The organism is Bradyrhizobium vignae (assembly GCF_900324035.1).
Lineage (GTDB): Bacteria > Pseudomonadota > Alphaproteobacteria > Rhizobiales > Xanthobacteraceae > Bradyrhizobium > Bradyrhizobium vignae.
In genome coordinates this window covers 678,501-892,500 of sequence record NZ_LS398110.1, presented here as the reverse complement: position 1 = coordinate 892,500, position 214,000 = coordinate 678,501, and the positions used below count along the sequence as shown (strand labels likewise).

Below are 214,000 nucleotides of genomic sequence, written 5' to 3'. Positions count from 1 at the left end.
GTCGAACCCCAACACACAAGGTCTTGGAGTTCCGGCTATCGAAGGTGGGTTTCCCCATTCGGAAATCCGCGGATCAAAGCTTCTTCGCAGCTCCCCACGGCTTATCGCAGCGTAGCACGTCCTTCATCGCCTCTCAGCGCCAAGGCATCCACCGAACACCCTTAAGGCACTTGATTGCTCTCATTATCAATGTCCACACACTCGGCAGAATGTTGTCTGCAGAATTGCCTTGCGGCACGCGCCCTCGATGAACGCTATCCGCAGCCGGACATTGACTAGAAAGACCAGCTTGCTTCGTAAGATCGTTCCGATAGCGAGGCGGTCAAGCTTCGCTAAAAGGATCATTTACAACCCGCATCCAACCTCACGGCTGGAAGCGAGCGCCGAAATGATCCGGAGATAATGAAGGCTCGCGCAACGATATGCTGCACGACCCAACTCGGATCGATCTCCTCTTTACGATGTCAGAAAACACGCAAACTGCTGTCTATCCAGACTAGCAGGATGCGAAGTGATGTTTCGCGGACGACGGTCAAGATCTCGGTGATCAAACCATCTGGTGGAGCCAGACGGGATCGAACCGACGACCTCATGCTTGCAAAGCACGCGCTCTCCCAGCTGAGCTATGGCCCCGTAACCAGAAGACGAATGCTCACTCGATGAAAGTGGTGGGCCTGGGAAGACTTGAACTTCCGACCTCACGCTTATCAAGCGCGCGCTCTAACCAACTGAGCTACAAGCCCCTAACGCACATCCCGTTAAGGACCCTGGATCCTGCCGTTGCAGGCCCAGCGCGTGTTCGTCCGCGAAGAAAGAGAAACGAAGACGGCGAAATCCCGCCAATGCAGCTCAACGATCTGGCGATCTGTTGGCCACTGATGTTTCTAAAACGATCCGATAGTGAGCGTGAGCTCGCTGAAGGATCATCCTTAGAAAGGAGGTGATCCAGCCGCAGGTTCCCCTACGGCTACCTTGTTACGACTTCACCCCAGTCGCTGACCCTACCGTGGCCGGCTGCCTCCCTTGCGGGTTAGCGCACCGTCTTCAGGTAAAACCAACTCCCATGGTGTGACGGGCGGTGTGTACAAGGCCCGGGAACGTATTCACCGTGGCGTGCTGATCCACGATTACTAGCGATTCCAACTTCATGGGCTCGAGTTGCAGAGCCCAATCCGAACTGAGACGGCTTTTTGAGATTTGCGAAGGGTCGCCCCTTAGCATCCCATTGTCACCGCCATTGTAGCACGTGTGTAGCCCAGCCCGTAAGGGCCATGAGGACTTGACGTCATCCCCACCTTCCTCGCGGCTTATCACCGGCAGTCTCCTTAGAGTGCTCAACTAAATGGTAGCAACTAAGGACGGGGGTTGCGCTCGTTGCGGGACTTAACCCAACATCTCACGACACGAGCTGACGACAGCCATGCAGCACCTGTGCTCCAGGCTCCGAAGAGAGGGTCACATCTCTGCGACCGGTCCTGGACATGTCAAGGGCTGGTAAGGTTCTGCGCGTTGCGTCGAATTAAACCACATGCTCCACCGCTTGTGCGGGCCCCCGTCAATTCCTTTGAGTTTTAATCTTGCGACCGTACTCCCCAGGCGGAATGCTTAAAGCGTTAGCTGCGCCACTAGTGAGTAAACCCACTAACGGCTGGCATTCATCGTTTACGGCGTGGACTACCAGGGTATCTAATCCTGTTTGCTCCCCACGCTTTCGTGCCTCAGCGTCAGTACCGGGCCAGTGAGCCGCCTTCGCCACTGGTGTTCTTGCGAATATCTACGAATTTCACCTCTACACTCGCAGTTCCACTCACCTCTCCCGGACTCAAGATCTTCAGTATCAAAGGCAGTTCTGGAGTTGAGCTCCAGGATTTCACCCCTGACTTAAAGACCCGCCTACGCACCCTTTACGCCCAGTGATTCCGAGCAACGCTAGCCCCCTTCGTATTACCGCGGCTGCTGGCACGAAGTTAGCCGGGGCTTATTCTTGCGGTACCGTCATTATCTTCCCGCACAAAAGAGCTTTACAACCCTAGGGCCTTCATCACTCACGCGGCATGGCTGGATCAGGCTTGCGCCCATTGTCCAATATTCCCCACTGCTGCCTCCCGTAGGAGTTTGGGCCGTGTCTCAGTCCCAATGTGGCTGATCATCCTCTCAGACCAGCTACTGATCGTCGCCTTGGTAGGCCATTACCCTACCAACTAGCTAATCAGACGCGGGCCGATCTTTCGGCGATAAATCTTTCCCCGTAAGGGCTTATCCGGTATTAGCCCAAGTTTCCCTGGGTTGTTCCGAACCAAAAGGTACGTTCCCACGCGTTACTCACCCGTCTGCCGCTGACGTATTGCTACGCCCGCTCGACTTGCATGTGTTAAGCCTGCCGCCAGCGTTCGCTCTGAGCCAGGATCAAACTCTCAAGTTGGACTTGAACTTTGAACCGGCTGATCACAACGTTTGACGAGGTCCCACCATTTTTCATCGGCCGAAGCCGAAGAGCTGCCTGCGATTCACATCGCTGGCAACGATGGTGTTTCCTTTAAACGTGTACCGCCGAAGTCTTTCGTCCGGTCTCGATCAGAAAAGCCGAGGCTTTTCAGAAGCGAGACCCGCAAGGACTCCGCCGTCCACGTTTCTCTTTCTTCATCTTCACTTGTCAAACAGCCCGGAACCGGAGAGGTCCCAACCTTCCGAGGAGGAAGGGTTCCGACACCCTTACCGACGATGAATGACTCCAACCGACTTGACGTCGGTTGTTGTGTCACTCAACAAGGTGAGGAGCATCAGTGGCGCGTTCGCTCGCCTCGGTCAGTGACCCGGCGGCGCCGCGCTCAGTGGTTGGGGTTATAGGCCCCACCTTCCGGGCTGTCAACGCCAATCGTCAACAAATCGTCGCACAGTGGATCATCGAAAAAATTCCAGCGATTCCAGTCGATTAGAGCGTCAACGGGCGCACGGACGGTGACCGCGCCGCAAAAAATCTCAAAAAAAATTTGCGCCCTAGGGAGCTCCGGAGGGGCTCCAGGGGGTCTCCGGAAGCGGCTCTGGGCGCCCCCCGGGCAGCCTCCGGCGCCCCCCGTTTCAGGAAACTTTTTCCATATTTGGCGCCGTACTTGAGCCACAATCCCGCGGCGTTCTGGTAAGAGACAAGCTTGAATCGCTGGGATGCCTGTGGGGGCTGCCGGCGATTTTCATGGGGTCAGAGGAAGGCGATCTTGCAGATGACGCGACCTTCTTCGGACATTCGAGAGACATCGAGAGACCTTTTTCCGTTTAGCTGTTCGTAATTTCGGCCGGCCCGTCATCGGGGCCTTCTGACCGCGAACGCCTATGCGGCTTGCCGTTTTCCCGCGATACGCCTCGAAGAGGGCGACCGGGAAGAGGCTCGAGACAGGGGGCTTTTGGGTCGTTGAATCGGGGGACTTGGGTTGAACCACAGGACGTCACGCGGCGCTTACGGGCGTGAGACCGGGATCATCGATCTCGGCCACGAGCCGCCGCTGTCCGTCGATGGTTCTGAAGCCGCCGTGATCGACCGCCGCCGCGTCTCGGTGCAATGGTTCAGCGGGACAATCTTGACCGGACTCTGCGGCGCGGCCCTGATCGGCGGCGCCGTTTTCGCGTCGCTCGACGGCGAAATGACCTTCGCCAAGGTGCCGGAGCGGGTCGAAGGCGCGCTGCGGGGTGCATTCGGCGCCGCCGATCGCGCCGCCACGCTGCACAAGAGCGACCGCCTGCCGCCGCCGAGCGAATCCACGGCTTCGCGCAACGTCATGCGGGTTTCGACGGTCGCCCGCGTCGGCAACCGTGACGTGATGCGCGTGCGTCCCTTCGTCCGGATCGCAGGCAACCTGTCGATGACGACGAGCGACCTGTCGGCGAAGATCCCGCCGTTCAACGCCCAGCGCCTGCTCACCGATGTCGGTTCCGATCCGAAGACGGCCTCCGACGATCCCAACAATCCGGAAGCCGTCGAGCCCGACGCGGAAGTGTCCTTCGTGACCAAGGACCTGTCGCCGGTGCTGCCGAAGGCCAAGATTTCCGCGGTGGTGGCGCTCGACGACATCCTGATGCGGGTGCGCGATGCCGCCAACTGGCGCGGCAATGGCGGGGTGCGCTACGCCTCGCTCGCCAATGCCACAGCCGACGTCTCCGGTGCGACCGGTCCCTCCGACATCAAGATGGCCTACGCCACCGAGGTGTCGCCGTCCGACCCCTATGCGGGCTTCGAGACGCGCGTGGTGCCGGAAAACGTCACGCTGCTGCCGAAGACCAAGGAGCAGATCACCGGCGGCAATCCCAACGGCGAACGCGTCCACATCGTCAAGAAGGGCGACAGCGTCGCCTCCGTGCTGCGCGATCTCGGCGCCAATGCCGACGAGATCAAGGCGATCACCGCAACGCTCGGACCGCGCGGCCGCGACGGCGGCCTCAAGGAAGGCGAGAAGCTCCGCATTCTGATGGCGCCCGCAAGCCCGGGCGCCCGCTTGCAGCCCTATCGCGTCGTGGTTGCAAACGACACCATGGTGGAAGCGATCGCGGCACTGTCCGATCTCGGCAAATACGTCGCGGTCGACGTCTCCAGCATGAACACCGTCGCCGATACTGCGGCGAGCGCCAGCAGCGACGACGAGGACGATGACGACGGCTCCGGCGTGCGGCTCTACCAGAGCATCTACGAGACCGCGATGCGCAACAAGGTCCCGATGCCCGTCATCGAGGACATGATCAAGATCTATTCCTACGACGTCGATTTCCAGCGCAAGGTGCAGCCGGGCGATTCCTTCGACGTTTTCTACGCCGGTGAAGACGAGGGCGTGACCGCGACCGAAAAGAACGACGTGCTGTTCGCTTCCCTCACGGTCGGCGGTGAGACCAAGAAATACTACCGCTATCAGAGCCCCGACGACGGCGTCGTCGACTACTATGACGAGACCGGCAAGAGCGCGAAGAAGTTCCTGGTCAGGAAGCCCGTCAACAACGCCATCATGCGCTCCGGCTTTGGCGGCCGCCGCCATCCGATTCTGGGTTATGTGAAGATGCACACCGGCGTCGACTGGGCCACCGCCTACGGCACGCCGATCTTCGCCTCCGGCAACGGCGTGATCGAGAAGGCCGGCACCGAGGGCGGCTACGGCAAATATATCCGCATCAAGCACAACAACGGCTACGAGACCGCCTACGGCCATATGTCGGCCTTCGCCAAGGGCATGGAAGCCGGCAAGAAGGTCCGGCAGGGCCAGGTGATCGGCTTCGTCGGCTCGTCCGGCCTGTCGACCGGTCCACACGTCCATTACGAGATCCTGGTCAACGGCCGCTTCGTCGACCCGATGCGCGTGAAGCTGCCGCGCGGCCGTTCGCTGGAAGGCCCGATGCTGGCAAGCTTCGAGAAGGAGCGCGACCGGCTCGACGGCATGATGAGCGGCCGGAGCGGCGCCATCGCCCGGATGTCGGACGCGACCGGCGGGCCGTTGCAGGTCACCAACCGGTAAATCGGTCGAGGCCGGCCTCGTGGCCGGGCTGGCCGCGCTTCCCATCATTCAATTTGGCTGGAACCGCAGGGAACACGCTGGGGAATGGCCCAGTTGTTGTGTTGCATGAGGGGGCCGAGCTCACGGAGGAATGTCATGGAGAACTGGACGAACGCAAAATGGTGCGACGTCGCGAACCTGATCCTCGGCGCATTCCTGTTCGTCTCGCCCTGGATTTTCGGTTTCGATGCCGGACCGGCCTCTCAGAACGCGTATGTCGCGGGCATCGTGATTGCGATCCTGGCCGTCGCAGCGCTCGCAGCCTTCGCGGTGTGGGAGGAGTGGCTCAACCTGATCGTCGGCCTTTGGACGCTCATTGCGCCCTGGGTGCTCGGGTTCCAGGGTGCCAAGACGGCAATGACCGTTCACGTCGTGGTCGGCATTCTGGTCGCCGTTCTTGCTGCGGTCGAGATCTGGATGATGTCCCAGAACCCGCCGCGGCTGACGACGAGCCGATAACAGTCAACGCCCATCCGCCCCACTCCGTGGGCGGGTGGGGCATCAGCTCGACCGCGATCTGCGCGCTGGCGTCAGGAAAGCACCGACGCCCGCACGATCACGAAGACGATTCCAATCGCTGTCGGCCCGAATGAGACGGCGGCCAGCGGCAACAGGACGTCGATCGCGGCGTGCGAACCGTGAAGCTTCGCGCCCCAGACCCTGAATTCGCCGGCTTCCCAATCATGCAGCGACGTCGGCCCCAAATGCCGTTCGTACGGCATTTGATATCGCCTCCAGACACGCGAAATGATCCATGGCAGCAGGATCGCGACCACGAACAGCAGCGTGACCAAGGCGAGGGAAAGGCTGACATCACTGCGACGGTCAAACAGTGCCCACGCCATGAGCGCGAACCATGCGACGAGGCCGACTGCCGCCCCGTAGATCTTGGGATGAAGTTCGTCGAAGATGGGATGATTGGTGGCGACGAGATCTCGTTTCATGACGATATCCTGCGCTGGCTGCGAAGCAGGCTTCGGCGGCGAGCGGCACCGACGGCTCTCGTTAAAGCCCGGACGGAGCTGCTGTGAGCATCAGGTAAAGCCGGCAATCAGCGAACATTTTCAGAGGTGCGATGGCATGAGACGCCGTAGGGCCGCACCGCCTTGCCGCACTACAACGTGAAGTTTCGTTTGCCAAAGCCGCGTGACGGGCGAATACTTTCCCGAAAATGGGAGGTCACGCCATGAAAACCAGGCTCGCCTGCGCAGCCGTCGCCGCTGCGCTTTTCGCCGCCACGAGTGCATCGGCCGACAGCTGGGAGGTCACCCGGCTCGTTGCCGGCTCGGCGTTCCACGGCGTGCACGGGCTCGGAATCGACAAAGCCGGCCATCTGTTCGCCGGCAGCGTCGCGGGCGCAGCGCTCTACGAGGTCGACATTGCGGGCGGCACCGCCAAGGTTGCAATCCCAGCTCCAGTCGGAATGGCCGACGACATCGCGTTCGCGCCTGATGGCACCATGGCCTGGACCGGCTTCCTCGCGGGAGATCTCTATGCGCGCAAGGGCGACGGACCGATCAAGAAGCTTGCGAGCGGCCTTCCCGGCATCAACTCGCTCGCCTTCCGCAAGGACGGCAGGCTCTACGCCACCACCGTCTTCCTCGGCGATGCGCTCTACGAGATCGACGTCGAGGGCGTCAAACCGCCCCGCCAGATCATGGAGAAGATGGGCGGCCTCAACGGCTTCGAGTTCGGTCCCGACGACAAGCTCTACGGTCCGCTCTGGTTCAAGGGACAGGTCGCCAAGGTCGACGTCGACAAGGCCGAGCTGACCGTCGTCGCCGACGGCTTCAAGGTCCCGGCGGCGGTGAACTTCGATTCCAAGGGCAACCTCTTCGTGGTCGACACCGCGCTCGGCCAGCTGGTCCGGGTCGACCCCAAATCGGGTGCCAAGACCATGGTCGCGCAGCTGAAGCCGTCCCTGGACAATCTGGCCATCGACGACAAGGACCGCATCTACGTCTCCAACATGGCCGACAACGGAATCCAGGAGGTCGACCCGGCGACCGGCCAGGCCAAGCAGATCATCATCGGCAAGCTCGCCCTGCCCGGCGGCATCGGCGTCACATCAGATAACGGCAAGGATACCATCCATGTCGCCGACGTGTTCGCCTATCGCACCGTGGACGGGGCGACCGGCGAGGTCACCGAGAAGGCGCGCATGCACGCTGCCGGCGTCGCGCTCGAGTATCCGATGAGCGCGACGGCGAACGGCAACGACGTCGTCCTGTCGAGCTGGTTCACCGGCACGGTGCAGGTGATCGACGGCAAGACCGGCGCCACGCGCGAGATGCTGCACGACTTCAAGGCGCCGCATGACGCGGTCGTGCTCGCGGACGGCAGCATTCTGGTGGCCGAGCTCGGCACCAAGTCACTGGTCAAGGTGAGCGGCGAGCACGGCAAGGATCGCAGCACGCTGATCGGCGCGCTCGAAGGTCCGGTCGGCCTCGTTCGCGGGGCGACTGACGAGGTCTACGTTACCGAAGCCTTTGCCGGCCTCGTCTCCAGGATCGACAGCAATGGCGAAAAGACCGTGGTCGCCAAGGAGCTGAAAATGCCTGAAGGCATCGCGCGCACCGGCGACGGCAAGCTGATCGTGGCGGAGGTCGGCGCCAAGCGGCTGATCGAGATCGCACCGGACAGCGGCAAGATCACCGAGATCGCCGCCAATCTTCCGATCGGCCTGACCGGTGCCCCCGGCGGCTTGCCGACGCATATCCCCACCGGTGTCGCTGTCGGCGCGACGGGCGCGATCTACTTCAGCTCGGATATCGAGAACGCGATCTACAAGGTGGTGAAAAAATAGCATCCGCCGGACCAGACCCTGACCGCGGAACCCGCGCTCGGGTTCCCCGTTAGATGCTGACGGAAGCCGACCAGCAGGAGGATCGCCCCATGACGCGCCTCTCACGCGACGATGTCGTCAAGGCCGTGGATCGGGCCGACGACGTCACCATTGCCCAGATCATCGGGACCGGCGCGACCGTCGAGGAACTCGCCGAAGCCCAGGCTTGGCTCGCCAACGACGAGCCGATGATCAACGATTTGCGCCCACTGGCGCAGGGCCGGGTCCGCGAGCTGGTGGATATTTTGTCGGAGCTTGAGGAGGAGGAGGAGGACGGCATCGAGCCGGGGCCGGCCGCTACAGGCGGGTGATAGCAGGCAAGCTGGAGAAGTTCTCCAGGATCAGGTGCCTCTCGGGGCCGAGCAACGAAGTCATTATCGACGAAGCCTTTCCCGGCGCCGCGTCCAGGATCGACCTAATTCTGCGCACCACTTACAGCGCCATGATGCACTGCCAGATCGAGGGGATCACCGCTGCACAATCGCCGCCTAAACTAGACGATCAATTTCACGAACTCGCCTTCCAGCTGTTGGCAACTGAGCAATCGCGGATAAAGTTGCGCGGGCCGTGCCGCTGAGGAAAAGTCCGAAAGACTTAAACCAAAGCACCGTCCCGGATCACCAGCGACACATGCGGCAACCTTGTGTTGTTGCTGTTAGGAAATCTATCTCCGAGATGTTCTTTAATACTGTCAATCAACGCAGTTACGCGCGCCCAGCTGTCGGAAAATAGCAGATTGGTACCCGCACTGATCACATTCGAAGTCAAGTTTATACAACCAGTGCTCATTAGATAACCGGCTGCGCAGTGAATGAGAATTCCAGACCGGGAACCGGTCTCCTCAACTCCAATGCAAGGCCACGGTCTCATGCTAATATTCGCAGGCCTTGCGTAACCAATCGTCTTGTACTTGTTCGTAGCCCCGCTTGCGTGCGTGAAGAGCGGATAAATTCCGGCTGCTATGCGGCGATGTCTAGCGACTCCCGTCGATCCATTATCATCTGGTCCTTGCCGTTCCACCGCCATCCCAAAAACGTCCGCGATCGGGGCACGATTGAAATAAGCCTGATAGCGCGAAACCGTTCGGTCGAAGCCCATGCCCGGTCTTCGCTCGGTCCTGATGCGATCGAGACAAAGCACGTAGCCATCGAGATCGGGAGCGTTTGGAACGACGGTCGGCGGAGGCTCAACGAGCGCCGGAGCTTTGGGTGGCGAAATCCTGATTGTGAAAAGATTGCCGGCTTCCGGGATTACCGTAAAGGTCGAGCCGCTTCCCTTGAAAACGGCCACCTCCTCATCAACTGCGGCTTGGCTCAATCCAGTAAGCTCGAATGGAGCGCTGTTATCGGCAACGGCCGACGTCGCGCCCGGAATGATCATTCCTTCTGGATATGTAGCTCGTACAGTGAACAAACCACCCGACTCTCTAATGATTTCAATCGTTGGGCTGTCGATGCCAAGATCAATTGCGCGTTGGTCAGCTTCGGCCTTGGTGAGCCCAGGAATTTCGACCACCGGCAACATCGTCAATCTCCTTCGTTCAATGATGATGCTTCGATCAAACGCCAAATCAGTCGGGAATGCCGTCGTAATTCTTGTCCGGTATGCTCTGGAATAACAATGCCTCGCATGCACGGCGACGCGTCAGTCCGGGCAGCTCCTTGCCCTTCGCTTTATTCCAACGCTTGAATTCTTGCGCTGCGCCCGCGTAATCCTTGGCATTCAACTTCTTCAATAGGGTTGAGCCTTTCAGGCTCGGTGCTCCCACATTGAATGCGAATGAAACCAGGGCATCAAACTGATCCTGATTGATCGGTACCGTAACCATACTGTTTACGGCTCGAACGAATACCTGCATGTCGTTCTGGAATTCTGCGTCGCACTCCTGCTGGGTCCAAATGTCACCTACTTTAAAAGTGCGGCCGTTATCGTTCGTGTGCCCCCAGCCGATGGTCAAGACCTGAACCGGATCGAAGTAAGCCTGGAAGCCTGTAGGTACGGCACGCATGCAACTCTCGAACGCCTTGATGAGTGCTATCCCCTTTTCTCCGAGTTGTTTTGTCTTCCTATTCTTGGGAGCTGGCGGCGGCGGAGCGACATGCTCCCCCGGTGGCCTAGGTTCTTCGTCGGGCATTGCGCTCGGAATGTGTACATCATCTGGATAGGTGGCGCGGACGGTAAATGTCCCGTCACCCGGCTCGATGATTTCAACCGGAACGCTGTCGATCATAAAATCTTCTGCGCGTTGCTCGGCTTCAACCCGCGTTGTCAATCCCGGAACTTCAACGACCTGCGACATTGCCACCCCCGCTATTGAATGAACTTCGCCAGCGACCCGTCGGCACAGGGACTCCCTGAGGAACGAGAGACGATGCACGCAGAAATTCTTCGACGTAGTCCCGAGAATTCGGGCCGAGTCACAATCACGCCGATTGCGATTTTGTCGCTGCCAAGCAGTCTTCCGATATACGCCTTCAGCTCTGGATCAATCGTCTTCGCCCCGTTGGGGAATAGCAACGAGCGCAAATCAATGTAGCTCGCATCGCTTGCCGGTTTGGTGATCCGCACGGTCGCCGCCGTACTGACTGTACGGGCATCAACCATTGGATGAGCAGCAGCCTGCTCGAGCGCAACCGTCCCACCTCTTTCAAACAGCTTGACGGTCGTATTAATTTGCGTCTCGATCGTCATAGGCATGCAGAGGCGCAGATATTGCCGCAGCGCGTAAATCGCGGCAGGTCTATTGTCGATCACTACTGGAAGCGTTTCGCGATACTTTTGTTGCCGCGTGAGAACGACCGATTGCACAGTTGATTTTTCGACTTCGAAGATGAAGCGGCTGTTGAAATTTGTGAACGCATGGGAAGCCAGGCCGAAGGCTGCGCCCACGACGGCAATGGCCTTGGTCGGATCAGCGGCCGTAGCTCCGAGGATTAGGAGAGTTGCCGCTTCCGTGTCCAAGATCTGCTGATGAATTGGTCCAACCCAACGGCGTTTATTGTCTAGCCAGGTGAGATACGCGTCGCAGCGGCGATCGATGTCATTCATGCCAGCCTGAACGAAGATCTGCCAATTCCTGCTGACGGGCGGCTCACGACAGAAAAGAATTTCCCCCCTCTCCTCGTATGAAAGTCCTGCCTGTTGGCAGATATATCCGACATATATTTCCTGAAGACGCGCCTGATTCACAGTTTCCGGTGCATAGAGCTCAGTTCCGACCCCCTCGTTCGTATAGCGCCAATCAAGGGTATCGCAGCCGCCCAAAAACAGCGCCAGCGCAACGCAACTCGCAACGATACCCGTACGCATCGCACGCCCCCAAAAAATTCCTTTCGGGTTATGGCGAGCCGCCCTGTGTCCAAGAAGCACGCTCTCACGCGAACAATGTCCCGCGCAGGCCGTGCTTCGCCACAACCCCTCAAATATTGGATAGGGAGTGTGCCGAGCCTCGATCAAATTGTTCAAGCAGATTCATGCACGCTCAGAGAGAAAGCGCAATGCGTGTTCTATTTATAACACACTGCTCCAGCATGCGCTGTAGTGACGCACCCGGTGGTTGTGCTATTTGTCGTGCATAGAGTGCAGCACCGGACCGCCTCGTCGCCTGAAGCACAACGCTCGCCTCATGATATGAAAAAACCTCCCCGCATAGCGGGGAGGTTTGGACAGGTTCGCTGCCACGTTAGGCGTGCTCAGTTCAACTTCCGCTTCGGCACCGGCGCCTCGAACTGCGTGATCTCCGCGGTCTGCGGTGCCTTGCCGTTGAAGGTCAGCACGTTGCCTTCGGAGGAGATCGCGACCGTGTCGCCATCCCTGACGTCGCCGGCGAGGATCATCTCGGCGAGCGGGTCCTGGAGGTAGCGCTGGATCACCCGCTTCAAGGGCCGTGCGCCGTAAGCGGGGTCCCAGCCCTTGGCGGCGAGCCAGTCGCGGCCAGGGGCATCGAGCGTCAGCACGATCTTGCGATCGGTCAAGAGCTTCTGCAGCCGCGCGAACTGGATCTCGACGATCCGGCCCATCTCGCTCTTCTGCAAGCGGTGGAACAGGATGATCTCGTCGACGCGGTTGAGGAATTCGGGGCGGAAATGCGCCCGCACCATTCCCATCACCTGCTCGCGCACCGCCGAGGTATCCTCGCCCTCCGGCTGGTTCACCAGGAATTCCGAACCGAGATTCGAGGTCATGATGATCAGCGTGTTGCGGAAGTCGACGGTGCGGCCCTGGCCGTCGGTCAGACGGCCATCGTCGAGCACCTGCAGCAGGACGTTGAAGACGTCAGGGTGCGCCTTCTCGATCTCATCGAACAGCACCACCTGGTAAGGCCGGCGCCGCACCGCCTCGGTGAGCGCACCGCCCTCGTCATAGCCGACATAACCCGGAGGCGCGCCGATCAGCCGCGAGACCGAGTGCTTCTCCATGTATTCGGACATGTCGAGCCGGACCATCGCGGTCTCGTCGTTGAACAGATACTCCGCGAGAGCCTTGGTCAGCTCGGTCTTGCCGACGCCGGTCGGCCCCAAGAACATGAACGAGCCGGTGGGGCGGTTCGGGTCCTGCAGGCCTGCGCGCGAGCGGCGCACGGCGGTTGCGACCGCACGCACGGCCTCGGCCTGGCCGACGACCCGCTTGCCGAGCTGCTCCTCCATCTTCAGGAGCTTCTCCTTCTCGCCTTCCAGCATCTTGTCGACGGGCACGCCGGTCCAGCGCGAGACCACCTGCGCGATGTGGTTGGCGGTGACCGCCTCCTCCATCATCTCGCCGGCGTTCTCCTTGGCCTCGATTTCCGACAGCTTCTTCTCGAGCTCCGGGATCCGCCCATAAGCCAGCTCGCCGGCCTTCTGGAATTCGCCGCGCCGCTGAGCGTTGGCAAGCTCGACACGCAGGCCGTCGAGCTCGGCCTTCAGCTTCTGGGCGTTGGAGAGCTTGTCCTTTTCCGCGCTCCAGCGCGCCGTCAGCGCCGCCGACTTTTCTTCCAGCTCGGCCAGCTCCTTCTCGAGCGCTTCGAGCCGGGTCTTGGAACCGGGATCGCTTTCCTTCTTCAGCGCCTCTTGCTCGATCTTGAGCCGGATGATCTCACGATCCAGCGAATCCAGCTCTTCCGGCTTGGAATCGACCTGCATCTTCAGCCGCGCCGCGGCCTCGTCCATCAGGTCGATCGCCTTGTCGGGGAGGAAGCGGTCGGTGATGTAGCGGTTGGACAGCGTCGCGGACGCCACCAGCGCGGAATCTGCGATCCGCACGCCATGGTGCTGCTCATACTTGTCCTTGAGGCCGCGCAGGATCGAGATGGTGTCCTCGACCGAGGGCTCGCTGACGAAGATCGGCTGGAAACGCCGCGCCAGCGCCGCGTCCTTCTCGACGTGCTTCTGGTATTCGTCGAGCGTGGTCGCGCCGATGCAGTGCAGCTCGCCGCGGGCAAGCGCCGGCTTGAGCAGGTTGGAGGCGTCCATCGCGCCATCGCCCTTGCCGGCACCGATCAGCGTGTGCATCTCGTCAATGAAGAGAATGAAGGTGCCCTCGCTCCCGGTCACCTCCTGGAGCACCGCCTTCAGCCGCTCCTCGAACTCGCCGCGGTATTTTGCACCGGCGATCAGCGCACCGAGGTCGAGCGCCAGCAGCTTCTTGTCCTTCAGGCTCTCCGGCACGTCGCCATTGACGATGCGCAGCGCGAGGCCTTCTGCGATGGCAGTCTTGCCGACGCCGGGCTCGCCGATCAGGACGGGATTGTTCTTGGTCCTTCGCGACAGCACCTGGATGGTGCGGCGGATCTCCTCGTCGCGGCCGATGACCGGATCGAGCTTGCCGTCGCGCGCGGCCTGGGTCAGGTCGCGGGCATATTTCTTCAGGGCATCATAGGCGTTCTCGGCGGTCGCGGAATCCGCAGTCCGGCCCTTGCGCAGCGCCTCGATCGCGGCATTGAGGTTTTGCGGGGTGACGCCGCCCTTGGCGAGGATGGTGCCGGCCTCGCTGGTCTTCTCCAGCGTCAGCCCGAGCAGCAGCCGCTCGACGGTGACGAAGCTGTCGCCGGCCTTCTCGCCGGCCTTTTCGGCGGCATCGAAGGTGCGGGCGAGCTCGGGCGCCAGATAGATCTGCCCGGCGCCGGCGCCGGAAACCTTCGGCACCTTCTTAAGGGCGTCCTCGGTCGCCTTCAGAATGGCACGGGAATTACCCCCAGCGCGGTCGATCAGACCGGCCGCGAGGCCCTCATTGTCGTCCAGGAGGACTTTCAGGACGTGCAGGGTGGAAAACTGCTGATGCCCCTCGCGCATCGCCAGCGACTGCGCCGACTGGATGAAGCCCCTGGAGCGTTCGGTATACTTCTCGATATTCATCTTTTCTGTCCCTCGGCCTGCCCTTGGGGCCCTCTCAGGCACCCCAATACGGCATCTTCATTGGGTTTCCGCTTACCGCATTGAGGTTTCTCAAGCAGCAAACGGCCGTCTCTTGCCGGCGTTGCCGCCGGCCTGACGCAGATGTGGGAAGCGGCTTGCGGATGCGAAAGAGGCGGCTTCACAATTTCGTGCGCACGTGGGCGGGCTTGGCGGTGGCGGGCCGAATCCCTTAAGTAGCAGCATGACAGCCAGCCATACTGCCGAGATCACCGGCCTCTATCGCTACCCGATCAAGGGCCTGACCCCGGAACGCCTGTCGCGCGCCCCGCTGCGGGTCGGCCAGACCCTGCCGGCCGACCGCCGCTACGCCATCGAAAACGGCCCGAGCGGGTTCGACCCTGACGCTCCCGAATGGAAGCCGAAAATCCAGTTCCTGATGCTGGCGCGCAATGAGCGGCTGGCCGAGCTCGACAGCCGGTTCGACGACGCCACCAATGTGTTGACCATCCGCAAGGACGGCCAAATCGTCGCCAGCGGCGATCTCGAGACCACCACCGGACGCGCCGCCATCGAGGCTTATTTTACTGAGAACTTCCAGCCCGAGTTGAAGGGCCCGCCCAAGGTTCTGTCCGGCCGCGACCACAGCTTCTCTGACGTCGCCCGCAAGGTCGTCTCCATCATCAATCTCGGCAGCGTTCGCGCGATCGAGACCATGCTCGGCGGCGCCGCCGTGCATCCCCTGCGCTTCCGCGCCAATCTCTACGTCAAGGGCTGGCCGGCCTGGTCAGAGCTCGATCTCGTCGGCCAGACGCTTGCGATCGGGCAGGCCCGGCTGAAGGTGATCAAGCGCATCGTCCGCTGCCCGGCCACCAATGTCGATCCTGAGACCGCCAAGCGCGATCTCGAAATTCCGCCCACGCTCTCGCGCCATCTCGGCCACATGGACTGCGGCATCTACGCCGAGGTGATCGCAGACGGTGACGTCGGCGTCGGTGACGCCGTCCAGGTGGAAGAGCCGAAGCTGCTGTGAGCCAACGCTGTCTTCACGCACTCCGTCATTGCGAGGAGCGAAGCACGAAGCAAATCCAGAGTATTTCCGCGGAGGGATTCTGGATTGCTTCGCTTCGCTCGCAATGAGGGTGACGAGCCTCAATTCGGCATCACATACGCGTAAATCCGGCCGCGCGAGACCGGCGCTTCGCGGACGCGGTTGCCGTTGTTGCCGGAGATCATGATCGGATTGCCCTGCGCGTCGATGCCGGTGATGATGCCGACATGGCCGCCGCGGCGGCCGCGCGACATCACCGCGATGGCGCCGACCTGCGGGCCTGAGACGCGCGTGCCGTAACGAGCGAACGAGCTCGCCATATCGGAGCCGGTGCCCTTATGTCCGGTATGCTCCAGCACCATGTTCATGAAGCGCGCGCACCAGAGACTGCCGCGCCCGGTCGGATTGCCGCCGAGATAGCGGCGCGCCTCGGACACGAGGCCCGATCCGCCGGCCAAGCCGCCGCTCGCAGCCATGCTGTCATTGCCCGTGCCGCCGCCGTTGGCATTCGGATTGTAGCTGGCCTGCGTGTCGGCGAAGCCGCCCGCCTGCAACTGCGCGGCGCTGCGCTCGAAGCGCGAGCCGCGTGCATGATGGCGGTGGTGATGATGCCTGGCGTGGTGCACGTAAGCGTGCCGCTCTGCGCTATGACGATGATGTGGCCGGGCCGAGGCCGGAGAAACGAACGCGGCAACCGCCGCGAAGAAAAACGCCAGCGCGACAACACACCGCGACAGGCGGAACGCAAACAACTCGACCATACGTCATCCTTCGTTACACCCCACTTCCCGTCGGCCCGTGCGGTGGCCGACATCCGGCGGGCCGTAAAGCTTCCGGATGTGGCGAGAAAAAGACGCCACGCCCGGGCGAATGGCTGCGATGATTGTGTATCGGGACTGGCCTGATGCTGCCGCATTGCGGACAACTGCGTTAACTGCGATCCTGCAAACGCGGCTTGAAGAGAGGGAAACAGTTAATGCCCCACGCCACGACCAGGGACGACGTTCGCATCTATTTCGAAGAGGCGGGTCAGGGAACGCCGATACTTTTTCTGCACGAGTTCGCGGCCGACTACACCAATTGGGAGCCGCAGATGCGCTACTTCTCGCGCGGCCACCGCTGCATCACCTATTCGGCGCGCGGCTACACGCCGTCGGACGTGCCCGACGGCGAGGTCTACACCTACACGCATTTCTACACCGATGCGCTTGCGGTGCTCGATCACCTCGGCATCGAACGCGCACATCTGGTCGGGCTGTCGATGGGTGCCTACTCATCGCTGCAGATCGGATTGAACACGCCGCAACGCGCGCTGTCGATGACGCTGGCCGGGGTCGGCTCCGGCTCGGAGCTCGAGAACCTGGAAGCCTGGCGCAAGCAGTGCCGCGCCAATGCCGAGCAGTTCGAGACGCTGGGCTCCGCCGAGGTCGCGAAAGTCACGCGCGAGGCGCCGAGCCGGATTCCGTTCCTGGTGAAGGACCCGCGCGGCCACGCGGATTTCTATGCCGCCCTGGCGCGGCACGATGCCAAGGGATCGGCGCGCACCATGCGGGGCTTCCAGGGCGGCCGCCCCTCGATCTACACGATGACGGATGCGATCGCGAAGGTGTCGACGCCCGCGCTGATCATCTGCGGCGACGAGGACGATCCCTGCATCGGGCCGAGCCTGTTCCTGAAGAAGCACCTGCCCGCAGCGGGCCTCGCGATGTTTCCGAAATCCGGCCACGTGCTCAATCTCGAGGAGCCGGCGTTGTTCAACAAGAGCGTCGAGCGGTTCGTCACGCTGGTTGAGGCGGGCCGCTGGCCGGTGCGGGACCCGAGGTCGCTGGCCGCGCATTGAGGCAGTGGCTCACCACACGCGTCGCAATGACGGAGGATAGATCTCGACTCCTCAACTCATGGAGCGCGGATGGACAGCTACTTCCCTCCACCCCGGCTCAGCAGAAACACGCCTTGCTCGCCGAACATGTTCCACACCCACCAGGGCAGGTTCAGCGGCACGGGGCGGCCGTGGAGATCGAGCGCGATCGAGCGCTCCATCTTGACGTTGATCTCGTCGCAGAGCTGCACGAAATCCTTGATTGTGCAGAAATGGATGTTGGCGGTGTCGTACCAGGTCGCCGGCAGATTCTCCGTGCGCGGCATGTGGCCGCCGATCAGGAGCTGGAGCCGCATCTTCCAGAAGCCGAAATTCGGGAACGACACGATGGCGCGGCGGCCGATGCGCAACAGGTTCTCCAGCACGACCTTCGGCTGCCGCGTCGCTTGCAGCGTCTGCGACAGAATCACATAGTCGAAAGCGTCGTCGGGATAGTTGACGAGGTCGGTGTCGGCATCGCCCTGCACCACCGCAAGCCCCTTGGCGACGCAGCGATTGACGCCCTCACGCGACAGCTCGATGCCGCGGCCGTCGATGCCGCGGGTTTCCAGCAGCTGGAGCAGATCACCGTCGCCGCAGCCGACGTCGAGCACTTTGGAGCCCGGCTTGACCATCTCGGCGACCAGCAGGTGGTCGGCACGAAACTGGCCGGACGGCGCGGTCGCAACGCGGTTCAGAGGCAGCACTTGCTGGACGGACATTGCTAGCGGTCCTTGAGGCTGACCCCGCGGGCCTTGCCTGCCGATTGCAGGAAGGCGCGGGAGATGTCGAAAAATTCGGGCACGTCGAGCAGGAAGGCATCATGGCCGCGATCGGTCTCGATCTCGGCGAACGACACCCGCGCGCTCGAAGCGTTCAACGCATGCACCAGCGCGCGCGATTCCGAGGTCGGGAACAGCCAGTCGCTGGTGAAGGAGACCACGCAGAAGCGGGTCTTGATGTCGGCGAAGGCCTTGGCCAGCACGCCGCCGTGATCGGCGGCGATGTCGAAATAGTCCATCGCGCGCGTCAAATAGAGATAGGAGTTGGCATCGAAGCGCTCGACGAAGGACGAGCCCTGGTAGCGCAGATAGCTTTCGACCTGGAAGTCGGCGTCGAACGAGAAGGTCGGCAGCTCGCGGTCCTGCATGCGCCGGCCGAACTTGCGGTGCAGCGCCGCATCCGAAAGATAGGTGATGTGCGCCGCCATCCGCGCCACCGCGAGCCCGCGATGCGGATGGATGCCGCGGTCGGCATAGCCGCCACCGTGCCAGTCGGGGTCGGCCATCACGGCCTGGCGGCCGAGTTCGTGGAAGGCGATGTTCTGCGCAGAGTGCCGCGTCGCGCAGGCAATCGCCAACGCGGAGAACACGCGAGCAGGATATGCCGCGGTCCATTGCAGCACCTGCATGCCGCCCATCGAGCCGCCGACGACGGCAAACAGCGTGTCGATGCCGAGCCGGTCGATCAGCATCGCCTGCGCCCGCACCATGTCGGGGATGGTGATGACAGGGAAATCCAGGCCCCAGACCTTGCCGGTCGCGGGATTGATCGACGCCGGCCCGGTCGAGCCCATGCAGCCGCCGATCACGTTGGAGCAGATGATGAAGTAGTGCTTGGGATCGATGGGTCGGCCGGGGCCGACCAGCGTCTCCCACCAGCCGGGCTTGCCGGTGACGGGATGCACATTGGCGACATGCTGGTCGCCGGTCAGCGCATGGCAGATCAGCACGGCGTTGGAGCGATCGGCGTTGAGCTCGCCATAGGTCTGGTAGGCGATCTGGAACGGGGAGAGGTCGACGCCGCAATCGAGCCGCAGCGGCTGCTCGGTGCCGAAATGCGCGACTTGCGAGCTTGGATGATCCACCTCGTGCGACCGTTCGTCGGCGCTGATCGCAGGACTCGGTATCGACTTGACGCTACCCATCTCGGACATCGACCTCGTTTGCGACTGGCTACTAGACCGCGCCGCTGACATCAGGCCATGAAAAACCCGGCCTGAACGATAGGTTCGGCCGGGATCGGAAGCGTCCCCGGCCTGTTTAGCGAATTTTTTAACGTGGCTGCAAGCCGGCCGGCTCAAATGACCACGGAACAGGCAAAAGCTACCGTCTCGGGCCGTTTTCGTCAAGTCGCGGCCCGGATCGAGCCAATTCGCCTCTTGCGCCGTGAACGGAAAGGGCCGTCATTTCTCTTTGCTTTCGTCGGCCCGACTGCCTAATCAGGACATTGATCGCAGCGGTGACGGCCTTACCAATTGTCTTGCCGATCCGCACCGGAACGTCCTTCAACAGCCCAAGCTCTTCAACAATCAAGTCAGACATGACCCAACGTCCGCCCGCGCCACCATCGCTCCAGGAACTGCGCAAGGAGATCGACGCGATCGACGAGGGCATGCATCGCCTGCTGATGCAGCGCGGCGACATCATCGACCGCCTGATCCAGGTGAAGCAGACCCAGGAGGTCGGCTCGGCGTTTCGGCCTGCGCGCGAGGCCGACATGATGCGCCACCTCGTGCAGCGCCATCGCGGCATCCTGCCGCTCGACACCGTCGAGAGCATCTGGCGCGTCATCATCTCGACGTTCACCTATGTGCAGGCGCCATTCTCCGTGCATGCCGACGTCTCGGTGAGCGAGCCGGCGATGCGCGATTCCGCGCGCTTCCATTTTGGCTTCACGGTGCCTTACGTCGCGCATTTCAGCGCGCAAGCCGCGGTCGAGGCGGTCGCGAGATCCAAGGGCGACCTGGCGCTGGTCTCGGCCACCTCCAGCCGCACACCATGGTGGCTGGAGCTCGAAGCGGAAGGCGCACCGAAGATCATCGCGCGGCTGCCTTTCGTCGAGCGTGCCGATCATCCGGCGGCAATGCCGGTGTTCGCAGTCTCGCGCGTCGCCGACAGCGCCCTGGTGACGGAGGTCGAGACCTTCAGCGTACGTGTCTCCGGGTGGAACGCCGAGGTCGCGCGCGCCCTGTCGCCGCTCGCCGAGATCGTGGCGGTGCCCGATACCGCCTTTGACGGCGCGGCGCTGCTGGTCTCGGTCACCAGCGCGACCAGCATCGACAAAATCAGGGCTGCCCTGATCGAGGCGGGGGCCTCGGTGCGCTCCACGGCCCTCGTCGGCAGCCACGCAACGCGCTATACGGTGCCCCCGACCGGGGCGAAATCGTAAATCGCGAGCAGCCCAGCCTATCCGGAGTCCAAGATGTCCCGCCCCGTGCCGAATCCCGGCATTCTCGATATTGCGCCCTACACGCCCGGCAAGAGCCCGGTGCCTGAGCCGGGCCGCAAGGTGTTCAAGCTCTCGGCCAACGAGACGCCGTTCGGGCCCTCGCCGAAGGCAATCGCGGCCTTCAAGCACGTGGCGGATCATCTCGAAGACTATCCGGAAGGCACCTCGCGCGTGCTGCGCGAGGCGATCGGCCGCTCGTTTGGGCTCGATCCCAACCGCATCATCTGCGGGGCCGGCTCCGACGAGATCCTCAATCTGCTCGCGCACACCTATCTCAGCCAGGGCGACGAGGCGATCTCCACCACGCACGGCTTCCTGGTCTACCCGATCGCGACCATGGCGAACGGGGCCAAGAATATCGTTGCGCCCGAAACGAACTTCACTGCCGACGTCGATGCCATTCTCAAGGCGGTCACGCCGCGCACAAAGCTGGTCTGGCTCGCCAACCCCAACAACCCGACCGGCACCTATCTGCCGTTCGACGAGGTCAAGCGGCTGCGCGCCGGCCTGCCCTCGCACGTGCTCTTGGTGCTCGACGCCGCCTATTGCGACTATGTCTCGCGCAACGATTACGAGATGGGCATCGAGCTGGTCGCCACCACCGAGAACACCGTGGTGACGCACACCTTCTCCAAGATCCACGGCTTGGCCGCGCTGCGCATCGGCTGGATGTTCGGGCCCGAGCACATCATCGATGCGGTCAACCGCATCCGGGGTCCCTTCAACGTGTCGACGCCGGCGATGTACGCCGCGGTCGCCGCGATCGAGGACACCGCGCACCAGGCGATGTCGAAGCAGTTCACCGAGACCTGGCGCAACTGGCTGACCGAGGAGATCGGCAAGCTCGGGCTGAAGGTGACGCCGAGCGTCGCCAATTTCGTGCTGATCCATTTCCCGACCGACAAGGGCAAGACCGCTGATGACGCCGACGCCTTCCTGACCAAGCGGGGCCTCGTGCTGCGCGGGCTAAAGAACTACGGCCTGCCGCATGCGCTGCGCATGACCATCGGCACCGAGGAGGCCAACCGCCTCGTGGTCGAGGGCTTGCGCGACTTCATGGGCGGCAAATGAGCACGACGGCGCACTTCCAGCGCGTCGCGCTGATCGGCTTCGGCCTGATCGGCGGCTCGATCGCGCGCGCCGCGAAGCTTCAGGGCCTGGCCGGCGAGATCGTCACCACCGCGCGCTCGGAAAAGACGCGCGCGCGGGTTGCCGAGCTCGGCATCGTCGATCAGGTCGTTGCGACCAATGCGGAGGCGGTGAAGGATGCCGATCTCGTCATCCTCTGCATTCCCGTCGGCGCCTGCGGACCTGTCGCTCAGGAGATCGCCGCGCATCTGAAGTCGGGAGCGATCATCTCCGACGTCGGCTCGGTCAAGGGAGCGGTGGTCAGGGACATGGCACCGCACCTGCCGCAGGGCGTTCATTTCGTGCCGGCGCATCCGGTGGCGGGCACCGAGCATTCGGGCCCGGATTCCGGCTTCGCCGAGCTCTTCATCAACCGCTGGTGCATCCTGACGCCACCTGATGGCACCGACGCGGCGGCGACCGATCGCCTGCGCGCCTTCTGGGCCGCGATGGGCGCCAAGGTCGAGGTGATGACGCCGGATCATCATGATCTCGTGCTCGCGATCACCAGCCATCTGCCGCATCTGATCGCCTACACCATCGTCGGCACCGCCGACGAGCTGGCGCAGGTGACGGAATCCGAGGTGATCAAATTCTCTGCCGGCGGTTTTCGCGATTTCACCCGCATCGCGGCGTCCGACCCGACGATGTGGCGCGACGTGTTCCTCGCCAACAAGGAAGCAGTGCTGGAGATGCTCGGCACCTTCACCGAGGATCTCGCAAAGCTGACCCGCGCGATCCGGCGCGGCGACGGCGAGGCGCTGTTCGATCACTTCACCCGTACCCGCGCCATCCGCCGCGGCATCGTCGAGATCGGCCAGGATTCGGCGGCGCCGGACTTCGGCCGGCCGCATGCGGCGCTGAAGAAGCCGTGAGCGCTTAGCCCGGATGGATGGAGCGCAGCGCAATCCGGGGGTTCTTCGATACGGCCGGCGCTGTCCCGGATTACGCTACCGCGCAGTCAATACAGCGGCGGGATCTGGCCGACCTTGACCGGGCCGAGCAGCACGGCGCCGTCGACGAATTTCAGCGGGAAGCTCCGCGCCTTCTTGCCTTCAAGCGTGCTCTCGGTGCCGATCGAATTGATGCCGGCAGCAACGCCGGCATTGGCGTTCTGCTTGATGACCTTGCCGAGGCCGGGAACGGCGCGGTCGAGCGCGCCGAACAGATTGTTGAGGTCCTGCGACTTCACGCCGGGCGCGACACGGTCGAGCGTCGCCTGCGGCACGCCTTCCTCCAGCATCTTCTCGATGCCGAGCGCCGGGATCACGCGCTCGAGGCCGGCCACCGTCATCCGCAATTCGCCGTCGAGTCGACCATTGGCCGAGAGGCCGAGCGTGCCGGCCGCAACCGCGATCATCTCGCCCTGCTGGATCCGCGACTGGACGATCTCGATGTGACCGCCGGCAGCCTGGATCTCGCGGAAGCGCTGCGGCCAGGGCTTTGGCGTGAGGTCGGAGAGGCCGGTGATCTTGGCGCGGGTGTCCGCCTCGAACGGCTCGGCAAGCAGCGGATGCACGCCCTGGATGCTGCCTTGCGCGACATGGAGCACGGTCTCGATCACAGGATGATCCGACGGCGATCCGTCGGCGAGGCGGCCGTGCAGCTCGACCTGCTTGGCGCGCGCAAGCGGCACCTGCACGCTGCCATCGAGACGGTTGAGGCTGGGATCGTCGAACACGATGGAAGCACGGTCCGGCACGGCCGGCAGGCCGGCCACGCTGGCGCGGCCCTTGCTCCAATTCACCACGAAGGTGTTTTGCGTCACCCCGTCGATGAGCGTCGCAGGCGCGGAGAATTCGGCTATGACGCGCTTGGGGTCGTAGACCTGGGCGACGACCAGGATGTTGTCGAGCTTCGCCGTGAACGGCGTCTTGCTCGCATTTTGCGAGACCAGGGCGACGCTCGCGCCGGAGCACTGGACCTCGAAGCGGAATGGGAAACCCGCGATCGAGCGCTTGGCGCAATCATAGATGCGGCCGGATTTGGCTTCCTGCGCCCGCCAGGCGTCTGCGGCGATTTCGGCTTGCGACGCGGCGTAGAACCAGAAGCAACTCCAGGCGACGGCGAGGATCAGCAGGAGAACGGGTGCGATGAAAAGGCCCCAACGGGAGCGGCGGCCTGTGGCAACGGTCATATCGGACATGCGGCGACCCTTTGGCCCCAGATTCAGGCAAATGTAAGCGGGGCCGGCCCCCGACGAAAGACGGAGAATTCGCTTCGCTTCGGAACATGGTTCTGGTAGCCGTTCCCGAAATGTCCGAAATCTCCCTCCCCTCCGTCACCACCGCCAAGGGCGACCTCTGGGTGTTCGGCTACGGCTCGCTGATGTGGCGGCCGGGCTTCGACTTCGAGGAACGCGTCCCGGCGCGGCTGGTCGGCGAGCATCGGGCGCTCTGCGTCTATTCCTTCGTGCACCGCGGCACGCCGGAGAAGCCGGGCCTGGTGCTCGGGCTCGACCGCGGCGGCGCCTGCCGCGGCATCGCCTTTCGCGTCGCCGAGAAGAACCGCGCCGATGTCGTCGCTTATTTGCGCGCGCGCGAGCAGGTCACGTCGGTCTATCGCGAGGTGATGCGCTCGGTATGGTTGGAGAACGATGCGCGGCAGCGCGTCTCCGCGCTCGCCTACGTCGTCGACCGCGGTCATGTGCAATATGCCGGCCGTCTGTCGCTCGCCGAGCAGCACCGCCATGTCATCCAGGGCCACGGCCAGTCCGGCGCCAACCGCGACTACGTCACCGCGACGGTGAAGGCGATCGAGGCCGAAGGCTTTCGCGACGCGCAGCTGCATCAGCTTGCATTGATGCTGCATGGTGATGCGCATTCGCCGCACGCGCCGGCTCCGAACGAAGACAGCGAAAGTCGCTAGCCGCTGGTCGGCGCGTAGCTTGGCGCGCTACCGATCAACTGCTCCTGCTCTTTCCGCCCCGCTTCGACGAGACGCCCGGTCGCGTCCTCGATGACCGTTTGCACGCGGGAGAGAAATTCGTCCTTCGGCAGACCCGGCGGCAACGGTTCGAGAAACTCCACCACGAGCGTGCCCGGATAGCGCATGAAGGTGCGACGCGGCCAGAACAGGCCGGAATTGAGCGCGATCGGCAGGCACGGCACGCCGCAGGACGAATAGATCTGTGCAAAGCCGGTCTTGTAGTCGGGCGGCGCGCCGGGAGCACGGCGCGTGCCCTCCGGAAAGATCACGAGCTGGCGGCCGCTGCGTACCGCCTCGCGCGCCCGCCGCGTCATGTCCAGAAGCGCCTTCACGCCGGCATTGCGGTCGATTGCGATCATCCCGGTCTTGACCAGGAATTGACCGAACACCGGGATCTGCATGAGCTGGCGCTTGAGGATGAAGATCGGCCGGTTGAAGAAACCCGGCAGCACGAACGTCTCCCAGAAGGACTGATGCTTCGCCACGATCAAGAGCGGACCTTCCGGGATGTTCTCGACACCGCGGAATTCCACCTTGATGTTGCAAACCACCCGCATCAAGACCAGCGTTGCCTTGGCCCACCATTCCGCCACCGTCAGCATCGCGCGCGGCGGCAATGCGAAGGTCGGCAGTGCCACGATCGCAAGGCAAACAAGCACGGCGTAGAACAGCACGTTGAACACGAGCGAGCGCAGGAAAATCAGAAACATCGACGGTCCGATCAATTTGCCAGTCAATTGGCCTGGGCGGTGGCGGGCCGCCTCGGTTGCTGACCCGCAGGCTGCTCCGACATCTCGGGCGAAAGGTCAATCCCGAAATCCTCCAGCCGGACCCTGAGCTCGGCCGCGATGTACTTGACATATTCGGACAGGAGCAGGCGCAGCGTCGAACCCGAGGTCCACCACGGCTCCTCGCGCCATTTGTCGCCGACCACCGCAAAGGGGATCAGCGTCGTCTGTGGCATCGCGTGCGAGAATTCCACCAGCGCGCGCGGCATGTGATAGTTGGAGGTGACCACGATCAAAGATGTAAATCGGCGCTCATGCGCCCATCGCCGCGCCTCGGCCGCGTTGCCGCGGGTCGAGAGCGCGGTGCGGTCGAGATCGACGCAGCAGGTCATGAAGGATTGGTTCTCCGGCAAGGTCCGGGAGATGTCGCTCGCCGTCGAGGTCGGATGCACGCCGGAGATCAGGAGCCGCCTGCCGTAGCCGGCAGCCAGCAGCTCCATGGCGTCCGATACCCGTGAGGAGCCGCCGGTCAGCACCACGATGCCGTCTGCCTTGCGGTCCGGCACCATCTCGGCGCCGCGCAATTGCGACAGGAACGCAATGAAGCCCGCCGCCGCGCCGACGAAGGCGAGCGCGATCGTCGACACGATTGTCGCGCGCAGCCAGCCGCGCGGCAGTTTCGGCGATCGATCGTCGGTCGGCGAGGTCATGCGATGTCGGTGATCCCTTCCCTGAGTAATTTTATGACGTTTTGAGGCGAAGTGGAGTCCGGTTTGAAAGGCTTATCAATGCTACGAAACTGTCAGGCCGAAAAGTCGATTCACCCTCTCCCCTTGTAGGGCCTTGTGGGAGAGGGTGGCTCGTCGCGACAGCGGCGAGACGGGTGAGGGTTCTCTCCGCGCATTCACCTCAGCATTTGTACGCTTGGACAGAACCCCTCATCCAGCGCCATAGCCGAAGCTTCGCTGCGGCGTTCTCGAGAACGGAGGCCGAAGGCCTCCTATGCCACCTTCTCCCGCGAGGGGAGAAGGAAAGAAAAGAACTCAATCAACATCATTCAAGGTCGCGAACAGGGTCTGGCGCGAGGCCACCGCGGTGATGCCGCCGATCAGCACGGCCTGGACCGCAAGCACGATGTAGCCGGATGGCCGCAGCGAGAAGGTGCCGAGCAGCGCGGCGAACTGGTCGCCGACGGGGGTACCGGAAAACCAGCCTGCGATGGACTCTGAGAAGCCGAACACCAGCATGGCGGCGCCGCCGCCGATCACGCCACCTTCCAGACCCAGCCTGAGGAAATGACGCAGGAAGTGATTGGCGATGTAGCGGTCGCCGGCGCCAACGAAATGCAGGACCTCGACGATCGGACGGTTCGCCGCCATGGCGCCGCGGGTCGCGAACGAAACCGAGATGATCGTGGCGATGATGACGAGCGCGAGGATGCCGAGGCCGGCCAGCACGGTGGCGTTTGTCATCACGCGCATGCGCTCGATCCAGGCGCGATGATCGTCGACGCTGGCCCCCGGCGCGACCTGCGTCACGCGCGCGCGCAAGGCGCCGAGATCGAGCGGCGTGCCCGGTTGCACGCGCGCGATGATCATGCGCGGCACCGGCAGATCGTCCATCGACAGGCCGGTGCCGAGCCAGGGCTCGAGCAGCTTACCGCTCTCCTCCTTGGTGAACGACTTGACCTCGACGATGCCGGCTTGCGCGCGCATCGCCTCCGCCACGGCGGCGGTGTCGCGCTCGATATCACGGCCGGCCTGCGGACGAACCTGGATGGTGATTTCGCTTGCCACGTCCGACTGCCATTCCGCGGCGGAGGCACTCACCAGTAGCACCGTCCCCGTGGTCATCGAGGCGAGGAAGGTCATGATGGCGACGACGGCGACCAGCGCTCTGCCATGGATCGAGGCGCGCGGCACGATCGGCGACATGTTGCGCGCCTTGGCCGGAAGCTGCGGACGCTCCTGTCCGAGATCGACCAGCACGCCGCGCTCGTCTAGCCTACTCATAGACGTGCAGCCGTCCCTGGTGCAGCACCAGCCGCCGTGCCTCGTACTGATCCATCAGGCCGATGTCGTGAGTGGCGATGATGACGGCGGTGCCTGATTTGTTGAGCTCGATGAAGAGCCGCAGCAGGCGCCGGCCGAGCGTCGGATCGACGCTGCCGGTCGGCTCGTCCGCGAGCAGCAGCTGCGGCCGCGAGATCACGGCGCGCGCGATCGCCGCGCGCTGCTTCTCGCCGCCCGACAGGATCGGCGGCAGCGCGTCCATGCGATCGCCGAGGCCGACCCAGCGCAACAGGTCGATCACCTCCTTGCGGTAGCTCGACTCGCTGCGGCCCATGACGCGGAACGGCAGCGCGACGTTCTCATAGGTCGTCATGTGGTCGAGCAGCCGGAAATCCTGGAGGACAATGCCGATGCGCTTGCGCAGGTCCGCGATCTCGTCCTTGCCGAGCTGCGAGATGTCGTGGCCGAACAGATTGACGAGGCCCCGCGTCGGTCGATGCGAGAGGAACAACAGACGCAGCAGGGAGGTCTTGCCGGCACCGGAAGGTCCGGTGAGAAACTGGAAGGAATGCGCCGGGATCTGGAAATTGAGATCGCGCAGGATCTCCGGCCCCAGACCGTAACGCAATCCGACATTTTCGAACCGAACCAAGTTCAGCTCCGTTCGAGAGGGGGCGCGGGTCGCGCTGCGGCACTCCGCCATGCGCGATCATCGGGTTTTGCCGCCGTTATGGTTTCCGGTTCGTTAACGGTCGCCCTGTAGCATAAGGGCGCCCGGTTCTCCGCGGCCGCGGCATCGTCAAGACCAGTCCAAGACCTTCGTTCATACATCAAGGCTCGTCCATGCATATCGTCTGCCCCCATTGTATGACATCCTACGCCATCAAGCTCGCGAGCCTTGGGGCGAACGGACGAGCGGTCCGCTGCTCCCGCTGCAAGGAGACCTGGATCGCGCATGCCGAGGATGCCATCGAGGAGGCGTCCGTTCCCGCGATCGCCGCGGCCAGCCGGGCCGACGACCAGTCCGACCTCGCCGAGCAATGGAACTCCTATGCCAAGGACGACGGCACCATTGATGCGCCTGTCGTCGACAGTCCCTCAATCGCCAGCGACTGGCCGGACCAGGAGGCCCGCGAAACCGAGGACGAATGGTCAGCGGCGGCCCGGCAGGCCGAGGAGGAGGCCGCCGGTGCACAGCACCAGTCCTGGTTCCGCGGCCTGTTCCGCCGCCGCGGGGCGCGGGTGAGCCGCGCGGTCGCCACCACGGCTCCGCGCAAATCCTATTTTGGCCTCCCGACCGCCTGCGCCGCGATGGGCGCGCTGGTCCTGGCACTGGTGATCTGGCGCGGCGACGTGGTGCGGCTGCTGCCCCAGACGGCGGCGTTCTACAAGATGGTCGGGCTCGAGGTGAACCTGCGGGGCCTCGCCTTCAAGGACGTCAAGCTCTCCAGCGAGACCGTGGACGGTAAGCAGGTGCTGGTGATCGAGGGCGTGATCGTGGGCGAGGGCAAGAAGCCGCTCGACATCCCGCGGCTGCGCTTTGCCGTGCGCGACGCGCAAGGCGCGGAGATCTACGCCTGGAACACGGTGCTGGAACAGACCGTGCTGCGGCCCGGCGAGCGCGCCTTCTTCCGCTCGCGCCTTGCCTCGCCGCCGCCTGAGGGCCGCAATATCGACGTTCGTTTCTTCAACCGGCGCGACATCGCCGGCGGCAGCGTATAATCGACCCCACAGGGGAGATTGATCCCAAGGTTGGTCTCATGCCGAAAATCTTGATCGCCGACGACGAGGATTCGATGCGCACGCTCGTGGCGCGCGCCATCGCCATGGACGGCCATGAGACCGTCACCGCCCAGGACGGCGCCGAGGCGCTGGAGATCCTGACCCGCGAGGACGGCGCCTTCGACCTGTTGCTCACCGACATCCAGATGCCGGTCATGGATGGCATCGCGCTGGCTCTCTCGGCCGCGCGCGATTTCCCTGATCTGACCATTCTGCTGATGACCGGCTTTGCCGACCAGCGCGAGCGCGCCTCGAACCTGAATGCGCTGGTGCATGACGTCGTGACCAAGCCTTTCTCGGTCGCCGACATCCGCACGGCCGTGGCGGATGCGCTGGCAGCGAGGAAGGGTTAGCGCAGCGGCTACACACTCCCCTGTCATGCCCCGGCTTGCCGCCTTCGCTAAAGCTTCGGCGGCCGAGCACCCTTGTGGCCCCGGCGTAGCCTTGGCGAAGCCGGGACCGGGGCATCCAGTACGCCGCGGCGGATGTGCCAAGAGCGAGCTCTTCAACGCCGGTCTCTGGAATACTGGATCGCCCGGTCAGGGCCCGGCGATGACAGCGAGTGTGACGTTAAAACTCTTTCAGCAGCCGCTCGATGTAGTCGAGCTCGATCTGCGGGCGCGAGGGGTCGCCGAGACGACGGCGGAGCTCTTCGAGAATGCGGCGGACACGCTGGGTGTCGATCTCGCCGGGAATCTTGACCGTGTAATCGTCACCATATTCGCGCCCGTGCAGCGGACGGCCCAGCGGGTCGGTCTGGTTGCCACCGCTCTGCTGACGGCCGGCGCGTTGGCCGGGTCCGTCGCCCTGGCCGTCACCGTCACCCTGCTGCATCGCCTCGGCCATTTTCTGCGCACCCTTGCGCATCGCATCGAGCGCCTTGCCCTGCGAGTCCACGGCGCCGTCGGCATTGCCCTCGCCGAGCTTTGATCCCGCATCGCCCATGGCACCGTCGGCAGCATCCAGACTGCCGTCGTCATCGCCCTGGTCGCCGTCCTGATCGCCGTTCTGGCCGGGCTGGCCCTGATCCCCTTGCTGGCCCTTCTGTCCCTGTTGGCCCTTCTGCCCCTTTTCTCCCTTCTGCATGAGGCCGCGCTTGGCAAGCTCGTCCTGCAGCTTCTTCAGGCGGTCGCGCAGCCCCTGCTGGTCCTGCTGCAGCTCCGACATGGACTGATCGCCCTGCTTGCCGCGCGAGCGGTCGCGCCGGGAATCCTGGCCCTGCTTGAAGGTCCTGTCGCGCAATTGCTGCTGCTTGCGGATCATGTCGCCGAGCTCGTTCAGCGCCTGCTCCATGTCGCTCTCGCCGGACTGCCCCGGCTGCGCCATCTGGAGACCTTCCAACATCTGCTGGAGCTGGTCGAGCAACTGCTTGGCCGCATCCTTGTCGCCGGAGCGCGACAGGCGCTCCATGCGGTCGATCATGTTCTGCAGATCCTGCTGGCGCAGGACCTTGGTGTTCGGGTCGAGCGGCCGCGCCAGCTGCTGCGGGTCATTGTTGTTGCGGAACTGCTCGGCGAGCTGGCGCATGAAATCGTTCAGCGCCTGACGCAGATCCTGCGTGAGCTTCTTGATTTCTTCGTCGCTCGCGCCACGCTCCAGCGCCTGCTTCAGCGCGTCCTGAGCCGCGCGCAACGCCTTCTCGACGTCGGAGATCTTGCCGTCCTCGATCGTCACCGCAAGCGCCCACAGGCTTGCCACGACCTCGCGCAGGGCATCATCGGTGCGCGCGGCCTCGAGCTGTCGGGCCACGTTGTGCAGGCCGAGATATTGTCCGGGCTCCGGCGTGAACATTTCGGGCGCGATCATCAGCGCGTCGAGCGCGGCATACACGTCGGAATTCTTGTTCGCATCGAGCGCGAGAATGCGGCGCTGCTCGATCAGTGCACGTGCCAGCGGCTTGGTGAAGAGCCGTTCGGGCAGGCGCATGTTGAACGGTTCGCTTGCGGCCTCGTTGCCGGCCTCGTCCTTGGCCGTGAGGGTCAGCGTGACCTCGGCGCCGGCATAGGGATCCTCGCTGAGATCCTTCACCGACTGTCCGATGCCGTTGCGGGTCCGCGCATTCGGCAGCGCGAGCGGGAATTGCGGTGGCTGGAACAGAGGCCGCGGAGCCGCCCTGGTGTCACCATCGCCGGCAGCAGCCTTCGTCCCGTCCTTCGTGCCGTCCTTTGTACCGTCCTTTGTACCGTCCTTTGTACCGTCCTTGGCATCGGTCGACCGCGGGGCAAATTTCGCCTCGGCGCCGGTGACGCCGTAATCGTCCTCAAGCTTGTAGGAGAGCTGGAGCGCGCCGCGCGCCTGGCGCTCCGGGTCCTTGGCGAGCGCGATCGTCGGCGGACGGTCCGGCGTGGCCGCAAACGCCCATTGCGGCTGGCCGGAAGGCGCGCGGACACGCGCGGTGCCGTCGCCGGAAATGGCAAAGTGCTTTTCGTTGGTCCCCTTGGGGCTGGCTTCAGTTGGGGCGACTTCCTTGAGTCCGCCGGAGACGACGACATCCAGACTGCCACCGGAAGAGCGCACGATCAGGGTCGAGCCGGCGGGAACGGAAAGCGGGCCGCCGGCGGGCAAGGCCGCAGCCTCCTTGTTGGCGGCCGACAGGATGACCGGCGGCTTACCGGTGTAGAGCGGCGGCGTGACCCAGGCGTCGACGCGAACATTGGTCGGCGCCAGCACCCCGTTCCAGTCGAAGGCAGCGCCGAGCCGCATCGCACGCTCGTCACCTGCGGCGAAGAAGGTCGCAACCAGCATCACCATGACAAGGGCACGCAGCGCCCAGGGGTCGTGAAGCGCGAGCCGCGGGTGCGGCAGACCGGCGCGGATGCGCTTGATGGAGGCGAGCGTACGCTCGCGCTGCGCCTGCCACAGCGCCTGCGCGACCGGGTCCTGCGAGGTCAACGTGTCCGTGAGCGTGGTGGCCGGGCGGTGACGGATGCCGGAGCCACGGTCGAGCCGGGCGAGCGCTTCCTCGCGGCTCGGCCAGCGGAAGCGAATCAGCGGGAACAGGGCGACGACTGCAATCGCAGCGAAGAGGGCAAGGCCGATGGCCCGGGCAACGAACGGCACGGCGAGCCAGAGACCAGCCCAGGACACCACCAGGAACAAGCCGGCGACGGTCAGAAGGCGCGCCACATTGGGCCAGGCACGCTCCCACGCGATGGCATAAGTAGCCCGATCAAGGGCCTGCGCCAGCTTCAGCCGCGACAGCGCGTCACTGTTGCGGATCGGGCCTGACGGGCCGGGGGTGACGCCGTTCAATCAACTCTCCAGGTTGCCCGGTAGAGAAGAGCCTATCACAACGGCAGCACTGAGGCATCCGTTCCGGTACGGAGGAGCCTCCTTTTCCCGCATAACACGAGGACGTGACTGGCCCGGTGCAACCCCGTAATTTCCGCGCGCCATCCCTGTTGGAACAAAGGAAACGCCATGGACAAGAAGATGCACGACAAGGGCCTGGAAGTCCGCAAAGCGGTGCTGGGCGAGGCCTATGTCAACAACGCCCTGAAGAACGTCGACGATTTCAACCGTCCGTTCCAGGAGATGCTCAACGAATATTGCTGGGGCGCGGTGTGGGGCCGCGAGGAGCTGCCGCGCAAGACCCGAAGCATGCTCAACATTGCCATGATCGCGATCCTCAACCGCCAGCACGAGTTTCGCGCGCATCTCAAGGGTGCACTCACCAACGGCGTCAGCCGCGAAGAGATCCGCGAGATCCTGATGCAGGTCGCGATCTATGGCGGCATGCCCGCCGCGGTCGACAGTTTCCGCATCGCGCGCGAGGTGTTCGCCGAGATCGATGGGAAGGCGTGAGGCGGCGTGTGAGTGAGGGGCGCAACGTTCCTCCTCATCGTCGTCCCGGATCAGCGCGCGCTTGAGGCGCGCTTGTCCGGGACGACACGGGGGATGGAGCGCGGATTTTCACGACAGCAACGAATAACAACCACAAGGAAACACCATGGACATCGGATTCATCGGCCTCGGAAACATGGGTTTTCCGATGGCGCGGCGGCTGATCGAGGCGGGACACGGGCTCGTGGTATTCGACACGCGCAAGGAGGTCATGGACAAGCTGGTGGCGCGCGGCGCAATTGCGGCGGCGTCACCGAAGGACGTCGCCGATCAAGTCGAGACCGTCATGGCGAGCCTGCCTTCGCTGCAGGCTTCGCTCGAGGTCGCAACGGGAGCGAACGGCGTGATCGAGGGCAAGCGCGCCAAACGTTTCATCGATCTCTCCACGGTCGGCTCGGCGATGGCCGTGAAGATTCACGGCCTCCTCGCCAAACGCGACATCGTGCAGATCGACTGTCCCGTCTCCGGCGGAGTCGGCGGCGCCGAGAAGGGCACGCTGGCAGTGATGGTGTCGGGCCCGAAAGCCGAGTTCGAGCTGCTCAAGCCGGCGCTCGACGTGATCGGAAAGGTGTTCTTCATCGGCGAGAAGCCCGGCGCGGCCCAGACCATGAAGCTCGCCAACAATTTCCTGTCGGCCACCGCGATCGTGGCAACGTCGGAAGCCGTGGTGATGGGCGTCAAGGCCGGGCTCGATCCCGCCGTGATGATCGACGTCATCAATGCCGGCTCGGGCATGAACACGGCGAGCCGCGACAAGTTCCCGCGCTCGGTGCTGCCGCGCACCTTCGATTTCGGCTTCGCCACCGGACTGATGGTGAAGGACGTGCGGCTGGCGCTGGCGGAGATGAAGCAGCTTGGCCTGTCGATGGAGGTGGCGGATGCGGTCGGACGGTTATGGGAGACCGTGATCAGCGCGGAAGGCGCCGAGTCCGATTTCACCGCGGCAATCAAGCCGATCGAGGAGAAGGCGGGCGTGGTGGTCGGGCGGAAGACATAGCGCCGCGCCTAAACACTCACAGCCACGGCGCCGGCTTATCCATCGCGATGAGTTGCTCGACCTCGACGCGCGGGCGCACCACGGCGTATTGGTCGCCCTTCACCAGCACCTCCGGCACCAGCGGCCGGGTGTTGTAGGTGCCGGCCTGCACCGCGCCATAGGCGCCTGCGGTCATGATGGCGAGCAGATCGCCGGGCTTTGGCGTCGGCAGCGTGCGGTCGAGGGCGAGATAGTCGCCGGTCTCGCAGACCGGGCCGACGACGTCGGCCATGATGGTGGCGGCGCCCGAGGCGGGCTGCGTCACCGGCAGGATGTCGTGATGGGCCTCGTACAGCGTCGGGCGGATCAGATCGTTCATGGCGGCGTCGATGATGACGAAGTTCTTGCCGTCGCCGTGCTTCACATAGATCACCTTGGCGACCAGGATGCCGGCATTGCCGACGATCATGCGGCCCGGCTCGAACATCAGCGTGCAGCCGAGATTGTGGCTGACGCGCTTGACCATGGCGGCATAGGCGGCCGGCGCCGGCGGCGCCTCGCGGTCCATGTAATAGGGAATGCCGAGGCCGCCGCCGAAATCGACGTGGGAGATGTCATGGCCGTCGCTGCGCAGCGTCTGCACGAATTCGGAGAGGATGCGAAACGCGGTCTCCATGCCGGAGAGGTCGGTGATCTGGCTGCCGATATGTACGTCGGTGCCGGTCACTTCGATACCGGGCAGCTTCGCAGCGCGCGCATAGACCTCGCGGGCATGCACGATCGGGATGCCGAACTTGTTCTCGGACTTGCCGGTGGAGATTTTTGCATGCGTGCCGGCATCGACGTCGGGATTGACGCGCAAGGAGATCCGCGCGGTCTTGCCCATCTCGGTCGCAAGGCGCGACAGCAGCTCGAGCTCCGGCTCGGATTCGACGTTGAGACAGAGGATGTCGGCGGCGAGCGCAGCACGCAGCTCGGCCTCGGTCTTGCCGACGCCGGAGAACACGATCTTGCTTGCGGGAATGCCTGCGGCCAGCGCGCGCTTCAACTCGCCGCCCGAGACCACGTCGGCGCCGGCCCCTAGCTTGGCCAGCGTGCGCAGCACCGACTGGTTGGAGTTCGCCTTCATGGCGTAGCAGACCAGCACCTTCTCGCCGGCGAAGGCGTCGGTGAAGACGCGGTAGTGCCGCTCGAGCGTCGCGGTCGAATAGCAATAGAACGGCGTGCCGACGGTCGCGGCCAGCTCGGACAGGTTCACCGCCTCGGCGTGCAGCACGCCGTTGCGATATTCGAAATGGTTCATGGCGCAGGCTCGGTTGTCCCGGCTTATTTCTTGGCGGGAGGTTCGTCCAGGAGCGGGTCGAGAATAAACGGTTTCTTCTTGCCCTTCGCCGCCGCGGGCGCGGCATCCGCACCGTAGGTCGGGTTGAACACGCTCGGCGTCCGCTGAGTTTCGGCCTCGGTATCTACAGGTGCGGCACCGCTGGTCGTGGACGCGTTGGAGGCGGTCGGCGGCAGATCCAGCGGACCCTTGCGGCCGCAGCCGGCCAGCGCAAGCGCCGTCAGGCTCAAGACAATGATGGTCCACCCCGAACTGGCCGGGCGAAACTTTGACGTCACGACGAAATCCCCACTACGCGCGGCGCACCATACAGAGATTGGCGCGTTCTGGCGAGAGCCGGATGATCATGAAACATAAGCGAAATTTTGCCCTCAGCCCAATTTTCGCTCTTTTTCCAGCCGCTTCGCCCAGGCTTTGGCCTGGGACGCCACGTTCTTCGGCGCGGTGCCGCCAAAACTGGTGCGGCTCTTCACGGACGATTCGACCGAGAGCACGCCGAGCACCTCCTTGGTGATTTTTGGCTCGATGGCCTGCATCTCCTTGAGCGGCAGCTCGTGCAGCGCCACGCCGCCCTCCGCGGCTTTCGCCACGATCCGGCCAGTCACGTGATGGGCCTCGCGGAACGGCATCTTCAGGGTCCGCACCAGCCAATCGGCAAGATCAGTCGCCGTTGCGTAACCCTCGCCAGCGGCCGCCTTCATTTTGGCTTGGTCAGGGACGAGGTCGCGGACCATGCCGGTCATGGCCCGGATCGCGAGCGACAGCGCGGCAAAACCCTCCATGGCGCCCTGCTTGTCCTCCTGCATGTCCTTTTGATAGGCGAGCGGCAGGCCCTTCATGACGATCAGCAGCCCGTTGAGCGCGCCGATGACGCGGCCGGTCTTGGCGCGCACCAGCTCGGCGGCATCCGGATTGCGCTTCTGCGGCATGATCGAGGATCCCGTGGTGAACTTGTCGCTGAGCCTGACAAGGCCGACCAGCGGCGAAGTCCAGATCACGATCTCCTCGGCAAAGCGCGACATGTGCACGGCGCAGATCGAGGCCGCCGACAGCGTCTCCAGCACGAAGTCGCGATCGGAGACCGCATCGAGCGAGTTCGCCATCGGCCGGTCGAAGCCGAGCGCCTTCGCGGTGGCGTGGCGGTCGATCGGGAACGAGGTGCCGGCGAGCGCGGCCGCGCCGAGCGGGGATTCATTCAGCCGCTGGCGCGCGTCCCTGAAGCGGCCGCGGTCGCGCGCGGCCATCTCGACATAGGCGAGCAGATGGTGGCCAAAGGTGACAGGCTGCGCCGTCTGCAGATGCGTGAAGCCGGGCATCACCGTGCCGGCGTGCTCCAGCGCGCGCTGCACCAGCGCCTGCTGGAACGCGGCAAGCGCGGCATCGGTCTCGTCGATCACATCGCGGACGAACAGACGGAAGTCGGTCGCGACCTGGTCGTTGCGCGAGCGCGCGGTGTGCAAGCGACCGGCGGCGGGGCCGATCAGCTCCGACAGGCGGCTCTCGACATTCATATGGATGTCCTCGAGCGCGCGCTTGAATTCGAAGCCGCCCTTGCCGATCTCTGACAAAATCGTGTCTAGACCCTTGCCGATATTTTTCGCATCAGAAGCCGTGATGATGCCTTGGTTGGCCAGCATCGCGGCGTGGGCCTTGGACGCGGCAATGTCCTGGGCGAAGAGGTGACGATCGACGTCGATGGAGACGTTGATCTCTTCCATGATCTCGTCGGGACGTTCCGAGAACCGGCCGCCCCACATCTTGTTGCTCATGATCCCCTGCTCACGCCTTGATTTGCCGCACGTTTGCTGGCCGCAGCCAGCCGTATTAAGAGGCCCCTGATAGCCATATCTGCGACCGGATGACAAACGATATGCTCGACCAGAAGCCCTCCGCCACGCGCCGCATCCCCCTCGTCATCGCCACCGTGGCGATTGGCGGACTGGCTGGCTTCGCCGCGCTGTACGGGCTCCGCCTCAACCGCGCACCATCTGGCGATCCCGCTTGCCGAACGGCGGTGGCCACAGCGCAGAAGATTGCCCCGCTCGCCCATGGCGAGGTGGCGGCGCTGACCATGGCGAGCGCCCCGTTGAAGCTGCCCGACCTTGTCTTCGAGGACGCGGACGGCAAGCCGAAAAAACTGTCCGACTTCCGCGGCAAGACGCTGCTGGTGAACCTCTGGGCGACCTGGTGCGTGCCGTGCCGGAAGGAAATGCCGGCGCTGGACGAGCTCCAGGGCAAGCTGTCGGGCCCGAATTTCGAGGTCGTGGCGATCAACATCGACACCCGCGACCCCGAGAAGCCCAGGGCGTTCCTGAAAGAAGCCAATCTGACCCGGCTCGGCTATTTCAACGACCAGAAAGCAAAGGTTTTTCAGGATCTTAAGGCCATAGGCCGGGCGCTGGGCATGCCGACCTCGGTGCTGGTCGACCCCCAGGGGTGCGAGATCGCGACGATCGCGGGACCGGCGGAATGGGCAAGCGAGGACGCGCTCAAGCTAATCCGGGCGGCGACCGGCAAGGCCGCCGCGTCGCTTTAAGCCGTCACGTTGAGATTGCCGCCGACGCCAGGGCCGACATTGGCGAGCGATGGCTGACCGGCACCGAGCAGCGTCAGAACGGTGGATTTCTCCATATCCATGTTCTGCTTGGTCAGCGTCGCCGCAATATTCGACTGCAGCGCGCCTTGCTGAGCGGCCAGCATGGTGCTGACCATTGCCATCATATCCATGACGCGAGCCCTCGTACCGGCCGTAACCTAGGCGCGAGGCGTTAACGAGAGGTGAGTGGGAAAGGTTTGGTGTCCCGGACGAGGTGCGGCACGAAGTGACGCGCCTCAGAGCCGGGGCCCCGTGCACGTGGCTTCTGTGCGCCGTCTCGGCAGCGCTCTGCGCTGCGTCCGGGGCACAGGACTGTCTTACCGCGTCGGAATCGGCTTGGCGCCGCGATAGTCGTAGAAGCCGCGCTGGGTCTTGCGGCCGAGCCAACCGGCCTCGACGTATTTCACCAGTAGCGGGCACGGGCGGTACTTGGAATCGGCCAGCCCCTCGTGCAGCACCTGCATGATGGAGAGGCAGGTATCGAGGCCGATGAAATCGGCAAGCTCGAGCGGGCCCATCGGATGATGCGCGCCGAGCTTCATTGCCGCATCGATCGCCTCGACATTGCCGACGCCTTCATACAGCGTGTAGATCGCCTCGTTGATCATCGGCAGCAGGATGCGGTTGACGATGAAGGCCGGGAAATCCTCCGACACGGCGACCTGCTTGCCGAGCCGGGCCACGAATTCCTTGGCCGTGTCGAAGGTCGCATCATCAGTGGCGATGCCGCGGATCAGCTCGACCAGCTCCATCAGCGGCACCGGATTCATGAAGTGAATGCCGATGAAGCGCTCCGGGCGATCGGTGGCGGCGGCGAGCCGTGTGATCGAGATCGAGGACGTATCGGAGGCGACGATCGCCTCCGGCTTCAAGACGGCGCAGAGTTCGTGGAAGATCTTGCGCTTGACCTCTTCCTTCTCGACAGCGGTCTCGATCACGAGGTCGCAATCGGCGAGATCGTCCAGCTTCTCGGCCGGCGTGATGCGCGCCATCGCCTTCGCCTTGTCGTCCTCGGTGACGGCTTTCTTGGAGACCTGGCGCGCCAGATTGCCGTTGATGGTGGCCATGCCCGACTTGAGGCGGTCGGCCGAAACGTCGTTGAGCACCACGTCGAAGCCGGCGAGCGCCGCGACATGCGCGATGCCATTGCCCATCTGACCCGCGCCGATCACGCCGACCTTCTTGATCACTGCCGCCATAATGTCATCCACCGGAACGGCGCGCATGTCGCGCCCTGCCTATCCCCTGAGCCGGGAGGTCTGATTTGACCAGAAGCCTGATTTAATCAGAACCTTGGCTCGAAACCTAGATTGGATCGCTTCGAAGGCGTGCCCCACGCCAAAGAAAACGCGTCAAAAATGAAACACCGGCCGGAGTTTATACCTCCCGGCCGGTGTTTTGTACGGCTTTACTTGCCGAGCTTGGCGAGTTCGGCCGTGAGCTCCGGAACCGCCTGGTAGAGGTCGGCGACCAGGCCGTAATCGGCGACCTGGAAGATCGGCGCATCCTCGTCCTTGTTGATCGCAACGATCACCTTGGAGTCCTTCATGCCGGCCAGATGCTGGATAGCGCCGGAAATGCCGACCGCGACGTAGAGCTCGGGCGCCACGACCTTGCCGGTCTGGCCGACCTGCCAATCGTTCGGCGCATAGCCCGCATCGACCGCGGCGCGCGAGGCACCGACGCCGGCGCCCAGCTTGTCGGCGAGCGGCTCGATGTATTTGGCGAAGTTCTCGCGGCTCTGCATGGCGCGGCCGCCGGAGACGATGATCTTCGCGGAGGTCAGCTCGGGACGGTCGCTCTTGGCGACCTCCTCGCCGACGAAAGTCGACAGACCCGGATCAGCGGCCGCCGCCACGTTCTCGACCGGCGCGCTGCCACCTTCGCCAGCTGCGGCGAAGGTCGAGGTCCGCACCGTGATGACTTTCTTGGCGTCCTTCGACTTCACCGTCTGGATGGCGTTGCCGGCGTAGATCGGGCGCTCGAATGTATCGGGCGCGACCACCTTGATGATCTCCGAGACCTGCATGACGTCGAGCAGGGCGGCGACGCGGGGCATCACGTTCTTGAAGCGCGAGGTCGCCGGCGCGACGATCGCGTCATAGCCGGACGCCAGCGACACGACCAGTGCGGCCAGCGGCTCGGCGAGGTCGTGCGCGTAGAGGTCGCCATCGGCGAGCAGAACCTTCTTCACGCCGGCGAGCTTGGCAGCGGCATCCGCCGCGGCCTTGGCGTTCTTTCCGGCGACCAGCACCTCGACATCCGCACCGAGCGCGGCAGCCGCGGTCAGGGCCTTGTTGGTCGCATCCTTCAGCGACGCATTGTCGTGTTCGGCAATCAGAAGCGTCGTCATCAGAGCACCCCGGCTTCGTTCTTGAGTTTCGACACCAGCTCGGCGACGTCCTTGACCTTGACGCCTGCCTTGCGGCCGGCCGGCTCAGCCGTCTTGAGAACCTCGAGACGCGCGGCGACGTCGACGCCGTAATCGGTGACGGTCTTCTCCGCGATCGGCTTCTTCTTCGCCTTCATGATGTTGGGCAGCGAAGCGTAGCGCGGCTCGTTGAGGCGGAGATCGGTGGTGACGATCGCCGGTCCCTTCAGCTTCACAGTCTGCAGGCCGCCATCGACTTCGCGCGTGACCTTGAAATCAGAGCCTTCGACCTCGAGCTTGGAAGCGAAGGTCGCCTGCGACCAGCCGAGCAGCGCGGCCAGCATCTGGCCGGTCTGGTTGCTGTCATCGTCGATCGCCTGCTTGCCGAGGATGATGAGGCCAGGCTGCTCCTCTTCGGCAACCTTCTTCAGGATCTTGGCGACGGCGAGCGGCTCGACGGTGCCCTCGGCCTTGACCAGGATGCCGCGATCGGCGCCCATGGCGAGACCAGTGCGGATCGTCTCAGACGCTTGCGCCGGTCCAATGGAGACCACCACGACCTCGGTGGCCTTGCCGGCTTCCTTCAGGCGCAACGCTTCCTCGACCGCGATTTCATCGAACGGGTTCATGGACATCTTGACGTTGGCGAGTTCAACGCCCGACCCATCGCCCTTGACGCGGACCTTGACGTTGTAATCGACCACCCGCTTTACCGGCACTAAGACCTTCATCGATCCTCTTTCACTCAATTTAGGAGGGGGGTTATCAACTGGCGCGGAACCTAAAGGCCTGATCTGCCCCGGTCAACGCGCGAACGGCTCTAATTTTGGCCTTCTGAATTGCGGACCGCGATGGGTCAGCGGTTCTGGCCCGGAACCCAGAGCACATCGCCGGCGCCATTGCCATTAACGGCCCGGCTGGCCACGAACAGGAAGTCGGACAGGCGGTTCATATATTGGATGCCAGCCGCGCTGACCGGCTCGCCAGGCCGAGCCGCCAGTTCCACGATCACGCGTTCCGCCCTGCGGCATATCGTGCGCGCCACATGCAGATAGGCAGCGGCCGGCGTGCCGCCGGGAAGCACGAAGGAGGTCAGCGGCGCGAGCTTGTCGTTGAGCGCGTCAATGTCGCGCTCGAGCCGCTCGACCTGACCCACCACTACCCGCAGCCGCTCGGCTTTGCCCTCCCGTTCGGGCACGGCGAGATCCGCGCCGAGATCGAACAGATCATTCTGGATGCGGCCAAGCATCGCATCGAACTGGGGCATGTCCCGCGTGTGAAGCCTGACCACGCCGATGGCCGCATTGGTCTCGTCGACGGTGCCATAGGCCTCGATGCGCAGATCGTATTTCGGACGCCGCTCGCCGGTTCCGAGCGCCGTCGTGCCGTCGTCACCGGTCTTCGTGTAGATGCGGTTCAGCACCACCATGCTGGTCTCCTTGGTTTAGGGCATGACCTTGTCGGAAACCGCTTCGCACTTTTCGCAAACGCGGCCCTTCGGGTTTCGGATCATGCCCTATCGCCCCATCGCCCAGACCGCGAGCATCGCGATGATGATCGCCACGAACTGAAGCAGCACGCGCCAGCGCATCAGCTTCTGCGAGGTGTTGGGCGAACCACCGCGCATCATGTTGACGAGTCCGAGCAGCAGCACCAGCGCCACGGCGCCCGCTGCCGCCGGCAGGATGAAAGTACTGAGGAGAGATGCCATTGGGGGTAGATAACACCGTGTGCGCCGGTCCGCCATGGCGTTCGCGATCTGGCTTTTGAGCCAATAATATCAGAAGCTGGTTCGATGATTTCCGATTTGCGCGAGCGCCCCGTTCTCTTCGCCTCTCCCCGCGTGCGGGAAGAGGCCGGAATGCGCGCGCAGCGCGGATTCCGGGTGAGGGGGATTCTCCGCGCGTCCCTCTCTCTTCGTCCCCGCGGAGAGTCCCCCTCACCCGCCGCCGAACGATGCTGCGCATCGCTCGGCTTGCGTCGGCCCCTCCTCGCGCGCGGGGAGAGGCGAAGCTGGAGCAAGCGGTGAAAGCGATCCGCTACATCTACGTCGTGGTGATGGACGCGTTCTACACGTTTCTCGCCGATGATGGTTGGGCGATCGCTAGCCACATCGCGCTGTCGACGCTGATGGCGCTATTCCCGTTCCTGATCGTGCTGACCTCGCTCGCCGGCTTCTTCGGCTCCAAGGAACTCGCCGACCAAGCCGCCGGCTTGATGCTTCAGGTCTGGCCCAAGCAGGTCGCCGATTCGATCTCCGGAGAGGTGCATGACGTGCTGACCACCACGCGCACCGGCATCCTGACCATCGGCGCGGCGCTGTCGGTCTATTTCGCCTCCAACGGCGTCGAGGCGCTCCGGGTCGCGCTCAACCGCGCCTATGCAGTGGTGGAGATGCGGCGCTGGTATTGGCTGCGGCTGGAATCGATCGCCTATACGCTGATTGCGGCCTTCACGGCCCTCGCCATGGCATTCCTGATCGTGCTCGGTCCGCTGATCATCGAGGCCGCGCGGCGCCACATTCCCCTGTTCGTCGAATCGAACGAAAGCATTCTCACCTGGCTACGCTACGGCATCACCATCAGCGCGCTGGTGGTGGCGCTGTTCATCCTGCACGCCTGGCTGCCGGCGGGACGGCGCAGCTTCCTCCAGATCGTGCCGGGCATCATCTTCACAGTGGTGGCGTCGCTGGTTTCCGGCGTCGTCTTCGGACAGTATCTGGCGCGCTTCGCCAACAACTACGTCACGATGTATGCGGGCCTCGCCTCGGTGATCATCGCGCTGGTGTTCCTGTATTTCATCGCCGCGATCTTCGTTTACGGCGGCGAACTCAACGCTGCGATCATCAAGTCGCGGCTTCCTCACGGCGTGTCGCTTCAAGCAGCGCAGTCGCTAAAGCCCGCGGAGACACAGGCTTGACTAGGAAGGCATCGGCACCGGCCTGGCGCGAGGCTGCCTCGTCCTCGCCGCGGCCGGACACGCCGATGATCGGAATCTGAGCCAGCGGCGTCGGCAGCGCGCGAATCCGCTTGATGGCCTCGATGCCGTCGATGCCCGGCAGGACCATGTCCATCAGCACCGCGTCGAACGCGCCCTGCTCCAGCCGGCCGACCGCATCCTCGCCGCGCCCGATGAACTCGGCATGATGGCCAAGCTCGGTCAGGATGGTGTTGAGCACGACGCGGCCGAATGGATTGTCCTCGACGCTGAGCACGCGAAGGGCGGCGACCGCTTCGGGCTCGCTGCCGTCCTTCGCCTTGCGAGTCTTGCCTGACCCCGCAGCATCCAGCGACACCGTCAACGTGAAGGTGGCGCCGCCGCCGCGGCGCGGTGCCACGGTGATATCGCCGCCCATCGCGCGGGCCAATTGCTTGACCGAGGAGAGCCCCAGGCCGGCACCGCCGAAGCGTGAGGCGATGGTGACATTGGCCTGGGTGAACGGACGGAACAGCCGCTTGATCTCGGCCATGGTGAGGCCGATGCCGCTGTCGGAGACCGCAAAGGCGACGCCGACCCTGCCCTTGCCCTTCGCTTGACCTTTGGCCGGACGCCACGGCTCGACTGCGAGCGCCACGCCGCCCTGGTCGGTGAATTTCACGGCATTGTCGATCAGGTTCTCGAGCGCGGCGCGCAGGCGGACGGGATCACCGACCACAAGTCCAGGGAGCTTTTCGGAGATCCCGACCTCGGCCCGGAGACCTTTGGCCGCGGCGCGGCCGGCCAGCGAATCGCCGGCGCTGCGGGCAAGCGTCCTGAGGTCGAACAGGTCCTGCCGCAGCGCGCCGCCGCCCTTTCCCGCCCCCTTGCCCGTTTTGGCGGCATCCACGAACAGCGTGGCGAGGCTCGCCAGATGCTCGGCACCGGCCTTGATCGTATCGGCCCAGCGCCGCTCCCGTTCGCCGAGATCGGAGGTCGCGAGCAGGTCGCTGATCGCCAGAATACCAGTCAGGGGGGTGCGGACCTCATGAGCAAAGGCGGCCAGCGCCGCCTGGACCACGTCCGGCCCGACCGCCTTGGTGCTGCGCTTGCGCAACCGGGCGGCCGCCCCGGGCTTCCGAGGCAGCCGCCTGGACGTCCGCGTTGTGCGCGCTGGACGCATTTTCGCCGCCATGAATCCCCTTCGAAGTACCCTCTTCGAACCCCGCACTGGCCAAGCATGGCATGGAGGAACCCCCGGAGTCACGGCGACGTTTAGCTAACCCCCAGAGAAACTTAATCTAATCCCACCAGCTGGCGGACACGGGCAGGCGCGATGCCGGCCGCACGCAAGGCGCGCAGACCGGTCGAGCGGCTCGACTTCGACAACTTCCGGCCTGCCTCGTCGCGAATCAACCGGTGATGGCGATAGGTGGGTTCGGGCAGGCCGAGCAGGACCTGTAACAAACGGTGCACCGATGTGGCATGAAACAGGTCCTGGCCCCGCACGATCTCACTGACGCCCTGGAGTGCGTCGTCGACGATCACCGACAGATGATAGCTGGTCGGCGTCTCCTTGCGGGCCAGGATCACGTCGCCCCACACCTCGGGCCGCGCCGGGACGCTGCCGCGCTCGCCATCGGGCCCCTCGCCGAGCTCGTTCCAACTCAGGCCGGCGGCGCCGCGGCAGGCGGCCGCCATGTCGAGACGCAGCGCGTAAGGCGCGCCCGAGGCGATCAGCTGCGAGCGCTCGTCAGCCGACAGTGATTTGGCGTCGCCCGGATAAAGCGGTGCGCCGTCCGGATCGCGCGGCCATGGCCCATCGGCCTCGCGCGCGGCCACAAGCTTTGCGATCTCGGCCCGGCTTTCGAAGGCGGGATAGACGAGACCGAGCGCAGAGAGCTTTTCCAGGGCGGCGCGATAATCGGCGGGATGTTCGGACTGCCGGCGCACCGGCCTCTCCCAGGCAATTCCGAGCCAGGCGAGATCCTCGTAGATCGCCGTCTCGTATTCCGGCCGGCAGCGCGTCGCGTCGATGTCCTCGATCCGCAACAGCAGCCGCCCGCCGGTCTCTCGCGCGCGATCGAAATTGAGCAGCGCAGAATAGGCGTGGCCGAGATGCAGGAAGCCGTTCGGGCTCGGGGCAAATCGGAAAACGGGTGGCATGAGTTCTCGGTGTATCCGTCATTGCCGGGCTTGACCCGGCACTCCATCCTCCATGACTCTGTTACGATAGGAGATGGATGGCCGGGTCAAGCCCGGCCATGACGAGTCCCATAACAATGATCCCATAAGAATGACCATTCACCTCGAAACCCAGTCCGATCTCGAAGACGCCGTTCACGCGCTGATCAAGCGCGATCCGCGCCTTAAACCCGTGCTCGAGATCGCGGGCATGCCGGCGCTGCGGCGGCGCGAGCCGGGTTTTACGGGGCTGGCGCACATCGTCTGCGGGCAGCAGCTCTCGACCGCGAGTGCCGCGGCGATCTGGGGACGGCTGTCGGCGGCGTTCGATCCGTTCGACCATGACGCCGTGCGCCGCGCGCGCACCGACCGGCTGGGACGGCTCGGCCTCTCCGCCGCCAAGATCAAGACCCTCAAGCATCTCGCCCGCGAGATCACCGCGCAGCGGTTGAACCTGGACGTGCTTGCAGAAGAAGATGCCGATGCCGCGCATCACACGCTGATCGCGCTGCCCGGCATCGGGCCGTGGACCGCGGACGTCTACCTGCTGTTCTGCCTCGGCCACGGCGATGCCTGGCCGGCCGGCGACCTCGCGGTGCAGGAGGGCATCAAGATCGGGCTCGGCCTCAAGGCGCGGCCGACGGAGAAGCAAATGGCGCCGCTCGCCGAACCCTGGCGTCCACTGCGCGGCGCGGCGGCGCATCTGTGGTGGAGCTATTACCGCGCGGTGAAGAAACGCGAGGGCGTGCTCGCGGGGGCGGGCTAGCCCCGCAGCCGCGCGCGGTCGGCCCGGGCGCATTCGGCGACGAAATCGACCACGGCGCGCACCGCCGGGAGCTCGACGAGGTCGGGATGGGCCAGCAGCCACAGATCCGCGACGCTGGCGAGCTTCTGCGGGGCGACGCGCACGAGATCGGAATAGGCTTCGGCGACGAAGCACGACAGTGCCGAGATTCCGATCCCGGCGCGGACCGCCGCCAGCATGTCCCCCTGGGAGGAGCAGCGCATCACCACCCTCGCCTGCCGCGTGACGACGTCGCTCCAGCGCGCGAGCTGCGCATTGGACGCCTGGTCGGCGAAACCGATGACGCTGTGCCCTTTCCACTCGCCGCGCCGTTCAGGCAGTGACCGCCCGGCGGCATAATCGCGGGAGGCATAGAATCCCGTGCCGAGACGGCCGATCTTGCGGCCAACCAGGTTTTCCTCGCCGCTGTCGACGGGCCGCAATACCACGTCCGCCTCACGCCGGCGCACGCTTGCCGGAAACGGATGGGTGATGATCTCGAGCTGGATATGATCGTGCGCACGCAGGAAGGCAGGCAAGCGCGGCATCAGCCAATGAGAGGCCAGCGTCGCGCCGATCGACAGCTTGACGATACCGCGCGCCTTGTGTCCTTTCGCCGCGACCGCGGTCTCGGCCCGTAGCGCCGCCGCAGCCATTGCCTCGGCGTGCTCGCGCAACGTCCTTCCATCCGCGGTCAGCGCCAGGCCGTCGGCGGCGCGCGCCACCAATCGGGTGCCGAGCTGGGCTTCCAGCGCCGCGATGTTGCGGCTGACGGTGGGATGGCTGGTGTGCAGCCGGCGGGCGGCGGCGGTGAAGCTGCCGGTATCGGCGACCGCAACGAAGGTCTTGCAAAGGTCCCAGTCCATCGGCAGCCTTGTTCATATCTAAATGATGGTCCGTTCATTATTGAACGGCCGGGCCGCGCCGTCCAACCTTATAATGGACTCAAATCCGCAACACGGGCGCCAATCCGCCCGCGCGACAATCAACATGGAAACGCCTCGTCATCCGCCCGCCGGCGGTGCCGCGTTTCAGGAGGACATGATGGCGCTGCCCACTCTCTTGAAGGATTCGCTCGAGCTGCCCGTCGTCGGCTCGCCCCTCTTCATCGTCTCCGGGCCGGAGCTGGTGATCGCCCAGTGCAAGGCGGGCGTGGTCGGGTCCTTTCCCGCGCTCAATGCCCGTCCGGCCGAGAAGCTCGACGAATGGCTGAGCCGCATCGAGGACGAGCTCGGCGAATACAGATCGCGCAATCCCGGCAAGAAGGTCGCGCCCTACGCCGTCAACCAGATCTGTCATACCTCCAACGACCGGCTGATGAAGGACATGGAGACCTGCGTCAAGCATAAGGCGCCCATCATCATCACCTCGCTACGGCCGCCGGCGGAGATCGTCGAGGCCGCGCACTCCTATGGCGGGCTGGTGTTCCACGACGTCATCAACGTCAAGCATGCGCGCAAAGCCGCCGAGCAGGGCGTCGACGGCCTGATCCTGGTCTGCGCCGGTGCCGGCGGACATGCCGGCACGCTGTCGCCCTTCGCGCTGGTCCGCGAGGTCAAGCAATGGTTCGACGGCGCGATCCTGCTGTCGGGCGCGATCAGCGACGGCTTTGGCATCGCCTCCGCGCTGACGCTGGGCGCCGACCTCGCCTATATGGGCACGCGCTTCATCGCCACGAGGGAAGCCAATGCCAACGAAGCCTACAAGTCGGCGCTGACGCAGCATGCCGCTCACGACATCGTCTACACCAACCTGTTCACCGGCGTGCACGGCAACTATCTCGGCCCTTCGATCGCCGCCGCCGGCCTCGACCCGGGCAATCTCCCGGTCGCCGACAAATCGAAGATGAACTTTGGCTCCGGCGGCAACATGAAATCGAAAGCGTGGCGCGACATCTGGGGATCGGGCCAGGGCATCGGACAGATCACCGATGTCCCTCCCGTCGCGGAGCTCGTCGACCGCATGAAGAGTGAATTCGATCAGGCCGGTCAGGATTTCCTGATGCGCGTGAGCGCCTGACGTCTCGGACCGGGCAAGAAAAAAAGGGAGGACATCATGAAGCTGGCAGCCGCATTGATCGGCCTGTCCCTGCTGGCGCTCGCCAGCGGCGGCGCCCATGCCGAAGGCAGCGGCGAGATCCGCATCGGACAAACCCTGCCCTATAGCGGCCCGGCCTCCGGCTTCGGCGCGATCGGGCGGACGCAGGAGGCCTTCTTCGAGAAGGTCAATGCCGAGGGCGGCATCAACGGCCGCAAGGTCAAGTTCATCACGCTGGACGATGCCTACTCGCCGCCAAAAACAGTCGAGCAGACCCGCAAGCTGGTGGAACAGGACGAAGTGCTGATGATGTTCGGCTCGCTCGGCACCGCCACCAACAGCGCCGTGCAGCGCTATCTCAACGGCAAGAAAGTCCCGCAGCTGTTCGTGCTCTCGGGCGCGACGAAATGGGCCGATCCGCAGAAATATCCGTGGACCATGCCCGGCATGGCCGCCTACGAGTCCGAGGGCGTGGTCTATGGCAAGCACGTGCTGCGGACCAAGCCCGACGCCAAGATCGCCATCCTGTCCCAGAACGATGATTTCGGCCGCGACTATGTCGCGGGCTTCAAACGCGCGCTCGGCGCCAAGGCCGCCAGCATGATCGTTGCGGAGCAGACCTATGAGACCAGCGCGCCGACGATCAGCTCGCAGCTCTCGACCCTGAAGGCGTCGGGCGCCGACGTGCTGTTCGGCGTCGTGCTCGGCAAGTTCACCTCGCAGATGATCAAGGGCGTGGCCGAGATCGGCTGGAAGCCCGAGCTGTTCTTCGTGCCGACCTCGGCCTCGTCGATCTCGTTCCTGGAGCCCGCCGGGCTCGACAACGCCGTCGGCCTGATCTCGTCGAGCAACCAGAAGGACACGATGGACCCGCAATGGGCCAACGATCCCGGTGTGAAGGAATATTTCGCCTTCATGAAGCACTACATGCCGAACGCGGATCTCTCCAATTCCAACTACGCAGCCGGCTACCACTATGCGACACTGCTGATGACCGTGCTGAAGGCGTGCAAGGATGATTTCAGCCGCGACAACATCATGCGCCAGGCGGCCTCGCTGAAGGAGGTGAAGCTGCCGCTGCTGCTGCCGGGCATGGCAGTTTCGACCGGCTCCGACGACTATCTGCCGTTCCAGCAGCTTCAGCTCCGGCGCTTCAACGGCAAGAGCTGGGTGGGGTTCGGTGACGTGCTGGACGATCGCTAGACTCGAGGACACACAATGATCATCAGCGGTGAGCGCCAGATCGGCTACGACGAGATCCAGGCGCGCATCAGACGCGCGGCAAGCGGGCTGCGCACCCTCGGCCTTGCCGAAGGCGCGCCAGTCGCCATGATGCTGCGCAACGATTTCGCCCTGTTCGAGGTGGTCGCGGCCTCGGCCGCGCTCGGCAGCCCCGTGGTGCCGATCAACTGGCACCTGAAAGCCGGGGAGGTCCGCTATATCCTGACGGATAGCGCTGCGAAGATCCTGGTCTGCCACGCCGACCTGCTGCCGCAAATTCGTGGCGGCATTCCGGAAGATGTCCGCCTGCTCGTCGTCGCGACGCCGCCCGAGCTGGCGACGACCTTCGCCATTCCCCATGAGCTGACCGAGGTCCCGGCCGGACTGACCGATTGGGACCGCTGGCGCAACAGTCATCCGGAAATGCAGGAGCCGCCGCGCCGTGCCGCGGCGATGATCTACACGTCGGGGACCACGGGCATGCCGAAGGGCGTGCGGCGCATGCCGATGCAGCCGGAACAGGCGGCCGCCTCCGAGCGCGTCGGCGCGATCGCCTACGGCATCAAGCCGCGCGAGGACCAGGTCGTGCTGATCAACGGGCCAATGTATCACTCCGCGCCGCATTCCTACGGCATGATGGCCTTCCGCAACGGCTGCACCATCGTGCTGCAGGCGCGGTTCGACGCCGAGGAGTTGCTGGCGCTGATCGAGCGCCACCGGGTGACGCATATCCACATGGTGCCGACCATGTTCGTCCGCCTGTTGCGCCTGTCCGAGGCCGTCAGGCAGCACTACGACCTGTCGTCGCTGCGCTTCGTCGTGCATGGCGCCGCGCCCTGCCCGCCCGAGGTCAAGCGCGCCATGATCGATTGGTGGGGACCGGTCATCAACGAATATTTCGGCTCGACCGAGACCGGCATCCCGGTGTGGCACTCGGCCGAGGAGGCGCTGAGGAAGCCCGGCACGGTGGGCCGCGCCATCGAAGGCGGCATCGTCAAGATTTTTCGCGATGACGGCAGCCTTTGCGACGTCAATGAGGTCGGCGAGATCTACATGCGCCAAACGGCGGTGCCGGACTTCGACTATCACGGCAAGGCGCAGGCCCGCGCCGAAGCCGGACGCGACGGCCTGGTCAGCGTCGGCGACGTCGGCTATCTCGACGAAGACGGCTATCTGTTCCTGTGCGACCGCAAGCGCGACATGGTGATCTCGGGCGGCGTCAACATCTATCCCGCCGAGATCGAGAACGTGCTGATCGCAATGCAAGGGGTGCGCGACTGCGCCGTGTTCGGCATTCCCGACGCCGAATTTGGCGAGCGGCTGTGCGCCTGCATCGAGCCGGAGCCCGGTGCGCAGCTCACGGCCGCGGGCGTGCAGGCTTTTCTGCGCGAGCGATTGGCCAATTTCAAGGTGCCGAAGGAGGTCCAATTCCTGGACGCGCTGCCCCGTGAGGCGACCGGAAAGATCTTCAAGCGCAAGCTGCGTGATCCTTATTGGGCAAACCGGAGTTGAGGGCACGCGAACGAACAGCGTTGAGGTTGCAAACGGGGCGGCCATAGTTGCCAGGCGCTGTGACTATGAGCACAGCTTGAGCAACATCGTCATTGCGAGCGCAGCGAAGCAAATCCAGGTTGTCTTCGCGGAGGGATTCTGGATTGCTTCGCTGCGCTCGCAATGACAACGTGGAGACTGCATCGCAGCCCCGAGAGGGAATGAGGGAAGATACACATGCCAGCCATTCTCGGCAGCGGCGAGCACCGCTACCGCGTCGTCGAAAACTTCGCAAAGCTACCGGACGGCTGGCAACTCACCGATGTCGCCTCGGTCGCGGTTGACAGCAAGGACCAGATCTACGTCTTCAATCGCGGCGCCCATCCGATGGTCGTGCTGGACCGCGAGGGCAATTTCCTCCGCAGTTTTGGCGAAGGCCTGTTCTCCCGCGCGCACGGGCTGCATATCGACGCCGATGACAACCTCTATTGCACCGACGACGGCGACCACACTGTGCGCAAATGCACCACCGACGGCAAGGTGCTGCTGACGCTCGGCATCCCCGCAAAGCCGGCGCCGTTCATGAGCGGCGAGCCGTTCCACCGCTGCACTCACACCGCGCTGTCGCCGCAGGGCGAGATCTACGTCTCCGACGGCTATGGCAATGCGCGCGTGCACAAGTTCACGCCCGACGGCAAGCTGATCAAGAGCTGGGGTGAGCCGGGCACCGACCCGGGCCAGTTCAACATCGTGCACAATATCGCCACAGATGCCGACGGCTGGGTCTATGTCGCCGATCGCGAGAACCACCGCGTCCAGGTCTTCAATGGCGAGGGCAAATACGAGACGCAATGGAACAACCTGCATCGCCCCTGCGCGCTGTGCTGCTGTGGCGGGGCCGAGAGCCCGACCTTCGTGATTGGCGAACTCGGCCCGGGCCTTGCCATCAACCGCAATGTGCCCAATCTCGGCCCGCGGCTGTCGATCGTGGACGCCAAGGGAAATCGCATCGCGCGGCTTGGCGGCGAGGAGGGCCCGGGTGTTGCCAGCGGCAAGTTCCTCGCGCCGCATGGGATCGCACTGGACTCGAGGGGCGACATCTATGTCGGCGAGGTCGGCGTCACCAACTGGGAAACCAGCTTTCCGGACGAGGAGATGCCGGCCACGGTGCGAACGACGCGGTGCCTGCAGAAGCTGGAGCGGGTACGGGAGTAGCCGCCGCGGCAAGGCGAGCCCCTGCTGGGGCGGGCGGTTCCGCACGCCTCCGGAATCGCGGCTTTTTGAGCACTTTTGCCACCCCGCGGCCGCATTGCTTGCGCTTGAATAAGTCGCTCAACGGGCTTCACAATCCCGTCACGCTGCATGTAGTATGTCAATACATGCTGCTTCGCAGCGTACATTGGAGGCCGGGAGCGTTACTTGAACGCACATGTCTCGCAAGGCAGTTGGCCGGTGTTGGTGCTGAATGCGGACTTCCGGCCGCTCAGTTACTACCCACTGTCGTTGTGGTCGTGGCAGGACGCGATCAAGGCGGTGTTCCTCGACCGCGTCAACATCGTGGCCCATTACGATCAGGCGGTTCGAAGTCCGACGTTAGAAATGCAATTGCCGAGCGTGGTTTCGCTCAAATCCTTCGTCAAGCCGACCACCCATCCCGCCTTCACCCGATTCAACGTCTTCCTGCGCGATCGTTTCGCCTGCCAATATTGCGGCTCGCCCGAAGACCTCACCTTCGATCACATCATCCCGCGCAGCAAAGGCGGCCAGACCACCTGGGAGAACGTGGTCGCGGCGTGCTCGCCGTGTAATTTGCGCAAGGGCAACCTCACGCCGGCGCAGGCAAAAATGTTTCCGCGCCAGACCGCGTTCGCGCCCACCGTGCACCAGCTCCATCGCAACGGCCGTCTCTTCCCGCCGAATTATCTGCACGACAGCTGGCTGGACTATCTGTACTGGGATACGGAGCTGGATCCGTAGGGTTGCGAGCTGGAGGCGATGCAGTTCGGTCGTCCTCGCGGCATGCGATCAGCCATCTTCGTGGCTGCTCTTTCAATTGGCTGGCCCGCCACGGTCTATGGGCTGGATTGCGGACTTCCGATCCCCGCTTCTTTCGAGCGATCGACCCGAAAGTCGATCCAATCAAGAGAGCCGCTGATCTCGAGGGGCGTGTCGGTCTCGATACTCTGAGCCCAATTGTCTTCGGTGGCCGTCTCGTCAGCATCCGCCACCTCTCCGAACCCAACTCTGGGATTGAGCGTCTTGGATTCACGGACGTCATGGTCCTGAGGGGCGTACTTCCTCGCAGCAAGATCGATGGGATAGCGATGGTCGCGTTCGAAAGATGGTGTGACGGTGGCTGCGCTCACCGCCCGTTCGAGTGGGCTCCCGGCGCTTTGCTCACGATCGGAGTTTCACCTAGTCGCAACAAGGTCACCAGCGGCGACGTTGGCCGCTCCACCTCGGCTGCGCATGCGGGCCATCGCGCAGGACGGAACCGGACCGCCCCCGCGCTCGTTCAAATGGGAGCACACGCATCGACGCGTGGCGCAGCGCAACCGAGGGAGGCCATGATGCCCGCAGCCGAGCATGATCACGTCTACAAGATCCTGGACCTGGTCGGATCGTCCGAAACCTCGATCGACGACGCGATCAAGAACGCCATCAGCCGCGCGTCGAAGTCCGTTCGCGAGATGAGGTGGTTCGAGGTGGTGCAGACTCGTGGCCACATCGAGAACGGCACTGTCGGCCACTATCAAGTAACCCTGCGCGTAGGCTTCACGCTCGAAGAGTGACTGCGGCCCCACGTTGGACGCCATCCGCAAACCTCGCGAACGGCGCCTTCGGAGCCCACCATTGACCCGCTGTCAGGCAGCATCGTACGCTTCCAGTCTATGCTCGTAGCGGCCATATCCGGCCGGGCCAAGAGTGTTGCTGTGGTTGATGCTGTCAAGCTCGTCCTGTTCGACATGGATAACGTCCTCTGTCGCTACGATAGGAGCAAGCGAGTGGCGTATCTCGCGGAGCTCGCAGGGGTCACGAGCGAGTTCGTCCACAAGGCGATATGGGAATCCGGGTTCGAGTCGCTCGGCGATTGCGGCGCTCTCGATGCTGCGGACTATCTGCGCGGCTTCGGCGAACGCATCGGCTGCCCCTTATCCCTGGAGGACTGGGTCGAGGCACGGCGCCGTTCCATGCAGCCCAATTCCGCGATGCTGGAGATTGCCGACAGCTTACGCAAAAGCGTCGACATTGCCGTGCTGACCAACAATACCACTCTGGTCGCGGACCACATCGACAGACTGCTGCCGGACTTGCGTCCGCTGTTCGGCTCCCGAATCTACACCTCGGCCCAGTTCAAGGCTGCAAAGCCGGACCCGCGCTGCTATCGCCTCTGCCTGGCGGAGCTCAATGTGAGGCCGGAGACCGTCCTGTTCGTCGACGATCTCGCGGCCAACGTCGCGGGCGCGCGAGAGGCGGGCCTGTTCGCGCATCACCACACGTCGGTGGAGGCCTTCAGGCTGGCTCTCTCGGAGCGCGGCCTGCCTCACGGCTGAATGCTTCGTACACGTCAGGCGAGATGGCACGCCACGAAGTGCCCTCCCGCCCCCTCCTTCAGCGCCGGCGCGCTCTCGGCGCAGCGCGGCTGGGCGATCGGACAGCGGGTGTGGAAGTGACAGCCCGACGGCGGCTTCATCGGGCTCGGCACGTCGCCCTTGAGGCGGATGCGCTCGCGCTTGAGCTTGGGATCGGGCACCGGCACCGCCGACAGCAGTGCCCTGGTGTAGGGATGCTGCGGATTGCGGTAGAGATCGCTGGCCTTGGCGAGCTCGACGATGCGGCCGAGATACATCACCGCGACGCGGTCGGAGATGTGCTCGACGACAGAGAGGTCGTGCGCGACGAAGAGATAGGTGAGGTTCAGCTCGGCCTGGAGATCCTCCAGGAGGTTGATCACCTGCGCCTGGATCGACACGTCGAGCGCGGAGACCGGCTCGTCGCAGACGATCAGCTTCGGCTCGACCGCAAGGGCCCGCGCGATCACGATGCGCTGGCGCTGGCCACCAGAGAACTCGTGCGGATAGCGCCGCATGTGCTCGGCCTTGAGTCCGACCTTGACCAGGAGGGCCGCGACGCGCTCCTCGCGCTCTTTCGGGGAGGCGGCGAGATTATGGATGGTGAAGGCCTCGCCGAGGATGGCGCCGACCGTCATGCGCGGATTGAGCGAGGCGAACGGATCCTGGAACACCAGCTGCATGTTCCGCCGCATCGCGCGCAGATCGTTGCCGCCGAGCTTGCGCACGTTCTGGCCGTCGAAGATGACCTCGCCGTCGGTCGGCTCGATCAGGCGCAGCACGCAGCGTCCGGTTGTCGACTTGCCGCAACCGGATTCGCCGACGAGACCAAGCGTCTCGCCGCGGTTGACCGAGAACGACACGCCGTCGACCGCATAGACCGTGCCGACCTGGCGCGACAGCAGGCCGCCGAGCACGGGAAAATGTTTCTTCAGGCCGCTGACGCGGAGCAACGGTTCGCTCATGACGCGGCTCCCACGCTTGTATCTCCCAAGTGGCAGGCCATGCGATGGCCGGGCGAGACCTCGCGCAGCAGCGGCTCCCTTTCGGTGCAGACGTTCATGGCGAACTTGCAGCGCGGCGCGAAGCGGCAGCCGACCGGCGGATTGATCAGGATCGGCACCGAGCCGCCGATCGCCTCCAGCCGCGTCTTGTGTTCGCTGTCGAGGTCGATGCGCGGGATCGAGCGGATCAGGCCTTGCGTATAGGGATGGCGGGGATCGCCGAAGAGATCATCGACGGGCGCTTCCTCCACGACCTTGCCGGCATACATCACGACGACGCGCTGCGCGGTCTCGGCGACGACGCCCATGGCATGGGTAATCAGCATCACCGCCATGCCGAAGCGCTCCTTCATGTCCTGCAAGAGGTCGAGGATCTGCGCCTGGATGGTGACGTCGAGCGCGGTGGTCGGCTCGTCGGCGATGATCAGCTTCGGCTTGCAGGCGAGCGCCATAGCGATCATGACGCGCTGGCGCATGCCGCCGGAGAACTGGTGCGGATAATTGTGCACGCGGCCTTCGGCATTGGGGATCTGCACCAGCTTCAGCATCTCGATGGTGCGTTCGAGCGCCTGCTTCTTGGTCACCGCTTCATGCCGGCGCAGGCTCTCGGCGATCTGCTCGCCGATCGTGAGCACCGGATTGAGCGAGGTCATCGGCTCCTGGAAGATGAAGCCGATCTCCTTGGCCCTGATCTCGTCGAGCTGATTGCTCGTCAGCGGCACGAGATCGCGGCCCTCGAAGATGATCTGGCCGGCCGCGATGCGGCCCGGAGGCATCGCGATCAGCTTCAGGATCGACATCGCGGTGACGGTCTTGCCGCAGCCGGACTCGCCGACGACGCAGAGCGTCTCGCCCTTGTTGATGGAGATGTCGACGCCGTCGACGGCCTGGAGGATGCCGTCGTCGGTGGAGAAGTGGGTTTTCAGGCCCTTGATCTCGAGCAGCGGCGCCATCAGATCACCCGTCGCGCATCGAGCGCGTCACGCAGGCCGTCGCCGATGAAGTTGATGGCGACCACCGCAATGAAGATCGCGCCGCCCGGAAACAGCGCCCAGTGCGGGCCAATGTCGAGAAAGTCCTTGGCGTCATACAGCAGCCGTCCCCAGGTCGGGGTGTCCGGCGGGAAGCCGAGGCCGAGGAAGGACAGCGTCGATTCCGCGATGATGGCGGCGGCGACGTCGATGGTGCCGGCAATGATCACGGGGCCGACCGCATTGGGCAGGATGTGCCGCACCACCTGCCGCACCGGACTGGCGCCGAGCGCGCGGGCCGCCTCGACGAACTCCTTCTCGCGGATCGACAGGAACTGGGCGCGCACGAGCCGCGCCACCGGCATCCAGCGCAGGCCCCCGATCACGAGCACGATCAGGATGAAGATGCCGCCCTCCGGGCCGAACACCTGCTTCAGCCCGTCACGGAAGAGATAGATCAGCAGCAGGAGCAGCGGCAGCTGCGGCAGCGAGAGGAACAGGTCCGTGAGCCACATCAATCCGTGCCCGAGGGCGCCGCGCGACATGCCGGCAAGCGCGCCGATCAGCGTGCCGATGAAAACCGAGACCAGCATCGCGGCGAGCCCGACCGCGAGCGAGATCCGGCCGCCATAGATCATGCGCGCCAGAATGTCCTGGCCGAGATCGTCGGTGCCGAAGGGATGCGCGAGCGATGGCCCCTGCAGGCCGGCGACGATGTCGATCTCGTTGATCTTGATGCGCCAGATGAACGGGCCGACCACCACCGCCAGCACCAGGATCAGGAGCAGGAAGGCGCTGATCACGGCGAGCCGGTGGCGGCTGTAACGCCGCCACGTCTCGCGCCAGGGCGAGTAGACGCCCCGCTCAGCGGAGGGAGATGCGAGGGTCAAGCCAGCCATAAAGGACGTCCGCGATGAGGTTGAACAGCACCACGAGGCACGCGAAGACGAAGGTGACGGCCATCACCACCGGCGTGTCGTTGGAAAGGATGGAGGAGATCAGCAGCGAGCCGATGCCGGGAATGCGGAAGATCTGCTCGGTGACGATGGCGCCGCCGAACACCGCGGGCATCTGCAACGCAATGAGCGTCACGACCGGGATCATGGCGTTGCGCATCACGTGCTTGACGATGACCTTGGCCTGGCCGAGGCCCTTGGCCCGGGCTGTGGTGACGTAGTCGAGCCTGATGACGTCGAGCATCGCCGAGCGCACGAAGCGCGTCATCGACGCCGCCTGGAACAGGCCGAGCACCGCCACCGGCATGATCGCCTGACGAATCATCTCAAGCACCCAGCGGATGCCGGTCGCCTTGATGTCGGTGGTATAGACGAACGGCAGCCAATCCAGCGTAACCGAGAAGATCAGGATGAACAGGATGCCGGTGAAGAAGGTCGGCAGCGAAAAACCGACGAAGGCGAGCGTGTTGGCAATCTGGTCGAACAGCGAATACGGCTTGGTCGCAGCATAGACGCCCACCGGGATCGCAATCAGGAGCGCCAGGATCTGCGCCGAGCCGATCACGTAGAGCGTGGCCGGCAGGCGCTGCAGGATCAGCGTGTCGACGTCCATCCGGCTGACGAAGGAGAAACCCCAGTCGCCGTGCAGCATGGCGTTGAGCCAGTGCAGGTAACGAAGGTAGATCGGATCGTCGAGGCCGAACTTGGCCCGAAGCGCGGCCTGCACTTCGGGCGGTACGTTCGGATTGGTCGCCAGTTCGGAGAACGGATCGCCGGGGGCGAGCGCAAGCACGACGAACAGCACGACCGAAATTCCGAGCAGGCTCGGAATCGCAATCAGCAGGCGACGCAGGACGTATTGACTCATGAGGGAAGGCCCCGTCTAGAGCTGGGGATCATTCCTCGCGGTACCAATCGTGCAGATTGTCGGTTTCGTTAGCCCAGCCGCTGATGATGGGGCGCAAATTGTTGGCCGCCGCTTCCACCTTGAGCCGATGCTGCACCGGGATGAACACGGTGTCCTGATACATGAGGTCGTTGGCCTTGATGTAGTGCGCTGCCCGCTTGAGCGGATCCATCTCGCTTTCAGCGGCTTCGATCGCCGCATCGTAGTCCTTGTTGACCCAGCGCGGGAAGTTCGTGCCTTGCCACTTGTTCTCCTTGGTGGCGACGTTGGTCGACAGGAAGCGGCGCATGTGCTGCGACGGATCGGGTTGGCTCAGCGGGATCTGGAACATCTCGATGTCCGCATAGAATTTCGCGTAGGTGTCGGGATTGGCGACGTCCGACGAGAAGAACACCGAGGCCACGACCGACTTCAATTCGACGTCGATGCCGGCCTTCTGACAGGCCTGCTTGACGATCGCCTGCGTCTTCTGGCGCGGGCCGTTGATCGAGGTCTGGTAGAGCAGCTTCAGCTTCTTGCCGTCCTTCTCGCGAATTCCGTCCGCGCCCGGCTTCCAGCCGGCATCGTCCAGGATCTTCGAAGCCTTCTCGATGCTGAATTCCCACGAGGTGTTCTTGGAGACGAACTTTTCCGGGCCGTTGAGGAAATTGGCCGTGGTGCGGCCGGCACGGCCGTAGATCGCCTTCTTCACCGACTCGCGATCGACCAGCAGCGACAGCGCCTTGCGCACGGCAGGGTCCGAGAACAGCGGATGCTTGGTCTTCATCGACGACTTCTCGCCGTCGACCTCGGTGTTGGGGTCGGTGAAGTTGAGCGCGATGAACTCGGTATCGCCGCCGACGGCATAGATGGTCTTGCCCTTGCCGCCCTTCTCCAGGCGCAGGAGGACGTCGTCCTCGACCTGGATGTTCCAGCCGAAATCGTACTCGCCGGTCTGGATCACGGCGCGCGCGGCCGAGACGGCGTCACCACCGCCCTTCATCTCGACCGTGTCGAAATAGGGCCGGTTCGGCATGTGGTAATCGGGATTGAGCTGGCCACGGACGAGATCACCGGGCTTGAATTCGACGAACTTGTAGGGGCCGGTTCCGACCGGCGATAGGTTGGCCGGTGCCTCCCGCGATTTGGATCCCTTGTAGTCGGCGAACAGATGCTTGGGGATGATGGTGTTGGGAGCGCCAACGAAGGCGTCCGCCCAGAACGGCGTCGGCTTCTTGAAAGTGATGCGAACCGTCAGGTCGTCTACTTTCTCAACGGTGATGTCACGATAGGTCGCCACGGTAATGGCGGCGGTCGCGGGATCGATGATGTATTCCCAGGTGAAGACGACGTCATCGGCGGTGAACGGCTTGCCGTCGTGCCATTTCACGCCGGGCTTCAGCTTCCACGTCACCGACTTGCCGTCAGCTGCGAGCAGGCCGTTCTGGATCGACGGGATCTCCGCCGCCAGCACCAGCTTCATGTTGCCGTCCGGATCCCAGCAGGCGAGCGGTTCATAGAACAGGCGCGAGCCGTCCTGATCCTTGGTGCCGGTAGCGAAATGCGGGTTGAGCAAGGTCGGGCCCTGCCACCACAACAGCTTCAGCGCACCACCACCGCCGCGCTTGGTCGGCTTGTACGTCGAGGCGCCCTCGGCCATGGCGACGCCGCCGAGCGCGAGGATCTGGTTGGCCAGGGGAGCGGTGAGACCAACGGCGGCCATGTGCTTGATGAAGCCGCGGCGATCCATCCGCCCGTCCTTCACCTGGCCGATCATCGAACGCAGTTCTTTATCCAGCATGGTTGTCCCCCGTCTGGTTCCGGTATGGATGCAGGCGGCCGCAAGAGGCGACCGCCGGTTTTGGCTGGCGGTAGATGGCACACCGAATGGGGTGCACGTCAACAGGGACCGTGTGTATGCAAACGGTCTTCTGGCTTTCCATTGAGCAAAATTGCGTTCCGCAGCCCATCCGTTCGGCAATCCAGCATGAAAATCTGCTGGATTTGCGCGCTGCACTGCGGAAAATTTGTTCGCCGGATCAGACGAAGTATCGAGGCGGAATTCTACGCCACGGACATGTCGAGCGGCGGCGCGACGTGATCCGGCAGCGGACAGACGTAAGGCGTCTTGGCCGTCCGCTTCTGAAGGTCCGCCTTGGCGGCCTTGATCAGCGTCGGTTCCGTCAACGCCTTGATGCCGAGGCCGGCCATCGCCTTGGCCGCCTGCACCATGGCCTTGTGGGCATGCGGGCTCTTTCCCTGCGCCACCACCTGCCAAGTGTGGAAGGGCGTGCCGATCGCAACCGTGGGTGCGTGCACCTGCACCGTCGGCACCACCCAGCTCACGTCGCCGACATCGGTCGAACCTACGAGCGGGTTGCGCTTGGCATCGAGCGGCACCAGGAAGTCGGCCAGCGGCCGATCGGTCGGCTCCATGCCGATCGCGTAATAGACCGACGCGATGTCCTTGTCGCTCAGGGTTGCACGGATCTGGCTGGCAAAGCTCTTGTCCGCATCGTCGAAATGCGGCGGTCCGAGTTCTTCCATCACTTGGTGCAGCGCCTGTTCCAGCGGCGCGTTCGGCAGGATGTTGGAGACAGCGGAGATGATCTTCATCTCGACTTTGGTCTCGGTCATCAACGCGGCGCCCTGCGCAATCTTGGAGACGCGCTCGACCAGTTCGTTCATGCCGGGAAGATCGCGGGCGCGGATCGAGTAGCGCACCCGCGCATGGGCCTGCACCACGTTGGGCGCGATGCCGCCGGTGTCGAGCAAGGCGTAGTGCACGCGCGCGTCGCTCGGCATGTGCTCGCGCATGTAGTTCACGCCGACATTCATCAACTCCACCGCGTCGAGCGCCGAGCGGCCGAGATGCGGCGAGGCCGCCGCGTGTGAGGTGCGGCCGGTGAAGATGAAATCCGCGCGCGTGTTGGCGAGCGACGGCGTCACCGCGACTTCCCAGAAACTGTGCGGATGCCAGGTGATGGCGATGTCGGCGTCCGCGAACGCGCCGGAGCGCACCATGAAGGCCTTTGCCGCGCCGCCCTCCTCAGCCGGGCAGCCATAATAGCGCACGCGGCCGGGCACCTTGTTCTCTGCCAGCCAGTCCTTCACCGCGGTCGCGGCGAGCAGTGCGGCGGAACCGAGCAGATTGTGACCGCAGCCATGGCCATGGCCGCCGGTCTCGACCGGGCGATGCTCGGCGACACCCGCCTCCTGGCTGAGACCCGGGAGCGCATCGTACTCACCCATGAAGGCGATGACCGGACCGCCCTCGCCCCACTCGCCCATCAACGCGGTCGGGATGCCGGCGACGTTCTCGGTGACGCGGAAGCCCTGATGGCGCAGCTCGGCGAGATGCTCGGCGGCCGATCGTGACTCGGTGTAGCAGACCTCCGGCATGCCCCAGACCCTGTCGCTGAGGTCGATGAAACGTGCCTTGATCGTGTCGATGCCACGCCAGATGTCGCTGCGGTTGTCCATGTTGTCGTCCGTGATCCCAAGGTCAAACGAAGCGGCAATGGTTAGCAGCTTCGCTGTGCGGCGCCTAGCATCCCGCCGGACAGCAGCCATGCGGCCGATGCCGGATCGCACGGCGCCCAGTGAAAGGGGTGTTTCCGTGCCTTTCAAAGATTTCACCCGGCGTTCTCACGAATATTGGGAACGAGGCTTTCAAGACGGCCTGCTCCAGCTTAAATTACGCGTGCTTCGCGCGTCGTTCCGCTAACCCGCCGGAGTGACGCTCTCAGCCAGGAGAACTCCATGAGCACTCTGACCGAATGGAGAGTGCCGCCGGCGAACCAGCCGCGGGCGAGCGACTACGGTTTCGATCTCGACCGCGCGCTCGGCTCCGTCGTCGGCCTGCACGCCCTGATCCCGCCGGATGCCTTCAGCGCCGAGACGCTGGGCACCGAACGGGCCGGCAACGGCGTCGTGATCGACGATGGGCTTGTGCTGACGATAGGCTATCTCATCACCGAGGCAGAAACGCTCTGGCTGCACCGCGCCGACGGGCGCGTGGTGGAGGGCCATGCGCTCGGCTTCGATTCCGAGACCGGGTTCGGGCTGGTGCAGGCGCTCGGCCGGCTCGACGTCGCGCCGCTGCCGCTGGGCTCGTCGGCGGCAACCCGGATCGGCGACCGCGTCGTGGTGGGCGGCGCCGGCGGCCGCACGCGCTCCGTCGCGAGTCAGATCGTGGCCAAGCAGGAATTCGCCGGCTACTGGGAGTATCTGCTGGATGAGGCCATTTTCACCTGTCCCGCACATCCGAACTGGGGCGGCACGGCGCTGCTCAACGAACGCGGCGAGTTGATCGGCATCGGCTCGCTCCAGCTCGAGCGCGAACGGGAAGGCAAGGCCGAGCACGTCAATATGAACGTGCCGATCGACCTCTTGAAGCCGATCCTGGAGGACTTGCGCAAATTCGGCCGCGTCAACAAGCCGGCGCGGCCCTGGCTCGGGCTCTTCTCGACCGAGATCGACAACCGCGTGGTGGTGATCGGGATCTCCGGCAACGGCCCGGCCGCCCGCGCCGAGCTCAAGACCGGCGATGTCATCCTCGCCGTGGACGGCGACAAGGTCACGAGCCAGATCGATTTTTACAAGAAGATGTGGGCGCTCGGCCCCGCCGGCATCGACGTGCCGCTGACCGTGCACCATGAAGGCGTCACCTTCGACGTCACAGTGACCTCGACCGATCGCTTCAAGCTCCTGAAGGCGCCGAAGCTGCACTGATCCCAAGGCTCGAGGAAGCGGGCGATGACCGAGGCCGTGGTGGACGACATCGTGGCCGTGCTGCCGCCGCTGCTCAATGCGCTGGAAGCGCTCGGCTTCTTCCAGCGGCATTTGCACCCGCCGGCCTTCGCCTCCGTGATGAACGCAATCGGCACACCGGACGAGGCGCTGCAGGCCGCACACACCGCGATCGGAGCGTGGCCGGAGCAGTTCGCTGGCCTCCGCGAGCGGCTCGATCGCGCCTGCAACGAGACGCTTGCCGCCTTTGCCGGCATCCGTGAGGTCGAGCGTGACAATGGCGATCTCGTCGCCGTCTTCCGGGCCCTGCGCCATGTCCCTCGCGCGCAGGAGGCGCTCTATCCACTGGCGGCGCAGTTTCCGCCGGTGAGCAGCTTCTTTCTCAACCTCGCCAATCGCGAGAACCAGGATCTGCTGTCGCGACTGAATGTTGGCGCGAGCGAGCGCACCGGCATCTTCCATGATCACAATGAGCCCGGCAGCCGCGGCGGCTTCTCGGTCTATGTGCCCGAATATTACATGCCCGAGCGTGCCATGCCGCTGGTGATGGCATTGCATGGCGGCAGCGGCAACGGACGCGGCTTTCTCTGGAGCTGGCTCCGCGATGCGCGCAGTCTTGGCGCAATCCTGGTGGCGCCGACCGCGACTGGCCCGACCTGGGCGCTGATGGGCGATGACACCGACACGCCGAACCTCGCGCGCATCCTCGATACGGTGCGCGGCCGCTGGAGCATCGATGCCTCGCGCATGCTTCTGACCGGCATGAGCGACGGTGGCACCTTCTGCTACGTCACCGGTCTCGACGGCGCTTCACCCTTCACGCACCTCGCGCCTGTTGCGGCGACCTTCCATCCGCTGATGGCGGAAATGGCGGACGCAGCACGCCTGCAAGGCCTGCCGGTCTTCATTACTCACGGCAAACTCGACTGGATGTTTCCGGTGCAGACCGCGCGGCAAACGCAGGCGTCGCTCTCCGCCGCCGGAGCCGACGTCACCTATCGCGAAATCGACGACCTCAGCCACACCTATCCGCGCGAGATCAACGCGGAGCTGCTGCAATGGCTGAATGGCAAATGAACAACCTCTCCTTAGATGCGCCGCATGCCCGCGGAACCATCACTCCGGGCCGACGTTGTTGCCGGTCACCGGAGGTTCGCCATGCAGACTTTTTTCGGAATGATCCTGGGCGCGCTGCTGCTCGCGGGCGGCGTCTATGTCTATGACTCAATGCAGACGTCGTCAGTCGCAAATGGCGAGGTCGCGATCACTAATCGCACCATCGTGAACTGGGACGTCGCCAAGGCCGATTGGGACGCGCTGCGCGATCGCGCGCACAAGGACTGGGTCCGGATCTCGTCGAAGTAACGACGCCGTATCATGAACGAGGCGCCGTCGCGAACTCCGCGGCGGCGCCTTTGTGCTGATCACGATCAACGCTACGCGAGTCAGTTCATCTTGGCCTTGCGGGCGTCGGCGATGACCTGCTCGAACTCGGTCATGCTGAGCACGCCGGGCACGCGGTACTTGCCGACGATGAAGGATGGCGTGCCGCGGAAACCGAAGGCTTCAGCCTGCTCGTTGTTGCGCTTGAGTATGGCGTCGATATCCTTGGCGTGACCCGTGAGATCGCGCTTCAACCGGTCCATGTCGACCCCGGCGGCCGCGAGCAGCTCATTGATGCGCGGTTCGGTCAGGCGCGAGCTGACGCCCATCATGGCATCATGAGCCTGGTGGTACTTGTCCTGGAATTTCGCCGCCAGCGCGGTCCGCGCCGCCGTAACCGAAACCGGCCCAAGGATCGGCCAGTCTTTCATCACCAGCCGCACCTTGCCGTCATCCTGGACGACCTGGCGCAGCTCGGGCTCGAGCTTGCGGCAATAGGGGCAGTTGTAGTCGGACCATTCGACGATGGTGATGTTGCCGCCGGGATTGCCTGCGACGGGCGTGTCGGGATCGCGCAGCACCTTGGCTTCGGTCAGCACCTCGTCATCGCCAGTCGCCGCACGCGCCGAGGCGATCCCACCCATCGCGAGAGCACCCGCCCCGATCAGCGTCAGCGCCGCGCGTCGCGTCGGCACAAGGCCCTTATTCCCAAATCCAGCCATATCTCGTCCCGTTTCGGTCCCATCTCCATCGATACGGATCGAGACCAGACATTGTTACAGCTCATATAGAGTGTCACGGCAGCGATGTCATCGCACCAGCAGCGTGATTGCCAGAGGGACCAGGAACGAGGTCACCAACGCGTTCAGGCTCATGGCGATGCCGGAAAAGACGCCGGCAATCTCGTCAACCTGGAACGCGCGGGCGGTGCCGATGCCATGCGCGGCAAGGCCGGCGGCAAAGCCCCGGGCCCGGTAATCGGTGATGCCGCTGCGGTTCATCAGCGGCGTCACGATGATGGCGCCCATGATGCCGGTGAGGATGACCGCGACGGCCGCCAGCGAAGGGTCCGCATGCAGGGACTCGGCGATGCCCATGGCGACGCCGGCGGTGACGGATTTCGGCGCCAGCGACAGCACAACATCGCGCGGCAGGCCGGCCAGCTCGGCGAGCAACACCACCGACACCACGGCCGTAACCGATCCCGCGCACAGCGCCACCAGCATCGGCACGATCGAGGCGACCACGCGCTTGCGATTTTCATAGAGCGGCACGGCGAGCGCGACGGTGGCGGGCCCCAGCAGGAAGTGCACGAACTGCGCGCCGGCGAAATACGTCGTATAGGAGGTGCCGGTCAGGAGTAGAAACGCGCCGATGATCCACATCGCATGCAGCACGGGGTTGGCGAGCGGATGGCGCAGCGTCGCCAGCGAGACCGCGTCCGTGGTCGCATAGACCAGCAGCGTCACGGTCAACCACAGCAGCGGCGATTGCGAAAGATAGACCCACAGCGAAAATGGATTGTCCTTCATCGCGCGTCCTGTTGCTTCAACAGGCGGCTGACGAGGCGAAAGGTCAGCACGGTCGCGAGCAGCGTGACGACCACGGACAGCGCGAGCACCAGGATGATGGCAATGCCGTGAGACGCGAGCAGATCGAGCTTCTGCACGACGCCGACGCCGGCCGGCACGAATAGTAGCGAGAGATGGGCCAGCAGGCCCTTGCTCGCCGTCTCGACATCGTCATTGCGCAGCGGCCCGCGCGCGAGCAGCGCAAAGCGGTCTCGCCCCATCAGCAGGACCAGGAGCAGCAGGAGGCCCAGCACGGGTCCCGGCAATGGCAGGCGGAGGCCGCGCACGACGGCTTCGCCGATCAGTTGGCAGAGCAGGATGAGGCCGAGACTTGCAAGCATGACCATCGCATCAAGGGATGCACGCGCATGATTGTCAATCGCCGCTATGCGCGGGATGCCCGCGGTTCATGCGCAATCGCAAGGCGAGGCAACATCGCCATCAAGGTCGCGGTCATCGTGGCGATCAGCGAGACCTTGCCGTCATGCTCGGCGTAGGCCTTTGCCTCGCAGAAGGTGAGTGTGCGGCCGGGCTTGACCACCTCGGCCTTGAAGACGAAACGCTCGCCGCGGGCGGGCGCGAGCAGCGTCGTCTTGAATTCAACGGTGAGGATATCGGCCTCCGCCGGCATCAAGCTGAAGGCCGCAACGCCGCAGGCGTTGTCGAGCCCGGCCGTGATGATGCCGGCATGGATGAAACCGTTCTGCTGCGTGAGGGCTGGCGCATGCAGCATCGCCAGTTCGACCTCGCCCGGCGCGAGACGGACGATGACGATGCCGAGCGTGCGCATAGCCGGCTGGCCGTCGAACATGGCGATAGAAGCCGCGCGATAGCCGGGGTTTTTCGGCTCGAAAGCGGCCATGGTTCAGGCCTCGGCTGGTTCGGCGAGATGCCTCGAGGCAGCTTCGCGGATGGCGTCGGCGAACGGTGCGGACTTGCGCAATTGGCGGTCCATGTGCACGCCGGTGATCTCGCACGTCGCTGCGAGTTCGCCGGTCTCGGCGTTCGTCATGTCGTGCCGGAAGCGGATCGACTTGTCGCCGATCTCGAGCAGGTGGCTGCGGATCTCGACGATGTCGCCGGCCAGCAGCTCGCGCCTGTAAGCGATGTTCTGCTGCACGGCGGCCATGCCGCGGCCGGAGCTGCGCAAGTAACTCGGCGTCAGGCCGAGGCGGGCGAACAGATTCCAGTTGGCTTCGTCGAACTTGCCGACATACCACATGATGTTCATGTGGCCGACATGGTCGCATTGCCACGGATAGACCGTGCCGCGATAGGTCGCCTCCTGCTCCATCGCATTTCCTCCCGCATTTTCGTCTTTGAGCATTGATACGGTAGCGTATCAAACCCGTGTCGCGTTAGCAATACGGCACCGTATCAAGATCGGGTGAGGCTTCCTTCATGAGCGACGGCAAGGGCGATGTCTGGGTCGAGGCGGGCTTCAGCGAGCTCGCCCGCGCAGGGGTGGAGGGCGTGCGGGTCGAGGTGCTCGCCAAGAACCTCGGCGTCACCAAGGGCGGCTTCTACCGACGCTTCGCCGATCGCGCCGCGCTGCTCGATGCCATGCTGAACGGCTGGCGCGAGGGACGCATCGCCGCGATCGCGCAGCAGACAAGTCTCGACGGACAAGACCCCCGCGAGCGGCTGAGGGCGGTGATCCGGCTCTATTCGGAGCGGCTCAATCCGGAAGGGATGGCGATCGAGCTCGCGATCCGGCAATGGGCGCGCTCGGACGAGAATGCCGCGGCGGCGGTGGCGAGCGTCGATGCGGCGCGGCTCAAGCACGTCAGCGAGCTCTATCGCGCGACCGGCCTTATAGCCGAGGAGGCCGACGCGCAGGCCTTCCTGTTCTACTGCTTCATCTTCGGCCAGAGCCTGTTGTTCGTCGAGAGTGGCCCGCGCAAGCGATCGCAGCTCGTGGCGAAATCGGCCGAGAAGCTGCTCGACTGAGCATGGTCCGGAAGAGTGTGCGGCGGTTTTCCGGAAGATCATGCTCGAAAAAGAATCCAGGCGAAATGGCCGGAGCGTTGCTCCGGCCATCGAACCAATTCGAAGCTCAGGCGGCGCCCTTCAGCTTCTTGGTGCATTCGCTGTAATAGCCGCCGCCCTTCTGGATCCACTTCAAGCCGCCATTGCCGTTGGTGGCTTTGTTGGCATTGTACTGGTCGACGCAGGTGTGCAGCCGCGCTTTTCCAGGCGTCTCCTTGGCATATTTCGGATCGACAGCGTTCGGATAGACCGCAGGGCCGGCGGGCAGGGCCGGCGCGGCCGGCGCCGCCTCCTTGGCCTGCTTCGGCTCGGCAGGAGCGGCGGGCGCAGCCGCAGCCGCAGGCGTCGCATCGGCACCGCACTGCGCCTTGCGGAAGTCATTCCACTTCATGGTCCCGAGCGAGCCGTCCTTCTTGGCGGCCTGGTATTTCGCGCTGCACTCCTGCGCGGTCAGTGCCTGCGCCGGCGCGCTCGCCAGCAATGCCGCGACACCGGATGCGGCGATCGCACACAACAATTTTGTCTGAATGGTCATCCCTGGGTCTCCTGCTTGATCTTCCCCGACGGGGTGAAACGAGGATTGCTATCCTAGCGTGCCGGCCGCTTGCGACCAAGGATGCGACGGGTTGCGCCGGCAAAATATAATGATCCGGCCGCTCAACTCATTCATGTCGCGTTCAGCAACGCGGGCCGACGTTCCCAGACCTTCACAATTCTCGCAAGCAGAGTGCACCACATGACCTTCACGTCCCGCCTCGCCGCCGCCGCCCTCGCCTCCCTGCTCGTCACCGGCACCGCCTTCGCGCAGACCGCCGCGCCGGCAGCCAAGACCGAGACGAAGACCGATGCCGCTGCCACCACCGACAAAAAGGCGCCGAAGGAGCGCTCGGCCGAGTCGCTCGAATGCTCCAAGCAGGCGGACGCCAAGGGATTGAAAGGCAAGGAGCGCAAGAAATTTCGCCGCGATTGCATGAAGGAAGCGAAGGCCGGCACCGCCGCTCCCGCCGCAGACAAGAAATAGGTCCGTCACGATCGCCTGCGAGCATCCGCGGCAGGCGTCGCGCATTGCGGCATGACGAGCCTGCAATTGTGCGTCACCTGCCGATTTGCAATAAGGTGGCGTGAAGCAAATCACCGCCTCCCTGCCGTTCGAATGGCCGAGCCGTGCCAAGATCTTGAGCACGGTGGAGACGCTCGTCATCGGCACCGCCGGCGGCCTGGTGTTTCTGCTCGCCGGCCTTCCCGGCGGGCTCATTTCGGGCTCGATGATCGCGGTCGGAATCGCCGCGATCGCCGGCCGCCAGCTGGCACTGCCGCCGATCCTGACCCAGACCGTGCTGGTGCTGCTCGGCATCTCCCTGGGTTCGGTGGTCTCGCGCCATTTGCTCCAACAGGTCAGCGCCTATCCCCTCACCATCGGCCTGCTTGCGCTCGCCACGTTCTGCTCCACGTTCGGCTCGAGCTATTACCTCCAGCGCATCCATGGCTGGGACCGCACCTCGGCTTTCCTGGCGGGCAGCCCCGGCGCGCTGTCGCAGATCACCATCCTGGCGGTCGAGCGCGGCGCCGACCTGCCGGGCATTGCGGTGGTGCAGACCATGCGCGTCATCATCCTGACCGCCGCGCTGCCGATGGTGCTGGCGCTGGCGGGCGTCGCGCCCTCGGCGGCGCCGTCGCCGACCACGACGATCGCCTCGCCGCTCGACCTGCTCGAGCTGGCCGCAGCCTCGCTGGCCGCAGCGCTCGCGTTGCGGCTGATCAAGTTTCCGGCGAGCTGGATGTTCGGCGCGATGATCGCATCCAGCGTGCTGCATGGTGCCGGATGGGTCGAGGGCGGCCTGCCGAACTGGGTGCGCGGCGTGGCGCTGGTCGGCATCGGCGCACTGATCGGCAGCCGCTTCGCGCGGATGCGAATCAAGACGCTCGCCGGTCACCTCAGCGCGGCACTGGGCTCGTTTGCCGTGGCCATCGCCGTCTCCGCCATCTTCGTCGGCATCGTGGCGCTGACCACACAGGTGAAGTTTTCCGACGTCGTCGTCGCCTTCGCGCCGGGCGCGATGGACGCGATGCTGGCCCTGGCGCTGACGTTGCGCATCGACCCGATCTTCGTCGGCGCCCATCACCTCTCGCGTTTCGTCTTCGTGACGATCGCAACGCCGGGCATCGTGCATCTGTTCGGACGCACGCAGGACGATGTGGATGATTAGGCCTTAGCGCTTGGCCGTCCGCACAAATCCCCATGCCGCGATCGCGGCCATCAGCAGCGAGATCAGCACGTTGTAGCCGGCCAGCGACAGGCCGAGGAAGCGCCACTGCACCTCGTCGCAGCGCACCACCTTCACGGTGTCGAGCTTCGACAAGAGATCAGCGGCACTGCCGAGATTGACGACGGGACCGGAGCAATCGGTCGGCCCCTTCCAGAATCCCCATTCGACGCCGGAATGATAGGCGCCGAGGCCGGCATTGGCGAGCGTCGCCAGCGCGAGGATCGCGAGCCCTGCGAGCAGCAGCGGCCGCGGTGCACCGCTTCGCGCCGCAATCGCCGTGAGCGCACCGAGCGGAATCGCGAGATAATAGGCGTAGCGCTGCTCCAGGCACAACGGACAGGGCAGGATCTCCAGCACGAGCTGGAAGAACCAGGCGCCCGCGATCGTCGCTGCAGCGATCAGCGTGACGAGAGCCGAGGCGGCCAGCGCGGGCCTCATGGCGGTCGGCTCGAACGCATGCATGGCGGCACTCTCGGTGGTCACGGCAGCCTCTTTCGCATTTCTGGCGCTCCAAGCCTCTAGCCGCGGCCCATGCGGCTGTCGAGAACGGCCGGGATCACTTTGGCGCGGGTTGACCCCGCCTCGTCCATGGCTATAGTCCGCCGGCTTCGCGACGCCGCCTTTGGGGCCGACCGAGGGCCCCTGTGGCGGAACTGGTAGACGCGCTCGACTCAAAATCGAGTTCCGCAAGGAGTGCTGGTTCGATTCCGGCCAGGGGCACCATTCAAAAAATAAGCTGCTGAAGCGATTAGCTAAAATTTGCAAATTGTCCCACGCGGGTGTTCGGTGGGACAGGCTTTGCTCACCCTTTGTTCGGATAGAGCTTACCCTCATTTGCGAAGAGATCGTCGGGTTCGATTAGGTGCATAGCGTTCTCGGCGAGCCGTCGCTGATCCGCCTGTCGCGTGTACAGTTCAGCCATCCTAATGCTATCCCAGCCGAACAGGGCCATCAGCTGGCGCGACGTGGCCCCATTGTTTGCTGCGATCACCGCGCCTGCCTTGCGTAGTCCGTGAGCTGTGCAGTGGCGGAGACCGGCCTCATTGCACCAGGCCCGAAACTTATTGCCGAACCCCGCGTCGCTGAACGGCTTGCCAAACTCGTTTACGAGAAAAGTGAGGTCACCAGTGGGTGATGCGTCAATCAACGCCCGTAACGAGGGTAAAAGTGGCAGCACGAGGCGCTTGGGCTTGCGGTTGCGGCCCTTGTGCTGAGTGAACGACAGTCTCTCCTCTTTGACATGTTGCTTGCCAAACCGAACGATATCCGCGCGGCGCTGTCCAGTGAAGAGCAGCAGGGCGAAAGCAAGTCGAGCCTTTGAACCCACGGGATGGTACTTCTCGAACTGCCGAACTTCATCAATCGTCCAAGTATGATAGCCAGACGAGCCAGTACGGATGTAGGGCACGTCACGAGCAGGATTGAACTGCGCGTGCTTTTTGAGAACGCCAAACTTGAAAACCTGCCGAATGGCCTTTACCCGAGCATTGGCAGCCTCGGGGAAGGCCAACTTGCGGTCACGCAACACCTCGATTGCGTCGGCCGTCATCTTGGACAGCGGCATGTCCCGGAAAAATCTTGGCGATCCAGGCGCAACCGGCTCCTTGAAGGTGGCCTCAAGAACTAAGCGACGAACGTGACGGGTTCGCGGATCAAGCAGCTTGTAGTCCGCGCATTCCCCGAAGTACTTCGTACAAAGCCACCGCCATGTGCCAACCGTGGTGCCAGCCTGAGCTGCCTTAGGAGCCCCGCTCCGCGCAGCCTCGTAAGCCACCATGAACTCTGGCGTCCAGGGCGTACCCCGCAGTCTGACCTTCTTCGCTCCCTTGGCACGGTAGTAAATCCGTACGTTGCCGTGACGGTCAATGTCCTCAACACAACCAAGTGGGAGGCGGCGGCGCATGATGGATTGTATCATCATCAAACCGCCGGTTTCCAGTCATCATCAGGGTCGTGCCCCTCGTAGGGCAGCGCATCAAAGGCTTGGTCAAGAGCATGAATGTCCCAGACCTTGCGGCCATCTATAAGACGAGCAGCACCAACTCGACCATCCTTTCGGAGTTCGTCGAACTTGGACGGTGAAATGCCGAGGTACATGGCCGCTTCTTCGCGAGATAGTCCACGGCGGGGCGAAGCGCGGGTATATAGCTCGTTCTTCGATTTCAAAGCCATCATAGGAGTTGATCCGGCGTAGCGCTTGGTTTCGACTATCGTTCGGCGAAGGGCCCTACGCTGGGGGGATCGTTTTCTGGGTCTTTTTCTTCGCGAGCGCCAACCCCGCGTCCATCGCGTTAAGCGTCGTTTGCCACAACGCCAGTTTCGACAGCCAGTTGTATTTCCAGCGCCGGAATGATCTGACCCAATGCCATCGATATCTGGCCGTTAATCGAAAAGCCTCTCGGAATTTGAGTTCAGTAAAATACTTTTCGACCCTCTGACGATAGCGGGCGTAACTTCTGACAGCAGGCCGCCGGCGCATTTCGCCGGTAAACATATCCCTCTTGTGGCGATACTGAAGGAAATCGAAAGGGCGACTTACGTGCTGTACAGTACAATGCTTGAGGCAGAACGGCCCAGCGGGATGAGACGCGAGCGTCTCGACCAAGGCTTTTTGCAACGCATTTGCCTCCTGCTTTGTGCTGGCGACGAGTGCCACATCATCCGCAAGGAAGATGAAGCGCTCCGCTGGGGAAATCTTCCTCAGCGTAGGTCCGAGCAGTAAACCAGCAACAATTTGGGAAGCGCGTGAGCCCTGGGGCAACCCGTCCTGGGCCGCTCCGACAAGCGTTTCGATAGTTAAATCTGGGAGGAGGCTCCCAACAGGAGAGAGTGCAGCAGCAGTGGGGATGCAGAGGGCATTTGTTACAATGCCTTCCGGCAATCCTAATAGCTTACCGATCTTTCCTTTCTGCACGGACCTATAGAAATTCTGGATGTCGGCGAGAATGAAGTAAGGATAGTCCTCGTCCTGGTACATCGAAACTACCCAGTCAGAGGCCCGCTCTGCACCTTTTTTCGGGAGGAGGTAGTTGCGTTCATCCCTGCCAAACCGCGCTTCAAGATAGTCGCTGATCAGGAGGTGAAGCGCTTTGCGTTTGGGTCCGAACGAGCACAGTGGCCGCCATCCGTACCCTGACGTCTTCGGCTCTGCCCAACAGTGAATTGTTTCTCCGCAGTCGTGATAGGGACTAAGGTGGAGCGCGGTTGTCTTCAAATCTTCAAGCGTGCACGTGTTTTCGTTCTTTTCCCAACAACGAATGAGACAGATCAATTTTCCGGAGAAGGAACTGAAGAGCAGTCGTTGCAGGTACCGCTGCTTACGTTTTTGGTTTCCCGCCGCGGCACAGGCGACCTGGGCGAGGAGGCGTTCATAGACCTCCCCGTGGCTAGTGATTTCAGTTGCCGCGTCCAACCCAAACAGATCGAAAGCCTTGTGATAGGCCGACTGCGTTACTGCGGATTTCATGTTGTGAGCACTCCACTCCTAGACGGGCGACTAACCGGGTTAGAGTGAGCCCTGATCCGTATTGCGACGCAGGCTGCGTCTTCCGACAAGGAGAGCCTTTTCCACTTCCGATTTGCGATAGACCAGGAAACGGCCTCGCTTTGTCCGGGACGGCATAAGGCCCTCCGCCTCCATGCGTCGTATAGTTCGCACCGACACTGGGTAGGTCTGCGCTATCTGCTCCACCGATATCCAAGGAGAGTTCTCAGAGGCCCACTTCGCGCGGAGAACGCTGGGGTCTAGATCAAATTCATCCATCGCTTTTGGCCCTTGCAGTGAGTGACACAGGAATAAGGGGGCACGCCGGACGAGATCAAGCCGACTTGGCACAAGTGGCACACACGTGCGACCACGCGATTTTGCGAGCGCGGCTCAAGCTGTTGCGATCTTTGGGAAGTCACCGCTGCGAACACGAGTGGTGATGTGTGCGTAAAGTCTTCCCACTTAAAAGGTGCCCCAAAAACCTAAATGGCGCTCCAAAATGCAATTGTGGTGCACATCGTCGCACGACCCGGTACCGCAGAACTATCCTTGTCGCCCGTCGCTGAACGGGTGTCGTGTCCTAACACGGGTCCCGAGTATTCTGGAGACCAATACCCAGAGACGCGGGAAAAGACCCGGTTAGATGACGCGCTCATGGGGACTAACCCCCAACGCCTAAGGTCGATATAGTCAGTAAATCAACACAGTAGTGGACGGTTTAATCACCGACGAGATTGGGTTTGCGACTTGTCCCGGAAGTTCAGGTACCCTAAGCGACAGACCTCGTGTCCTTGGAGCATACGACGGCGACAAATGGCGGAGCCCAGGGACACTTCATGTCTTCAGCTAGCGGTTTGCTGCAACAGCGGCTCATGTGGCGGGGCACCAAAGTGAAAAGGCTTGCATGATGCGTGTTTGCTGACGACGATCCATTTGGAGCCCGCATAGACGGGGAAACCACGAAAACAGAAATGGGGCTGGAATGCTTGCAAATGAGCGTGCCGCTGGAAGTCGTATGCACGTGCTGGACTGGCTGGACGCGGGAGCGTTTGTCTCCAGCATCAATCAGATGCTTCAGCCTTCGGAGTTCTTCGTCCCCCAGAGTGGCAAGCGAATGCCGACAGGTTGGGATAACCCCGACGAGGCCCGCTTTGGCAAACGGAGCGGCGGTCTCATAGACCCCGCCCTCGATCCCCAGCTGCTAAACTGGTGGCTGGTCAATTCAAGCGGAGCAAACGTCCCGAACTGGGACCTTGCCTGCCAAGCCTTGCATCATGAAAATCGCACTGGTCTCGTGCTCGTGGAAGCAAAAGCATATGTCCGGGAGTTCACGGAAGGTGCTCGGGGGCACGGGGCTGGAAATGAGCAGAACGCCACCCGGATAGCCGCGGCTATCGACGAAGCGGCCAGCGAGCTATCCCGGCACGCTCCGGGAGTAAGGATTTCCTCAAACGCTTGGTACCAGTTCAGCAACCGCATTGCGTGGGCATGGAAATTAGCATCGCTCGGTATTCCTACTGCTCTCGTATATCTCGGGTTTACTGGCGATGAGAGCATCGCCCGCGATCTCTTGAAGGACGATGATCATTGGAGAGACGTGGTGATCTCCAGCACCAAAGATATCTTTCCACCGTCGCTCTGGGACCGTTTTCTCGACGTTGGGGGCACTCCGCTCTGGTTCCTGCTCCGCTCTCGTGCCTGCGTCCGACCATCACGCTCTCAGCACACCTGAAATAGCGCGGCGCCTTGCTAGGCGATCTTCAGCAGACGACCGCGCTACATGGCAGAGCAAAAAAGACCTACTCGCACGTCCTCACAGTGCAGAACGCCGCGCGGAAGGTGGGCTTGATGTCTGCAATACCTCAACAGCGGCGCGAAAGCTAACATCACCGAGGGTCCGGGTCGGGCCAAGAAACGACATGAGCGGGAATGGGGCTAAAGCCGTCAGAATTGCAAGGTCGATATTGCGGACGCCTGTTGCTTCCGGCGTTGTTCCAATGAAGCATGACAGCGCACCAGATTTTCGCGAGTGCGCTCACTCCAATATGAGAGCGCCTGGGCGGTGCATTCATCGAGCGCTGCACTAAAGGCAGCGGCTGCCTCCTCTAAGCGTGACGTGTCGTCCTCGCGCTCGCCGAGCTTACTGAGAGCCAAGCCAAGGTTGTTTTGCGACGCCGCCCATAAAAGCGGAGCACGCTCGCAGGTCCTTTCCTCTAACGCCGCTCGATGGGCGGCAACCGCTTCCTCGAAACGCTGCGTGCCGCTCTCGCGCTCCCCGAGCCTCATGAGAGCCAAGCCAAGATTGTTTTCCGTTGTGGCCCAATCGAGCGGGACGCGCTCGCGGGTCCTTTCCTCCAATGCCGCTCGAAAAGCAGCAATCGCCTCCTCAAGACGCGACGTGCCGCCCTCACGTTCACCGAGCAGGCTGAGCGCATTGCCGAGATTGTTCTGCGTTGTGGCCCAAGAGAGCGGGATACGCTCGCGGGTCATTTCCTCCAATGCCGCTCGAAAGGCCTTGATCGCCTCCTCAAGACGGGACGTGCCGCCCTCGCGTTCGCCGAGCTTCAGGAAGACAATGCCGAGAGCGTTGCACGTCGCTGCCCACTCAAGCGGAACGCGCTCGCGGGTTCTTTCTTCTAGCGCCTCCCGGAACGCGGCCACTGCCTCCTCAAGACGGGACGTGCCGCCCTCGCGCTCCCCAAGCGTCGTGAGAGCCAAGCCGAGATTGCTCTGCGTGGTAGCCCACTGAAGTGGATCGCGCGCACGGGTCCCTTCCTCCAGCGCCGCTCGATAGGCGACGACCGCCTCCTCAAGAACCGACGTGCCCCTCTCGCGCTGAGCGAGCCTTCTGAGCGCATTGCCGAGATTGTTCTGCGTCGCCGCCCACAAGAGCGGGACGCGCTCGCGGGTCCTTTCCTCCAATGCCGCTCTAAAGGCAGCAATCGCGTCCTTGAGCGCGCCGAGGCCATAGAGCGCGTTACCAAGGTTGTTCTGCGTGGTGGCCCAGTCGAGCGGAACACGCTCGCGGGTCCTTTCCTCCAGCGCCGCTCGATAGGCGGCGACCGCCTCCTCGACACGCGACGTGCCTCTCTCGCGGTCGCCGAGGCTCTCGAGCGCAATACCAAGATTGTTCTGCGCTAATGCCCAAGCGAGCGGGACGCGCGCTCTGGGCGCAAGGGAAACCAGCCGTTGGCATCGCTCGATGGCACGGAGTAAAGCAGCATTGTCGCCGAATTCCTTACCCAGACGGTAGAGAGCACAGCACTCACTGTTGAGGTAGCTGAACCGCTTATCGTCAAAGTGCATCCCTGATGGCAGTGCTGCGTCCGCTCTGGCGAAGTGCTCTGCGGCCTTTCCGTAACGAAGCTGGGCCAGCGCGATCTCACCTCGGTGGGCTAATGTATCGGCAAGATTGATTGCTGAGCGTTCCATTCCGTGTCTCTGCTCGTCCTCAATTTCCTCAAGTAAGATATCTACCCTGGCCAATTCACCTGCATCGACGGCCTTCTGAATTTCCAATTTGAGAGCAACGATGGCCGAGCTGTCGCCCGCCTCTGCCAGTACTCCTGATTTCAAGTTTGCGAAATGGTTCGCAATCTCGACCAGCTTGGCACCCAACTGCTCGTCAGCGACTTCATTTTCGCCGAGGATGCGTAGAGCCTCACGCATCTGGCGTCCGTTTAGGTCGAGGTCCGTTTCGAGGTGGGCAATGAGCTTCTTCTGTGTTTCGGAATGGTCGTCATGCTGCCGGACAAGCACGGCCAGCTGCTCCGGCGAGATGCCGACGATGTTGGTCTGATCGTTCGTGCTGAAAAGATTGAAGCCGAAATTGAAAATGGTCATCGCGTCCTACCCCTTGAACAGCCCAACGACGGCTGTTGCCAGGCCAATTGCTGCGATGGCCAGCCCAACCCAGTCTGCCTTGGCCCCCTTAGATGGCTCGGGCGTAACATTGCCGGCCTTGATGGTCTGCGTACTCGTGCTGCCGAAGTTGATGCCAATGTTGCGTAAGCCACCGCTCTGGCCCGCCTTGGCAAGGCCTACGAGAATAAGCACGGCACCAACGATGATCAGAATGACATTTACGGACATTGCGCGGCCTCACGGTTTCGAGGGACCAGTAGGACGGTTGCGCGACAAGGACCGGGGGTTTCCAAACCAAAATCCTCGATTTATTTGATCCCCATATTCGGTCAAATGCAAGAGCGGGCCACCTAAACGGCGGTCCGCTTCGAAATGTCTGTGAAATTTTCCGGTGCAGGGTGATTGGACACCGATTTCTCTTTACATGACGCGCAACAGGTTCAATCGTCATAGTGGGCAAGACGTCATCTGCTCCCCTTCAACTCAAGGAGGAGAGCAATGGACGAAGTCAAAGGCATTCAAGCTGCCCGGCATCGCCTTCATGAGGCGGTTGGGAGTTTCCGACCACCCCCGCCGCAGCCGCTCGATATCTTCCTATACCTCGCAATGTCCGCAATGCAGAAGGCGATCCGCCGCGGGCGAACAGAACTGGCCCTTCAAGCGGCGGCAACACTTCTTGAGCAATCACCGGAACGGCTGTGGCGGCGACTAGCTTGCATAGCCTTCGAAGACGTCGGGCTGGGCGATCTCGAACTCGTGACGCTGGCCACCGCCGCGATGGCTGGCAAGAGAGTACGGGCGCTGCTCGGGGGCGAGTGGGCTGTCGCGAGCTATCTCGTATGTAGGATGGCCGAAACGACGAAGTGTCGCGCGGCCGACGACCTCTTGCTTGTGGCCGAGAACCACCTCGCCTTCCAGACCGAACGCCTGCAGCTCGGGTTCAGCACGATCCGAGAGTTAGCCCAGGTAGTCAGCAGCTGCGAACCCTTTCCGGTCAGAGCTTTGGCAGCGTGGTACTTGCTTGGGACGGATCGACGCCCCTCGCCTCAGCTTGTCCGACGCCGGGGTGATCTGGCCGCTCTATTCGCCGCACTTGCTGCGATCCTACCGCCCGACCTGGTCGAGATCGCTCGCGAGGGCCACCGCCGCAGTGGGGAGGTGTTGCCAATCTTCATGGCCCTGCTCTCGCCGCATCTGCAGCACGAGCCGGTGAGCGTCGAAGATGATGACGCGCCACCAGAAACGATGGTCGGACCTGTCCCGGGTTTTTGCCTTGACCTTTACACCCGCCCGGGAAGAGCTGCTTTGGCCAGTCTGATCGAGGGTCCGACGAGAACTGCACGTTGGGTACGATCGCATATTCCTCCGCGTCAGCGGGTCACCTTTTTAGGAACGATCATTTTTCGGTTGGAAGGAGGATGTGTCCAAAGCCGGCTGCGGTGGAGGATAGCTGACCACCTGCGCCGAGTTACCGACTACGAGTGCAACGGCGCCCACTGCCAAGATGCCACCGAAATACTGGGCCTCGCCCAAGCCGATCTGGGCGAGCTGAATGCAATCCGTGCCGAGGTAATGAAGGGATGGGGCCATGTCAGCTGAGCTTCTAACCCGCGATAATCCTCTTTTATCGGAGGTTATCTGGGCCGCATATGAGGCTCCCAATACCGCTTGGGGCCAATTAAATTGCGTGCAATTAATTGCGCACTCCGCCGAAATCTCTCAGGAGGCCGGGTTTTTCGTTCAAAATAGCGTGTCGGAGAATAGCCGCCGCGCCTACGAAAGCGACCTCCGGGAATTTGAGCGGGGTGGCGGGTCAATCCCTGCTTCCCCGGAGACCGTCGCGGAACATCTGGCGCAGAACGCTGGTAGGTTGAGCGTGGCGACCCTCGTGAGGCGTCTGGCCTCGCTCTCGAAAGCGCACCAGGCTCGGAGGCTGCCTAATCCAACACGGTCCGCCCTCGTCCGGGCAACGATCAGGGGCATCAAGCGGACCTACGGCTGCGCCCAACGTCAGGCCAAGCCTCTGCTGCGGGACGAGCTGATCCAGGTGCTGGACGCCACGGGCGACAAGCCGAAGGACCATCGCGATCGCGCTCTCCTGCTGCTCGGCTTCGCTGGCGCGTTACGACGTTCGGAACTCGTTGCTCTACATCTGGCCGATGTTGAGCGTGTTAGGCAGGGCGTCATTTTGCACCTGCTCCGGTCGAAATGCGATCAGGAGGCGCGGGGCCAGAAAATCGCGATACCTTTCGCTCGTGGAAGGTGGTGCCCGGTAGTTGCCCTCGATGCCTGGTTGACCGTCTCGGAGATCAGTGAAGGGCCGATCTTTCGACCGGTGGATCGCCACGGCAGAGTTCATGGGCATCGTTTGTCTACTGAGGCAGTGGGCGAGATCGTCCGGCAGCGCGTCATGGCGGCTGGCCTCGATCCCTCCGGTTATTCAGGCCATTCCCTGCGTGCAGGACTAGCTACCAGCGCCGCTCAAGCTGGCGTCCCCGCCTGGAGAATAAGGGCACAAACCCGTCATGCATCAGAGGCTATGTTGGCCCGCTACATCCGTATCTCTGAGTTGTTCGTGGAGAACCCTGCTAGTGCCTTGCTCTAGTCGAAACACACCCTTCCTAACCCCCATGCAAATCAGATACGGTCCGGCCGGAACAGGAGATGCGAACCGTGCTTGCGAAAAGTCAGGAGCAAATCGATGCTGCCAGCGAATTGCTTTCTTTCGTGGGCAAACAAAAGTACGGCACGATTTTGGCTGACCCACCATGGCAATTCGTCAATAGAACTGGAAAAATGGCGCCTGAGCACCGCAGGCTCTCTCGTTATTCAACGATGACGCTCAGCGAAATCTGCGCCTTGCCAGTTGAGAAAGTAGCCGCTGACCGATCTCACTTGTATCTCTGGGTACCAAACGCTCTCCTCCCCGAAGGATTGCAAGTTCTCAAAGCGTGGGGGTACACATACAAGTCAAACCTCGTTTGGCACAAGATCAGGAAGGACGGCGGTTCAGATGGACGAGGCGTTGGGTTTTACTTTCGCAACGTCACGGAGATGATCCTATTTGGTGTCAGAGGCAAAAATGTGCGGACCTTGGCTCCGGGCCGGCGCCAAGTGAACATGATCGAAACCCGAAAACGAGAGCACAGCCGGAAGCCTGACGAGCAGTACGCCATCATCGAAGCCTGCTCATCAGGGCCGTATCTTGAGCTGTTCGCACGGGGTACTCGCTCGGGGTGGGCAACCTGGGGCAATCAAGCGGATGAGAACTATCGCCCCTCCTGGAAGACGTACGCACACAACTCAAGAGCTGTCGCCGCCGAATAGCTCCGCAGCTACGTCCAAAAGTCGTGGTGCCAAGAGGCGTGCTCGTCTGAAATTGTATGCGGTGCCTGAACACGAAGCGGCTGCCCGTGTACAGGATCGCCGGAGATTTTGCTGACAACTGTCAACGCACCTCGATTTTTCTTAATTCGCAGCACGCCTCGGTCGAATTGCAGATGATGTTCCGGGCACAAAATGATCATGTTGTTCTTGCTGTCAGGCCCATTATGGGGTTGCCCCACCGGTTTAATATGAGCCGCTTCAGAATAGTACTTCGCTGGATTTACCCCGATAACCGTCTGCTTCCCGCAAAATGCGCAGCTGTGGTTATAGAGCGCCTTTAATTCCCGAACGTGTTTTGCATTCCTGATCTGCGCCTGAGTTTCCTGTAGTCGCCTCATCACGGTCGCGACGTCTTCGGCGTCCTCATCGCTCCAGGTGGGCACAGGTACAGTAGCCGAGGTCCCAGCTGGAGCTGTCGGGGACGAAATGGTCGCAACGCCAGAAGGTGCGAGACGGGCTGGACCGCTCACCCTGTCCATACCCCCTAACGCCAGGTATTCCTGCGCGAATGCAGGGGCCACAGCATCTACATATTCCTTGGTGGTGCCCATGAGCTTAAACAGCTCATCTCCCTGCACAATCGCCAGCAATTCGGCTTCAGTGAGAGGCGTGGTCGAGTTGCGATCCATCGAGTAGCGATCAAAAGCCAAGAACAGTCCCGGTCCGATCCACTCGTCGATCCGAGTGTTGAGAAAATCTGTCCGCTGTTCCCTTAGCCCTGTGACTTCCATCATGTAGTTATAGTTCGTCATGCACTTGTGAGCAGTGTCGTCACCCTCAGCGCTGACGGTGTTCTCAAACGCCCTTTCAATCTCCTGTTCAGTCAACCTCCTGCGGGCCCAACCGCCATTATTCCAAAGTCTGGTGCGCACGAACTCGTTCGTGAACCCTGCGCCGTGAGCAGTGCCCGCGACGCCAATTCGAGAGCCCATTTTTGCCAAATGCATTGCAAAGAGCGCAAGCTGGTCGAAGCGCTGCGAATGCGGATTGTTGATCGCGTGCCGCACTAGCTCGTCTGCGGTTACATAGTTGGCGTTATCTACGATCGTGTTGTGTAGAAAGAAATTTAGAGGGATAAGCTGCCGGGCAGCATCATTCACTCCGCAATTGCGACGAAATGTGTCGCGGGACACTGTCCGCGCAACGCCGCTGAACCCCGCTCTGATGACGTCGTGCAGCCTTCTCAGGCCCGGCGGGAATTTGTTCCAGCCGAAGTTCTTCGTGAATGAGCCGGGCGGATAGACAGGCATGGCTTAGAGGGATCAGACAGAGGGATCAGAAGGGATGTTTGGGTAAAGTACGTGCCACTCCCTTAAAACATCAATGAAAAGTTCGCGCGGAAATTGCCTAAACTGTTGAAAGGCCCTGGAAAACGGTGCTGGGCGAGGTGTACGTTGGCTTGGTGGCCTCTGATGTGCCAGGAGCGGGCCCATGACGGAACCCAAGGCCGACGCTCTGCATGCCCAGCTGGCAGCTGGCTGGTGCTCTGCGTCTGAGCTGGCAGCTCAATTCGGTTGGCAACGGCATACGTTGCGGGGCGCGATTAGCAAGCTCGCAAAGGCCCGCAATCTCAAGATTGAGCGCCGTCGGGAGAGCGGTGTCAACTTCTACAGGGTTGCCGACGGGGATGTAGAGAACGGTTCGTCCCGCTCGCACTCCGGGTAGTATTTCTGCTCAAGGTGCGGTCCCTTGACGAGATCACACCGGAGAACGCACTGTGACCACGCCGTCGCCCAGGTTCTCGATTTGACCGACGGTGGGATGAAATACGTCATTTGGCCCTGGGGTTGCTCGTTCACACCGGCTGTTCCCCATCAATACGGGCTGCTTTGTCTGACTTAAGCCAACTCTATTAGGTCGCACTCCACCGAAAGGCCGATCTCTACAAACGGTCGATTGGCGACCAGTTATTCAAGAACCTAGAGACGTCGCGATCCCGATGGCCGAATGATCCCTCACCGATTGCTTTCGTTTCCGCCATACTCAAGCCTCGCGCAAGCCAAGCCTGGTGATCGTCGGTAACCCAAACGTACACCTGATGGCGAGCGGTCTTACCGTGCAATTTATCGAGACGATTGAGAAGCTCCTCAGGCTTCACGACCAGGTAGTCGCGGCTCTTACTTTCAAAACCGAGCAACACTAGAACCCAAAAGTCGGCTGGCGACTGCGCGATTTTACTGCGGTCGAACGAAAACCAGGTGCACGCTTGCAAATGCTTCCGCGTTGACGCGGCGAGTTTCATAATTGGCAGGAAATCGCGTGAAAACTTCACCTGCAAAGTGATGCCTCTAGAATTCCGCGCATTGGTAACTAAGAGATCGACCCCTGTATCCTTCGATGGAAGCCAAACCCTCTTGTCCTTGAAATTGGTCTCGATGTGCTGACCGACGAGGAATTCGCCAGCGTGGACGGTGAACATAGGACGCATTGATCTCTCTCTACCTCAAAACTGAAATTGTGCCCTTACCAGCCCGAAAACCGGATAGATCGGCTGAGGTCTATATCAATGCACAAATGGCATACCTCTCCCATGCCAAGCCAGAGCCCGCCAGCTCGTGACATATTCAGCCATCCAACCCTACAGCCCATCTGAAATTAAGGCGCCCACGGCGAGATCACCCTGGTGTATGCCGCCATCGAGGGCGGGACTGGATTTTCTCCCGAGGCGCAGCCCAATACGAACAAGGCTGAAAGGCTGATGAATTTGGAAGCTCATACGAGTTGGCGGGGAAGACCTCGCTGCCCTGGCGACCGAATTGGTGGGAGTTTTGGAGACGAGTTTGAGCAGACGGAAGCTTGCGGTCTCGCCGCATCATGAGCCGCGCTGCCCCAGTGCGGCCCCCTTTACTCACGGCGTCCATCTACTAATCTCGCAGCTGATTATTTATTGATTTTGAGCGGGTCTTCCCCCCCCGGGGACCAAGCCGCAATATGGAAACGCTATGTCCAGTGTGTTTCTGGTGGTTTACACGTCAGCGCACCTGATCGGCGCGGTCAGCTACCCGCTGGGCGATCAGCTCTGCGCGAACGCGCTGGGGCGCTGGACTTGGACCGGGGCCTTGGATTGGGACGGGGGCCGCCATGATAAGAAGGACAAGGACGTGGACGGCAACGAGAAGGTTGACGGCGTGGCCACGCTCGCCTGTGAGAAACACGACACCCGGCCGAAAGTGCAGACCCAGATCGACCAGGAGCTGCGGGAACGGTTCGAGAGTGACTGCGAAAACCTGTACCAGTCCTACTTTGAATATAAGGAATGTCGCCAGCTGCCGAACGGGGACGTCGAGATGACCCAGCATGACGACGACGGCAACAACAGACATAGCTGGGTGGTGAAGCTCGATCAGCGCTGGAAGACCGTACGGCTCAAAGAGAAGAAGGCCAGGCAGGACGAGTGCGACCAGATTGAGGGGATGTTTGACGCCTGCTCCGTCTCCGTGCAGAGGCCTGATTTTTGCTACATGGTGCACCGCGCTGGGGCGGGGGAGAGCAGAGGCGTGTCCCAATTCTTTGCTCGGCACCCATCAGTGAGCTTTGGTAAAAAGATGGACAAGCTGTGTCTCAAGGTCTGCTACGGCAAGACGACCGTGATCGGCGCAACCCGGAAGTTCTGTCCGCATCAGCGGCCGCACTCTATGGATGATATGAGGGTGGACCCTGACATCCCTGGCAGTACAGCCCGCAGCAGCTATCGGGCCAAGAAGGTCGCCACCACAGATAGCGAGCCCTACACCCCACGTGACTGTCAGACCATCGAGATGTTAGTGGAGGCCTGCAGGGTGTCGGGCGAGCGCATCCCTGCCGAGCTGACCAAGGAAGAACAGCTCACGCTCTCCCGCGCCTACATATGGCTGGGGGCAAGGCACGAGAGCTGGTCGGGGGCAAGTGGCTTTGCGCCAACGTGCACGCAGCTGTTTGAGAGCAAGATCACCGGGGGCGAGGTGCTGCATAGATATTGCCCCAACTACCGGCCCAGCAAGTAGCCCGCCAGGTCTCCGCGTCGATGCGGAGGTGCATATCTCAGCCTGGCGATGTCTGGCGACGCCAGTAAGCGATGAGTTTTGCTATCCACACCTACATGGCACCTCAGAATAAGGGAGCCAGGATGAACTCGCCTCGGTGCAGGCGCTGTTTGAGGGCTCAACCTCCAAGGCGAGACGGATTTCTTCCGTGGCGCAGCCGACCAGGGACAACCGTGAGGGACTGATGAATTTGGGAGTTGATACGAGTTGGCGGCGAAGACCCGCCGCTCCGGCGGGCAAATTGGGGGAAATTTTGGAGCGGTATGGGGGGACAAACCCGGAAATAACCTATGGAAAACAATGTGAGGATTGATTGTCCCACTTCCCCTTAAAAGGCTGATGTTCAACAGTCGTTGCGGCCCGGCCAGGGGCACCACGCTTCGCGTGGCGCGGTCGCCAAGCCGAAGGGCGAAGCGTGTCCGGCGAAGCCTCTTGGCGAAGACGGACTGTCCCGGCAGGCCCCGCTCTCCCTCCCCTAGCCATCCCCACATCCTCCCTGTATAAACCAGTAGCTTCTTCCATAACTCGAAGGAGCTCACATGAACGACCTGCACGCGTGGCTTTCGCAGCAACACCACGGCTTGCGGACCTTCCAGATCTTTCAGCAAAAGCTCGAGACGCTCGGCCGGGACGATCCCGCGCAGCGCGGTCTTTGCCGCCTGCTCAGCGGCATCATCGGCAGCTATGTCGAAGCCTTTGAGGAGGCTCCGCTGCCGGTCGAAATTGCCGAGCGCGCCTATCGGCGCCTGCTGACCCTGCTCGCCAGCCTCGATCTGCACGGAAACGCCGAACGCCGCCTCGCCGATATCAACCGCGTGGCGACCTGCGACTTGTGCGCTAATTGACGAGCGGGCCATCCTTCAATTTCAAACGATCGCAAGACGCGCCTGTACCGGCTCGCGACGCATGACGCCCGAGTCTTGTGCTTCTCTTGACGCCCTTTCCTAAAGAAAGGGCGCAGGGAAGGCCGGGCGCCGGCTGGCACCCGCGGCCCGCTGTGCGCAAATTGCGCGAAGACAGATGCACAGCGGCATACAGGGCAGCCCGGACATCCCGACCTTTCCCTGCGCAGTGGTTCGACGGCTTATGGCGCGCTCTCCCCGGGGAGCGATGCACTTTTGCCCCCGTCGTCTTGCCGATGACTGATGCGCGCACCCGGTCGGGCCGCTTCACCACCGCAAGCCTTGACGCACAGACCCCGGGCGTCAGGACCACACGCTTTTGCCGTACGCGGAATCGCACCGGTCGTGTGCGCGCCGCTCTACCGCTCACGGGCCAAGCCCGCCCTGCGATCGCATGCGCGCCGATGCGCTCCACGTCCACCGCCACCCGGCCCGCATATCGCGACGATCGCGAAACGCCCCTTGTCCATGGGCCGGGGTGAGCGGGATATACGATATTTCCGAATTTCGGTCAATCGGAATCTTTGGCTCAGCCTCTTGACCTTGGCTGCCCGCAAGCTGAGCGCGCGCCTCGTCCTTCGAGACGACCGCTTCGCGGTCTCCTCGGCGGCCGGCCCAATCGCCGTCGCCGCGGCATCTTCCGGGCGATCGACGCCAACTCGGCATCGGTCAGATCACTTGTGTAACGCAGTCCACTGCACTGATACTAAAGCATGATCCGGAAAAGTGCGAAGCGGTTTTCCGGAAAGATCATGCGTAAACAACAAGCTAAAGCGCGATGACGATTCATCCAAATCTCATCGCGCTTTAGAGACGAGCGGCTTTGGTCCACGGCATGGTGTCCTCCCTCGAATCTTTGCAAATCCGAAGGAATCAAAGGCCCGCCGAAACCGCTCACCCTTTTTCGGTCAGGCTCTCAGGATGAGGCTAAGCGGCATCAGTGCCGTTGAAACTGCCGCCGCGCACTCGGCCCTCGTCCTGAGGGCCCGCTAAAAGGCGGGCGTCTCGAAGGATGGCCACGGGGATGCGATTGCCCTGCGCGGGGCGCGGGGCGAAGGCGGCACCTACCGCTCAACCGTAAGCATCGCGCACAGGCCGCCGTCGGGCGTTCGACTTCCCCGCGCCGGCACCTATATCCCGTGGCAACCGATGTGATGCAGTGGACAGTCTGATGGCCAGGAGACGCACGACGGACGCGGACGACCTTCCCCGCTATTTCGTCTGGGTTCGAGGGCTGGAAGGGCCCGAGCCGCAGAAGTGGACGGCGATGGATTTCGGCGTCGGAGACTGGAAGCGGGCGCTTGTACTGGCCTATCTGGAGCTGCCGGAAGACGAACGGCATCTATCCTTGTCGGTGCTGGCCCGGCGCTATCCGCCGCCGCGGCTCGATCTTTCGTGAGCGGAGCTAGCGCTAGCACTACTTTGGCAGATTGTGTTTTCGCCGCTGTTTTTCACGGATTTGCCTTCGGCAATATGGGCAATGCTGAGACGGCGGCCGAAGGATGAGATCGACGATGGCGTGACGTACGGCTGGCATGGTTGGCTGAGGCGGAGGCCCGTAGATTCTTTTTTTTCCGCCCCGCGTGTGCGAGGCGACGATGTTGCAGGAAGGCGTAGGCAATCATTGTCATCAGGGCGTGGCGATGAAGACCTTGCCATGATCGCCCTTCGAAGTGATCAAGTCCAAGTTCCTCCTTCAACTGCTGATGCGCCTGCTCACAAATCCACCGTGCCTTGATGGTGGCGGCCAGCGTGCGCAGATCCGTCGCCGCCGGAAGATTGGCCAGATAGTATTTCTTCTCCCCGGACGCACGTTGCTCGCCAATGAGCCAGGCTTCGTCGCCCGGGAGATGCTGCTGACCTTTATCCCATATCCGCTGCGGAGGGCCGTCGGCGGTCCGGACACGGACCGCAGCAAATTGGGCTTTAAGCCGACCTTTCGTCCCGCTACGCCAACTCACGGTTTTCCATTTGGCGCCGGCCAGCATTTGCTCGGCCGCAATTGATAAGATATCGGGCACGTGGTGCTTTCGTGGTTTGCCGCGGGCTTTGGTAATCGGCCAAATGAGCTTCACATCGACCGGATACACTTTCAGGTGCCGCGGGATTCCGACAGCCCAGACCAGCCCGCGCTCTGTTAGCCCTTGTCGAAACGGTGCGCTGAGGCCGTATCCTGCATCCGCCAGCACATATCCAAAGCGCACGTTGGCTGCTATCGCGCGGTCAATCTCGGCCAAAGCAATCTCCGGCTTGGACCGTGGCGTTCGATGTTCGACTGGCACGCGAGCGCGCTTCAAACGAGATTCGTCGCTTGTCCAACTGTCAGGCAGAAAGAGACGTAACGCGACCATCACGGGTACTTCGCCGCGCGCAAGCGTCAAAGACACCAGTGTTTGGCAATTTGCCGTTTTACCGAGAGCCGAGGCGTATTGAGCCGCAACACCGACCGAGCGCTCACCCTTCTTGGGAAGTGAGGTGTCATCAATAACCAGCACCGCATCCCTGCCGCCGACAAGTCGGTCCGCCTGGTTGAGCAACTCTGTCTCCAGCGGCGTCGCGTCCCAGACACCGTCCGCAATGAAATGGTGCAACTGGTCGTAGGTGCTGGTGGCAAGGCGTTCCGCCATCGGCTGAACGCTCTTACGATCGCCGGGACCGATCAATCCCGCAACATACAGAGGACACATCCGCTGCCGGGTCTTATGACCCAGTCGGTCCAAGAACGGCATCAGCCAGCGTTCGAGTTCGTCTTCCCATCCCGGCATGGTCAGCCCTCCAAGAGCCGACCACCCATGAATCATTGAAAAATTGATTCGGGAATCCTATAAAACGCGCCAAAATCAACAATCTGCCAAAGTAGTGCTAGGACGTGTTGTCATAAACGTCGGCTCCGCAAGGCAAAGCGGAAGTCACCCGCTTGAGCGTGATCGGCTGCTTGTGTGATGGGTTTCGGATGTCGGCCGCATGAAGGACGGGACCGCATATTCGGCGGCCGGCGTCCGAAAGCCTCCAAGGGAGGAAACCGCGCTTGGGGAGCAAACGGCCGTGCGGCAGGCGCTATGGCGATTTGAGCGCCGCGAACATCGCCGCCCGGCTCGAGGGGTTGTGCGAACCCGGCGGCGTCTGCATCTCGCGCGCGGCGAACGAGCAAATCAGGGACAAGCTGTCGCTCGCTTTCGCCGATCTCGGCGAGCAGACGGTGAAGAACATCGCCCGCGCTGTCGGTGTATATGGACTTGCAGCCAAGGACATCATGTCGCTTCCGGACATTGCGGTTTTGGGCGCGTCGGAGCCGGCACGGCCGATTGCCGCCGATGCACAGAATATCCACTTCTGTCAGACGAAAGACGGCGTGCAACTGGCCTATGCCAAGACCGGCCAGGGTCCGCCGATCGTCAAGACCGGCAACTGGATGACCCATCTTGAATTCGACCTGGAAAGCCCGATCTGGCGGCATCTTTACCGCGAGCTGTCCAGTGAGCACACCCGCATCCGCTACGATGCGCGGGGCAACGGTCTTTCCGATCGCGAGGTGCCCGACGTCACCTTCGATCACTTCGTTGACGACCTCGAAAGCGTCGTCGATGCCGCGGGTATCGATCGTTTCGCGCTGCTCGGCGTCTCCCAGGGCTGCGCCGTATCGATCGCCTACGCGGTTCGGCACCCCGAGCGCGTCTCCCATCTCGTACTTTTTGGCGGCTACGCCGTGGGCTGGCGGAAACGGGCAAGGACGCAGGCCGACAAGGAGACCGGCGAAGCGATGCTCACGCTGGTGCGCGTCGGATGGGGCCAGGAAAATCCGGCGTTCCGCCAGCTCTTCAAAGAGGTGCTTTATGAAGATTTCGGTTGTTGCCGCGCTGCTGCTCACTGCTGCCGCCCTGCCCGCTGCTGCACAGTCCGGTCCATCGCCCCAGGAGCAAATGGCCTGCCGTGGCGACGCCGGCAAATTCTGCGCCGAGCCTATCGGCAAGCCGCCGCAGATGAATGCCTGTCTGCGCGAGAACAAGTCGAAGCTCTCGGAGTCCTGCCGCAAGGTCGTTGAATCCCGCGGAGGCTAGTGTTTCATTCTTAGCCCTTGAGAGAAGGCAGAGAGGGCAACGCTCTGCCGCCCCCTCAAGAAAGGCCGAAGCCGAGCTTCGGCCTTTTGGCCTTCAAATGACGGCCGCTACTCCTGCATCATCTCGCCGCTGCCGCCGAACTCGGCGGGGAAATCCTTCAGCTTGGGCAGGCCATCGCGCATCGGCAGCACGGTCTCGGCATAGTTGACGTGGACGCCGGGCGTGAACGCGAGTGTTGGGATGGTGGCGCTGAAAACGTCGATCAGACCGAGCGGGGGATGGTTGGTCATGAGATGGCCGCCGCACTTCCTGCAATATTTGCGCTGGCTCTGCGGCGTCTTGGCGAAGGTCTCGACATGCTGCGCGCCCTCGGTGATGCGCACGGCTTCCGGCTTCCACAGGGTGAAGGCGTTGACCGGACCGCCCGACCAGGAGCGGCAGGAGCGGCAATGGCAATAGCCCATCGCCTCCGGCGCGCCCGTGACCTCGACCGTGACCGCGCCACAGAAGCAGTTTCCGACATGTTTCATTGGACGTCTCCGTTTTATGTTATCGCGCGTCGGCGCCTCGCGCGCGCGCCTTTCGGGGAACGCGCGAGGCGAGGCCGAGACTACACCGACCGGCGCCAGGGAATAAGCATCGACACCCGTTGTTTGTACCGCCGGTACTCGTCGCCGAAGAGATCGACGAGATCGCGTTCCTCCAGCGCGATGCCGACGAAGATGTAGAGCGTGGTCACGGCTGCGAACATCAGATGACCCGCAGTCATGGTCGGCGCCGCCCAGAACGCGACGATGAACCCGAGATAGATCGGATGCCGGACGAACTTGTAGAGCAGCGGCGTCTTGAAACGCGGCGGCGCCGCTTCCCTGCCGACGAGATGATCGGTCACCTGAGACAGGCCGAACAATTCGAAATGGTTGATGATGAAGGTCGAGGTGAACACCAGCACCCAGCCGGCGAAGGACAGCGTGACCACCGTTACGGCAAGATCCGGGTTCTCGACGTTCCATATGACCGCCGGCAGCGGACGCCACTGCCAGAACAGGAGGAGCAATGACAGGCTCGCGAACAGCACGTAGGTGCTGCGCTCGACCGGCTTGGGGACGAACTGCGTCCACCACGCCTTGAATTGCTGGCGCGCCATCACGCTGTGTTGAACGGCGAACAGCGACATCAGCAGCAGATTGATGATGACCGCGCGAACGACGGGCGCTTCGGCTCCGGTGTCGATGGTCTTGGGCACCATCACGCCCATGACGAAGCCGATCGCGTAGAGAATGGTGACGAAAAACACGAGATATGCCGCAATTCCGTACAGAAAGGCGATGAACCTGAAAATGCGCGAGCCCGTAACCTCCGGGCCGATGGAATGAACCTGGTCATCGAGTTGGGTCATGAAACGCTCCGTTGTGCCGAGGCATCGGCACGGTTTGGTCTTCGCACCATGCCGGATCGGACGTCTCCCGACTTTCGCGGACGATTGATTTTCGCCTGAGACGACTTTGATTTTTGCTTGAGACGACGAAAACGTGCGATTTTGCTTTGAAAACAAGGTGCTCGACAGCGATCTTCGGGAGCTCACCTGCGACGGGGCAGCCGTTCCGTTGCAGCCGCAAGTGTTCGATCTCTTGCTTTATCTGGTCACGCAACGAGCGCGTGTGGTCAGTAAGGATGACCTGATCAGCCAGATCTGGAGCGACCGCATCGTCTCGGATTCCGCCCTGAACAGCCGGATCAACGCCGCGCGCAAGGCGGTGGGCGACGACGGCGCTATCCAGCGGCTGATCAAGACCATTCCGCGCAAGGGCTTTCGCTTCGTCGGCGAGGTCCGCGAAGAAATGGCAGCGTCCGCCGCGCGGGCGGAAGCCAAGCCCGCTCCCCTGCGCATGACGGACCGTCCGGCGATCGCGGTGCTCGCCTTCGGAAACATGAGCGGCGATCCCGCGCAGGACTATTTCGGCGACGGGATCAGCGAGGACATCCTCACCGCGCTGTCGAAACAGCGCTGGTTCTTGGTGATCGCGCGCAACTCCTCCTTCACCTACAGGGGGCGCGCGGTCGACATCAGGCAGATCGCCGAGGAGCTCGGCGTCCGCTACATCGTCGAAGGCAGCGTGCGCAAGGCGGACAACCGGGTGCGCATCACCGCGCAGCTCAACGACGCCGTGTCAGCAAGACATATCTGGGCGGAGCGCTACGACCGGGAGCTCGTCGACGTCTTCTCCGTGCAGGACGAGATCACCAACGCGATCGCTGCGGCGATCGAGCCGCAGATCCACGCGGCGGAAAATTTTCGCAGCCATCGCAAGCCGCCTGCGAGCCTGGACGCCTGGGACCTCTTGATGCGCGCGCTGTCGCATTTTTGGCGCGTGACCCGGCAGGATCACGGGGCCGCGCGGGCACTGCTCGAGCGCGCGGTTGCCATCGATCCGAATTACGGCCAGGCGCTGTCGGTGCTGGCCGTGAACGACATGTTCGGCGTGCATCTCGGCTGGGCCGAGCTGGCCGCGGTTGCGCCGGCCGCGGAAGCCGCCGCGCTCGCCGCGGTGCGCTGCGACCACGAGGATGCCTGGGCGCATGCCGCGCTCGGCAGCGTCTGCTTCTCGACCCGCAGGCTTGCGGATGCGCTGTCCGAGTTCGAGCAGGCGCTCGCGCTCAATCCGAACTTCTCGCTGGCGCAGAGCTATTACGCGCTGGCGCTGTCCTATGCCGGACGAGCGAAGGATTCCTTCGAGGCCGCGCAAAGGACGATCCTGCTGTCGCCGCGCGATCCGTCACTGGCAATCTATCACGGCATCGCCGCCTATGCGCGTTTCACCGAGCGGCAGTATGACGAAGCCATCGCGCTGGCGCGCGAGGCGATCCGCCACCGCGGCGACCTCACCGGCGCCTACCGCGTGCTCGCCGTCTCCGCCGGCATGACAGGCGACGGAACGCTTGCGGAGATGGCGCTCACCGAGCTCCGCCGCACCCAGCCGGGCATCTCGCTGCACTGGATCGCGACGCAACTGCCGTGGGCCAATGACGGGGATCGCGAACACTATCTGGAGGGATTCCGCCGGGCCGGGCTGCGGTGATACCTCTGACCATCCCTTGGAGGGTCCTGGAGGGGGAGGGTAAGCGCTACGCTCGCTTCCGGCGCAAATGGACGATGACGTCCAGCCGCGCGATCTCGTGGCCGGGAAGCGCCTCGGGCACCTTGGTGAAGGCCAGGCGCTCGGCAACGTCGACCAGCACGTCCTCGCCTTCGAGATAGAAATGCGGATGCACGGATGTGTCGGTGTCGAAGAACGACTTGATGCCGTCGGCGGCGATCCGGCGCAGCAGGCCAGCCTCGGTGAACTGGTTCAGGGTGTTGTAGACCGTCGCAAGCGACAGATGCGCGCTGGCCGCAATTGCCTCGGCATAGAGGCTCTCTACGGTGACGTGGCGATGGCCGCCCTGGAACAGCAATTGGCCGAGCGCCAGGCGCTGGCGGGTCGGGCGCAGGCCGGCATTGCTCAGCATTGCAAGCAGTGCTGCACGCCAGGCTCGGACGCTGGATCGAGGCCGGCGACGTCGGGGCCACGATCGTCACCCGCAGGGATGATCGTGCCCTGGATGTCCATCGATCGTCTCACGGCTCAAGGGAACGGGACGCGCAGTGCCGCGTCCGCAGTAGCCATTCGATCGCAAAAGCAGCGGTTCGACTTTGATGCGGATCAAATTGGGCGGCGCAACCGCTTCTGACTGATCGCCGGCCGGCGCGGCCTATTCCCAGCTGGCACGAGAGCGCTCTCATCGGCGGCCCACCGCGACGCTGTGTCGCGACACCGTCATGTCGGCCAGCGACCGACATGACGGATGCCCCGCGACAAGAGGTCAATCCATCAAAACACGACGCGCTGTACATTTTTTGTGCGAACACTGTCGAGACTTTCATCTTGCCGCGCCGAACGAGGCTGTGTGAGCCTCGATGTCGGATGGGGACTGGGATGGACCGGCCGTCGCTTTGCGCGCGAGGACGTGCGGAGTGTTTACGGCCGGTCTCGCTTGAGAAAGATACGACATGCCAAAACGAGTGTTGCTTGGTCTCCTCCTGGCTTGCGGCCTTGCGGCCTCGGCGCTGGCGCAAGAGCCGAAGACGGGGGGCGTGATCAATGCCGTGATCCAGCCCGAGCCGCCCGGCCTGATGCTGGCGATGGTCCAGAACGGCCCGGTGCAGATGGTGTCAGGCAACATCTTCGAGGGACTGCTGCGCTACAGCCCCAAGCTCGACCCGCAGCCGGAACTTGCCGAGAGCTGGAGCGTCAGCGAGGACGCCAAGACCTATACCTTCAAGCTGAGGAAGGGCGTGACCTGGCATGACGGCAAGCCCTTCACCGCCGCCGACGTGCTGTTCTCGATCGAGATGCTGAAGCAGACCCATGCGCGTGCCCGCACCAACTTGGCCCAGCTCGAGAAGGTCGAGACGCCGGACGATTACACGGTGGTGTTCACGCTGAAGCAGCCGTTCGGCCCGTTCCTCGGCATCTTCGAGGTCGGCTCGATGCCGATGGTGCCGAAGCATCTCTATGAAGGCACCGACTGGAAAACCAATCCCTACAACAACGCGCCGGTCGGCACCGGCCCCTTCATGTTCAAGGAATGGCAGAAGGGCTCGTTCATCCGCCTGGTCAAGAACCCGAACTACTACGAGAAGGGCAAGCCCTATCTCGACGAGATTTACTGGCAGATCATCCCCGACGCCGCCGCGCGCTCGGTGGCGTATGAGACCGGCAAGGTCGACGTGTTGCCGGGCGGCTCGGTCGAGAATTTCGACGTGCCGCGGCTGTCCAAGCTGAAGGATACCTGCGTCACCGGTGCTGGCTGGGAGTTCTTCTCGCCGCTGGCCTGGCTGTGGCTGAACAACCGCCAGGGGCCGCTCGCGGACAAGCGGGTGCGGCAGGCGATCATGTATGCGATCGACCGTGACTTCGCCAAGGACGTGATCTGGAACGGGCTCGGCAAGGTCGCCACCGGCCCGTCGGCCTCGACCATCAAGTACTACACCGACGATGTGAAGAAATATCCCTACGATCCGGCCAAGGCCAAGGCGCTGCTGAAGGAGGCCGGCTACAAGGGCGAGAAGATCCGCCTGCTGCCGCTCGCCTATGGCGAGACCTGGCAGCGTTGGGGTGAAGCGGTGAAGCAGAACCTCCAGGACGTCGGCATGACCATCGAGACGATCGCCACCGACGTTGCCGGCGGCAACCAGAAGATCGGCGATTGGGATTACGACATCGCCTTCACCTATCTCTACCAGTACGGCGATCCCGCGCTCGGGGTTGGCCGCAACTATATCTCCGGCAACATCGCGAAGGGGCAGGTCTTCAACAACGTCGAGGGCTATTCCAACCCGGAGATCGACAAGCTGTTCGCCGAGGGCGCGGTCGCGACGCCCGATTCCAAGCGCAAGGAGATCTACGAGAAGGCGCAGAAGATCCTGGTCGAGGACGTGCCGGTGGCCTGGATGCTCGAGCTGCAATTCCCGACCATCATGCGCTGCAAGGTCAAGAACCTGATCACCACGGGGATCGGGGTCAATGACGGCTTCAAGGACGCATGGCTCGACAAGTGAGGGATTCCATGCGACGCCGCGGCAGATCTCTGCTGCGGTGTCGTTCCAAGATACCGGCTGCTTCACGATGAAACCGTATCGAGACGCTGAGGCATCGGCGGTGCCCACCTCTCCCATAGGGAGAGGTCGGATCGCATCGCCAGATGCGATCCGGGTGAGGGTTACGCTCTCTCGTGGAACCTGATCCCCCTCACCTGCGCCTTCGGCGCGACCTCTCCTCGTTGGGGCCCCCGTTGGGGAGAGGTGTCCTTCGCGGCAAGACCGCCTCAACCAACTAGCGTACGAGTCTAGATGCTCTCCTTCGTCGCTCAGCGTGTGCTGAAGGGCGTGATCGTCCTGTTCGCGATCGTCGTTCTCAACTCCTCACCGGCCTTGCCCACGCGGTCGACGTCGCAAAACACCTGATCATGCCGGCGATGACGCTCGGCCTGTTCTTCATGGCGACCTACACCCGTATGACGCGCGCCTCGATGCTGGAGGTGAAGCGGCTCGACTTCGTCAAGACGGCGCGTGCGAAAGGTCTTTCCGACGCCGTGATCCAGCGCCGCGACGTGTTCGCCGGCATGATTTTTGGCGCGCGCGTGTCGCTACTCGTTGGCCTTGTATCGACCCTGATCGCGCTGCTTGCCGCGCGCGCGGTCAACTTCAACATCTCAAAGGCGAGACGCTTGGCCTGGTCGGCGAATCCGGCTCCGGCAAATCGTCGGTGGCGCGCCGCCGCGCCCGAGCACGCCTATACGCGCGAGCTGCTCGCGGCAGTGCCGGGACGGAAGGAGCAGGTGGCCTGAGGCGGCTTGTCGTCGTTCATCGATCTTCGTGATGGTTCCAAAACTTGCTCGCTGCGCGCAACGAAACATATTCGATCGAGCAGCATTTGCTTTCGTAAGACTATCCTTGCTGATTTTTGCAAGGGATAAGTTGAGGCCAGCAATCGTTCGATTGCCGCCTGGAGCCGTACAGGGAACGTGACGTGGTGGACAGCCTTGCAACCCAGCGCATGAGCCACACCGGGACATTCGGTTCCGGGAGCTCGGTCACGTGCTTTTTATCCGGTCGTGACCGGCCCCGACGCTTCAAAGCCGAAGGCGACACCATAGATGACGATTGAATGATTGACGTCATCTGATGACGGACCACCCACTGATAGTCGGAGCCAACATGGGCGAAGTTATTCGGTTTGTCTCGAAATCCGAGCGCGAGCGAGCCCGCCTCATCAAGGAGGCACGCGCGATCTACGACAGCATCTTCCCGCCGGCCGATGCGGCCAACGAGGGGCAGGACGAGCCGACGATCGGCCGCGCATTCATCGGCCGCGACGGGGGTAACCTGTCGTGATCAAAATCATCGCCGTGCTCTGCAGCCTCGCCTCTCCCTCCAATTGCCACGAGCAGCTCGTCACCAGCTCGGATTTTGCGCAGGTCTCGGTGCAGTCCTGCTTGATGGGCGCGCCGCAGCTCGCCGAATGGATGAACCAGCACCCGGCCGAGCGCCTGGCGGCATGGCGCTGCGTGATCGGTCAACAGACCGGCCGCGGAATTTAGCAGCGGACGCCCAGTTTCGATGGGATGCTTCGCGCCGATCGCGACGATGCTGTCGGTCACCACATTGCTGATTGCGCTTTATCTGCTCTCCGGATCGGTGAGCGGCACGCGTCGATCCGGAGAGCGGCGTCCACGTCGCCGAAGCGCCCTCTATCTCGTGGTGTTGCTCCAGGTGGGGACCGCGTTAGTCACGCCGACCGAAGGCCAATTGTACGAGCCGATCGACGGCGCGGTAACGGTGCCGACCGTCTGTCCGGATGACCCGTAGGGCCCCGTTGGCTGCGTGGCCGGCACGCCGACACCGCCATAGGTCGGCGCCACCACACCGGTGCTGTAATGCCGGCTCGACCGGACCTTCTTTGCTTCAGCCGCGAAAGGCGTAGCAAGCAGTCCGGTCGTGACGAGCGCGGCGATCGCGAGTCTGATGGTTCTCATGGCTGATCCTTTCGCCCGGTGCGCCCCGTCATGCCAAGTGTTCACTCATAGGGAAATTTCCACAGGTCTCCATTCATAACTCCGTGCGCGGGCGAAGGTGCCGGAGCGCGGGCACGCAACTGCCGCCTTCGGACGGACCCGAATCAGCGCTACTGCGTTGCGTTCCGTGATTTCCCTGGACGCAAACAGCATGACCGGCGCCGAACTGAAGCAGCTTCGCAACGATCTCTCCGATGCCCTCGAGCGCGAGCTCACTGCAGCCGACATGGCCAGGCTGTGCGGATTGCCGGAGAGAGGCGGCGCCGACACCATCCGGCGCTGGGAGGTCAGCGGTCCCTCGCCGGAGGCGACCAAGATACTGCGCGTGCTCGCGATGGCGAGCGAGCGCTATCCGATCCTGGAGAAGTTCGACATCTTCGATCGTCATGACGTCCGCGAGGAAGACCGGCCCGCGAAGCGCGCGGCCTTTCGCGCGCAGATGCGCGATGAGGCGCGGCGGCGTCTCGGTTAACAAGAGGTGCGCACAAGTTACCTGTCACGCGCGAAGTTAAGCCTTCCTTCAGCACTTCTTAAGCCGGCATTAAGCACGAAAATCGTTTGCGCCCCAATAAGTTGGGTTGGCTCTCGCTGCGCCACGGATGTGACAGCATTTTCGTCAAAAGCGAGCTATCTGCAAAACCAACGACGGCGCGAAACAGCGCGCCTGCCGGGGACATAAAGTGTTGGAGTTCAAGACCATGAAGAAGTTTCTGTTTGCGACCGTTGCGCTGCTCGCGCTGGGTGCGGCTGCGCCGGCCGTCGGCGCCGATCTCGGCGCGCGCAATTATTACAAGTCTCCGGCCCCGGCCTATGCGGCACCGATCTACAACTGGACCGGCTTCTATCTCGGCGCCCATGTCGGCGGCGCGTTCTCCAGCGACAACAATTTCAACGGCCTCTCCACCGGCAACAATGGCAACGGCCGCTTCCTCGGTGGCGTGCAGGTCGGTGCTGACTGGCAGCTCAACCCGAACTTCGTGGTCGGCGTCGAAGGCCAGTATTCCTGGCTCTCCGGCAGCGTCGGCGCGGTGTTCCCGGGCGGCGTCGCCTACACCAACGATCAGCGCGGCCTCGGCTCGATCACCGGCCGCGTCGGCTATACCTGGGGTCCCGGCCTGCTCTATGTGAAGGGTGGCTACGCCTATTCGGACAACAACGAGAAGGTGACCGTCGGCGGCGTTCCGACCGGCTTCATCATCGATGGCGATCACCGCAACGGCTACACCCTCGGCGCCGGCCTGGAATACATGTTCGCCCCGAACTGGTCGGCCAAGGCCGAGTACCAGTACTACAATTTCGGCGACGCGCACTTCACCGCGGGCCCGCTGGCCGGCACCGGCAACTTCACCACCGACGACCATACCTTCAAGGCGGGCGTCAACTACCGCTTCAACTGGGCAAGCCCGGCTGTGGCGCGCTACTGATCGGTTATCAAAACCTTATCGCGCTGAAGGGCCGGCCTCGTTGCCGGCCCTTCTTTTTTCGCCCTGCGGAACATGCGCAACCAATTGCGCCAATTGCGATTTTTTAACCGGTGCTGCCGATACTGCCGCCCACAAACAAAAGAACATTGGGGGAATTTCGATGGCGATCCGTCTGGGCCTTGGCGGCTTCCTTGGCCGTTTCCGTCCTCGTTTCAAAATGCCGAAATGGGGCGTGCGCGGCAGCCTGTTCGCGGCCTTCGCGGTGATCGCAGGCATGGGCCTCGTGATCGCGGCCGGCGCTGGCCTCGCGCTGCAGAATCTCGGCGGACGCATGACCGAACTCAGCGGGCGGGACATTCCACGCCTTTCCGCCAGCCTGCAATTGTCGGCACTGAGCGCGAGCCTTGCGGCGCAGGGACCAGCCCTGCTTGCGGCGCAAAGCGAGGACGCCCTGAATGAACGCACCAAGAAGCTCAGGGAATTGCAGGAGCAGACGCAGCAGAAGCTCAACGAGATCATCGAGCTCGGCGCCGACAAGAGCGTCGTCTCCGGCCTCAGCGACACCATGAAGAGCATCAACGAGGCGGCTCAGAGCCTGGCGAAGGCCGCCCGCGAACGGCTCGATATCGCGGCGCTCCATGATAAGCAATATGACGCGCTTCGCAGTGCGCAGGGCGCGTTCGTCGGCGCCGCGAGTCCGGCGATGCTGGACGCGCAGACCCGCGTCAACGCCATTCTCGGTTCGGCCGACATGTCAGCCGCGGATGCAACCGACGCCGCGCAGACCGTCGGTCAGCTCGGCAACGTCGTCGCCAGCGGCAATCTCGCTGCCGCCGACATGAGCGCGGCGCTGTCGGCCAGCACGAGCGACAAGCTCGACGACATCCAGAAGGAATTCAAGACGGCACAGGGACGCCTGCGCTCGAACCTCGATCTGCTGCCGGACAACCAGGGCAACAAGATGCTGCGCGAGACGGCGGAGAAGCTGCTCGCACTCGGCACCGGCAAGACCGGCGTGTTCAATCTGCGCGAGAAGGAGCTCGACTCCATCGACTACGGTCAGACCATCCTGGACGAGACCCGCAAGCTCAATGTCGGCCTCGGCATCAGCGTGCAGCAGCTCGTCGAAGGCGTGCAGAAGGAGACCAACGCCTCGACCTTCGCGGCGCGGCAGGAGATTTCGCTCGCGACGTCAGTCATGCTGGCGCTGGGCGCGTTGATGCTGGTCGGCTCGGCGCTGTTCGTCTGGCTCTATGTCGGCCGCAACATCCTGCGCCGGATCGGCGCCTTGCATCAATCGATGCAGCTGCTGGCGAACGGCGATCTCGAAACCGAGATCTACCGCTCGAAGAACCACAACGACGAAATCTCGGTGATGGCGAACACGCTGCAAGTGTTCCGGGAAAGCATGATCGAGACCCGCGCACTGACGAACGCGCAGGACAAGGACCGGATCGCCAAGGCCGAGCGTGCCGCGCGCATGGAGGCGAAGATCGCCGAATTCGAAAGCACGGTGCGCTCCGCGCTCGACAATCTGGCGCAATCGGCCAATTCGATGCAATCGACCGCGCAGAGCATGTCGAACACTGCCGACCAGTCCAGCGCGCTGGTGAACGCGGTCGCCTCCGCGGCGGAGGAAACCTCGGTCAACGTGCAGACCGTGTCGGCCGGCACCGAGCAGCTGTCCTCCTCGATCCAGGAGATCAGCCGCCAGGTGGTCACCTCGGCCGAGATCGCCAAGAAAGCCGTCGATGAAGCGGGATCGACAGATGCCACCGTACAGAGCCTTGCCGACAGCGCGAGCCGCATCAGCGTCGTGGTCGACCTGATCCAGACCATTGCCTCGCAGACCAATCTGCTCGCGCTCAACGCCACCATCGAGGCGGCGCGCGCGGGCGAAGCCGGCCGCGGCTTCGCGGTGGTCGCCTCCGAGGTGAAGAGCCTGGCGAGCCAGACCGCCAAGGCGACGGAAGAGATCCGCACCCAGATTTCCAGCATGCAGGAGATCACGAGCTCCGCGGTCGGCGCCATCCAGGGGATCGGCCGGATCATCGGCGAGATCAACGACGTCACCACGACGATCGCCGCCGCAGTCGAGGAGCAGGGCGCCGCCACGCGCGAAATCGCCCGCAACATCCAGCATGCCGCCGGCGGCACCAGCGAAGTCTCCAGCAACATCATCGGCGTCTCCACCGCGTCCGCCGAAGCCGGCGCTGCGGCCAGCGAGGTGCTGAACGCCTCTGACGCGCTCAGGCGCGAGGCCGATATGCTGCGCGGGGAGATCGATGCATTCCTCAACGACATGCGGGCGGCGTAGGGACGCCGGCCCGTAGCCTGGATGAAGCTGCGCGCAATCCGGGCTACGGAAAACGGCCGGTATGCCGGCCATGCGGAGTAGCATGGCCCGTCCTTTTTCGGCTGGCGCCCCGCGCGCGCTGGGTTTAAGCGGGTAGCATGAGCTCAAAAACCGACACCGCACAGTCCTCGGCCGAGGCCCTGCGCTACCCCTGGGAACAGCACCCCGGCCCCGAACAGATCGTCGAGGTCAGGCCCGGCGTGTTATGGGCCCGGTTGAAGCTGCCGTTCCGCCTCAACCACGTGAACATCTACCTGCTCGCCGATGGCGACGGCTACGCGATGATCGATGCCGGATTCGGCAACGAGGAGACGATCGAAGCCTGGACCAAGCTGTTCGATGGACCGCTGAAGGGCGTCAACATCACGCGCCTGATCGTCACTCACTCGCACCCTGATCATGTCGGTCTCGCGGGGTGGATCGTCGAGCGTTTCAATTGCCCGCTGGTGATGTCGCAGGTCGAATATCTGCAATCGGTCTATCACCAGAACCGCGGCACCGAGGAGCGGCGCGAGGCGCAGCGGCTGTTCTTCCGCCGCCACGGCATGGACGAGTCGCTCACCGAAAAGCTGCTCGGCCGCGGCCAGGACTATCTCAAGCGCGTCTCGGTGCTGCCGCCGTCCTACCGCCGCATCTCGCATGGCGACGACGTCGTGATCGGCACGCGCCGCTTCAAGGTGATCACCGGCGGCGGCCACGCACTCGATCAGGTGATGCTGTATTGCGCCGACGACAAGCTGTTCCTCTCCGCCGACCAGGTGCTGAGCAAGATCTCGCCGAATGTCAGCGTCTGGGCGGTCGAGCCCGACCAGAACTCGCTCGGCGAATATCTGGCCTCGCTCGCCAGCCTCACCACGACACTTCCCTATGACGTGCTGGTGCTGCCCGGTCATGGCGTGCCGTTCTACGGGTTGAAGACCCGCATCAAGCAGCTCGCCGACCACCACGAGGAGCGCTGCCGCCTGATCGCGGAAGCCTGCCGCGAGGTGCCGCAAACCTCGCGAGCACTGGTGCCTGTCGTGTTCAACAAGCACGTGCTGGACGAGCACCAGATGGGTTTTGCCGCCGGCGAGCTGGTCGCCCATGTCAACTACATGATCGTCGAGGGCCGGCTGACGGCCGAGATGCAGGACGGCGTGTTGCAGTTTCGGACGACGTGAGTCTTGTCTTCGCCTCGCCTGCGGGAAGAGGCCGACACGCGAAGCGTGGCGGCGCGAGTCCAATTCTCACCGTCTCCGCGGAGAGCCCCTCACCCCAACCTCCCGCAAGCGGGGCGAGGGAGCGCACCGCCGCCGCGGCAGCATCTCACTTCATATTCGCGATCGCGTGCAGTGCCGCGATGTAGCCGAACGGTCCCAGCCCGCAGATCACACCGGTTGCCACGAACGAGATCTTCGAGTGGCGGTGATATTCGTCGCGGGCGTGGATGTTGGAGATGTGAACCTCCAGCACCGGGCCCTCGAATGTCTTGATCGCGTCCATGATCGCGACCGAGGTGAAGGAGAAGCCGGCCGGGTTGATGACGATGGCATCGGCGTCCTGCCGCGCCGACTGGATCAGATCGACGAGCACGCCCTCATGGTTGGACTGGTGGAAGGCAAGCTTGAGGCCGAGCTTGGCGGCGGCCTCCCCGCAGCTCGCGTTGACCTCCGCGAGCGTCGTCGTGCCGTAGATGTGCGGCTCGCGGATGCCGAGCATGTTGAGGTTGGGACCGTTGAGGATCATCACACGTTTCATCGGGGCTTCCTTTCGAATGGGTCCGCGTCGGCGCGACCGGCTCGGCAATCATGGACGGCAGCCGCGCCATGGACAAATTGTCCACGGCAGCCCCTGCCTGGCCCTGGCAACTCCGGTCCGGACGGCAGGCCCGTGTTAGGCGCTTGATCCACATCAACAATCGCCGCCGGACCGGCGTTATCAATTGGCCCGCTCGCCTTGCTTCGAATGTGCGCAGGCGCATGGACATTGGAGCTGGAAAAGCTCTAAAAATGAACGGCCGCCTTGGACCAGGTTCCGCAGCAGGTTTTGCCGATGGATTACAACCAGTTCTTCGATACCGCCCTCGACCGTCTCCACACCGAGCGGCGCTACCGCGTGTTCGCCGACCTCGAACGCACGGCCGGCCGGTTCCCGCACGCGGTCTGGCACTCCCCCAAGGGCAAGCGCGACGTCGTGATCTGGTGCTCCAACGACTATCTCGGCATGGGCCAGCACCCGAAGGTGGTCGGCGCCATGGTCGAGACCGCAACGCGCGTCGGCACCGGCGCCGGCGGTACCCGCAACATCGCCGGCACGCATCATCCGCTGGTCCAGCTCGAAGCCGAGCTCGCCGATCTCCACGGCAAGGAGGCCGCGCTGCTGTTCACCTCGGGCTATGTCTCGAACCAGACCGGCATCCCGACCATCGCAAAGCTCATTCCGAACTGCCTGATTCTGTCGGACGAGCTCAACCACAATTCGATGATCGAGGGCATCCGCCAGTCCGGCTGCGAGCGCGTCGTGTTCCGCCACAACGACGTTGCGCATCTCGAGGAGCTGTTGAAAGCGGCCGGCCCCAATCGGCCGAAGCTGATCGTCTGCGAGAGCCTCTATTCCATGGACGGCGACGTCGCGCCGCTCGCCAAGATCTGCGATCTCGCCGAGACCTATGGGGCGATGACCTATGTCGACGAAGTCCACGCCGTCGGCATGTACGGCCCGCGCGGCGGCGGCATCGCCGAGCGCGACGGTGTGATGCATCGCATCGACATTCTCGAGGGCACGCTCGCCAAGGCGTTCGGCTGTCTCGGCGGCTACATCGCGGCCAACGGCCAGATCATCGACGCCGTGCGCTCCTATGCACCGGGCTTCATCTTCACCACCGCGCTGCCGCCGGCGGTCTGCTCGGCCGCAACCGCCGCGATCAAGCACCTGAAGACGTCGAGCTGGGAACGCGAGCACCACCAGGACCGCGCCGCCCGTGTCAAGGCGATCCTCAATGCCGCCGGCCTGCCGGTGATGTCGAGCGACACCCACATCGTGCCGCTGTTCGTCGGCGATCCCGAGAAGTGCAAGCAGGCCTCCGACCTCCTGCTCGAAGAGCACGGGATCTACATCCAGCCGATCAATTATCCGACCGTCGCCAAGGGCACCGAGCGCCTGCGCATCACGCCCTCGCCCTATCACGACGACGGCCTGATCGATCAACTCGCCGAAGCTCTCCTGCAGGTGTGGGACCGCCTCGGCCTGCCGCTGCGCGAGAAGTCGCTGGCCGCGGAGTAGGCCCTTTCCATCCTCCCCTGGAGGGTCCGAGACGAGCGTAGCTCGCTCGTGGGTCGGCTCACATTGAGCACAGCGAAATGTGAGACGGGGTGGGGTGACAGTCTCTCCACGTCCAACGGTGCCCGAGTGGAGAGATCACCCCACCCCGCTCGCGCTGCGCGCGATCGACCCTTCCCCTCCAGGGGAGGGTAAGTGCCAGCGCGCGTCCCGCCTTGCCTTAACGACACCCGCAGTTCCCGCTTGCGCCGGGCATTTCGCTGTCGCTTGCGTCGGCTCAACGCGCTAGATTTGCTGGGAAAATGAGCTCGGGCGCCGCCGGCGCTCAGGGAGAGAGCCCCCGACCCATGCTGCACGACTGGGGCGTGATCGCCGCCGCTTTCGGCTATATCGGCTTCCTGTTCCTGGTGGCGAGCCATGGCGACCGCCGCTCGCCGGCGGGGCGCGGCCGCGCCTCCGGGCTGATCTATCCGCTGTCGCTGGCGATCTACTGCACCTCGTGGACCTTCTTCGGCTCGGTCGGTTTCGCCACCCGCGCCTCGACCGACTTCCTGGCGATCTATGTCGGCCCGATCCTGATGATCGGGCTTGGCGCCGGCGTGCTCCGGCGCGTGATCCAGCTTGCCAAAGCCCACAACATCACCTCGATCGCCGACTTCATCGGGGCCCGCTACGGCAAGAGCCAGGCGGTGGCGGCGACGGTCGCGCTGATCGCGATCATCGGCTCGGTGCCCTATATCGCGCTCCAGCTCAAGGCGGTGGCCTCCTCGCTCGGCACGATCCTGAGCGAAGACCAGGCCTTCTCCCACATCCCGATCCTCGGCGACATGGCGCTGATGGTGACGCTGACGATGGCGGCCTTCGCGGTCCTGTTCGGCACGCGGCAGACCGATGCCACCGAGCACCAGCACGGGCTGATGCTGGCGGTCGCGACCGAATCCATCGTCAAGCTCGTTGCCTTCCTCACCGCCGGCATCTTCGTCACCTTCTGGATGTTCTCGCCGCACGAGTTGATCGAGCGCGCGATGAAGACACCGGAAGCGGTGCGCGCCATCGAATACTCGCCGTCGATCGGCAACTTCCTGACCATGACGCTGCTGTCGCTGTGCGCCATCATGCTGCTGCCGCGCCAATTCCACGTCAGCGTGGTGGAAAATTCGTGCGACGCCGAGGTCAGCCGGGCGCGCTGGCTGTTCCCGCTCTATCTCGTCGCCATCAATGTGTTCGTGATCCCGATTGCGCTCGCCGGGCTCGTGACCTTCCCGTTCGGCGCGGTCGATCCTGATATGTACGTGCTGGCGCTGCCGATGGACGGCGGCGCGGGACTTCTCAGCGTCGCCGTTTTCGTCGGCGGCCTGTCGGCGGCGACTGCGATGGTGATCGTCGAATGCGTCGCGCTCTCCATCATGGTCTCGAACGACCTCGTCGTGCCCCTGGTCCTGCAACGGCGGCCCGAAGGCCGCACCGGGGCCACCGGTTTCGGCGACTTCCTGCTGCGCTCGCGGCGGCTTGCCATCTTCGCCATCATGGTGATGGCCTATTTCTACTATCGCGCGCTCGGCAACGCCCAGCTCGCGGCGATCGGCCTGCTCTCCTTTGCCGCCATCGCACAGCTCGCCCCCAGTTTCTTCGGCGGCCTGTTGTGGCGGCGCGCGACCGCGCGCGGCGCCATCGGCGGCATGCTGGTCGGTTTTGCGGTCTGGCTCTACACGCTCTTCATCCCGAGCTTCATGGATTCGTCGACATCGGGGATCCTGCTGCTCCAGCATGGTCCGTTCGGGATCGAGGCGCTGCGGCCGCAGGCGCTGTTCGGCGCTGACCTGCCGCCGCTGATGCACGGCGTGGTCTGGTCGCTCTCGCTCAACATTCTCACCTATGTGCTGCTGTCGCTGGCGCGACGGCCGTCCTCGATCGAACTGGTGCAGGCCGACCTGTTCGTGCCCAACACGCTGGCGCCGATCACGCCCAGCTTTCGTCGCTGGCGCACCACCGTCACGGTGCAGGACATCCAGACCACCGTGGCGCAATATCTCGGCCCCGATCGCGCGCGGCAATCGTTCGAGGCCTTCTCGGCCCACCGCAATATGCGTCTGGAAGCCGGAGCACCCGCCGATTTCGAGCTGCTCCAGCACGCGGAACACCTGATCGCCTCCTCGATCGGCGCGGCGTCCTCGCGCCTCGTGATGTCGCTGCTCTTGCGCAAGCGGACGGTCTCCGCCAAGGCCGCGCTGAAACTGCTCGACGATTCCCACGCGGCGCTGCATTTCAACCGCGAGATCCTCCAGACTGCGCTCAACCATGTGCGCCAGGGCATCGCGGTATTCGACGCCGACCTGCAACTGATCTGCTCCAACCGGCAATTCGGCGATCTCCTCAACGTGCCCCCGCATTTCATCCAGTTCGGCACCCCGCTGCGCGAGATCCTGGAATTCATGGGCGTGAGCGATCCGGCCGATGAGAGTGGTCGCGAGGCGATGATCGAGCAGCGGCTCGTGGCCTACACCACCGACGGCGAGCCTTATCTCGAACGCCTGCCGGAACGCCACATGGTGATCGAGGTGCTCACCAACCGCATGCCCGGCGGCGGCTTCGTCATCACCTTCACCGACGTCACGCCCACCTTCGAGGCCGCGGAAGCGCTGGAGCGCGCCAATGCGACGCTGGAGAAGCGCGTGCGCGACCGCACCGAGGAGCTGACGCGGCTGAACTCGGAGTTGGCCCTGGCCAAGAGCGCGGCGGAAGACGCCAGCATCTCCAAGACCCGCTTCCTCGCCGCTGCCAGCCACGACATCCTCCAGCCGCTGAATGCGGCGCGGCTCTATGTCACCAGCCTGGTCGAGCGCCAGCACAATGGCGAAGAGACGCGGCTGGTCGAGAACATCGACGAATCCCTGCAGGCCATCGAGGAGATCCTCGGCGCGCTGCTCGACATCTCCAGGCTCGATGCCGGCGCGATGACGACCTCGATCTCGAGCTTCAAGATGGCCGATCTGATGCGCTCGCTGGAGATCGAGTTCGCGCCGATCGCGCGCGCCAAGGGCCTGGAACTCGCCTTCGTGCCCTGCTCGCTCCCGGTCAAGTCGGACCGACTGCTGCTCCGGCGGCTGCTCCAGAACCTGATCTCGAACGCGATCAAATACACCCCGCGCGGGCGCGTGCTGGTCGGCTGCCGCCGCCGCGGCGCCTCGCTCAAGATCTCCGTCTACGACACCGGCGTCGGCATTCCCGCGGTCAAGCGCGGCGAGATCTTCAAGGAATTCCATCGCCTCGAGCAGGGCGCGCGGATCGCTCGCGGGCTGGGACTCGGCCTCTCGATCGTCGAACGGCTGGCGCGCGTGCTCAACCACGGCATCGCCATCGACGCCAATAGAAGCGGCGGCTCGGTGTTCTCCGTGACGGTGCCGACGGCGAAGGCGGTCACCCACACTGCCGCCGTGACCAGTGCGACCCCGCTGGCGCGCACGCCGATCGCGGGCGCGCTGATCGTCTGCATCGAGAACGATGCGGCGATCCTCGACGGCATGCGCACGCTCTTGAAGGCGTGGGACGCCGAGGTGATCGCCGTCGCCGATCCCGAAGGCGCGATCGCCGCAATCGAAGCAGCCGGAAGGCGCGTCACCGGACTCTTGGTCGACTATCACCTCGATCGCGGCAACGGCATCGCCGCCATCCGCGAGATCCGGCGCCGCTTCGGCGACGCAATCCCCGCGATCCTGATCACCGCCGACCGCAGCCCCGCCGTGCAGGTCGCCGCGCGTGACGAGAAGATCGCGGTGCTCAACAAGCCGGTGAAGCCGGCCTCGCTCCGCGCCCTGCTCGGACAATGGCGCACGCAGCAGATGGTGGCGGCGGAGTAATCGGCCCCGGCCGCACCGAACGGAGGTCTTGAAACATCGTCAGGCGCCTTCGCCGATATCGATGACGGCCTTGGCAAAGGCCTGCGGTGCTTCCTGCGGCAGGTTATGACCGATGCCGCCGGTGATCAGGCGAAACTCGTACCGGCCCGAGAACTTCTTGGCATAGGCGCTCGGCTCGGGATGCGGCGCTCCGTTGGCGTCGCCTTCCATCGTGATCGTCGGCACCGCGATCTGCGGAGCTGCGGCCAGCTTCTTTTCGAGCTCCTCATACTTCGCCTCGCCCTGGGCGAGCCCGAGCCGCCAGCGGTAATTGTGGATCGTGATCGCGACGTGATCCCCGTTGTCGAGCGCCGCCGCGCTGCGGTTGAAGGTGGCGTCGTCGAACTTCCACTGCGGCGAGGCGAGCTTCCAGATCAGCTTGGCGAAATCGTGCGTGTACTTCTCGTAACCGGCGCGGCCGCGGTCGGTCGCGAAATAGAACTGGTACCACCATTGCAGTTCGGCCGATGGCGGCAACGGGGCGCCGCCGGCGGCCTGGCTGGAAATCAGATAGCCGCTGACCGACACCAGCGCGCGGCAGCGATCCGGCCACAGCGCGGCAATGATGTCGGCGGTGCGCGCGCCCCAGTCGAAGCCGGCGACGACGGCCTTCTTGATGTCGAGCTTGTCCATCAGCGCGATGATGTCGGCGGCCATCGCCGCAGGCTCTCCGTTGCGCGGCGTTTCGCTGGAGAGAAAACGCGTCGTGCCGTAGCCGCGCAGGTAAGGAATGATCACGCGATAGCCGGCCTTGGCGAGGATCGGCGCGACATCGACGAAGGCGTGAATGTCGTAGGGCCAGCCGTGCAGCAGGATCGCCACCGGACCGTTCGACGGGCCGGCTTCCGCATAGCCGACATTGAGGACACCGGCGTCGATCTGCTTGATCGGGCCGAAGGAGGCATTCGATGGGGACGGCCGCTGTGCCACCGTCTCGGCGCGCGCGAGGTCGATCGCGCCGAGGCCGACGGCGGCGGTTCCGGCTGCGATGCCGAGGAATCGGCGGCGATGCTGGTCGATCATCTGTTTCATGGTCGTGGTCCTTTGATCGTGTCGTTACGCAACTGACTATCAGCGTGTTACGCAGGGCGCCCGTTTGGACTTGTGAGAAGTTGTGAGGCGGGCATGAAGCCGCTTGCCAGCATCTGCAAGCGTGGCCTGCTCAGGGCTATGGGAACGCGGGTCAACGCACGCCCGCGAGGCAATCCAGAATCCCTCCGCGGGAAGATTCTGGATTGCTTCCATGCGTCCATCGCAGCCCCGATCCGCGGCTCGTGACGACGTACGACCGCCCCCTTCGCCGGATCAGGATGGGCGACACATACGATAAATCCGAATTTCGATAAAGCAGAATATTTTGCTGCAGGCTGATTGACCCAACGGCGGCGCAAGAGCGGCCACCGTCGGACTTCCGGGTTGGGCCGATACTGTCGAAAAAGGGCTTGAGGAGCCGAGCGAACAATGATTCCTGCTCAGGAGGCGGCAGGAGAGTCGGCGATGATGGGGCGGCAGGACCGAGATCAGGGGCAGCTCTTTTATGAGTTTAGCCTCGACGAGATGATCCCGACTGACCACCTGTTGCGACGGATGAACCTGTTTGCGACGGCGGTTCTGGCCGATTTGCACCACCAGCTAAAGCCCTTTTACAGCGACATCGGCCGGCCCTCGGTTGATCCCGAGCTGATGATCCGGATGCTCCTGGTCGGTTACTGTTATGGCATTCGTCATGAGCGCCGGCTCTGTCAGGAAGTGGCGCTGCACCTTGCGTATCGCTGGTTCTGCAAGCTCGATCTCGACGACAGGGTTCCGCACCATTCGACGTTCTCGGTAAACAGGCTGGGGCGCTTCCGCGAGAGCGAGATCCTGCGCCACATTTTCGAGCGCGTGGTTGTGGCATGCATGGCCGCGGGCCTTGTCAAGGGCGAAGGGTTCGCGGTGGATGCGAGCGTGATGGAGGCCAATGCCAGCCGCTATCACGGCAAAGCGCCGGGCGAGCTGGACTGGACCGATGCGCAACGTCAGAAGCGTGCCGTGGCCGAATATCTTGCCGGACTTGAGGCCGAAGCGCAGGTCCAGGAAGGCGGGGACAGGGGCGCTGGCGGTTCTGATGGGACGCCGACCGCATCGTCCGATCGCAAGCCACCGAAGGTGATCTCGCCTTCTGATCCGTCGTCGGCATGGACGGCGAAAGCCAACAAGCGGGTGCAGTTCGGATACGGGCTCAACTATCTGATCGATGTTGAGCACGCGATCATTGTCGATGTCGAGGCGACGCCGGCACGCACCTATGATGAAGTCGCGTCTACCAGGACGATGATCGATCGCACCGAACAACGGCTTGATCTAAAGCCTGATTGGCTCACGGCTGATACCGCCTACGGCACCGGCAAACTGCTTGCATGGTTACTGGGCAAAAGCATCACGCCGCACATTCCCGTGTGGGAAAGATATCCGTCGTCTGACGGCATGTTCTCCCGTGGCGAATTCACCTACGACGCTGAGCGAGACGTCTATGTCTGTCCGAATGGCAAGCTCTTGCGAACCTCGGGAACGGTCCATGATGGCCGCGCCAGGAACTACCTGTCACAACCTCAAGAGTGCCGTGCTTGCACGCTCAAGCAACGATGCACGCGCGCACCGTTCAAGAAGATCGCTCGCGACATTAATGAGGATGCGCGCAACCATGCCCGGTCACTGAAGGGCACGCCGGAGTTCGAACGATCGAGCAACGCGCGCAAAAAGGTGGAGATGCGTTTTGCACACCTGAAGGTCCAGCATGGCTTTGAGCGTATGCGCCTTCGCGGTCTCACCGGCGCCCGTGACGAGTTTCATCTCGCTGCCATTGTGCAGAACCTCAAGACAATGGCGATGTGTTTGGTCGGCCCGCCAACAAAGGGTGCCTGTGCGGCGATCACCTAAGAGGCTCGCCAGCTGGTCGCGGGGCCTGCCGATCCGGCTCTGACGTCCAGCCAGGAACACGCCGAAAACGCCCCCGAGAGCAAAACCAACTATGCCACGGCGTTTTTCGACAGCATCGGCCATAAACGGAAGTGCTCCAAGCGTTGGTTAGAATTGTCGGCTACAACGCCGTGATCTGACCAACCAGGGAGCAGCAATGACCCGGTCCATGAAAATTCCAACCGAGCTTTTTGACAGTCGGAAATTCGGTTTTGCTCAGGTGGCCGTCACTTCCTCGCCCTTCGGGCAGATGATACACATTTCCGGTCAAGTCGCGTGGGATTCGAATGGAAACATCGTCGGTACTGGCGACATTGGACGCCAATTAGAAAAGAGTTTGGAAAACCTCAGCGTGGCCCTAGCTTCCGTTGGTGCCAGACTTGATGATGTGGGATCGTTACGAATTTATATTAGGCAAACCCACCTGCACCAAGGTGACGCCATATCTCGCGCGCTCAAGGCTGCATTTGGTGATAATCCACCGTGCACAACTTGGATCGGAGTGACGAGCCTCGCCAGGGACGAGTTCCTTATCGAGATCGAGCCGTCGATTGTATTCCTGCCCCGAACAGTGTGACTACAGACACAATCGGCCCACCTGGCGTCTCTTTTGGATCGAAACTCGGCGAAGATGAGCGCGCCGAATGATTTCGCGTCGCCTCAAGACCGGACATCCGCGATTTAGCGAGCAAACGCCTCACCCCGTCGGCGTGCCCTGCTTCCACTGACCGCCGGCGATCTTGGCGGCGGCGATCACGGCTTGCGTCCGGCTCTCGACGCCGAGCTTCTGCAGGATGGCCGAGACATGGGCCTTGATGGTGGCCTCGGAGACGCCGAGCTCGTAGGCGATCTGCTTGTTGAGGAGGCCCTCGGACAGCATCATCAGGACCCGAACCTGCTGCGGCGTCAGCGTCACCAGGCGGTCGCGCAGGCGCGTCATGTCGGGGTCGGCCGCAGCCGACAGATCGGTGTCGGCGGGAACCCAGACGTCGCCTTCCATCACCTTGAGAATGGCGTCGCGCAGCGTCTCGACGCCGAACCGCTTGGGGATGAAGCCGGAGGCGCCGAAATCGAGCGAGCGGCGGATCGTGGCGCTGTCGTCGGAAGCCGAGACGATCACCACCGGGACCGCCGGATATTGCGCGCGCAGATAGATCAGGCCGGAGAAGCCGGAAATCCCGGGCATCGAGAGGTCGAGCAGGATCAGGTCGACCTCGGAGGTCTGTTCCAGGAGCTTGGTCAGGTCCTCGAATGATCCGGCCTCGTCGATCCTGGCCGAGGGGAGAACGCCCGCCACCGCCTGTCGCAGCGCATCGCGGAACAAGGGATGGTCATCGGCAATGACGAGATGGGTCGAGGGAGCGTTCATCGTTCTCTTGCTGTCGTTCGCGCCGGGCCGGCGAACAATACGTCAATTCTTCCCCGAGCGGCTGTGGCATGCAAGTGCACATTATCCCTTTGCAGCAAAGGGGTTAATCCGGAAAGCTCTGGAGCAGCGCGGCGGCCCCCGATACCACACGGTCAGCCGCGCGTCAGTTGCGCAAGGCCGAAAGTCGTATTGGGGAGGGTTTCACGGCGATGTTACCTTGTGATCAAGACCTGGGTTGGATCCGGCACGTTCGGACCTCTAGGGCGCGAGGAAACGCATTTCGGGGAGCGACTCAACATGTCGACAATGGCTGTGTCTCAAGCCGGCGCGGGAGGGATGACGAAGGACGAACGGTTCGTCATTCTCGCCTCCTCGCTCGGTACCGTCTTCGAATGGTACGACTTCTACCTCTACGGTTCGCTCGCCTCGATCATCGGCGTGCAGTTCTTCTCGGATTATCCGCCGGCCACACGCGACATCTTCGCGCTGCTGGCCTTCGCGGCGGGCTTCCTGGTCCGCCCATTCGGCGCCATCGTATTCGGCCGCATCGGCGACATCGTCGGCCGCAAATACACCTTCCTCGTCACCATCCTGATCATGGGTCTTTCGACCTTCATCGTCGGCCTGCTGCCCAGCGCGGCGACGATCGGCATCGCAGCCCCGATCATCCTGATCGCGTTGCGCCTCGCCCAGGGCCTTGCGCTCGGCGGCGAGTATGGCGGTGCGGCGACCTATGTCGCGGAGCACGCGCCGCACGGCAAGCGCGGCTACTACACCTCTTTCATCCAGACCACGGCGACGCTCGGCCTGTTCCTGTCGCTGCTGGTGATCCTGTTCACCCGCACCGCGACCGGCGAAGCCGATTTCGCGAAGTGGGGCTGGCGCATCCCGTTCCTGGTTTCGGTGCTGCTGCTCGGCATCTCGGTCTGGATCCGGCTTCGCCTCAATGAATCGCCGATCTTCCAGAAGATGAAAGATGAGGGAAAGGGCTCGAAGGCGCCGCTGACGGAGGCCTTCGGCAACTGGCAGAACGGCAAGCTCGTGCTGCTCGCCCTGCTCGGCGGCGTGATGGGCCAGGGCGTGGTCTGGTACACTGGCCAGTTCTACGCGCTGTTCTTCCTGCAATCGATCCTGAAGGTCGATGGCTACACCGCCAACCTGCTGATCGCCTGGTCGCTGCTGCTGGGCACCGGCTTCTTCGTCGTGTTCGGCATGCTCTCGGACAGAATCGGCCGCAAGCCGATCATCCTCGGCGGCTGCCTGATCGCGGCGCTGACCTTCTTCCCGATCTTCAAGATGATCACCACCAACGCCAACCCGGCGCTGGAAAAGGCCATCGAGCAGGTCAAGGTCGAGGTGGTGGCCGATCCGGCCGGTTGCGGCGACCTGTTCAACCCGGTCGGTACCCGCGTCTTCAGCGCGCCTTGCGACACCGCGCGCGCCTACCTGTCGCAGTCCTCGGTCAGGTACTCGACCACGCCGGGCCCGGCCGGCTCGGGCGTGAAGGTCGTGGTCAACGGCAAGGACGTGCCCTACACGAACGCAAAGGACAGCAATCCGGCGGTTCTCGCTGCGGTGCAGGCGGCCGGCTACCCGAAGGCGGGCGACGCCGCCATCGTGAAGATGTCGCATCCGTTCGACATCTTCCGCCCGCAGGTGGCGGCGATCATCGGCCTGCTCTTCGTCCTCGTGGTCTACGTCACCATGGTGTACGGCCCGATCGCGGCGATGCTGGTCGAACTGTTCCCGACCCGCATCCGCTACACCTCGATGTCGCTGCCCTATCACATCGGCAATGGCTGGTTCGGCGGCCTCCTGCCCGCCACCGCCTTCGCCATCGTGGCCTCGACCGGCGACATCTATGCCGGCCTGTGGTACCCGATCACCTTCGCGGCGATCACCGTCGTGATCGGGTTCCTGTTCCTGCCGGAGACCAAGGACGTCGACATCAAGGCGACCTGATCGAAAGCAGCAATCGACGACACGAACCGGCCGCGGTCTCCGCGGCCGGTTTGCTTTGAGCGCTTACTGATTGCTGCCGACGAATTGCAGCACGACCTCGCGGCGGTGCGGCCGGCTGCGATGCTCGATGAGATAGATCGCCTGCCAGGTGCCGAGCGCAAGCTTGCCGTTCAGGACCGGGACCTGAAGCGAGGCCCCCGTCAGCATCGTTTTGACATGCGCGGGCATATCGTCCGGCCCTTCGGTGTCGTGCGTCCTTCCGGCATTCTCTGGCGCAAGCCGGGACAGCGCGGTGCCGAGATCGACGAGCACGGACGGATCGGCGTTCTCCTGAATCGTCAGCGAGGCCGAGGTGTGGCGGATGAACAGCGTCAGCGCGCCGTCGCGCGCGTTTGCCTCAGCGATGAACTTCGCGGCTTCGCTGGTGAGATCGGTGTGAGTGGCGGAGTAATTCTCCCCACTTATGGCATTTGAAAATTCCCCAGTTTTCGTGACGGCCGACCGTCCAGGGCATGCCCTGGCCGGTCGGCCGTCGCGTCGAATCGCCGACGTTCCTCCTGCAGGCGAAAGGGAGGGCGCGGTGCTCAAACTTGGGGAACTTGTCATGATCCTGGATTTGCATCGCCAAGGTCTGTCGGTCAGCGCTATCGCCCGGCAACTTGGTGTCGATCGAAAGACAGTCAGGGCCTACATCGCCAAAGGATTGGAGCCGCCGGTCTACAAAAAGCGAGCGGTGCGGCCCGGAATTGTCGACCACTTCGAAGCTTATTTGCGTGAGCGGCTGGCTGCCTATCCTGCGCTCACCGCCGTGCGGCTGTGGCGTGAGCTCAAGGAACGCGGCTTCGTCGGCGGCTACAGCATCGTACGCGATCGCGTGCGCGAGCTGCGGCCTGCCCAGCCGGCAGCCTTCGAAGTGCGTTTTGAAACTCCAGCAGGTGAGCAGGCGCAAGTCGACTTCGCCAGGTTCGAGGTCGAGTTTGTCGATGAGCCAGGAGTCAAGCGCATCGTCTGGCTGTTCTCGATGGTGCTCGGCTACTCACGACTGATCTGGGCGCGGTTCGTTGTCCATCAGGACCTGCAAACAGTGCTTCGCTGCCATATCGCCGCTCTGGAAGCGATCGGCGGCGCTCCGCGCGAGATCCTCTACGACCGCATGAAGACCGCTGTCCTTGGCCAGGACGCCGAGGGGCTCGTGGTCTACAACCGCGCGCTGGTCGATCTCGCTCGCCATTATGGCTTCCAGCCGCGCGCTTGCCGGCCTTATCGGCCCAAGACAAAAGGCAAGGTCGAGCGGCCATTCCGCTACATCCGCGAGGACTTCTTCCTCGGCGGGGTCTTCCGCAATCTGGACGACCTCAACGGCCAGCTCCGCCATTGGCTGGATACCGTCGCCAATCCGCGGGTGCATGCCACGACCCATCGGGTCGTCAATGAGGCCTTCGCCGAGGAAAAGGCGGCACTGCAAGCCTTGCCGAGCGCGCCCTACCGGGCGGTGTTGCATCTGGAGCGACGGGCCTCGCACGAAGGCATGGTGAGCGTCGGCGGCAATCTGTACAGCGTGCCTGATACGACGCGGCGGCGGGTCTTCGACGTCCACGTCCTCGCCGACGAAATCCGCATCTTCGAGGGCAGCGTGCTGGTGGCAAGTCATGCCCCGCTCGAAGGTCGGGGCCAGAAGCGGCTCGATCCGGCACATCGCAAGCTCGCCAGCTTCGGCCGACGCCGTCCAGGCAGTGCAGAACCCGTCACCCTCACGCGCGCCGGTGACCACGCCGTTCGTCGCTCGCTTGACTTCTACGCGGCCGTCGGCCGCCGCCTGGCAGCCCAGGAGATCGTATGATGAGTGCTTCCTCCGTCATCGAGCGCGTCAAGACCAACCTGGTCAGTCTGAAGATGCCGCGCGCCCTGGAAATCCTCGATGTCACCCTGCGCGGCCTCGAACGCGGCGAAATTAGCGCCCTCGACGCCATCGATGCCTTGCTCACCGAAGAACTCACGATGCGCGAGAACCGTCGCATCAAAATGGCGGTTCAAATGGCCAAGTTGTCGGCCATAAAGACGCTCGCCGGCTTCGACTTCGCCTTCCAACCGTCGCTCGACAAAAACCGCGTCCTGGCGCTCGCCGGATTGCAGTTCATTAATCGGGCCGAGGCGGTCCATCTCATCGGGCCACCAGGAACCGGCAAGACCCATTTGAGCCTCGCTCTCGGCGTGGAGGCCGTTAAGGCAGGGCGCAGCGTCTACTTCAGCTCCCTCGCCGATATCGTCGCCTCGCTCGCCAAGGCCGAACGTGACGGCGCTCTGCGCGAGCGGATCCGCTACTACTGCCGGTTCGCGCTGCTCATCGTCGATGAAATCGGCTACCTCCCGGTCACTCCCGGTGGCGGCAACTTGTTCTTCCAGCTCGTCAACGCCCGATATGAAAAAGGCGCTATGATCCTAACCTCGAACCGCGGCTTCGCCGAGTGGGGAGAGATCTTCGGCGATTCCGTCGTCGCTACCGCGCTGCTCGATCGCCTGCTTCACCACGCCGTCGTCATCCAAATCGAGGGCTCGAGCTATCGCCTACGCGAACATGCTGATCTCGTCCCCGAGACGATCCGACACAAAACGCAGGCAACCGCGAACCCCATTCCCCCGACCCTGAAACGGCGGAGCCGGCCACCAAAAGACGGAGGTGCTGATCACGTCGACGGCTGATCGCCATCCCGCCAACTGGGGAATTTTGCGGCGCCACTTCTGAGGAGATTCCGTGCGCCGTTGACAATCGGTGAAGCCGCGGCCCGATGTCTGCACGGTCAGCAGCGACGACGCGATGGTGGTGGCTTGCACCGTCGATGGCGCCGAGCGGGTTACGGATTTGGCTGATGTCATCAAACTCTCTCAACTCCGAAAGCCGCCGTAGGGCGGGCAAAGCGAAGCGTGCCCACCAATCCCCGCGACGATATCGAGGTGGTGGGCACGGCGCTTCGCGCCTTTGCCACCCCTACGGCACCTCAACGCATGGATAGCGAAGGCGCCCTCAAATCTTCCCCGACACGTCCTTCTGCACGCGGTTGGCCATGTCGATCAGCCGCCGCCAGGCCTTCTCCAGGAACGACATCACGCGATCGATGTCCTGGTCGCTCGGCAGCGGGATCTCGATCTTGCGCTCGCCCTCGGCGACCTTGGGCTCGGCTTTCTTCAGCGAGTCGGACTTCGGCAGCGCCTCGTCGATCTTGCCCGACACCGTCGGCCCCGCTGCGAGCTGTCCCTTCAGCCTCTCGACCTCCGCCTGGAGCCTGCCGATCTCGGTATCGAGTGCGGTCCGCTCGTCAGGCACCGCGTAGCAGGCCCAGCCGGCGCCGTTCTTGGTGCAGGTCGATACCGTGCCGGTGCGCGTGTCGAGCCGCAGCACGCCCTCTGGGATGGGCGTCATGCTGTACCGGCCATTTTCGCCGTCGGGCACCGATTGCGCAGCGACGAAGCCGCCGCCGACGACCATCACCGCGGCAGCCGCCACTAGCCATGATGTTGTGGATGACATCGCTGGTCTCATCACTGCCTCCGCCACGGCACTGCTGCGGCTTCTGTGCAATTCTACACCCCCATCGGGCAGTCCGCCGCCAAAAACGCGTCCCCTGAAATCAACGAACGCGATGGCTTCTTTGATCCCGGTCATGCGGCGAAAGGACAGCGGCATCCGCCGATCGCGAGCAGACCTGCTGCGGTGCGGCGTCACGCTGTGTGCAGCGCTGCCGCGCGCGCCAATATCACAAGACAAATCAAATACATAACTGAAAGCGACGCAATCGTGACTTGGCTTGACTTGATTATGGCCCATCAGTATGGTCCGCGCGGCTTTTGAGGGTGGCGGGCGTAATTTCCATTCAGCCGCGGCGTTTCGGGTCTTCGTTGCATGACACAGGGCACGGAGCACGGCGGGAATGGAGATCGCGATAGATCGCCCGAGGAAGCTGCGCTTTCCGAACGGCTCGGAAGTCTTGATCAGCGGTTGTCCGAAATTCGCGACCGCCGGACCAGGACCGAGCAACCCGCAGGTGACGAGGGAGACAGAGCGGCCAGAGCCTCGGCGATGGCGCTTGGTTTCCGGTTATCCTCCGAGTTGATCGCCGGCGTCATTGTCGGAGCGGGGATTGGCTGGGGGTTCGACCGCTTGCTGTCGACGTCGCCTTTCGGGTTCATCGTGTTCACGCTGCTGGGCTTCGTCGCCGGCGTGGTGAATGTGGTGAGGTCGGCGGGTGCGGGTCAAAACAGGCGCGGTGGTTCTTAAAGCTGGTCCCACCAGGAGAGGAATGATCGTGCCGGCCTCGCCGGTACGGGCCGGCCCGGCCGGCAGACCGAGACCCGCCGGCATAGCCCGGCAGACCAAGAGATGCCGCGCTGATGAAAATCGACCCGATCCACCAGTTCAACATCGAGCCTCTCTTCACCCTGGGCCATATCGGCAATCACACGATCGCCTTCACCAATTCGTCGCTCTACATGCTGGTGGCGGTGGCGATCATCTCGATCCTGATGCTCGCCAGCGGCACGCAGCTGGTTCCCGGGCGCCTGCAGTCCGTCGCCGAGATCTCCTACGAGTTCGTCGCCTCGACCATCCGTTCGACGGCCGGCGCGGAGGGCATGAAGTTCTTCCCGCTGATCTTCTCGCTGTTCATGTTCATCTGCGTCTCGAACCTGGTCGGCATCATCCCCTACACTTTCACGGTCTCCAGCCACCTGATCGTCACCGCCGGGCTGGCGCTCTTGGTCTTCTTCACCGTGCTGATCTACGGCATCGCCAAGAACGGCCTGAAATTCTTCAAGATCTTCGTTCCTCACGGCGTCCCCGGCTACGTCCTGCCGCTGGTCATGTTCATCGAGGTGCTGTCGTTCTTCCTGCGGCCGGTCTCGCACAGCATTCGTCTGTTCGCCAACATGCTGGCCGGCCACATCGCGTTGAAGGTGTTCGCGGGCTTCGTCGCCATGCTGGGCTTCTCGCTCGGCGCCATCGGCTGGGTCGGCGGCGTGCTGCCGCTGGCGCTCACGATCGCGCTGTACGCGCTCGAGATCCTGGTCGCGTTCCTGCAGGCTTACGTGTTCGCGATCCTGACCTGCATCTACCTCAACGACGCCATTCATCCGGGACACTGAGCGGTCCGGGGAATTTCCACCCACAACGCAATCTTTCTTCCAAGGAGTCTAAAATGGATCCGGCAGCAGCAAAACTTATCGGCGCGGGCATCGCGTGCATCGGCATGGGCGGTGCGGGCGTCGGCGTGGGCGTGATCTTCGGCAACTACCTCGCCGCAGCCGTTCGCAACCCGTCGGCCGCTCAGGGCCAGTTCGGCAACCTGATCTTCGGCTTCGCCGTGACCGAAGCGCTCGGCATCTTCTCGCTGCTGATCGCGCTGCTTCTGCTGTTCGTTTTCTAAAGAACGACTTCTTTCGCGCCGCTTCATCCGAAGCGGCGCGTGACAGCAACGGGAGTACTCCATGGCTGAGAGTCATGGCGGGGCAAAAGGACCGGCGGCGGGTGCCCACACCGAAGCCGATGGCGGTCATCACAGCGGCGGCTTTCCGCCGTTCGAGAGCAGCACCTATGCTTCGCAGCTGGTGTCGCTCGCGATCTTCTTCGTCCTGCTTTACGTGATCGTGTCCAAGCTCGCTCTGCCGAAGGTCGGCGGTGCGATCGAAGCACGCCAGAACAAGATCGAGGGCGACCTCACTGAAGCGCAGAGGCTGAAGGACCAGTCCGAGGCTGCGCTGAAGGCCTATGAAAGCGAGCTCGCTTCGGCGCGTTCGCGGGCGCAGGCGATCGGCAACGAATCCCGCGACAAGGCGAATGCGCAGGCGGACGCCGAACGCAAGGCGCTGGAAGAGCAGCTGGCGGCCAAGCTCGCCGAGGCGGAGAAGACCATCGCCTCGACCCGCACCACCGCCATGAGCAACGTCCGCGGCATCGCGGCGGATGCGGCAGGTCAGATCGTGCAGCAGCTCACCGGAATCATTCCGGATGCCACCTCGGTCAATGCCGCTGTCGATGCGTCCTTGAAGGGTTAGCCACAGATGTTCTTCGATCCTGAAACCTGGGTCGCCGTCGCCTTCGTGATCCTGATGATCGTGTTCGGCTATCTCGGCGTCTTCAAGTCGGCGATGACTGCGCTCGATCATCGCGCCGCCCGCATCAAGGCCGAGCTCGACGACGCCGCGCGCCTCAAGCAGGAGGCGGCCAAGGTGCTCGCCGACTACAAGGCGCGCAGTGCCACGGCCGAGCGCGAGGCTGCCGACATCATCGCCAACGCCAAGGCCGAAGCCGAGCGCATCGCTGCCGACGCCAAGGCGAAGATGGAAGACTTCGTCGCCCGCCGCACCAAGACCGCGGAGAGCAAGATCGCGCTGGCCGAGGCCCAGGCGCTGGCCGACGTCCGCGCCGCGGCCGCAGAAGCCGCCGTCCAGGCCGCCTCGACCATCCTGTCGCAGTCGGTCAGGGGCCAGGTCGCCGACGACCTGCTCGCCAAGGGCATCAACGAGGTTCGGCAAAAGCTGAACTGAGGGCGAACACCTCACCAATCAAAAAAAGCCGGCGCGATGAGCGCCGGCTTTTTTTCTGCTTGCGGGTGTCCCGGACGCGGCGCGGCATGAAATGACGCGACGCAGAGCCGGGACCCAGCATCGGCAGCTCCGGGCCCCGGCTCTGCCGTGCAGCGCTAGAGCATGTTGTTTTTGGCTGGAATCGGGATTCCCACCGGGAGCGATTTCTGATTCAACATCCATGCTGGAGGGCGGAGGCCGGCATGGATGACGCGACCCTATTCGGAAGACATCCGGGAACGGGCTTTGGCGCGAGCTGACGCGGGAGAAACAGTTCGTTCGATTGCCGAGGCGCTCCAGATCAGCGCCTCCTGCGTGACGAAGTGGAAGAATCTGAGACGGGATACCGGAGGCCTGTCACCTGGCCAAATCGGCGGCCACAAGAAGCGGGTTCTGTCGGATGCCAACGCCGACTGGCTGCGCAAACGCATTCGCTCGGGGCCATTCACTTTGCGCAAGCTGACGCAGGAACTGGCTGCACGCGGGATCAAGACAGACGTGCGGGCGGTGTGGACTTTTGTTCACACCGAAGGGCTCAGCTTCAAAAAAAACGATTCTACCAGCCGAGCAGGATCGTCCCGACGTCGCCCGTAAGCGGACCCGCTGGAAAGCACATCAAGGCAGGATCGACGTCGCGCGGTTGGTGTTTATCGACGAGACGTGGATCAAAACCAATATGGCACCACTGCGCGGCTGGGGGCATTGCGGGCAGCGCCTCCAAGCCTCTGCACCTTTCGGCCATTGGAAGACAATGACCTTCATCGCGGCGCTGCGTCACGATCGGATCAGCGCGCCTTGGGTGATTGATGGTCCCATCAATGGTGAGCTCTTCACGCTGTACGTCGAGAAGGTGTTGGCGCCCACCCTCGCACCGGGTGAGATCGTCGTTCTCGACAATCTTGGCAGCCACAAGGGCAAAGCGGCTCGCCAAGCCATCCGCGCCAGAGGCGCCCACCGCATCTTCTTGCCGCCCTACAGCCCGGACCTCAATCCGATCGAGCAGGTCTTCGCCAAACTCAAACATCTCATGCGAGCTGCCGAGCCCCGTGACGTGGAGGCAACCTGGAGAAAGGTTGGTGAACTCCTCGATCTCTTCTCCAAGGAGGAGTGCACCAACTACTTCAAAAACTCAGGCTATGTTTCCGTATAAAAACATCATGCTCTAAAGAAGCGCCGCGCCGCGTCCGGGGCACGAGACATCGCCTACTTCTTCTTCCGCCCCTTCGGCTCGGGCGAAAGCGCCTGCGGATCGAAGCCGACGTAGAAGATGTAGGAATCCGCGACCGCGGCTGAAGGCACGGGATAGGACAGATCCTCGACAATGAAGCTGAAGGGCACACTGCCGCCCTCCGACATTGCGACTGTCGTCCGGTAGGCCTTCGAGGCGATGACCTTTTCGCCGACGCCACCCTGCACCACCGCAACACGCAAGGGGACCTCGACGGTCGCGGGCGCACCGGCGGGACCTGCGATGACGCGGCCCTGGATGCCGATCCGGGCGGTGATATCACCGCCGCTCCGGGCGCATTCGCGCGCCATCTTGGTGATCGTTGCCTGGAAGCGGATGTCGTTACCGACGGCCTGCTTGCCGCTCGCACCGACCGCATAGGTGGAGGCGCCGGAGCGCACGGTGACCTGCGGGCAGTCGATGTCGTCTTCGGCCGGCTGGCCGGGCGCCGGCGCTGGATTGGGCTGGGCCGACTCGTCCGGCTTGCCGCCGAACAGGCTCTTGAAGCGGTCGCTCAAGGACTGGGCCGCCGCCGGCGAGACGGTCGTGAGCGAAACTGACAACGCCAACGCGACCGCCGTCCCCCGCAGCAACGTCGTCCGCGATGACCGAAGCTCCTTCACCATCGACACCCATACTCCCATCACAACATTCGGGCCGATCTACCGGCTGGCCCGCGCCGTTATATCGCCAAAATCGGCGAACCCAAGGCGAACAGCAAGGCAAGCGAATAGAACAGCCAACAGGGCGGGACCATCGAGACTTTGGCCGCAGGAGCTCCCCGGTCAGCCGCGGAAATCCTCGTGCAGCAGCCCGAACAGCAGGTGATCCTGCCAAATTCCATTGATGCAGAGATAGCGGCGCGCCAGGCCCTCGCGGGAGAAGCCGCACTTCTCCAGCACCCGGATCGACGGCGCATTGGTGGGAATGCAGGCGGCATCGACCCGGTGCAGATTGAGCTCGCCGAACAGCGTCGGCAGCAGCACCCGCAGTGCGGCCGTCATGTAGCCGCGATGCGCGTAGGGCTGCCCGACCCAGTAGCCGATGGTGCCGGCCTGCACGATGCCACGCCGGACATTGGCCAGCGTGATGCCGCCGATCAGGGCGCCGTCGAGCTCCCGGAAGATCAGAAAGGGATAGGAGCGGTCGGCGGCAATGTCCTCGGAATAGCGGCGCAGACGACGGCGGAAGCCGGACCGGGTGAGATCGTCAGACGGCCAGATCGGTTCCCAGGGCGTGAGATAGTCGCGGCTGGTTTCGCGTAAATGAGCCCATTGCAGGAAGTCGGACATTTGCGGCGCGCGCAGCAACAGCCCGTTGCCGCGCGGCGCGAGGGCGGCGGGTCCACTGGACGGCAGGCGAAAGAGGGCCATGGTGATGCTTTCCGGGGGCGGTCCCGCCGTAGCGCGGCTCCTAATGCAACCGCGCCTTGGCGCGCGCCCGGGTCAATCCTTCCGCAAAAGATACCGCCGTGTCCAGACCCCTGCCACTGCCCAATGCGACAACGGCGGGCCGGCTCCGCGACAGCAGCGCACGCGCCGCATCCCTCGTCGATTCGATGCTGACGGCATCGATCCGGGCCACCAATTCCTGAACCGTCTGCGGCCGCCCATAGGCGAGCACATGCCGGGCGAGCTGCTCGGCACGGGAGGAGCAGCTCTCCATGGCCATCAGGAGACCCGCCTTCATCTGCGCCTTGGCCCGGGCGATCTCGGCATCGGTCAGCGTCTCCACAGAGTCGTTCATGATGTCGACCACCACCTCCATCATCTCCGGCGCGTCGGCCGGATCGGTGCCGGTATAGAGGCCGAAGAAGCCGGTATCGCTGTAGGGCGCGTGGAAGGTGTAGATGGAGTAGCAGAGGCCGCGCTTCTCACGCACCTCCTGGAACAGCCGCGACGACATTCCGCCGCCGAGAATGTTGGTGAAGACCTGGAGCGAGAACAGCGACGAATCCGTCTGGGGCACGCCTTCCAGCGCCAGCGTCAGATGCGCCTGCTCGAGCTCGCGATGCACGACCTTGGTGCCGCCCTGGCCGAACTGAGCGGTCTGCGGCTTCGGCCCCGGCGTCCCCTCGAAACTCGCAAAGCGTCTCTCGACCTCGGCGACGACTTGGCTGTGATCAACTGCGCCGGCCGCCGCCACCACCATGTCGGGTCCGCGATAATGCGTCGAGAGATAGCCACGCAGCATGTCGCGGTTGAAGGCGCGCAGCGTCTTGGCCGTGCCGAGCAGGGAACGGCCCATCGGCTGGTCGGGATAGCAGAGCTCGTTGAGATGCTCGAACACGACATCGTCGGGCGTGTCCTGCGCCGCGCCGATCTCCTGCACGATGACGTTCTTCTCGCGCTCCAGCTCGTCGGGCTCGAAGGCGGGATTGGCGAGGATGTCGGCGAGCACGTCGAGCGCGAGCGGCACGTCGGCCTTCAGCACCCGCGCATAGTAGGACGTGGTCTCGGTCGAGGTGCCGGCATTGAGGTCGCCGCCGACCGCCTCGATCTCCTCGACGATCTCGCGCGAAGAGCGCTTCGTCGTGCCCTTGAACGCCATGTGCTCGAGCAGATGCGAGATGCCGTGCTCGTTGGGCTTTTCGTCGCGTCCGCCGACGCCGGCCCAGACCCCGAGCGCCGCGGTTTCGAGGTGAGGCATCTCGTCGGTGACGACGGTCAGGCCGGAGGCAAGCTTGCAGATCTCGACGCTCATCCGGCAACTCCCTGCTTGGCGGCGCGGCTGACCGACAGCACGAACCGCTCGACCTTGGCCTGATCGTTCTTCATCACCCTCATGTGTTCGGATTTAGTCATCAAGCCGTCGAGCCAGGCCGGCAGTTGCGGCCGCTGGCCGCAGGCCGCCTCGACAGCGTCGGGGAATTTGGCCGGATGGGCGGTGGAGAGCACGATGCTCGGTACCCTGGTGTCGGTGGTGTCGCGGTCCGCGACGGCAAGCGCCACGGCCGTATGAGGATCGACCAGCTCACCGGCTTCACGCCAGGCGGCGCGGATCGCAGCCGACGTCTCGGTCTCGTCGGCGCGCCCGGCATCGAACTCCTCGCGGATCGCGGCGAGCGTCGCATCCGGCAGCACGAAACGTCCGGACTGCTTCAGCGACTCCATCAGGCGGCGCACGCCGGCGGCATCGCGCCGGCCGGCCTCGAACAGCAGTCGCTCGAAATTCGACGAGATCTGGATGTCCATCGACGGCGACGCCGTCGCGTGCACCTCGCGCACCTCGTAGATTCCAGTCTTCAGCGTCCGCGCCAGGATGTCGTTGACGTTGGCGGCGATGCGCAGGGTGCGCACCGGCAGCCCCATGCGCTTGGCGACATAGCCGGCGAAGATGTCGCCGAAATTGCCCGTCGGCACGACGAAATCGACCGCGCGCGCCGGCGCACCGGCGGCAACGGCGGAGGTGAAATAATAGACCACCTGGGCGACGATGCGCGCCCAGTTGATGGAATTGACACCGGAGAGCGAGGTCGCATCGCGGAAGCGATGATTGTTGAACATCCCCTTCACGAGCGCCTGGCAATCGTCGAACGTGCCTTCGATGGCGAGCGCATGCACATTGGCGGCGCCCGTCGTCGTCATCATCCGCTGCTGCACCTCGGAGATGCGGCCGTGCGGAAACAGCACGATGAGATCGACATTCTCGAGTCCTGCAAAGGCTTCGACCGCGGCGCCGCCGGTATCGCCCGACGTCGCGACCACGATGGTGGTGCGCTGGCCGCGCTTGGCGAGCACATGATCCATCAGCCGCGAGATCAGCTGCATCGCCACGTCCTTGAAGGCGAGCGTCGGACCGTGGAATAGCTCCAGCACGGACTGATGCGGCGACATTTGGCGCAGTGGCACCACCGCGGGATGGCGGAAGGTGGCATAGGCCTCGTTCGCCATGCGACCGAGCTCGGCGTCCGAGATCTCGCCGCCGGCGAAGGGCCGAATCACATCGACCGCGACCTCCCAATAGGGACGGCCGAAGAATCCGGCGATCGTCTCAGTCGGGAGCTGTGGCCACGTCGCTGGCACATATAGACCACCGTCGCGGGCGAGCCCGGTCAGCATCACGTCACAGAAGCCGAGTTCGGGGGCCTCGCCCCGGGTTGAGATATAACGAGTCAAACTGCCCTCCAAAGGCCGGTCGAGCCGAAGCTCGATCCTTAAGCCTTTGATTTCACGAAACTACTTGCTAAACAGCCAGCTGCTTTGAGCCACCATAAAGTGTTTTGCGGCATCGGGAAACCGCTTCCGGCCCACCCTCGCCCAATGAAAAAGGGCTGCGGTATGACCGCAGCCCTTCTCTTGGAAGGTCTGTCGTTGTGTGCAGACCGGTTTGCCTCGTCAGGGTCGCTGACCCCTCAGAACTCTTCCGGCAAGCTTTCGTCGCCTGTCACGAAATCGTCAAGGGACAAAACCGCGCGCGCCGAAAAATGTTCCTGTTCTTCCCGATCCGCTCCGGGCCCCGCTTCTGCCGGCACGGCAAGATCGTGTCGCCAAATGCCGCTTTTTCCCGAAATGTTGGCCGCGGCAGGAACGAATGCAGTCTCGGCCCATTGTGTCCGCGGATCGGTGTCAGCCCGTTGGCCATGCATTGCCCGGCCAACGGCGGCGCCGATCCGTCGACCGAACCGCTGCATCCTGGAGCAGCCGGTTCGGTCGCTGGCGGAAGGTCAGTTCATCCCGATCTCCACTGCGATCCGAATCAGATCGGAGTGATTCTTGGCACCCAGCTTCTGCTTCAGCAGAGATGTAGTGTTGGCGACCGTCTTGTAGGAGATGCCGAGCGCCTCGGCGACCTCGACGATCTTGTCGCCGCGTCCAAGCAGGCGGAGAATTTCGAGCTCCCGCGGCGTCATCTGCGAAGCCGGATTGGCCTTGATCGCCGCGCCCGAAAACGTCACGGCTTCCGCAAGCTGCGGCGAGATGAAATTGTCGCCCGCGACCACCTTGCGCACCGCTTTCAGCAGGATACGGGGATCGTCGCCCTTGGAGACATAACCCTGCGCCCCAAGCTCGACTGCCCGCACCACGAAGGCCGGATCGTCGTTCATGCTGAACATGATGATCTTGGCGTCGGGATCGTCCTTGCGGATGCGTCGCATCAGCTCGAAGCCGGAGACATCGGGCAGGCTGATGTCGATCACGGTGACGTCGGGCCGCTTGCTGACATAGGCGCGATGTCCGGATTTGGCATCGGTCGCTTCGTCAATGCGGATTGAATGGTCGGACGCGAACAGGGTGCGGCAACCCGACAGCACCACGGGATGGTCGTCGACGATCAGGACCCTGGTCGCCAGCTTGGCGGTATCTTGCATCGCGGACCCTCTTTCTTCGACTCATAAACCGGCGGGAATAAATGGAAAGAGCAAAACCCGCCGCTGCGCGTTAGAATTGGCCTAATGTGGCAACGACTTTCGTTCAGGACGCAACTGTTTCTTCCGCTCGGCGCTAGCTTTCTCGCGGCGCTGATCCTGGGGGGCGTGCTGCTCCAGATATTCGCGACGGGCCAATTGGCCGAGGAGAACGAGCCGAGGCGGCGTTCGACAGAGGCCATCGCCGCTGCGCTCAACAATACCCTTCGCGCATCGGACAATCCACGGCAGACGCTCGACGCCTTTGTCCATTCTTTGGACACCTCCTCCGACATCCAGTTCCGGGCCCTGGAAGCAGGTGCCGCGCCGGTGCCGAAGGACGAGCCGCGCAAGTCGCATGGCGTGCCGCAATGGTTCATCGACCTTCTCGCCATCCCAAACTTGGGCGTGGCATCCCCAGTGATGATCGACGGCAGACGTATCGGCGACATCGTCTTCGTGCCGGACATATCGGCCGATCTGTTCGAGAAATGGATCGGCTTTCTTGCGCTGACCAGCCTGGTCGCCGGACTGATGGTTCTTACCGGCACGATCGCCTACGTCCTGGCGGGATCTGTCCTGCGCCCTCTGCAAGATCTCGGCGAAGGTCTCACGCGAATACGACAGGGCGACTACACCAGGCCGATTCCGGTCGGGGGTCCGCCGGAAATTCGGCAAGGTTGCGAGGAGGCGAATGCACTGGCCGCAACGCTTGCGCAACTGAGCCGGGACAATCGTGATCTGATGCACCGTCTGGTGTCGCTCCAGGACGATGAGCGGCGCGATCTCGCCCGCGAACTGCACGACGAGCTCGGACCGCTGCTGTTCAGCATCCGCGCCGGCTCGATCGCGCTGGTCGACGCTGCGCCGCAGACAGGACATCTCGGCAACTCGGCACGGGAGGTACTACAATCAGTCGAGGCGCTCCAGCAGACCAACCGCCGCATTCTCGACCGGCTGCGGCCGCTCTACATCGAGGAACTGGGCCTTGCGACCAGCGTGCAGACGCTGCTCCGGAATTTTGGCAAGCAGGCACCGCATATCGCCGTCACGGACACGATCGATCCGGATCTGAACGTGATCCACGGGCCGTTGGCTCAGACCGTGTATCGGGTGATCCAGGAAGCACTGACCAACGCGCTCCGCCATGCCGAGGCCAGCAACGTAGATGTGCAGGCGACCGTCGCCGGCGAGACGCTCGTCGTCGAGATCTCCGATGATGGCGGCGGTTTTCCTGCGGGCAACATCTTCGGCCGGGGGCTGACCGGCATGCATGAACGCGTGCGTGCGCTCAGCGGATCGCTGTCCCTGTTGCGCATGGATGAGCGAACTTACGTGCGCTGCCGCCTTCCGGTACAGGCAACGCGGGACGCGCCATCATCAGGCTAACAGCCGCAGCCATCATGCGCGTTCTGTAGCGCCGGTTCGCACAGCGTGCTGCGGATCTTGCCATCCAGGCTGAAGCGGAACGAGGCCTGAATGCGCAGCGCGCCGGCGACGGAATATTCGAGATCGATGCCGTGGGGCGCGGGATGGATCTCTTCCAGACCGAAACCCGCCGACGAGAAGGCGCTGAGCTGCGGCTGCCAATAGGCCTCGATCTCGCTCCGGCCGTGGTAGCGCCGCGTGCCGTTACACGTGCATTCGAGCTGCGCATCGTCTGCATAGAGGTCGAGCAGTGTCGCGAGATCGCCCTTCCGGCAGGCGTCCACCCAATCGACGACAATTCCCATCTGGTCGAAATCGCTCACGCTACAATCCTGTCTGCCGCGGAAAATCCCGGTGGCTTAGGACCACAGTCGTGAATATGCGCTGAAAAATAAACCCCGGGCGATACCGGTTCCCTCGAAATATCTTCCGATGAGCTCAGCTCTGGCGCCGGCCTCTTGCCCACACGGCGAAGACGATCAGCACGGCGCCCGCAAGCGTGAACCAGGTAACAGCATATTGCAGGTGGTCGTCCTTCAGATTCACCTCCAGTGGGCCCGGACGCGGAATGCCGTTCGCGGGCGCGGGCTGCTCGAGATCGATATAGAACGGCGCAACCGCGCCCCAGCCGAGCGCGCTTGCGATTCCCAGATGATCGCGCACGAACCAAAGCCGCTTGTCGCGATTCTCCGCCGGCGTCAGCCAGCCGGGCGCCTCGGGAAAGCGCAGATAGCCGGTGAGCTCAATCGGTTGGCCCGTGACGAGCTTCTTCACCGCGCGGTCCTCGACACCGCGGTCCTGCATCGTGTTCTCGACGAAGCCCGCATCGATCACGACCGTCTCGCCGCTGGGAAGCCGCGCCGGCAGGAAGGCCCAGGTGCCCGGGCCGGAGGCGTCCTTGCGCACCGCAGAGCCGGAGGAATAAACCATCGCATCGGGCAGGGCTGCATAGGTCGCGGTGAAGCTGACGCGGCGGAATTCATCGCGGGCAGGATTCAGCGCGGTCCATTGCGCGGACGGCGGCAGCGCCGTCGGCGATGCCGCGAGCCGTTCGGTGAGTGCCGCAATGAGCGCGTGCTTGGCTGTCCGGCGCTGCAACTGCCAGACACCGAGCGCGACGAACACAGCCGTCAGGAGCAGCGTGAACAGCGCGAAGCCGGCCACGCGGGCCTTGCGCGCAGGCTCGTTCATTTCGCGCGATCGACCAACCGGCCCGGCGCCGCCTTGTGGTGAAACTGCAGCGCGATCAGCAACGATTTCATCGCACGCAGCGGCAACAGCGTGGTGGCGAGGATCAGCGGCAGCCAGAGCACCGCATGCAGCCAGAACGGCGGTTGGTACTTGACCTCGACGACGAGCGCGCAACCGACCACGATGGCACCGGCGAGCATGATGATGAAGATCGCCGGACCATCGCCGGTATCGATGAAGGCGTAATCGAGGCCGCAACGGTCGCAAGCCGGCGCGAGCGTCAGGAACCCCGCATAGAGCTTGCCCTGGCCGCAGCGCGGGCATTTGCAGGCGAGCCCGCGCAGCGCGCTTTGCAGGACCGTGGTTTCGGATTGGGGTGTGCCGGCGCTGTCGTTCATGATGGCGGACTCTATCACAGTTTCCGCCGAAACATCCGGCGGCCGGAAAGCGAAAGGGCGGCCCTGCGGCCGCCCTTTCTGATCGGTTCGATACGGCTGAAGCGCGATGAGATTTGGAGACTCGTCATCGCGCTTTAGCTTGTTGTTTACGCATGATCTTTCCGGAAAACCGCTTCGCACTTTTCCGGATCATGCTTTAGTGCGCGCCGTGGGCCATGGTCTCGGCGCCGTGTCCCCAGACATAGATGCAGAGAAACAGGAACAGCCAGACCACGTCGACGAAGTGCCAGTACCAGGCGGCGAACTCGAAACCGAGATGCTGCTTCGGCGTGAAGTGGCCGGCATAGGCGCGGGCAAGGCACACGATCAGGAAGATGGTGCCGACCAGCACGTGGAAGCCGTGGAAGCCGGTCGCCATGAAGAAGGTCGCGCCGTAGACGTTGCCGGCGAAGGAAAACGCCGCGTGGCTGTATTCATAGGCCTGCACACAGGTGAAGGCGGCGCCCAGGAGGACGGTGAGGATCAGCCCGTATTTCAGGCCCTGGCGGTCGTTCTCGAGCAGCGCGTGGTGCGCCCAGGTCACGGTGGTGCCCGACGTGAGCAGGATCAGCGTGTTCAGCAGCGGCAGATGCCAGGGATCGAAGGTCTCGATGCCCTTCGGCGGCCAGGTGCCGGGGACGGAGCAGGCACCGGGCTGGGTGCCGAGACCACAGCCGAACACCGCATCGCGGGTGGCGTGGACGGCGTCGGCCGGAAACAGCGCCGCGTTGAAATAAGCCCAGAACCAGGCGACGAAGAACATCACCTCGGAGGCGATGAACAGGATCATGCCGTAGCGGTGATGCAGCTGCACGACGCGGGTGTGGTCGCCCTTGTACTGGGCTTCCTTGATCACGTCGGCCCACCAGCTCGTCATGGTGTAGAGCACGCCCACGGTGCCGACACCGAACACGATCGGCGCCGCGGAGAACATGTGGTGCATCCAGGCGATCGCGCCGACCGCCATGATGAATGCCGAGAGCGAGCCGACAGCCGGCCAGGGCGAGGGATCGACCAGGTGATAGTCGTGATGCTTGGTATGCGCCGTGGCCATTTCCGTCTCTCTCCTCAATCCCGTGCCTATCAGGCACTTATCCCCTTGTTTCCAACCGCCCGAGCGTGAGCCCGGCGGTCAAAGATTTCCCTTGCGTTTGTCGTTCTCGCCGGCGGCGAGCGGCTTCACCACCGGATCCTTCACCGGGTAGAACGTGTAGGACAGCGTGATCGTATTCAGCCCGTCATTCTCGTGGTCCTCGGCGATCGAGGGATCGACGTAGAACACGACCGGCATCTCGCGCTTCTCGCCGGGCGCCATGGTCTGCTCGGTGAAGCAGAAGCAGTTGATCTTCTGGAAGTAGGAGCCGACCGTCAGCGGCGCGACGTTGTAGGCGGCCTGGCCCGCAGTGGTGCGCGCGGCCTGATTGGTCACGGTGTAGAAGACGGTCACGACCTGGCCGATATTGACTTCGATCTCGCTCTGCTCCGGCTCGAACTTCCAGGGCAGGCCGGGCGCGACGTTGGAATCGAAGCGCACCGAGATCTTCCGCGCGATCGGGCCGTTGGCCGGCGCCGAGGTCGCAACCTGCGTCGTGCCGTTGAAGCCGGTGGCGCGGCAGAACCAGTTGTAGAACGGCACCGCCGCGTAGGAAGCACCGACCATCAGCGCGACCACGCCGCCGCAGATCGAGGCGACCAACGCGTCGCGGCCAAGACCACTGAACCGGCCGCCGCGGCGGCCTTTGGCGGCTGTCCGGCTCTGATCCCGCGATATGGTCGGCTCGTGACCCATCTTCCCTACATCGGCCGCACTAGTACTGCCGGCCCCTTGACCATGGTGACGGCGAAGAACAGCACCACGAGCACGCCCAGCGCGAGCGCGATTGCGATCGAACGCTGACGACGGCTCTTCTGCTGCGCCTCGGTGAGGACGATTCCATTTGGCTCGGGTTTGTCAGCCATTCCTGCCTCATGCGCCCCCAACCATCGGAGCAAGCGCCCGATACACGACCTCGGCCAGCAGGGTCGCGAACAGCGCGAACAGATACAGGATCGAGAAGGCAAACAGCTTGCGGGTCGCGCGCAGCGACTGGCTGCGTTCGCGCCGCATATAGACGTTGATCGCGAGCACCAGCATGCCGGCGCCGAGGATCAGCGAGACGATGCCGTAGACGGCGTCGAAATAGCCGAGCGCCCAGGGCGTCGCGGCCACCGCGATCAGCACGATCGTGTAGAGCAGGATCTGGAGGCGGGTCGCGTCGGGACCGGCGACGTTGGGCAGCATCGGAATGCCGGCGCGCGCATAGTCGTCGGAGCGGAACAGCGCCAGCGCCCAGAAATGCGGCGGCGTCCAGAAGAAGATGATGGCGAACAGCAGCAGCGGCTCGACATCGACCGTGCCCGTCACCGATGCCCACGCCACCACCGGCGGCAGCGCGCCGGCGGCGCCGCCGATCACGATGTTCTGCGCGGTCCAGCGCTTCAGCCAGAGGGTGTAAATCACGACGTAGAAGAAGATGGTGAAGGCGAGCAGCGCGCCCGCGATCCAGTTGACGAGGATGCCGAGCGTCATCACCGAGAAGAAGGCGAGCGTCATGCCGAACGTCATGGCCTCGGGACGGGTGATGCGTCCGCGCGGAATCGGCCGGTTCGCCGTGCGCGACATCTTGGCGTCGATGTCGCCTTCGAGCGCCATGTTGAGTGCCCCGGAGGCGCCGGCACCGACCGCGATGCAGAGCAGCGAGGTGATCGCCAACACGGGATGGAAATGCCCGGGCGCCATTGCCATTCCGACCAGCGCAGTGAAGATCACCAGCGACATCACCCGCGGCTTGAGCAGCGCGATGTAGTCGCCGACCTCCGCTTCGGAGATGCGGGGATTGATGTCGATGGCGTTATGGTCGAGGACGGACACTTAGATCTACTCGTTTCGTTACAGCGCCGCGGCGCCCGTCACGGGCGCCGCGGGAGATTGCTTACTGCACGCGGGGCAGCACTTCGAATTGGTGGAACGGTGGCGGCGAGGACAGCGTCCACTCCAGCGTGGTCGCGCCGGCACCCCAGGGGTTGTCGCCCGCCGGCACCTTGCGGGCGAAGGCGTCGATCACGCAGTACAGGAAGATCAGCACGCCGAAGCCGGAGATGTAGGAGCCGACCGACGAGACCAGATTCCAGCCCGCGAAGGCATCGGGATAGTCGACGTAACGGCGCGGCATGCCCGACAGGCCGAGGAAGTGCTGCGGGAAGAACACCAGGTTGACACCGATGAAGGTGACCCAGAAGTGCAGCTTGGCGAGGCTCTCATTGTACATGTAGCCCGACATCTTCGGGAACCAGTAGTACCAGCCGGCGAAGATCGCGAACACCGCACCGAGCGACAGCACGTAGTGGAAGTGCGCGACGACGTAGTAGGTCTCCTGGAGCACGCGATCGACACCCGCGTTCGCCAGCACGACGCCGGTGACGCCGCCGATCGTGAACAGGAAGATGAATCCCACCGCCCAGATCATCGGGGCGCGGAATTCGATCGAGCCGCCCCACATCGTGGCGACCCAGGAGAAGATCTTCACGCCGGTCGGAACGGCGATGACCATCGTGGCCGCGACGAAGTAGGCCTGCGTCGCCGAGGACATGCCGACCGTATACATGTGGTGCGCCCACACCACGAAGCCGATGCCGCCGATCGCGACCATGGCATAGGCCATGCCGAGATAACCGAACACGGGCTTGCGCGAGAAGGTCGAGACGATCTGGCTGATCATGCCGAAGCCCGGCAGGATCAGGATGTACACCTCGGGGTGACCGAAGAACCAGAACAGATGCTGGAACAGCACGGGGTCGCCGCCGCCGTCGGGCGCGAAGAACGTCGTGCCGAAATTGCGGTCGGTGAGCAGCATGGTGATCGCACCGGCGAGCACCGGCAGCGACAACAGCAGCAGGAACACCGTCACCAGGATCGACCACACGAACAGCGGCATCTTGTGCAGGGTCATGCCCGGCGCGCGCATGTTGAAGATGGTCGTGATGAAGTTGATGGCACCGAGGATCGACGAGGCGCCCGCCAGATGCAGCGACAGGATGGCGAAGTCGACGGCCGGGCCCGGATGGCCGGAGCTCGACAGCGGCACGTACATGGTCCAGCCGGCGCCGACGCCGTTGGCGCCCGGCTCGCCCTCGACGAAGGTCGACATCAGCAGCAGCGCGAAGGACGCCGGCAGCAGCCAGAACGAGATGTTGTTCATGCGCGGGAACGCCATGTCGGGCGCGCCGATCATCAGCGGCACGAACCAGTTGCCGAAGCCGCCGATCATCGCCGGCATGACCATGAAGAAGATCATGATCAGGCCGTGAGAGGTCACGAACACATTGTAGGTGTGCGTCTCATGGAAGATCTGCACGCCCGGATACATCAGCTCGGCCCGGATCGCGATCGACATCGCGGCACCGATGATGCCGGCGATGACCGCGAAGATCAGGTACATCGTGCCGATGTCCTTGTGGTTGGTCGAATAGACGTAGCGCCGCCATCCGGTCGGATGGGCGTGCTCGTCATGTCCGTGGGCTTGCGCGTGATCGCCGTGTGCCGCTGCGCTCGTTGCCATTTTCAAATCCTGCCTTGCGTCCCATTCGGACCTCTGGAGGTCCCGCCCTTTTGTCGCTTTCAGTCCCTCAAGCCGTCATCCGACGCTTACTGCGTCGGGCCGGCCGCGGAGGCGTAGGTGCTGGTGCCGCCGCTCGCAAACTTCTTCTTCGCCGTCTCGATCCAGGAGGCGAACTCCTGGTCGCTCACCACGCGCACGGCGATCGGCATGAAGGCGTGATCCTTGCCGCACAGTTCCGAGCACTGACCGTAGTACATGCCGGTCTTGGTGGCCTTGAACCAGGTCTCGTTCAGACGGCCCGGAATGGCGTCGATCTTGATGCCGAATGCCGGCACCGCAAAGGCATGGATGACGTCGGCGCCGGTGGTCTGGACGCGAATCACCTTGTTGACCGGCACCACCATCTCGTTGTCGACGCCGAGCAGACGGGGCTGCTTGTCCTGCGCCATCAGCGAGTCGAACTCGAACTTGCCGTTATCGGGATAGGCATACGACCAGTACCACTGCTTGCCGGTCGCCTTGATGGTCAGATCCGCCTTCGGCACGTCGAGCTCCAGGAACAGAAGCCGGAACGACGGCACCGAGATTCCGACCAGGATCAGCACCGGAACGAGCGTCCAGGCCACCTCGATCAGCGTGTTGTGGGTGGTCCGCGACGGGACCGGATTGGCCTTCGCGTTGAACTTGACGACCACGATCACGAGCAGCGCCAGGACGAACAGCGTGATCAGGGTGATCAGCACGAACAGGAAATTGTGGAACCAGACGATGTTGTCCATCACCGGGGAACCGGACTGCTGGAGCGTCCACTCCCACGGAGCCGGCTGCCCGAGCTCGGCGAATGCCGCACCACCCGTCGCCAGCGTGACGCCAGCCGCCACCAAGGCGATGGTGGCCAATCCCAGCAATTGCCGGCCCACCCGACCCATCGACATCCTCATGCCGTTCGCGCTCCCCTTACGAAATCACCCCAAGTGCGTTCCCCTGTTTCCGGGAAACGCTTATTCGATCCGCCAGTCCGACAAACCGCCACGCAAGAATACCTCTAAGAGGAATCGGGGCCAGATCGCTAGAACGCGAAATCAAGCCTCTCAAACCATAATTCTTGATCTATCGCAATGCAGTCTTGAGCCTGGTCTGCCAGCCATCACCGGCAGGATATTTCCCAGCAACATCAGACAAAAATACCGCTTCCCGGGAAGCTGCGGCTTGACAGCGGAATTGCCCGCGTTAGGCACTGGCAGGCAGCCGCGCAGGAGCCTGATTCGAGCGGGCGATGGCGGTGTGGGCGGCGCGGAATTTGCTTGGGAATCGCCTTCAAGACGCCGTCATTCCCGTATCAGTCCGCCAGGGTGCGAGTGACCCAGGCGAGCAGAGGGACCGACCCGATGGGGCTTTCGAGATCGATGGCAAGGCCGGCGAACGGCCTCCGGGCGCTGGCCGCCCTCGTGGCTGCGATCGTCCTCCTCGCGCTGCCGGGCCTTGCCCATGCGCAGGGCGCGGTACGCTCCGTCCATGGCGACTGGCAGATCCGCTGCGACACCCCGCCGGGCGCCCAGACCGAGCAGTGCGCCCTGATCCAGAGCGTGGTGGCGGAAGACCGCTCCAATGCCGGCCTGACCGTGATCGTGCTCAAGACCGCCGACCAGAAGAGCCGCCTGATGCGCGTGGTCGCCCCGCTCGGGGTCCTGTTGCCCTCCGGCCTCGGCCTCAAGCTCGACAACCAGGACGTCGGTCGCGCCGGCTTCGTCCGCTGCCTCCCCAACGGCTGCGTCGCCGAGGTCGTCCTGGAGGACAAGCTGCTCGGCCAGCTCCGCAGCGCCAAGACCGCGACCTTCATCATCTTCGAGACCCCGGAAGAAGGCATCGGCTTCCCGCTCAGCCTGAACGGGCTGGGTGAGGGGTACGACAAGCTGCCGTAGGGGCGGCTGAACTGGCAATCCTATTGTTTCCGTAATGTGAGACCTGGCGCCCTCGCGGAACCGGTCCGAAACCATTATCTTGCCCCACATCTTCCGATAATGGACGGACGAATGACCAACCCTGCCACAACCTCCCTGCTCGACCGTGCCAATCTCGACCGCGACCAGGTTCGCCACGAGATCGCGCGCGGGCTTTCGGGCGCTGACGACGGCGAATTGTTCCTGGAATACAGCCAGACCGAAGCGCTGATGTTCGACAATGGGCGGCTGAAGCAGGCGACCTACGACACCTCGCAGGGGTTCGGCCTGCGCGCCGTCAAGGACGACGCGGTCGGTTACGCGCATTCCTCCGACGTGTCGCTGCCGGCGCTGATTCGCGCCGCGGACGCCGTCGCTGCCGTGCGCGGCGGCTACTCCGGCAGCTTCGCCGCACCGCCGGCGCACACCAATGTGCGGCTCTATGGCGACGACAACCCGCTCGATGCGCCGGGCTTCGAGACCAAAGTCAAGCTGCTGGCCGAGATCGACGCTTACCTGCGCGACAAGGATCCGCGGGTGCGGCAGGTCAGCGTGAGTCTCGGCGCGACCTGGCAGGTCGTCGAGATCCTGCGGCCCGACGGCGAGAGCTATCGCGACATCCGTCCGCTGGTGCGCGTCAACATCTCCGTCGTCGCCGGCCAGGGCGACCGCCAGGAGAGCGGCAGCAAGGGCTATGGCGGCCGCGCCGGCTATGCCGAGTTCATCGCGACCAAGTCCTGGCGCGAGGCCGCCGACGGCGCGCTGCGCGAAGCGCTCGTCAACCTGGAATCGATTCCCGCCCCCGCCGGCGAAATGGACGTCGTGCTCGGCGCCGGCTGGCCCGGCGTGATGTTGCATGAAGCGGTCGGCCATGGCCTCGAAGGCGACTTCAACCGCAAGAAGACGTCGGCATTTGCCGGCTTGATGGGCCAGCAGGTCGCGGCCAAGGGCGTCACCGTGGTCGACGACGGCACCATTGCCTCGCGGCGCGGCTCGCTGTCGATCGACGACGAGGGCACGCCGACCAATCGCACCGTGCTGATCGAGGACGGCATCCTCGTCGGCTACATGCAGGATCGTCAGAACGCACGGCTGATGAACATGAAGCCGACCGGCAACGGCCGTCGCCAGGGTTATGCCCATGTGCCGATGCCGCGCATGACCAACACCTACATGCTCGCGGGCGACCGCGAGCCGGGCGAGATCATCGCCTCGGTGAAGAACGGCGTGTTCGCCGCGAATTTCGGTGGCGGCCAGGTCGACATCACCTCGGGCAAATACGTGTTCCAGTGCACCGAGGCCTACAAGATCGAGAACGGCAAGATCGGTGCGCCTTTGAAGGGCGCCATGCTGATCGGCAACGGGCCGACCGACCTGCATCGCATCCGCATGATCGGCAACGACCTCGCGCTCGACACCGGGATCGGCACCTGCGGCAAGAATGGCCAGGGCGTGCCTGTCGGCGTCGGCCAACCGTCGCTGCTGATGGAACGCATTACGGTAGGTGGAACAGGCGCATGAGTGTTGAGAAAGTAACTGCGCCCGCCAAGCGCAAAAGCAGCGGCTGGGGTGGACAGATCGCTCAGCTCGCCGGCATCGTCGCCGCGGTCTTCATCGCCAAGGGCGCGCTTGCCGAGCCGTTCTACGTGCCGTCGGGCTCGATGGAGCCGACGCTGTTGATCGGCGATGCGCTGCTCGCCTCGAAATTCCCCTATGGCTACGGCACCTCGTCGCTGCCGATCCAGATCAGCCTGCCCGAGAGCGGCCGCGTCTTCGCGGAGACGCCGAAGCTCGGCGACGTCGTGGTCTTCCGCTGGCCCGGCGATCGCTCGCAGGCCTGGGTCAAGCGCGTCGTGGGCCTGCCCGGCGACCGCATCCAGATGCGGCAAGGCCAGCTCTTCATCAACGACCGCCCCGCCGAGCTGAAGCCCGATGGCGTCGGCGCCGCGGAGGACGACCATGGCGGCAGCGAGCCCGCCTATCGCTACGTCGAGACGCTGCCGAACGGCGTCTCGCATCTGATCTTCAAGATGCGCGACAGCGGTCCGCTCGACAACACGCCCGAAGTGACGGTGCCCGCTGGTCACCTCTTCGTGCTCGGCGACAACCGCGACAATTCCGCCGATAGCCGCGTGCCGCTGCGCTCCGGCGGTGTCGGCCTCTTGCCGATCGACAATCTGATCGGCCGTGCCGATGCGGTGCTCGGCTCCTGGGATCTCGGCATGCGCGGCCAGCCGGTGTGGACCTGGCTGTCCGGGTTCAGGCTGGCGCGGTTCTTCACCGCCGTGCATTGACTGGTCATTGGGTGAGAAGAGACGAATTCCTCGCTCTTGCCTTGCGCAATCCGGTCAACGCCACGATTCTAGACGAGCTCCATCGCCTCGCGCTGCCGGATGCGTGGCTGGTTTCGGGATGCCTGGTGCAGACCGTGTGGAACATGCTCACGCGCCGTGCGATCGATCACGGCATCGCAGATTACGACGTGTTCTATTTCGATCCTGATACGTCATGGGAGGCCGAGGACGCGGTGATCCGCACGCTGCACGCGCGGCTCGCGCATCTCGGTGCCAAAATCGAGGCCCGCAACCAGGCGCGCGTGCATCTATGGTACCCCGCCAAGCACGGCCTGCCCTACCCGCCGCTAAGCTGCACGGCAGACGGCATCGATCGCTTCCTGACGCAGAACACGCAAATCGGAGTGAGGCGCGCTGCCGATGGCTACGAGGTCTACGCCCCGCACGGCTTCGACGACGTCGGGAGATTGATCGTGCGGCCCAACCGGGCGGAAAATTTCTCAATCGCCAATTATGAGGCGAAGGCCGCGCGATGGAAGGCGCTCTGGCCCGAGCTTACGGTGATTGCGGCGGAGTGATGCTCGTGTCCCGGACAAGTCGCATCGTGAAACGATGCGGCGCAGAGCCGGGACCCATGGCACATCGGATCCCTGTGTGGCGTGGCCCTAGTTCAGCCGCGCATCACTTCGTGCTCCGCCGCGCCCGGGGCACGTGACAACGACTACCGCACCACGCCCGACGTGAATCCCGCCTTCCTTCGCGGCGGCTTGATCTCCTTCTTCAGGAAACAGCGCGCCTCACGCCCGGTATAGCCGGGGCGGGCATAGGTGAACGCACGGCATTTGTTGTCGGCGGTGCAGGCGGCCTTGCAGGCCTCGACGCTTTCACCGTCCTTGAGCTCGAAATTGCGCAAATCGCCGCCAGGGCGGTCGATCGAGCTCTCGACGCCCTCGACGCGCGGCTCGATCACGCCGGCGCCGCGGACCCCCGAGATACAGCAACTTCCCGGCACGCGCGCCGGCACGCTGTTCTTCAGCCAGCACACCGCCGCGGCACCGTCGACGTCGGGATAACTGAAGCTCCAGGAGCGGCAGCGGCGATCGCGCTCGCACAGCAGCGCGCAATCCTCGGGATCGCCCGAGGTGACCGGCGTGCTGAAATAGTCGCCGCCGGGCCGATCGAACGCCGTCTGGGCAGGCGCCGGCACACTCGCAAATGCGAGCGAAAGCAGCGTGACACATGCCGCGACGCTGGCCATGACGGCCCCGGACAGGCGGCCCTTCCCCATCAGAACAGCTTTCGAGTTATTGACGACGCTCAGGTTTTTCGGCCGGTCATTTGATCGCCGCAAACCTGTATGGGCGATGAACGGCTGAAATCCGGATCGTTGGCCTAACGCATGACCCCAACGGCCGTGTTAGCGCAAAGTGTGACGCGATTATCCGAGAAGATCATGCTCAAACAAGGTCTAGAACGCATACTCCGCGTAGGCTGGTTCCACCGAGCCTTTCCAAGGACCGTTGAACTTCTCCAGCATCTCCTCGGCCGGCGTCCGGCCGGAATCGATGATGCGATCGAGCGGCTCGAGGTGCCGGGTCTCATCGCGGCCAAGCTGGTCAATTCGGCCGCGGCGGCGCAGGCCGGCATGAGCCAGAACGAGGCACTCCTTGGCGATCTCGAACAGATAGCGATCCTTGATCCGCGCCTTGAAGCCGAAGCGCGGCACGTCATCGCGCAAGGCCTGACGCTCATGCGCACTCCAGTGCTTCACCATGTCCCAGGCGGCATCGAGCGAAGCCCCATCGTAGAGCAGCCCGACCCAGAATGCCGGCAGCGCCGGCAGACGGCCCCACGGTCCGCCGTCGGAGCCGCGCATCTCGAGATAACGCTTGAGCCGCACTTCCGGGAAGATCGTCGAGAGATGGTTGGCCCAGTCCGACAGCGTCGGACGCTCGCCGGGAAGATTGTTGTTGCGGCCATCGAAGAACGCGCGGAACGAGGAGCCCGACACGTCGATGTACTCCTCGCCGCGCTTGACGAAATACATGGGCACGTCGAGCGCGTAGTCGACATAGCGCTCGAATCCCATGCCGTCGTCGAACGCCCACGGCATCATGCCGGCGCGCGCGTTGTCGGTGTCGCGCCAGATCTCGGACCGGAAAGAGAGGAAGCCATTCGGCTTGCCCTCGGTGAACGGCGAATTGGCGAACAGCGCAGTCGCGACCGGCTGGAGCGCGAGCGAGACGCGCAGCTTCTTGACCATGTCGGCTTCGGAGGAGAAGTCGAGATTGGTCTGCACCGTGCAAGTCCGGTACATCATGTCGAGGCCGTACTGACCGACCTTCGGCATGTAATTGGTCATGATCTTGTAGCGGCCCTTGGGCATCACCGGGATATCGGCGCGCGACCAGGACGGCGTCATGCCGAGCCCGAGGAAGCCGATGCCGAGCGGCGCTGCGATCTCGCGCACCTGCGCAAGATGCGCCATCAACTCGCTCTGGGTCTGGTGCACGTTCTCGACCGGCGCGCCGGAGAGCTCGAACTGTCCGCCGGGCTCGAGCGAGATCGCACCGCCGCCCGTGACATCGTAGAGGCCGATGATGTTGCCCTGCTCCATGATCGGCTCCCAGCCGAGCAGGAGCTTCATGCCTTCGAGCAGCGCACCGATGCCGCGCGCCCCCCCGTAAGGCACCGGACGGTGGCCGTCGAGCGTGAACGGCGTCTTCTCGTGCTCGGTGCCCATGCGGAATTCGGACGGGTCCTTGCAGCCGGCCTCGAACCACGCGACGAGCTCGTCGCGTGATTGCAGCGGCGTCATATCGATCTGGTCTCGCGCCATATCAAACTCTATTCAAAAAGCGCTTCGACCGAACGCGCGCGGGTGACAGGGATGGCCCGCGAACCCACCGGTTGCGCGGATGAGCGGGTTTGCCGCGCAATCATCGCGACGGCATGCTTTCGTTGACGCCCGCGGGCGGCAGTTTCATCTCGCCGCACGAGCAGCCCAGGCGGTCGAGCAGACTGCTGAGCTTGACGGCATCGGCATCCGACAGTTTCGAACCGACATATTTCTCGATCGCAGCCGAATAGGCGCCCCACATCCGCTTCTGCAGCTCGCGGCCGGCTTCCGTGATCTCGACGAACTGGCCGCGCTTGTCGATCTTGCATTCGCGCCGCGAGGCAAGGCCCTCGTCGACCAGGCGGTCGATCAGCCGCGAGGTAGAATATTGCGGGATCAGCATCTGCCGCTCGAGTTCGACCGGCCGCAGCTCGCCCGAGGGGGCCCGCGACAATTCGAGCAGCGCGTCATACCAGGCCAGGGGTGGGAAGCCGGCCTTCTTCAAATCCTGCTCGACGCAGTCGAGCACGCGGCTCTGCACCCGCATCAGGCGGATCCAGGCGGCTGTTGCCTCGGTCGATGGTCTGCGTTTCATGGTCCCGCTCAAGCTCGTCGCCCGTCTCTTACTCCATTTGATGCACCTGCATCAATCTTGACTATTTCAAGCAGGTGCATGTAGTCGTCCTTTCGGCCGAACCAAGCTTCAGGCGGAGGAAATTCCGTGAAACCGTACGCTTCGCCCGGTGCCTGTCCACTGTCCCCGGATCGCGGTCCTGGAAGCCCGCCTGGCCGATGAGCTGGTCGAGGTCGAATCGGCGCCAAGAAGCTCGAAAATGGCGAGGATGACCTGAAGCTGAACCCCTTGGGGGCCAGGTCCCCTGCGCTGGGCCTCGACTGCGATGAGATCGTGACCGAAGGCCGTGTGATTGTCCAGATGACCGGCGATCCGGCTTGAGCCGAGGCGCTGGCGCCCGCCCGCGCCAGTTCCAAGAAGGTTGGTCCGCCTTTCACGGAGCGGGACGGGCGGGACGCCGAAGAGCCGGACCGACGATCCGGTCGCTCGCGGAATCCGAAATTTCGAGGCGCACTGACGTCAATTTTACGAGCATTGTCAGGGTTAACAATAACTCTGCGTTGTGCGCTCCGCGGTCGTCACCATCCTTGTGGGAGCAATCCACTTGGCTCAGCTTCAGCGCGGGACACGACGCAGACCGCTGGACCGGACAGCTATCGTGACGACCGTACTCCTCCTGCTGCTCGCGAGCGCAATCACTGGCTTGGCGACGGGGCTATTCTTCCGAGTCTGGGCTCTGTTGCTGGTCTCGCCGGTGACCGCGATCCTTGCCGCAACGGTGCTTCAGACCTCGGGCTTTGGCTTTTGGACGGGCGTTCCAATCGTCGTCGGCTGCCTGATTGCCGGCCAGGTCGCCTATCTGGCGGCGACCTTCTACGTGCACAGAGGGGAGCTTTCAGTGCAGGACGAGACCGACGGCGAACCAGGCAAGCACGGCCAGCGCCATGTCAAAGGCGAGGACGAGTAGGGCCAGGCCGACCCACGAAGGAATCTTTCTGCGCAGCCGGAGCAGCCTGCGGCGCGGCCACGGCCGAACCAGCAGCAATAGGGGAGCGCATCTCACCGCAACGCCGGCTGCGCTGCCTTGAGACACCGGGGGGATCATTGCGGGACACCTTCAATGCCAATGGGTCATCCGGTGGATGATCAGCAAGAGTGGTGCCGAGCGAGCGTGGCCGGAACGACGAAGGCGGCTGGAACGCCAGTCCCGCCGACGAGACGGTATCGGGCCGCGCATTCGCGCCGTTCTGAGATGGAAAATAAAAAATGCCGGATCAATGATCCGGCATTTTTGTCTCTGCGTAACCCGGATTTCGCTCACGCTCCATCAGGGCTACAGGCCTCTCTCAGGCCGCCGCCTTCTTGGGCGCGAAGCGTCCGTAGAACGTCTCGCCCTTCGCTGCCATCTCTTCCAGGAGTTTCGGCGGCGTGAAGCGCGAGCCGTATTTCGCCTCCAGCTTGTGGCAAAGTTCGACGAACTTCTTCGTGCCCATGAAGTCGATATAGGACAGCGTGCCACCGGTGAACGGCGCGAAGCCGAAGCCGAGGATCGAGCCGACATCCGCCTCGCGCGGATCGGTGATGACGTGATCCTCCACCGTGCGCGCGGCTTCCACGGCCTGTACGACCAGGAAGCGCTGCTTCAGCTCCTCGATATCGAGCGTATCGGGGTCGAGCTGCTTCGGCTGCAGCGCCGAGAGGCCAGGCCACAGGCTCTTCTGGCCCTTGCCCTTCTCAGGATAGTCGTAGAAGCCCTTGCTGTTCTTGCGGCCGAGCCGGCCCTGCTTCTCGACCATCTCCACCATCAGCTTCTTCTGATCGGGATTGATGGCGTTGGGGCCGAGATCGGCTTCGGTCGCCTTCATGATCTTGAGGCCGAGGTCGAGCGCGACTTCGTCCGACAGCGAGAGCGGGCCGACCGGCATGCCGGCCATCTTGGCGCAGTTCTCGATCATCGCCGGCGGCACGCCTTCGAGGAACATCTCGTTGCCTTCGGCGACATAGCGGCCGACGCAGCGATTGGCGAAGAAGCCGCGAGAGTCGTTCACCACGATCGGCGTCTTGCCGATCTGGCGGACATAGTCGAGCGCGGTCGCCAGCGCGACGTCGCCGGTGTTCTTGCCGAGGATGATCTCGACCAGCATCATCTTCTCGACCGGCGAGAAGAAGTGAATGCCGATGAACTTGCCCTGATCCCTGAAACTCTCGGCCAGCGAGGTGATCGGCAGCGTCGAGGTGTTGGACGCGAAGATCACATCCGGCTTGAGATATTGCTGCGCCTTGGCGAAGGTCTCCGCCTTGACCTTGCGATCCTCGAACACCGCCTCGATGACGAGATCGACATCCTCGAGCGAGGCGTAATCCGCCGTCGCCGTGATGCGCGCGAGCAGCGCTTCAGCGTCGGCCGGCTTGGCGCGGCCCTTCTTGATCTGGTCCTCGATCACCTTCTGCGCGTGCGCCTTGCCCTTGTCGGCGCTCTCCTGGTCGCGATCGATCAGGACGACGTCGAGGCCGGCACGGGCCGAGACATAGCCGACGCTGGCGCCCATGAAGCCGGCGCCGATCACGGCGATCTTCTTCGCCTTGGTCGGCGGCACGTCCTTCGGGCGGCGCGCGCCCTTGTTGAGCTCCTGCATCGACAGGAACAGGCTGCGGATCATCGCGGCCGCCTCCTTCGAGCGCAGCACCGAGGTGAAGTAGCGCGACTCCACGCGCAAAGCGGCGTCGATCGGCAGCTGCAGGCCCTCATAGACGCAGCTCATGATGGCGCGCGCGGCCGGATAATTGTCGTAGGTCTCGCGGCGATAGATCGCGTTGCCGGCGGGGAACATCATCATGCCGGCTTTGGAGAACACCGGACCTCCCGGCAGCTTGAAGCCCTTCTCGTCCCAGGGCGCGACCGCCTTGCCGCCGCCCTTGATCCAGTCCTTCGCGGCCTTGATGAGGTCGGCGGCAGGAACGATGGCGTGAATCAAATTCAGCGCCTTGGCCTTCTCGACCGTGACGGGGTCGCCCTTGAGCAGGATGGTCATCGCGTCCTGCGGCGGCACCAGGCGCGGCACGCGCTGCGTGCCGCCGGCGCCCGGAAACAGGCCGACCTTGACCTCGGGCAGGCCGAGGCGCGTCTTGGGATTCTCGGCCGCCACGCGGTAGTGGCAGCACAGCGTGATCTCGAAGCCGCCGCCGAGCGCGAGGCCGTTGATCGCGGCCGCCCACGGCTTGCCCGAGATCTCGATCGAGCGCAGCACCTGCGAGAAGCGCCGGCTCTGGTCGAACAGCATCTGGTTCGCGGCGGTTTCGCCCTGCTCCTTGAACACCTTGGCGTAGGCCTGGTTCATGCCCTCGAGCATGGACAAGTCGGCACCGGCGCAGAACGCTTCCTTGGCAGAGGTGATGACGATGCCCTTCACGGCCGCGTCAGCGGTGGTTGCCTTGACGATCGCATCGAGCTCATTGGTCGAGGTCTCGTCGAGCACGTTCATCGAACGGCCCGGGATGTCCCAGGTGACGAGCGCGATGCCGTCGGAATCGGTCTCAACCTTGAAGTTCTTGTAAGACATGGTGGCTGCTCCTCGGTGCCGCAGCCGATCTCAGGCGCGGCGGTTGACTTGAGATCTCGTCGGGTGGGCAAAGGCGCTCTTGCGCCGTGCCCACCCTCATTCGCGAAAGGCAGCAGTGGTGGGCACGCTTCGCTTTGCCCACCCTGCGGCAGCTCGTTACACGCGCTCGATGATGGTCGCGGTGCCCATGCCGCCACCGATGCACAGCGTCACAAGGGCGGTGGACTTGTTGGTGCGCTCGAGCTCGTCGAGCACGGTGCCGAGAATCATCGCACCGGTCGCCCCTAACGGATGGCCGAGCGCGATCGCGCCGCCGTTGACGTTGATCTTGGCGTTATCGATGTCGAAGGCCTGGATGTAGCGCAGCACGACGGAGGCGAAGGCCTCGTTGAGCTCGAACAGGTCGATGTCCGACTTCTTCATGCCGGAGCGCGCAAAGAGCTTTTCGGTGACGTCGACCGGACCCGTCAGCATCATCGCCGGCTCGGAGCCAATGTTGGCGAAGGCGCGGATCTTCGCACGTGGCTTCATGCCGTATTTCGCGCCTGCCTCTTTGCTGCCGAGCAGCACCGCGCCGGCGCCGTCGACGATACCCGACGAATTGCCGGCGTGGTGCACGTAGTTGACGCGCTCGATCTCGGGGTGCGACTGCACCGCGACGCCGTCGAAGCCGCCCATCTGCGCCATCATCGTGAACGAGGGCTGCAGCTGCGCCAGCGACTGCATCGTCGTGTTGGGGCGCATATGCTCGTCCTTGGCGAGAATGGTGAGGCCGTTGATGTCCTTCACCGGCACGACCGACTTGTCGAAGCGGCCCTCGTCCCAGGCCTTGCCGGCGCGTTGCTGGCTCTGCACGGCGTAGGCATCGACGTCGTCGCGGGAGAAGCCATACTTGGTGGCGATCAGATCGGCCGAGACGCCCTGCGGCATGAAATAAGCCGGCACTGCGATCGAGGGGTCCATCGGCCAGGCGCCGCCGGAGGCGCCGATGCCGACGCGGCTCATGGATTCGGCGCCGCCGCCGATCACCAGATCGTGTTGGCCGCTCATGATCTGCGCGGCGGCGAAGTTCACGGCATCGAGGCCGGAGGCGCAGAAGCGGCTGATCTGCACGCCCGGCACGGCTTCGCCGAGGCCCGCCTTCAGCGCGGCGAAGCGCGCGATGTCGGAGCCGGCTTCGCCGACCGGATCGACCACGCCGAGCACGACGTCGTCGACGGAGTCCTCGGGCAGGTTGTTGCGGTCCTTCAGTGCCTTCAGCGGCACCGTGGCGAGTGCGAGCGCCGTGACTTCGTGCAGCGCGCCATCCGGCTTGCCGCGGCCGCGCGGGGTGCGGACGTGATCGTAGATGAATGCCTCAGGCATGACGCCCTCCTGATGTGATGTTCGAAAGCTGTTGGGAAACGCCGGCGGAAGCAGGCTTCAGAACGCTTCCGCCGGCAATTCCATGATGGTGGCGCAGCCGGCCTGGATGCGCGCGAGATTGGCCGCGGTCTCCGGCAGCATCCGCTCCATGAAGAAGCGGCCGGTGACGAGCTTGGTCGAGAGATAGGGCGTGGCGCCCGACTCGGCAATCTTCGCCTGCGTCACCTTGGCCATCTTCGCCCACATGTAGCCGAGCGCGACGAAGCCGAAGAGGTGCAGGTAGTCGGTCGCGGCTGCTCCCGCATTGTCCGGCTTCGCCATCGCGTTTTGCATCAGCCAGGTGGTGGCTTGCTGGAGATGGCCGAGCGAAGTCGAGAGCGGGGTGATGAAAGGCTTCATCGCCTCGTCGCCGCCGTTCTCCTTGGCGAAAGCCATGACCTCGCCGAAGAACGCCATGATGGCACGGCCACCGTCGCGCGGCAGCTTGCGGCCGACCAGGTCGAGCGCCTGGATGCCGTTGGCGCCTTCATAGATCATCGCAATACGGGCATCGCGCACGAACTGCTCCATGCCCTGCTCGGCGATGTAACCGTGGCCGCCATACATCTGCTGCGCCTGCACCGCGTTGGCGAAGCCGTAATCGGTGAGGAAACCCTTCAGCACCGGCGTCATCAGGCCCATGTGGTCGTCGGCGGCCTGGCGATCCCTGGGGTCTTCGGAACGATGGGCGACGTCGCTCTTCAGTGCGGTCCAGATCACGAATGCGCGCGCGGCTTCGTTGAAGGCACGGATCGAGAGCAGCGTGCGGCGCACGTCGGGATGCACGATGATCGGATCGGCCGGCTTGTCAGGTGCCTTGGCACCGGTGAGGGAACGGCCTTGGATGCGCTCGCGGGCATAGGCGACCGCGTTCTGATAGGCGACCTCCGACTGTGCGAGGCCCTGCACGGCGACGCCGAGCCTGGCTTCGTTCATCATCACGAACATGCCTTGCATGCCCTTGTTCTCTTCGCCGATCAGCCAGCCGGTGGCGTTGTCGTAGTTCATCACACACGTCGAATTACCGTGGATGCCCATCTTGTGCTCGATCGAGCCGCAGACGACGCCGTTCCGTGCCCCGACCGAACCATCGGCATTCACGAGGAATTTCGGCACCACGAACAGCGACACGCCCTTGATGCCGGCGGGCGCGCCCTCGATGCGGGCGAGCACGAGATGGATGATGTTTTCGGCGAGATCGTGCTCGCCGGCCGAGATGAAGATCTTGGTGCCCGTGATCTTGAAGCTGCCGTCGGCCTGGCGCACGGCCTTGGTGCGGAGCATGCCGAGATCGGTGCCGCAATGCGGCTCAGTGAGGTTCATGGTGCCGGTCCATTGGCCCGCCACCATCTTCGGCACGTAAGTCTTCTTCTGCTCAGGGCTTCCATGGACGAGCAGCGCCGCGGTCGCGCCCATGGTGAGGCCGCCATACATCGAGAACGCCATGTTGGCGGAGATCTGGAATTCGTTGACGGCTTGCGAGAGCGTCACCGGCAGACCCTGGCCCCCGAACTCGGTCGGCGCCGACAGGCCGAGCCAGCCGCCTTCGGCCACTTGCTTGAAGGCGTCCTTGAACCCCTTCGGCGTGGTGACACTGCCGTCGTCGGCCCGCTTGCAGCCTTCGAGATCGCCCACGCGATTGAGCGGCTGCAGCACTTCTTCGGCGAGCTTGGCGGCTTCGCCCAGGATCGCCTCGCGCACGTCGCTCGACGCATCGGAGAAGCCCGGCAGATTGTCGTAGCGGTCGATCTGGAAGACGTCGTTGAGCAGGAAGTTCACGTCTTCGACAGGGGCTTTATAGATCGGCATGATGGTCTCCCGGCATGGGCCCTGAAGGGATGATGTTGGGCTTATGATTGGGCGGCGGCAAGCTGCTCCGCCATCAGGCGGTGCAGCATGTTGATGGCCTTGAGCGGCCGGACCATCACCTTGAAATGGGTGATGCGTCCCTCGGCATCGAAGCTGATGATGTCGACGCCGTTGATCTCGATGCCGTCGATCATGGTCTTGAATTCGAGCACGGCGCCGCGCTCGTTCGTCCACTCGCCGACATAGGTGAAGCCGGGGCCACCGAGCACCTTCTCGGCGCTGGAGAGGTATTTGAAGGTGATTTCGCGGCCGCGCTGCGGTGTGTGCACGACGGGGCTTTCGAACACAGCGTCGGGATGCAGGAGGTCCCAGAGCGCGGCGCGGTCATGAGACTTCATGTAGGCGTACCAGGAATCGAGGCCGGTCATTCTCAGGTGCCTCCCTAGGCCAAGGGCAAAAGTTACGAAAACAACCCCATGCACAGTAGCCAGAAGGTTGATTCCGCTGGATTTTTCAGCCGGGATTTTGGCCCGCCTGCACGCTGCCTCATATGCACATTGACGCATATGCGCCGATGCGCATAAAGTCAAGCATATTGGTCGGAGATCAAGAACAGGAGGCCGGTGATGGCGCTGGGCGACGCAATCCTCGCATGCCTGACGGAACGTCCGATGACGGGCTACGAGCTCGCCAAGACCTTCGATTCCTCGATCGGCTTCTTCTGGAAGGCCGACCACCAGCAAATCTACCGCGAGCTCTCCAAGCTGCGCGACCGCGGCTACATCCAGGGCCGCGAGGTCGTGCAGACAGGCAAGCCCAACAAACTGATCTATACGCTCACTCCCGAGGGCCGAACAGCGCTGCGGCACTGGGCCGCGCGGCCAAGCACGCCGCCTTCTATCAAGGACGACCTCCTGGTCCGGCTTCATGCGCTCGACAGCGTCGATATCGAACCGATGCGCACTGACCTGATGGCCCGCCTGGAGCACCATCGCGACCGCCATGCCAATTACGAGCGCATCCTGAAGAAGCGTTTTCCGGACGGCACGGCGGAAGGCCGGCTCGATCTCGGCAACCTGCTCCTGCTCCGCTTAGGGGCCCGTCACGAGCAGATGGTGGCGGATTTCTGCGAAGAGGCTCTGTCGGCGCTGTCGACGATGAGCGGCAAGGCCGCGGTGGTGCCGATCGAGGATGGCAAGCGCGAGGGGAAGGGCTGAGCCCGACGCGACAGGAGACTGTCACCACACCCACCGGTGTCATGCCCCGCGAAAGCGGGGCATCCCGTACTCCGGGGCGGCGCGGCTGGAATCGAGCCGCCGCGGCGTACTGGATCGCCCGCCTTCTGCGGCAGCAGGCCACCTGGATGCAGTGGCGCCGCTCGGGTGCCCGAGTTCCCCCCGCCCAACTTTAAGACAGCCGCGCCGCATTCCTTAACTCGTTATTTACCGTAACAGGAAAAAGTCGGTTTTCGAGGCAGACGACCCGCGCCAAATTCGATTGTCTTTGCAACCGGCACGCGTGGGGAAGCTGAAGGCGCCGGGTGGGGCGCCGGAGTCGGAACCGGACAGAGTCATGAATTCGCGCGTATCGTGGAGTGTTGACGGCATCGATCCCTCCGTCAGGGAGCGGGCCGAAGCTGCTGCGCGCAGAGCCGGCATGTCACTCAACGACTGGCTGAACTCCACGCTCGGCGAGACGACCCCGCCGAACTTTCGCGGACCCTACGACCAGCGTCCGCACCACATGCCGAGTCAGGAGAGCCGCGAAGTCGCCGACATCCACCAGCGGCTCGACGCGATCACCCAGCAGATCGAACGGATTTCAAAGCCCGCCCCGCGCCAAGACTCTTCTCGTGAACGAGACGTCTCGCGCGAGCAGGGCGTCGCGCGCCAGCTCAATGATGCGATCTCGCGGCTCGATGCGCGCCTGTCGCAAATCTCCCGTCCGCAGCGGCAGCCGCAGCAGGCGCCACGCCCCGCCCCGGCCGACACGCGCCAGCGCCAGGCCGATGCGGTCGAGCGCGCGGCCGCGCAGGTCTATCGCAGCTCACCACCCCTGAGCCCGGCGTCGTTCGACGTCGCGGTCGCCGAGATCACGGCGCGCCAGAGCGAGCTCGACGGCTTTACGCCCAGGCAGATGCCGCCGCGTGCCGCCCCGTCGCTTGCGCCTGCGGCTCCTTACGCGCCTCCGATGGCGCCGCCCGCACCTGCCTACGCGCCGCCGCCCCCGCAGCCGGGGCCGGATTTCTCCTCGCTCGAACGCCATCTGCTCAAGATCACCAGCCAGATCGAGTCGCTCCAGCGTCCCGACACTACCGAGCAGGCGATCGCCGCTTTCCGCAGCGAGCTTGCCGAAATCCGTGCCGCCATCACCGAGGCGATGCCGCGGCGCGCGATCGAATCGATCGAGAACGAGATCCGCTCGCTGCACCGTCGTATCGACGAGACCCGCTCCAACGGCACCGACGGCCAGATCCTCGCGGGCATCGAGCGCGCATTGTCCGACATCAAGCAGGTGCTGCGCACGCTGACCCCGGCCGAGCAGCTCACCGGCTACGACGAGGCGATCCGCAATCTCGGCGCCAAGCTCGACCTGATCCTGCGCGCCAATGACGACCCCTCGACCGTGCAGCAGCTCGAAGGCGCGATCTCCGCGCTGCGCGCCATCGTTTCCAACGTCGCGTCCAACGAGGCGCTCGCGCGTCTGTCCGAAGACGTGCAGCTGCTGTCGTCCAAGGTCGACCAGATCACCCGCGCGTCCGGCCACGGCGACAGCTTCGCGGTGCTGGAGCAGCGCATTGCGGCGCTCACCGCCGCGCTCGAAACCCGCGAGCGGCCCCAGCCATCCGAGAGCACCGAGCATCTCGAAGCCGCGATCCGCGCGCTGTCGGACCGTTTCGACCGCATGCAGGTCGGCAACGACTCGGCCTCGACCTTCGCCCATCTCGAACAGCGCGTCTCCTATCTGCTGGAGCGGATCGAAGCCGCCTCCGATCCGCGCAACAACAATTTGAGCCGCGTCGAGGACGGGCTGCACGACATCCTCAGGCACCTGGAGCGGCAGCAGGCGACCTATGCCGCGCTGGCCGAGAGTCGCAACTCCGCCCCGCCGCCCGATTCCGGCATGGTCGATCTCGTCAAGCGCGAGCTCTCCGACATCCGTTTCAGCCAGGCCGAGACCAACCGGCACACCCAGGACTCGCTCGAGGCCGTCCACAGTGCGCTCGGCCACATCGTCGATCGCCTCTCCATGATCGAAGGCGATCTGCGCGCGGTGCGCACCGCGCCGCCGGCCCCCGCCCCGCAGCCGATGCCGATGGCGGCACCGATCGAGCCGGCGCCGATGGCGCGCGAGCCGCGGCCGCAGCCGCAGCCGCCGAAATACGATCCGAAGCCTGAGCTGCCCAATCCCGCTGCCGCGCAGGCTGCACCGGCCGCCTTCGTCGCCGCGCCGCGCGAATTCCACGCTGCCAGTCCGGCCGCCCCACCGCCGGTGCCAGCGGCACCGCCCATTCCGCCGCGCGCGATCAGCGAAATCCTGGAGCCGCATACGGCGCCGGCGCGCGCTGCGATCGTGCCAGAACTGCCGCCGGATCATCCGCTCGAGCCGGGCACGCGGCCGGGCGGGCGCGTCGCCACGCCCTCGGAGCGCATCGCCGCCTCAGAGAGTGCGATCAGCGAAATTCCCGCGGCTCCGAAGGAGCCGGTGTCGTCGTCGAGCTTCATCGCAGCCGCACGCCGCGCCGCGCAAGCTGCCGCCGCGCAGCCACCCGAGAAAGCCGGCCGCGCCGCCAAGACGGCGGCGAGCCGCGGCAAGGACAAGGGCCAGGAAGGTGGCTCGACCATCACCTCGAAGATCCGCTCGCTGCTGGTCGGCGCGAGCGTGGTCGTGATCGTGCTCGGCACCTTCAAGATGGCGATGAACCTGCTCGATGGCGGCAGCGCACCGCCGGCGATGCAGAATATTCCGAACGAGCCGGCACCGCAGGCCGCGCCATCGCCGGTCGAGACCAAGCCGGCCGTGCCCGAGCAGGTCACGCCGTCGATGACCTCGCCGACGCCGATCGGACGGCAATCGCAGAACAATACTGCGCCGCCTCCCACGCCCAATTCCGGCAGCACCGCCTCGGTCGAAATCCCGCAGGCGCCCGCCGCGACCGTGCCGCCGCCTGCTTCCAGCAGCGACGTCACCGGCGCGCTGTCGGGCACCAGCCGCGCCAAGCTCGGCCTCGTCCAGGTGCCGCCGAGCGAGAAGCTCCCTGATGGCATCGGCGGTCCGGCCCTGCGCACCGCTGCGATGAAGGGCGATGCGACCGCGGCCTACGAGATCGGCGTGCGCTTTGCGGAAGGCAAGGGCATCGCCACGAATTATGACGAAGCGGCGAAGTGGTACGACCGCGCGGCGCAGGCCGGCGTCGTCCCTGCGACCTTCCGCCTCGGCACCCTGTACGAAAAGGGCCTAGGGGTGAAGAAGGACGCCGACATCGCGCGCCGCTATTACACTCAAGCCGCCGAGCGCGGCAACGCCAAGGCGATGCACAATCTCGCGGTGCTCGATGCCGATGGCGGCGGCCGCGGCGCCAACTACAAGAGCGCGGCGCAGTGGTTCCGAAAGGCTGCCGATCGCGGCGTCGCCGACAGCCAGTTCAACCTCGGCATCCTCTATGCCCGCGGCATCGGCGTCGAGCAGAACCTCGCCGAATCCTACAAATGGTTCAGCCTGGCCGCCGCGCAGGGCGATGCCGATGCGGCCAGCAAGCGCGACGATGTGGCGAAGCGCCTCGACCCGCAATCGCTCGCCGCTGCCAAGCTCGCGATCCAGACCTTCAGCGCCGAGCCGCAACCCGACGACGCCGTCAACGTTGCGACCCCGAACGGCGGCTGGGATAGCGCGCCGCAGGCAAGCGCAAAGCCAGCGCCGAAGCCGGTCGCCGCCAAGCGCTCGGCGTCAGCGGCGCATTAAAGCGCGATGGGATCAAGATGAATCACCATCGCGCTTCAGGTTATTGTTTGAGCATGATCGTTTCGGAAAACCGCTGCACACTTTTCCGGATCATGCTTTAGAACTTACTGCTCGTCGACGGTCTCGGTTCACCTCTCTCCGACGGGGAGAGGTGGACTGAGCGCCTGGCTGGCATCGTCCCCCCAACTGGTCGCGGCGATTCCCCATGCCAAAAATTCCTGATCCGCCTGCCGCCAAATTCCGCTATTGAGGGGCGCGGCAATCGTTCCGACCGTCCGGCGAGCATTCCGCGATAATCGATCCGTCTCGCCGGAGCGTGGTCCCTCAATGCAGCTTTACCTCCCGATCGCCGATCTCCCAGTCAACGTCTTCCTCGTGCTGGCGATGGGCGCGGCCGTCGGCTTCGTCTCCGGCATGTTCGGCATCGGCGGCGGCTTTCTGATGACGCCGCTGCTGATCTTCATCGGCATCACGCCGGCGGTGGCGGTCGCTTCCGTGGCGAGCCACATCGCGGCCTCCTCTTTTTCCGGAGCGCTCTCTTACTGGCGGCGGCGCGCGATCGATCCGGCGCTGGCGAGTGTACTGTTATGCGGTGGCGTGACCGGGACGGCGCTCGGCGTGTGGACCTTCACGCAGCTGCGCGCGCTCGGCCAGCTCGATCTGATGATCGCGCTCTCCTACGTCGTGCTGCTCAGCACCGTCGGCAGCCTGATGTTCTCCGAGGGCCTGCGCGCATTGATGCGGACCCGGCGCGGCGCGCTGCCGCCGCGCCGCACGCACAACTGGATCCACGGCCTGCCGCTGAAGATGCGGTTCAAGCGCTCGAAGATCTATCTGTCCGTGATCCCAGTCGTGGTCGTCGGCATCATGATCGGCTTCATCGGCGCCATCATGGGCATCGGCGGCGGCTTCATCCTGGTGCCGATCATGATCTATCTGCTGAGGGTACCGACCTCGACGGTGATCGGGACCTCGATGGTGCTCACGCTGGTGACGATGCTGTTCGCGACCCTGCTGCACGCCGTGACCAATCACCTCGTCGACGCCGTGCTGGCGCTGATCCTGATGGTCGGCGGCGTCACCGGGGCGCAGTTCGGCGCACGCGCCGGCCAGAAGATCCGCGGCGAGCAGCTGCGGCTGCTGCTCGGCCTCTTGATCCTCTCGGTCGGCGTCCGCTTCGCGATCGAGCTGGTGATCCAGCCCTCGGATCTCTTCACCATTCGCGAGCTTGGAGTGAACGGATGATGCGCGCGCTTCTCGCCATCGTTCTCGTCCTGCTGCTCGGCGGCGCCGCGCGGGCCGAGCGGCTGATCGTCTCGGTCTCCAACCACCGCGTCACGGTGACGCCGAACTATTCCGGCGAGGAGCTGGTGCTGTTCGGCTCGGTCGAGAGGGATGCGACGACGCCGGCCGACCGCACGGCTTACGATCTCGTGGTCACCGTGATGGGCCCGCGCGCCGACATGGTGACGCGGCGCAAGGAGCGCACCTTCGGCATCTGGATCAACACCGATTACCGCCAGTTCCTGCAGGTGCCGAGCTATCTCGCGCTGTTCGCCAACCGCCCCTTCGACGCCATCACCTCGCCCGAGATCGCGCGGCGGCAGCAGATCGGGCTCAACAACGTGCTGCTGACGCAGCGGGTCGGCGGCGACTACGCCGACGTCGTGCCGAACGATGCGTTCCGCTCGGCCTTCATCCGCCTGCGCACTCAGGGCGGGCTCTATCGCGAAGATGCGAGCGCAGTGACGTTCCTGACTCCGACGCTGTTCCGCACCGGCATTCCACTGCCGGCGGAGGTGCCGATCGGCACCTATGAGATCGAGATCAAGCTGTTCGCGAACGGTGCCTTCATCGGCAAGACCGAGACCGCATTCGAGATCGTCAAGGTCGGCTTCGAGCAGTTCGTCGCGACCACGGCGCGGCAGAACGGCCTGATCTACGGCCTCGCTACCGCGGCCATGGCGCTGATGACGGGCTGGATGGCGTCGATTGTGTTCAGGAAGGATTAGCCGCACACTCCGTCATTGCGAGCGAAGCGAAGCAATCCAGACTGCCGCCGCGGAAAGACTCTGGATTGCTTCGTCGCAAGGGCTCCTCGCAATGACGGGTGGCGCGATCACGGCGCCTCGACCACGGTCGGCACGCCCGGCTCCAGCAGGCGCAGCCGGGGTCCGAAGCCGAGCACGTCGAAGGTCTTGCGCAGGTCCTCGCCGTTCTGGCGGAAATGTGCCCAGCCTTCGGTATGCAGCGGCACGATCATCGCATCGGGAAAGGCGCGCGCGGTCTCGATGGTGTCGTTGGTGTCCATGGTGAGATGGAACGGCCCGCGCGTTTGCGCCGCGCCCGCGAAGGGCAGCACCACGCCGCATTTGAAGCGGCGCGCGACCTCGGCGACGCCGTCGAACCAGGTGGTGTCGCCGCTGATATAGACCGGGCGCGTGTCCTTCCGGCTCGATGACACCACGAAACCGATGACGTCGCCCGACAGCGGCTCGATGCCGGCGGGGCCGTGACGCGCGGGCGTCGCGGTGATGGTCAGCGTGTTGCCGTCGCCATCCTCCAGACGCGCGGTCGCCCAGGGCGCAAGGCCCTCGACATGGCCGCCGAGGCGCTTTGCGCCCGCCTCGGTCGTCAGCACGCGCTTGATCTTGAACAGATAGTCGCGGCCGGAATTGTCGAGATTGTCGGAGTGCTGGTCGTGGCTGAGCAGCACCGCATCGACCGGGCCGATCGCGTCAGGCCTCACGGCAGGCCCGATCGTCTTCTCCAGCTTCACATGCGGCAGCTGGTACGCGCCGGGCGCGTCGAAGGTCGGGTCGGTGAGCAGGCGGAAGCCGTCGATCTCGATCAGCGCGGTAGGACCGCCGATCAGGGTGATGGAAACGGGCATGATGAACTCCTGTCATGAGGCGGGCTTTGCCGGCCGCGTCACCAGGTAAATGCCGAGCGCGACCGGAATGATCCCGAGCAGGTCGCGGGCCTCGATATGTTCGCCGAGCACCAGGAAGGCGAACAGCATGCCGAGCGGCGGCATCAGGAAATGATAGGCGCTGGCGGCAGTCGCGCCACACACTTTCAAGAGATGAAACCAGAGCCAGTAAGCGAGAATTGAGCCGCCGAGCACGAGGAAGGCGAAGGCGCCGATCAGGCTCGGCGTATAGTCGATCGCGTCGACATCGGCGAAGGTGAGCGCGATCGGCGTCAGCGCTACGCCTGCAGCCAGGTTCTGCACGCCGTTGCCGATCCACAACGACCCCTTCGGCGCCAGCAGCTTGAACAGGATGGTGCCGGCAACGATCGAGGCGAGCGAAGCCAGCGTGAAGACGATGCCATGCAGGGAATCGGTGCCGACCGACAGGCGATGCCAGACGATCGCCGTCACGCCGATGACGCCGAGCAAGAGGCCGCTCGCCTTGCGCCAGGTCATGCCTTCGCCGAGCAGAAGCGCGGCGAGCGCCGCCGTGAACACCGGATTGGCCGACACGATCAGCCCGCCGAGGCCGGCGGAGACCGATTGCAGCCCGGTGTAGCCGAGCCCGAGATAGAGCGCGTTGTTGGCGATGCCGAGCACCGCGAAGACGGCGGCATCGCGCCATGACAGCGACCAAGCCTCGCCGCGGATCAGCGTCGCACCCAGGATCAAGATGCCCGCGAGCGAGAAACGCGCGGCGAGCAGGATCAACGGCGGGCAATGGGTGACGCCGATCTTGCCGGCGACGAAGGCATAACTCCAGAGCAGACAGAACAGGCCGATGGCAAGCGGCAGCGTATTGAAGCGGCTGCGGGGCGCGGGAAGCGAGGTGGCGAGGGACATGAGGGCATTCTCGGATGTTTTTCTTCTGGCCCTCGATCTAGGGAGGCAGCTTGCCATTTGGAAATTAAATGATTAACTCGATACCAGTGGATTTTCGAATGGAGGCGCCGATGCTCGATCTGGAGCTCCTGCGCAGCTTCGTCTCGGTGGTCGAGGCGGGCGGCTTCACCCGCGCCGGCGCGCGCGTTCACCGCACGCAGTCGACCGTGAGCCAGCAGATCAAGCGGCTGGAGGATGATGTCGGTCAGGTGCTGCTGCACCGTGACGGCAAGGACGTACGCCCGACCGAGGCCGGCGAGCGGCTGCTCTCCTATGCGCGACGGCTGCTCTCGCTCGCCGAGGAGGCGCGCGACGTGCTGCGTCAGCCCGGCGGCGAAGGCGCGATCCGGCTCGGCATTCCCGAGGATTTTGCGGCCTATCGGCTGGCCAAATTGCTGGGCGCGTTCTCGCGCTCGCATCCGGGGTTGCGGCTCGACGTGCGCGCCGACCAGAGCAAGCATCTCGCCCGCGATCTCGAACGCGGCGAGCTCGATCTTGCGCTCTACAAGCGCGAGGCCGGCGCGAAGGACGCGATCGCGGTGTGGCCCGAGCGGGTGCACTGGGTCACCAGCAAGAGCCACCCGGTCGACGTCAACGTGTCGTCGGTGCCGCTGATCGGCTTTCCACTCGGCTGCATCTATCGCGCCGGCGCCATCCATGCGCTGGAAAGCGCGGGCCGCGCCTGGCACACCGCCTACACGTCATCGAGTCTGGCCGGCATCCAGGCCGCGGTCGCCGCCGGCATGGGATTGAGCATCCTGTCGGAGATGGCGATCCAGTCCGATCACCGCGTGCTGACGGCAAAGGATGGCTTTGCACCGATCAACAAGACCGAGGTCGCGCTGATGGCTTCGCCGGATGCGAGCCCGGCAACGCTTCGGCTTGCGGATCGTCTCGCCGAATTTTGCGATGCGGTGCAGAGCAAGGCGGCCTGAATTCGCTGGACGTCAGGGCGCTCACCTGGCCGCGGACATCAGCTTGTCGCCGCACGCATTTGCATAGAACTTGCCGCCGCATTGGCGCTTGATCGCGGCGCAGCGGGCTGCGGGCGACGCATTCTGCGGGACCGTAAAGCCGCAACTGAGGCCGTCGGCGCTGCGAGCGGATCTGCCATCGGCAAACGCCGCGGTGGTGACGCTGATGCAGACGACGAGCAGGGCCGCAGTGGCGAGTTCGATCAGCAGTCGCGTCAGCGGTCTCATGGGGCGTCTCCACACTGATGGCTGAATCTTCCCTAATGTAGCACCGAATCCCGGGTTTCTCCGTGCTCGTCCGGGTTCCCAACTCGGCCCGTTCCTTGCATAAATTTGCGCCAGCGCAGTGCACGACCGCTCGGGCGACAGTTCCGGTGCAAGGGCAGGACGCGTAGATTGGTAAGAGTTCTTTCGACCTAGGAAGTGACGGCTTTGCAAGATCAATCGTTCCAGTCCAGTTTTCCGCCCCCCGGGCAGCCCATCGACGAACTCGCGCTGGCTGAGATCAAGGGCGCGATCCTGGCAAAGCTGCGCCTTGCCGTTGGCAAGGACGCGGGGATGGCGACCAGGCACGACTGGTATCAGGCCGCGGCGCTCGCGCTGCGCGACCGCATCGTGCATCGCTGGCTCACGGCCGAGAAGCAAAGCTACGATGCGGGGCGCAAGCGCGTCTATTATCTCTCGCTCGAATTCCTGATCGGCCGGCTCTTCACCGACGCGCTCAACAACATGGGCCTTCTGAAGATCTTCGAGGTCGCGCTCGGCGATCTCGGCGTGTCGCTGCCGGAGCTGCGCAAATGCGAGCCGGACGCGGCGCTCGGCAATGGCGGCCTCGGCCGGCTCGCCGCCTGCTTCATGGAGAGCATGGCGACGTTGTCGATTCCCGCGATCGGCTACGGCATCCGCTACGATTACGGCCTGTTTCGCCAGATCATCAATCAAGGCTGGCAGCAGGAATATCCGGACGAATGGCTGAGCTTCGGCAACCCCTGGGAATTGCAGCGGCCCGAGGTGATCTATCACGTCCATTTCGGCGGCGGCGTCGAGCACATCGACGACAAGGGCCGCGACCGCGCGATCTGGCACCCGGCCGAGACGGTGCAGGCGATCGCCTACGACACGCCGATCGTCGGCTGGCGCGGCCAGCACGTCAACGCGCTGCGGCTGTGGTCGGCGCGCTCGCCCGATCCGCTCAAGCTCGATGCCTTCAACAAGGGCGATTATGTCAGCGCCAGTGCCGAGCAGGCGCGTGCGGAGGCGATCTGCAAATTCCTCTACCCGAACGACGAGAGCCCGGCGGGCCGCGAGCTGCGGCTGCGCCAGGAATATTTCTTCGTCTCCGCCTCGCTCCAGGACCTGGTGAAGCGGCATCTCGCCTCCGACGGCCAGCTGCGCAGCCTCGCCGGCAAGGTCGCGGTGCAGCTCAACGACACCCATCCGAGCCTTGCCGTCACCGAGCTGATGCGGATCCTCGTCGACCTCCACAATTTCCGCTGGGACGAGGCCTGGAAGATCACGGTCGCCACGCTCTCCTACACCAACCACACGCTGCTGCCGGAGGCACTGGAGACCTGGCCGGTCGAGCTGTTCGAGCAGCTGCTGCCGCGGCATCTCGAGATCATCTACCGCATCAACGTGCAGCATCTGGCGCTCGCCGAGGCGCGCTGCCCCGGCGACATCGACTTCCGCGCCTCGGTCTCGCTGATCGACGAGAAGAGCGGCCGCCGCGTGCGGATGGGCCAGCTCGCCTTCGTCGGCTCGCACCGCATCAACGGCGTCTCGGCGATGCATTCCGACCTGATGCGCGAGACCGTGTTCCACGATCTCAACCATCTCTATCCCGGCCGCATCACCAACAAGACCAACGGCATCACCTTCCGGCGCTGGCTGATGCTGGCGAACCCGAAGCTGACCGAGCTGTTGCGCGAGACCTGCGGCGATGCCGTGCTCGACGATCCGACCCAGCTCAGCCTGATCGAGGCGCGCGCCAGTGACGTCGCGTTCCAGCAGAAATTCCGCAGCGTCAAGCACCACAACAAGACACAGCTCGCCCGCCTGATCGGCGAGCGGCTCGGCATCAAGGTCGATCCCAGCGCACTGTTCGACGTCCAGATCAAGCGCATCCATGAGTACAAGCGCCAGCTGCTCAACGTCGTCGAGACGGTCGCGCTGTACCAGGCGATCAAGGACGACCCCAACGGCAATTGGGTGCCGCGGGTGAAGATCTTCGCCGGCAAGGCGGCGGCAAGCTACCGCTACGCAAAGCTGATCATCAAGCTGATCAACGACGTCGCCGACATCGTCAACAACGATCCCGCGATCGGCGGCAAGCTCAAGGTCGTGTTCCTCCCGGACTACAATGTCAGCCTCGCCGAAGTGATCATTCCCGCGGCCGATTTGTCCGAGCAGATCTCCACCGCCGGCATGGAGGCTTCCGGCACCGGCAACATGAAGCTCGCGCTGAACGGCGCCATCACCATCGGCACGCTCGACGGCGCCAACATCGAGATCCGCGACCATGTCGGCGCGGAGAACATCGCGATCTTCGGCATGGAGGCCGGCGACGTGATGATCCGGCGCAAGCAGGGGCTGGATGCCTCCGACGTGATCCGCAATTCGCCGAAGCTGCAGCGCGCCATCAATGCGATCGGCGCCGGCGAATTCTCGCCCGGCGATCCCGGCCGCTTCGAATCCATCGCGCACGCGCTGCGCTATCTCGACCATTACATGGTCAGCGCCGATTTCGATTCCTATTACGAGGCGCAGCGCGCGGTCGATGCGCGCTGGCTGGTCGCGCCGGCCTGGACGCGCGCCTCCATCCTCAACGTCGCGCGCATGGCCTGGTTCTCCTCGGACCGCACCATCCGCGAATATGCCGAGGAGATCTGGAACGTGCCGGTCAACCCGACCACGCCGCTGCTGCCGGATTTGCGCGACGCCGCGGGCTGATTTTCCGCGGAGCGAAATCCAGCGTTACCTGCGGGGTTATTGCATCCCGCGAAGGGGATGATGATATGACTATCATCATCGCCCAGGGCGGCGTCAGCGATACCGACGCCGTAACCTCGAACACCGTCATTGCGAGCGCAGCAAAGCAATCCAGAAAATGCATCCGCGGCGACAGCCTGGATCGCTTCGTCGCGAGGGCTCCTCGCAATGACGGCGGGGAGACACCGAGGACAAACAATGCACGCCAGACTCCCGCATCCCTTCGACGAGGCCACGCGCATCACCGCGGGTGGCTCGAGCTGGCAGGGACACACCAGCGACGATTACTGGGCCTTTGTCGGCCCGTTCGGCGGCGCGACGGCTGCGACCATTTTGCGCGCACTGATCGACCATCCCGAACGCGCCGGCGATCCGCTCGCCGTCACCGTCAATTATTGCGCGCCGATCGCCAAGGGCCCGTTCGATCTCGACGTGCGGCTGGTCAAAGCCAACCGATCCAGCCAGCACTGGAGCGTCGAGCTCAGCCAGGGCGGCGGCGAGGTCGCAACGCTCGCCACCGCCGTGTTCGCCGAGCGCCGGCCTTCGTGGGAGCACAGGGTGGCGAAATGCCCGGACGCCAAGCCGTTCGAGGAGACCCTGCCATTCCCGAAGATCTCGGCGTCCTGGGCCAACCAGTACGAATTCCGCTTCGTCGAGGGCGAGATGCGGATCGGCCCGCCGCAAGCCGAGCCCGCCAGCACCTATTCGAAGATCTGGATCAGCGACCGCACCCCGCGCAAGCTCGACATGCTGTCGCTGATGTCGATGTCGGACGCCTTCTTCGGCCGCATCTTCCACGCCCGGCGCGAGCTGGTGCCGTTCGGCACGGTGTCGCTGACGACCTATTTCCACACCGATGCCGAGGAACTCGCGACTGAAGACATCACGCGCGTGCTCGCGACGGCGGACGCAAAGATCTTCCACAGGAGCTATGGCGACCAGAACGGCGAGCTGTGGTCGCCGAACGGACGGCTGCTCGCGACCACGACGCAGATCGCGTATTTCAAGGCGTAGGTGCTCCCACGTCATTGCGAGGAGCGTAGCGGCGAAGCAATCGCGGATGGATTTCTGGATTGCTTCGCTCCGCTCGCAATGACGAGTGGAGAGGTCGTGCCCACAAACGAAAAGGGCGGCCTTGCGGCCGCCCTTTTGCATTGACAGAGAGAAGCGAACCTACTCCGCCGCCAGCTTCACGTCGGGCGCGGCGGCGCGCACTTCGGCGTCGACCTGGGCTTCGAACTTGGCGAAGTTCTTCTGGAACATGCCGACCAGTGCGCGGGCGGTCTTGTCGAACTCGTCCTTGTCCTTCCAGGTGTTCACCGGGTTCAGGATCTCGGCCGGCACGCCCGGCAGCGCGGTCGGGACCGCGAAGCCGAAATACTTGTCGGTGCGGAATTCGACGTTGCGAAGCGAACCGTCGAGCGCGGCGGTCAGCAGTGCGCGCGTCACCTTGATCGGCATGCGCGAGCCGACACCATATTTGCCGCCGGTCCACCCCGTGTTGACGAGCCAGCAATCGACATTGTGCTGGGCGATGAGGTCGCGCAGCATGTTGCCGTAGACGGATGGGTCGAGCGGCAGGAAGGGCGAGCCGAAGCAGGTGGAGAATTCCGGCTGCGGCTCGTTGCCGAGGCCGCGCTCGGTGCCGGCGACCTTGGCGGTGTAGCCCGACAGGAAGTGATACATCGCCTGCGCCGGCGACAGCTTTGCGATCGGCGGCAGCACGCCGAAGGCGTCGGCGGCGAGCATCACCACGTTCTTCGGCTGCGGCGCGCGGCCGGTGCGGGAGGCGTTCGGAATGAAGTCGAGCGGATAGGCCGAGCGCGTGTTCTCGGTCTTGGAGCCGTCGTCGAAATCGACCACGCGGGTGTCATCGTCGAGCACGCAGTTCTCGAGCACCGCACCGAAGCGGGTCGATGCCGCATAGATCTCCGGCTCGGCTTCCTTCGAGAGCTTGATGCACTTGGCATAGCAGCCGCCCTCGAAATTGAAGACGCCGTTCGGGCCCCAGCCGTGCTCGTCGTCGCCGATCAGCGTGCGGTTCGGGTCGGCCGACAGCGTGGTCTTGCCGGTGCCTGACAGCCCGAAGAAGATCGCCGTGTCGCCCTTGGAGCCGATATTGGCCGAGCAGTGCATCGGCATCACGCCGCGCTCGGGCAGGTAATAATTCAGCGTGGTGAAGACCGACTTCTTCATCTCGCCGGCATAATAGGACCCGCCGATCAGGACGATCTTGCGGGCGAAATCGATCGCGACGACGTTCTCCGAACGCACGCCGTGGCGTTTGGGATCGGCGCGGAAGCTCGGCATGTCGATGATGGTGAGCTCCGGCACGAAGTTCGACAGCTCGATCGCCTCGGGGCGGATCAGAAGCGTGCGGATGAACAGCGAGTGCCAGGCGAGCTCGGTGAAGACGCGTGTCTTGATCCGGTAGGCCGGGTCGGCGCCGCCATAGAGGTCCTGCGCGAACAGGCGCTTGCCTTCGGCGTGCTTGAGGAAGTCCTGGTAGAGCGTCTCGAACTGCTCGGAGGTGATCGACTGGTTGCCGGCCCACCACATCTTCTTGTCGGTGGTGGCGTCACGCACCGTGAACTTGTCCTTCGGGCTGCGCCCGGTGAACTCGCCCGTGTCGGCGCAGAGCGCGCCGTCAGCGGAGAGCACCGCCTCACCCGCCGAGAGCGAGTATTGATAGAGTTGTGGCGCACCGAGGTTCCAGTGAACCTGCTTGAGGTTCTTTAAGCCGAATTTGTCGGCGCCGAAGGCACCGTTACGCACGCCCGTCTCTTGCACGAAAAGATCCTCCTAGAACCCGCGACACCCAGCGCGACCAAGTTTGGCGCCATCGCGGTCACCGTGATTAATGGGCCGTTCGTTCGGCCTCGGCTGAACGACGTAATACTGATGAACGCTGGCCTTGCCAAGCTGATCCCGCAGGATTTGGTTTATTCAAGGACCGCGCCAAACGTCGCGCATGTCAGCTCTGAGCAAGCGCATCGAAAAAAGTGCGAATGATCGCGCAACCAAATGCGCGTTGGCGCGTTACGTCCCGTTATTGCGACGCACAATCCGTGTAGCAGCTTCCTATCGTACCTCGCCCTCGCCGATCAGCGCGAACGGTGCCCACATCGCGGGATAAGCGTTGCGTGGTGACGAGGCGTCGTCGAGATAAGTCAACATCGCGCGGCGCAAGGCTTCGGCACGACCGATCTTCGGTTCGTTCTTGAGCAGCTCGAACGTCGATGTGGTCAGGCGGGTCGCAGCTTCGGAATCCACGGCCCAATGCGAAACCAGCAGTGCGCGGGCACCTGCGTAGAAGAACGAGCGCGCCAGTCCCGACAGTGCCTCGGCGCCGGGCTTGTCGCCGGCGATGGTGTTGCAGGCGGACAGCACCACCCAATCGGCGTTGAGCTTGAGCTGAGCCACTTCGCTCGCGGTCAGAAGACCGTCGTCGAGCTCCGATGGCTGATCGGGAATCGAGAGCGCGAGCGAGGGTTCACCCAGTCCCTTGACGTCGCCGGCGACGAGGCCGTGGGTGGCAAAGTAGATGATGCCGTATTGGGCAAGCGCTGCACGCTTGAGCGTCGTTTCGCTGGCATCGCGTCCGAGATGAATATCGGCATCAGTGGCGCCGACGTTCCTCGCCACCGCGTTCAGCTCATCGGCAGTATCGGGCAGTTGCGGCAATGCCTGCGCCAGCCGCGCGCGATCGACACCTGCGCCGCGCCAGAAGTCGGCATAGGCAATGGTCGCGACGTTGCGCGCGGCGATCTTGCCGCTGGCGGCGCGCCGGTCGGCAGGCGCTTCGGCTGCAGGGTTGAACACGGGATCGCCGAAACCGGTCATCGGCTTGACCCCTTGGTCCCTGCGGGCAAAGGCGCGCAGCGATTTCAGGCCGATCACCGACGGCAGCACCGAGACGGCCTGACGCCGCAGCAGCCAGGCGGCATCGCGATAGCCCTCGAGCCGGTCCGGGATCGCAGCCTGCGGCTTCTCCGTGACCAGCAGATGAAACGGCAATGCGGTCAGCGCCGCCGAGGGCACGACCAGCAGGTTGCGCTTGTCCTTCGTCAGCGCCTCGACCGGGCCGAGCAGCGCGACATAGAGCTCGCTCGCGAGCGCGAGATCGAACAGGCCCGATTTGCCGGAAGCGTCGTGCGCCTTGCCGACATCCAGCCCCTTGCGGAAAGCGGCCACCTTCTGCGCCAGCGCATCCGCTCCGAGAGAAATCTCCTTCCAGTCGACGCCCTCGCGCGTGATCGCGACGACATAGCTCTGCTTGTCGACGACGCAATAGATCACCATCGCCTCGTCGGCCGACAGCAGCGGCTGGATGTCCTTCACCGCCAGCGGCAGCGGGTTGGAGAGCGAGGAATAGTCGGGAAACTCGATGGCGAGCGTCTTCTGCAATCCGTCGCGCGCGCTCGCGATCGCCGCGATCCGCGCGCGGCTGCGCTGCTCGGCCGCAACGTCGCGCTGGGCGGATTGCTTCGACACCGCAGCGATGATCGCCTTGTCGAGCGCTTCGGACTCGGCTGCGAGATCCTGATCCTTCCGCACGAGCTCAGCGAGCCGGTCGCTGCCGGCGGCCAGCCGCACCGCGAGCTTGTTCACCGCAGAAGCGGCCGAAGATTGCGTGCCGCGCTGGATCGCACCGAGCGCATCATCGAGTGCCTTGTCGCTCGCCAGCAGCGATTGCTGCCGCGCCGCGAGCAGGATCGGCAGCACGACCCGCAGCTGCGCACGATTGGCAGCGAGCGTCTTCTGCGCGAACGGCAAGGCGTCGGCAGTCCGTCCCGTCGCCTGCAGGAAATAAGCGAGATTGCTTGTCGAGGTCGCGACGTCAGGATGATCTGGTCCGAGTGCACGCTCACGGATCGACAGGGCGCGGCGATAAAGCGGCTCGGCCTCGGCATAGCGCTGCTGGTGCTCGTAGAGCCCGGCGAGATTGTTGAGCGAACGCGCGACATCGGGATGATCTGGCCCGAGCACTTTTTCGCGGATGGCGAGCGAGCGCTTGATCGGCGCTTCGGCATCGGCGTCGCGGTTGAGGTCGCGATCGACCTGACCGATGTTGTTCAGGATGGTCGCAACCGCGGGATGCTCGGGCCCGGCGGCTTTCTGATAGATCGCGAGCGCCCGCTGAAACAGCGGCTCCGCCTCGGCAAAGCGCTCCTGCGTCACATAAAGCGTGGCGAGATTGTTGAGGGCCCGGCCGACATCGGGATGCTCGCGCGACAGGCTCCTTTCGCTGACGGTGAGCGCGCGCTTGAACAACGGCTCGGCTTCAGTGAAGCGGCCCTGCCGCTGATATAGCGCGGCGAGATTGCTCAGCTCGGGTGCGATCAAGGCGGTGTCGAGGCCGAGCGACTTTTCCAACAGCGCGATGGCCCGCTTGTAGATCGGCTCGGCCAGATCGTCGCGACCCTGGCCGGCATAGACCTGGCCGAGATTGTTGAGTGCGGCGGACAATTCGCGGCCGTCATCGCCCTTCTCCAGGCTCGTGACCATCGCCTGCGCGAGCGGAAGCGCTTCCGCATATTTGCCGGCGCTCATGAGCGCATTGATCCGCGCGCCCTGTGCGGCGGGACTGACCTTCTGGGCGAGAGCAGGCGGAGCAAAGGACGTGGTGATGGCGAGTGCCAGGCCCGCGGCCAGTGCCAAACGACGATGCGTCATGAACCCTCTCGCTGCCGACCCGGACCGGTTACGATCTGGGTCGCAGCGATGGGCGGCGGCGTTCAATCTGTTGCGCTCTGGTCCACCTTCATGCGCGCTTCGCCAGCGAGGCGGACCAGCATCTTGCGCAAGCCCGTGCCATCCGTCACCCGCTCCGGGAACTCCAGCCGCAGTGTCGTTCGGCCGTCCTGCATGTCGAGGCCTTCAGGGTCACAGCCGGTGCAGCGCCAATCCCCCGCGGCGCCGCCGAGGAGCTTTGTTGCATAGAGGTTCATGGCATCGCGATGGTCGGCGTTCATGTGCTCCACGGCGCCCTCTTCCGCGGCCAGCAGGTCCTCGGCGCCGGTGAGGTCCGTCAGGAATTGCTCAGGCTTGAGGTCGATGATCCGGCCGAAACCCGCGACCAGATGAGTTCCCGTGGGCCGGATCAGGAAGAAGGAGAAATCCTTAAAGGAAACAAAGCCCTCTGCCGACGGATGGGCACTGAGATACCGTCGCTGGAGCAGATCCTTGTTCGCGGCGGCCTGTTCCGCGCGGCCTGACAGCATGATCCGGGCACCTTCCAGGGGATCGCCGGCCGCGCGCTCGTCCAGCATCAGCGAGACCCGGCTGTCTGCGAGGATGTTCCGGGTGTGCACGGCGAGGCGCGAGATCAGGAGGATCGGCGAGCCATCGGGGTGGCTGGCGAGATTGACCAGGGAACAATAGGGATCGCCGCTGCCGGCCATCAGCGTCGCCAGCGCGCCCTGCCGGGATCGCCTCAGCAGCGATTTGGCGAGCTTTGCGGGGTCGAAATCCGGGGTCGGTTGCATCGGCTTTCTCGGGTCAGGTGGTTGCATGGGGGGCCTTGTTTCGGGTAAACGGGGGCCCGGTTACGGGTCGAGACGCGGCGAATCTGCCGTGTTTCGTGGAACTTGGTCACACTTCAGCCCAGCTTGCATTGCTCGGTGACAAGGTTCGAATGCCGAGTTCGGCACCCATGTATGCGGCGCATCACTGATTGCTCGCCGTTTCAAGCCACGACCCAAACGGAAAGCAGAAAGCAGAGGCTCATGCCCACAATCGCTTTGGTCGACGACGACCGCAACATTCTCACATCCGTCTCGATCGCGCTGGAAGCCGAAGGCTACCGCATCATGACCTACACCGACGGTGCCTCCGCGCTCGACGGTTTTCGCACCACCCAGCCCGATCTTGCCATCCTCGACATCAAGATGCCGCGCATGGACGGCATGGAGACGCTGCGTCGTCTCAGGCAGAAATCGGACCTGCCGGTGATCTTCCTCACCTCCAAGGACGAAGAGATCGACGAGCTGTTCGGCCTCAAGATGGGCGCCGACGACTTCATCCGTAAACCGTTCTCGCAGCGCCTTCTGGTCGAGCGCGTCAAGGCGGTGCTGCGCCGTTCGGCGCCGAAGGACCCGACCGTCGCGCCCAAGGAGAACGACGCCAAGGCGCTCGACCGCGGCCTTTTGCGCATGGATCCGGAACGCCATACCTGCACCTGGAAGAACGAGCCGGTGACGCTGACCGTCACCGAATTCCTGATCCTGCAGGCGCTCGCGACCCGGCCCGGCGTGGTGAAGAGCCGCAACGCGTTGATGGACGCCGCCTATGACGACCAGGTCTATGTCGACGACCGCACCATCGACAGCCACATCAAGCGGCTGCGCAAGAAGTTCAAGGTGGTCGACAACGAGTTCGAGATGATCGAGACGCTTTACGGCGTCGGCTACCGTTTCAAGGAAGCCTGAGGCGGCGGGCGCCCTCCACGACGATCGAGAGAGCATCTCCGGTTCTCGTTCCATCGGGGCCAGGATCGCTCTAGGATGCGGGGGGACCTTCGCACGGCCTGTCCTAACGCGGGCGTAAGCATTGCTTGACCGAACGCAGCCTGACCCAAACCAGAGCGCCGGGGATCTCGTATCCGACGGCGTTCCGGACCACGTCACCGATGATAAGCCGCAGGGCTGGCGGCCGCTGAACTGGCTGAAGCGCGCCGGGCAGTTCTTCTTTGCGCTGTCCTTCTCGAGCCTGACCCGCCGCATCGTCTCGCTCAACCTCGCCGGTCTCGTCGCACTGGTGGCGAGCATCCTGTACCTGTCGCAATTCCGCGCCGGCCTGATCGACGCGCGCGCGCAGAGCCTGCTGGTCCAGGCCGAGATCATCGCCGGCGCGATCGCGGCCTCCGCCACGGTGCAGACCAACGCCATCACCATCGATCCCGACAGGCTGCTCGACCTCAAGCCGGGCGAGACCTATGGCGGCTCGGACGAATATTCGCCGCTGGACTTCCCGATCAATCCGGAGCGCGTGGCGCCGGTGCTGCGCACGCTGATCTCGCCGACCAAGACGCGCGCCCGCATCTACGATCCGAACGGCAGCCTGCTGCTCGACAGCCGCAACCTCGAAAACGTGCTGCGCTACGACCTGCCGCCGCCGGCCGAGAAGCCCGGCATCGTCGAGCGCGGCATGGTCGCGGTGCGTACCTGGCTGAACCGCGGCGATCTGCCGCTCTATCGCGAGCTCGGGCCCGAGAACGGCAACGGCTATGCGGAGGTGGGCGACGCTCTTCAGGGCCAGAAGCGTTCGATGGTGCGGGTCAATGCGCGCGGCGAGGTGATCGTGTCCGTCGCGGTCCCCGTGCTCCGCTCGCGCGCAATCCACGGCGCGCTGATGCTGTCGACGCAAGGTGACGACATCGACCAGATGGTCACGGCCGAGCGTCTCGCGATCCTGAAGGTCGGCGGCGTCGCCGCCGCCGTCATGATCATGCTGTCGCTCTTGCTGGCGAGCACGATCGCCGGGCCCGTGCGCCGGCTCGCCGACAGCGCCGAGCGCGTCCGCCGCCGCATCAAGGCGCGCATCGAGATTCCCGATTTCACCCGCCGCCGCGACGAGATCGGCCACCTCTCCGGCGCGCTGCGCGACATGACCAGCGCGCTCTACAGCCGCATCGAGGCGATCGAGATGTTCGCCGCCGACGTCGCCCATGAATTGAAGAACCCGCTGACCTCGTTGCGCTCGGCGGTCGAGACGCTGCCGCTGGCCCGCAACGAGAGCAGCCGCGCACGCCTGCTCGAGGTGATCGAGCACGACGTCAAGCGGCTCGACCGGCTGATCTCCGACATCTCCGACGCCAGCCGACTCGATGCCGAATTGCAGCGCCAGGACGCCATCCCGGTCGACCTGCGCCGCCTGCTGACGACGCTGGCGTCCGTCGCCAATGAAACCAAGCTCGGCCACGACGTCGCGGTCGAGACGCGCTTCGAGGGCCGCAGCCCGACCGACACTTTCTCCGTGATGGGTCACGATTCTCGGCTCGGGCAAGTGATTTCCAATCTGCTCTCCAATGCACAATCGTTCTCGGAAGCCGGCAGCAAGGTGCGCCTCACCTGCCGCCGCGTGCGCGGCGAGATCGAGATCGTGGTCGACGATGAAGGCCCCGGCATTCGCGACGACGCGCTGGAGCGCATCTTCGAGCGCTTCTACACCGACCGTCCGCATCAGGGCTTTGGCCAGAATTCCGGCCTCGGCCTGTCGATCTCCAAGCAGATCGTCGACGCCCATGGCGGACGCATCTGGGCGGAGAACCGTCCTGGCCCGCTCGATGCCGACGGAGCTCCGACGGTTGCCGGTGCGCGCTTCGTGGTGAGGCTGCCGGCCCTATGAGCGACGGCGGGCCCAGCGTTCACGCCTCCGCCGTCAAGGTCGGGACTTTTGCCGTGCTGATCCGCGGGCCCTCGGGATCCGGCAAGTCGCGCCTTGCCTTCGATTTGATCATGGCAGGCCGGTCGGGCGTTGTGGACAGGGCCGTTCTGGTCGGTGATGACCGTGTCCATCTGGCGACAGTCGGCCATGAAATTGAGGTCCGCCCTGTGCCGGCATTGGCTGGTCTGATCGAGATCCGGGGCTTAGGAATCCGCCGCTGCGACTTCGTGGAGCGTGCGACCATCGGCCTCGTGGTCGATCTGAATGTGGCGGATGCGGAGCGCCTGCCTGCGGCCGAATCCCTGAAAACCAGCATTTCTGGTGTCGAAATACCGCGAATCCCGGTCCCCCGCGACTATTCGCCCCTCCCCTTGGTTGTTGCGGCCTTGACCACTACCAAGAGTTCATCTTCGGTTAACCCTTCTGGCGATTGTTTGAAGGGAAATGGTAACCATATGAAGCCCACTATCGCGACCGAATAGACCGGTGCAGCTCCCCTTATCCATCCGTCTATATTCAGGGAGATACGCAACATCCCCTCTTGCGCGGGGGCTCTGGATGGTCAAAGTGGCGCGTTCGTGCGGTGCACCAAAAGCGCCCGCGAGGAGTTTTCCGATGATTGGTCTAGTACTTGTGACCCACGGGCGCCTTGCCGACGAATTCAAGGCAGCGCTTGAACATGTCATGGGCCCACAAAAGCAAATCGAAGCGATCACGATCGGCGCCGAGGATGATTCCGATCTCTGCCGAAGCGACATCATCGAGGCGGTTAACCGCGTCGATTCCGGCGACGGCGTTGCGATCCTCACCGACATGTTCGGCGGCACACCGTCGAACCTCGCAATATCCTGCATGAGCCGGCCCAAGGTCGAAGTGCTCGCGGGCATCAACCTGCCCATGCTGGTGAAGCTCGCCAAGGTGCGCGAGGAACGTCCGCTGCCGGACGCGATCGCGATGGCCCAGGAAGCGGGCCGCAAATACGTCACCATCGCCAGCCGCGTGCTCGCCGGCAAATGAGCGACGAGGCGCCACAAGCGGGGACGGGCGCGCCCGCGGGCGCGATCTCCAAGGAGCTTCTGATCATCAACAAGCGCGGCCTGCATGCGCGCGCCTCGGCGAAGTTCGTCCAGGCGGTCGAGCGCTTCAACGCGCAGGTGTGGGTGACGCGCGGCGGCGAGACCGTCGGCGGCACCTCGATCATGGGCCTGATGATGCTGGCCGCTGGTCCTGGCACGACGATCACGGTGTCGGCGGCGGGTACTGACGCCGAAGCCGCGCTCGCGGCGATCACCGAGCTCGTCGAGAGCAAGTTCAACGAGGAAGGGGTTTAGGACCCCAACGTCATTCCGGGATGGTGCGACAGCACCAGACCTCAGGTGCGCAATTGCGCACCGGGGAATCGCGAGCTTCCGGGTTCACGCTTGGCGTGCCCCGGAACGACGACAGCCTCACTTCCCCGGTGGCGCGATGTAAATGTTCCAGCTCATCGACGGGCCGGCCTTGCCGTGGGTGAAGCGGCGCGTCGACATCACCATGCGCTCGGCGTTCGGCGCGGTCTCGGATACCCATTTCTCGAACTTGGGCAGGCGTTCGTCGGTCGGATCGAACACGCCGATGAATCCATACGTCCTGACGTCGTCGAGTGACGTCAGACCCGAACTCCACGGCTCGTTCGGCGTGAACGCGGACGGATGATCCGGGCTGTAGAACACCATCGGCTGGATCGACTCCATGGTGCCGGCGACGACGGCCCAGCGCGAGGCAAAGCGCATGTGCCACTCCTGCGTCAGTTTGCGCGCCAGCTCGGAGCGCGCGCCATAGGTCGCGGTGTTGCCGGCATTGGCCGCCATCTCGCGCGCGGCGATCCAGGGCGAGGCGGCAAGCGTCGCGACGCTGAGCACGAGCCAGATCGCGGCGATGTTGAACAGCACCGCGCTCTGCACCCGCAGCGCGGGAATCGCGACCAGCGCCAGCGGCACCAGGAAGAACAGCGAGATGCCCCAATCGGTCTTCAAGTAGATGCTGAAGGCGAGCGCGCCGAGCGGCGGGCCGACCGCGACGATGACCTGGACAATCCAGATGTTCAGCGCCTGCGAGAGATCGACGCCTGCATTGGCGCCGCGCGCCCAGGCGCGCGTGACGATGCGCGTGGGCGCGCGCAGCAGCAATTTGACCCAGGGCGGCACCAGCGCCATGGCCAGCGCCGCGAGCGCCACCGGCAATGCCAGCAGCGCGACGTTATGCAGAGCATAGCCGGCGACGAGCTGATGCACCTGGCTCTTGTCCTGAAGGCTGTAGGTGTCCCCGGCATAGATCAGCGGCACGAAATGCGCATCCGCCAGCCAGACGATGTGCGGGATCATCGCCACGACCATCGTCGCGATCGCGACCCATGGCGCCGGCGACGACAGGAAGCGCAGCCGGTCGGGATGGATCAGCGCGGCAAGGCCGATGGCGCCGATCATGGTCAGCACCCAATATTTGGTCATCAGCGCCAGCGCGCCGGCAAGGCCAAGGAAGACTCCGGATTGCCAGCTCCGTTTCTCGAACGCATTGAGATAAGCGAGCACCAGGAGCGGCAACGTGACGAGCTGGAGCAGGTCCGGATTGTACTTGAAACCCTTGAAATTGAAGATCGGGTAGAGTGCGATCATCATGACGACCAGGAACGCGCGCCGCGCGTCCACCACGCGCAAGCTCACGAGCCAGCAGATCACCATGCCGCCGCTCACCGTCGCCATCGCCAGCGCATAGGTCGCCCAATCCGCCGCCGGGAACGCCTTGAACCAAAGGCCGGCGACCCAGCCCGACAGCGGCGGGTGCTTGCCGTAGCCCCACAGGAATTTCTGGCCCCAGCCCCAGGCTTCTGCGACGTCCATGTGAACGTCCTGCGCCGCCTTGAGATTGATCAGGATGAAGGTCCAGAGCACTGCATGCAGGATGGCGAGCTGGATCACCAGCCACAGACGGGCCTCGGGACGGATCGCGCAGGCAACCAGCCAGGCGCGGAAGCGGTTGTAACCCAGGCGGGTCTTCGCCCGCGCTCCGGCAGTGGGAAGAGAGGTCGTGGACATGGGCCGCTTGCTAGCGCGTTTTGGGCGTCCGTGGAATCAGCTTGGCGTGAAGAAAGGCCCTGAAAATACAGCAATATGGTTGCCGCACGGGGATGTGAGTGGTATCCCGCGCCCATGACGACCGTCCCCATTTCCAACATCCGCAACTTCTCCATCGTCGCCCATATCGACCATGGCAAATCGACGCTGGCCGACCGCCTGATCCAGATGACCGGCGGTCTCTCCGACCGCGAGATGGCGGGCAAGGAGCAGGTGCTCGATTCCATGGACATCGAGCGCGAGCGCGGCATCACCATCAAGGCGCAGACGGTGCGCCTGCAGTACCGCGCCAAGGACGGCAAGGATTACATCTTCAACCTGATGGATACGCCCGGCCATGTCGACTTCGCCTACGAGGTCTCGCGGTCGCTGGCGGCCTGCGAGGGTTCCCTGCTCGTCGTCGACGCCAGCCAGGGCGTCGAGGCGCAGACGCTCGCCAACGTCTACCAGGCGCTGGACAACAATCACGAGATCGTCCCGGTCCTGAACAAGGTCGACCTCCCCGCGGCCGAGCCCGAGAAGGTCAAGCAGCAGATCGAGGACGTCATCGGCATCGATGCCTCCGACGCGGTGATGATCTCGGCCAAGACCGGCCTCGGCGTTCCCGACGTGCTTGAAGCCATCGTCACCCGTCTGCCGCCGCCGAAGGGCGACCGCGACGCGACGCTCAAGGCGCTCCTGGTCGACAGCTGGTACGATGTCTATCTCGGCGTCGTCGTGCTGGTGCGCATCGTCGACGGCACGATGAGGAAGGGCCAGCGCGTGCGCATGATGGGCACCGGCGCGGCCTACGATGTCGAGCGCGTCGGCTTCTTCACGCCGAAGATGCAGCAGGTCGACGAACTCGGTCCCGGCGAGATCGGCTTCATCACCGCCGCGATCAAGGAAGTCGCCGACACCCGCGTCGGCGACACCATCACCGACGACAGGAAGCCGGTCGCCGAGATGCTGCCCGGCTTCAAGCCGGCGATCCCCGTGGTGTTCTGCGGCCTATTCCCGGTCGATGCGGATGACTTCGAGACACTGCGCGCGGCGATGGGCAAGCTGCGCCTCAACGACGCCAGCTTCTCCTTCGAGATGGAGACGTCAGCCGCGCTCGGCTTCGGCTTCCGCTGCGGCTTCCTCGGCTTGCTTCACCTCGAAATCATCCAGGAGCGGCTATCGCGCGAATTCGATCTCAACCTGATCGCGACCGCGCCGAGCGTCATCTACAAGATGAAGCTCACCGACGGCCAGGAGATCGAGATCCACAATCCCGTCGACATGCCCGACGTGGTCAAGATCGCCGAGATCGACGAGCCCTGGATCGAGGCGACGATCCTCACGCCCGACGAATATCTCGGCAGCGTGCTGAAGCTGTGCCAGGACCGCCGCGGCTCGCAGAAGGAGCTCACTTACGTCGGCTCCCGCGCCATGGTGAAATACGACCTGCCGCTCAACGAGGTCGTGTTCGATTTCTACGACCGCCTGAAATCGGTCTCCAAAGGCTACGCCTCGTTCGACTATCACCTGACCGACTACAAGCCGGCCGATCTCGTCAAGATGCAGATCCTGGTCAATGCCGAGCCGGTCGATGCGCTCTCGATGCTGGTCCACCGCACCCGCGCGGAAGGGCGCGGCCGCGCCATGGTCGAGAAGATGAAGGAGCTGATCCCGCCGCACATGTTCCAGATCCCGATCCAGGCGGCGATCGGCGGCAAGGTGATCGCCCGCGAGACGGTCCGCGCGCTGCGCAAGGACGTCACCGCAAAGTGCTACGGCGGCGACATCACGCGCAAACGAAAACTTCTGGAGAAGCAGAAGGAAGGCAAGAAGAAGATGCGGCAGTTCGGCAAGGTCGACATCCCGCAGGAAGCCTTCATCGCCGCGCTGAAGGTGGATAGCTGAGGCAACGGCCGGCCGCTTTGGACACCGACGAGGTCGGTCCGTCATCGGGGGCCCGCAAACAAAAACCGCGAAAACAACCCCATGCACAGTAGCCGACTCCTTGGTGGCATTGCATTTTTTGATTTTACGAAATCGATTTGACCCGTCGGGCAAAACAGGGGTATGGTGGCATCGTCGCAGCCCGTGTGAGACAGGCACGCAGCATCTGATCTCGACATCCAGGCACGACAACAGGTGGCGGCTTACGGGCCTCAATCCAGTGCGTAGGATGTATTGAGCTCTTGCGAAACCCATCGCCAAGGCGAGTGCAGCTCGATCCGACATGCGAGGGTGAGGCTTGATGCGTTTTGCTTCCGCCTTCGCTCTTCGAGCTACGGCGGACAAGTCGCTCGACCCACCGCCGCGACTTAATGGTTGCTACGAGCTGCTACGCCCTCCGCACGCCTACGACGGCTTCTGCTTCGCCTCGACGTACCGTGCAAAATTGTCGAGGATCGCCTGCCAGCCACCTTTCTGCTGCTCGACCGAGTGCATCGTTTCGGCATCGAAGACGACGCGGACGACGACCCCGTTCGGGCCGGGCACGAACTCGACTTCGGCCTTGCGATCGCCGAACGCATATTCGATCAGTTTGTGTTCGACGATCGTCGTGTAGGTGCCGGCGAAGTCGAAGCCCATGCTGCCGTCTTTGGCCTCCATCCGAGACGAGAAAGTGCCGCCTTCCCGCAGGTCGACCGTCGCCTTGGTCGTGTGCCAGTCGTCGGACGCAGCATTCCACTTCACGATGTCGGCAGGCGTCGTATAGGCACGCCAGACCCGATCGATGGGGGCGGCTACGCTGGTTTCGACGGTGATCCTCATGGGCATTTGCTCCAGTTCCGACTTTGACAGCTCGAATCGACGAAATCACGTCGCATGAGTCGGGTCCATCTCACGGCTCATCCGGACGTCCACCCAAGGACGATCGAGACCGGCCCAAGCCGACATGGTTCGGCCGTCAGCGCGCAAAAAAGTTGGAAAAGTGTGGCCAGCATGTCTTTTGGCTCGTCCAGCGGGAACGGTCGGTGGCTCGTCCAGCGGGAACGATCGGCCCTTGGCGGATCGGCCTCCAGGACGTCATTTCCGCGTGGGACACTGAGCTTTGAGCCTATCGGGACGCGCCGCGCGTCCCCGGCAAAGCTATCGACGGGGCGCCGAAAGCTCGTAGTTTACGCAATCCATCTTGATATCGTAGGGCCCCTGATAGATGCCGTCGCTCACCCACCGATAGACCTTGCGGTAGGTGGTGATTTGCTCGGAACGCGGTTGCCTTCCAGCCGGACGGTGAACATCCGAGATCGTCTGTGACGATTTTTCGATCAGGGTCAGCTTCTCGTCGGGATGATCGTCGCGCGCGAACACCATCTTCGGGACAAGCCCCGAATTGTTATCGGCTGCGCGAAAGCTCGAGCTCAAGAGCTGACCGTTGACCGAACCGAGCAGCGATCCGCGGACCCAGGCCTTCGGCAACATGATGAGCGAGGAGCGATTGAAGATGATGACCGGCTCATCGCCGCTGGGCAGCACGCCCCGACACCCGTAACGCCACTCGCTGGCGACACAAGGCGAGGCAATCGCCGCGAAGGCAAATGCGATCAGGCCGGTGAGAAGGGAGCGAACCGGGCGATTTTCGGCGGCGGCGGGGATCAAGTCGCGCATGGGACGTCAGATCGGTCTTGTCTTCTCTCGGATGGCCATCGACCGTTTCAGGACCTGCTGGGCATCGGCATAGCGGCCCTGATCCTTGTAGAGACCGGCGAGGTTGTCCAGGACGCCGGCGAGATCCGGATGGTTGGGGCCGAGGGTTTTCTCGCATGTGGCCACCGAGCGCTTGAACAGCCGCTCGGCCTCGGCGTTACGCCCCTGACGCGCATAGAGCGCCGCCAGAAGCAAGCGCTGTGACTGCAACACGGATCGATGCTTTCACGGCCTTCATCGCGCCTTCCTTCGTCGCTGATATCACGGACCTACGCGCCGTTGGTGCAGGCGGAAGCCGAACAGGTTCAATTCAGGCACGACGATGACGGACCAATCCACCATCCGGTCGCCATGTCCCGGCCAGGAGGACGAGCGCGCCCGCAAGATGGATTGAGCCCTTCGCGAAACCGCTTCGCCCTAGCGGGCGGGACGCAGGTTCGCGTTCTTGCCCGTTCCAATTCGTAAGAATGAAGTTTGATGGGTTTCGCTTCGCTCCGCCAATCCCACCGGCTGGATTGCGCCCGTTGTGCTCGAAGCGCGATTTAAAGCGTAACGAAAATCAAAACGCGCTTCGAAAGGTGAAAATTAGTTTTATGTCATAATCGTAATGACTCCGACGCAAAAAATGAAAATACTGTGCAATCAACAAGAATAATCGACGAGAATAACGGGAGGAGTAGATGGATACTGCGGGTCGCCTGCGCGCGATGGCAGTGTTGTGCCGCCAGACAGCCGCGCGTCATCCTGATCGAAGTTGGAAACTGCTCGCCGAAGCTGAATATTGGGAGCATTTGGCCAGGGATGCGCCGTTCGAGGATTTCGAACGTTGCTCGGTTGGCTCGCCGCCCGATCGAGAGCCCGACATCACGAAACCGGCCGCGGCTCTCACGGGGTGAGTGCGGAATAAAATGATTTGTTAGCTTCCGTGTGTCTAAGCTGAAGAGTGCCGCCCGCCGCCGTGCGGCACATTGGAATGGGAATGCCGGCCCCGGCTGTTACCCCCATCCTGCGGCTGGGGCCGTTTTGAACTTTCGCAGCATCGTTCAAACCCGGTCCACAACCATGCTTAGAGGCATCGCTATAGCGCTATTCGGAATGGGCATCTTTTCTCAGCTCGATCGAGCGCTCTTCTATGGTCGCAATACCGAGGCTGCGCTCAGTCTTATGCGCGACATCGGCCGAGGCTTCGGGCTGTAGAGCCACGTCCGCGCGCCTCCTCGATCAGGCAGCGCCCTACCCGGCGGCTACTTCTTCAACAGTAGTCCCTTCGTTCGTGCCATTCGCCTGACTGATCCGGCGTGGCGACCCAGTTCCGCGGCTATCTTCGATACTCCAACGCCCCGCCGGGCCAGCGCGACCAGCCGCCGAATCTCCTGCTCGGCCCATTGCTTTGGCTTCGGTGTCTTCATGGTGCGGCCCCACGACCTGCACAATTTAACGACTGCGGCCGGGGGTCGGCACTTGGGAAATTTACGGGTGGTGCACCCGGGTCGATATCCGACCGGCCCCCAAAGCGGAGATGGACCAAACTGTCGACTTCCGATGGCGAGCGGCTTACCTGCACCGACATGGCTCACCCGTCTGCGCATTCATGTTCAAACTACAACGGCCGGAGATCAGGAGCCACACCGCGATCGATTGCGGCGAGCGATATCAGCAGGGCGCTCATCAGGCCCAGCCCTGCGAAAGTGAGCAGCGTCTGCGATGCCAGGCTGTTCCAGCCCATGCTGAGCAGTGCATGAGCCGAAGGACAGCAAGACACTGGCGCAATCGCGCAGCAGATCCAACCGCGCGACACGCATTACGAGACGTGGGGAGGGTGATTTTGGCGGGAGGCAACAAGCGGCCAGCGCCGACTCACGCCACCAGCGCAGCGTCCTCGTCGCCATCGATGCCGCGCTGTGCGGCGAGCAGGCTGATGATCTCGGCATTCGGCCGGGCCTTGCTGAACAGAAAGCCCTGCCCCTCATGGCAGCCTTCGGCGCGGAGACAGCTCAGCTCGGCTTCGGTCTCGACGCCTTCGGCGGTGATGGTGACGCCAAGGCCCTTGCCGAGGCTGACGATGGAGCGGATGATCGCCTGGGCTTCGCGGTTGGCCGCCAAATCGCGCACGAAGGACTGGTCGATCTTGATCTTGTCGAAGGGAAAGCTGCGTAGGTAGCTGAGGCTGGAATAGCCGGTGCCGAAATCGTCCATAGAGATGCGCACCCCCAGTGCGCGCAGCGCGTGCAGCGTCGCCAGCACCTGCGCGCTCTTCTCCAGGAGCAGCGTCTCGGTGATCTCGAGCTCGAGCCGGCGCGGCGGCAGGCCGGAATGTTTCAGCGCGTCCGTCACCATCGAGAGCAGATTGCCGCTGCGGAACTGCAGCGGCGACAGGTTGACGGCGACGCGGACGTCGTCGGGCCAGGCCGCGGCATCGAGGCAGGCCCGGCGCAGCATCAGCCCGCCGAGCGGATTGATCAGGCCGGTGTCCTCGGCGACCGGGATGAACTCGGCCGGCGAGACCATGCCGCGCTCGGCATGCGGCCAGCGCACCAGCGCCTCGAAGCCGGTGATGCGGCCGCTCTGGAAGTCGATCAGCGGCTGGTAATATGGACGCAGCACGTCGTTCTGGATCGCATCGCGCAGCTCGACCTCGATCTTGCGGCGGCTCTGCGCCTTCGCATCGAGCGCGGCCTCGAAGAAGGCGAAGGTGCCGCGCGCATCCGCTTTCGCGCGCGACAGCGCCATGTCGGCGCTCTTGAGCAGCTTCTCGGGATCATCGCCATCGCCCGGCGCCATCGCGATGCCGATCGAGGCGCCGATCACCACGGAATGGCCGTCGAGCAGATAGGGATCGGCAATGGCCTCCAGCAGGCGTTTTGCGAGACCCACCGCGTCTTCCGGTCGCGCCAATCCGCTCTGCAGAACCGCGAACTCGTCGGAGTTAAGGCGCGCCAGCGCGTCCTCCTCGCGCAAGGTCGAGCGCAGCCGCTTGGCGACGCCGCGCAGGAGCTTGTCGCCGACCCCATGCCCCAGCGTGTCGTTGACCGCCTTGAAATTGTCGAGCCCGAGGATCAGCAGCGCGACCTTCTCGGCGCTGCGCCGCGTGTGCAGCAGCATCTCGTCCATCTGCTGCCGCAGCAGACTGCGATTGGGCAGGCCGGTCAGCCCGTCATGCTGGGCCATGAAGGCGAGCCGCGCCTCGGCGCGCTTGCGCTCGGTGATGTCCATCAGCGCGAGCAGCACTGCCGGCCGCTCGGCATAGGTCAATTCGCGGGAATAGATCGCAAGATCGATCAGCGCGCCGTCGGCCTTGACGTGCTTCCAGGTGCGGCCGGCCTGCTCCTCGCCGGTCGGATCAGTGGTCCAGGGCGGCTCGCTGTCGAACGCCTGCAAGGAGCGGATCTTCAGTCGCTCGAACTCGGCCCGGCTATAGCCGTAATGCGCGATTGCGGCGTCGTTGACACCGATGATGCGCTCGTCGTCCAGCGCGCAGATGATCATCGGCACGGGATTGCCGTCGAACAGCAGGCGGAACGAGGCCTCGCGCTGCTTCAATTCGGTGATGTCGACGCGCAGGCCGACGACGCCGCCGTCATCGGTCAAGCGCTCGTCGATCAGGATGACGCGGCCGTCCGACAGCTTCTGCTCGTGGCGCGCGCCGGGCTGATAGAGCTTTTGCAGCCGGTCGGCGATCCACGCGTCCTCGTTGCCGATGGCGTCGGGATAGTCGCCGCGGGCAACGCCGATGCGCAGCGTGTCTTCGAGGCGCGCGCCCTCCTTGAACAGATCGGCGGTCTTGCTGTAGATCTCGGCGTATTTCTTGTTCCAGAGGACGTAGCGGCCTTCGGCATCGAGAAACACGATGCCCTGCGGCAGAATGTCGATGGCCTGACGCAGGCGCTCATGGGATTTGCGCGCTTCGGCGATCGCGGCTTCCGCCTCGGCACGGCTGCGCAGGACTTGGTCGCGTTCGGAAAGGGCACGCGGCGCGCGCGCGAAGCGCGGCTTGCGCGCCTTTTGGCCGGCGCGGGCAAGCACGCTTTGCTTTCGCTTTTTCGTTGTTCGAGACCCCAAACTCAAGTCACTCATCCCAGTCGCGCCCAGCGGCCGCAAGTGTTGGGGCAAGTGTCTGAAAAAAAAGTAATCTTGACCGGCCGCCATCAGCCCGCGGCGGAGCTTGCTGCCTGTTTGCGCGGCGCGGCCGCGGCGGCAGGCACCGTCAGACTGAGTCCTGCACAGCAATCGATGATCAATCTGGCACAAAATTGCGCGGGCGCTTGAATCAGTTCCGAAATCGCGCGTGATTGCATGCGAGCTGCAGATTTTCCTCACGCCGCGCACGAATTTTGGTCAATGCAGGATAGGGTTATTGCACCGTTAAGAAACCGCGAGCTCGAGACGCGATTTGGGCGAGCTGCGATGAGCCGATAGCCGGCTCACGGCCTCATTCTTAACCCTGATGCAGCATTGGGCTATAAGGACGCCAGCATGAGTCGCCGCTGCATCACCCTCCTCCTGCTCTCGCTCGCCTGCCTGAGCGCCGGCGACGCGCCGGCCCAGGACAAGGGCAGCATCAACCCGAAGCCGCTGCCGCCGCTCGCCAACCCGAACGATCCCGATCTCGCCGCCAAGGAGCTGTTCGCGCGAAAGCTGTTGCCCTCGAAAGGGCCGGCCCATGTCATCGGCTCCTACACCAAGGGCTGCATCGGCGGCGCGGAGCAGATTCCGATCAACGGCGAGTATTGGCAGGTGATGCGGCTGTCGCGCAACCGCAGCTACGGTCACCCCGACATGATCACGCTGATCAAGCGGCTCGCCGCGAAAGCCCACAAGGACGCGGGCTGGCCCGGCATCCTGGTCGGCGACATCGCCCAGCCGCGCGGCGGGCCGGCGCTGTCAGGCCATTCCAGCCACCAGATCGGTCTCGACGCCGACATCTGGCTGACGCCGATGCCGGACCGCCGGCTCTCGCGCGAGGAGCGCGAGGACATGTCGGCGGTGATGATGGTGCGCCCGGACCGGCTCGATGTCGACCCCAGGGTGTTCACGCCAGGTCACGTGCTGGTGCTGCGCGATGCGGCGCAGGAGCCCGCCGTGCAGCGCATCTTCGTCAACGCCGCAATCAAGAAGGCGTTGTGCCGCGAGGCCAAGGGCGATCGCGCGTGGCTGTCGAAGATCCGCCCCTGGTGGGGCCACGACTACCACTTCCACATCCGCATGCGCTGCCCGGCGGGCGCCGGCGAATGCGAGGGCCAGCCGTCACAGGCCGAGGACGAAGGCTGCAAGCCCGCCGATCTCGCCTATTGGTTCTCCGATGCGGTGCTGCATCCCAAGCCGCCGCCGGAGCCGCCAAAGCCGAAGCCGCCGATGACGCTGGCGCAAATGCCGGCCGCCTGCAAGGCGGTGCTGCACGCGGCGGATGCGCAGCCGTAAACGACGCTAGCGCAATGCCGTCGTCCCGGACAAGCGCGCGCCGATCCGAGCCCCGTAATCACAGCGGGCGATGTGGCGCGGCAAGCCACACCGAGTCCCCGTAACCACACCTGCCTGTGACTATGGATCTCGGATCGGCGCTCCGCTCTGGACAACGCTACGCATTGTCCAGCGCTACGCTTGTCCGGGACGACAGCGGTGATTTAGGCGCACTTGTCCTGGGATGACGAACCAGGTTTGACCTAGCGGCGCGGCCTGCTATCTTCGCTACTGCGATATCCCCGCCGGCCGTAAGCCGTCGCAAGGGACCGTGGAACAGCGCTTCCGCCCGTCGCATCTGACCCATTCGACGCCAGATTTGCGCGTGCTGCCTTGCGCGCGAGCTCGCACGGAGCGCATCCCATGTTTCGTCTATCAGGACTTTTCACTGCCTTCGTCATCCTCGCCGGCGCGGCCCTCTCGCCGGCCGCGGCCGAGGACAAGACCATCACCGTGTTCGCCGCCGCCTCGATGAAGAACGCGCTGGACGAGATCGACGCCGCCTACACCGCCAGGACCGGCGTCAAGTTCATCGTCAGCTATGCCGCAAGCTCGGTGCTCGCCAAGCAGATCGAGCAGGGCGCGCCGGCCGACGTGTTCGTCTCGGCCGACACCGACTGGATGGACTACGCGATCTCCAGGAAGACCATCAACGAGCCTTCCAGAGTCAACCTGCTCGGCAACAGCATCGTGCTGATCGCGCCGAAGGATTCCAGGATCGACGACGTGACGATCGCGCAAGGCTTCGATCTCGCCAAGCTCGCCGGCGACGGCAAGATCGCGACCGGCGACGTCAAAGCTGTGCCGGTCGGCAAATATGCCAAGGCGGCGCTGGAAAAGCTCGGCGCCTGGCAGGCCGCGGAGCCGAAATTCGCGATGGCCGAGAGCGTGCGCGCGGCGCTGACGCTGGTCGCCCGCGGCGAGGCCGTACTCGGCATCGTCTATTCCACCGACGCCAAGATCGAGCCCGGCGTGAAGATCGTCGGCACCTTCCCGGCGGATTCACATCCCGCGATCATCTATCCGGTCGCTGCGACCACCACCGCCAAGCCGCAGACCAATGACTATCTCGCCTTCCTGCGCTCGACGGCGGCCAAGACCATTCTGGAAAAGTACGGCTTCAAGTTCCTGGTCACCCCGACGACGTGATATTTGCGGCTTGATGTCTGAGATTTCCCCCGCCGAATGGACGGCGATCCTGCTTTCGCTCAGGGTCGCCATCGTCGCAACGCTGGTCGCGACGCCATTCGGTATTGCGCTGGCATGGCTGCTCGCGCGACGTGACTTCTGGGGCAAGTCGATGCTCGACGCCGTCGTGCATCTGCCGCTGGTGCTGCCGCCTGTCGTCACCGGCTATCTCCTGCTTCTCACCTTCGGCCGCCGCGGCCTCGTCGGCGGCTTTCTCGCCGACCATCTCGGCATCGTCTTCGCATTCCGCTGGACTGGCGCGGCGCTCGCCTGCGGCGTGATGTCGTTTCCGCTGCTGGTGCGCCCGATGCGGCTGTCGATCGAGGCGATCGACCGCCGGCTCGAGCAGGCCGCCGAGACGCTTGGCGCGGCGCCGTGGAAGGTGTTCTTCACGGTGACGCTGCCGCTGGCGCTGCCCGGCGTGCTCGCCGGCATGGTGCTGGGCTTTGCCAAGGCGATCGGCGAGTTCGGCGCGACGATCACCTTCGTCTCCAACATTCCCGGCGAGACCCAGACGATTTCCTCCGCGATCTATTCGCTGATCCAGACGCCGGACGGTGATGCCGCTGCGGGACGGCTGGTGATCGTCTCGATCGCGCTGGCGCTGGGCGCATTGATTGCCGCCGAATGGTTCGCCCGCCGCGCCACCGCGCGGCTGCACGGAAACTGACCATGCTGCGGGTCGACATCGAAAAGCAGCTTGGCGAATTCTCGCTGCATGCATCCTTCAGCAGCGAAGGCCGCGTCATCGGCCTGTTCGGCGCCTCGGGCGCCGGCAAGACGTCGCTGGTGAACATGATCGCCGGGCTGTTGCGGCCCGACCGCGGCACCATCGTGATCGACGGCGAGACCGTCGACGATACCGCGGCAGGCATCCATGTCCCGGCCTGGCGCCGTCGCATCGGCTATGTGTTCCAGGACGCGCGGCTGTTCCCGCATCTCGACGTCGCGCAGAACCTCGATTACGGACGGCGGATGAACCGCCTGCCGTCCGATCCTGTCCAGCACAGGCGCATCATCGACCTGCTCGACATCGGTGCCCTGCTCGGCCGCCGCCCCGGACGACTCTCCGGCGGCGAGCGCCAGCGCGTCGCGCTCGGACGCGCGCTGTTGTCGAAGCCGAGGCTGCTGCTGCTCGACGAGCCGCTCGGCGCGCTCGACGAGGGGCGCAAGCTCGAGATCCTGCCCTATCTGGTGCGGCTGCGGGATGAAGCCAACGTACCCATGGTCTATGTCAGCCACGACGCCGCCGAACTGCGCCAGCTCGCGATGCAGATCGTGACGCTGAAGCAGGGCCGCGTGACGAGTCTCGGAGGCGTGAAGGTGCTGACGTGAGGCACTTGCAGCCCGGCTTGCGCGAAGCGCCATCCGGGCTACGAATAGCTACCAGCCGCGATCGACGTTGCGCACCTCGCCCGTCCTCGCATCGACATCGACTTCCATCCAGCGCCCGGCGCGATCGCGGCCTTCGATCTGCCATTCATCGCCGAGGAAGTTCGTGTGCGAGACCGTGGCGACACCAAGATCACTGGCAACGTCGAGCGCGACTTGCATGGAAATCTGATCGCCGGTGTCATAGGCCATCGCCGGCGCGGCCGATCCGAGGCCGATCGCGACGATGGCAGGCAGGATGAAACTTCGCATGGAACTGCTCCTGTCAAAGACGTTGCTCGGGCTGAGAACGGGCGGAACGGCGCAGCGTTCCGGCTATCAACTTGGCGGAACAGCGGAAACTTTCGGCGGTTGCGGCGATTTGGCTGCGGCTGCCTGGTGTTCCGTTCCCGCAAATTGCCACGCCACCTTTGAGCTCGCGCCGTGCCCATTTGATGGGCACGGCGCAAGGGCGCCTTTGCCTCCCTACGGCAGCGTCAGACCCCCGCGACCGAGGTCCACAGCTCCGCAAGTCTCTTGCGCAAGGCCTGCGCGCGCGTCAGCGGCGCGGGCGTCTCGTCTTCTTCGGGCAGACGGAGGCCGACGACGTTGACGCGGCCCCCGGAGATCGAGCGCGCGACAAGCACGATCTCGTCCAGCGCGAGCTCGGCACCCTCCTTCGGCGCTCGGTCGAGATGGACGTCGAAATAATCGGCGAGCGTGAGCTTGCCCTCGTCCTCGCTCACCTTCACGCCGTAGATCTCCGCAAGCTCGGCGAGGGTGTGCTCGCCGGAGACCATGAAGTCGCCGAGCAGATGCGGATCGGGCGCCGAGCTCGGCTGCATGTCGACGAAAAAGCGGTCGAGCGACTCGGCCTTTTCCGGCGGGGCCAGCAGGTAGATGTAGTCCCCGGGCGCGATCGGGTCGGCTTCGGTCGGCGTCAGGATGTTCTCGTTGCGGATGACGAGTGTCGGCTTGGACCAGGACGGGATCAGGCCGCGGCGGAAATACAGGCTCTTGGGCCGCACCGGATAGCCGACCAGTTGCTGTTCGAGCTGGCCGGGCAGATCCAGTTCGACGCGGCGCGGGCCGCGCTCGGCGCGCGGCAGTGCCACATGCAGCTTGCGCGCCGCGGGCGCCAGGGTCCAGCCTTGCAGCAAGAGCGAGATGATGACGACGACGAAGGCGACGTCGAAATAGAGATAGGCCTTGGACAGCCCGACCAGCATCGGGATCGAGGCCAGGAAGATCGCGACCGCGCCGCGCAAGCCGGTCCAGGCGATGAAGATCTTTTCGCGCCAGTTGAAGCGGAATGGCATAAGGCACGCAAACACCGCGAGGGGCCGCGCGATCAGCATCAGGACGAGCGCGACGGCGACCGCCGGCAATATGCTCGCGCCGAGCCGGCTCGGCGAGACCAGAAGGCCGAGCAGCACGAACATCACGATCTGCGCCAGCCAGGTCGCGGCATCGAGGAACGTCACCACCGAATTATGCGCGCGGGTCGGCCGGTTGCCGATGATGATGCCGGCGAGATAGACCGCGAGGAAGCCGGAGGCGTGCATGATCTGCGAGCCGCCGAAGATCACGAGCGCGCCCGTGGTCACGAACGGAGCGTGCAGGCCCTGCGGCAGCGCCACCTGGTTGAGGGCGATCACGACGAGGCGGCCGCCGATCACGCCGACGATGGCGCCCAGCGCCGCCTCCAGGAGGAACTCCACCAGCACATGCCCGGGCGAGCTCGAGCCGACCGAGATGTATTCCACCAGCATCAGCGTGAGGAAGATCGCGAACGGATCGTTGGTGCCGGATTCCGCCTCCAGCGTCGCGCCGACGCGCGGGCGCAGGCGCAGGCCCTGGGTATGCACCAGCAGGAACACGGCGGCCGCGTCGGTCGAGGCCACCACGGCACCGACCAGCAGCGACTCCGCCCAGTTGAGGTCGAGCGCGTATTTCGCGAACGGCGCCGTGACGACGGCGGTCAGCAGCACGCCGACGGTCGCGAGCACCACGGAGGGCGCGAGCACCGTGCGGATGCTGGCAAAGCGCGTGCGCAAGCCGCCGTCGAACAGGATCAAGGCGAGCGCGACGGAGCCGACCAGATAGGTGGTGCGGACGTCGTCGAACTGCAGATGCCCGGGGCCGGACTCGCCGGCGACCATGCCGATGGCAAGGAAGACGAGCAGCAGCGGCGCGCCGAAGCGCAGCGCAAGCAGGCTCGACAGGATACCGGCCATGACGAGGACGGCGCCGAGCAATATGGCGAGACTGACGGAGTCGAGGGAGGCCATCCACCTTCCGGGTACAAATCGCTGGAATTTCATCCTTATCGTCGGCAGACTCGCGCGCCAACCCATTTCCGCTCCTCGCGGCAATCTGCCGGCATTTTACGGCCTTAACGCGCTTTACTTGGCGGTGTATCGATGGCCGGGCCGCGCCCTTTGTGGGATTCTGCGGCTCCCTCGAATCAATTCCTCCCCGCTTTGCCGACGAGACCGATGGACATGGACCTCAAAGACTTCATGGAGTTCGTGCAGACGACCGCGCGCAGCGTCGGGGCGGAAATCTCCTCGCCCTGGTTCTACCTGCAATTCGGTCTCATCCTGGCCGCGGCCGGCATCGCCTATGCCGCGGAGGCCGCCATTCGCAGCCGCGTCGACATGACGTCACTGGCGATGCGCTGGCCGCTGCCGCTCCGGCACTTCGTCCGGGTGATGGTCTCCAGCGCCTCGACGGCGGTGTTCACGCTGCTCGTGATCATCTCGCGCGTGGTGATGTACCACGCGACCTGGCCGAGCCGCAGCTATCTCCTGATGGTCGCAGCCAAGCTCGGCTTCGCCTGGCTCGTGATCCGGCTCGTGACCTCGGTGCTCCGCAACGCCTTCATCGTCAAGCTGGTGTCGATCACGGCGTGGTTCGTCGCCGCGCTCTCCATCGTCGGCCAGCTCGATGCGACGGTCGACCTGCTGGATTCGTTCGCGATCGTGCTCGGCGGTCTCAGGTTGACCCCGCTCTTGGCGCTCAAGGCCGGCGCGCTGCTGCTGATCGCGCTCTGGCTGACCAACATCGCGAGCAATTTCGCCGAGAGCCGGATCAACGCCACCACCGACCTGACGCCGTCGGTGCAGGTGCTGCTTGTGAAGATCATCCGCATCGGGCTGCTTGCCGTCGCAATCGTCATTGCGCTCGGCGCAGTCGGCATCGACCTGTCGGCGCTCGCGGTGTTCTCCGGCGCGGTCGGCGTCGGCATCGGTATCGGCCTGCAGAAGATCGTGGCCAATTTCATCTCGGGCATCATCCTGCTCGCCGACAAATCGGTGAAGCCCGGCGATCTCGTCACCATCGGCGACAATACCGGGCGGATCAGCGCGATGAAGACGCGCTATATTTCCGTCGCCGCCGGCGACGGGCGCGAATTCCTGGTGCCGAACGAGGACCTGGTGACGCAGAAGGTCGTCAACTGGACCTATACCGACAAGAACACACTGGTGAAGATCGCCTTCGGCACCAATTACGACGCCGATCCCCGCCTGGTCTGCACGCTCGCTGCCGAGACCGCTGCTGCCCATCCGCGCGCCCAGAAGGGCAAGCCGCCGACCTGCATTTTGACCGAGTTCGCAGAGGCCGGCATGAAGTTCTCGCTGACCTTCTGGATCGCCGATCCCGACGGCATGGACAGGGTTAAGAGCGACGTGATGCTGGCGCTGTGGGACGCGTTCAAGCGCGAGGGCATCCGGGTTCCCTACCCCGTCCGCGAAATCCGCATCCGCGGCGGCGCCCTGCCGGTGGAAACCACCGTAGAAGTCCCGAATTAGGGCACTTTCCCATCCAAGGCTGGCAAGCCTCTTGTTTTTGACGCGTTTTCTTCACGCGAACCGGTAGCCACTTCGCTCGAAAACGCTCTGCCTCGGCTTGCATGAAGGCTGCCAATCATTAAATTAGGGCGTGAAATCAAGCCTTTTCGCCGATATCGAGATCAGCCCCGAGAAGATTTGACACGCATGAGCTACGTCGAAGCCACCGATACCTCCCTGCGCAAGACCGGACAGATCAAGCTGCATGGGCCGAACGCCTTTGCCGGCATGCGCAAGGCGGGGGCGCTGGTGGCGAAATGCCTCGACGAGCTCACCGACATCGTCGCACCCGGCGTGCCGACCTCGAAGATCGACGAATTCGTCCGCGATTTCGCCTTCAGCCATGGCGCCTATCCGGCGACGCTGATGTATCGCGGCTATCGATATTCGACCTGCACCTCGCTCAACCACGTGGTCTGCCACGGCATGCCGGGCGACCGTCCGCTGAAGGAGGGCGACATCGTCAACATCGACGTCACCTTCATCGTCGACGGCTGGTATGGCGATTCCAGCCGGATGTATGCGGTGGGCCCGATCGCCCGCAAGGCCGAGCGGCTGATCGAAGTCACTTATGAGGCGATGATGCGCGGCATCGCCGCGGTGAAGCCCGGCGCCACCACCGGCGACATCGGCCACGCCATTCAGAGCTTCGTCGAGCCGCAGGGCATGAGCGTGGTGCGCGATTTCTGCGGCCATGGCCTCGGGCGCATGTTCCACGACGAGCCCAACATCATACATATCGGCCGGCCCGGCGAGGGCGTGCAGCTCAAGCCCGGCATGTTCTTCACCATCGAGCCGATGATCAATCTCGGCAAGCCGCACGTCAAAATCCTCTCCGACGGCTGGACCGCGGTCACCCGCGACCGCTCACTGTCGGCGCAGTTCGAGCACTCCGTCGGCGTCACCGCGACGGGCGTGGAGATCTTCACACTGTCGGAACGGCACGGCGAGAAGCAGATCGGCGCCTGATCGCGTTGTCCTAGCGCCGGCGGCGGAATGACGAAGGCGTCCTCTTGTAAGTCGCGGCAAAAGCGTCGTTGAACCTGCGAACGCTGCCGAAGCCGGCCGCAAACGCAATCTCTGCCAATGTCATCTCGGTCTGGTCGATAAGCCGCTTGGCTTCCTGTACGCGGCGCGTCGCGGCGATCTCACTCGGGCTTGCGCCGGCATGACGCATGAACAGGCGGAGCAGGTGACGCGGCCCCACGCCCAGGGTTTCCGCAAGCTCGGTCATGGTCGCGCGATCGAGAAAGCCGTCATTGATCAGGCGCATCCCGCGCGCGACGGTGGTCGCCGTCCCCATCCAGGCCGGCGAGCCCGGCGCGGTTTCCGGCCGGCAGCGCAGGCACGGGCGAAAGCCGGCTCGCTCGGCGGCCGCCGCGGTCGCATAGAAGGTGACGTTCTCAGAGCGGGCCGGACGCACCGGACAGACCGGCCGGCAATAGATGCCCGTCGAGCGAACGCCGGAGAAGAACAGGCCGTCGAAAGCGCGCGCACGCGCGAGGCGCGCCCGATCGCAGGTTTCCCAGTCGAGATGCGGCGGCAGCGTCTGCCGATGCGCCGAGCCTGTCGTCATGGCCAAATCATAGTTTCAAGCCGCCCTTCCGAGTAGCTGAAATCGGACTCGACCGGGCGATGAGGTCCGAATCCAGCCAGCCTGCAGCGCCGCTCCTGTTCATGGTCTCGATGGATTTCCGGAGCAGATCGCATGAGCACACAGGCACAACAGACGACACCAAGACAAACCCGTCTCGCGTTCGAGATCGGACTCCTGCTGCTTCTCTCCCTGATCTGGGGCAGCTCATTCACGCTCATCAAGGTCGCGCTTCCGACGATCCCGCCCTTCACGATGGTCGCGGCGCGGGTGACGATCGCGGCCGTTCTCCTGATCCTGGTCGCCCTCGCGCAGGGGCATGCCCTGCCGCGCCAAGGGCCGGTGTGGGCGGCTTTCGTCGTGCAAGGGCTGCTGCAAAGCGCGCTGCCCTTCACCCTGATCAGCTGGGGCGAAACGCATATCACGAGCGGTCTCGCCGGCGTGCTCAATGCGACCCCGCCGATGTTCGTGCTAGCGATCGCGCTGTCGACCGGACGCGGGCGAGAGGCGATCAGCGGCCGCAAGATCATCGGCGTTGCGCTGGGCCTGGCCGGCGTCGCCCTCACCATGCGAGTTGACGCGCGCTCGGGGTTCGGCACCACCGCGCCGCTGGCGCAGGCCGCCGTCCTGGCGGCGAGCTTCTGCTACGCGCTGGCACCGATCTGGGGGCAGCGGTTCGCGAACCTTCCCGCGATCGTCACGGCCGCCGGCGCGATGAGCTGCGCCGCGGCCCTGATGCTGCCCATCGCCGCCGTGCTCGATCGGCCCTGGACACTGGCGCCGACGATGCAGGCGATCATGGCAGTGCTCGGCCTGGCGAGCGTCTGCACCGCGCTCGCCATGGTGATCTATTTCCGCCTGATCCATACGCTTGGTCCGCTCGGAACGACGAGCGGTAGCTACCTGCGCGCCGGCTTCGCCGTGGCGCTTGGGACCACGCTCCTTGGCGAGAGCTTCACGTGGTCGATGCTGGCCGGCATGACGTTTATCGTCATCGGCGTCATGGCGGTAACCGGCCCCATGCGGAAGCGATGAGGGGACTTGCAATTGTCGTTTGAGAAATTCCGTCGACCAGAATGCGCTTGATCTGGAGCTCGCTTGCGCCAGCCAAGGTGCCGACCTCAATCCCCGAGGCAGTCTCAATGCACCAATGTGGTGCCGCCAGTCATCGCACGCGCAACGGTCCCACCCAGGGCAATCCTGAGCCCCTGAGAACGTAGGCGCGAGCAACACATCAATTGAGGCGGTGTCGCTGATTCAACACCTGATGAGCTTCCACGACGCAGATAGCGACCTCGGACGCATCAACCGCTCGGCGATCGGTGTCCCCGTAACCATCCATCCCTGGACCGCGCGCGTTCTGCGCCACGCCCAAGCCCATGCGGCAGTCACGAGAGGACTACAATTCTCGATTGAAAATTTTTCTCGACAAGGCAATGCTGGCGGCCCATGCCAGCCAGATCCGACCACGACAAGAGCAAGCCTGAGGACGCGCCGCACTATCTCGGCCATCGCGAGCGGCTGCGCGAGCGCTTCTATAGCGCAGGCGCGGATGCACTCAGCGACTACGAGCTGCTGGAGATGGCGCTGTTTCCGGCGCTGCCGCGGCGCGACACCAAGCCGCTGGCGAAGACGCTGATCAAGACGTTCGGCTCGTTCGCCGAGGTCGTGCATGCGCCGGTGGCGCGCTTACGCGAGGTCGACGGCGTCGGCGAGTCCGCGATCAACCAGCTCAAGCTGATCGCTGCGGCGGCGCATCGCGTCGCCAAGGGCGGGGTCAACGGCCGCAACGCGCTGTCGTCCTGGAACGAGGTGATCGACTATTGCCGGACCAGCATGGCGTTTGCCGACAAGGAGCAGTTTCGCCTGCTCTTCCTCGACAAGCGCAACCAGCTGATCGCCGACGAGGTGCAGCAGACCGGCACCGTCGACCACACCCCGGTCTATCCGCGCGAGGTGATCAAGCGCGCGCTCGAGCTGTCGGCGACCGCGCTGATCCTGGTGCACAACCACCCCTCCGGCGATCCCTCGCCGTCACAGGCCGACATCCAGATGACGAAAGCGATCATCGACATCGCCAAGCCGCTGGGGATCGCCGTGCACGATCACATCATCGTCGGCAGGAGCGGGCATGCCAGCCTGCGCGGGATGCGGCTGATCTAGGCGCGAGATCCAACGTCCGTCACGGAATACACCGGCCACGAATAGCATCCTTGGGACACGTTTGAGAAACAGACATGCCACGTGACCTTGGTACCGAGGAGGATTAGTACTGATGATTAATGAATTGGACCTTGTCGTATTGAAGCGGGATGTGCCTTCGGAACGGCTAACCGCCGGTGACGTGGGCACCGTCGTCCTGGTGCATCAAGAAGGCGAAGCCTTCGAAGTCGAATTCACGACCCTGTCGGGGGACACGGTTGCCGTTGTGACTCTCGACGCGTCTGACGTGCGCCCGGTCGGGGCGCGCGAGATCGTCCATGCGCGCGCAGTCAACTGATCCAATGCCGACGTGCATCCGATGACCGCTCGGCACCAATACCGCTGACAATTGCCGGCTTTCACGGCTCGACCCACCGCTGCACCGCCTCCGCGGTGTCGGCAGGCGTGGTGTTGAAGCAGATCGCGGCGTCAGGCGCCAGGCGATGGACGAGGTTCAGCACCCTCTCGAACAGCAGCAGGCGCTCCCTCGGCTCGCGCAGGCCGGCGCCGATCACGATGCAATCGAAGCGCTCGTCGCGCAAGGCCGCCGTGACTCCGGCTTCGGCCGTCGCATCGAGATCGATCAGGCAGCTCGTGACCTCGAAGCCGAGATCGCGCAGGCGCAGGAGCTGCGCCTCGATGTAGTCGCGCACGAGCTCCGGCGTCAGCTGCGGAAATGCGCTGTAGTCGGCATTGCCGGGTTCGATTCCGATCGCCAGGACGCGCTTGGGCATGCAGGACTCCTTGCCGGACCGTCTCGCCTTGTTAATGGATCGACGGCCGCGCCGGTTCCTTGAGCGGTGCGTTGCAGGATTCTACCAATGATTTCATGTCAACGCTGTAAGCCATTTCACATGCGCCGGACCGGCGGACTGCCAGATTTTCCAGAGATCACGCTGCAGTCACGCGTCGATCACGCCAGCCGGTTCACTGTGGCTTGCACGGAGACTCGATAATTCAGTCAATTTGCGGGAGCGGAAAATGATCTCATTCGAGAGCTTGAAAAGCGAATATGAGCGGAATTGGGCCGGTCTCGAAATCCGAGCGGGACGCCTCACCGAAGCGAATGCCGTCGCCCGCAAGGCCCTCAACGGCAAGGCGACCTATCAGCAGATCGAGCGATTGACGGGCGTTCCCTGGTACTTCACCGCGCTCTGTCACTACCGCGAGTCCAACTTCGATTTCGACACGTATCTCGGCAACGGCGAGTCGCTGCATCGTGTGACCACCATCGTTCCGAAAGGGCGCGGTCCATTCGCCACCTTCGTGGACGGTGCCGTGGACGCGTTCAGGATCGAGAACTTCATCGGCGCGCAGGACTGGAGCATCGCGCGGATGCTGTTCCGGCTCGAGGCGTTCAACGGCTTCGGCTATCACGCCAAGGGCGTCAATTCGCCCTATCTCTACGGCGGCTCGACGCTGTACGGCCCGCCAGAGGCAAGGGCCGGAAAATTCGTCCGCGACCACGTGTTCGATTCCAGTCACGTCGATTCCCAGCTCGGCACCGCGGTGATCCTGCATGCGATGATGTCACAGGATTCCTCGATCACGCTCGACAGCGTCCCGCAATTCGCCGGCCGCACCGAGCCGGAGGACGATGTGGCCTCGACGGTCATCCTCATGCAGCAGGCGCTCAACAAGCTCGGCGCCAATCCGCCGCTCGCCGAGGACGGCATCAGCGGACCGAAGACCAGGACCGCCGTCTCGCAGTTTCAGCAGCAGCACGGCCTGAGGGATACCGGGCTGCTCGATGCCGCCACCGTCGCCGCGATCACGCGCGCGATGCAGCAGCCGGGCCCCGCCGCGCAGAACGGCGATCTGTCGCAAATCCTGAAGCGGCTGGAGGACCTCGCGCAAGTGCTGCGACCGTCGGCCGGCGGTGTGACGCTGCCAGCGACTGTGCCGGGCAACACTTTGCCTGCCACCAACGACCCGGTCAGCCTGTTCGAGCGGCTTTTCGCCCTCATCAACAAGACGGCGCCCGTGCCAGGACCAGTGAGCCCGACCAGTCCCGCCCCGGTCGATCAGCTGAAGCAGGTCGTCGACCTGCTCGGCACCCTGCTCAACAACGGCGGCGGCAAGCCCATGCTCGGCCAGGTCAACGGCGCACTCGGCGAGACCATCGGCAAGCTGCTCGACGGCAAGAAGACCGCGCTCGGGATCGGCGGCTCGCTGCTCACCGCGCTGCTCTCCTCGGTGACGGCGAGCCCCGATGCGGGCGGTCTTGCCGGTCTGCTCGGAACGATCGTGTCGGCCGTGCCCGGCCTTGGCCAGTTCGCGATGCCGATCTCGCTCGCGCTCACCGTCTGGGGCGTGCTCGGCAAGATGGAGAAATGGGCGCAAGGCACCGCACCGCCGCCGAAGGTGACGACCTAGATATTCTGAGTGTCGAGTGCCGCGGCGCGACGCTGCATCAGCGCGCGTTCGCGCCCGTTCGTCGCAAGATGCGCGGCGGCTTCAAACGCCTGTCGCGCCTCCGCGAGCCGCCCGAGCTTTTGCAGAAAATCGCCACGAACCGCCGGCAGATGATGATAGGTCGCCAGCGCTGGCGCGCCGGCGACGGCGTCCAGCACGTCGAGCCCGGCTTGCGGTCCCCAGGCCATGCCGACCGCGACCGCGCGATTGAGCTCGATGACCGGCGAGCGCACCAGCTGCGCCAATTCGGCGTAGAGCTGCGCGATGCGATGCCAATCGGTCTCGACGGCAGTCGCCGCTCTGACGTGACACGCCGCAATTGCAGCCTGAAGCGCGTAAAATCCTCCGGAGCCACCGAGCTCGGCGGCACATTCGAGCGAGCGGAGGCCGCGGCGGATCTGCACCCAATCCCAGAGCGCGCGATCCTGGTCCATCAGCAGAATGGGATCCCCATTCGCGTCGGTGCGCGCGCGTGTCCGCGCGGCATTCAAATCCATCAGCGCAACGAGGCCGTGAACCTCAGGCTCGTTCGGCGCCAGGCCTGCAAGCACGCGGCCCATGCGCAGCGCTTCGTCGCAGAGCTGCGGCCGCAGCCATTCCTCGCCGCGCGCCGCGAGATAGCCCTCGTTGAAGATGAGGTAGACGACCTCCAGCACCGAGGCCAGGCGCTCCGACAGAGCCTCACCACTCGGCGTCTCATAGGCGAGGCCGGAATTCGACAGCGTCCGCTTGGCGCGTACGATGCGCTGGGAGATGGTGGCTTCCGGCACGAGATAGGCGCGTGCGATCTCCGAGGTGGTGAGGCCGCAGATCATGCGCAGTGCCAGCGCCGCGCGAGCTTCGCGCGACAGGATGGGATGACAGGCGGTGAAGACCAGCCGAAGCAATTCATCGCCGATATCATCGTCGAGCGCGGCACCAAAATCGGGCACGATCTCCTGCTCCTGCAACAGGTCGCGCGCCAGCATGTCGTGCTTGTCCAACAGCATCCTGCCGCGGCGCAAGACATCGAGCGCGCGGCGCTTCGCGGTGGTCATGAGCCATGCGCCGGGATTGTCGGGAATGCCGAGGCTCGGCCAGGCCTCGAGCGCCGCAACGAGCGCGTCCTGGGTCAACTCTTCCGCAAGCGGCACGTCGCGCAGCATCCGCGACAGCGTCGCGATGAGCCGCGGCTGCACGATGCGCCAGGTTGCGTGAATCGTGGCACGGATGGCTTGATCGGTGTCGGCGACCGTCATCGCCGCCGACCGTTGCGCGCGGTGCCGTCCATCAGGCGTGCGCAGCCGCCTTCGCATTCACCTCGCAGGCGCCGTCGACGCCCGGCGTGGCGAAGGCCCGCAACTCGCAGGTGCCATCCCAGCCCGGCATGTGGTCGAGGTGCAGCTGCATGAACTCCTTGGCCATGGCCAGCGCTTCCGCCTTGTCGCGCAGCTCGAAGATGGCATAGCCGCCGACCACTTCTTTGGCCTCGATGAAGGGACCGTCGACGACGCTCAGTTCCCCGTCGACGATCCGCACCCGTGCGCCGGTCGCAAGTGGCATCAGGCCGCCATTGTCGATCATCCGGCCCGCCTTGATTTCCCGCTCGGAAATCTTCTGCATGGCCTCCATCAGCGCGGGGGTCGGACCTTTCATCGGCTGGCTGGAGGTGACGATGTACATGAAGCGCATGCAAAACTCCTGATAGGGCGAGACACGGCCGGTTCGGCCGCGCGATCAGCTCGCTATTGGGATGACGATCCAGCTGGTGCCGGATCGACATGGGCGCAGGAAAAATTGCAAGAACCGAAAGGCGCCTATTGACGCAGCATGATCAGGGGATCGGCGGTGTCGGGGACGCGCCGCCACTGCGCGTTGTCGTCGGCCTCGAACTGCCAGGCTTCGCCTGCTTTCGACATCAGGATGATCTGGCCGCGCTCGAGCCGCCATTGCGTCGGATTAAACTGCGCGATGGCGGGATCGCATTTCGGCTTGAGGAAGACCTGGAAATTGTCCGGGCCCGCTTCGGTGTTGGTCAGCGTCAACCCGCAGACCGGCTGGCCGTTGCCGCGCACCATCGACCAGTCGCCGATCATCTGGTCCATCGATTTGGCCATCGAACGCGCGGCGGCGAGGTCCTGCAGGATGTAGACGCCCTCACCCTGGCGCAGGCCCTCGAAGATGCCGGCCTCGACCTCGGTGAAGTCGATCACGGCTTCACCGGTCGCACCCTGCAAGCGAACGATGTCGAGGCCCTTCACGCTCCAGGCGACGATGTCCTTGGTGAAGGGCAGCGCCGTCTTGCAGGCCGGCTCCAGTTCCAGCTTGAATCCCTGGCCTGCGGCGTCACCTTTGAGCGTGACGACGCAGGTCTTGCTGCGCTCGGTGGTCGAGAGCTCCCACTGCCCGGGCATCTGCTTCTTCAGGGTCGTCGCATCCTGCGCATGCGCGATGCCGATCGCGGCCAAGCTGGTCGCGACGGCGAATGCGACGGCCCGAAGACTTCTCATCAGCGCCCCTTGAACGGCGTTTCGGCAACCGGCGTCAACGGCGCCTTGCCGGCGAACCAGGACTTGAGATTGTCGACGACGAGCTGGTCCATGGCGTTGCGGGTCACCACCGAGGCCGAGCCGATATGCGGCAGCAGCACGACGTTCTGCATGGTCTTGAGCTCGTCCGGCACGTTCGGCTCGGCCGCGAACACGTCGAGGCCGGCGGCGAGGATGGTGCCCGACTTCAGCGCCTGGATCAGCGCCGGCTCGTCGACCACGGAGCCGCGCGCGACGTTGATCAGCACGCCGCGCGGGCCGAGCGCCTTGAGCACCTCGGCATCGATCATCTTGTTGGTGGAGGCGCCGCCCGGCACGATCACCATCAGGGTGTCGACCGCCTGCGCCATCTCGATAAGATCGGGGTAGTGCTCGTAGGAGACGTCCTTGGACGGATTGCGCGAGTGGTAGACCACCGGCACCAGCGAGGCGTCGAGCCGGCGCGCGATGGCCTGCCCGATCCGGCCCATGCCGACGATGCCGACCTTGCGGTCGCGCAGCGAGCCGACGCTGAGCGGATAGTTCTGCGTCTGCCACAGCCCGGAGCGCACATAGCGATCAGCCTTGATGAACTCGCGCAAGGTGGCGATGAGAAGGCCCATCGCGACGTCGGCGACCTCCTCGGTCAGCACGTCGGGCGTGTTGGTGACGACGATGTTGTTCTCGGCCGCGTATTTGGCGTCGATGTGGTCGTAACCGACGCCAAAGCTCGCCACCATCTCCAGCTTCGGCAGCTGCGACAGCGAATCCCTGTCGGCACGCACGGTGTGATAGGTCACGGCGACGCCGCGGATCTTGTCGCGGACCGCCGGCGTCAGCCGCTCGAGGTCGCCGCGCGTCTCCGCCTTGTGCACGACGAAATGATCGGAAAAGCCATTCTCGAGGATCGGCCGCACCGGTCCATAAATCAAAAGATCGATCTTTTCGGACGAAATCGAACCGGCAGCCATCAGTTTTCCTTTCCAAGCGCGCTCTCATGCCAGCGCCGTAAAACGAGGTGCGAAACTAGCGCCAGCACCCCATAGATGACAATCCCGGCCAGCGACAACAAAAGCAGCGCGGCGAACATGCGGGGTATGTTCAAGCGGTAGCCTGACTCGGCGATCCTGTAGGCGAGCCCGGAGCCGGCGCCGGCCGTTCCGGCCGCGATCTCGGCCACGACCGCACCGATCAGCGACAGGCCGCCCGCGATGCGCAAACCGCCGAGGATGTAGGGCAGCGCCGCCGGCAGCTTGAGATAGCGCAGCGCTTGCTGTGGCGAGGCGCCGTAGAGCTGGAACAGCCCGGCGAGGTTGCGGTCGACCGAATTCAAGCCCAGCGTGGTGTTCGACAGCACCGGGAAGAAGGCGACGATGAAGGCGCAGACGACGACCGCGGTCTGCTGCTCCAGATAGATCAGCAGCAGCGGCGCGATCGCGATGACCGGCGTCACCTGGAGCACGACGGCATAGGGGAACAGCGAATATTCCAGCCATTTCGACTGGTTGAACACGAGCGCCAGCGCGATGCCGCCGATGCTGGCGGCGACGAAACCTTCGAGCGTGGTCAGAAGCGTGGTGGCGAGCGATTGTGACAGCACCGCCCAGTCCTTGATCAGCGTCAGGACGATGATGGAGGGCGCCGGCAGCACGTAAGGCGGGATCTCCTTGATGCGGACCACGAGTTCCCAGGCGAGGAGGCCGGCTGCGAACACGATGACGGGAAGCACGAAGCGCATCGCGGTTTGCAAGGCGGACGATCTCGGGGGCACGGGAGCTTGCGCGCTCATAGCGTCGACTGTCCCGAATAGGACGGCGCCAGCGCGGCCGACACCCTGCGGCAATAATCGGAATAGGCGGCCGAGGTGCGAAACTCCTCGCCGCGCGGCTCGACCGTCTCGATGCGGATGTCGGCCTGGATGCGGCCCGGCCGCGCGGTCATGACGACGACGCGCTGCGACAGATAGACGGATTCGAACACCGAATGGGTGACGAAGACGACGGTCTTTCGCAAGGACCGCCACAGCGCGAGCAGATCATTGTTGAGACGGAAGCGCGTGATCTCGTCGAGCGCCGCGAACGGCTCGTCCATCAAGAGAATATCGGGATCGGTGACGAGTGCGCGCGCCAGCGACACCCGCATCTTCATGCCGCCGGATAGTTCGCGCGGAAACGCGCCGGCGAAATCGGCGAGGCCGACGCTGGCCAGCGCCGCGTCGGCACGCGCGCGCCCCTCCGCCTTCGGCACGCCTGCGAGCTTCAAGGGCAGCCGCACGTTCTCACGCACGTTGGTCCAGGGCATCAGGGTGGGCTCCTGGAATACGAAGCCAATGCCGTGACCCGGCAACACCTCGCCCTCGTGCCGGGCCAGCCGCACCGTACCTGACGACGGCGCGCTGAGCTCGGCGATCAGCCGCAACACCGTCGACTTGCCGCAGCCGGACGGCCCCAGCAGCGAGATGAACTCGCCCTTGCGGACAGCGAGGTCGAACGGGCCAAGCGCCACGACGCCGTTGTCATAGACCTTCGTCACGCCACGCAGGCTGACGGCGAGCGCGGTCAGGCTGGCCTCGACGGCGGGCGAGGTTCTGCTCTCTACCATCGATCGCAGGCTGTTCTGGGGCTCGGTCGCGCCGCGTCTCGCACCTCTCCCCAACGGGGAGAGGTCGCGCCGAAGGCGCGGGTGAGGGGGCGCCGTTCCCACGCGTGAGCGTAACCGCTCACCCGCATCGCATCTAGCGATGCGATGCGACCTCTCCCTTCGGGAGAGGTGAACGATGCGGCTACGCCTCGGTTTGATCTCGGCATGCGCTACGGCTTGTTCGGGCGGAGCTCGACGCCGACGCCCTTGTTGACGAAGCGCAGCGTGTAGGATTTGCGGAAGTCGAGATCCGCCTTCACGACGCCGGCCTTGACCATCTTGTTGAAGAAGGAGGCATAGCGCTCGTCGCTCATGGCGCCGATGCCGTTCTTCAAGGAATCCCCGGAATCGACGATGCCGTGCTCCTTCATCTTGGCCACGGAATAGGCCAAAAGATCGTCGGTCATTTCCGGGTTGAGCTGCTTGATCAGGGCATTGCCGGCGGAATTGTCGCGGTAGATGTAATTGTACCAGCCGATCATGGAGGCATCGACGAAGCGCTGGACCAGGTCGGGCTTCTTCTCGACGATCTCGCGGCGGGTCTCGATCAGCGTCGAATAGGTGTTGAAGCCGTGATCGGCGAGCAGCAGCACGTTGGGCTTGAAGCCGGCGGCCTTTTCCACGGCAAACGGCTCGGAGGTGACGTAACCCTGCATCGCGCTCTTGGGATTGGCGATGAAGGGCTGCGGATTGAAATTATAGGGACGGACGTTCTTCTCGCTGAAGCCGTATTCGGACTTCAGCCATTGGAAGTAGCTGGTCATGCCCTCCTTGGAGACGAACAGCGTCAGCGGCTTGAGATCCTCGATCTTGCCGATCTTCGCGTCCGGATGGGTCAGCATCACCTGTGGATCCTTCTGGAAGATCGCGGCGATGGTGACGACGGGAACGTTGCTGGCGACCGCATCGAACGACATCAGCGTGTTCGCGGCCATGAAGAAGTCGATCTTGCCCGCGATCAGCAGCATCCGGTTGTTCTCGTTGGGACCACCGGGGACGATGGTGACGTCGAGCCCATACTTCTTGTAGGTGCCGTCGGCGACCGCCTGGAAGAAGCCGCCATGCTCGGCCTCCGCGACCCAATTCGTGCCGAAGGTGACCTTGTCGAGCGTCTCGGCCAGCGCGGGTGCAAAGGAGGCGAGAGCGGCCAACAAGCCCGCAATTAACGCTCGCCGCAGATGAAAGGGGGTCATGATGGCACTCCGTCGATCGTGGCTGGCCGATGTGAACGCAACGCGATAAAACCGCATGACATCAGGGGACGCGAGCCGGCCAGGCCCGCGTCCCCTCATACCCCAAATTACGTGACAAATTCGGGCAAGGAAACCTCGATGACGCCGCCCCGTGACTGGATCGACATCGACTGGGCTCATGCAGGCCCAGCGGAGGTGTCGCGCTGGATCGCGGTGCTGCCGCTGGCGGCGACCGAGCAGCATGGCCCGCATCTGCCTCTTACGACTGACGTGCTGATCGCGGACGCTTATCTGGCGCGTGTGCGCGAACTGTTGCCCGAAAGCGTTCCAGCCAGTTTCCTCCCCGTCGAGCCAATCGGGATTTCCACCGAGCATATCGACTATCCGGGCACGCAGACGCTGCCGACTGAAATTGCGCTGAAGAGATGGACCGGGATCGGCGAGGAGGTTGCACGCCGCGGCGTGAAGAAGCTCGTCCTCATCACCAGCCATGGCGGCAACAGCGCGGCGATGATGCTGGTCGCGCAGGATCTGCGCGCGCATCACAAGCTGTTCGTGGTGACGACCTCGTGGTCGCGGCTCTCTGCGGCGGAGAAATTGTTCCCGGCCGATGAAGTGCGCCACGGCATTCACGGCGGCGCGGTCGAGACCTCGATCATGCTGGCGCGCTATCCGGATCAAGTGCGCATGAATGCGATCGCGGATTTTCCCGCGAGCAGCATCGCGATGGAGCAGCAGTATCGCTGGCTGTCGACGCAGCGGCCGGCGCCATTCGCCTGGCAGGCGCAGGATCTCAACCCCAGCGGCGCCGTCGGCAATGCGACGCTGGCCCTGCCTGAGAAGGGCGAGCAGCTGCTCGATCAGGGCGCGCGCGCCTTTTGCGAGCTGCTGCGTGAGGTCGATAACTTCGACGTGAACAGGCTCGCCAGGGGCCCTCTCGGTTAGCGGACATCCTCCTGGATTCATTCAGGAAAGATCTGTTCTCGGCGGCCAAATCTCCGCTCTTCGAACCGAACGCGAAGAGCCTCCGTCCAACTGAGCACGCGGGCCACAACGGACCGCCTCAACCCCGGATGGAGTTTTACATGTCGATCAAGACCAAGATTGCCGCCGCAGCTCTCGCTGCCCTCGCTGTGACCGGCAGCATCGTGTCCACCACCTCCTCGGCCGAAGCCAAGCAGCCCGGCTGGGTTTGGGGTGTCGGCGCCGGCATCGCCACCGCCGCCGTCGTCGGCTCCGCGATCGCTGCCAGCAACGACCCCTATTATTACGGCTATCACCGCTGCGGCTGGGTCGCCCAGTACAACGCCTTCGGCCAGTACGTCGGCCGCGTTCGTACCTGCTACTGATTTGAGTACCTGAGGCCGATCTCACACGTGGATCCCGCGTCCGACACGGGCGCCTCATCCACCCCGTGTCGTGCCCCCGACCCGCCCGGCTGTCCCCCCGGGCGGGTCATCCTTTTTGCGCTGGGGAATTTGTTGCAGCCCCGTCACACAAGGGTGCGAACCATCACCTGCGGCAATCCGCGCTAATTGCTATTGCGAATTAATTGCAATAAGGTTCGCTGCACATGCAGGGACTTTGAGGGACTTTGGACGAAAGCGCGTCGAAACCGGATCATCTCGGCCGACGTGCGAAAGCACCGGGCCTGATGACAGGGCCGCCGCGAATCGGCAGGGATATCGCGGCGGGTGGACGACATTCGCGTTTTGGGGGCGTGCGTTTTGACGTTGAGAGGTCACCGTTACAGGTATTTGCGGACAGCCGCGGCAATCGCCTCGGGCGTGATGGTTTTTCCCGCCGTCAGCCGCGCGGCCGATCTGCCGCTGAAGGCGCCGCCGCTGAAAGCGGTCTATGACTGGACCGGCCTCTATATCGGCGCGCATGTCGGCGTCACCCGCGGCACGTCCTCGGCAACGCTGACCGATCCCACGCTTGCGACCGACAACAATGTGTTCACCGGCGCGACCGGCGGCGTCCAGGCCGGCTACAATTGGCGTTTCAATTCGGGCCTGCTGCTCGGCGTCGAAGGAGACATCTCGTTTCCGAACTATCTGCCCTCCAACCACGTCGTGTCATCGGCGGCGACTGCGCTGTCGGGTGCGGAGGAACGCTGGGACTATGTCGCGAGCCTGCGCGCGCGGCTCGGCTACGCCAATGGCAATTGGCTGTTCTACGCCACCGGCGGCGCGGCCTTCGCCGGCGAGCGTTTTCTTTCGACGCCGACCGGCGGCGTCGAAGAAAAAGTGCTGCACACGCGGTTCGGCTGGACCGCGGGTGGCGGCGTCGAATACGCCTTCGCGCCGCATTGGAGCGCGCGGCTCGAATATCTCTACAGCAAGTTCGAGAACGTGGGCGTCACCTTCCCCTCCGCCGCGCAATATTCGTCGTCGATGGATTTTCACAGCCTGCGGATCGGCCTCAATCGCAAGATCGACTGGCCGGGCGTGCCGACCTACAATCCAAAGTCGGATATCACCGATACCGAGTCGAATCGCTGGGAGATTCACGGCCAGTCGACCGCGCTGGGACAGGGCTATCCCGCGTTCCGCGCACCCTATACCGGTCCGAACAGCCTGATCCCGTCGCCGGATTTTCAGCAGACCTGGAGCAACTCGCTCTATCTGAATGCACGGCTGTGGGACGGCGGCGAAGTCTATTTCAATCCCGAGCTGCTGCAGGGCTTCGGCTTCAACAACACGACGGGTGCCGCCGGCTTCCCCAATGGTGAAGCGCAGAAGTCCGGCTTCCCCTATCCGCATTTCAACGCCTCCCGGCTGTTCGTGCGCCAGACCTTCGGCTTCGGCGGCGAGCAGGAGGAGCTGGCGAGCGGCCAGCTGCAGCTTGCCGGCAAGGTCGACGTCTCGCGCCTGACCTTGCAGGTCGGCAAGTTCTCCGTGGTGGACGTGTTCGACGGCAATTCCTACGCGCATGATCCGCGCAAGGATTTCATGAACTGGTCGATCTGGGCCTCCGGCGCGTTCGACTATGCCGCCGACAAGCTCGGCCTCGGCTATGGCGCCACGGCCGAATTGAACCAGAAGCAATGGGCGTTGCGCGCGGGCTATTTCCTGATCGGCGCGGAGTCGAACTCCAACAATTTCGACATGAACGTTGGCCGGCGCGGCGAATATGTGATGGAGCTGGAGACGCGCTATTCGCTGTTCGGCCAGCCGGGCAAGCTGCGCACGCTAGGTTTCGTCAACAGCGCTTTCGCCGGCAGCTATCGCGAGACGCTGGACAATCCCGCGTTCGGCGTGGATATCAGCCAGACTCGCCGCGGCCGTATCAAATATGGATACGCGTTCAACCTCGAACAGGCCATCACCGACGACATCGGCGTGTTCGGCCGCTGGAGCTGGAATGACGGCCGCAACGAGATCATGACCTTCACCGACATCGATAGCAGCCTATCCGGCGGCGTCTCGGTCAAAGGCACCAAATGGGGCCGGCCCGACGACGTCGTCGGCATCGCCGGCGCCATCAATGCGCTGTCGCAGGACCATCGCGACTTCATCGCCGCCGGCGGTCTCGGGCCGCTGATCGGCGACGGCCGCCTCAACTATCGCCGCGAACGCGTGCTGGAGGCCTACTACGCCTACGCGCTGAACAAGGCGCTGACCTTCACCGCCGACTACCAGCTCATCGTCAATCCCGCCTACAATGCCGATCGCGGCCCGGTATCGGTGTTTTCAGGACGGCTGCACGGGGAGTTCTGAGCGGCGGCTCAGAACAGCACCGCGGCGCCCGAGACGAACAGCAGCGCCAGCACGATCTTGCGGAACGTGGCCTCATCGATCCGGCCGAACAGCTTCAGCCCACTCCACGTTCCGACGAACAGGAACGGCAGGCCGAGCGCAAACAGCTTCGCCGTGTCGAGTGAGAGCGCCCCCTTGGCGCCCAGCCAGAGCGCCGCCATGACGAACACCACGACTGCGACCGGCTGGAATGTGGCACGCTGCACGTCCTTGGGCAGACCGCGCAGATTGCACCAGATGGTGACGACGATGCCGGCAAGACCTGCCAGCCCGCCAAGCAGGCCGTTGACGAAGCCGACCGCGATGTCGGCGGCCGGCGTCACGGTGCCCACGAGCTTGAGCTGCGGCCGGAAGAATGCATAGAGACTATAGGCGATCAGAATTGCGCCAACCGCGATGCGGACACTCTTCGGATCAGCCCAGGTCAGAAGCGACACCCCGGCCGGCACGCCGATGACTGCACCGGCGATGAAAGGCCAGAGTCGGCGCCAGTCGAGCGCAGCGCGCAGCTTCCAGACCGAATAGCCCTGGACGAGAAGACCGAAGCCGACGATCAGGCTGGCGCTCTGAAGCGGCGTCAGCACGTAGAGCCATAGCGAAGCCGCGATGAGACCGAAGGCGAAGCCGGAAAGGCCGGCAACGAAGGCGCCGGCGAAGGTGGCAAGCAGGAAAAGCGGAAGCTCGGTGGCGATCCCGTCCATTGCTCGCTCCATGAATCAGCGAGCAGCGCTTGCGTGGGATCACCACTTCACGGGGAGGCTGCGACATCCCCGGGGCTGCGAGCCTAGATGAAATCGCCTCCGCTCACAACGGACTCTACGCCGCCCGGATCGCGTCCAGGAATTTTCCGACCTCGCTCTTGAGACGCGTGCTCTCGCCGGACAGCGATCTGGCCGACGCGAGCACGTTGGGGGAGGCCGATCCGGCCTGGCTCGTGCCGCGCAGCGTCGCGCACGCCATAGAAAATCTGGATCGCCGGCACGATCACGGTCGCCAATTCGTCGGCGTTGGTGCCGTACTTGCCGTCGCTTCGGGCTGCGGGAATCTCCTTGTCCACGGCAGCCGCGGCCTTACCGAAATAGGATTCGGTTGCCGCCTTCATAGCGGTCGCGATCCGGGGCGGATTTCCGAGCTGGTCGATGCCGGCCTCGATGCGCTTGCGGCCGGCCTCCACGCGCCCCTGCATGCGATCCATCAGCGAGAGTTCGGCCGCGGTGAGCGGGCGGCGTGATCGTGAAGGACGGTGAAAACGCCCCCGCGCGGGGTTCCCCGAGGGCCGGATGCGCAGAATTGCCGGCACCTCCCCACCGAATACCTATATCAATGGCGTGCGCCGCCATCCGGCCACTCTTACTTACCTCCGGAATGTCAATGCTCTCGCTGGAACTCGTCATCGTCGTCGTCCTGATCGTCATCAACGGCCTGCTCTCCATGTCCGAACTGGCGGTGGTGTCGTCGCGTCCGGCGCGGCTGTCGCTGCTCGCGGCCAAGGGCGTGCGCGGCGCCGAGCGGGCGCTGACGCTGGCGGCTGATCCCGGCAAGTTCCTGTCGACAGTGCAGATCGGCATCACGCTGGTCGGCGTGCTCTCCGGCGCGTTCTCGGGCGCGACACTCGGGCAGCGGCTGACGCAATGGCTGCTCGAGCTCGGCCTCTCCTCAGGGCTTGCCGACATCGTCGGGGTCGGCATCGTGGTCACGTTGATCACCTACGCCACCTTGATCGTCGGCGAGCTGGTGCCGAAGCAGGTCGCGCTGCGCGACCCCGAAAGCATCGCAGTCCGGGTCGCGCCCGCCATGCACGCGCTGGCGAAGATATCGCTGCCGCTCGTCTTTCTGCTCGACGTCTCCGGCAAGCTGATCCTCACGCTGCTCGGCCGCGGCGGCAAGGCCGAAGAGAAGGTCTCGGAGGACGAGATCCATCATCTCGTCAGCGAGGCCGAGAGCGCGGGCGTGCTCGAGCCCGGCGAGAAGGAGATGATCGCCGGCGTGATGCGGCTCGGCGACCGGCCGGTCGGCGCGGTCATGACGCCGCGTACGGAGGTCGACGAGATCGACCTGAACGACGATCCGGCCGCCATCCGCGAGATCATCGCCAAGAGTCCGCATTCGCGCTTCCCCGTCTCCGACGGCGACCGCGACAGGCCGATCGGCGTGCTCCAGGCCAAGGACCTGCTGGTTGCCTATATGAACGAACGTAACCCGGACCTGCGTGGACTCGTGCGCGAGGCGCCCGGCATCCCGGTGTCGGCAGATGCGCGCGACGTGCTGACCATCCTGAAAGCGGCTCCGGTTCACGTCGGTTTCGTCTATGACGAATACGGCGCCTTCGAAGGCATGGTGACGGCCGCCGACATCCTCGAGTCGATCGTCGGCGCCTTCCATTCCGAGGAAGGACCGCCCGAGCCGGCCTTCATCAGGCGCGCCGACGGCTCACTGCTGATCTCCGGCTGGATGCCGGTCGACGAATTCGGCGAGCTGCTCGGCGTCGAATTGCCGCCGCACCGCTACAACACGGTCGCAGGCCTCGTGCTGCAACAGTTCAATGCGCTGCCCAATGTCGGCGACGCCTTCGATTTTTCCGGCTGGCACATCGAGGTGGTCGATCTCGACGGGCGGAGGATCGACAAGATCCTGGCGAGCCGGCGCGGCGAGTAGGCGGCGGCGTGGACAAACTCGCTCCGGCTAACTCGACCCTCGCCCGAAGCTCACGCCGATCCGCTTTTCCTTGCGCCAGATTACGGTGCAGGGCAGATGTCGTCCGTCGGACTGGACGAACAGGGTGAACTGCTCGGGGATACCGACGGGGCTCGTCACGTCGAGCGCAGCGCCCCCGCTCGAAAAGTTACGGACGGTGCAATCGATCGCGCCGCCGCCGAATTCGATCGTTGCGGCCTTCAGCACGCGTTGCCTGCCATCGTTGCGTCGCTCGTTCATGCCCCCAATTTACACGCAAAGCTGACACAAACGTTAAGATCTCCTCGCTCCGGGGAAATTTGCACCGGGATAGCCGGCGGAATCATGCGGCGGAGCTGCGCTCACAGCGCGGGCTGGAACGTCTCGGCACGCGCCATCCGCCAACCGTCGTGGAAGCGCGGATCTTCCGTACCCTCGAGCAGTTCGCCCGGGCGCAGCGCGGGATACAGCTGGGCGAAGGACTTCACCTGGGTCGTCGACGTCCGTTGGCTGAAATGGATCGGCCGCAACTGCTGCGGGTGTTCGAGGCCGGCCGCGGCGATCAGCTCGGTCAGCGATTGCAGGGTCGCATGGTGATAATTGTGCACGCGGTCGATCTTGAGCGGCACGTAGAGCGCGCGCGCCCGCGTCGGGTCCTGCGTCGCCACCCCGGTCGGGCAGCGGTCGGTGTGGCAGCTCAGCGACTGGATGCAGCCGAGCGAGAACATGAATCCGCGCGCCGAATTGCACCAATCGGCACCGATCGCCATCGCGCGCGCCATGTCGAACGCGGTGGCGATCTTGCCGGAGGCGCCGATCTTGATGCGGTCGCGCGCATTGATGCCGACCAGCGCGTTGTGGACGAAATTGACGCCCTCGCGCATCGGCATGCCCAGATGATCCATGAACTCCAGCGGAGCGGCGCCGGTGCCGCCCTCATTGCCGTCGACGACGATGAAGTCGGGATAGATCCCGGTCTCGATCATCGCCTTGCAGATCGCCAGGAATTCCCAGGGATGGCCGATGCACAGCTTGAAGCCGGCCGGCTTGCCGCCGGAGAGGCGGCGCATCTCCGCGATGAACTGCATCATGCCGATAGGCGTGGAGAAGACCCGGTGCGAGGCCGGCGAGATGCAGTCCTCGCCCATCGCCACGCCGCGGATTTTCGAGATCTCCTCCGAGACCTTGGCCGCCGGCAGCACGCCGCCATGGCCGGGCTTGGCGCCCTGGCTGATCTTGAGCTCGACCATCTTGATCTGGTCGTCGCTGGCGACGCGCGCGAACGCCTCGGGGTCGAAGGAGCCGTCGAGGTGACGGCAGCCGAAATAGCCTGAGCCGATCTCCCAGATGATGTCGCCGCCCATCTCACGGTGATACGGGCTGACGCCGCCCTCGCCGGTGTCGTGCGCGAAGCCGCCCTTCTTGGCGCCGGCGTTCAGGGCCCGCACCGCATTCGGGCTGAGCGCGCCGAAGCTCATCGCCGAGATGTTGAACACCGAGGCCGAATAGGGCTTTGCGCACTCCGGCCCACCGATCACGACACGGAATTTTTCCTTGGCATGCGGCTTCGGCGAGACCGAGTGATGCATCCACTCGTAACCCTCGCGATAGACGTCCTCCTGGGTGCCGAACGGACGCTTGTCGAGCTCCATCTTGGCGCGCTGATAGACCACCGCGCGGGTGTCGCGCGAGAACGGCATGCCGTCCTTCTCGCTCTCGAAGAAGTACTGCCGCATCTCGGGCCGGATTTCTTCGAGCAGGAAGCGGATGTGCGCGGAGATCGGGTAGTTGCGCAGCACCGCGTGGCTCTTCTGCAAGAGATCGCGGATGCCGAGCAGCGTCAGCCCGCCGAAGATCAGGATCGGGACCAGCAGAATGTCGAAGATCTTGCGGTCGACGATGCCGATGCCGATCAAGAGCGCGGTGACGACCGCGCAGATCGTCAGCACGATGAAGCGCGGCGAGAAGGGCAGCAGCAGGGTTTCCAGGATCCCCTCTTCCGCCAGCGGCAGACGTTTCGGAGCTTCCTGCGTCTTGTTGTCGTCGGCCACGATTCCCATCCTCTCGCCAGCATGAGGCGGTACGATACGCCTTTGCCTGTCATACGGATATGACGCGGCCCCTGTTTCAGGCTAGCGAATTCGGCCGAGACAAATCAATCAGCCCGATGGACGGGTTTTGCGGTGCAGCAGAGGGACGGGGCTGGGTTAGCCTGCAAGCGGCCGCAAGCCAGGAGGTGTCCCGGGCAAGCGTAAGCGCAGACCCGGGATCCAGAATACAACACCATACGATGCGCGAGATGGGCCCCGGCTCTGCAGCGCAGCGCTGAAAGACGCTGCGTCCGGGGCACGAGGCGTGGCGCTTACCGCTCGACGAAGGCCTTCTCGATCACGAAATGGCCGGGCTTGTTGCCGCTTCCTTCGACGAAACCGCGGCTCTCGAACATCGCCTTCAGCTCTTCGAGCATCGCCGGGCTGCCGCACATCATGATGCGGTCGGTTGCGATATCGAGCGGGCCTTGGCCGATATCGTTGAAGATCTGCTCGGAGTTGATGAGGTCGGTGATGCGGCCGCGGTTCCTGAACGGCTCGCGGGTCACGGTCGGGTAGTAGACGAGCTTGTCCGCGAGCAGCTCGCCGAACAGCTCATCCTCGCGCAAGGTCGCGACGAGCTTCTCGCCATAGGCGAGCTCGGAGACCTGGCGGCAGCCATGCACCAGCACGATCGATTCGAACTGGTCGTAGACCTCGGGGTCCTTGATCAGGCTGGCGAAGGGCGCGAGGCCCGTGCCGGTCGAGAGCAGCATCAGCCGCTTGCCGGGAAGCAGATTGTCGGTGATCAGCGTGCCGGTCGCCTTGCGGCCGACCAGGATGGTGTCGCCTTCCTTGATCTTCTGCAGGCGCGAGGTCAGCGGGCCGTCCTGCACCTTGATCGAGAAGAACTCGAGCTGTTCCTCGTGATTGGCGCTCGCCATGCTGTAGGCGCGCAGCAGCGGGCGGCCGTCGATCTCCAGGCCGATCATGGCGAACTGGCCGTTCTGGAACCGGAAGCCGGTATCGCGCGTGGCCCGGAAGCTGAACAGCGTGTCGGTCCAGTGGTGGACGGAAAGAACCTTCTCTCGGTAAAACGCGCTCATGATTTTCGATATTCCGAATAACTGCGGTTTTAGTGCAAAAGCGTTGCCCGGCCCTGAAAACGGGCGGTCACCATTGCCATGGCGGAGGATTTCGCGTGTGTGATCTACGCCATTGAGACCAATAATCAACCTCGTTTCGGATGCAATTGATGCCGATCAAACCGGCATTTGCGGCAGAACTGGCCACATCATTAATGAATCTGCTGCCGGACAGGCGCGGAGGGCAATTTCTTTCCTCCCTGATGCGTGGTCGGAGCACTTAATTTCCGTCGCGCTCGCGAGAATTTCATTAAGAATAGCTCTGATTTTCATCCCGATTGGCGCCGCTTCCCGCATTTTTGCGGCTTTTGGCGACAGGAGCGACGAAGGACCATGGCAAGCGGCGAGCGAATCTTCGTTCAGGCGATCAGGCGCTATTGTGCGGACCGCGGCATTGCAGTCGATGTCCGCTCCGGCGGCTGGCTGATCGCGATGCGGCGGGGACCGAAGCGCCACTTCGCCTTCGGCTACGACATCGGCCTCAACAGCGCCATCGCGCACCGCCTCGCCAACGACAAATCGGCCACCGCGGAGGCGCTGGCGCTGGCGGACGTGCCCTGCGTTCCCCATCGACTCTTCCTCAACCCGAGGCTGGGCAAGGATGTCGTTGGTGCCGCCTGGCGAGAGGCAATGGTTGGGCTGCTTCAGAACCATCCGCACGGCGTGGTGGTGAAGCCGAACGAGGGGACATCGGGGCGCTCGGTGTTCAAGGTGACGACGGAGGCGGAGCTGGACCACGCCGCCAGCGA

202 protein-coding genes, 3 tRNA genes, 2 rRNA genes, 7 pseudogenes and 1 riboswitch (2 of these 215 only partly in view) are annotated in these 214,000 nt (G+C 63.9%); of the genes and pseudogenes, 100 read left to right on the top strand and 114 right to left on the bottom strand.

The features are described from left to right. The 4 genes from BRAD3257_RS04315 to BRAD3257_RS04300 form a co-directional block, all read right to left on the bottom strand. A 23S ribosomal RNA gene (locus BRAD3257_RS04315) occupies positions 1 to 176 on the bottom strand (it extends 2,669 nt beyond the left edge of the window). 381 nt (positions 177 to 557) lie between these two features. Next, a tRNA-Ala gene (locus tag BRAD3257_RS04310) sits at positions 558 to 633 on the bottom strand. Positions 634 to 666: 33 nt separating this feature from the next. Beyond that, positions 667 to 743, bottom strand: a tRNA-Ile gene (locus BRAD3257_RS04305). A 190-nt stretch (positions 744 to 933) separates the two neighbouring features. Continuing rightward, positions 934 to 2,422 (bottom strand): 16S ribosomal RNA (locus BRAD3257_RS04300). The 16S and 23S rRNA genes sit together here with 2 tRNA genes alongside, the layout of an rRNA operon. A gap of 1,003 nt (positions 2,423 to 3,425) precedes the next feature. Here BRAD3257_RS04300 and BRAD3257_RS04295 point away from each other — a divergent pair. After that, a complete protein-coding gene (locus BRAD3257_RS04295) occupies positions 3,426 to 5,489 on the top strand; it encodes a M23 family metallopeptidase (protein ID WP_122400803.1) in 2,064 nt (687 codons plus the stop codon). A 135-nt stretch (positions 5,490 to 5,624) separates the two neighbouring features. Continuing rightward, on the top strand, positions 5,625 to 5,987 hold the full coding sequence (locus tag BRAD3257_RS04290; RefSeq protein WP_122400802.1) for an SPW repeat protein: 363 nt from the start codon (positions 5,625 to 5,627) through the stop codon (positions 5,985 to 5,987). Positions 5,988 to 6,058: 71 nt separating this feature from the next. Here BRAD3257_RS04290 and BRAD3257_RS04285 read toward each other — a convergent pair whose 3' ends face one another. Continuing rightward, positions 6,059 to 6,472 (bottom strand): hypothetical protein, encoded by a 414-nt coding sequence (locus tag BRAD3257_RS04285; RefSeq protein ID WP_122400801.1) that lies wholly within the window; start codon positions 6,470 to 6,472, stop codon positions 6,059 to 6,061. Between the two features lie 242 nt (positions 6,473 to 6,714). Here BRAD3257_RS04285 and BRAD3257_RS04280 point away from each other — a divergent pair, with 242 nt between their 5' ends. Then, positions 6,715 to 8,334, top strand: coding sequence for an NHL repeat-containing protein (locus BRAD3257_RS04280; RefSeq protein WP_122400800.1), 1,620 nt, complete (start codon positions 6,715 to 6,717; stop codon positions 8,332 to 8,334). A gap of 53 nt (positions 8,335 to 8,387) precedes the next feature. Then, complete coding sequence (locus BRAD3257_RS04275) at positions 8,388 to 8,684, top strand: hypothetical protein (protein WP_244607856.1); 297 nt, start codon at positions 8,388 to 8,390, stop codon at positions 8,682 to 8,684. Positions 8,685 to 8,967: 283 nt separating this feature from the next. Here the strand turns inward: BRAD3257_RS04275 and BRAD3257_RS04265 are convergent, their stop codons facing one another. From BRAD3257_RS04265 to clpB, 4 genes are all read right to left on the bottom strand, one after another. Beyond that, entirely contained in the window at positions 8,968 to 9,897 is a 930-nt protein-coding gene (locus BRAD3257_RS04265; protein ID WP_145986949.1) for a hypothetical protein, read from the bottom strand. Positions 9,898 to 9,943: 46 nt separating this feature from the next. Further along, complete coding sequence (locus BRAD3257_RS40580) at positions 9,944 to 10,672, bottom strand: lysozyme (protein ID WP_197711526.1); 729 nt, start codon at positions 10,670 to 10,672, stop codon at positions 9,944 to 9,946. An 11-nt stretch (positions 10,673 to 10,683) separates the two neighbouring features. Continuing rightward, positions 10,684 to 11,682 (bottom strand): hypothetical protein, encoded by a 999-nt coding sequence (locus tag BRAD3257_RS04255; RefSeq protein WP_122400797.1) that lies wholly within the window; start codon positions 11,680 to 11,682, stop codon positions 10,684 to 10,686. A 383-nt stretch (positions 11,683 to 12,065) separates the two neighbouring features. After that, entirely contained in the window at positions 12,066 to 14,705 is a 2,640-nt protein-coding gene (gene clpB / locus BRAD3257_RS04250) for an ATP-dependent chaperone ClpB (protein ID WP_122400796.1), read from the bottom strand. A gap of 241 nt (positions 14,706 to 14,946) precedes the next feature. Between clpB and BRAD3257_RS04245 the strand changes: the two genes are divergently transcribed. Beyond that, positions 14,947 to 15,735: an MOSC domain-containing protein gene (locus BRAD3257_RS04245; RefSeq protein WP_122400795.1), complete on the top strand. Its 789-nt coding sequence runs from the start codon at positions 14,947 to 14,949 to the stop codon at positions 15,733 to 15,735. Between the two features lie 119 nt (positions 15,736 to 15,854). Here the strand turns inward: BRAD3257_RS04245 and BRAD3257_RS04240 are convergent, their stop codons facing one another. Continuing rightward, positions 15,855 to 16,514, bottom strand: a complete 660-nt coding sequence (locus BRAD3257_RS04240) for a TIGR02594 family protein (protein ID WP_122400794.1) — start codon at positions 16,512 to 16,514, stop codon at positions 15,855 to 15,857. A 215-nt stretch (positions 16,515 to 16,729) separates the two neighbouring features. On the opposite strand from BRAD3257_RS04240, the gene BRAD3257_RS04235 reads away from it, so the two are divergent. After that, positions 16,730 to 17,593 (top strand): alpha/beta fold hydrolase, encoded by an 864-nt coding sequence (locus tag BRAD3257_RS04235; protein ID WP_122400793.1) that lies wholly within the window; start codon positions 16,730 to 16,732, stop codon positions 17,591 to 17,593. Positions 17,594 to 17,670: 77 nt separating this feature from the next. Here the strand turns inward: BRAD3257_RS04235 and metW are convergent, their stop codons facing one another. The 3 genes from metW to BRAD3257_RS04220 all read right to left on the bottom strand — a co-directional run bounded on the left by metW (position 17,671) and on the right by BRAD3257_RS04220 (position 19,935). Continuing rightward, a complete protein-coding gene (gene metW / locus BRAD3257_RS04230; RefSeq protein WP_122400792.1) occupies positions 17,671 to 18,333 on the bottom strand; it encodes a methionine biosynthesis protein MetW in 663 nt (220 codons plus the stop codon). A gap of 2 nt (positions 18,334 to 18,335) precedes the next feature. After that, a complete protein-coding gene (gene metX, locus BRAD3257_RS04225; protein ID WP_122406366.1) occupies positions 18,336 to 19,538 on the bottom strand; it encodes a homoserine O-acetyltransferase MetX in 1,203 nt (400 codons plus the stop codon). A 94-nt stretch (positions 19,539 to 19,632) separates the two neighbouring features. Beyond that, positions 19,633 to 19,712: riboswitch (SAM riboswitch) on the bottom strand. A 4-nt stretch (positions 19,713 to 19,716) separates the two neighbouring features. Continuing rightward, positions 19,717 to 19,935: a hypothetical protein gene (locus tag BRAD3257_RS04220; protein WP_122400791.1), complete on the bottom strand. Its 219-nt coding sequence runs from the start codon at positions 19,933 to 19,935 to the stop codon at positions 19,717 to 19,719. On the opposite strand from BRAD3257_RS04220, the gene BRAD3257_RS04215 reads away from it, so the two are divergent. Genes BRAD3257_RS04215 through BRAD3257_RS04205 form a run of 3 tightly spaced genes read left to right on the top strand, consistent with a single transcriptional unit; the run spans position 19,934 to position 22,845 of the window. Further along, positions 19,934 to 20,782, top strand: coding sequence for a chorismate mutase (locus BRAD3257_RS04215; RefSeq protein WP_122400790.1), 849 nt, complete (start codon positions 19,934 to 19,936; stop codon positions 20,780 to 20,782). The genes BRAD3257_RS04220 and BRAD3257_RS04215 overlap by 2 nt on opposite strands. A 33-nt stretch (positions 20,783 to 20,815) precedes the next feature. Next, complete coding sequence (hisC, locus tag BRAD3257_RS04210) at positions 20,816 to 21,913, top strand: histidinol-phosphate transaminase (RefSeq protein WP_122400789.1); 1,098 nt, start codon at positions 20,816 to 20,818, stop codon at positions 21,911 to 21,913. Continuing rightward, the gene (locus BRAD3257_RS04205; RefSeq protein ID WP_122400788.1) at positions 21,910 to 22,845 is read left to right on the top strand and encodes a prephenate/arogenate dehydrogenase family protein; all 936 of its coding nucleotides are present in this window, start codon (positions 21,910 to 21,912) and stop codon (positions 22,843 to 22,845) included. Before hisC ends, BRAD3257_RS04205 begins: the two co-directional genes overlap by 4 nt. Before the next feature lie 86 nt (positions 22,846 to 22,931). On the opposite strand, the gene BRAD3257_RS04200 is transcribed toward BRAD3257_RS04205, so the two are convergent. Next, on the bottom strand, positions 22,932 to 24,116 hold the full coding sequence (locus BRAD3257_RS04200; RefSeq protein WP_122400787.1) for a DUF2125 domain-containing protein: 1,185 nt from the start codon (positions 24,114 to 24,116) through the stop codon (positions 22,932 to 22,934). Between the two features lie 110 nt (positions 24,117 to 24,226). Here BRAD3257_RS04200 and BRAD3257_RS04195 point away from each other — a divergent pair, with 110 nt between their 5' ends. After that, the gene (locus BRAD3257_RS04195; RefSeq protein WP_122406365.1) at positions 24,227 to 24,838 is read left to right on the top strand and encodes a gamma-glutamylcyclotransferase; all 612 of its coding nucleotides are present in this window, start codon (positions 24,227 to 24,229) and stop codon (positions 24,836 to 24,838) included. On the opposite strand, the gene BRAD3257_RS04190 is transcribed toward BRAD3257_RS04195, so the two are convergent. The 4 genes from BRAD3257_RS04190 to ftsE form a co-directional block, all read right to left on the bottom strand. Next, positions 24,835 to 25,608, bottom strand: a complete 774-nt coding sequence (locus tag BRAD3257_RS04190) for a lysophospholipid acyltransferase family protein (protein ID WP_122406364.1) — start codon at positions 25,606 to 25,608, stop codon at positions 24,835 to 24,837. The two genes, BRAD3257_RS04195 and BRAD3257_RS04190, sit on opposite strands and share 4 nt — an antisense overlap. 23 nt (positions 25,609 to 25,631) lie before the next feature. Further along, positions 25,632 to 26,336: a YdcF family protein gene (locus BRAD3257_RS04185; RefSeq protein ID WP_122400786.1), complete on the bottom strand. Its 705-nt coding sequence runs from the start codon at positions 26,334 to 26,336 to the stop codon at positions 25,632 to 25,634. A 333-nt stretch (positions 26,337 to 26,669) separates the two neighbouring features. Then, entirely contained in the window at positions 26,670 to 27,638 is a 969-nt protein-coding gene (locus BRAD3257_RS04180) for a cell division protein FtsX (RefSeq protein WP_122400785.1), read from the bottom strand. Next, complete coding sequence (gene ftsE, locus BRAD3257_RS04175) at positions 27,631 to 28,290, bottom strand: cell division ATP-binding protein FtsE (RefSeq protein WP_122406363.1); 660 nt, start codon at positions 28,288 to 28,290, stop codon at positions 27,631 to 27,633. The genes BRAD3257_RS04180 and ftsE overlap by 8 nt, the downstream gene beginning before the upstream one ends. Positions 28,291 to 28,481: 191 nt before the next feature. On the opposite strand from ftsE, the gene BRAD3257_RS04170 reads away from it, so the two are divergent. Then, complete coding sequence (locus tag BRAD3257_RS04170; protein WP_162500099.1) at positions 28,482 to 29,360, top strand: MJ0042-type zinc finger domain-containing protein; 879 nt, start codon at positions 28,482 to 28,484, stop codon at positions 29,358 to 29,360. A gap of 38 nt (positions 29,361 to 29,398) precedes the next feature. Next, positions 29,399 to 29,773 carry a response regulator gene (locus BRAD3257_RS04165; RefSeq protein WP_100232458.1) on the top strand — a complete coding sequence of 125 codons (375 nt, stop codon included), beginning with the start codon at positions 29,399 to 29,401 and terminating at the stop codon, positions 29,771 to 29,773. Between the two features lie 217 nt (positions 29,774 to 29,990). Here the strand turns inward: BRAD3257_RS04165 and BRAD3257_RS04160 are convergent, their stop codons facing one another. Beyond that, positions 29,991 to 32,672 (bottom strand): TIGR02302 family protein, encoded by a 2,682-nt coding sequence (locus BRAD3257_RS04160; RefSeq protein WP_122400783.1) that lies wholly within the window; start codon positions 32,670 to 32,672, stop codon positions 29,991 to 29,993. 168 nt (positions 32,673 to 32,840) lie between these two features. Between BRAD3257_RS04160 and BRAD3257_RS04155 the strand changes: the two genes are divergently transcribed. Both BRAD3257_RS04155 and BRAD3257_RS04150 read left to right on the top strand, forming a co-directional pair. Beyond that, positions 32,841 to 33,224: a carboxymuconolactone decarboxylase family protein gene (locus BRAD3257_RS04155; protein WP_122400782.1), complete on the top strand. Its 384-nt coding sequence runs from the start codon at positions 32,841 to 32,843 to the stop codon at positions 33,222 to 33,224. A gap of 145 nt (positions 33,225 to 33,369) precedes the next feature. Further along, positions 33,370 to 34,260 (top strand): NAD(P)-dependent oxidoreductase, encoded by an 891-nt coding sequence (locus BRAD3257_RS04150; protein ID WP_122400781.1) that lies wholly within the window; start codon positions 33,370 to 33,372, stop codon positions 34,258 to 34,260. 16 nt (positions 34,261 to 34,276) lie between these two features. On the opposite strand, the gene lysA is transcribed toward BRAD3257_RS04150, so the two are convergent. The 3 genes from lysA to argH form a co-directional block, all read right to left on the bottom strand. Beyond that, entirely contained in the window at positions 34,277 to 35,542 is a 1,266-nt protein-coding gene (lysA, locus tag BRAD3257_RS04145) for a diaminopimelate decarboxylase (protein WP_122400780.1), read from the bottom strand. Between the two features lie 23 nt (positions 35,543 to 35,565). Further along, entirely contained in the window at positions 35,566 to 35,859 is a 294-nt protein-coding gene (lptM, locus tag BRAD3257_RS04140) for an LPS translocon maturation chaperone LptM (protein ID WP_122400779.1), read from the bottom strand. 93 nt (positions 35,860 to 35,952) lie between these two features. Further along, complete coding sequence (argH, locus tag BRAD3257_RS04135) at positions 35,953 to 37,350, bottom strand: argininosuccinate lyase (protein WP_122400778.1); 1,398 nt, start codon at positions 37,348 to 37,350, stop codon at positions 35,953 to 35,955. A gap of 101 nt (positions 37,351 to 37,451) precedes the next feature. Between argH and tlpA the strand changes: the two genes are divergently transcribed. Continuing rightward, positions 37,452 to 38,117, top strand: a complete 666-nt coding sequence (gene tlpA, locus BRAD3257_RS04130) for a thiol:disulfide interchange protein TlpA (protein WP_122400777.1) — start codon at positions 37,452 to 37,454, stop codon at positions 38,115 to 38,117. Here the strand turns inward: tlpA and BRAD3257_RS04125 are convergent. From BRAD3257_RS04125 to BRAD3257_RS04100, 6 genes are all read right to left on the bottom strand, one after another. Then, complete coding sequence (locus BRAD3257_RS04125; protein WP_027562813.1) at positions 38,114 to 38,308, bottom strand: putative motility protein; 195 nt, start codon at positions 38,306 to 38,308, stop codon at positions 38,114 to 38,116. The two genes, tlpA and BRAD3257_RS04125, sit on opposite strands and share 4 nt — an antisense overlap. Positions 38,309 to 38,494: 186 nt before the next feature. Next, complete coding sequence (locus BRAD3257_RS04120; protein ID WP_122400776.1) at positions 38,495 to 39,376, bottom strand: 3-hydroxybutyryl-CoA dehydrogenase; 882 nt, start codon at positions 39,374 to 39,376, stop codon at positions 38,495 to 38,497. Positions 39,377 to 39,585: 209 nt separating this feature from the next. Further along, entirely contained in the window at positions 39,586 to 40,530 is a 945-nt protein-coding gene (locus tag BRAD3257_RS04115) for an electron transfer flavoprotein subunit alpha/FixB family protein (RefSeq protein WP_027573280.1), read from the bottom strand. Next, positions 40,530 to 41,279: an electron transfer flavoprotein subunit beta/FixA family protein gene (locus tag BRAD3257_RS04110; RefSeq protein ID WP_122400775.1), complete on the bottom strand. Its 750-nt coding sequence runs from the start codon at positions 41,277 to 41,279 to the stop codon at positions 40,530 to 40,532. Before BRAD3257_RS04110 ends, BRAD3257_RS04115 begins: the two co-directional genes overlap by 1 nt. A 125-nt stretch (positions 41,280 to 41,404) precedes the next feature. Next, complete coding sequence (locus BRAD3257_RS04105) at positions 41,405 to 41,977, bottom strand: cob(I)yrinic acid a,c-diamide adenosyltransferase (protein WP_122400774.1); 573 nt, start codon at positions 41,975 to 41,977, stop codon at positions 41,405 to 41,407. Positions 41,978 to 42,064: 87 nt separating this feature from the next. After that, positions 42,065 to 42,259, bottom strand: coding sequence for a twin transmembrane helix small protein (locus tag BRAD3257_RS04100; RefSeq protein ID WP_035711572.1), 195 nt, complete (start codon positions 42,257 to 42,259; stop codon positions 42,065 to 42,067). 314 nt (positions 42,260 to 42,573) lie between these two features. Between BRAD3257_RS04100 and BRAD3257_RS04095 the strand changes: the two genes are divergently transcribed. Beyond that, positions 42,574 to 43,467 carry a YihY/virulence factor BrkB family protein gene (locus BRAD3257_RS04095; RefSeq protein ID WP_122406362.1) on the top strand — a complete coding sequence of 298 codons (894 nt, stop codon included), beginning with the start codon at positions 42,574 to 42,576 and terminating at the stop codon, positions 43,465 to 43,467. On the opposite strand, the gene BRAD3257_RS04090 is transcribed toward BRAD3257_RS04095, so the two are convergent. Together BRAD3257_RS04090 and gluQRS are read right to left on the bottom strand one after the other, a co-directional pair. After that, a complete protein-coding gene (locus tag BRAD3257_RS04090; protein WP_122400773.1) occupies positions 43,394 to 44,659 on the bottom strand; it encodes an ATP-binding protein in 1,266 nt (421 codons plus the stop codon). The two genes, BRAD3257_RS04095 and BRAD3257_RS04090, sit on opposite strands and share 74 nt — an antisense overlap. A 101-nt stretch (positions 44,660 to 44,760) precedes the next feature. Further along, a complete protein-coding gene (gene gluQRS / locus BRAD3257_RS04085) occupies positions 44,761 to 45,630 on the bottom strand; it encodes a tRNA glutamyl-Q(34) synthetase GluQRS (RefSeq protein ID WP_122400772.1) in 870 nt (289 codons plus the stop codon). Between the two features lie 130 nt (positions 45,631 to 45,760). Here gluQRS and BRAD3257_RS04080 point away from each other — a divergent pair, with 130 nt between their 5' ends. After that, positions 45,761 to 46,414, top strand: a complete 654-nt coding sequence (locus tag BRAD3257_RS04080) for a DNA-3-methyladenine glycosylase family protein (protein WP_122400771.1) — start codon at positions 45,761 to 45,763, stop codon at positions 46,412 to 46,414. Here BRAD3257_RS04080 and BRAD3257_RS04075 read toward each other — a convergent pair. Continuing rightward, positions 46,411 to 47,298 carry a LysR family transcriptional regulator gene (locus BRAD3257_RS04075; protein ID WP_122400770.1) on the bottom strand — a complete coding sequence of 296 codons (888 nt, stop codon included), beginning with the start codon at positions 47,296 to 47,298 and terminating at the stop codon, positions 46,411 to 46,413. The genes BRAD3257_RS04080 and BRAD3257_RS04075 overlap by 4 nt on opposite strands. 178 nt (positions 47,299 to 47,476) lie before the next feature. On the opposite strand from BRAD3257_RS04075, the gene BRAD3257_RS04070 reads away from it, so the two are divergent. The 5 genes from BRAD3257_RS04070 to BRAD3257_RS04050 all read left to right on the top strand — a co-directional run bounded on the left by BRAD3257_RS04070 (position 47,477) and on the right by BRAD3257_RS04050 (position 53,158). Further along, a complete protein-coding gene (locus BRAD3257_RS04070; protein ID WP_122406361.1) occupies positions 47,477 to 48,451 on the top strand; it encodes an NAD(P)H-dependent flavin oxidoreductase in 975 nt (324 codons plus the stop codon). A 36-nt stretch (positions 48,452 to 48,487) separates the two neighbouring features. Further along, the gene (locus BRAD3257_RS04065) at positions 48,488 to 49,672 is read left to right on the top strand and encodes an ABC transporter substrate-binding protein (RefSeq protein WP_122400769.1); all 1,185 of its coding nucleotides are present in this window, start codon (positions 48,488 to 48,490) and stop codon (positions 49,670 to 49,672) included. Between the two features lie 15 nt (positions 49,673 to 49,687). Then, entirely contained in the window at positions 49,688 to 51,202 is a 1,515-nt protein-coding gene (locus BRAD3257_RS04060) for an acyl-CoA synthetase (RefSeq protein ID WP_122400768.1), read from the top strand. 216 nt (positions 51,203 to 51,418) lie between these two features. After that, complete coding sequence (locus tag BRAD3257_RS04055; RefSeq protein WP_122400767.1) at positions 51,419 to 52,396, top strand: peptidyl-alpha-hydroxyglycine alpha-amidating lyase family protein; 978 nt, start codon at positions 51,419 to 51,421, stop codon at positions 52,394 to 52,396. 204 nt (positions 52,397 to 52,600) lie between these two features. Further along, positions 52,601 to 53,158 (top strand): HNH endonuclease, encoded by a 558-nt coding sequence (locus BRAD3257_RS04050; protein ID WP_025033554.1) that lies wholly within the window; start codon positions 52,601 to 52,603, stop codon positions 53,156 to 53,158. A gap of 95 nt (positions 53,159 to 53,253) precedes the next feature. On the opposite strand, the gene BRAD3257_RS39590 is transcribed toward BRAD3257_RS04050, so the two are convergent. After that, a complete protein-coding gene (locus BRAD3257_RS39590) occupies positions 53,254 to 53,547 on the bottom strand; it encodes a hypothetical protein (protein ID WP_160118748.1) in 294 nt (97 codons plus the stop codon). Positions 53,548 to 53,751: 204 nt separating this feature from the next. Here BRAD3257_RS39590 and BRAD3257_RS04040 point away from each other — a divergent pair, with 204 nt between their 5' ends. Both BRAD3257_RS04040 and BRAD3257_RS04035 read left to right on the top strand, forming a co-directional pair. Beyond that, positions 53,752 to 53,973: a dodecin gene (locus BRAD3257_RS04040; RefSeq protein WP_122406360.1), complete on the top strand. Its 222-nt coding sequence runs from the start codon at positions 53,752 to 53,754 to the stop codon at positions 53,971 to 53,973. 114 nt (positions 53,974 to 54,087) lie between these two features. Next, on the top strand, positions 54,088 to 54,735 hold the full coding sequence (locus BRAD3257_RS04035) for an HAD family hydrolase (RefSeq protein ID WP_162500539.1): 648 nt from the start codon (positions 54,088 to 54,090) through the stop codon (positions 54,733 to 54,735). Between the two features lie 14 nt (positions 54,736 to 54,749). On the opposite strand, the gene BRAD3257_RS04030 is transcribed toward BRAD3257_RS04035, so the two are convergent. The 6 genes from BRAD3257_RS04030 to BRAD3257_RS04005 all read right to left on the bottom strand — a co-directional run bounded on the left by BRAD3257_RS04030 (position 54,750) and on the right by BRAD3257_RS04005 (position 62,053). Continuing rightward, the gene (locus BRAD3257_RS04030) at positions 54,750 to 55,718 is read right to left on the bottom strand and encodes an ABC transporter ATP-binding protein (protein WP_122400765.1); all 969 of its coding nucleotides are present in this window, start codon (positions 55,716 to 55,718) and stop codon (positions 54,750 to 54,752) included. Further along, on the bottom strand, positions 55,715 to 56,710 hold the full coding sequence (locus tag BRAD3257_RS04025) for an ABC transporter ATP-binding protein (protein ID WP_122400764.1): 996 nt from the start codon (positions 56,708 to 56,710) through the stop codon (positions 55,715 to 55,717). Before BRAD3257_RS04025 ends, BRAD3257_RS04030 begins: the two co-directional genes overlap by 4 nt. Next, positions 56,710 to 57,627, bottom strand: coding sequence for an ABC transporter permease (locus BRAD3257_RS04020; RefSeq protein ID WP_122400763.1), 918 nt, complete (start codon positions 57,625 to 57,627; stop codon positions 56,710 to 56,712). The genes BRAD3257_RS04025 and BRAD3257_RS04020 overlap by 1 nt, the downstream gene beginning before the upstream one ends. Next, positions 57,593 to 58,552: an ABC transporter permease gene (locus tag BRAD3257_RS04015; protein ID WP_122400762.1), complete on the bottom strand. Its 960-nt coding sequence runs from the start codon at positions 58,550 to 58,552 to the stop codon at positions 57,593 to 57,595. Before BRAD3257_RS04015 ends, BRAD3257_RS04020 begins: the two co-directional genes overlap by 35 nt. A gap of 28 nt (positions 58,553 to 58,580) precedes the next feature. After that, complete coding sequence (locus BRAD3257_RS04010) at positions 58,581 to 60,371, bottom strand: peptide ABC transporter substrate-binding protein (RefSeq protein ID WP_122400761.1); 1,791 nt, start codon at positions 60,369 to 60,371, stop codon at positions 58,581 to 58,583. 263 nt (positions 60,372 to 60,634) lie between these two features. After that, on the bottom strand, positions 60,635 to 62,053 hold the full coding sequence (locus BRAD3257_RS04005) for a M20 family metallopeptidase (RefSeq protein WP_162500098.1): 1,419 nt from the start codon (positions 62,051 to 62,053) through the stop codon (positions 60,635 to 60,637). A gap of 279 nt (positions 62,054 to 62,332) precedes the next feature. Here BRAD3257_RS04005 and BRAD3257_RS04000 point away from each other — a divergent pair, with 279 nt between their 5' ends. The 3 genes from BRAD3257_RS04000 to BRAD3257_RS03990 all read left to right on the top strand — a co-directional run bounded on the left by BRAD3257_RS04000 (position 62,333) and on the right by BRAD3257_RS03990 (position 64,687). After that, positions 62,333 to 63,304, top strand: coding sequence for a S1C family serine protease (locus BRAD3257_RS04000; protein WP_122400759.1), 972 nt, complete (start codon positions 62,333 to 62,335; stop codon positions 63,302 to 63,304). A gap of 24 nt (positions 63,305 to 63,328) precedes the next feature. Continuing rightward, positions 63,329 to 64,399, top strand: a complete 1,071-nt coding sequence (locus tag BRAD3257_RS03995; protein ID WP_122400758.1) for a carboxylesterase family protein — start codon at positions 63,329 to 63,331, stop codon at positions 64,397 to 64,399. Positions 64,400 to 64,480: 81 nt separating this feature from the next. Beyond that, positions 64,481 to 64,687 (top strand): hypothetical protein, encoded by a 207-nt coding sequence (locus tag BRAD3257_RS03990; RefSeq protein ID WP_027573305.1) that lies wholly within the window; start codon positions 64,481 to 64,483, stop codon positions 64,685 to 64,687. A gap of 80 nt (positions 64,688 to 64,767) precedes the next feature. Here BRAD3257_RS03990 and BRAD3257_RS03985 read toward each other — a convergent pair whose 3' ends face one another. The 5 genes from BRAD3257_RS03985 to BRAD3257_RS03965 all read right to left on the bottom strand — a co-directional run bounded on the left by BRAD3257_RS03985 (position 64,768) and on the right by BRAD3257_RS03965 (position 67,570). Beyond that, positions 64,768 to 65,427: a DsbA family protein gene (locus BRAD3257_RS03985; protein ID WP_162500097.1), complete on the bottom strand. Its 660-nt coding sequence runs from the start codon at positions 65,425 to 65,427 to the stop codon at positions 64,768 to 64,770. A gap of 87 nt (positions 65,428 to 65,514) precedes the next feature. Further along, entirely contained in the window at positions 65,515 to 66,237 is a 723-nt protein-coding gene (locus BRAD3257_RS03980) for an LrgB family protein (protein WP_122400756.1), read from the bottom strand. Beyond that, a complete protein-coding gene (locus BRAD3257_RS03975; protein ID WP_122406359.1) occupies positions 66,234 to 66,617 on the bottom strand; it encodes a CidA/LrgA family protein in 384 nt (127 codons plus the stop codon). Before BRAD3257_RS03975 ends, BRAD3257_RS03980 begins: the two co-directional genes overlap by 4 nt. 44 nt (positions 66,618 to 66,661) lie before the next feature. Further along, a complete protein-coding gene (locus BRAD3257_RS03970) occupies positions 66,662 to 67,138 on the bottom strand; it encodes a PaaI family thioesterase (protein ID WP_122400755.1) in 477 nt (158 codons plus the stop codon). Positions 67,139 to 67,141: 3 nt separating this feature from the next. Next, a complete protein-coding gene (locus BRAD3257_RS03965; protein ID WP_122400754.1) occupies positions 67,142 to 67,570 on the bottom strand; it encodes an acyl-CoA thioesterase in 429 nt (142 codons plus the stop codon). Positions 67,571 to 67,677: 107 nt separating this feature from the next. On the opposite strand from BRAD3257_RS03965, the gene BRAD3257_RS03960 reads away from it, so the two are divergent. Beyond that, positions 67,678 to 68,226, top strand: coding sequence for a TetR/AcrR family transcriptional regulator (locus tag BRAD3257_RS03960; protein WP_122400753.1), 549 nt, complete (start codon positions 67,678 to 67,680; stop codon positions 68,224 to 68,226). Positions 68,227 to 68,332: 106 nt separating this feature from the next. On the opposite strand, the gene BRAD3257_RS03955 is transcribed toward BRAD3257_RS03960, so the two are convergent. Then, on the bottom strand, positions 68,333 to 68,800 hold the full coding sequence (locus BRAD3257_RS03955; RefSeq protein WP_122400752.1) for a hypothetical protein: 468 nt from the start codon (positions 68,798 to 68,800) through the stop codon (positions 68,333 to 68,335). A gap of 201 nt (positions 68,801 to 69,001) precedes the next feature. Here BRAD3257_RS03955 and BRAD3257_RS03950 point away from each other — a divergent pair, with 201 nt between their 5' ends. Both BRAD3257_RS03950 and BRAD3257_RS03945 read left to right on the top strand, forming a co-directional pair. Continuing rightward, positions 69,002 to 69,286, top strand: coding sequence for a PsiF family protein (locus tag BRAD3257_RS03950; protein WP_122400751.1), 285 nt, complete (start codon positions 69,002 to 69,004; stop codon positions 69,284 to 69,286). 100 nt (positions 69,287 to 69,386) lie between these two features. Next, a complete protein-coding gene (locus tag BRAD3257_RS03945) occupies positions 69,387 to 70,472 on the top strand; it encodes an AbrB family transcriptional regulator (protein WP_122400750.1) in 1,086 nt (361 codons plus the stop codon). A 3-nt stretch (positions 70,473 to 70,475) separates the two neighbouring features. Here BRAD3257_RS03945 and BRAD3257_RS03940 read toward each other — a convergent pair whose 3' ends face one another. Further along, positions 70,476 to 71,015, bottom strand: coding sequence for a disulfide bond formation protein B (locus BRAD3257_RS03940; protein ID WP_122400749.1), 540 nt, complete (start codon positions 71,013 to 71,015; stop codon positions 70,476 to 70,478). Between the two features lie 155 nt (positions 71,016 to 71,170). On the opposite strand from BRAD3257_RS03940, the gene BRAD3257_RS03935 reads away from it, so the two are divergent. Beyond that, positions 71,171 to 71,255 (top strand) — tRNA-Leu (locus tag BRAD3257_RS03935). A 79-nt stretch (positions 71,256 to 71,334) separates the two neighbouring features. Here the strand turns inward: BRAD3257_RS03935 and BRAD3257_RS03930 are convergent. The 4 genes from BRAD3257_RS03930 to BRAD3257_RS42120 are packed head-to-tail and all read right to left on the bottom strand — an operon-like array spanning position 71,335 to position 74,295. After that, on the bottom strand, positions 71,335 to 72,435 hold the full coding sequence (locus BRAD3257_RS03930) for a tyrosine-type recombinase/integrase (RefSeq protein ID WP_197711525.1): 1,101 nt from the start codon (positions 72,433 to 72,435) through the stop codon (positions 71,335 to 71,337). Positions 72,436 to 72,452: 17 nt separating this feature from the next. Beyond that, positions 72,453 to 72,707: a hypothetical protein gene (locus tag BRAD3257_RS03925; protein ID WP_347338417.1), complete on the bottom strand. Its 255-nt coding sequence runs from the start codon at positions 72,705 to 72,707 to the stop codon at positions 72,453 to 72,455. Between the two features lie 52 nt (positions 72,708 to 72,759). Then, a complete protein-coding gene (locus tag BRAD3257_RS03920) occupies positions 72,760 to 73,998 on the bottom strand; it encodes an RNA-dependent RNA polymerase family protein (protein WP_122400747.1) in 1,239 nt (412 codons plus the stop codon). 39 nt (positions 73,999 to 74,037) lie between these two features. Beyond that, entirely contained in the window at positions 74,038 to 74,295 is a 258-nt protein-coding gene (locus tag BRAD3257_RS42120; RefSeq protein WP_430648812.1) for a helix-turn-helix domain-containing protein, read from the bottom strand. A 739-nt stretch (positions 74,296 to 75,034) separates the two neighbouring features. Between BRAD3257_RS42120 and BRAD3257_RS03915 the strand changes: the two genes are divergently transcribed. Next, on the top strand, positions 75,035 to 75,751 hold the full coding sequence (locus tag BRAD3257_RS03915) for a hypothetical protein (RefSeq protein WP_122400746.1): 717 nt from the start codon (positions 75,035 to 75,037) through the stop codon (positions 75,749 to 75,751). Positions 75,752 to 75,963: 212 nt separating this feature from the next. On the opposite strand, the gene BRAD3257_RS03910 is transcribed toward BRAD3257_RS03915, so the two are convergent. After that, positions 75,964 to 77,862, bottom strand: a complete 1,899-nt coding sequence (locus BRAD3257_RS03910; RefSeq protein WP_122400745.1) for a tetratricopeptide repeat protein — start codon at positions 77,860 to 77,862, stop codon at positions 75,964 to 75,966. Between the two features lie 6 nt (positions 77,863 to 77,868). Then, positions 77,869 to 78,111 carry a hypothetical protein gene (locus BRAD3257_RS03905; RefSeq protein WP_122400744.1) on the bottom strand — a complete coding sequence of 81 codons (243 nt, stop codon included), beginning with the start codon at positions 78,109 to 78,111 and terminating at the stop codon, positions 77,869 to 77,871. A 270-nt stretch (positions 78,112 to 78,381) separates the two neighbouring features. Between BRAD3257_RS03905 and BRAD3257_RS03900 the strand changes: the two genes are divergently transcribed. Genes BRAD3257_RS03900 through BRAD3257_RS03890 form a run of 3 tightly spaced genes read left to right on the top strand, consistent with a single transcriptional unit; the run spans position 78,382 to position 81,210 of the window. Continuing rightward, positions 78,382 to 79,482 carry a hypothetical protein gene (locus BRAD3257_RS03900; protein WP_122400743.1) on the top strand — a complete coding sequence of 367 codons (1,101 nt, stop codon included), beginning with the start codon at positions 78,382 to 78,384 and terminating at the stop codon, positions 79,480 to 79,482. Continuing rightward, complete coding sequence (locus tag BRAD3257_RS03895) at positions 79,472 to 80,488, top strand: site-specific integrase (protein ID WP_122400742.1); 1,017 nt, start codon at positions 79,472 to 79,474, stop codon at positions 80,486 to 80,488. The genes BRAD3257_RS03900 and BRAD3257_RS03895 overlap by 11 nt, the downstream gene beginning before the upstream one ends. 59 nt (positions 80,489 to 80,547) lie before the next feature. Beyond that, positions 80,548 to 81,210: an MT-A70 family methyltransferase gene (locus BRAD3257_RS03890; RefSeq protein WP_122400741.1), complete on the top strand. Its 663-nt coding sequence runs from the start codon at positions 80,548 to 80,550 to the stop codon at positions 81,208 to 81,210. An 8-nt stretch (positions 81,211 to 81,218) separates the two neighbouring features. On the opposite strand, the gene BRAD3257_RS03885 is transcribed toward BRAD3257_RS03890, so the two are convergent. Continuing rightward, on the bottom strand, positions 81,219 to 82,520 hold the full coding sequence (locus BRAD3257_RS03885; RefSeq protein ID WP_122400740.1) for an HNH endonuclease: 1,302 nt from the start codon (positions 82,518 to 82,520) through the stop codon (positions 81,219 to 81,221). A 181-nt stretch (positions 82,521 to 82,701) separates the two neighbouring features. On the opposite strand from BRAD3257_RS03885, the gene BRAD3257_RS42115 reads away from it, so the two are divergent. Beyond that, positions 82,702 to 82,935, top strand: a complete 234-nt coding sequence (locus BRAD3257_RS42115) for a DUF3489 domain-containing protein (RefSeq protein WP_122400739.1) — start codon at positions 82,702 to 82,704, stop codon at positions 82,933 to 82,935. Positions 82,936 to 83,152: 217 nt separating this feature from the next. Here BRAD3257_RS42115 and BRAD3257_RS03875 read toward each other — a convergent pair whose 3' ends face one another. Then, the gene (locus BRAD3257_RS03875; RefSeq protein ID WP_145986948.1) at positions 83,153 to 83,698 is read right to left on the bottom strand and encodes a hypothetical protein; all 546 of its coding nucleotides are present in this window, start codon (positions 83,696 to 83,698) and stop codon (positions 83,153 to 83,155) included. Between the two features lie 514 nt (positions 83,699 to 84,212). On the opposite strand from BRAD3257_RS03875, the gene BRAD3257_RS03870 reads away from it, so the two are divergent. Both BRAD3257_RS03870 and BRAD3257_RS03865 read left to right on the top strand, forming a co-directional pair. Beyond that, positions 84,213 to 85,253 (top strand): hypothetical protein, encoded by a 1,041-nt coding sequence (locus BRAD3257_RS03870; protein ID WP_122400737.1) that lies wholly within the window; start codon positions 84,213 to 84,215, stop codon positions 85,251 to 85,253. 578 nt (positions 85,254 to 85,831) lie between these two features. Next, positions 85,832 to 86,137: a hypothetical protein gene (locus BRAD3257_RS03865; protein ID WP_122400736.1), complete on the top strand. Its 306-nt coding sequence runs from the start codon at positions 85,832 to 85,834 to the stop codon at positions 86,135 to 86,137. 664 nt (positions 86,138 to 86,801) lie between these two features. Here the strand turns inward: BRAD3257_RS03865 and BRAD3257_RS40180 are convergent. Beyond that, positions 86,802 to 86,885, bottom strand: a pseudogene (locus tag BRAD3257_RS40180) (IS5/IS1182 family transposase); the annotation flags it as partial. A gap of 480 nt (positions 86,886 to 87,365) precedes the next feature. Here BRAD3257_RS40180 and BRAD3257_RS03850 point away from each other — a divergent pair. After that, positions 87,366 to 87,593 (top strand): hypothetical protein, encoded by a 228-nt coding sequence (locus BRAD3257_RS03850; protein ID WP_122400734.1) that lies wholly within the window; start codon positions 87,366 to 87,368, stop codon positions 87,591 to 87,593. 52 nt (positions 87,594 to 87,645) lie between these two features. Here BRAD3257_RS03850 and BRAD3257_RS03845 read toward each other — a convergent pair whose 3' ends face one another. Beyond that, a complete protein-coding gene (locus BRAD3257_RS03845; RefSeq protein WP_122400733.1) occupies positions 87,646 to 88,995 on the bottom strand; it encodes an IS701 family transposase in 1,350 nt (449 codons plus the stop codon). Between the two features lie 227 nt (positions 88,996 to 89,222). Between BRAD3257_RS03845 and BRAD3257_RS40705 the strand changes: the two genes are divergently transcribed. Further along, positions 89,223 to 90,236 (top strand): alpha/beta fold hydrolase, encoded by a 1,014-nt coding sequence (locus tag BRAD3257_RS40705; RefSeq protein WP_244607855.1) that lies wholly within the window; start codon positions 89,223 to 89,225, stop codon positions 90,234 to 90,236. 123 nt (positions 90,237 to 90,359) lie between these two features. Here BRAD3257_RS40705 and BRAD3257_RS03835 read toward each other — a convergent pair whose 3' ends face one another. Both BRAD3257_RS03835 and mddA read right to left on the bottom strand, forming a co-directional pair. After that, positions 90,360 to 90,782 (bottom strand): GFA family protein, encoded by a 423-nt coding sequence (locus BRAD3257_RS03835; RefSeq protein ID WP_122400731.1) that lies wholly within the window; start codon positions 90,780 to 90,782, stop codon positions 90,360 to 90,362. 80 nt (positions 90,783 to 90,862) lie between these two features. Then, positions 90,863 to 91,651 carry a methanethiol S-methyltransferase gene (gene mddA / locus BRAD3257_RS03830; RefSeq protein WP_162500096.1) on the bottom strand — a complete coding sequence of 263 codons (789 nt, stop codon included), beginning with the start codon at positions 91,649 to 91,651 and terminating at the stop codon, positions 90,863 to 90,865. 133 nt (positions 91,652 to 91,784) lie between these two features. On the opposite strand from mddA, the gene BRAD3257_RS03825 reads away from it, so the two are divergent. Then, positions 91,785 to 93,332, top strand: a complete 1,548-nt coding sequence (locus BRAD3257_RS03825; RefSeq protein ID WP_122400730.1) for a winged helix-turn-helix domain-containing tetratricopeptide repeat protein — start codon at positions 91,785 to 91,787, stop codon at positions 93,330 to 93,332. Between the two features lie 46 nt (positions 93,333 to 93,378). Here BRAD3257_RS03825 and irr read toward each other — a convergent pair. After that, positions 93,379 to 93,863, bottom strand: a pseudogene (gene irr, locus BRAD3257_RS03820) (Fur family transcriptional regulator Irr). Positions 93,864 to 94,303: 440 nt separating this feature from the next. Between irr and BRAD3257_RS03815 the strand changes: the two are divergent. From BRAD3257_RS03815 to BRAD3257_RS03800, 5 genes and pseudogenes are all read left to right on the top strand, one after another. Continuing rightward, entirely contained in the window at positions 94,304 to 95,854 is a 1,551-nt protein-coding gene (locus tag BRAD3257_RS03815) for an ABC transporter substrate-binding protein (RefSeq protein WP_122400729.1), read from the top strand. 362 nt (positions 95,855 to 96,216) lie between these two features. Then, positions 96,217 to 96,453: pseudogene (locus BRAD3257_RS42110) on the top strand (ABC transporter permease subunit); the annotation flags it as partial. 27 nt (positions 96,454 to 96,480) lie between these two features. Then, positions 96,481 to 96,569, top strand: a pseudogene (locus tag BRAD3257_RS42105) (ATP-binding cassette domain-containing protein); the annotation flags it as partial. Between the two features lie 443 nt (positions 96,570 to 97,012). After that, positions 97,013 to 97,189: a hypothetical protein gene (locus tag BRAD3257_RS40175; protein ID WP_164936878.1), complete on the top strand. Its 177-nt coding sequence runs from the start codon at positions 97,013 to 97,015 to the stop codon at positions 97,187 to 97,189. After that, positions 97,186 to 97,395 (top strand): hypothetical protein, encoded by a 210-nt coding sequence (locus BRAD3257_RS03800; RefSeq protein WP_027573332.1) that lies wholly within the window; start codon positions 97,186 to 97,188, stop codon positions 97,393 to 97,395. The genes BRAD3257_RS40175 and BRAD3257_RS03800 overlap by 4 nt, the downstream gene beginning before the upstream one ends. Positions 97,396 to 97,545: 150 nt before the next feature. Here the strand turns inward: BRAD3257_RS03800 and BRAD3257_RS03795 are convergent, their stop codons facing one another. After that, positions 97,546 to 97,830, bottom strand: coding sequence for a hypothetical protein (locus BRAD3257_RS03795; RefSeq protein WP_122400728.1), 285 nt, complete (start codon positions 97,828 to 97,830; stop codon positions 97,546 to 97,548). A 190-nt stretch (positions 97,831 to 98,020) separates the two neighbouring features. On the opposite strand from BRAD3257_RS03795, the gene BRAD3257_RS03790 reads away from it, so the two are divergent. The 4 genes from BRAD3257_RS03790 (at position 98,021) to BRAD3257_RS03775 (ending at position 102,809) form a co-directional block, all read left to right on the top strand. Next, positions 98,021 to 98,341, top strand: coding sequence for a helix-turn-helix domain-containing protein (locus BRAD3257_RS03790; RefSeq protein ID WP_122400727.1), 321 nt, complete (start codon positions 98,021 to 98,023; stop codon positions 98,339 to 98,341). Between the two features lie 226 nt (positions 98,342 to 98,567). Further along, positions 98,568 to 99,293, top strand: coding sequence for an outer membrane protein (locus BRAD3257_RS03785; protein WP_122406356.1), 726 nt, complete (start codon positions 98,568 to 98,570; stop codon positions 99,291 to 99,293). A gap of 160 nt (positions 99,294 to 99,453) precedes the next feature. Next, positions 99,454 to 101,610: a methyl-accepting chemotaxis protein gene (locus tag BRAD3257_RS03780; RefSeq protein WP_122400726.1), complete on the top strand. Its 2,157-nt coding sequence runs from the start codon at positions 99,454 to 99,456 to the stop codon at positions 101,608 to 101,610. 137 nt (positions 101,611 to 101,747) lie between these two features. Beyond that, positions 101,748 to 102,809 carry an MBL fold metallo-hydrolase gene (locus BRAD3257_RS03775; RefSeq protein WP_122400725.1) on the top strand — a complete coding sequence of 354 codons (1,062 nt, stop codon included), beginning with the start codon at positions 101,748 to 101,750 and terminating at the stop codon, positions 102,807 to 102,809. A gap of 145 nt (positions 102,810 to 102,954) precedes the next feature. Here BRAD3257_RS03775 and aroQ read toward each other — a convergent pair whose 3' ends face one another. Continuing rightward, positions 102,955 to 103,386 (bottom strand): type II 3-dehydroquinate dehydratase, encoded by a 432-nt coding sequence (gene aroQ / locus BRAD3257_RS03770; protein WP_122400724.1) that lies wholly within the window; start codon positions 103,384 to 103,386, stop codon positions 102,955 to 102,957. A gap of 294 nt (positions 103,387 to 103,680) precedes the next feature. Here aroQ and hemA point away from each other — a divergent pair, with 294 nt between their 5' ends. Together hemA and BRAD3257_RS03760 are read left to right on the top strand one after the other, a co-directional pair. Further along, entirely contained in the window at positions 103,681 to 104,910 is a 1,230-nt protein-coding gene (gene hemA / locus BRAD3257_RS03765; RefSeq protein ID WP_122406355.1) for a 5-aminolevulinate synthase, read from the top strand. A 344-nt stretch (positions 104,911 to 105,254) separates the two neighbouring features. Continuing rightward, complete coding sequence (locus BRAD3257_RS03760; RefSeq protein WP_122400723.1) at positions 105,255 to 108,764, top strand: PAS domain-containing hybrid sensor histidine kinase/response regulator; 3,510 nt, start codon at positions 105,255 to 105,257, stop codon at positions 108,762 to 108,764. A gap of 39 nt (positions 108,765 to 108,803) precedes the next feature. Here BRAD3257_RS03760 and BRAD3257_RS03755 read toward each other — a convergent pair whose 3' ends face one another. Then, complete coding sequence (locus BRAD3257_RS03755) at positions 108,804 to 109,835, bottom strand: alpha/beta fold hydrolase (protein ID WP_122400722.1); 1,032 nt, start codon at positions 109,833 to 109,835, stop codon at positions 108,804 to 108,806. 465 nt (positions 109,836 to 110,300) lie between these two features. Here BRAD3257_RS03755 and BRAD3257_RS03750 point away from each other — a divergent pair, with 465 nt between their 5' ends. Further along, complete coding sequence (locus BRAD3257_RS03750) at positions 110,301 to 111,722, top strand: IS1182 family transposase (protein WP_122400721.1); 1,422 nt, start codon at positions 110,301 to 110,303, stop codon at positions 111,720 to 111,722. 208 nt (positions 111,723 to 111,930) lie between these two features. Beyond that, on the top strand, positions 111,931 to 112,338 hold the full coding sequence (locus tag BRAD3257_RS03745; RefSeq protein ID WP_244607854.1) for a RidA family protein: 408 nt from the start codon (positions 111,931 to 111,933) through the stop codon (positions 112,336 to 112,338). Between the two features lie 120 nt (positions 112,339 to 112,458). Here BRAD3257_RS03745 and BRAD3257_RS03740 read toward each other — a convergent pair whose 3' ends face one another. Next, on the bottom strand, positions 112,459 to 113,130 hold the full coding sequence (locus tag BRAD3257_RS03740; RefSeq protein ID WP_122400719.1) for a response regulator: 672 nt from the start codon (positions 113,128 to 113,130) through the stop codon (positions 112,459 to 112,461). Positions 113,131 to 113,466: 336 nt separating this feature from the next. On the opposite strand from BRAD3257_RS03740, the gene BRAD3257_RS03735 reads away from it, so the two are divergent. Further along, positions 113,467 to 115,092 carry an MFS transporter gene (locus tag BRAD3257_RS03735; protein WP_174221545.1) on the top strand — a complete coding sequence of 542 codons (1,626 nt, stop codon included), beginning with the start codon at positions 113,467 to 113,469 and terminating at the stop codon, positions 115,090 to 115,092. A gap of 63 nt (positions 115,093 to 115,155) precedes the next feature. On the opposite strand, the gene BRAD3257_RS03730 is transcribed toward BRAD3257_RS03735, so the two are convergent. Then, positions 115,156 to 115,680, bottom strand: coding sequence for a secondary thiamine-phosphate synthase enzyme YjbQ (locus BRAD3257_RS03730; protein ID WP_430648811.1), 525 nt, complete (start codon positions 115,678 to 115,680; stop codon positions 115,156 to 115,158). On the opposite strand from BRAD3257_RS03730, the gene istA reads away from it, so the two are divergent. Further along, positions 115,673 to 116,932 carry an IS21 family transposase gene (gene istA / locus BRAD3257_RS03725; protein ID WP_122400716.1) on the top strand — a complete coding sequence of 420 codons (1,260 nt, stop codon included), beginning with the start codon at positions 115,673 to 115,675 and terminating at the stop codon, positions 116,930 to 116,932. The genes BRAD3257_RS03730 and istA overlap by 8 nt on opposite strands. After that, positions 116,929 to 117,792 (top strand): IS21-like element helper ATPase IstB, encoded by an 864-nt coding sequence (istB, locus tag BRAD3257_RS03720; RefSeq protein ID WP_376707332.1) that lies wholly within the window; start codon positions 116,929 to 116,931, stop codon positions 117,790 to 117,792. The genes istA and istB overlap by 4 nt, the downstream gene beginning before the upstream one ends. Positions 117,793 to 117,858: 66 nt before the next feature. Here the strand turns inward: istB and BRAD3257_RS40700 are convergent. Then, positions 117,859 to 117,966 (bottom strand): annotated as a pseudogene (locus BRAD3257_RS40700) (secondary thiamine-phosphate synthase enzyme YjbQ); the annotation flags it as partial. A gap of 148 nt (positions 117,967 to 118,114) precedes the next feature. Next, positions 118,115 to 118,630, bottom strand: coding sequence for a hypothetical protein (locus BRAD3257_RS03710; protein ID WP_122406353.1), 516 nt, complete (start codon positions 118,628 to 118,630; stop codon positions 118,115 to 118,117). A 33-nt stretch (positions 118,631 to 118,663) separates the two neighbouring features. Between BRAD3257_RS03710 and BRAD3257_RS39995 the strand changes: the two genes are divergently transcribed. The 7 genes from BRAD3257_RS39995 to BRAD3257_RS03675 all read left to right on the top strand — a co-directional run bounded on the left by BRAD3257_RS39995 (position 118,664) and on the right by BRAD3257_RS03675 (position 122,818). Next, positions 118,664 to 118,939: a hypothetical protein gene (locus BRAD3257_RS39995; RefSeq protein WP_162500095.1), complete on the top strand. Its 276-nt coding sequence runs from the start codon at positions 118,664 to 118,666 to the stop codon at positions 118,937 to 118,939. A gap of 51 nt (positions 118,940 to 118,990) precedes the next feature. Next, positions 118,991 to 119,365, top strand: coding sequence for an AtpZ/AtpI family protein (locus tag BRAD3257_RS03700; RefSeq protein ID WP_122406352.1), 375 nt, complete (start codon positions 118,991 to 118,993; stop codon positions 119,363 to 119,365). A 113-nt stretch (positions 119,366 to 119,478) separates the two neighbouring features. Then, positions 119,479 to 120,228, top strand: coding sequence for a F0F1 ATP synthase subunit A (locus BRAD3257_RS03695; protein ID WP_122400715.1), 750 nt, complete (start codon positions 119,479 to 119,481; stop codon positions 120,226 to 120,228). A 53-nt stretch (positions 120,229 to 120,281) separates the two neighbouring features. Further along, positions 120,282 to 120,509, top strand: a complete 228-nt coding sequence (locus BRAD3257_RS03690) for a F0F1 ATP synthase subunit C (protein ID WP_018643436.1) — start codon at positions 120,282 to 120,284, stop codon at positions 120,507 to 120,509. Between the two features lie 61 nt (positions 120,510 to 120,570). Further along, a complete protein-coding gene (locus BRAD3257_RS03685; RefSeq protein ID WP_122400714.1) occupies positions 120,571 to 121,137 on the top strand; it encodes a F0F1 ATP synthase subunit B in 567 nt (188 codons plus the stop codon). A gap of 6 nt (positions 121,138 to 121,143) precedes the next feature. Further along, positions 121,144 to 121,629 (top strand): F0F1 ATP synthase subunit B family protein, encoded by a 486-nt coding sequence (locus tag BRAD3257_RS03680; RefSeq protein WP_122400713.1) that lies wholly within the window; start codon positions 121,144 to 121,146, stop codon positions 121,627 to 121,629. A gap of 246 nt (positions 121,630 to 121,875) precedes the next feature. After that, positions 121,876 to 122,818 (top strand): IS630 family transposase gene (locus BRAD3257_RS03675; RefSeq protein WP_122400712.1). Its coding sequence is split into 2 segments (ribosomal slippage): positions 121,876 to 122,211 and positions 122,213 to 122,818, totalling 942 coding nucleotides; the frame shifts between segments, so codons are not numbered across the junction. Positions 122,819 to 122,871: 53 nt separating this feature from the next. On the opposite strand, the gene BRAD3257_RS03670 is transcribed toward BRAD3257_RS03675, so the two are convergent. The 6 genes from BRAD3257_RS03670 to BRAD3257_RS03650 form a co-directional block, all read right to left on the bottom strand. Further along, entirely contained in the window at positions 122,872 to 123,522 is a 651-nt protein-coding gene (locus BRAD3257_RS03670; protein ID WP_122400711.1) for a hypothetical protein, read from the bottom strand. Between the two features lie 159 nt (positions 123,523 to 123,681). Beyond that, on the bottom strand, positions 123,682 to 124,269 hold the full coding sequence (locus BRAD3257_RS03665; RefSeq protein ID WP_122400710.1) for a GNAT family N-acetyltransferase: 588 nt from the start codon (positions 124,267 to 124,269) through the stop codon (positions 123,682 to 123,684). Between the two features lie 40 nt (positions 124,270 to 124,309). Next, positions 124,310 to 125,599, bottom strand: coding sequence for a M16 family metallopeptidase (locus tag BRAD3257_RS03660; RefSeq protein WP_122400709.1), 1,290 nt, complete (start codon positions 125,597 to 125,599; stop codon positions 124,310 to 124,312). Further along, positions 125,596 to 127,014 (bottom strand): threonine synthase, encoded by a 1,419-nt coding sequence (gene thrC / locus BRAD3257_RS03655; protein WP_162500094.1) that lies wholly within the window; start codon positions 127,012 to 127,014, stop codon positions 125,596 to 125,598. Before thrC ends, BRAD3257_RS03660 begins: the two co-directional genes overlap by 4 nt. 236 nt (positions 127,015 to 127,250) lie before the next feature. Further along, a complete protein-coding gene (locus BRAD3257_RS39190) occupies positions 127,251 to 127,529 on the bottom strand; it encodes a hypothetical protein (protein ID WP_129143448.1) in 279 nt (92 codons plus the stop codon). Positions 127,530 to 127,562: 33 nt separating this feature from the next. Then, positions 127,563 to 128,207 (bottom strand): response regulator transcription factor, encoded by a 645-nt coding sequence (locus tag BRAD3257_RS03650; protein WP_122400707.1) that lies wholly within the window; start codon positions 128,205 to 128,207, stop codon positions 127,563 to 127,565. Between the two features lie 84 nt (positions 128,208 to 128,291). On the opposite strand from BRAD3257_RS03650, the gene BRAD3257_RS03645 reads away from it, so the two are divergent. Beyond that, entirely contained in the window at positions 128,292 to 129,632 is a 1,341-nt protein-coding gene (locus BRAD3257_RS03645; RefSeq protein ID WP_122400706.1) for an ATP-binding protein, read from the top strand. On the opposite strand, the gene BRAD3257_RS03640 is transcribed toward BRAD3257_RS03645, so the two are convergent. The 9 genes from BRAD3257_RS03640 to coxB form a co-directional block, all read right to left on the bottom strand. After that, positions 129,629 to 129,994 carry a nuclear transport factor 2 family protein gene (locus BRAD3257_RS03640; protein WP_122400705.1) on the bottom strand — a complete coding sequence of 122 codons (366 nt, stop codon included), beginning with the start codon at positions 129,992 to 129,994 and terminating at the stop codon, positions 129,629 to 129,631. The genes BRAD3257_RS03645 and BRAD3257_RS03640 overlap by 4 nt on opposite strands. A gap of 115 nt (positions 129,995 to 130,109) precedes the next feature. Then, positions 130,110 to 130,862 carry an SURF1 family protein gene (locus BRAD3257_RS03635; RefSeq protein ID WP_122400704.1) on the bottom strand — a complete coding sequence of 251 codons (753 nt, stop codon included), beginning with the start codon at positions 130,860 to 130,862 and terminating at the stop codon, positions 130,110 to 130,112. Beyond that, the gene (locus BRAD3257_RS03630; protein WP_122400703.1) at positions 130,859 to 131,260 is read right to left on the bottom strand and encodes a DUF983 domain-containing protein; all 402 of its coding nucleotides are present in this window, start codon (positions 131,258 to 131,260) and stop codon (positions 130,859 to 130,861) included. Before BRAD3257_RS03630 ends, BRAD3257_RS03635 begins: the two co-directional genes overlap by 4 nt. Before the next feature lie 196 nt (positions 131,261 to 131,456). Continuing rightward, positions 131,457 to 132,353, bottom strand: coding sequence for a cytochrome c oxidase subunit 3 (locus BRAD3257_RS03625; RefSeq protein WP_122400702.1), 897 nt, complete (start codon positions 132,351 to 132,353; stop codon positions 131,457 to 131,459). 78 nt (positions 132,354 to 132,431) lie between these two features. After that, the gene (locus BRAD3257_RS03620; RefSeq protein ID WP_122400701.1) at positions 132,432 to 133,088 is read right to left on the bottom strand and encodes a cytochrome c oxidase assembly protein; all 657 of its coding nucleotides are present in this window, start codon (positions 133,086 to 133,088) and stop codon (positions 132,432 to 132,434) included. A gap of 5 nt (positions 133,089 to 133,093) precedes the next feature. Then, on the bottom strand, positions 133,094 to 133,258 hold the full coding sequence (locus BRAD3257_RS03615; protein WP_122400700.1) for a CoxF protein: 165 nt from the start codon (positions 133,256 to 133,258) through the stop codon (positions 133,094 to 133,096). A gap of 7 nt (positions 133,259 to 133,265) precedes the next feature. After that, positions 133,266 to 134,210: a heme o synthase gene (locus tag BRAD3257_RS03610; protein ID WP_122400699.1), complete on the bottom strand. Its 945-nt coding sequence runs from the start codon at positions 134,208 to 134,210 to the stop codon at positions 133,266 to 133,268. A gap of 61 nt (positions 134,211 to 134,271) precedes the next feature. Beyond that, positions 134,272 to 135,897 carry a cytochrome c oxidase subunit I gene (gene ctaD / locus BRAD3257_RS03605; RefSeq protein ID WP_122400698.1) on the bottom strand — a complete coding sequence of 542 codons (1,626 nt, stop codon included), beginning with the start codon at positions 135,895 to 135,897 and terminating at the stop codon, positions 134,272 to 134,274. An 86-nt stretch (positions 135,898 to 135,983) separates the two neighbouring features. Beyond that, entirely contained in the window at positions 135,984 to 136,838 is an 855-nt protein-coding gene (coxB, locus tag BRAD3257_RS03600; protein WP_122400697.1) for a cytochrome c oxidase subunit II, read from the bottom strand. A gap of 447 nt (positions 136,839 to 137,285) precedes the next feature. Between coxB and BRAD3257_RS03595 the strand changes: the two genes are divergently transcribed. From BRAD3257_RS03595 to BRAD3257_RS03580, 4 genes are all read left to right on the top strand, one after another. Further along, positions 137,286 to 137,819, top strand: a complete 534-nt coding sequence (locus tag BRAD3257_RS03595) for an invasion associated locus B family protein (protein ID WP_122400696.1) — start codon at positions 137,286 to 137,288, stop codon at positions 137,817 to 137,819. A 111-nt stretch (positions 137,820 to 137,930) separates the two neighbouring features. Next, positions 137,931 to 139,358: a metalloprotease TldD gene (gene tldD / locus BRAD3257_RS03590; RefSeq protein WP_122400695.1), complete on the top strand. Its 1,428-nt coding sequence runs from the start codon at positions 137,931 to 137,933 to the stop codon at positions 139,356 to 139,358. Next, the gene (gene lepB, locus BRAD3257_RS03585) at positions 139,355 to 140,131 is read left to right on the top strand and encodes a signal peptidase I (protein ID WP_122400694.1); all 777 of its coding nucleotides are present in this window, start codon (positions 139,355 to 139,357) and stop codon (positions 140,129 to 140,131) included. The genes tldD and lepB overlap by 4 nt, the downstream gene beginning before the upstream one ends. Before the next feature lie 11 nt (positions 140,132 to 140,142). Next, complete coding sequence (locus BRAD3257_RS03580; protein ID WP_122400693.1) at positions 140,143 to 140,709, top strand: nucleotidyltransferase family protein; 567 nt, start codon at positions 140,143 to 140,145, stop codon at positions 140,707 to 140,709. Between the two features lie 143 nt (positions 140,710 to 140,852). Here BRAD3257_RS03580 and BRAD3257_RS03575 read toward each other — a convergent pair whose 3' ends face one another. The 3 genes from BRAD3257_RS03575 to BRAD3257_RS03565 all read right to left on the bottom strand — a co-directional run bounded on the left by BRAD3257_RS03575 (position 140,853) and on the right by BRAD3257_RS03565 (position 143,565). After that, positions 140,853 to 141,419 carry a PAN domain-containing protein gene (locus tag BRAD3257_RS03575; RefSeq protein ID WP_122400692.1) on the bottom strand — a complete coding sequence of 189 codons (567 nt, stop codon included), beginning with the start codon at positions 141,417 to 141,419 and terminating at the stop codon, positions 140,853 to 140,855. A 180-nt stretch (positions 141,420 to 141,599) separates the two neighbouring features. Further along, positions 141,600 to 142,970 carry a glutamate--cysteine ligase gene (locus tag BRAD3257_RS03570; protein WP_122400691.1) on the bottom strand — a complete coding sequence of 457 codons (1,371 nt, stop codon included), beginning with the start codon at positions 142,968 to 142,970 and terminating at the stop codon, positions 141,600 to 141,602. A gap of 100 nt (positions 142,971 to 143,070) precedes the next feature. Next, entirely contained in the window at positions 143,071 to 143,565 is a 495-nt protein-coding gene (locus tag BRAD3257_RS03565; protein WP_122400690.1) for a MarR family winged helix-turn-helix transcriptional regulator, read from the bottom strand. Positions 143,566 to 143,691: 126 nt separating this feature from the next. Here BRAD3257_RS03565 and BRAD3257_RS40695 point away from each other — a divergent pair. Together BRAD3257_RS40695 and BRAD3257_RS03555 are read left to right on the top strand one after the other, a co-directional pair. Further along, positions 143,692 to 143,922 (top strand): annotated as a pseudogene (locus BRAD3257_RS40695) (glutathione S-transferase family protein); the annotation flags it as partial. Between the two features lie 280 nt (positions 143,923 to 144,202). Then, positions 144,203 to 144,511: a hypothetical protein gene (locus BRAD3257_RS03555; RefSeq protein WP_129143443.1), complete on the top strand. Its 309-nt coding sequence runs from the start codon at positions 144,203 to 144,205 to the stop codon at positions 144,509 to 144,511. 379 nt (positions 144,512 to 144,890) lie between these two features. Here BRAD3257_RS03555 and BRAD3257_RS03550 read toward each other — a convergent pair whose 3' ends face one another. From BRAD3257_RS03550 to BRAD3257_RS03535, 4 genes are all read right to left on the bottom strand, one after another. Further along, positions 144,891 to 147,104 (bottom strand): FAD-dependent oxidoreductase, encoded by a 2,214-nt coding sequence (locus tag BRAD3257_RS03550; protein ID WP_122400688.1) that lies wholly within the window; start codon positions 147,102 to 147,104, stop codon positions 144,891 to 144,893. Between the two features lie 156 nt (positions 147,105 to 147,260). After that, positions 147,261 to 148,469: an acetyl-CoA C-acetyltransferase gene (locus BRAD3257_RS03545; protein WP_122400687.1), complete on the bottom strand. Its 1,209-nt coding sequence runs from the start codon at positions 148,467 to 148,469 to the stop codon at positions 147,261 to 147,263. 57 nt (positions 148,470 to 148,526) lie between these two features. After that, complete coding sequence (locus BRAD3257_RS03540) at positions 148,527 to 150,317, bottom strand: acyl-CoA dehydrogenase C-terminal domain-containing protein (RefSeq protein ID WP_122400686.1); 1,791 nt, start codon at positions 150,315 to 150,317, stop codon at positions 148,527 to 148,529. Between the two features lie 41 nt (positions 150,318 to 150,358). Next, entirely contained in the window at positions 150,359 to 150,745 is a 387-nt protein-coding gene (locus BRAD3257_RS03535) for a nuclear transport factor 2 family protein (RefSeq protein WP_122400685.1), read from the bottom strand. Positions 150,746 to 150,943: 198 nt separating this feature from the next. Here BRAD3257_RS03535 and BRAD3257_RS03530 point away from each other — a divergent pair, with 198 nt between their 5' ends. From BRAD3257_RS03530 to BRAD3257_RS03515, 4 genes are all read left to right on the top strand, one after another. Continuing rightward, positions 150,944 to 151,534 carry a PadR family transcriptional regulator gene (locus BRAD3257_RS03530; protein ID WP_122400684.1) on the top strand — a complete coding sequence of 197 codons (591 nt, stop codon included), beginning with the start codon at positions 150,944 to 150,946 and terminating at the stop codon, positions 151,532 to 151,534. 355 nt (positions 151,535 to 151,889) lie between these two features. Next, positions 151,890 to 155,279 carry a tetratricopeptide repeat protein gene (locus tag BRAD3257_RS03525; protein ID WP_162500093.1) on the top strand — a complete coding sequence of 1,130 codons (3,390 nt, stop codon included), beginning with the start codon at positions 151,890 to 151,892 and terminating at the stop codon, positions 155,277 to 155,279. A 327-nt stretch (positions 155,280 to 155,606) separates the two neighbouring features. Further along, positions 155,607 to 156,524: a sulfite exporter TauE/SafE family protein gene (locus tag BRAD3257_RS03520; RefSeq protein ID WP_122400682.1), complete on the top strand. Its 918-nt coding sequence runs from the start codon at positions 155,607 to 155,609 to the stop codon at positions 156,522 to 156,524. Next, positions 156,521 to 157,291 (top strand): TIGR02186 family protein, encoded by a 771-nt coding sequence (locus tag BRAD3257_RS03515; RefSeq protein WP_122400681.1) that lies wholly within the window; start codon positions 156,521 to 156,523, stop codon positions 157,289 to 157,291. Before BRAD3257_RS03520 ends, BRAD3257_RS03515 begins: the two co-directional genes overlap by 4 nt. A 107-nt stretch (positions 157,292 to 157,398) precedes the next feature. Here the strand turns inward: BRAD3257_RS03515 and BRAD3257_RS03510 are convergent, their stop codons facing one another. Together BRAD3257_RS03510 and BRAD3257_RS03505 are read right to left on the bottom strand one after the other, a co-directional pair. After that, complete coding sequence (locus BRAD3257_RS03510; RefSeq protein ID WP_122400680.1) at positions 157,399 to 158,172, bottom strand: MBL fold metallo-hydrolase; 774 nt, start codon at positions 158,170 to 158,172, stop codon at positions 157,399 to 157,401. Between the two features lie 12 nt (positions 158,173 to 158,184). After that, a complete protein-coding gene (locus BRAD3257_RS03505; RefSeq protein WP_122400679.1) occupies positions 158,185 to 159,096 on the bottom strand; it encodes a DMT family transporter in 912 nt (303 codons plus the stop codon). 110 nt (positions 159,097 to 159,206) lie between these two features. On the opposite strand from BRAD3257_RS03505, the gene BRAD3257_RS03500 reads away from it, so the two are divergent. Beyond that, complete coding sequence (locus BRAD3257_RS03500; RefSeq protein WP_162500538.1) at positions 159,207 to 160,070, top strand: LysR family transcriptional regulator; 864 nt, start codon at positions 159,207 to 159,209, stop codon at positions 160,068 to 160,070. 21 nt (positions 160,071 to 160,091) lie between these two features. Here BRAD3257_RS03500 and BRAD3257_RS03495 read toward each other — a convergent pair whose 3' ends face one another. Next, on the bottom strand, positions 160,092 to 160,337 hold the full coding sequence (locus BRAD3257_RS03495) for a hypothetical protein (protein ID WP_122400677.1): 246 nt from the start codon (positions 160,335 to 160,337) through the stop codon (positions 160,092 to 160,094). A gap of 204 nt (positions 160,338 to 160,541) precedes the next feature. On the opposite strand from BRAD3257_RS03495, the gene BRAD3257_RS03490 reads away from it, so the two are divergent. Continuing rightward, entirely contained in the window at positions 160,542 to 163,058 is a 2,517-nt protein-coding gene (locus BRAD3257_RS03490) for a glycogen/starch/alpha-glucan phosphorylase (RefSeq protein ID WP_162500092.1), read from the top strand. 237 nt (positions 163,059 to 163,295) lie between these two features. After that, entirely contained in the window at positions 163,296 to 164,111 is an 816-nt protein-coding gene (locus tag BRAD3257_RS03480) for an acyl-CoA thioesterase (protein WP_122400674.1), read from the top strand. A 159-nt stretch (positions 164,112 to 164,270) separates the two neighbouring features. On the opposite strand, the gene BRAD3257_RS03475 is transcribed toward BRAD3257_RS03480, so the two are convergent. The 3 genes from BRAD3257_RS03475 to BRAD3257_RS03460 form a co-directional block, all read right to left on the bottom strand. Further along, positions 164,271 to 165,887 carry a phosphoenolpyruvate carboxykinase gene (locus BRAD3257_RS03475; protein ID WP_122400673.1) on the bottom strand — a complete coding sequence of 539 codons (1,617 nt, stop codon included), beginning with the start codon at positions 165,885 to 165,887 and terminating at the stop codon, positions 164,271 to 164,273. A gap of 291 nt (positions 165,888 to 166,178) precedes the next feature. Beyond that, positions 166,179 to 168,773 carry a CHAT domain-containing tetratricopeptide repeat protein gene (locus BRAD3257_RS03465; protein WP_122400671.1) on the bottom strand — a complete coding sequence of 865 codons (2,595 nt, stop codon included), beginning with the start codon at positions 168,771 to 168,773 and terminating at the stop codon, positions 166,179 to 166,181. A gap of 62 nt (positions 168,774 to 168,835) precedes the next feature. Beyond that, positions 168,836 to 169,585, bottom strand: a complete 750-nt coding sequence (locus BRAD3257_RS03460; protein WP_122400670.1) for a HugZ family pyridoxamine 5'-phosphate oxidase — start codon at positions 169,583 to 169,585, stop codon at positions 168,836 to 168,838. 240 nt (positions 169,586 to 169,825) lie between these two features. Here BRAD3257_RS03460 and BRAD3257_RS03455 point away from each other — a divergent pair, with 240 nt between their 5' ends. From BRAD3257_RS03455 to BRAD3257_RS03435, 5 genes are all read left to right on the top strand, one after another. Next, on the top strand, positions 169,826 to 170,527 hold the full coding sequence (locus tag BRAD3257_RS03455) for a response regulator transcription factor (RefSeq protein WP_008542552.1): 702 nt from the start codon (positions 169,826 to 169,828) through the stop codon (positions 170,525 to 170,527). Between the two features lie 121 nt (positions 170,528 to 170,648). Beyond that, complete coding sequence (locus BRAD3257_RS03450) at positions 170,649 to 172,445, top strand: sensor histidine kinase (RefSeq protein WP_122400669.1); 1,797 nt, start codon at positions 170,649 to 170,651, stop codon at positions 172,443 to 172,445. Continuing rightward, on the top strand, positions 172,442 to 172,966 hold the full coding sequence (locus BRAD3257_RS03445) for an HPr kinase/phosphorylase (protein ID WP_122400668.1): 525 nt from the start codon (positions 172,442 to 172,444) through the stop codon (positions 172,964 to 172,966). Before BRAD3257_RS03450 ends, BRAD3257_RS03445 begins: the two co-directional genes overlap by 4 nt. A 133-nt stretch (positions 172,967 to 173,099) precedes the next feature. Then, complete coding sequence (locus tag BRAD3257_RS03440) at positions 173,100 to 173,501, top strand: PTS sugar transporter subunit IIA (protein ID WP_007597752.1); 402 nt, start codon at positions 173,100 to 173,102, stop codon at positions 173,499 to 173,501. Beyond that, the gene (locus BRAD3257_RS03435) at positions 173,498 to 173,815 is read left to right on the top strand and encodes an HPr family phosphocarrier protein (protein ID WP_122400667.1); all 318 of its coding nucleotides are present in this window, start codon (positions 173,498 to 173,500) and stop codon (positions 173,813 to 173,815) included. The genes BRAD3257_RS03440 and BRAD3257_RS03435 overlap by 4 nt, the downstream gene beginning before the upstream one ends. Positions 173,816 to 173,932: 117 nt before the next feature. Here BRAD3257_RS03435 and BRAD3257_RS03430 read toward each other — a convergent pair whose 3' ends face one another. After that, positions 173,933 to 175,558 carry a glycosyltransferase family 39 protein gene (locus tag BRAD3257_RS03430; RefSeq protein WP_122400666.1) on the bottom strand — a complete coding sequence of 542 codons (1,626 nt, stop codon included), beginning with the start codon at positions 175,556 to 175,558 and terminating at the stop codon, positions 173,933 to 173,935. A 114-nt stretch (positions 175,559 to 175,672) separates the two neighbouring features. Here BRAD3257_RS03430 and lepA point away from each other — a divergent pair, with 114 nt between their 5' ends. Next, a complete protein-coding gene (gene lepA, locus BRAD3257_RS03425; protein WP_122400665.1) occupies positions 175,673 to 177,484 on the top strand; it encodes a translation elongation factor 4 in 1,812 nt (603 codons plus the stop codon). A gap of 444 nt (positions 177,485 to 177,928) precedes the next feature. On the opposite strand, the gene BRAD3257_RS03420 is transcribed toward lepA, so the two are convergent. The 4 genes from BRAD3257_RS03420 to BRAD3257_RS03395 all read right to left on the bottom strand — a co-directional run bounded on the left by BRAD3257_RS03420 (position 177,929) and on the right by BRAD3257_RS03395 (position 183,244). Beyond that, positions 177,929 to 178,345, bottom strand: a complete 417-nt coding sequence (locus BRAD3257_RS03420; protein WP_122400664.1) for an SRPBCC family protein — start codon at positions 178,343 to 178,345, stop codon at positions 177,929 to 177,931. A gap of 318 nt (positions 178,346 to 178,663) precedes the next feature. Further along, positions 178,664 to 179,182 (bottom strand): hypothetical protein, encoded by a 519-nt coding sequence (locus BRAD3257_RS03415; protein WP_122400663.1) that lies wholly within the window; start codon positions 179,180 to 179,182, stop codon positions 178,664 to 178,666. Between the two features lie 6 nt (positions 179,183 to 179,188). Further along, the gene (locus BRAD3257_RS03410) at positions 179,189 to 179,434 is read right to left on the bottom strand and encodes a tetratricopeptide repeat protein (protein WP_244607853.1); all 246 of its coding nucleotides are present in this window, start codon (positions 179,432 to 179,434) and stop codon (positions 179,189 to 179,191) included. A 1,644-nt stretch (positions 179,435 to 181,078) separates the two neighbouring features. Then, positions 181,079 to 183,244 (bottom strand): EAL domain-containing protein, encoded by a 2,166-nt coding sequence (locus tag BRAD3257_RS03395; protein ID WP_162500091.1) that lies wholly within the window; start codon positions 183,242 to 183,244, stop codon positions 181,079 to 181,081. Between the two features lie 450 nt (positions 183,245 to 183,694). Here BRAD3257_RS03395 and mepA point away from each other — a divergent pair, with 450 nt between their 5' ends. The 4 genes from mepA (at position 183,695) to modC (ending at position 187,201) form a co-directional block, all read left to right on the top strand. Continuing rightward, positions 183,695 to 184,639, top strand: a complete 945-nt coding sequence (mepA, locus tag BRAD3257_RS03390; RefSeq protein ID WP_122400660.1) for a penicillin-insensitive murein endopeptidase — start codon at positions 183,695 to 183,697, stop codon at positions 184,637 to 184,639. Between the two features lie 402 nt (positions 184,640 to 185,041). Continuing rightward, a complete protein-coding gene (gene modA, locus BRAD3257_RS03385; RefSeq protein WP_122400659.1) occupies positions 185,042 to 185,827 on the top strand; it encodes a molybdate ABC transporter substrate-binding protein in 786 nt (261 codons plus the stop codon). Between the two features lie 13 nt (positions 185,828 to 185,840). Then, positions 185,841 to 186,536 carry a molybdate ABC transporter permease subunit gene (gene modB / locus BRAD3257_RS03380; RefSeq protein WP_122400658.1) on the top strand — a complete coding sequence of 232 codons (696 nt, stop codon included), beginning with the start codon at positions 185,841 to 185,843 and terminating at the stop codon, positions 186,534 to 186,536. A gap of 2 nt (positions 186,537 to 186,538) precedes the next feature. Further along, a complete protein-coding gene (gene modC, locus BRAD3257_RS03375; protein WP_122400657.1) occupies positions 186,539 to 187,201 on the top strand; it encodes a molybdenum ABC transporter ATP-binding protein in 663 nt (220 codons plus the stop codon). Positions 187,202 to 187,249: 48 nt separating this feature from the next. Here the strand turns inward: modC and BRAD3257_RS03370 are convergent, their stop codons facing one another. Together BRAD3257_RS03370 and BRAD3257_RS03365 are read right to left on the bottom strand one after the other, a co-directional pair. Beyond that, a complete protein-coding gene (locus tag BRAD3257_RS03370) occupies positions 187,250 to 187,510 on the bottom strand; it encodes a PepSY domain-containing protein (RefSeq protein WP_122400656.1) in 261 nt (86 codons plus the stop codon). 224 nt (positions 187,511 to 187,734) lie between these two features. Continuing rightward, a complete protein-coding gene (locus BRAD3257_RS03365; protein ID WP_122400655.1) occupies positions 187,735 to 189,528 on the bottom strand; it encodes a potassium/proton antiporter in 1,794 nt (597 codons plus the stop codon). A 207-nt stretch (positions 189,529 to 189,735) separates the two neighbouring features. Here BRAD3257_RS03365 and BRAD3257_RS03360 point away from each other — a divergent pair, with 207 nt between their 5' ends. Together BRAD3257_RS03360 and map are read left to right on the top strand one after the other, a co-directional pair. Then, entirely contained in the window at positions 189,736 to 191,052 is a 1,317-nt protein-coding gene (locus tag BRAD3257_RS03360; RefSeq protein ID WP_122400654.1) for a mechanosensitive ion channel family protein, read from the top strand. A 186-nt stretch (positions 191,053 to 191,238) separates the two neighbouring features. Next, on the top strand, positions 191,239 to 192,060 hold the full coding sequence (map, locus tag BRAD3257_RS03355) for a type I methionyl aminopeptidase (RefSeq protein ID WP_122400653.1): 822 nt from the start codon (positions 191,239 to 191,241) through the stop codon (positions 192,058 to 192,060). A gap of 10 nt (positions 192,061 to 192,070) precedes the next feature. Here map and BRAD3257_RS03350 read toward each other — a convergent pair whose 3' ends face one another. Beyond that, positions 192,071 to 192,667 (bottom strand): bifunctional transcriptional activator/DNA repair enzyme AdaA, encoded by a 597-nt coding sequence (locus BRAD3257_RS03350; protein ID WP_122400652.1) that lies wholly within the window; start codon positions 192,665 to 192,667, stop codon positions 192,071 to 192,073. Positions 192,668 to 192,799: 132 nt separating this feature from the next. Between BRAD3257_RS03350 and BRAD3257_RS03345 the strand changes: the two genes are divergently transcribed. The 4 genes and pseudogenes from BRAD3257_RS03345 to BRAD3257_RS03330 all read left to right on the top strand — a co-directional run bounded on the left by BRAD3257_RS03345 (position 192,800) and on the right by BRAD3257_RS03330 (position 195,185). After that, on the top strand, positions 192,800 to 193,720 hold the full coding sequence (locus BRAD3257_RS03345; protein ID WP_122400651.1) for a DMT family transporter: 921 nt from the start codon (positions 192,800 to 192,802) through the stop codon (positions 193,718 to 193,720). A 211-nt stretch (positions 193,721 to 193,931) separates the two neighbouring features. Further along, positions 193,932 to 194,075: pseudogene (locus tag BRAD3257_RS42460) on the top strand (hypothetical protein); the annotation flags it as partial. Between the two features lie 59 nt (positions 194,076 to 194,134). Then, a complete protein-coding gene (radC, locus tag BRAD3257_RS03335; protein ID WP_122400649.1) occupies positions 194,135 to 194,848 on the top strand; it encodes a RadC family protein in 714 nt (237 codons plus the stop codon). Positions 194,849 to 194,960: 112 nt separating this feature from the next. Then, positions 194,961 to 195,185 carry a DUF4926 domain-containing protein gene (locus tag BRAD3257_RS03330; protein WP_122400648.1) on the top strand — a complete coding sequence of 75 codons (225 nt, stop codon included), beginning with the start codon at positions 194,961 to 194,963 and terminating at the stop codon, positions 195,183 to 195,185. 61 nt (positions 195,186 to 195,246) lie between these two features. Here the strand turns inward: BRAD3257_RS03330 and BRAD3257_RS03325 are convergent, their stop codons facing one another. Next, complete coding sequence (locus tag BRAD3257_RS03325) at positions 195,247 to 195,621, bottom strand: hypothetical protein (protein WP_122400647.1); 375 nt, start codon at positions 195,619 to 195,621, stop codon at positions 195,247 to 195,249. Between the two features lie 247 nt (positions 195,622 to 195,868). Between BRAD3257_RS03325 and BRAD3257_RS03320 the strand changes: the two genes are divergently transcribed. Next, entirely contained in the window at positions 195,869 to 197,263 is a 1,395-nt protein-coding gene (locus BRAD3257_RS03320; RefSeq protein WP_122400646.1) for a peptidoglycan-binding protein, read from the top strand. Here the strand turns inward: BRAD3257_RS03320 and BRAD3257_RS03315 are convergent. The 7 genes from BRAD3257_RS03315 to BRAD3257_RS03285 all read right to left on the bottom strand — a co-directional run bounded on the left by BRAD3257_RS03315 (position 197,260) and on the right by BRAD3257_RS03285 (position 203,642). Then, on the bottom strand, positions 197,260 to 198,540 hold the full coding sequence (locus BRAD3257_RS03315; protein ID WP_162500537.1) for an RNA polymerase sigma factor: 1,281 nt from the start codon (positions 198,538 to 198,540) through the stop codon (positions 197,260 to 197,262). The two genes, BRAD3257_RS03320 and BRAD3257_RS03315, sit on opposite strands and share 4 nt — an antisense overlap. 31 nt (positions 198,541 to 198,571) lie before the next feature. Further along, positions 198,572 to 198,973: a YciI family protein gene (locus BRAD3257_RS03310; RefSeq protein ID WP_122400644.1), complete on the bottom strand. Its 402-nt coding sequence runs from the start codon at positions 198,971 to 198,973 to the stop codon at positions 198,572 to 198,574. Positions 198,974 to 199,098: 125 nt separating this feature from the next. Continuing rightward, the gene (locus tag BRAD3257_RS03305) at positions 199,099 to 199,791 is read right to left on the bottom strand and encodes an AprI/Inh family metalloprotease inhibitor (protein WP_122400643.1); all 693 of its coding nucleotides are present in this window, start codon (positions 199,789 to 199,791) and stop codon (positions 199,099 to 199,101) included. Further along, positions 199,791 to 200,780 (bottom strand): 2-hydroxyacid dehydrogenase, encoded by a 990-nt coding sequence (locus tag BRAD3257_RS03300; RefSeq protein WP_122400642.1) that lies wholly within the window; start codon positions 200,778 to 200,780, stop codon positions 199,791 to 199,793. Before BRAD3257_RS03300 ends, BRAD3257_RS03305 begins: the two co-directional genes overlap by 1 nt. Continuing rightward, the gene (locus BRAD3257_RS03295) at positions 200,780 to 201,598 is read right to left on the bottom strand and encodes an ABC transporter permease (protein WP_122400641.1); all 819 of its coding nucleotides are present in this window, start codon (positions 201,596 to 201,598) and stop codon (positions 200,780 to 200,782) included. Before BRAD3257_RS03295 ends, BRAD3257_RS03300 begins: the two co-directional genes overlap by 1 nt. Then, positions 201,595 to 202,410 (bottom strand): ABC transporter ATP-binding protein, encoded by an 816-nt coding sequence (locus tag BRAD3257_RS03290; RefSeq protein ID WP_122400640.1) that lies wholly within the window; start codon positions 202,408 to 202,410, stop codon positions 201,595 to 201,597. The genes BRAD3257_RS03295 and BRAD3257_RS03290 overlap by 4 nt, the downstream gene beginning before the upstream one ends. Positions 202,411 to 202,619: 209 nt before the next feature. After that, on the bottom strand, positions 202,620 to 203,642 hold the full coding sequence (locus BRAD3257_RS03285) for an ABC transporter substrate-binding protein (RefSeq protein ID WP_122400639.1): 1,023 nt from the start codon (positions 203,640 to 203,642) through the stop codon (positions 202,620 to 202,622). Between the two features lie 138 nt (positions 203,643 to 203,780). Here BRAD3257_RS03285 and BRAD3257_RS03280 point away from each other — a divergent pair, with 138 nt between their 5' ends. The 3 genes from BRAD3257_RS03280 (at position 203,781) to BRAD3257_RS03270 (ending at position 207,364) form a co-directional block, all read left to right on the top strand. Next, on the top strand, positions 203,781 to 204,587 hold the full coding sequence (locus tag BRAD3257_RS03280) for a creatininase family protein (protein WP_122406351.1): 807 nt from the start codon (positions 203,781 to 203,783) through the stop codon (positions 204,585 to 204,587). A 140-nt stretch (positions 204,588 to 204,727) separates the two neighbouring features. After that, positions 204,728 to 204,991: a hypothetical protein gene (locus BRAD3257_RS03275; RefSeq protein WP_162500090.1), complete on the top strand. Its 264-nt coding sequence runs from the start codon at positions 204,728 to 204,730 to the stop codon at positions 204,989 to 204,991. A 441-nt stretch (positions 204,992 to 205,432) separates the two neighbouring features. Then, positions 205,433 to 207,364, top strand: coding sequence for a carbohydrate porin (locus tag BRAD3257_RS03270; RefSeq protein WP_244608066.1), 1,932 nt, complete (start codon positions 205,433 to 205,435; stop codon positions 207,362 to 207,364). An 8-nt stretch (positions 207,365 to 207,372) separates the two neighbouring features. On the opposite strand, the gene BRAD3257_RS03265 is transcribed toward BRAD3257_RS03270, so the two are convergent. Next, positions 207,373 to 208,104, bottom strand: coding sequence for a sulfite exporter TauE/SafE family protein (locus tag BRAD3257_RS03265; protein WP_122400636.1), 732 nt, complete (start codon positions 208,102 to 208,104; stop codon positions 207,373 to 207,375). Between the two features lie 83 nt (positions 208,105 to 208,187). After that, complete coding sequence (locus BRAD3257_RS40690; protein ID WP_244608070.1) at positions 208,188 to 208,589, bottom strand: hypothetical protein; 402 nt, start codon at positions 208,587 to 208,589, stop codon at positions 208,188 to 208,190. Between the two features lie 185 nt (positions 208,590 to 208,774). On the opposite strand from BRAD3257_RS40690, the gene BRAD3257_RS03255 reads away from it, so the two are divergent. Next, positions 208,775 to 210,058, top strand: coding sequence for a hemolysin family protein (locus BRAD3257_RS03255; protein WP_122400635.1), 1,284 nt, complete (start codon positions 208,775 to 208,777; stop codon positions 210,056 to 210,058). Positions 210,059 to 210,085: 27 nt separating this feature from the next. Here BRAD3257_RS03255 and BRAD3257_RS03250 read toward each other — a convergent pair whose 3' ends face one another. From BRAD3257_RS03250 to BRAD3257_RS03240, 3 genes are all read right to left on the bottom strand, one after another. Then, positions 210,086 to 210,337, bottom strand: a complete 252-nt coding sequence (locus BRAD3257_RS03250; protein WP_122400634.1) for a PilZ domain-containing protein — start codon at positions 210,335 to 210,337, stop codon at positions 210,086 to 210,088. Between the two features lie 101 nt (positions 210,338 to 210,438). Then, positions 210,439 to 212,136, bottom strand: a complete 1,698-nt coding sequence (locus tag BRAD3257_RS03245; RefSeq protein WP_174221544.1) for an FMN-binding glutamate synthase family protein — start codon at positions 212,134 to 212,136, stop codon at positions 210,439 to 210,441. A gap of 302 nt (positions 212,137 to 212,438) precedes the next feature. Further along, positions 212,439 to 213,212 carry a ferredoxin--NADP reductase gene (locus BRAD3257_RS03240; RefSeq protein WP_122400633.1) on the bottom strand — a complete coding sequence of 258 codons (774 nt, stop codon included), beginning with the start codon at positions 213,210 to 213,212 and terminating at the stop codon, positions 212,439 to 212,441. 372 nt (positions 213,213 to 213,584) lie between these two features. On the opposite strand from BRAD3257_RS03240, the gene BRAD3257_RS03235 reads away from it, so the two are divergent. Next, on the top strand, positions 213,585 to 214,000 hold the 5' portion of the coding sequence (locus BRAD3257_RS03235) for an ATP-grasp domain-containing protein (RefSeq protein ID WP_122400632.1). The gene runs 388 nt beyond the window's last position; the window shows 416 of its 804 coding nt (coding positions 1-416); it begins with the start codon at positions 213,585 to 213,587; the stop codon falls past the right edge of the window.

What these genes read in the sequence shown, in the direction of transcription:
- BRAD3257_RS03850 (WP_122400734.1), top strand. Translation starts at nt 87,366, where the DNA reads ATGGCCAGGAGACGCACGACGGACGCGGACGACCTTCCCCGCTATTTC.
- BRAD3257_RS04040 (WP_122406360.1), top strand. Translation starts at nt 53,752, where the DNA reads ATGCCCGCAGCCGAGCATGATCACGTCTACAAGATCCTGGACCTGGTC.
- BRAD3257_RS04125 (WP_027562813.1), bottom strand. Translation starts at nt 38,308, where the DNA reads ATGGATATGATGGCAATGGTCAGCACCATGCTGGCCGCTCAGCAAGGC.
- BRAD3257_RS03240 (WP_122400633.1), bottom strand. Translation starts at nt 213,212, where the DNA reads ATGAGCGCGTTTTACCGAGAGAAGGTTCTTTCCGTCCACCACTGGACC.
- BRAD3257_RS03920 (WP_122400747.1), bottom strand. Translation starts at nt 73,998, where the DNA reads ATGAAATCCGCAGTAACGCAGTCGGCCTATCACAAGGCTTTCGATCTG.
- mddA (WP_162500096.1), bottom strand. Translation starts at nt 91,651, where the DNA reads ATGACCCAACTCGATGACCAGGTTCATTCCATCGGCCCGGAGGTTACG.
- BRAD3257_RS03420 (WP_122400664.1), bottom strand. Translation starts at nt 178,345, where the DNA reads ATGAGGATCACCGTCGAAACCAGCGTAGCCGCCCCCATCGATCGGGTC.
- BRAD3257_RS03320 (WP_122400646.1), top strand. Translation starts at nt 195,869, where the DNA reads ATGATCTCATTCGAGAGCTTGAAAAGCGAATATGAGCGGAATTGGGCC.
- BRAD3257_RS03630 (WP_122400703.1), bottom strand. Translation starts at nt 131,260, where the DNA reads ATGAACGACAGCGCCGGCACACCCCAATCCGAAACCACGGTCCTGCAA.
- BRAD3257_RS03505 (WP_122400679.1), bottom strand. Translation starts at nt 159,096, where the DNA reads ATGTCCCTCGCCACCTCGCTTCCCGCGCCCCGCAGCCGCTTCAATACG.
- BRAD3257_RS04075 (WP_122400770.1), bottom strand. Translation starts at nt 47,298, where the DNA reads ATGGACTGGGACCTTTGCAAGACCTTCGTTGCGGTCGCCGATACCGGC.
- BRAD3257_RS03545 (WP_122400687.1), bottom strand. Translation starts at nt 148,469, where the DNA reads ATGCCTGAGGCATTCATCTACGATCACGTCCGCACCCCGCGCGGCCGC.
- BRAD3257_RS04010 (WP_122400761.1), bottom strand. Translation starts at nt 60,371, where the DNA reads ATGCTGGATAAAGAACTGCGTTCGATGATCGGCCAGGTGAAGGACGGG.
- BRAD3257_RS04265 (WP_145986949.1), bottom strand. Translation starts at nt 9,897, where the DNA reads ATGTTGCCGGTGGTCGAAATTCCTGGGCTCACCAAGGCCGAAGCTGAC.
- BRAD3257_RS03265 (WP_122400636.1), bottom strand. Translation starts at nt 208,104, where the DNA reads ATGGACGGGATCGCCACCGAGCTTCCGCTTTTCCTGCTTGCCACCTTC.
- BRAD3257_RS03245 (WP_174221544.1), bottom strand. Translation starts at nt 212,136, where the DNA reads ATGGGAATCGTGGCCGACGACAACAAGACGCAGGAAGCTCCGAAACGT.
- BRAD3257_RS04005 (WP_162500098.1), bottom strand. Translation starts at nt 62,053, where the DNA reads ATGGACAACCGCAGCGACATCTGGCGTGGCATCGACACGATCAAGGCA.
- BRAD3257_RS03500 (WP_162500538.1), top strand. Translation starts at nt 159,207, where the DNA reads ATGCTCGATCTGGAGCTCCTGCGCAGCTTCGTCTCGGTGGTCGAGGCG.
- BRAD3257_RS03785 (WP_122406356.1), top strand. Translation starts at nt 98,568, where the DNA reads ATGAAGAAGTTTCTGTTTGCGACCGTTGCGCTGCTCGCGCTGGGTGCG.
- BRAD3257_RS03970 (WP_122400755.1), bottom strand. Translation starts at nt 67,138, where the DNA reads ATGGCCGCTTTCGAGCCGAAAAACCCCGGCTATCGCGCGGCTTCTATC.
- BRAD3257_RS03885 (WP_122400740.1), bottom strand. Translation starts at nt 82,520, where the DNA reads ATGCCTGTCTATCCGCCCGGCTCATTCACGAAGAACTTCGGCTGGAAC.
- mepA (WP_122400660.1), top strand. Translation starts at nt 183,695, where the DNA reads ATGAGTCGCCGCTGCATCACCCTCCTCCTGCTCTCGCTCGCCTGCCTG.
- BRAD3257_RS04255 (WP_122400797.1), bottom strand. Translation starts at nt 11,682, where the DNA reads ATGCGTACGGGTATCGTTGCGAGTTGCGTTGCGCTGGCGCTGTTTTTG.
- BRAD3257_RS04080 (WP_122400771.1), top strand. Translation starts at nt 45,761, where the DNA reads ATGACCATTCACCTCGAAACCCAGTCCGATCTCGAAGACGCCGTTCAC.
- BRAD3257_RS03255 (WP_122400635.1), top strand. Translation starts at nt 208,775, where the DNA reads ATGCTCTCGCTGGAACTCGTCATCGTCGTCGTCCTGATCGTCATCAAC.
- istB (WP_376707332.1), top strand. Translation starts at nt 116,929, where the DNA reads ATGATGAGTGCTTCCTCCGTCATCGAGCGCGTCAAGACCAACCTGGTC.
- BRAD3257_RS03845 (WP_122400733.1), bottom strand. Translation starts at nt 88,995, where the DNA reads ATGATTCATGGGTGGTCGGCTCTTGGAGGGCTGACCATGCCGGGATGG.
- BRAD3257_RS03985 (WP_162500097.1), bottom strand. Translation starts at nt 65,427, where the DNA reads ATGGCTGGATTTGGGAATAAGGGCCTTGTGCCGACGCGACGCGCGGCG.
- BRAD3257_RS03780 (WP_122400726.1), top strand. Translation starts at nt 99,454, where the DNA reads ATGGCGATCCGTCTGGGCCTTGGCGGCTTCCTTGGCCGTTTCCGTCCT.
- BRAD3257_RS03300 (WP_122400642.1), bottom strand. Translation starts at nt 200,780, where the DNA reads ATGGCTGCCGGTTCGATTTCGTCCGAAAAGATCGATCTTTTGATTTAT.
- BRAD3257_RS03280 (WP_122406351.1), top strand. Translation starts at nt 203,781, where the DNA reads ATGACGCCGCCCCGTGACTGGATCGACATCGACTGGGCTCATGCAGGC.
- BRAD3257_RS03480 (WP_122400674.1), top strand. Translation starts at nt 163,296, where the DNA reads ATGCACGCCAGACTCCCGCATCCCTTCGACGAGGCCACGCGCATCACC.
- BRAD3257_RS03290 (WP_122400640.1), bottom strand. Translation starts at nt 202,410, where the DNA reads ATGGTAGAGAGCAGAACCTCGCCCGCCGTCGAGGCCAGCCTGACCGCG.
- BRAD3257_RS04195 (WP_122406365.1), top strand. Translation starts at nt 24,227, where the DNA reads ATGTCCGAAATCTCCCTCCCCTCCGTCACCACCGCCAAGGGCGACCTC.
- BRAD3257_RS03750 (WP_122400721.1), top strand. Translation starts at nt 110,301, where the DNA reads ATGATGGGGCGGCAGGACCGAGATCAGGGGCAGCTCTTTTATGAGTTT.
- BRAD3257_RS04070 (WP_122406361.1), top strand. Translation starts at nt 47,477, where the DNA reads ATGGCGCTGCCCACTCTCTTGAAGGATTCGCTCGAGCTGCCCGTCGTC.
- BRAD3257_RS03745 (WP_244607854.1), top strand. Translation starts at nt 111,931, where the DNA reads ATGAAAATTCCAACCGAGCTTTTTGACAGTCGGAAATTCGGTTTTGCT.
- BRAD3257_RS03620 (WP_122400701.1), bottom strand. Translation starts at nt 133,088, where the DNA reads ATGGGTCACGAGCCGACCATATCGCGGGATCAGAGCCGGACAGCCGCC.
- BRAD3257_RS04030 (WP_122400765.1), bottom strand. Translation starts at nt 55,718, where the DNA reads ATGAGCGAACCGTTGCTCCGCGTCAGCGGCCTGAAGAAACATTTTCCC.
- BRAD3257_RS03440 (WP_007597752.1), top strand. Translation starts at nt 173,100, where the DNA reads ATGATTGGTCTAGTACTTGTGACCCACGGGCGCCTTGCCGACGAATTC.
- BRAD3257_RS04090 (WP_122400773.1), bottom strand. Translation starts at nt 44,659, where the DNA reads ATGGCGGCGAAAATGCGTCCAGCGCGCACAACGCGGACGTCCAGGCGG.
- BRAD3257_RS03570 (WP_122400691.1), bottom strand. Translation starts at nt 142,970, where the DNA reads ATGGCGCGAGACCAGATCGATATGACGCCGCTGCAATCACGCGACGAG.
- BRAD3257_RS03910 (WP_122400745.1), bottom strand. Translation starts at nt 77,862, where the DNA reads ATGACCATTTTCAATTTCGGCTTCAATCTTTTCAGCACGAACGATCAG.
- modA (WP_122400659.1), top strand. Translation starts at nt 185,042, where the DNA reads ATGTTTCGTCTATCAGGACTTTTCACTGCCTTCGTCATCCTCGCCGGC.
- BRAD3257_RS03670 (WP_122400711.1), bottom strand. Translation starts at nt 123,522, where the DNA reads ATGGTGAAGGAGCTTCGGTCATCGCGGACGACGTTGCTGCGGGGGACG.
- BRAD3257_RS04215 (WP_122400790.1), top strand. Translation starts at nt 19,934, where the DNA reads ATGACCCAACGTCCGCCCGCGCCACCATCGCTCCAGGAACTGCGCAAG.
- BRAD3257_RS04025 (WP_122400764.1), bottom strand. Translation starts at nt 56,710, where the DNA reads ATGGCGCCGCTGCTCGAGATCAAGGGCCTGAAAACCCACTTCTCCACC.
- lysA (WP_122400780.1), bottom strand. Translation starts at nt 35,542, where the DNA reads ATGAACCATTTCGAATATCGCAACGGCGTGCTGCACGCCGAGGCGGTG.
- BRAD3257_RS03455 (WP_008542552.1), top strand. Translation starts at nt 169,826, where the DNA reads ATGCCCACAATCGCTTTGGTCGACGACGACCGCAACATTCTCACATCC.
- BRAD3257_RS03760 (WP_122400723.1), top strand. Translation starts at nt 105,255, where the DNA reads ATGCTGCACGACTGGGGCGTGATCGCCGCCGCTTTCGGCTATATCGGC.
- BRAD3257_RS04065 (WP_122400769.1), top strand. Translation starts at nt 48,488, where the DNA reads ATGAAGCTGGCAGCCGCATTGATCGGCCTGTCCCTGCTGGCGCTCGCC.
- BRAD3257_RS04280 (WP_122400800.1), top strand. Translation starts at nt 6,715, where the DNA reads ATGAAAACCAGGCTCGCCTGCGCAGCCGTCGCCGCTGCGCTTTTCGCC.
- BRAD3257_RS04290 (WP_122400802.1), top strand. Translation starts at nt 5,625, where the DNA reads ATGGAGAACTGGACGAACGCAAAATGGTGCGACGTCGCGAACCTGATC.
- ctaD (WP_122400698.1), bottom strand. Translation starts at nt 135,897, where the DNA reads ATGGCAACGAGCGCAGCGGCACACGGCGATCACGCGCAAGCCCACGGA.
- BRAD3257_RS40580 (WP_197711526.1), bottom strand. Translation starts at nt 10,672, where the DNA reads ATGTCGCAGGTCGTTGAAGTTCCGGGATTGACAACGCGGGTTGAAGCC.
- BRAD3257_RS03305 (WP_122400643.1), bottom strand. Translation starts at nt 199,791, where the DNA reads ATGAGAAGTCTTCGGGCCGTCGCATTCGCCGTCGCGACCAGCTTGGCC.
- tlpA (WP_122400777.1), top strand. Translation starts at nt 37,452, where the DNA reads ATGCTCGACCAGAAGCCCTCCGCCACGCGCCGCATCCCCCTCGTCATC.
- BRAD3257_RS04155 (WP_122400782.1), top strand. Translation starts at nt 32,841, where the DNA reads ATGGACAAGAAGATGCACGACAAGGGCCTGGAAGTCCGCAAAGCGGTG.
- BRAD3257_RS04055 (WP_122400767.1), top strand. Translation starts at nt 51,419, where the DNA reads ATGCCAGCCATTCTCGGCAGCGGCGAGCACCGCTACCGCGTCGTCGAA.
- BRAD3257_RS03980 (WP_122400756.1), bottom strand. Translation starts at nt 66,237, where the DNA reads ATGAAGGACAATCCATTTTCGCTGTGGGTCTATCTTTCGCAATCGCCG.
- BRAD3257_RS03525 (WP_162500093.1), top strand. Translation starts at nt 151,890, where the DNA reads ATGAATTCGCGCGTATCGTGGAGTGTTGACGGCATCGATCCCTCCGTC.
- BRAD3257_RS03905 (WP_122400744.1), bottom strand. Translation starts at nt 78,111, where the DNA reads ATGTCCGTAAATGTCATTCTGATCATCGTTGGTGCCGTGCTTATTCTC.
- BRAD3257_RS04220 (WP_122400791.1), bottom strand. Translation starts at nt 19,935, where the DNA reads ATGTCTGACTTGATTGTTGAAGAGCTTGGGCTGTTGAAGGACGTTCCG.
- BRAD3257_RS42120 (WP_430648812.1), bottom strand. Translation starts at nt 74,295, where the DNA reads ATGGATGAATTTGATCTAGACCCCAGCGTTCTCCGCGCGAAGTGGGCC.
- BRAD3257_RS03285 (WP_122400639.1), bottom strand. Translation starts at nt 203,642, where the DNA reads ATGACCCCCTTTCATCTGCGGCGAGCGTTAATTGCGGGCTTGTTGGCC.
- BRAD3257_RS03695 (WP_122400715.1), top strand. Translation starts at nt 119,479, where the DNA reads ATGAAAATCGACCCGATCCACCAGTTCAACATCGAGCCTCTCTTCACC.
- BRAD3257_RS39190 (WP_129143448.1), bottom strand. Translation starts at nt 127,529, where the DNA reads ATGCAGCGGTTCGGTCGACGGATCGGCGCCGCCGTTGGCCGGGCAATG.
- BRAD3257_RS03775 (WP_122400725.1), top strand. Translation starts at nt 101,748, where the DNA reads ATGAGCTCAAAAACCGACACCGCACAGTCCTCGGCCGAGGCCCTGCGC.
- BRAD3257_RS03595 (WP_122400696.1), top strand. Translation starts at nt 137,286, where the DNA reads ATGGGGCTTTCGAGATCGATGGCAAGGCCGGCGAACGGCCTCCGGGCG.
- lepB (WP_122400694.1), top strand. Translation starts at nt 139,355, where the DNA reads ATGAGTGTTGAGAAAGTAACTGCGCCCGCCAAGCGCAAAAGCAGCGGC.
- BRAD3257_RS04100 (WP_035711572.1), bottom strand. Translation starts at nt 42,259, where the DNA reads ATGGCATCTCTCCTCAGTACTTTCATCCTGCCGGCGGCAGCGGGCGCC.
- BRAD3257_RS03865 (WP_122400736.1), top strand. Translation starts at nt 85,832, where the DNA reads ATGAACGACCTGCACGCGTGGCTTTCGCAGCAACACCACGGCTTGCGG.
- BRAD3257_RS04200 (WP_122400787.1), bottom strand. Translation starts at nt 24,116, where the DNA reads ATGTCCGATATGACCGTTGCCACAGGCCGCCGCTCCCGTTGGGGCCTT.
- BRAD3257_RS04285 (WP_122400801.1), bottom strand. Translation starts at nt 6,472, where the DNA reads ATGAAACGAGATCTCGTCGCCACCAATCATCCCATCTTCGACGAACTT.
- BRAD3257_RS04110 (WP_122400775.1), bottom strand. Translation starts at nt 41,279, where the DNA reads ATGAAGGTCTTAGTGCCGGTAAAGCGGGTGGTCGATTACAACGTCAAG.
- BRAD3257_RS03540 (WP_122400686.1), bottom strand. Translation starts at nt 150,317, where the DNA reads ATGCCGATCTATAAAGCCCCTGTCGAAGACGTGAACTTCCTGCTCAAC.
- BRAD3257_RS04020 (WP_122400763.1), bottom strand. Translation starts at nt 57,627, where the DNA reads ATGGCTGGCTTGACCCTCGCATCTCCCTCCGCTGAGCGGGGCGTCTAC.
- BRAD3257_RS03930 (WP_197711525.1), bottom strand. Translation starts at nt 72,435, where the DNA reads ATGCGCCGCCGCCTCCCACTTGGTTGTGTTGAGGACATTGACCGTCAC.
- BRAD3257_RS03575 (WP_122400692.1), bottom strand. Translation starts at nt 141,419, where the DNA reads ATGGGGAAGGGCCGCCTGTCCGGGGCCGTCATGGCCAGCGTCGCGGCA.
- modC (WP_122400657.1), top strand. Translation starts at nt 186,539, where the DNA reads ATGCTGCGGGTCGACATCGAAAAGCAGCTTGGCGAATTCTCGCTGCAT.
- BRAD3257_RS03700 (WP_122406352.1), top strand. Translation starts at nt 118,991, where the DNA reads ATGACACAGGGCACGGAGCACGGCGGGAATGGAGATCGCGATAGATCG.
- metX (WP_122406366.1), bottom strand. Translation starts at nt 19,538, where the DNA reads ATGGGTAGCGTCAAGTCGATACCGAGTCCTGCGATCAGCGCCGACGAA.
- BRAD3257_RS03360 (WP_122400654.1), top strand. Translation starts at nt 189,736, where the DNA reads ATGGACATGGACCTCAAAGACTTCATGGAGTTCGTGCAGACGACCGCG.
- BRAD3257_RS03955 (WP_122400752.1), bottom strand. Translation starts at nt 68,800, where the DNA reads ATGACCATTCAGACAAAATTGTTGTGTGCGATCGCCGCATCCGGTGTC.
- BRAD3257_RS03315 (WP_162500537.1), bottom strand. Translation starts at nt 198,540, where the DNA reads ATGACGGTCGCCGACACCGATCAAGCCATCCGTGCCACGATTCACGCA.
- BRAD3257_RS03740 (WP_122400719.1), bottom strand. Translation starts at nt 113,130, where the DNA reads ATGAACGCTCCCTCGACCCATCTCGTCATTGCCGATGACCATCCCTTG.
- BRAD3257_RS03310 (WP_122400644.1), bottom strand. Translation starts at nt 198,973, where the DNA reads ATGCGCTTCATGTACATCGTCACCTCCAGCCAGCCGATGAAAGGTCCG.
- hemA (WP_122406355.1), top strand. Translation starts at nt 103,681, where the DNA reads ATGGATTACAACCAGTTCTTCGATACCGCCCTCGACCGTCTCCACACC.
- BRAD3257_RS03345 (WP_122400651.1), top strand. Translation starts at nt 192,800, where the DNA reads ATGAGCACACAGGCACAACAGACGACACCAAGACAAACCCGTCTCGCG.
- BRAD3257_RS04165 (WP_100232458.1), top strand. Translation starts at nt 29,399, where the DNA reads ATGCCGAAAATCTTGATCGCCGACGACGAGGATTCGATGCGCACGCTC.
- BRAD3257_RS04205 (WP_122400788.1), top strand. Translation starts at nt 21,910, where the DNA reads ATGAGCACGACGGCGCACTTCCAGCGCGTCGCGCTGATCGGCTTCGGC.
- metW (WP_122400792.1), bottom strand. Translation starts at nt 18,333, where the DNA reads ATGTCCGTCCAGCAAGTGCTGCCTCTGAACCGCGTTGCGACCGCGCCG.
- BRAD3257_RS04185 (WP_122400786.1), bottom strand. Translation starts at nt 26,336, where the DNA reads ATGACCTCGCCGACCGACGATCGATCGCCGAAACTGCCGCGCGGCTGG.
- BRAD3257_RS03790 (WP_122400727.1), top strand. Translation starts at nt 98,021, where the DNA reads ATGACCGGCGCCGAACTGAAGCAGCTTCGCAACGATCTCTCCGATGCC.
- BRAD3257_RS03895 (WP_122400742.1), top strand. Translation starts at nt 79,472, where the DNA reads ATGTCAGCTGAGCTTCTAACCCGCGATAATCCTCTTTTATCGGAGGTT.
- BRAD3257_RS03690 (WP_018643436.1), top strand. Translation starts at nt 120,282, where the DNA reads ATGGATCCGGCAGCAGCAAAACTTATCGGCGCGGGCATCGCGTGCATC.
- BRAD3257_RS04275 (WP_244607856.1), top strand. Translation starts at nt 8,388, where the DNA reads ATGCTGACGGAAGCCGACCAGCAGGAGGATCGCCCCATGACGCGCCTC.
- BRAD3257_RS03680 (WP_122400713.1), top strand. Translation starts at nt 121,144, where the DNA reads ATGTTCTTCGATCCTGAAACCTGGGTCGCCGTCGCCTTCGTGATCCTG.
- BRAD3257_RS03795 (WP_122400728.1), bottom strand. Translation starts at nt 97,830, where the DNA reads ATGAGAACCATCAGACTCGCGATCGCCGCGCTCGTCACGACCGGACTG.
- BRAD3257_RS03635 (WP_122400704.1), bottom strand. Translation starts at nt 130,862, where the DNA reads ATGAACGAGCCTGCGCGCAAGGCCCGCGTGGCCGGCTTCGCGCTGTTC.
- BRAD3257_RS04015 (WP_122400762.1), bottom strand. Translation starts at nt 58,552, where the DNA reads ATGAGTCAATACGTCCTGCGTCGCCTGCTGATTGCGATTCCGAGCCTG.
- BRAD3257_RS03535 (WP_122400685.1), bottom strand. Translation starts at nt 150,745, where the DNA reads ATGACCGGCCTCGATTCCTGGTACGCCTACATGAAGTCTCATGACCGC.
- BRAD3257_RS03325 (WP_122400647.1), bottom strand. Translation starts at nt 195,621, where the DNA reads ATGCCCAAGCGCGTCCTGGCGATCGGAATCGAACCCGGCAATGCCGAC.
- BRAD3257_RS03415 (WP_122400663.1), bottom strand. Translation starts at nt 179,182, where the DNA reads ATGCGCGACTTGATCCCCGCCGCCGCCGAAAATCGCCCGGTTCGCTCC.
- hisC (WP_122400789.1), top strand. Translation starts at nt 20,816, where the DNA reads ATGTCCCGCCCCGTGCCGAATCCCGGCATTCTCGATATTGCGCCCTAC.
- BRAD3257_RS03870 (WP_122400737.1), top strand. Translation starts at nt 84,213, where the DNA reads ATGTCCAGTGTGTTTCTGGTGGTTTACACGTCAGCGCACCTGATCGGC.
- BRAD3257_RS03445 (WP_122400668.1), top strand. Translation starts at nt 172,442, where the DNA reads ATGAGCGACGGCGGGCCCAGCGTTCACGCCTCCGCCGTCAAGGTCGGG.
- BRAD3257_RS03915 (WP_122400746.1), top strand. Translation starts at nt 75,035, where the DNA reads ATGCACGTGCTGGACTGGCTGGACGCGGGAGCGTTTGTCTCCAGCATC.
- BRAD3257_RS03330 (WP_122400648.1), top strand. Translation starts at nt 194,961, where the DNA reads ATGATTAATGAATTGGACCTTGTCGTATTGAAGCGGGATGTGCCTTCG.
- BRAD3257_RS03530 (WP_122400684.1), top strand. Translation starts at nt 150,944, where the DNA reads ATGGCGCTGGGCGACGCAATCCTCGCATGCCTGACGGAACGTCCGATG.
- modB (WP_122400658.1), top strand. Translation starts at nt 185,841, where the DNA reads ATGTCTGAGATTTCCCCCGCCGAATGGACGGCGATCCTGCTTTCGCTC.
- BRAD3257_RS03890 (WP_122400741.1), top strand. Translation starts at nt 80,548, where the DNA reads ATGCGAACCGTGCTTGCGAAAAGTCAGGAGCAAATCGATGCTGCCAGC.
- BRAD3257_RS04115 (WP_027573280.1), bottom strand. Translation starts at nt 40,530, where the DNA reads ATGACGACGCTTCTGATTGCCGAACACGACAATGCGTCGCTGAAGGAT.
- tldD (WP_122400695.1), top strand. Translation starts at nt 137,931, where the DNA reads ATGACCAACCCTGCCACAACCTCCCTGCTCGACCGTGCCAATCTCGAC.
- BRAD3257_RS40175 (WP_164936878.1), top strand. Translation starts at nt 97,013, where the DNA reads ATGGGCGAAGTTATTCGGTTTGTCTCGAAATCCGAGCGCGAGCGAGCC.
- BRAD3257_RS03815 (WP_122400729.1), top strand. Translation starts at nt 94,304, where the DNA reads ATGCCAAAACGAGTGTTGCTTGGTCTCCTCCTGGCTTGCGGCCTTGCG.
- BRAD3257_RS04105 (WP_122400774.1), bottom strand. Translation starts at nt 41,977, where the DNA reads ATGGTGGTGCTGAACCGCATCTACACGAAGACCGGTGACGACGGCACG.
- BRAD3257_RS03430 (WP_122400666.1), bottom strand. Translation starts at nt 175,558, where the DNA reads ATGTCCACGACCTCTCTTCCCACTGCCGGAGCGCGGGCGAAGACCCGC.
- BRAD3257_RS03465 (WP_122400671.1), bottom strand. Translation starts at nt 168,773, where the DNA reads ATGACGCATCGTCGTTTGGCACTGGCCGCGGGCCTGGCACTCGCCATC.
- BRAD3257_RS03950 (WP_122400751.1), top strand. Translation starts at nt 69,002, where the DNA reads ATGACCTTCACGTCCCGCCTCGCCGCCGCCGCCCTCGCCTCCCTGCTC.
- BRAD3257_RS03735 (WP_174221545.1), top strand. Translation starts at nt 113,467, where the DNA reads ATGACGAAGGACGAACGGTTCGTCATTCTCGCCTCCTCGCTCGGTACC.
- BRAD3257_RS03275 (WP_162500090.1), top strand. Translation starts at nt 204,728, where the DNA reads ATGTCGATCAAGACCAAGATTGCCGCCGCAGCTCTCGCTGCCCTCGCT.
- argH (WP_122400778.1), bottom strand. Translation starts at nt 37,350, where the DNA reads ATGAGCAACAAGATGTGGGGCGGCCGGTTCTCGGAACGTCCCGACGAG.
- BRAD3257_RS03435 (WP_122400667.1), top strand. Translation starts at nt 173,498, where the DNA reads ATGAGCGACGAGGCGCCACAAGCGGGGACGGGCGCGCCCGCGGGCGCG.
- gluQRS (WP_122400772.1), bottom strand. Translation starts at nt 45,630, where the DNA reads ATGCCACCCGTTTTCCGATTTGCCCCGAGCCCGAACGGCTTCCTGCAT.
- BRAD3257_RS03960 (WP_122400753.1), top strand. Translation starts at nt 67,678, where the DNA reads ATGAGCGACGGCAAGGGCGATGTCTGGGTCGAGGCGGGCTTCAGCGAG.
- radC (WP_122400649.1), top strand. Translation starts at nt 194,135, where the DNA reads ATGCCAGCCAGATCCGACCACGACAAGAGCAAGCCTGAGGACGCGCCG.
- BRAD3257_RS03835 (WP_122400731.1), bottom strand. Translation starts at nt 90,782, where the DNA reads ATGAAACATGTCGGAAACTGCTTCTGTGGCGCGGTCACGGTCGAGGTC.
- BRAD3257_RS04190 (WP_122406364.1), bottom strand. Translation starts at nt 25,608, where the DNA reads ATGTTTCTGATTTTCCTGCGCTCGCTCGTGTTCAACGTGCTGTTCTAC.
- BRAD3257_RS04120 (WP_122400776.1), bottom strand. Translation starts at nt 39,376, where the DNA reads ATGGCGGCAGTGATCAAGAAGGTCGGCGTGATCGGCGCGGGTCAGATG.
- BRAD3257_RS03645 (WP_122400706.1), top strand. Translation starts at nt 128,292, where the DNA reads ATGTGGCAACGACTTTCGTTCAGGACGCAACTGTTTCTTCCGCTCGGC.
- aroQ (WP_122400724.1), bottom strand. Translation starts at nt 103,386, where the DNA reads ATGAAACGTGTGATGATCCTCAACGGTCCCAACCTCAACATGCTCGGC.
- BRAD3257_RS03615 (WP_122400700.1), bottom strand. Translation starts at nt 133,258, where the DNA reads ATGGCTGACAAACCCGAGCCAAATGGAATCGTCCTCACCGAGGCGCAG.
- BRAD3257_RS03550 (WP_122400688.1), bottom strand. Translation starts at nt 147,104, where the DNA reads ATGTCTTACAAGAACTTCAAGGTTGAGACCGATTCCGACGGCATCGCG.
- BRAD3257_RS03370 (WP_122400656.1), bottom strand. Translation starts at nt 187,510, where the DNA reads ATGCGAAGTTTCATCCTGCCTGCCATCGTCGCGATCGGCCTCGGATCG.
- BRAD3257_RS03650 (WP_122400707.1), bottom strand. Translation starts at nt 128,207, where the DNA reads ATGCAAGATACCGCCAAGCTGGCGACCAGGGTCCTGATCGTCGACGAC.
- BRAD3257_RS03900 (WP_122400743.1), top strand. Translation starts at nt 78,382, where the DNA reads ATGGACGAAGTCAAAGGCATTCAAGCTGCCCGGCATCGCCTTCATGAG.
- clpB (WP_122400796.1), bottom strand. Translation starts at nt 14,705, where the DNA reads ATGAATATCGAGAAGTATACCGAACGCTCCAGGGGCTTCATCCAGTCG.
- map (WP_122400653.1), top strand. Translation starts at nt 191,239, where the DNA reads ATGAGCTACGTCGAAGCCACCGATACCTCCCTGCGCAAGACCGGACAG.
- BRAD3257_RS03520 (WP_122400682.1), top strand. Translation starts at nt 155,607, where the DNA reads ATGCAGCTTTACCTCCCGATCGCCGATCTCCCAGTCAACGTCTTCCTC.
- BRAD3257_RS03350 (WP_122400652.1), bottom strand. Translation starts at nt 192,667, where the DNA reads ATGACGACAGGCTCGGCGCATCGGCAGACGCTGCCGCCGCATCTCGAC.
- BRAD3257_RS03925 (WP_347338417.1), bottom strand. Translation starts at nt 72,707, where the DNA reads ATGATGGCTTTGAAATCGAAGAACGAGCTATATACCCGCGCTTCGCCC.
- BRAD3257_RS03270 (WP_244608066.1), top strand. Translation starts at nt 205,433, where the DNA reads ATGGTTTTTCCCGCCGTCAGCCGCGCGGCCGATCTGCCGCTGAAGGCG.
- BRAD3257_RS03295 (WP_122400641.1), bottom strand. Translation starts at nt 201,598, where the DNA reads ATGAGCGCGCAAGCTCCCGTGCCCCCGAGATCGTCCGCCTTGCAAACC.
- BRAD3257_RS04180 (WP_122400785.1), bottom strand. Translation starts at nt 27,638, where the DNA reads ATGAGTAGGCTAGACGAGCGCGGCGTGCTGGTCGATCTCGGACAGGAG.
- lepA (WP_122400665.1), top strand. Translation starts at nt 175,673, where the DNA reads ATGACGACCGTCCCCATTTCCAACATCCGCAACTTCTCCATCGTCGCC.
- BRAD3257_RS03460 (WP_122400670.1), bottom strand. Translation starts at nt 169,585, where the DNA reads ATGCAACCGACCCCGGATTTCGACCCCGCAAAGCTCGCCAAATCGCTG.
- BRAD3257_RS03965 (WP_122400754.1), bottom strand. Translation starts at nt 67,570, where the DNA reads ATGGAGCAGGAGGCGACCTATCGCGGCACGGTCTATCCGTGGCAATGC.
- BRAD3257_RS04150 (WP_122400781.1), top strand. Translation starts at nt 33,370, where the DNA reads ATGGACATCGGATTCATCGGCCTCGGAAACATGGGTTTTCCGATGGCG.
- BRAD3257_RS03365 (WP_122400655.1), bottom strand. Translation starts at nt 189,528, where the DNA reads ATGGCCTCCCTCGACTCCGTCAGTCTCGCCATATTGCTCGGCGCCGTC.
- BRAD3257_RS03625 (WP_122400702.1), bottom strand. Translation starts at nt 132,353, where the DNA reads ATGGCCACGGCGCATACCAAGCATCACGACTATCACCTGGTCGATCCC.
- BRAD3257_RS03875 (WP_145986948.1), bottom strand. Translation starts at nt 83,698, where the DNA reads ATGCGTCCTATGTTCACCGTCCACGCTGGCGAATTCCTCGTCGGTCAG.
- BRAD3257_RS03250 (WP_122400634.1), bottom strand. Translation starts at nt 210,337, where the DNA reads ATGAACGAGCGACGCAACGATGGCAGGCAACGCGTGCTGAAGGCCGCA.
- BRAD3257_RS03510 (WP_122400680.1), bottom strand. Translation starts at nt 158,172, where the DNA reads ATGCCCGTTTCCATCACCCTGATCGGCGGTCCTACCGCGCTGATCGAG.
- BRAD3257_RS03710 (WP_122406353.1), bottom strand. Translation starts at nt 118,630, where the DNA reads ATGAGACCAGCGATGTCATCCACAACATCATGGCTAGTGGCGGCTGCC.
- BRAD3257_RS03990 (WP_027573305.1), top strand. Translation starts at nt 64,481, where the DNA reads ATGCAGACTTTTTTCGGAATGATCCTGGGCGCGCTGCTGCTCGCGGGC.
- BRAD3257_RS03685 (WP_122400714.1), top strand. Translation starts at nt 120,571, where the DNA reads ATGGCTGAGAGTCATGGCGGGGCAAAAGGACCGGCGGCGGGTGCCCAC.
- BRAD3257_RS03975 (WP_122406359.1), bottom strand. Translation starts at nt 66,617, where the DNA reads ATGCTTGCAAGTCTCGGCCTCATCCTGCTCTGCCAACTGATCGGCGAA.
- BRAD3257_RS03660 (WP_122400709.1), bottom strand. Translation starts at nt 125,599, where the DNA reads ATGAGCGTCGAGATCTGCAAGCTTGCCTCCGGCCTGACCGTCGTCACC.
- BRAD3257_RS03995 (WP_122400758.1), top strand. Translation starts at nt 63,329, where the DNA reads ATGACCGAGGCCGTGGTGGACGACATCGTGGCCGTGCTGCCGCCGCTG.
- BRAD3257_RS42115 (WP_122400739.1), top strand. Translation starts at nt 82,702, where the DNA reads ATGACGGAACCCAAGGCCGACGCTCTGCATGCCCAGCTGGCAGCTGGC.
- BRAD3257_RS03755 (WP_122400722.1), bottom strand. Translation starts at nt 109,835, where the DNA reads ATGAAACAGATGATCGACCAGCATCGCCGCCGATTCCTCGGCATCGCA.
- BRAD3257_RS04245 (WP_122400795.1), top strand. Translation starts at nt 14,947, where the DNA reads ATGACAGCCAGCCATACTGCCGAGATCACCGGCCTCTATCGCTACCCG.
- BRAD3257_RS04000 (WP_122400759.1), top strand. Translation starts at nt 62,333, where the DNA reads ATGAGCACTCTGACCGAATGGAGAGTGCCGCCGGCGAACCAGCCGCGG.
- BRAD3257_RS03515 (WP_122400681.1), top strand. Translation starts at nt 156,521, where the DNA reads ATGATGCGCGCGCTTCTCGCCATCGTTCTCGTCCTGCTGCTCGGCGGC.
- BRAD3257_RS40690 (WP_244608070.1), bottom strand. Translation starts at nt 208,589, where the DNA reads ATGCAGGGGCGCGTGGAGGCCGGCCGCAAGCGCATCGAGGCCGGCATC.
- BRAD3257_RS04240 (WP_122400794.1), bottom strand. Translation starts at nt 16,514, where the DNA reads ATGGTCGAGTTGTTTGCGTTCCGCCTGTCGCGGTGTGTTGTCGCGCTG.
- BRAD3257_RS03665 (WP_122400710.1), bottom strand. Translation starts at nt 124,269, where the DNA reads ATGGCCCTCTTTCGCCTGCCGTCCAGTGGACCCGCCGCCCTCGCGCCG.
- BRAD3257_RS04170 (WP_162500099.1), top strand. Translation starts at nt 28,482, where the DNA reads ATGCATATCGTCTGCCCCCATTGTATGACATCCTACGCCATCAAGCTC.
- coxB (WP_122400697.1), bottom strand. Translation starts at nt 136,838, where the DNA reads ATGAGGATGTCGATGGGTCGGGTGGGCCGGCAATTGCTGGGATTGGCC.
- BRAD3257_RS04235 (WP_122400793.1), top strand. Translation starts at nt 16,730, where the DNA reads ATGCCCCACGCCACGACCAGGGACGACGTTCGCATCTATTTCGAAGAG.
- BRAD3257_RS04060 (WP_122400768.1), top strand. Translation starts at nt 49,688, where the DNA reads ATGATCATCAGCGGTGAGCGCCAGATCGGCTACGACGAGATCCAGGCG.
- BRAD3257_RS03495 (WP_122400677.1), bottom strand. Translation starts at nt 160,337, where the DNA reads ATGAGACCGCTGACGCGACTGCTGATCGAACTCGCCACTGCGGCCCTG.
- BRAD3257_RS03565 (WP_122400690.1), bottom strand. Translation starts at nt 143,565, where the DNA reads ATGAAACGCAGACCATCGACCGAGGCAACAGCCGCCTGGATCCGCCTG.